Source organism: Paludibacter sp. (assembly GCF_009712605.1).
Taxonomy (GTDB): domain Bacteria; phylum Bacteroidota; class Bacteroidia; order Bacteroidales; family Paludibacteraceae; genus Microbacter.
The window spans coordinates 57,672-288,357 of record NZ_WASO01000001.1 but is presented as its reverse complement, the minus strand read 5'-3'; the positions used below and the strand labels follow the sequence as shown (position 1 = coordinate 288,357).

Genomic DNA, 230,686 nt, shown 5'->3' with positions numbered 1-230,686 from the left:
TTACTGCCAAACTGGTGAATCTTTCGGACAAAAGACAGGCCGGTAATGCCCGCCTCGAACTGACCGATCCCGAAACTAACCAAACACTTCCGGCAGCAGAGGCCAACCGACCCTTTGTTGCCGAACAGAATGGCAGCACCATGCTTGCATGGAAGATTGCCGGTTTTGCAGGCAAACAAATGCTTATCTGCAAAGTGACGGCTTCCACCGACGAATTCAGCGACGGAGAAGAACATTATTTACCTGTTCTGCCCGATAAATTGCGGGTAACCGAAACTTTCCCGTTCCGCGTCAGGACGAAACAAACAAAAGAATTCACGTTTGAACGCCTGAAAACGGAATCATCCAAAGTAGATAGCAAAAGCCTGACGCTCGAAATGACGGCCAATCCGACATGGTATGCCCTGCAGGCGCTTCCGACGTTGTCCCTACCCAACAACGACTGCTTGGTTTCGTGGTTTTCTACCTACTATGCCAACACATTGGCTGCTGCCATTGCAAAATCAGATCCGAAGACTGCCGAAACTTTCCGGCAATGGCAACAATCAGGCAACGCCCTGCAGTCGAATCTCGAAAAAGACGAGGAGCTGAAGAACCTCCTGTTAACAGAAACTCCGTGGGTATTGGAAGCCAAAAGCGAATCGGCTCAAAAGCAACGGATCGCCGAGCTTTTCGATGCAAACCGTCAGGCCGATAACCGCCGTCAGGCAATGGAAACGCTAAGTGCGCTGCAATTGAGCAACGGTGCATTCACGTGGTTCAAAGGAATGAGCGAAGACCGTTTCCTGACGCAATACATTCTCGAAGGCATGGCGCGCCTTACCAGGATGGGCGCCGAAAGCTATTTGGACAAAGAACAGGAAATGATCCGAAAAGCGCTGCGTTATACAGATCAAAGCATGGTGCGCGACTTTGAAGAGATGAAGAAGTACGACAAAGAGTGGAAAAAGCGAAAATGGCTTTCTCCTGATCAAATCTACTACTTCTACATGCGGAGTTCTTACCACGACATTGCCACCGACAAAGAAGCCGAGGAAGCTGTTGACTTCTTCAAAAAACTATTGGCCGCCAACTGGACCGACTGCACCCTGTTTGGCAAAGCACTGATAGCCGTCACCGCGCAACGTTACGGCGACAAAAAACTGGCAGCCGACATCGTGAAATCGCTGGAAGAAAACGCTACCACAACCGACGAAAAAGGAATGTTTTGGCAAAACAACCGGAGCGGACTCTGGTGGCACGAGTCGGACATTGCCACGCAAACAGCTATCATTGAAGCCTTAACCGAAATCAACAGCAACGCACAGCAAACCGACGACATGCGGTTCTGGCTCCTGTCGCAAAAGCAAACCGAACGCTGGCACTCGCCTATTGCCACTGCCGATGCAGTGTATGCCCTGCTAATGAACGGCTCCGACTGGTTGTCTGGCAAAAACGATGTTCAGGTAAAATTGGGGAAACAAGTAGTAACAAGTAATGTAAAAGAAGCCGGAACCGGTTACTTCAAGACAACCTTTACCCGCGACGAGATTAAGCCGGCGATGGCAGAGATATCCGTCAAAAACAACGAAACTCACCCGGCATGGGGAGCCCTTTACTGGCAATACGAAACCACGCTCAACAACGTAACAGCTCAGAAAGGCACTCAGTTGAACGTAGACAAGAAGCTCTACATCGAACAGTCATCACCAACCGGTCCGGTGCTGACGCCCGTCTCCAAGGGTTCAGCACTGAAAGTCGGCGATAAAATGACGGTTCGACTTGTTGTAACCACCGATCGCGACATGGAGTACGTCGCCCTTACCGACCAACGAGCCGCCTGTCTCGAACCGACCGAACAACTTTCGGGTTGCCGCTGGAAAGAGCGGGTATGCTACTATCAAAGTACCAAAGACGCCTCCACGCAATTCTTTTTCTCGTTTCTGCCGAAAGGAACCTACGTATTCGAATATTCCACCTGGATAACACGAAGCGGAACCTACAGCAACGGCATTGCAACCATTCAGTGCCAGTATGCTCCGGATTTTTCGGCGCATTCGGCAAGTCAAACAATAACAATCAAATAACGCAAGATAAAAAATGGAAACACCGGAATTAAATTCGCACAACAAGCAGGAATACCCGCCAATGCACACCACAGAGCACATTTTGAACCAAACCATGGTGCGCATGTTCGGTTGCCCACGCTCTCGCAACGCCCATATCGAACGAAAGAAGTCGAAATGCGACTATCTGCTTTCGGAAGCACCGACTGAAGAACAAATTACCCAAATAACCAGCACCGTCAACGAAGTAATCTCATCGAATCTTCCGGTTACGATCAGCTTTGTCGGCAAAGAAGAAGCCGCTTCTTTTCTCGATTTGGGCAAACTCCCCGACGACGCGAGCGACACCATCCGCGTGATACGGGTCGGCGACTACGATGCCTGTGCCTGCATCGGCACTCACGTTGAAAACACCTCCGAGATCGGAAAATTCGTCATCATCAGCCACGATTTCAGCGAAGGCAGATGGCGGGTTCGTTTCAAACTGGAGGTCTGAATCCTAAAGATTAACTTTGCATCAACTTCCTACGGAAAGCAAAACTCATTTATCAAACACAAATTAATCTTTCATCCGCAATGAAACGTATTGCATTTTTCACACTTACAATCTTTATGATTTCAAGCAGCTTTGGGCAGGCTCACCGGCTGAGCGAGCAGATTGGGAAAGTCACTTCTGTTTCGCCCGTCAAAGGTGGCTTTACCATCAAAACGGCCAACGCATTCGTATCCATCACCGCCTACAACGCAACTACCATCCGGGTAAGAGCAACAAAAGCCAGACCTAATTATGACAGTTCGTGGGCCGTAGACAACCTCACCCCGCAAGGTGCGTTACGTATGGGAACGAACAATAACGAAAGTCTGAACCTTACAACTGATTCCCTGAACATCAAAATTTCAAAAAACCCTTTCCGCATGTCTGTCTATAACAGCAACGGAGAAGAACTGTGCAGCGATGAAGCAACACTGGGTATCAGTTGGTACGGCAACAACGTAAGTTGCTATAAAAAAATCCACACTGACGAGAAATTCATCGGGCTGGGAGAAAAAACAGGCGACATCAATCGCCGCGAACATGCTTTCTACAACTGGAACGCAGACACTCCTGCCTACGGCGTAGATACAGACCCACTCTACTCTACCCTCCCGTTTTTTATCGGTATTCACGACAAGGTGTGCTATGGCATTTTTTTCGACAACACCTACAAATCTTATTTCAACTTCGGAGGCGGTGCCAATCAGGAGTTGTTCTATTTCGGAGCTGACGACGGAGACATGAATTACTATGTCTTTGGAGGATCCACAGTTCCTGACATCATCAAAGATTACACCGCCCTTACCGGTCGCACTCCGATGCCTCCTCTTTGGAGTCTCGGCTTTCAACAATCGCGCTGGGGTTACGATAATCCGGATCAACTGCTGTCTATCGCCAAAACATTCCGCGATAAAAAGATGCCGGCCGATGTAATGGTATGCGACATCAACTACATGGATCATTACAAAGTATTCACCTGGAGCAATAAATTCCCCGATGTAAAAGGAATGATGGACAAAATGAAATCCATGCAATTCGACATGGTTACCATCATTGACCCGGGCATCAAAGTTGAAAAAGGATACAAAGCTTACGAAGAAGGACTTGCAAAAAATTATTTTGCTACTTACCCCGGAGGAAAACCCTACATCGGTCACGTTTGGCCAGGCCCGTGCCATTTCCCCGATTTCACAAAAGAAGCAGCCCGCAAATGGTGGGGTAATAACTTCAAACAATCGCATGTCGACAACGGTATCCGTGGATTCTGGAACGATATGAACGAACCCTCGGCCTGGGGCAAAGAGATTCCTACACTGATCGAATTCGGTGAAGGGAAAGACAAGCAAACATTGAACGGGGTAAAAAACGCCTACGGTCTGCTGATGGCCCGTTCCACCTTCGAAGGAACCAAAAAACTGATGAACGGTCAACGTCCGTTTGTACTGACAAGAGCCTCCTACCCTGGTGTTCAGAAATATTCGGCACAATGGACCGGCGACAACGTCAGCAGCGATGAACACATCCTGCTTGGGGTTCGTCTCATCAACAGCATGGGAGTAACCGGAGTTCCTTACGTTGGCATGGACATCGGTGGATTTATGGGCAACCCAACCCCCGACATGTTTGTTCGCTGGATGAGTGTGAGCGAATTCACTCCTCTTTTCCGCAACCATACCCACATCGATTACAACTCGCGTGAACCCTGGCTCTTTGGCGATGCCAATACTGACAAAATACGTAAGGTACTTGAGGAACGTTACCAGCTGATGCCCTATCTCTACAGCACTTTCTATCAGGCTCACACCGATGGAATGCCGGTTAACCGCATGTTGCCAATCGACTATACATACGACAACAATGCTTACGACAACCGCTTCCAGAACCAGTTCCTTTTCGGGCAAAACATGCTGGTTTGTCCGGTAGTTTCAACCACAAACGTCACCTCTGCATATCTTCCCGGATCCGGCAATTGGTATCGTTTCCGCAGCGAAGACAAAGTGTATAAAGGAGGACAAATCTACAACGTAGATGCTCCGTTAACCGATTTGCCTGTATTCATAAAAGCTGGGGCTATCATTCCGATGCAATGTACGGTTCAAAGCACAAAAGAAAAAGGCGACGGAATTTTATATTTGCATGTCTGGAAAGGAGACAGCAACAGTTCGTTTGTTTATTACGAAGACGATGGCGAAACCTATCAATACGAACAAGGCCAGTTCTACAAACGAAGCATCAACTACGATGCAACAGGTAACAAGTTAAGTTTTTCGGCCAAAGAAGGTAGCTATAGCTGCAAATTCAAGCAAGTTAAAGTTATCCTGCACGGCTTCGGTCAGCAACAGCTGCCCGTTTGCGATCTGAAAGACGACGCCATGCAAATCAACCTGAAATAAGCATTTCCGTTACATTCCCACGAGTGCAGAGATAGTGTTTTCAATGCAAATGAAAAGATGGAAAATTTTGTCTATCAAACAATTTGCCCGTAAATAAAAATTCACTATCTTTGCACCCGCATTTTTAACCACATAATTAAAAATTTAAGTATGAACCATTACGAAACCGTTTTCATTTTAACTCCCGTTTTGTCTGATGTTCAGATGAAGGAAGCGGTTGACAAATTCAAAGGCATCCTCACACAAGAGGGAGCTGAAATTGTCAATGAAGAAGAATGGGGCCTGCGCAAGCTTGCTTATCCCATTCAAAAAAAGTCAACAGGCTTTTATGCCTTGCTGCAATTCAAAGGAGAACCTTCTTTGGTAGAAAAACTGGAACTTCAGTATCGTCGTGACGAACGCGTCATCCGCTTCCTGACATTCCACATGGACAAATTCGCCGCAGAATATGCCGAAAAAAGAAAAAGTTTGAAATCGTCTAAAAAAGAAGGAAAGGAAAAATAATTATGGCAGCAAACAATCCTGAAATCAGATATTTGAACCCACCGACAGTTGACACAAAAAAGAAAAAATACTGTCGTTTCAAAAAGAACGGTATCAAATACATCGACTATAAAGATCCCGAATTCCTGAAAAAGTTCCTGAACGAGCAAGGCAAAATCCTTCCTCGTCGTCTCACCGGTACTTCGTTGAAATATCAACGCAAAGTAGCTCAAGCTGTGAAAAGAGCACGCCATTTGGCTTTGCTTCCTTACGTAACCGACATGATGAAATAAACTAGGAGGAATTTTTATATGGAAATCATTTTATTAGAAGACATTAACAACTTAGGATACAAAGACGATATCGTAAAAGTGAAAGACGGTTACGGTCGTAACTATTTGATTCCTACAAAAAAAGCCGTTATCGCTTCTCCTTCAGCTAAAAAAATGCTTGCTGAGAACCTGAAACAACGTGCTCACAAGCTCGAAAAAATCAAAGTTGAAGCTCAGGAACTGGCGCAAAAGCTGGAAGGTGTATCTCTCACCATCGGCGCAAAAACCAGCTCAACAGGCAAAATCTTTGGTTCGGTTAACAACATTCAGATTGCTGAAGCTCTCGAAAAAGCAGGCTATAATGTTGACCGCAAGGTTATTGTTATCAAAGAAGCTGTTAAAGAAGTTGGCCAATACAAAGCAGTATTGAAACTTCACAAAGAAGTAAGCGTAGAAATTCCTTTCGAAGTAGTTTCGGAATAATTTTTACTTCAAATATAGAAACGCCGCTGTCTTCGGACAACGGCGTTTTTTTGTGGAATTCAGACAGACATCGCTATCTCCGGTTTCTTTTAACAACCGACAGTTGCATCTAATTTTTTGAATTATATTTGCGAAGCAGATATTACAACCAACTTCGCATGGAAACAAACCTGATTCAAAGCAAGATTTATACAATCAGAGGCCAAAAAGTGATGCTGGATTTCGATCTGGCAGCGCTTTACGATACAGAAACCAAGAGATTGAAAGAATCCGTCAAACGAAACGGAAAACGCTTTCCTCCTGATTTCATGTTTGAACTCACAAACACGGAATGGCAAAGTTTGAGGTCGCAATTTGCGACCTCAAACAGAGGTGGTCACCGCTATCTACCATATGCCTTTACGGAACAAGGTGTTGCCATGCTATCCGGGCTATTGAACAGTGACGTTGCTATTGAAATGAATATTGCCATCATGCGGGCATTTGTGGCAACCCGGCATTTATTAATCCACTCTCCCATTGAAAAGATGACCGAACTGCAACAGGAAGTTCGGGAGCTACGGCTGTACATGGAAGAAGTTTTTGCAGACCAGAACGATATTAACGAAGATACCCGTATGCAACTAGAGCTAATAAATCGGTCGCTGGCAGAGCTTCAGACCGACAAACGCCTGTCACGGGAGTCGCGCCGACGGATTGGCTTCCACACAAACGAAGAATAACCGAACGAGATGAAACATAAAAGAACGACAGCATGGATCCTCTCCGCAGCCACCGCACTTATTCTATGGCAAGCTGTGGCTTCCTGGATTAATTATCCACAACTGATTCCTTCGGTTGGAGGGTTGTTTTTCTCCGTGTTTCGTCTGTTTTCGCTTCCCTCGTTCTACATCTCGCTCGGAGCAACACTGCTCAGAGGTTTAGCAGGGGTCATCGTAGCCTTTTTGCTGGCACTCCCGATCGGATTTCTGTGTGGTAAAAAGAGCTTCTGGTTTCACTATTTCAATCCATTGCTCTCAACACTGCGTTCAACGCCGGTAGTCGCATTCATTTTACTCATTATTCTCTGGCTTCCGACCGAAGCCGTTGCACCTGTTATTGCATTGATGACCATGTTTCCGGTTCTGTGCGAAAACATTATCAAAGGAGTGCAATCCATTAACAGCGACTATGAGAAGCTGGCATTTGTTTACCAACTAAGCTTTCGAACCAAAGCAAGATACATATACTGGCCGTCATTAAAGCCATTCTTTGAAAGCGGATGTGTTACTGCATTCGGGTTTGGATGGAAGGCAATTATCATGGGCGAGGTGCTGTCAAAACCTTTTGCCGGCATAGGCGTCGAAATGCGAACCGCTCAAATGTTTATCAATGTACCGGATCTGATCGCTTGGACTTTTATTGCGATTGTGGTTAGTTTTATGCTCACTGAAGCTCTGAGATACTTACTAAAAAAAGAGCGACATACAACCATTTCCAGAGGCCAGAACCACAAAAAGACTGACAACCAGTCTCCTGAAAACCTCAAAATAAGTGGAATAACAAAACGATATGATAGTAAAACACTTTTTGAAAGGATATCGTACGAAATACCCTCCGGTAGTATCTGTTTGGTAACTGGAGTCTCCGGCAAAGGCAAGACAACCCTGCTCAACATTGTAGCCGGGATCACTAGCAGCGAAGAGGGGGTTATAGAGGGTGCTAACGTAAAAAAAGCCTACCTGTTCCAAACTGCGACATTACTACCATGGCTTACGGCCAAAGAAAACATCCTGATAACAGCCCCGAAAGATACCGAAATCTCAACAGTAACAGAGCTACTGAATGCTCTGGAAATTAGTGAACTTTCTGATAGCTATCCGAACCAGCTAAGTGGCGGTCAGTGCCAACGGGTAGCACTTGCAAGAGCCTTAGTGTCAGAACCGCAGTTACTGCTTATCGACGAACCGTTTACCGGATTGGACAAAGAACTGACAGAAAAAATTGCTACCCTGATTCTGAAATGGTCTAAAGCACACTACTGCACCACCATCATTGCAATTCACGAGACATCCGACTTATTGCCTGCTGACATAGAAATCTGGCTGTAATCAAACTACCTACTACAATCACATTGACTTGACCAATTCGATTTGTCATTTTTTAAATTGAATAAAAAGGCAAACGCACCCCAATTAATAGGCTGTATATCTTTCCCTTACCTACAGAACAAACAAACTAGCTTGTATCCAAATTACCACACCGCACCTTTTATTATGTTCACAAACCTCTCACAATATACATATTTGAATTATATTTGCGATAAATTTAAATTATTTAGTTAAATCACATTCACCTAACAAACAAGATTATGACAAAGAAACTTGTGGCAGAATTAATCGGTACATTTTGGTTAGTTTTGGGAGGTTGTGGTAGCGCTGTTTTGGCCGCCGCATTTCCAAATGTTGGCATTGGTCTTTTGGGAGTCGCTCTGGCATTCGGGTTAACCGTTCTGACAATTGCATACTCACTTGGGCACATTTCAGGGGCACATCTTAATCCCGCGGTATCTTTTGGATTATGGATTGGCGGTCGCTTCAGCGGCAAAGAGTTACTTCCTTATATTGCAGCTCAAATTACAGGCGCCATCCTTGCGGCTACAGTTCTATTTGTAATAACTACAGGCAACGGTAGCGAGATTGGCAACTTTGCAGCCAACGGGTATGGAGAGCACTCTCCTGGTGGCTACAGCATGATAGCGGCTCTTGTTTGTGAGTTTGTAATGACATTTATGTTCCTGATTGTCATTCTCGGAACTACAGACCACAGAGCTCCAAAAGGATTTGCCGGAATTGCAATTGGCTTGGCACTCACACTCATCCACCTGATCAGCATCCCCGTTACAAATACATCTGTAAACCCTGCCCGGAGCATTAGTCAGGCACTTTTTGCAGGCGATTGGGCAATCGGACAATTATGGCTATTTATCTTAGCTCCAATAGCCGGAGCTTGTGTTGCAGGATTACTTTATAAATTCTTCTTCAACGAAAAATAATTTCCAATATTTACCAATTACAAAGGCTTTCCCGTTGAAATGTTTCAAACTGGAAAGCCTTTATTATTTTTACGAATCGTCTTTCTAAAAAGAGTGTCGGCAATTAGAACGAGCACACAGGGGTCATTCCTTCGATTTCTGACCCAGATACCCTCCGTGATGACGCTTGTTATAGTCAGCACGTGTAAAGCCGATTTTGCGCATCGTACCCACCACTAGTACGTCTCCAATTACAGTCATTACTGTAGTCGACGTTGTGGGGGAAAGTCCTAAAGCACAAACCTCTTCAGGATTGCCCGTCAAAAGAAGAGTATGCGCAATTTCTGCAAGCGGAGATTCCGGATTACTCGTTATGATAATAAACGGAATCTGGGAATACAAATTTCTGGCAAGAGTTACCAGTTCCAGAATTTCCCGGGTTTTACCTGAATTGGAAATCAGCAACATCACGTCATTTGTCTGCAACACACCCAAATCACCATGCTGTGCTTCGCTTGGATGCAGAAAAACGGATGGTGTTCCCGTTGAACTAAAAGTTGTCGCGATATTCAAGGCTATTTGACCGGCCTTTCCCATACCGCTGGTCACCAGTTTTCCCTTCTTTTCGTGAACGTGTGTGCAAATAAGATTAATTGCATCGTTATAACACTCTCCTACAGGTATATTTAAAACTGCATCCGCTTCCTGACGGAGCACTTGTTTCATTTCTTCAAGATACATTGTTGTGCGAGATTTCTTTCCGGTATTGATAATAAAAAGCCTTATTTAGTTTTATTCTTTTGATATATTCTTATCCAATCCACATCCAGCGTTCCGGTTCCATCCTGATGCTTATCAACCACTGAAGCAAAAAGAGGGAAAAGAGGAATATAAGGAACGCCTTTACGGGTACGGAAGACTTCAATATTGTTAACACTCCAAATCAACTCTTCTGAAGTCCATTCCAACCTGTAAATATAAAAATCCGAAGGAGAGATACCCTTAATGATTTCCGTTTGAATTCCGTCCTTCCATGCGTTTCCTACCGTAATATGCTTGCAATCAAAATGGAAAATATTAATCTGAGGCAATTTATTTTCACTAACGAGGCTACACACGTGAGTTATATCGCCATCACGGATTCTCAATTTCACTTCGACAATCCCTTCCGTGAACTGATACGATTCGCCGGCATTGATCACATCTGAGGTGTAATCAAAATCGTGAAAGATGAAGCCCAACTGATCGTCCCACGCTCTTGCTCTGGTTTTTTCCTTCAACGTTTCAATAACCATCCAACCGTTAGCAACGCTGACATTTTTACCTCCGTTGTTTGCCTGCTTGTATTGCGTCAGAGAATAATCCCGGATCAGGGAAGGATCGCTGAAATAATAACCATAATCCCATATTTTACGATCGAGAGCCACACCATTGAACTCGTCATTAAAAACCATCTTCCAGTTATAATGAAACGCGAATGACGAAGGATCGGTGCGCTGATAAAATACGATATCTATATGTTGGGAAAGTTGTCTGAATTTTTCTTCCTGTTTGTAAGCTTCAGTCTTTTCCCAACGGTGAGGATCTGACCAAAACTCTTTGAAACGAATAAATTCCTCACTGGAAACAACACCCTTCAATCGTTCATATTCCTTCACAACGTAAGAGTCATGAAAGCGTGTATAAAGTTTGTAATCTTTCGATTTTTCATAAGCCCGGAACTTTCTGAGAGTTTCCGACTTCTTCAGTTCAATTTTATTCCCTACAAACTCATACTGAGGAGTTTCCTTAAAATCAAGAAATTCGGCCAGTTCTTTAGAAGAGGCTATTGTGTAATAATGATGAAGTTTCCAGTTTTTCTCCAGTTTATGGAATTTCCGCCAATTCCGATACTCTTCTGTATCTTTGAATTTGCGGTTAATCAGTACCTTCTTATTTTCTTTGAATGCTGCGGACTTCACCTCCTTGCGCAATGCTTTGTATTCCTGCAACAATTCGGAGTTTTCAATAGCAACATAGCGCTCATAAGCACGAAGCAACTCATCCTTCTCTTTTTCAAAGGCTTCTGTACTTTTGAGTTTTCTAAAAATAATTTTACCAAACAGATTCATATAATCGTTGAATTAGTTTTCTGTTGTGTGTGCGCTTCTCTGCCTGTTTCTGCAGCTTCAAATGCGATTTGGCAATTCTTCATCAGCTTTTTATATCCTAGCCGGGTTAACGAGCTCTTGGAGAATTTCCTTTTGAATTCGGGCTTTTCTAGTGATAACCAATCCTGATCCGACATCAGCAACATACTTTTATCGACTTCCCAAATTGGAGCCGTATAAGCCGATGCCTTGCGGTTCCAGGGACAAACCTCCTGACATTTGTCGCATCCGGCAACATATCCACTCAGTTTTTGTTGATATTCCTGCGGTATCTCATCTTTCAGCTCTACCGTAAGGTACGAAATACACTTTTCGGCTTTAAGAAATCCTTGCGGCTGAATGGCCTCCGTTGGACACGCAGTAACGCAACGTCCGCAAAAACCACAATCACCTTCGATCGGATGGTCATATTCCAGCTCAAGATCAATAATCAGTTCGCCGATAAAACAGAAAGAGCCGAATTTGGGATGAATCAAGCAATGGTTAAGCCCAATCCAGCCGAGACCTGCCTCATGCGCCCATCTTCTTTCAAACACCGGAGCCGAATCGCAAAAAACTCTTCCTGCTACCGGAGCAATCTCGTCTGCTATAAAACGTAAGAGTTCTCCCAAAAATTGTTTTACAACAAAATGATAGTCATCTCCATGTGCATAACGAGCTATTTTCAGACTTTCTGACTGCTGAGAAAAAGAAGTCGCATAATTCAGCAGGACAACGACAACAGACTTTGCTCCCGGAACTAATACCGATGGATCGTTTCTCAGGTCGGCATGATTTGCCAGATAACCCATCTTTCCGCTATGCCCGGCAGCCAACCACTTCTGAAGGTAATCCGAATCATCCGGCAAGGGATGAACCCGGGCTATACCACAAGCTGAGAATCCCAGTTGAAGTGCTTTTTCTTTAATCAGAGCAGCTGCAACACGAGGATCATATTGCTTTGCTCCCGTGATCATTATGCTACTTATTCAACTGCCTTTTGAATATCAGCAGCCGTAGGATTACGTTTCACAACAGCACCTTCTTTGTTGATAAGGAAACGGGTAGGCAAGTCGGTTACGTTATACGTAGCAACTGCGGCCGGAGTTCCGTTAGTGCCATGAACACAAATCCAGGGCAGATTCTGTGATGCCTGACGCCAGAAGTCAATATCCGGATCAAGAGAAATCTGATAGATTTCCAATCCTTTTGCATGGTATTTGTTGTAGAGATCTCTCAGAGCCAGAATATACTCAGAACCACGTTCTACCTGATAAATAGTAAAGTCCAGAATAACTGTTTTGCCTTTCAAATCAGACAACTTGGCAACTTGCCCTCTATTGGTTGTCATTTCCACGTCAATCATGTCGGCTTTGGCTGTTTGCATCATTTTGCTCAGCGTTTGTTGATTACGCGCCTGACGATCGGCTACTATTGCCTGCATCACAAAATTGTACAGGCTAAGAGTTCTTTCGGCTTTGGGGTGATAAGTATAAAATGCAGTTGCAACAGCAGCACAATAACGACGATCTTCCTTATCGTAAGGGGTAAAAAGATTATAGCCATTCACTTGTTGGAATATCGCATAATATGCAGCAGACGAAAGCGGATTTTGCAATACAATTTTCTTTGCAAGTTTTTTATGCTGATTAATTGCAGTATCTAATTCAGCAGTTATTTGGGCTTCGTTCTGAGGGTTGCGCTGTTTCAACAACGATGCGACTTTATTCTGGAGAGCAATCAGCGACAATCTCAGCTCTTTTATATTTGATGAAGCAAGAGATCCCTCGATTGAATATTGTGATGCCATCGTTTTAGCAGAAGCTTTTACAGAGATGTGTTCACACGAATCAATGGCAAAAAGAATATCGGAATTTTTGATACGCAAGCGGTAAAATTCGGGCGCATCAGGCCGGCCAGCCTTAAAAGAAAAAGAACCGTCGGCTTTCAACACACATGAATCAACGATTGAAGTTTTCAAAAGACCATCTTTTTCAAGGTACAAAACAGAACCTGAAGCATCACTGATACTTCCATCTACTTTGAAGTGTTTTTTATCGGAACAAGAGGACAGACACAAGACAAGGCTTACTAAAGACAAGAGGAAAAGATTAGTTTTTCTCATAATGAAGATAGAATGATAGTTAGATTTACTGGCTGTAAAGATAAAAAAAAAGTCCGTTAAAAAACGGACTTTAATTTTTTTCGCTATTGCAAAATTATTTTGCAGGAGTAGCGGCTGCAGCAGCAGTGTCAGCTTTAGCTGAATCAACAGCAGCAGGAGCAGGAGCTGTAACGCTATCAGTTTTAGGAGCTTCTTCAGCTTTTTTAGAAGAGCAAGATACACATGCAACAGCAGCAACAACAGCGAATAACAAAACTAACTTTTTCATTTTCTTTTACCTTTTAAAATTAAACATAAATAAGTTTGGTATCAAAACCGATGCAAAGGTACAACTCATTTCAATACAGTGTACAAAAAAAACCATCGATTAACATTATTTTAAATATAAATCAGTTCAAAAAATCACTAAAACTCTCATTTAGTGGAATTTGAATACAAATATCTTTTGATACTTTTTTTAGGTGTTTTCTCAAATTCGTTTGGATAAAGCATGATTTTTGCCACAGAAGAATAAGATGACAGCTCGGAATTCAACATTTTACGGTTTTCTTCCATCACTGTTTCCAAATCCTCCTGACGAATTTGCGTACCATCTACCCCTTCATAGTCAGGATAAACCAGAGCTACTAATCTTCCGTCGTTTTCCACAACCAGGCTCTCCATCACAAAAGGCATATTATTAAGCTTAGCCTCAATCTCTTCCGGATAAATGTTCTGCCCACTCGGTCCTAGAATCATCGTCTTGGAGCGACCCCGAATAGCAATTACGCCATTTGAATCGACTGTTCCCAGATCTCCTGTATGAAACCATCCATCTGTATCGAAAGCCGCTTTTGTGGCCTCATCATTCTTGTAGTAGCCCAGCATAACGTTTTCGCCCCTGACACAAATCTCGCCCACCTCCGTTTGCGGATCTTTATTATCAATTTTCACTTCCATCCCATCCAGAATTTTTCCGCATGTATTGTGGATATATTCTTTGAAATAGGAATAACTGATTAAAGGCGCGCATTCCGTCATGCCGTAACCGACGGTAAGCGGGAATTTAATTTTCAGCAAAAACTCTTCCACCTCTGGATTCAATGGAGCTCCACCCACAATTACCTGCTCGAATTCACCTCCGAACGCAGCCTCCAGCTTTTTATTGATGGTGCTGAGTATCCGGCTGTCAAGGATAGGAATATTCAGTGCCCAACGGATAGCACGTTGGTTGATAATCGGTTGAACCTGCTTTTTATATATCTTTTCAAGAATCAGGGGTACCGTCAGTATGATTGTCGGTTTTACTTCAGACATTGCCTGAAGCAGAACTTTGGGAGAGCGGATCTTTCCGAGCAATGTAATGTGTCCTCCCGACGCAAGAGGAGATAAAAATTCGAAAGCACATCCGTAGGCATGTGCCAACGGCAGAAAAGAGACAATTCGGGTTCTGTCATTCATTATGCCTGTGCGAAGCGCAAACAGAACATTTCCGGCGAGGTTATTGGCCGAAAGCATGACCCCTTTTGTAAATCCTGTAGTACCCGACGTATAGTTCAGTAAGATAAGCTCAGAATTATCCACATTCGCATATTTCACATCGGCCTTACCAAACCCTTTTGGATAGCGTTGCTGAAATTCCGAATCGACAGTGCGAAGCATTTTTTGTACTGTTTCTCCGTCATGCTGACAAATGCAACGATAATCGTCAAGAGAAAATACAGCCCTCAATTCCGGCATTTTATCTTCTTCAAGGTTCTCCCAGATAAAATCACTGACATATAAAACGACGGACTCCGAATGGTTTACAATATGATGAATATCATTTGCGTTAAAATCCTGAAGAATAGGAACTACAACAGCTCCGTAAGTTATAGTTGCCATGTATGCCATCACCCACTTGGTGGAGTTGCGGCCGACAATAGCAATCTTATCCCCTTTACGGATGTGCATCTTTTCATAGATAATATGAATACGTGCAATTTCCTTAGCCACATCCGAATAACACAATGCCTCGGAGCTTCCGTAATCGGTAAGAGCTTTATTGTCCCAATGAGATATAAAGCTTTGTTCGTAAAGCTTTATCAGATTCTGATCAATCATTGTTGGTTAGATTTTGGACGGCAAAATTACACAAAATATAAAGAAATGTGCATGTTTAACAGTAATTAACTCAAAAGGTCTGATTTTAGCAACTACCCAAAGAACTATTTGTCAAACCGTTATCATGCACAACCATTAATCACCATAGCAGTTAAACACAGGAAAGCACTTTTTTAATGATAAAGTCACAGTTTTTCTCTATTTTTACAGATTAAAAACTATCAGACGGGAATTCTTTCTCATCAGGCAAGCACTATCATAAGAGCTTCGTAAATAGTTTGATATACAGAGAATAAATTCACACAACATATGTCAATTAACACTCATTGGAATTTTCTAAAGCTAAGGGATGAACAACAGAAAATAAGCGACAGTTTGGCAGAAGAACTTGGGATCAGCCCAATATTAACTCAGTTATTGGCACAAAGAGGGATAACCAGTTTTGATGAAGCAAAAAAATTCTTCAGACCCGATTTGGCTCATCTGCACGATCCTTTTCTTATGCCCGACATGGCCAAGGCTATTGAGAGGTTAAATTTAGCATTAGGAAGAAAAGAAAAGATACTGGTATATGGCGATTACGATGTTGACGGAACCACGGCTGTCTCTTTGGTTTACAAGTTTTTACTCCAGTTCACTTCCAGTATCGATTACTATCTACCAGACAGGTACACAGAAGGATATGGAATTTCATATACCGGCATAGATTATGCCGCCGCGCATGGATTCAGCTTGGTGATAGCGCTTGACTGTGGGATCAAAGCCGTAGAAAAGATAGAATACGCCAAAGAGCTTGGCGTGGATTTTATCATTTGCGACCACCACATGCCGGACGCAAAGCTTCCCGATGCTGTGGCCGTACTGGATGCAAAACGGATCGATTCCGAATATCCGTATGAGCATCTTTCTGGTTGCGGAGTAGGATTTAAGCTGATGCAGGCATTCGCCATCAACAACGACATTGATCTTGCACTGCTCTACCAGCTTCTCGACTTGGTCGTCGTAAGCATTGCCTCCGACATTGTCCCCATCACGGGCGAAAACCGTGTTTTAGCTTACTATGGACTAAAAAAGCTCAATTCGTCTCCTTCACTGGGACTCAAAAGCATCATCGACATTTGCGGATTAAACGATAAAGATATTTCTATCAGCGATATAGTCTTCAAAATAGGTCCTCGCATCAATGCATCGGGACGTATACAGAAAGCACGTGAAGCCGTTGACCTGTTAGTTGCCCGCGACGAGATTTTTGCCCGCGAAAAAAGCGATTGCATCAATCAATATAACCAGACACGCAAAGACCTCGACAAGACAATCACAGACGAAGCCGCTGCCATTCTGGACAAACTGGAAGAACTCAGTCTTAAAAAATCGATTGTAGTCTACAACAGTGAATGGCACAAAGGAGTAATTGGTATTGTAGCTTCGCGGCTTACCGAATTGTATTACCGCCCGTCAATTGTCCTTACGAAATCGAACGGTTTGGCCACAGGGTCGGCTCGCTCGGTTCCGGGATTCGACATTTACAAAGCCATTGAAACCTGTCGTGATTTACTGGAAAACTTCGGAGGCCACACCTATGCTGCGGGCTTGTCACTCAGAGAAGAAAATGTAGAGCCGTTTACACAACGATTTGAAGCCTATGTAGCCGAGAACATTCTCCCGGAACAGCAACACCCTCTGATTGACATCGACGCCACCATAGAATTTAAAGATATTACTCCGAAATTCTTCCGCGTTTTAAAGCAATTCAGCCCGTTTGGTCCTGAAAACATGAAACCTGTATTCTGTACTAAACGTGTTTTTGACTATGGCACAAGCCGGCTTGTAGGAAAAGAGCAAGAGCATTTAAAAATGGAACTCGTAGACTCAAGTTCTGAAAATGTAATGAATGGCATTGCATTCAGGATGTGGGAATTCAACGACTATCTGAAAGCACTGAACCCGCTCGACATCTGTTACACCCTTGAAGAAAACACTTTTAACGGCAACACTACCGTTCAACTGATGATTAAAGACATCAAAACAGAACCAGAGCTCTGAAATTTCCCTGTTTAAACAGGCTGAAATATCACCACCGGGAATAATACAACGGAACCTGAATCCCGGAACAAAGAACCGAACCAAAAACCAACGCCCGACAATCTTCACAGAGATGCCGGGCTGTTTAACAACACCTGCAATCCTGATGCAAATCAACAATTTAAGAATATACATATTCTCAATTTGCATTTTAATTGCTTTGCAACTTTCGGCTGTCCGTGCAATTCCCGGAATTGTCACGGTTCAACAGCCGGATGGAACGTTATTGTCGGTTCGGCTGCACGGTGATGAACATTTGCACTATATGACCACCAGTGACAATCTGATGATTACGCAAAAAGCAGATGGGGCATATCATTATGTCGCGAATAATGGAACCGGCCTGCAAACATCAACATTCCGGGCCAAAAACCCGGAGCAAAGAAGGCCCGAAGAAGTTCATTTTATTAAAAACATTAATCAGAAAGCTCTATTAAAAACCAAAAGACAGCTCTTTTTCAAAAAAATCATTGCTGCGCCCATATCGTCAGACACTGTACCGCTTGGAAAAAGGCTTATAAATCTGGTCAAAGCCGGTAACATAGTGAATACACGTTCGGCGAACAAAGTCAAAAGCACTTCTGTAATCAAAGAGCTGGTCATTCTGGTGAATTTTTCCGATACTGTATTCACCACGGCTACTCCGCAGACATCATTTTACAACCTTTTCAATCAAACAGGATACAACACTAACGGATCATCGGGAAGTGTTCGCGATTTTTACAAAGACAATTCAATGGGGCTAATGACGTTCGATTTTACAGTGGTCGGCCCCATCACCCTCCCCCATACGATGGCCTATTACGGCGCAAATGATAGCAACGGCGATGACATTCGCCCGTCCAACATGATAACCGATGCCTGTCAAATAATCAGTTCATCCATCGACTTTTCGCAATTTGATAACGACGGCGACGGTTATGTAGACAATGTATTCATCGTTTATGCCGGGCACAACGAAGCCGAAGGCGGACCTGCAAGTTCTGTCTGGCCACACAAGTGGACATTAGCTGAAGCCGGAATAACCTCTCCATCATACAATGGAGTTAAAATTAACGCATATGCATGCACTTCCGAATTAAGAGGCACCGCAACAAGCAAAACAATGGCTCCAATCGGAACGTTTTGCCATGAATTCGGGCATACTCTGGGATTGGTCGACCTTTACGATACCGATTATAACGGAACAGGAACGGAAGCCGGAGGGCTCGCCAACTGGGATTTGATGTCAACCGGCAATTACAACAACTATGGCCGCACCCCCCCTTTTCTAAGTGCCATTGACAGATTCCTGTTAGGATGGTGTGATATCCAATCACCCAGTACCGGTGAAACCAATACATTATCACCTATCGGCACTTCAAATCAGGTGTTTCGCATTGACCTTCCTACTGCAAATGAATTTTACTTACTTGAAAACAGGCAGATTTCTTCGTGGGACAGCTACCTCAACGGACATGGCATGCTTATCACTCACATCGACATGACTGATATGACTGCCTGGAAAAGCGGAAAAGTGAATAATGATCCTGCTCACCAATACGCAGACCTGATAGAAGCTGACGGAAATGAAACATACTCGGCTAATGGCATTGCCGGAGACCCTTACCCCGGAACGACAAAAAAAACAGAATTTTCCGATGCCTCTTATCCGGCCATGGGTTCATGGTATAGTTCTGTAAAGATGAAAAAACCAATCACTGACATTGCAGAAAGCACCAACATCACCTTTAATTTCTGCGGCGGACCCTATGGAACTCTTGAAGCTCCTGTAGCAACGAAAGCCACGCAGATAAACGACACTAGTTTTGTTGCCAACTGGGGAACAATCGACGGAAATAACATTGAATATTATCTGGATGTGTACTATCAAGATTATGTTAGTACTACCGAAAATTTCACTGCATTTCAGACAGAGAAAAATGCGAATGGTTGGAGTGGGCATTATACAGCAAACATGTCAACCTACAACAGCGCGCCCTGCTCAATCACTTTAACGGCAGACAAAGACACTTTAATTACGCCTCTCTTTAGCGGAGCTGTTCGTTCATTTTCGTTTTGGGGAATGAGCGATGGCACTTCTGGCTCTTCGCTAAAAATAGAAGCATACAATGGAAGCTATTGGCAAACACTGACTCCGGCTTTGACACTCACAAACACACCGGGAACATACACGTTCAGCACATCCGGCTCGCCGGCTTTACCCAATGGCACTGCCAAAATACGTTTCACAGCCACCGGATCAGCAGGCAAACTATACATAGATGACGTCACTGTATCTTATTACGGGAATGTTTATTTGAATGGCTATCACAATTCAGACATGGGGATAAGCACATACACATCCGTTCATCCTGTAGTGAGAAACAAAACCTACTACTACGTTGTCAGGGCTCAAAGTCCGGTTTTCGTGTCTCCAAATTCAAATGTAATTGCTGTTATCCCCATCCAGAACAGAAACAGCATTTTGGCAAACGCATATGCCAGCAATGGCAACCTGATTGTCGAGGCTCATGACATCAACAGTAACAGCGTACAGGTTTATACAATAACAGGCCAAAAAATTATCGACAAAGACATTACAAAAGGCATCCACAATTTAGGCATATTACAGCCACACGCCCTTTACATTGTCGTAATCAATGGTCGTAGTTTCAAAGTAATATTCTGACCCCACAACAAACTTCCTGAATCAGTATAACTTATAAATCTTCCTCCAACCTGCCGCTTTTGCATAATGTTAATAATCGAATTTTAGGCCGAAACAGTTGCACAAATAGCCATTTTAGATTATCTTTGTATACGTAAAGCCGCTTCGGATAAGCTGGAAAACTCAACAGAAAAATCGTACTGAGATAAGTTTAGGAATTCAATGGCGGGCTGCATCTTCGGGTTGTCGAGAGACACGGCAGATTACAACGAATTCTGACACTCAAACCCTATTTATTAGGAGTTTTCTCACAACTTCCGAAGTGGCTTTATTCTGTTCAAAGGTGACTTTTATTATCCGAAATTTTCAGATATGACAAAAAGTCAATACCTTTGTACTCTCAAAATGCGGATGTGGCGTAATGGTAGCCGCGCCAGACTTAGGATCTGGTGCCGAGAGGCGTGGGGGTTCGAGTCCCTTCATCCGCACACACACTTTCAATAAGGCTTTTTTCAAAGCCTTATTTTTTTGCCCCTATCTTGTATATTTTACCTTCAATCAACGAAAAATAGACATTGCCCTGCACATCGCAACTAAATTGATTCACTTCGGAATTACCTCCTTTGAACGACCATAAAACCTTGTGTGACACTGCATCGACAGCCACCACCACTCCGTTGCGGGAACCGAGATAAACCACTCCGTTTTGTTCCAGAATCGGGCAAGGGGCATGTTCATAACCCAGACCGGCGTCTACCGTCCAAAGAGGTTTGTATTCCGAACTTTCGGAGGAGACCGCCAGCAACTTGCCGTCCATCAGTTTGGCATACACCGTCTTGCCGTCAGTAGAGATACCCTGCGACTCACGCACCTGATACTGGTTACTTCTCCAAAGCTGTTGACCAGTAGAAAGGTCGAGCGCCGTTATATAACGATCGGGAGCCACAATAATCACTTTACCTTCGTGCACAACAGGCACACAATTGGCCGGCGAGTAAAGATCCTGAGCCTTACCGTTATTCCATTTCCAAATCAAAGCGCCGGTTTGCTGATCGAGACAATAGAGATTGGTGTCCCACGCACCGAAAAGCACCTTGCCGTCGGCAATAACAGGCCGTGCCTGACAATAGTTATCGATATCCGTAAACTTCCAATCGACTTTTCCTGTTGCAACATCGATGCAATAGAACGATTTATAACCACCCTGATAGAGTTTTCCGGCGACAACGCAGCCATCGGCAACAAACGGGTCACCGGCTTTTACCGTCCAAACTTCCTTTCCATTCTTAGCGGACAACGCTCTCAGCTCTCCATCGGCAGCAGGAACGATTACCAGTCCATTTGCACAAACCGGCGAAGAATAGAGCGAATAGCCTGTAGAAACGCTCCACAGGACCTTCCTGCTCTTTTTGTAGAGCGCCTTTATTTCGCCTAACGAATTTCCGAAATAGAGCGCATTTTTATCGACAGCAACGCCGGTAAACACCGAAGCTTTATCCTGATAAACCAGAGAGACATTATCAGGTTGTGTAAATTGCTCTTTAGCAAAAACTTCTTGCGAGTCTGACATCATACTACTTGCATCCATCGAGAAGGCAAAGCGACGATTCATCTCTTCACCCAACTTCTTTTCGTTCACAAAAACAGAATCCGCAGTAAGTTCCACGACCGTATAGCCGGCAGATAACGTATCTGCAAAAAACGTAGAACGAGCCATAATTCCTTTCAAATTTCCAAAAGCCATCTCTTTATAGGCATGACCGTGTCCGCAAAAAGAGGCGATCGCATTGTGTTTCTTCAGGACGGAGACGACTTCCCGCGCATTGCCCATATCGTTTTCTATCAAGGGATAATGTGCAAACGCAAGCAGCCGGATACCTTTTACCGACTCTTTGGTCAGAATGGAGTCAAGCCACAACAGATCCTCGTGCTTCACATGACCGTCTCCCATCTTCATATAGGGTCCGGTGTTATACCCCACAAAAAGCAGGTTACCGCGCTTAAAGAAGAAACGGTCGGAACCGAAAAGACGATAATATTCACGGACTGCGCTCTGCGACCAGGTAGTTTCATGGTTACCCGGAATGAGGTAGTAAGGCTTACGGAAACGGTCAAACAAGCGTTTATCATTGACTAGTTCGGCATTGCCCCCCTGGTTGGTAATATCCCCTGTGATAATCACAAAGGGAATATCGGAAGCGTTTATTTCGTCGACAATACGATTCAGCGCACGTTCATTCGCATTGCCGGGGGATACATGCAAATCGGTAAGCAATGCAAACTTCGTCTGAGCCTGAAGAAAAAGGCTCACCATCAACCCACAAAAGATCATCAATCGCCTCATCGTCATCCCGTTTATTCAATACGCAAATCCTGAAACGTGATAACAGCTTCATCGTTCGGACCATCAATCACGATTTTCACGGCCTTGAGAGGTTGTGACGGACGAAGTACTGCAGTTCCTTTCTCAAACTTATCTCCACGAATCCAGGTATCTCCATCGACTGAATATTCCACATGCCCGTTTTTCAACAGATAAAAAGCGGTGAGAGTTCCGGTGTTGAAAGTTATCTTTGAGCAGGTCTGCGGTTGAGCAAACACATAGGTCACCGATTGTCCGGCAGTTCCCCGGTCTGTAGTGCGCGCAACAGTTTCAAAGTCGTAATCTGTCAGATAACGTGCATATTCCGGGTTCATGTTGGCATTTACAGAAATCCCGACAGCAGGCTCCATATAACGTGAACGTTCGATTTTCAACACGCCTGAAACATTTTCTTTACCCTGCACCGTTGCTTTCAACGAATATTTTTTTGTTTTAGCAAAAGCATAAAGCGGCAAACGATAGCGCTGGGTACGCTCGGTAGTTGTGGGTTTATCATCAGCGGCAACGGCAATACCATTTTCGTAAATCCTCACCTGCGATACCGATGCAGCTCCTTTCGTTTGCTGATCGGGTACAAAAGTAGCATACCAGATACCGGGACGATCGACAATGCCAGCCAGATCCCACACCTGCGGTTTGGGTTTGGCGGCAGAGTCAGATACCCAGCTGCCCACATTTTCACATTCGGGCGATACCGCGACGCTCGAAAGAGTTTTGTATATCGTTTTGAATTTCAGTTTCTCATAGTTGAATTCTTTCACCGGACCAGAATAAAGAGCCGATGAAACATTTGGTTCACTTCCATCAGCGGTATAGCGCACTTCCGCTCCCGGATATGGAGCCGTAGCGCTCACCACTCCGTTTTTGTAAGTAACAACAGGAAACGGCACCCGGAAGGCAATGCCCATGTTGTACATCCGTTCAAAATGAGAAGCGGTCAATCGTTGATAAAAATCGTTCCAGCTGCGCAGCGATTGCTGAGTCCAACCCGTCTCGGCCATTGCGCAAATGCGAGGATAAGATTGGTATTCGAGGAAACGAGCCGGCTCGTTAAGCAGTTCAGCCCAAATGGCAGCCTGCACACCCACTACCTTTTTTGCTTGTTCCGGTGCAAAAACAGCATTATCAGCCGGATCGAGTGCGTATACTTTATCGAGAGGTACCAGTCCGGCCCAGTTGTGGCCACGCTCATACTTCGACTGCGCCATATCGAAATAGTAGTTTTGCCCCACCATTACCACAGTAGGAACACCCTTTTCGGTAGCAACTTCCGCACGCTTCAACGAACGCCAGGCATACACCTGAGTAGAACCTTCCAAATCACCGCCATCCAGTATTTCATCCCATCCGGCCATCCGTTTTCCCAGACCATCGATAATCTTATTTAAGCGATGAACGAAATAGTTCTGCAGCTCTTCGGGGGTTTTCATATTCTCTTTCTTCATAAAAGCCGAACAGATGGGACAACGGGGCCAGATAGCCATATTCACCTCATCGCCGCCAATATGCATGATTTTTGAAGGAAACAGTGCGGCCACTTCTTTCAAAATATTGGACAACATCGTAAAATTAGCTTCATTACCCACACACCAGGCATCACCCATGTCATCGGCAGCACGTTTAGCCTCATCTCTGCTGGTCGGACACAGAATTTCGGGATAGGCCGAAGCGGCAGCGTGGCTATGCCCCGGCAGATCAATTTCGGGAATCACCTCAATATGCCGTTCGGCAGCATAGCGAACGATCTCTTTTATCTGCTTTTGTGTGTAGAAACCACCGTAACGTTTATCGCCCGAACCGAGAGTGGGAGCAATTGCTTCGTTCGGTCCACGCCAGGCTGCCACGGAGGTAAGTTTCGGATATTTCTTGATTTCAATGCGCCATCCCTGATCGTCGGTCAGGTGCCAGTGGAATTTATTGATTTTATGCATCGCCAGCCAGTCGATGTAATTCTTCACGGTTTGCTCGTCAAAAAACTGACGCACCACGTCGAGCATCATTCCCCGGTAATGAAAGCGGGGGTAATCTTTGACCGACACTGCCGGGATAGCCCACTGAACACCGCTCTGAAGTTGCGAAGCATAAACCTGCGGAGGGAACAGTTGCAACAACGTTTGCACACCATAAAATAATCCATCGGCATCTTTACCCTGAATTTTCACCCCTTTATCGGTCACCGACAGCAGGTACCCTTCGGCAGGGATATCCAAGGACGGATTGACAACCAATTCAATCGACCCAGCTGCCGGGGCTACAACCAGTTTAAAAGGCATTCCGGTCGACCGGTTAAGTTTTTGCTGGAGATAAACTGCGACTTGTTTACCTTCTTTTCCGGCTACAATAGGGGTTGCCGAAGTAAGCGGGAAAGTGCCCTGTGCCGGAATGACCTCCACGGGACGGGGTATCAGATTATACGATTGAGCGGACATAATACCACAAAGTAAAGACAAAACAAGGGTTGACAAAAGCTTTTTCATCGTTATCGGTTTAGTTTTAGCTTAAAAGGAATCCTGTTATTTTTCGGGGTAGAGCAAATAGGGCTTGCGTTGTTGTTTGAATTTTTCCACGTCATCCTTCCAACGGGCTTTGATCTCATCGGCACTTTTTCCCTCTTCAATCATTTTGCGGACATAGCTCACTCCGATCAGTTTCTCGAAGAAGCTATTGAAGAAGAAATCGTCCATATTGAGATTTTTATAGGCATCAATCAGGTAACTCAGATCGACACCCTTTTGAAACAACACTTCGTTTGAAGGCACGCTTCTCAAATCGACGCCACGACACAGGCGGTCGAGTTGCGGAGGAAATTTGGCACCGGCAATGCTACGGGGCGTAAAACTGTAGCTATAACCCAACATATTTGGATGTCCGTATTGCTCGAACGGCGCATCGGTACCGCGCCCCAGACTTACCGGCGTGGCTTCGAAATAGCATAACGAAGGGTAGAGATAAATCGAACGCATATCTTTCAGGTTGGGTGATGGCGCAATGGGCAACTGATAGAGCGTTGCGTGTGTATAGTTTTTGCATTTAATCACTTTCACATCGCATTGTGCTCCGTTCGTCAACCATTTTTCACCGTTCACCATGCCGGCCATTTCTCCAAGTGTCATGCCGTGAACCACGGGCACAGGAATCCATCCCACACCCGAGCGATATTTCAAATCGAGTATCGGTCCGTCGACATAATGTCCATTAGGGTTGGGACGGTCGAGGATAACCATCTTTACGTGATTGGCGGCACAGGCATCCATCATGCGCACCATCGTCGTCAGATAGGTGTAAAAACGCAACCCCACATCCTGCAAGTCGTACACCAGCACATCGATCGACTTCATAACCGCGTCGCTGGGCTTGCCGGTATTGCCGTCGTAGAGCGATTTTATAGGAATTCCGGTCTTTTCGTCAACAGAACTGGAGACATGCTCCCCGGCATCGGCCGTTCCCCGAAATCCGTGTTCGGGCGAAAAGATGCACACGAGATTCACTCCTTTTCTGTGCAGAAAATCCACTATATGTTCTTTTCCGATCACGCCGGTCTGATTGGAGAGTACACCCACCCGTTTTCCCTGCAACAACGGAAGATATTCATCCACACTTTCGGCACCCACTTTGACTTGTGCGACCACACACATTTGCAAAGCAAACGCAGCTATTGCTAACAGAACAAATCGTTTCATACAAAAGAATATTATCAAATGATTTTACTTACTTTCAGTTGGTAAGGGGTTTCCACCCCTATGACCCCGACTTACTTTTTGTCTTAAAACAAAAAGTAAGCAAAAAATTCAAGGCTATGCCCGCTTCGCTCAAAAAACTGACGTTCGTCAAGCTAAATTGTCCAAACTTGCTCCTTCCTTTCGTCAGGAGCTTCAATCAATGGACAATTTCACGCTTGTCTCTCTTGTTTTTTGGCTCACCGGACAAGGCCGTTCCTAATCTGACGTAGCAGCATTTGCAAATCCACAAACTTCCGGATCATTTGCTGATCTTCTGTTCAAAAAAGGTCAGGATGCTTTTCATCAATCCGCTTCGCATTTCAGGCTTCACGGCTTCGAAAGGAATACCGAGCACACAACTTGCATAATCGCCTTTGTAGGCCACTCCGGCACTCAGGTTATTCTCCGAATAACGGAAAATAGTGTAGCCGTTTTTGTCGGCAGGTTCAATACCATCGGGACGTTCCACCACGTACGATTCACCGTTCAGTTCATTGTAATAATTGTAATTTCCGGCAAACGACGGGAAAGGTGATGCAACTGCTTTGAAGCGCCCGGTAACGGCTCCGGCATCGTTTCGCCACTTGAATTTCAGAATATTCATTGCCCAGGCACGATCGGCCTTCGAAGCGCGCGGATTGTCCCACAGATCGGTTCCGACATAAGCTCCTGTCACCAACAAATTACCGCCCTGCAAACAATAATCGGTCAGAACCGATTGCAATCCCACAGGGAAGGTTTTGAACATCGCTGGCTTTGCTCCGTGGGCTGTCACCCACTCTTTTTCTTTGCCCAAAATCACATCCGCAACAGCATATCCTTCAATATCCACATGGCAATCGGCAATCGACTGTTTACTTGCAGATACAAAAGAATACCCGTTTTCCGCAAAAGCGGCTCCATGCACAACCGGATAGTCAAAACTGTTTCCTGCAATGACCTGATGCTCGCGATCAGCATTGCTTCCGCCAAAACCGGGAGAATCATCGTCCATCCATCCCACACTGCGGCGGAATTCATACTGGCTGCCGACGTAGTTGAACTGTACTTTGTCGGGTACTCCGTGATCAATAAAATCAGTGAATCCGGTAATCGAATCCTGTGTCGCCCAGCTGGCCGGAGCGCTGATGCGGGTAAACCCGTTAATAATCATTGCTACCCCTTTTTCGTTGCTTTTACGGCAAACGGAAAGAACTTCGGAAGGGAAGCTAACGCCACCGTCGTTCACGGCTGCGACTTTGAAACTGTAAATTTTATCTTTCTCAACATCGAGTTTACACGATGTTCCTTTCACTATTTTGCCATTGTCGAAATCGCCGTTGCCCACACGGGTATAAACCACATACTGAGTTGGTACGGCTGTCGGCTCAAGAGAATCGTTGACGGCTTTCCATTTTAATTCGACACTCTTTTCTCCGACAAAACGACTGCTGAAAGCCTCCACCGGAAGCGGTTGCACCACGTATTTGAAACCGTATTGTCCTGCCAAAAACCGGAGCATTCCTTTGTAAATGGCACGACTTACCGTAAAACGGAAACGGGGATCGAGTCCGTAGCGCATATCGGCAAAATTCTCGTGCGAGAGCAGTTCGAGCAGCATGGTAGGTACATTCGGCACACGCGCCTCGCTATACGACTTATTCCACATTGCCCGGCGTGTCCATTTCGGTTCAAAACCGGCACGAATATCACTCACAATCTGATCCATCACCAACGATGTCAGGTCGCGCGAAGCCCAACGCGATTGCCCGTTTTCAAATTGTTCATTGTTGTGATGTGTCATGAAAATCCCCAACGTTCCGATAATAGAGTCGTTCGGCGTATAACCGGCATCGGTATGAAACGCCAGTGCCAGATCGACAGGAATATGAAGTCCATCTTTCCCCGGCAACACCTTCGAACCGCCGGCCAGATAATTTACCCAGTAACCGCGACTCTGAAAATCGTCGGAATAATCGTTGTTGAAATGGGTACGACTGTAGATCGAATCGGGCATTCCGGCCCACTGCAACCAGTAACGGGCACCCTCAATATAACGTGGTCCCCCGCTGGTTTCGGGTGTAAATTTGATTGGCAACTGCGGCACAATCGACTCTTTCGCACCTCCGTCAAGATGCTTGGAAGTGCCGGCCATAAAGCCTTCCGGATTGGGCATGCGGGCTATATTACCCGTTCCTCCACCAATTTTTACCGCATCGGCGGTCACTACACAACCTTTTTTGCCAGAAACGTTTGATAGTGTGATGCGACAAGCTTCGTTACTGCCTTTATCGAACGCGAAGGTTCCAAGATAAATCCAGGTTCCGCCACCCATCGTCTGATTGACTTTGAATTCGGTTTTTCCACCAAGATGATAGACGGTGTAGCGCGCATCAGTGGCACTGTTTGTCAACGATTTGTACGAAACATAGAGTGCATAATTTCCCCGTTCGGGCATATCGGGCAGCCATTCGACAAGGCTCTCTTTGCCTTTTTTAATCGTATTTATCTGACGGAAGGTTCCTTCGGTAAACGGATTCTGACCGTCGGTATATTCTTTCCGTTTTTCGGCAAAACCGGTTCCTTCACCAACACTCCAGCTTTCGGCACCATTTTGTTCCCTGTATTGAGAACCGTAACGCGAAGCATCGTTATCCACAATCACCTCCACGCTGTGGTAATCGCGCTCGCGGGGCAAAAGCACGTTGGCACCTGCATTTTCGAGCATGGGAACCAGATAAGGCAACACAAAACTCTGCGGGAACAGGTCTTCTACAGACTGGAACATACGGGCCCGTTGCCACTCCCAGCGTGCCAGTTTTTGCTCGTAGTACCAACCGTGACTCTGCCACAGCGCAATGTGTTTGTTTTGCAAGCCGCTCTTTATTTTGTAGGGTTCGGAAATATTTTCCACCAGCGGCACCTTGTTTTCTTTGTTATTGAAAATACGGTTTTTATCCTTATCCGAAGTACGATAAACATTCGGAATCAGTTCGCTCAGTTTCTGACCGTCGGAAAAAATTGTCAGTTCATATTTCTGCAACGAATCGGGCAACAAACGATGCACGCACGCCTGCATTGCAGCGGCATTTTGCTCGTTAATGGTGATATATGCCAACCTCTCGTCCATAGAAACCACCACATTTTTAGCGTGTTTATCGAGTACAATCGCCTTTACCGAAGTTGTTGCTGCAATTTGTTTCTTGCAGTATGCCGTCAACGAGTCAGATATTGCCTTTTTCAGGCCGGCATCCGTGATTTCCTGCGCCGACAAAACAGACGTTGCCAGCATCAACAAGCAGACAGAAGCTGCTTTCCAGAGTATTAATTTCATGCTTTTTTATAGTTTTGACCTCTCCCTTAAGAAGATGCCTCAAAAGTCAATGTTGTTATTTACAAACTCATAAACCGAATACCATCTCAGGTTTCTACCCCTACATCCCCTTAAGGGGACTTTTACGCCAATAAAAACAGCAGATTTATAGCCCCTTCAGGGGTTGGGGTAAAAAACAAACATAGGCCTTATTCGGACTACTGAAGGCGATTCGAAAGCCGAAGGGCAGATAAGGTCACATCCTCAAATCTTTTTGATCCCGATTCCGGGTTCGTTATTCAGTGTAATTTTTCCGTCTACCAGTTTCATGCCGGTAAAACAATCGTTAGCAATCAACAGATTTCCGTCCAGATCGGCAAAATTCATCTTCGGAGCCAGCTGTGCCGCCGCCGAGATGGCACACGAAGTCTCGGTCATGCAACCGATCATCAGCTTCATACCATACGATTCAGCCATGCTGATCATCTTATTGGCCTCGCGCATACCCGTACATTTCATCAACTTGATATTGATGCCGTCGAAAACACCTTTCAAACGGGGAATATCTTCCAGTCGCTGACACGATTCGTCGGCAATAGTAGGCAACGGACTGTGCTCGGTAAGCCAGGCCATATCATCGAGGTTATGTTTGGGCAACGGTTGTTCCACGAATTCCACATTTTTGGCAGCCAGCCACTCGATCATTTTCAGGGCGTAGTGTTTGTCTTTCCAACCCTGATTGGCATCCACACGGAGGGGTTTATCGGTCACCGAGCGAACAGCATTGATAATCATCTTATCAGAAACTTCATCGACACCCAGTTTCACCTTAAGCACTTTGAACTGTTCCGTTTCGCGGGTTTTCTGTTTCACCATCTCTTCGGTATCGATACCGATGGTAAAGGTGGAAACCGGCGCTTTGGATGCCGTGTAGCCCCAAATCTGATGCCAGGGACGACCGATCAGCTTGCCCACCAAATCGTGCAGTGCAATATCCACCGAAGCTTTTGCGGCGGTATTATTAATGGTTATGGAATCGACATACGCAAGGATATCGTCCAGCTCAAACGGATTGCTGAATTGTTTGAGATTAACCTTTTCGAGAAAAGCCGTCACCGACGCGATGGTCTCTCCGAGATAGGGAGGCATGGCGGCCTCGCCGTAACCGGTCACGCCATCGTAAGTAATCTCAGTCAGCACGATAGGCGTGGTGGTGCGGGTATAGCCCGACACGGTGAACGGGTGCACCAGCTTGGCTTCGTAGGGTTTGAACGTCAGTTGCATGGTTTTGCTGCCACCCAAACGGGAGGACTTGTTTGATTGTGAAAATATCGAAGCCGGAGTAATCAGCGAACCGGCCGTTACCAACGCGGATGTTTTCAGAAAGTTGCGTCGTGTAGTCATATTCATTAATTATAAATTATTCAATTCTTAATTTGGCTTTTGCCTGCGGCAAGCCTTACTTTTTGGCGCAAAAAGTAAGCAAAAACATAGACGGAAAGAACTCGTTCGCTCGGCCATGAAACATTTTCTCATCACCAAACTTCTGCAACTGGCCTACTCACTCAAACAGCTTTCCGTCAGTTTGGTATCTTTTTTATCCCTTCGGGTCTGGTTTCTCCAGAGATGATAAAAAACAATCATATTCGAGTATTTAGATCTTGCTCTTGCATATTCATTTTCAAATTCTCAAATTCTCAAATTTTCAAATCATGAATTTATTTGTAGTACGGATGATTTTTCAGAGAAACAATATTCGGATCTTTATCGATTTGAGTAATGATTCGACGGGCACACAACAAACGTTTGGCATTCCAGGCATCGTAATTGGATGCTTCGGGACGCAGGCTACTGATATGCACCATTCCGGCCGAGTGAATAAACTCTCCATTACCGATATACATGCCCACATGGGTTACTTTTTTACCTCCAAAAAAGAGCAGATCACCCGGTTTCAGGTTGTCGTACCCTTTGGAAATATCGACCGGATCACCGGTGGTTGCCTGTTGTGAGGCATCCCGCAGCAAAACAACGCCATTGAGAAAGAAGCTGGTTTTGGTAAATCCGCTGCAGTCGACGCCTTTGGTGGATGCCCCACCCCATACATACGGAAACCCGAGGAACATTTTTGCCGTGGCAATGATATTTTCGGCGGTCGGACGACGGCTTGCCAGCCACTGATCGAAAGGTTCACCCGACTCTTTTTTCAGAAAAGCCATACGACCGTCGGGCAATTGTACTTTGTAATACCCATTTTGTTCACCCATATTTTTCACTAAGTCGCCCCACACCACGTCGGACACCACGCCCGAAGTGGACGATGCCTCTTTGCACAGCAGCGTAAAATATTCCGTCACGATCACTTTCGGAGCCTTGTTCCAGGCCTTCATCTCCTTTTCGTCCACCAATTTTATCTCCGATGTGGTTGTCCACGAAGCATACCCTTCGGGTGTCGTTACCTTCACCCATCCATGCCCTTTTTCCAGCACATGCAACGGGGTTCCCATCAACGCCTGGGTTCCCATCTCACCTGCATAAGAAGGAGCCAAACGCAAATCGATCAACGACTGAATGGCAATTCCATAAGCGGGTTCCGCACCTTTCACAGGTTGTGCCACCGCAAGGCACAACATCAATCCACACACTAAACCAGAAATCAGATTTTTTTTCATCATCGCGTTTTTATATGTTTTTGGGGTAGAGACACATGGCCATGTGTCTCTACATGATCATCATTTCAACAATTCCGTAATCGGCACGAAACGGTAACCCCGTTGTTCGAGGGTGGTCATCAATTCGTCCAGTTTGTTATAAAATTTATCCGTCCGCCGGGGATCGGTGCCAATATGTGTCAGCAACAGAAACCCATTCAATCCTTTAGACGATTCATATTTCAAAATATTGTTCAATATCTCATCCGACGAGCGGTAACTCTTCATGTCGGGTGTCGTATAATCGGCATTTGACGTGCTTCCGGGGGTATAATTCACCAACGTAACACCCAACTGTGTCGTCCATCCGGCAACCTCTTTGTTGTAATACTCATATGCCGGAAGAAATAAGAGCTGCTCCGGCACTTTCAATCCGGCCTGACGCATGGCTGCGTAATTATTTTTCAAATCATTGGCAAACTGCTCACGGTTTACCAGTGTGGAGTCGCGTTTGCTCCAGTCGGCATACAACAAATGCTTATCGGAATGCGGCCCAAGATAATTCCCGTTTTGCTGCAACATGCGAACGATTTTCGGATACTTCCGGTAGAAATCGCCCGTCAGGAAAAAGGCTCCGCTGGCAGCGTGTTTCTTCAATACCTTGGCAATGGTTTCGGCTCCATCGGCAAATTCATGACCGGTAAAAACCAGCGTTATCTCTTTTGTTTCGACGCTTCCCCGTATAATGCCACCTTCATCTACTTTCAGCCGGCTATCGGTGGGTTTTCCTGCCAGCGACGAGAGATAGTAACAAAGGGAAGCAGTACCGTCCATGGTCGGTTCGTTGCTCGAATAGTCGGCATAATCGTCGTGATACACCACCCGGTCGGACTGAAAATCGGCATACCGGTCGTCGCCCGTCAGATGCACCCCTTTCAGGCTGGCAAAAATCGGGGTGTAGATCGGCCCGTCTACCAAACCGCCGGTAATCGTATAGTGATAAACCTGCGCCAATGCAGAATGGGGATGATGCGGATAGTCACCGTAACCCGGCAACCCCACAATCATACATTTGCCCCAAGGATTGCAGCCAAAGAGCCAGTCGCGCAATGCAGTTTCCATATCAAGAAAGGTAGTATCGCCGGTGAGCATCCGGTAAAGCCGGGCTTGCGTAGCAGCTGCCACCACTAAGTTGTTGGAACACCAGATAAACGGAACTCCGTTGATGAACGGATCGTCACCGGCACGGTCGCGCAAGCGTTCGAGTCCGCTTCGCATATTGCGTATAAACTCGGCACTAATGCGTTTATTATTTTGTCCGCCCAGAAAATAGTGTCCTAAGTTAATGAACGGATACCACTGGTAGTGACGAGCTGAATCGGCGCCCAACCAAGGTGTCACCGGTTCCATGCGACCATAATTCACGGCACTTTTGAGGTAATCCTCTTTCCCGGTCATCCGGTAAAGTTGGGTCGCGGCCAATTCCATATCGTCCACCCAGTTGTCTTCCTCGTAAAAATAGGGCGACACGCACGAAGCCGTCTGACAGGCTCCCGGATGCTCCACCCCTTTTTGGTAGGCATCAGCCGCCTTTTGTTTCAACTTTTCAGCGAAATCGGGATAGAATTTAGCCAGCACTTCCGAAGCCAAGGCAAACGAAGAGGCATACTTTCCTACCGTCGAAGCCAAACCGGTGGAACGGTTTTTATATTTTTTCAATCCCTGCGGTTCGCCCATACAGGCGTACACTGGGCGCTCCTTGCCCGATCCCCAACCGTAATCTACCGGATCGGTCGTTGGCAAGCGAAACGAAGCGTGATCGCGGTCGTCGGCAATCTGATTGAAAAAGGTATCCTTATCGGGATTCAGCCGCACCAACCAGTCCAAGCCCCATTTGGCTTCATCCAACACGTCGGGAATGCCATTGCTGCCCGGAAGTCCGTTAGCATCGTACTGATCACCAAAAGCAGCCGGATTTTGCTGGTAAGCGAACAACATCTGGAAGGTTGCGTTGGCCGAAGTCGTTACATATTTCAGATAGTCGGAGGCATCGTGCCAGCCTCCCCAGGCGGTGATTTTTTCGTTTTCACGCCCCGGCAGAAAGATGATCCGCCCGTCGTAACGGTGGCAGGAGTCCTTCAGAAAAGGATTGTATCCGCAACGTTGCTGGCGCATGTAATTCAACGGCACATCGGCAGCTGCGCGGTAGACATCGTCGCCGATACGAAAAACCGGTGAAACCGCACTGCCTGCTTCGACACGATACGAACCGGCTTTGGCAAATGAGGAGAAATCGAGTCGGCAAGCCGCACCAAAAGCGCTGTTGGGCGTTTTATTCTCAATCGTCCGACTCCGAAAAACCACCTCGCCGGTCAGTTCGTTGACCACCTTGAATTCACTAACCGAGGCCTTTTGTTTATTCAACCACACGGCAATTTTCCGGTCGCCGGAAAGGTAACCCAACTGGTTGACCCGTATCCATTGTTGAGCGGAAGCGACAACAAACACAGACAGAAAGAAGGTCAAAAGCAATGATCTTCCCCACCAGTCTCCCAAAGAAGGAGCGAATCGGGATTGTATGTTAAACTGGTTTTTCATCGTCAAATTTTCACATCTTAAAATTCTCAAATTGCTCTTGGTTTCCGTAGCAGCCACATAGCCACAAAGGTAAACAATCCATTAAATATCAACAATGTAAATCCGAAGCCAAAATGGAATATACTTTTTGCTACCCAATCGAGCAACAGACAGAACAGGGGTGATGCAATCGCTACAAAAGGCATCCAACGGTCGCGCACCTGATATTTTGTCAAAATACCGAAAAAGAAGAAGCCCAACAACGGCCCGTAAGTATATGCCGCCAACTGATATACCAGGTCGATCACCGCCTTGTTGTTGATCACGTAGAACAACAAAATCAACAAGAAGAAGATAAAGGTGTAAGCTGCATGAGTAGTGTAGCGAATTTTCAGTTTCTTTTCATCACTCAGATCTGTGCGCCGATTGAAGCCGATAAAATCGACACAGAACGAAGTAGTGAGCGATGTCAGAGCGCCCCCGGCACTCGGATAGGAAGCCGATACCAAACCGATGAGGAAAATCACCCCACACGCCATTCCGAGATAGTTTTCGGCAATGGTCGGGAAAATTTTATCGACGGCCGGAATACCCATCGCGGCCATTCCACCGTGCTTCTGTACATACAACGCCAATACAGCACCCAGCGTCAGGAACAACAGGTTGACAATAACAATGGTAATGCTGGTAGTAAAAATATTTTTCTGCGAATCCTTCAAAGTCTTGCAACTCAAATTCTTCTGCATCATCTCCTGATCGAGCCCCGTCATTACAGTGGTAACGAAAATTCCACTGATAAACTGTTTGAAGAAATGAGTGGTATTATCCCATTTCATATCGAACCACGAAGAGTAATCGCTGGCAGTCACTGCCGAAACCATTTCTCCGAAATTCCAGCCCATCTGTTTTGCAATCACGATGACCGCCACAATAACGGCCAAAATCATAAACGTGGTTTGTAGCATATCGGTCCAGATGATGGTTTTCACCCCTCCCTTCAACGTGTAGAGGAAAATAAGCAGCATAAATACAAATGCCACCACCCAGAACGGCATTGTTCCCTGCGGAAGAAATCCGTGCAATACAAAAACAACCAGATAGATACGAACGGCTGCACCCAACACACGCGACAACACGAAGAACGAAGCCCCGGCCTTGTAGGTATAAAAGCCGAAACGCGATTCGAGATAGGTGTAGATGGAGGTCAGGTTCATTCGGTAATACAAAGGCAGCAAAACCAGTGCAATAATGGCGTATCCCACCACAAAACCCAACACCATAGGCATGTAGTAAAATGCCTGGTTCGTCACATTACCCGGCACGGAAATCATGGTCACCCCCGAAATGGAGGTACCCACCATACCGTAAGCCACCACAAACCAGGGCGATTTTTTATTCCCCTGAAAATAAGAACTGTTGTCTGCCCTACGTGATGTGTACCACGAAATGGCAAACAACAATACGGTGTAAACAACAAAGACGCTAAGAATGAGAGTTAAGGACATAAATAAAATATTTACAATTTAGTCATTTACGATTGACTATTGAAATGTGTGGCTTCACTGAATAGAGACAAAGGTATTGAGATTTTATTATTTTCTTGAGAAATATAACCCCATTATTATTTGTGCATTATCGCTTCGTAAATAGCCGTTTGTACCTTGGCTCGAATTTTGGTGGTCACAATCTTGTCGTTGTTACGGGTCGGGTAGACGCGGTTCGACAAGAAAATATAGACCAGATTGCAGGTCGGATCGACCCACACTACGGTACCCGTATAGCCCGAATGACCGAATGCTTCGGGACTGGCCAGCGATGAGCAATAAGAATGCCCAACCACTTTTCCATCTTTCATATCGGGCTTGTCAAAACAGATTCCGCGACGAACACCTTCGCCCTCAAACGGACAGGAGTTGAACGTGTCGAATGTTTTTTCGCTAAAATAGCGTTTACCTCCATAAGTTCCCTTTTGCAGGTACATCTGATACAATTTTGCCATGTCATTGGCATTGGCAAACAAACCGGCATTAGCCGAGTGGCCGCCCATAATGCCGGAAGCCTCATCGTGTACATAACCATGCAACTGCGTCTGGCGAAAAAAATTGTCCAGTTCCGTCGGTACAATCCGCGACAAAGGAATCGTCCGCCAGGGATTGAACATCATCTCCGACGCTCCCAAAGAACGGTAGAAAGTCGATTGAAGGAACTCTTCAAACGGTTTGTGTTCGATGGCCTCCACTACCGGCGGCGTCATCACAAAAGGCCAGTCAGAATAGACATATTTGTGTTTCGGATAAGAGGGCAACAAAAGCGATTTGGCAATGGCTTTATAGATAGAATCTCCAATATCCTTGCGGGCATACAACGCCGCGCTGATGCGGATCGGAAACTCCGCAGAAGGTACGGAACGAACATAATTGGAATTCAGGGAACCGTCGGTATTCACCGCCCATTTGTAGAACGGCGAATAGGCCTGCAAGCCACCCACGTGGCACAAGAGTTCCTTTACCGTAATATTTTCTTTGTTACTTCCTTTCAAAACAGGAAAGTAGGTACTGAATTTCTCATCCAGATTGATTTTTCCTTCGTCCACCAATTTCAGGTAGGCCGGACAACCCGCAGTCACTTTGGTAACCGAAGCCAGGTCGAACAGATCGTCAACCTCGGTTTTGCGGTTCAACACATCGTTTTTATAGTTCTCGCCTTCGGCTTTCAGATAGGTATGATAGCCGTAAGCCTTGGTAAAAACAACCTTCCGGTCTTTGGCCACCAACACCACACAGCCCGGAAAAGTTTGTTGTGCAATGGCGTCATTCACCAGCGAGTCAATTTTTGTTGCCAGTTTCTTGCCATCAATACCGGCATCTTCGGGCAAGGTATATTTGAAACGAATGGCCTGAGTGGTTAGTCCGGCTCCTTTCTTAAAACTACCGAGTTTAGCCGTGAGCTTTCCCTGAGCGGCAATACCACCGAAAATCAGCTGGGCAGCCATCTGTTGCGAAGCCACTTCGGCATCGGGAGCATATACAAGCGCTGCACTTTTGCCAACCGTGCTCAACCATTGAGAAGGATTGGCAAAAGAACAAACTATTGCTCCACGTGTTTTATTTTGAGCAGCAACAAAAGCCAGCTCTTTTTCCGAAAGACGATTGCCAAAAATAGCCACAATGGCAAGATTATACTGCTGCAAACTGTTCGCAACTGAATCTACATTTGACTGATTAATAGCAAACGTTTTGATCTTCATGTATTTTCCCAGCATCACCGAAAATTCATTTTCAGAGGGAGCTCCCATCGAAACACAGGCAACACGGAGCGTATCGAGCCCCTGCAAAGGAAGCAATTGCGCCTTATCCTGCAAAAGAACGATGTTGCGTTCGGCAAATTGCAACTGAGAAAGGGAGGGTTGTGCTGCTTTCAGAGCGAAGCAAACCAGAAAGAGCAAAAGAGGAACGATTGTTTTTTTCATTTTTACCAAAGAATTATTAATCAAAGGCTCTAAAATATTCGAGCGGAAAAACCATCCTTTGGAGATAATTTATTCCGCCCGAAAAATATGAAATTTGACCCACATTACATACATATGTAATATGGATCAAAGCATTTATTACTAACTATTTTTTGATGTAATTATTATATTCATCGTCTGTAGCACAATCCCACCAGATAGGTAGGCACCAAACATTTGCATCTCCACAATGGATGTTCATGGCCTTCGCATTGGCACTATTATAGTTAAGCTCCAGAGATGATGGCAACATCCAACGGCGCATCCAATATTTTGGATCTGTCTTTGAACCTCCGGTCAGCTGAGATCCTCCAGCAAACAAAGGTCCACGATCGTAACCCGGATAGACAACACCAAAGCTGCCAACATTACCTGCGCTAAAATTGAAACGGCGCATATCATTATAATTTTCAATACTACAGCCCATTGCCAGATATTTTTGCAACATAACATCAGCCATAGTCAAACTACCTGCGCTTTGGCAAACAGCATTGCTCGTCATATAAGATGCGATAGCACTTTGATCCATTGGCCACATATCCGGATTAGTAAATCCTGCGGATTTCCAGGATGTCAATTTAGCCTGCATAAAATCCAAATGAGCTTTTATACCTGCCTGATAAGCATCCAAAGCAGCTTGTGTGCCACCATTATTCTTTCTCATTAACACTTCTGCTCGGATAAAACACATCTCGTGATACGTCAATACCTCGAAATCAGAGTTCGGCCTAAGTTGAAAAGAACCAGTAGAACCCACAGCTCCTGCTGTTGTTGCTGCTGTTGAATAATACCAATTCATATCTAACGTGCTCAATTTAACAGGAGAAGTCAAATATGAGTTATTCTGTAAGGTCACATACATAGTATCTCCAGCATATAAATAATTGGTACTATTCACATAGATTGATCCTGGCTGATACGTTACTTCTACAGTATCAACTCCAGTAGTTCCACCACTAGCAATTCTATAAGCATGCTTTCCAACTTGAGCGGCTGCAAATGCATCCCGGGTTGAAGTACTTTTGAATGTATATGCTAATTTTACTTTTTTTGATGCATATGTAGGAAGAGTGATAGAAGTAGGCCCTCCATTTACAAGACGAGAAGATGTTCCATAAAAATCCACCGGCAAAGAGCGAGTCCAAGCATAAGAAGCCACTTTACCACTTGCGTCCAATGAAATATTAGTCATACATGCAGGAACAATCTTACTCATACGAGGATCAACGATTCCAGAACCACGCATATTAGTCAATAAGTTGTAATAATATTGAGAAATACGTTGCGTATTTCCATATGCGGCATAATCCCAATTGCCACTGGTCATAATAGGGTCTCCCCACAAATAATCACCCACATCAGTAGAATTATTATAACAGGTAATCACTGTATTATCAGCATTTGACTGGGGACCTTTATCAAGACAAGCCAGAATATCATCCGGTTTAAACAAATCTATTTTTTTAGATAGTTTCAGCATATAACGAGCTTTCAATCCATAGCACAACTTAATCCATTTACTAACATCGCCCTTATTCCACATATCACCCGCAGAAAGGCTTGTTGCACCAGCTTCTTGAGTTTTACTAAATAATGAAATAGCTTCATCCAACTTAGCAATGCATCCGTTATAAATCGTTTTACCATCATCATAGGCAGGACTAATTATGCCCTTAGTTAATGCCTGCGTGTAAGGAATTTCACCATACAAATCCAACATTTCCATAAATCCCATAGCATGTATAACTTCTGCAACTGCCATATAATGATAAGCCCCTTCTTTCTGAGCAGCTTCATACATATCGTTTAAATTAGTAGCTGCACCAACGAACCACGTCTGATAAGGAGTCGTAGTATTTCCTGTAGCACATTTCCAAGTCACCGAAAATGTATTTGGGTTCGCACTAGCACTATAAAATACTCCTGCCTGACAAGCCGTACGATAGTTGGTCACCCCTGCAGAATACATGTAGAAATGCTGTATCCAAGGCAATCTATTTGCAATCAGAGCTGTATTATTGTTAGGAGAACTCGGATCTGTATTAACATCCAACCAATCGGTACATGAACTTATGCTAAACATAAGAACACAACTTAATGCTATATATTTTAATGTCTTCATAATCATGTCTTTCTGTTAATTAAAATGTAACGTTTACGCCAAAAGTAAAACTAGATGTTGCAGGCACACTACAATAATCAATACCTGTTGAACCAGAACCTCCTGTTCCTCCAGCTGCACTTACTTCCGGGTCCATACCTTTGTAGTTAGTCCACGTAAATAAGTTTGTACCAGTTGCCGTTACAGACAGACCCTTAATAACCTTCTGTTTTTTTATTAAATCAGAAAGATCATAGTTTAATGTCAACGAACGTAATTTCAGCCAATTTACGGTAGTAATAAAGTTATCAGAATTCTGAGAATAATTAGACCAATATTGTTGAATCATATATTTCCCTGAGTAAGTTGTGTTACCAATCTTATAAGACTGATCTGCAAAATATGTCTGATTAAAGTCTGCTTCAGTAGAACTATTCACGCCACTAACTGTCACAGATTCACGACCATTAAGTATAGTTCTTTTGCTTAAACCATTTGTTACCATATACCATTCCGTTCCATTATAAACATCCCCCCCAATTCTAAAGTCAAGAAGGAACGATAATGTAAGATTCTTGTAGCGGAAAGAGTTATTTAACCCACCTATTAATTTAGGTTCTCTGTTTCCGACAATTGCATTTGAAACAGATGATAGTTTATATAAGCCTGTTGTCGGATCAACCTGATATCGACCTTTTGCTATTTCTTGTCCGTTTGTATCGAGTTCTCGCGCAAACCGAGTACCTGTCAATGCCAAGAAATTGCCTCCATTAGGCACAGATGCTGCTTTAATTGTTCCAAACTGAGCATCAGTTGCATAGAAGAAATCTACTCCCGGGAGGAAGGAACCCAATGTACCACGGTTGTATGAAGTATTTAAAGTAACCGTCCAATCAAAATTCTTTGATACTATTGCTTTGCCGGTAATAGACAATTCCATCCCATTATTAATTACCGAACCAGAATTGATTGAATTCATAATGTAACCACTGGCATTGGATAAACGGGGAGATGCTATCTGATTCTTAGTCTGACTATGATAATAGGTATAATCCAACCCGAGACGTCCATTCAAGAACTTAAATTCACCACCAACTTCCCAAGAAGTCTGGATTTCTGGTTTCAATTCAGGATTACCTGCATTGTAATAATTACCAACGCCTACATATGAGCCATCAATAATAGGCGTAGCCAAATAGGTCAACGTAGCATAGGGGTTTGCATCCTTACCTACTTGAGCAACACTGGCACGCACTTTACCATAAGAAAGAATATTATTCTTCGGCATTAACTCTGTAAATACAAACGAACCACTTACAGAAGGATAGAAATAAGACTGGTTCTTGACTGGAAGTGTAGATGACCAGTCATTACGTCCTGTTACTGTCAAGTATGCTAAATTCTTGTATGCAGCACGGAATTCTCCATATACACCAACCAAACGCTTCTGCACAGTTGCATCAGAAAAGAACTCATTTGTTGAAGTGATATTGGCAAAAGAGATGGAGCTGGTTGTAAGAAAATTATATCCCCAGTGTGTTTGATTGGAACGATCTGTATTCTCAGTAGTAGTACCCAATAACAAATTCAGATCAAAATCACCAACTGCTTTGTGAAAATTACTCATCACATTCGTTGTTGTATAAGCGTAGTCATAATCACTTTTACTTAAACGTCCTTTCTGATAGGTTTCTTTTACTACAGATCCCGGAGCTATATACGTATAAGAATCTGTTGTATACTGGTCATAACCCAAACGTGCTGTTATATCCCACCAATCCGTTACTTTAAACGAAGCGCTTAAGCTACCAGTAAAACGTTTTGTCTTATCTGTAAGTTTATCCTTATTAATAATCCAATAAGGGTTTTCCGTATCACTTGCTAAATCAAGTACACCATCAAACAACCGATATTTGGAACCATCATCATTCAAATATTTTGCCATGTTCTCAGTTTGAGGCCAGCCATAAACAGCAGTCATCGTACCGTTACCACCACCATTATACAACCCAGAACTGGTTAATGTTTTATCTGTATTTGCAATAGAATAGGCTGCATTAGCATCCACAGTCAGTTTACCATATTTCTGTTCTCCATTGAAACGAAAAGTGCTCTTATCATAACCGGTTTTTTTCACGATACCGGTTTGATTGTAATTAGAACCTGATAAGAAGAAAGAACTATTTTTAGATCCTCCGGCTATACTAACGTTGTTGTCATATACGACACCATTTTGAAAAAACTTTCCAATATTGTCGTATAGAGGAGTCGATGCCGCGATCTTATCTCCCCAGGAATTATATGTAGTGGTTGATAAAGCTCCGTTGGATGAATAAGAACCACGTCCAAATTCAGTCTGCGCCTCTGGAAGTTTATTTGCCCATGAGGTACTCAGTTTACTACTAAAATCAACTTTCACTGAACCCTCTGATCCTTTTTTGGTTGTAATAATAATAACGCCGTCGGCAGCACGAGAACCATACAAAGCTGAAGCTGCTGCACCTTTCAGCACTGACATCGATTCAATATCCTCGGGGTTAATATCCATAATACGATTAGAATAAGACGTATTACCACGAGTCATACCATCGGTTGAAGAATTGCCTATCACAGATGTGGAATTATCATATATCACTCCATCAACAACAAACAAAGGTTGATTGTCTCGTCCTTCTGACGTGGAATTACCACCTCGAATTGTAATACTTGCCCCCGAACCAGCTGCGCCACTACTTTGTGTAATATTCACTCCCGGGACTTTCCCTGCCAGAGAATTAATTACATTGGTGTTTTTATTCTTCATGAGCTCCTTCGAACCCAAATCAGAAACAGAATATCCCAACGCCTTCTTCTCCTTTTTAATTCCCATCGCTGTCACTACCACATCACTCATTTGAACCGTCGATTCTTTTAAGACGACATTGATAGCAGACTTTTGTCCTACAGCCTCCTCTGCGCTTGAATATCCTATAAAAGAGAATACCAAAACGTCTTTAGGCAGTGCTTTAATCACAAAATCGCCATTTGCATCCGTAATGGTACCAGTTGAAGTACCCTTAATTTTAACGGAAGCTCCAATTACAGGTTGATCAGAAGCGTCAACCACCTTTCCCTTGATTGTTTTTGTCTGAGCATGGGCACCTACAACGGTAAAAAATGCTATCAACAAACAACAACCCAAATAAAACCATCTTTGTTTATACATCTTAGTCATAATTTTGGGGTTTTGAAGATAAAAAAACTATTTTTAAATTTGGATAAAGCGACACAATCACATCACCAAAAACGATGGGGATCAATCACATATAGAAAAAAGAGGTCAACTTGGATCATCCATTCCCAACTAACAAGGGGAATTAACAATAGGATAGCATATTAACACCAATAGCAATAGAAAACTGCCGAGAAGCATTCTTTTAGCGCAGTTCTGAAATAATTTATTAAAAGACAAAGATAAGAGAAATTTAAATTACCACATAAAAAAAAGCGAAATATGTTTTATTATTCCACAACAAAAACAATAAAAACAAAACATATTACTAAGCTATTTGCAATAAAGAGTAAAAGTCCGGCTAACCGGGCTTTTACTCATAAAACAATAAACAACTATTACCAACCCGTATTTTGAGGGAATGTCACATTTGCATTTTGGTACAAATTCAACTGCCCAGTTGGAATAGGATCTAAATAATGTTTGGGCACTGTAACCACACGTTTTGCTGCCGTAGCTGTCGAATATGGAAGAATATACCCTAAAGCATCTTGTCCGCCTGGAGACCCTGCTGATCCTGCCGGCGCCTTAGCACCCTTAAAAATATCTGGTTTTACCGCTGGGTTAAGGTATGATAATTTAGCCCAACGACGAAGATCCCAGTAGCGAAATCCATCCATCATCAATTCTACACGACGTTCACGACGGACTTCCCACAACAGAGGAGACACATCACTATCACGTTTTGGATCATCAGGAACATTAGTCACATTCAACGATGCAACACCAGCTCTTGCTCTCAACTTATTTACTGTATTATCTGCAACCGTTTGAGTAAATACTCCCAGCTCAGCGCATGCCTCTGCTTCATTCAAAAGCACTTCAGGCAACCAGAAAATCGGTGCATCTGTCGGGTTATTCGGTGCCAGAACTTGAGTTTTAGTGAGCGTTGCGTTATCAAAACGAGAAATTCTGTATCCTGTAGTTGAAGTAAATCCTAAGATATTCGGTTTTTTTGTATAGCACAAGATACTATCTACTGAAGAAGCTAATCGTTTATCTCTGTTTTTCAGAGTTGATTGACCGATAGAAAGTGTAGTTGCATTGCAATCATCACCTCTGTACAAGGATGACAAACCTATTGGTAAACCATCAGTACACAAAAAAGCATCCACTGCATCTTTAGTTAAACCTGAAATAATGGTACTACTATTACAATAACCAACAACGGAATGAGTGACTACCCCATCGAGATAAATTCGATACAGCATAGCTTCTTTATTATTACTCAAATCAAGAGAACTATAGACAGATCTGTAATCTGAATTCAGAGCATAAGCTGAGCTGGACATCACTGCTTCTGACGCTGTTTTACACTGATTCAAATAATTGGTTGCACGAGCATTATCATTCAATTGATACTTACTATATGTACCTTCATACAAACAAATTCTTGATTTCAGGGCATTGGCAATATCCTGATTAACCGTATTGACCCCTGTGTATGTATCCGCCATGGATTTTGTATACAACATGGTTACAGCACGATTCAAATCACTCAACACGCTATCCATCACCGCATTTCTGGCTGTTTTTGCACCCCAAATCTGACTAGCATCATTGTCTTGATCCAGATATTTATTCTCATAAGGCACATCTCCATAACGTCTTACTAAGTCATAATATTCCATGGCTCGGAAGAAGTAAGCTACCCCTCTATAGTGATTTTTCACGGCAGCACCTACAGGAACCTGATCGATTCGTGCCAACAGTAGATTAGACAATCTGATATAAGTATATGGAGTATTCCATGTAGTTGCAGTTGCAGGAGCTGCAGTTGCAAAAATATCTATAACATTATTTGCCTGATCATCAGAGAAAGATGTAAAGTAAAAATCAGATTCAGCTCCACTACCTGCATTTGCACTAATACTTGACGATGCTCCTGTACCAAAGCCATCAAAAAGAGAATAAAAACCCAAGCAGAATGCTTTTACATTTCCCTCACTTGTCCAGTAACTATTATCGGTAAATTGCGTCAGTGGTTGCTTATCCAGCCACGAATTGTCACATGCTACAATTAACGGCAAGGTTGCAAGCGCAATACACAATGTTTTTATTGTTTTTTTCATAACTATATTTCTTTAAGAGTTAAAATGATAACTGAACACCAAATGAATACGTTTTCGTAAATGGTGTTGTCACTCCATACCAGTTACCGGTCGTTGATTGGTCGGTAATTTCAGGATCCACAGGAATTTTTTCCTGCGCAAAAGTCAACAAATTCATTCCTTCAACATACACTCGGAATTTATCTACTCCTAATTTTTTCGTTATCGATGCTGGAATAGTATAACCTACCGTGATTGTTTTCAGTCTCAAATAAGCCAAATTAAGTAAATATTTTGTTTGTGGGTAGAAGTTATTCCCCGATGCGCCATAATTGGTGTTCTTGGCTTGTCCTGCCCAATACTGCTGTCCAGACAAGTTTGACGAACTATTTCCCTGATAAGGATTTGGATAAGTAGCGTCTGTATTAGACGTTGTCCAGTAATCCATTTGATGTTGCAGGAAAATACTGCTTCCGCTGTAACCCGGCAATGCCACGCTACCGGTTGCCCAGTAATCACGTTTACCTACCCCCTGAAAGAATACGTCAGCATCAAAACCTTTCCAGTTACCTCCTAGCCTGAAACTATACTGATATCTTGGTGTGCTGTTACCTATTTTCTTCAAGTCACCGTGATCAGACAATGTCAATGCGCCACCATCAATTTTTCCATCAGCATTCAAATCAGCATATTTTATATCACCAGGTCCAAAAACAAAACTACCGGATTGCAATTTGGTTTGACTTGGAGAGTTGGTAACATCTGCTGCATCCTTAAAATAACCAACTGTCTGAAAACCCCAGATTTCACCAAATGTTTCTCCATTGTAATAGCCGGTTGCTAATGAATTTGAAGAGTTTCCTCCCCATTTAGTGATCTTGGTGACATAGTCGTGCATAGATGCATTGGCATATAACTGCATGCCGTTATTCAAATGCCAGTGATAATCAACACCAACTTCCCATCCATTTGTTCTCATATTTCCCACATTAGTTTTGGCAACTGATGCACCAAATGTCGCGGGTAGCGTGGTTGACGATGAAATCATACCAACATTGTCTCTTTGAAACCAATCAAATGAAACACCTAAGTTATTATCCAAAAATTTCATGTCTGCTCCAAAGTCAAGCGTATTAATTTTTTCCCAAGTCAGAGAAAAAGGAACTACCTGTGGCATACCTGTATAAGTAGCTTTGGCACTCCCAACCACCCAACTATTTTGAGAAGTTGTCATTGTGGGCAAGAACAAGTTTTGACCGACTGTAGTGTTAACGTCCTGGTTTCCAATTGTTCCATAAGATGCTCTAACTTTCAAGTCCGTAATTATTTTTTTAACTTCTTTCATAAAAGGTTCTTCGGTAACTCTCCAACCAAGAGATGCAGATGGGAAGAACGCCCACCTTCCACTAACAGGAAAGTTTGAGGAACCATCATATCGTCCATCCAACTCAACAAGGTATTTATTATCAAAATCATAGTTTGCTCTTGCAAAATAACCGGCAACCGACCACCATGTATGGTTTGGTCCGTAATTAGGACTTGTAGTAGGATTAACATAAATAACCGGAGAAGACGTATTCGTTACCAATGCGATTTCGCCCATTGAATTATTCATCAAACCAAATCCTTTGCTATACTGTTGTATAAATTCTCCTTTTTCAGCATTCATACCGACCATGCCTTTAATACCATGTTTACCCAAGCGCTTCTCATAGGTAAAATAACTATTAGAGGTTATTTGTTTGTTTACAGAACTGGTATAGTCAGTCTCGTTATATGTAGCACTTGGCAACGTTGAATTCAGAACCAAACCGCCTGACCAATAGTCCCACAAAGATATTTGTCCTCCAGTTTCATGACGCATTCCATTAATCGTCATATAACTAAATTCAGTTCTGAATTTCAGATCCTGAGTAAGTCTAATGGATGCGGCAATATTGACATTCTGAGTGTTTTGGCGAAAAGTACAGTTATTTGCGTTTGCTATATAGCCATTCACATTTCTGAAATAATAATTTTGGCCACTATTTGAATCAGCATACGTTCCATATGGGAAATAAGCTCCCCAACGCCACATATAATACATATAATCCTGATATGCATACGGATAATCGTAATTATACTGACGGGTTGTCAATTTAGTATCTAAGTTTAACCATTTGTTGATATCTGCATTAACTCCTGCTGTGAGATTATATTTGCTCAGCTTATCGGGATGAATCTTAAGTATGCCTTCCTGATAGCTATAAGTTCCTGACAAGAAATAAGAGAGCTTGTCTGAACCTCCTGAAAACTGAATGTTATGATTTTGCGAAGGCATTGTTTGGTACATTTCCTTTTTAGGATCCCAGATACGGTAAAAATAAGCAGTACCATTAACCATATCAAAATCTTCTCCTTTCACCATCTGGTTGCTTGTCCTGTTATTAGCATACTTTGCCTGCCAGTTTTGTATCCCAGCTATTAATTGAGGAGCTTGCATTCCAAACATATCAAAACCACTTCCCTGACGAGCAAATGCAGCAACTTCTGTATTTATTTCTGCTACAGGATCATTTGGGAAACTAGGTAATTTAGTAGGAGTTCCCCATGCAAAGTTATTTGAATAACTGATTTTAAATTTTGAGTTTTTAGCCCCTGACTTTGTTTTAATCATAATCACACCAGCAGCAGCTCTTGCTCCAAAAATTGATGTTGATGCTGCATCTTTCAAAACACTAACGCTTTCTATATCTTCTGGGCTTACTAATGTAATGTCTGAAACGACAATTCCATCAACAAGAATAAGCGGAGTACTATTCCCATTAATAGAAACCAATCCCCGAACATTCAGTGTGGGGGCTGATGTAATTCCTCCACTGCCATAGGTTACGGTAAGTCCGGGAACAGCGCCCTGCAAACCTTTCCCCACATCAGTAAAAGGCTTAGAAGACAACGATTTGCCCACATCAACTGTAGACACAGCGCCTGTCAGATTCGCTTTCTTTTGCGTTCCATAGCCCACTACAACCACATCCTGAATCTGGACTGTTGATTCTGCAAGTGTTATGTTGACAACAGATCGGTTACCTACTACTTGTTCAGCTGGCGTATAACCTATAAATGTAAATACCAGAACATCTTTCGGAGAAGCATTCACGGCATAATTTCCATTAACATCGGTTATGGTACCTATAGAAGTACCCTTAATTTGAACCGAAGCACCAATTACCGGCTGATTAGAAACATCAACCACCTTTCCCTTGATTGTTTTTGTCTGAGCATAGGCACCTACAACGGTGAAAAATGCCATCAACAAACAACAACCCAAATAAAACCATCTTTGCTTAAACATCTTAGTCATAATTTTGGGGGTTTTGAAGATTAGTAACTATTTTTAATTTTATCTCGAAGACATGTGATACGCTGTTTCATTTTTGTCTCTTATTTAGAAAGAGTAATAAAAAAATTATAAGGAAATACAGCCCTGACAATAAGGCTTGCGCTGAATGTTCTATTATTTATTGGTTTGGTTCCTAAAATTGAGATTTAATTCAATATTTTTCAACTTCTCCACCAACAAACAAAATAACAGAAAGAAATACAAAATAGAGTTTTTGCGAATTAATGAAATATAAATATGCTTTTTAGTGTATATTTGACACAAAAACAAGCACAATAAAAACCATAAGATATACAACTACAAATTTACTCTATTTTTACAAAGATACAACACAAAAGTCTATATTTTATGCTTTTCATACATTTTTTTGTGTTCATTTCTTAGCCATAAATATTTTTAAGCTCCTGCGAGAAACAATGTACAAAATCTATATCTTGATATATACCTGCTTTTTATACAGGATATGTCCGAAAATCCAGTTGAGCATGACAAAAAAGACCGCAAACGCAAGAGACGCCCACAGGTCGGGCAGCCAGGACAAAAGCAAATCGTTATATATAAATCCCTTGATAGTTAAGACTTCAGGACTCATCACCAAAGGTATTGTACCGAACAATACTGACAAGAAGGCTCCTAAAACATACATAAACAAAGGATTGATACCGAATGACTCGAAGAATCTTGACCAACGGGCATATCCTTTTATATCGATAATCCATATCAACAAAGCAAGCAACAAAGAACCTAAACCGCATGTTACCATCACGAAAGTAGTGCTCCATACCTTCTTGTTGATCGGACATCCGTAGCTCAACAGGAAACCGGCAAACAGCAGTACTGTTCCAAAAATAAAGATCTGCTGGATACGCTGGCTGTTATCTTTCACTTCGTTAATGATCTTACCCACGTAGAAGCCCAGCAACACATGAGCAAAACAAGGAAGTGTACTCAACAGTCCTTCTGGATCAAAAGCAAACAAAGAACCATCGGGCAATGTATCCTTATACATGTGATTGACACCAAACAGAGCCCTGTCGACAATATTAATCACGTTGTTTTCCGACAGGTCGAAGCCGTTACCAAGCAGCAAAATTGCCAGATACGCAACTAAAATCCCCCCTGCAACATACAATACCTTTTTATGGTTAATAAGCAGGATAATAATGGAAGCTCCGAAATAACTCAAGGCCAGTCGTTGCATTACACCGAGGGCTCGTATTCTGTCGAATGGAAGCAGACCATGCATCAGGCGTTCGGAAAATGTCATTTCTGTATTGCCAAAGTCCAGAGTGGTTCTGCAAAACAAGCCAAACCAACCCAAAGCCAAACCAATACCAAAAATAACCAGTGTACGTTTACCAATCTTCCATGCCGCCTCCGACGAAAACTTAAAGTCATATTTCTTTAGCGAGAAATAAGTAGAAACTCCCATAATAAACATAAAGAACGGGAATACCAGATCAGTGGGAGTCAGTCCATTCCATGATGCATGTTCCAACGGGGTAAAAATATGCCCCCACGAACCCGGGTTATTCACCAGGATCATTCCGGAAATTGTGATTCCCCTCATCACATCAAGCGCCAAAAGTCTGTTAGTCGTCGGCATAGGAATTTTATTTATAGAGATAATATTTCTTTGACAATTTTCTGAAAGCATCTTCATCTTTTCTCCAGTAAGGAAGGATGTCGTCCACATTCATATTTTGAGCAAAACGCAAACGTATCTGGTCGCTGCCACACACTTTATCGAACATATCGTACCGCGACTTAGTAGAAGGACCGAAGCACTTCTTTTCGGGATAGAGTTTAGCCATCTCCTGCATCACACAAAACTGAATCTCTGTCAATCGAGCCACTTTATAATCGGTTATAAAATATTGTACGCCGGAATAATTCAAACCCCTGCCTACCGAATAAAACGGCTTCAGGTTGATCGGGCGAAACAACACTCCCGGCAATTTCAGAGCATTCATCTTTTCGGCAAGGACGTTAGCATCAATCGAATCTTTGGCAAAAAGCTGGAATGGCAATGTGTAGCCCACCCCAATCGACATAAAATCAAACTCGCCAAGAATTCCGGATGCAGCGTAATAAGCCGCGGACTCTGCATAAGGCACATGCGGAGAAGTGAGCACCCAGGGCAAACCGGTTTGCGCATAAGTCATCTTACGCTTCCAGCCTTTCATTGGGACCACCGTCAACTTACATTTCTTGCCTAACATATTTTCGTTGTTTAGCAATTTGGCCAGCTCTCCGCAGGTAAGCCCATAGAGGTACGGAATCTTGAACTGGCTGACAAACGAGATAAACTTGTCTTCCGCCAGATTGCCTTCAATTTTCACTCCTCCAAGCGGATTTGGCCGGTCAAGTACCACAAATTCTTTGTCATTTTCGGCAGCTGCCTGCATGGCCAGTCCCATGGTACTGATAAAAGTATAGGAACGACACCCAATATCCTGAATATCATACACAATCACATCAACATCTCTCAGCATATCGGGTGTCGGTTTCTTTGATTTTCCGTAAAGCGAATAAACAGGTACTCCTGTCTTATCGACAATACTATCCACATGATCGCCGGCATAAACATCACCCCGTACTCCATGTTCGGGACCATATAAAGCAACCAGTTTTACTCCCGCGGCTTCATTCAGTATATCTACTGTCGACTTCAATTGCGAGTCAACGCCTGTAGGATTGGTAATAAGTCCTACACGTTTTCCCTGAAGCATTTTGAATCCACTTTCGCGGAGTACTTCAATACCCGTTTTTACCCTTTGCGCACCCATCCCGCTCTGAGACAGGCACAGCAAAGCGGCCATCATCCATATCACATTTAATCTTTTCATCATCACAAAGCCATTGGTAAAAACGGTTAGTTTTTCTTTTTCTTCCCGAATTCGGGATCAATCTTCAACATCGAAACGGCCAGGTAACAAGGTATAATCGCCAGCATTACCGACAGAAAATAATGCTGATAGCCTATTTGTTCTTGTAACCAACCGGCAAACAATCCCGGCAACATCATGCTTAAAGCCATAAAAGCAGTACATATCGCATAATGAGCTGTTTTATGTTCTCCATCAGCAAAAGAGATCATATACAACATATAAGCGGTAAATCCGAACCCATAGCCGAATTGCTCAACTGCAACCGCAAGATTGACAAAAAAGAAGTTTTCCGGCATAAACATTGATAGAAATATATAGGAACATTGAGGTAACGTGATCGCCATTGCCATAGGCCATATCCAGAATTTCAACCCTTTACGTGAAGCTGCAATTCCACCCACGATACCACCAAGAGTTAATGCCACCACACCTACCGTTCCATACACCAGTCCTACCTGCCCTGTCGTCAGACCAAGACCTCCAGCTTCTCTGGCATCAAGCAGGAACGGAGATACTATTTTTATTAACAATGCCTCACCTAACCGATAGGTAAGCATAAAGAAGATGGCCAGTAGCACGCCCGGTTTTTGAAAAAAGGAGGCAAAAGTGCGCCCAAATTCCTTAAAGATATCCCTCACACTACTGGCTGCTGTGGAATGGTCAGAGTCCGGTTTCGGCAGCACAAAGCGATGGTAAACAAATAGCATGATAAAGAAGCCGGCCAAAATAAAAAAGGTAATGCTCCATGCCAACTTAATATTTCCAGAAACGCCCTTGAATTCACTTTTTACAGTGTTGTTCAATTTATTATCGAGTTGCACCACCACGTAAGCTGGTTTATCCCAGTTTTCAGAGGAAAAGACAACTCTCTCTCCCCCGATTATAGAAATACTCTTATCCCCTTTAGTGAAAGCGGTATTGAGTACCACTGTTTTGCCTGGATCAGGTTTTTTTGTCAGCCGAATAGCCACAATCCCTGCATTGCCTACTTTTTCATTCGAGGCCGACACAACCGTTTTTTTGCCAAAATGATCTTTCAAAAATCTTCCTAATGGAGCCGAGACTTTCTCTGTCCACCACGAAGCATGCGCTTTTTTATTTTGCTCGGAGAGATTCTGCTCTACTTCTACAAAACCATTTTTTACATTTTCCTGTGTTGCCAGTTTCTTCACTTTCGCCAACGAATCTTTGGCTATTTTATTTGTATTAATTATCAAATGAGAAGGGAACGCAACAAAGGTCATCTCGTCAGTTTTGGGCACACGATAATCTTGCGGTAATTGCCACACCTTTGATTGAACCGAACTTGAGGACTCAACTGAGAATTGTACCGGCTGAGAACCGGTAAACGTTTCGAGACTACCCGCAATGATAACCAATAATCCCTGACCGGTAATCATGGCTAAACGATAAAACGTACTTCGGATCCCAACGAAGAACGATTGTTGAGCATTGTCGAGAGCCAGCATGTAAAAACCATCGGCTGCAATATCATGCGTTGCAGAACTGAATCCCACAAGCCAAAACACAGCCAGTGTCGCTTGAAAGAAGAACGGAGCATGCAACAAGAATGCCACTCCCGCCAACCCGGCTCCGATCAACAACTGCATAGAGATAATCCACCAACGTTTGGTTTTGAAAATGTCCACGAAAGGACTCCAGAAAGGTTTAATAACCCAGGGCAAATACAACCAACTGGTATAAAAAGTTATTTCGGCATTTGACAATCCCAGTCGTTTGTACATAATAACCGAGAATGTTGTCGCAACAACCACATAAGGAATTCCTTCCGCAAAATAAAGCGTCGGAATCCAGAACCAGGGAGTTTTTTTGAATTTTGACATTTCTATTTATCGATACTTATTTTATTTCGAACATTTGCAGCTTCTCGAATGCCACTTATAGTTCTTCGAATGTTATTTACACCTTTCCAAACGTCACTTACAGCGTTTGGAATGTTACTTACAGCTTTCCGAATGCTACTTACTGATTTTCGATTAGTATTTACAGCTCTTCAATCAGCACTTGCACCGTTAGGAGGATTTTATGATTCAAGACAAAACCATACTTCTATCGAATATCTTTCAACCGACTGCAAAGCAAATCGAATTCGTCCGCATCCATTGAGATTTGCCGGAGAATATCTTCTATATCGATTGATGTGATTTTTTCGAAGTCTTTTTGAAGCGGAGTGATAAATACGCCACCCAAATCGACGGATGCAGGGCTTATCAGCAGATTGTCGTCGCCTTCGGCAAAATATTGCCGGGGACGGTGCAACTTCCGCGGGAAAACCCAGAGCGTCCACAATCCATCGTCGAACCGGCAAAGCAAGTTGAGCATGGGTTCGGGACTATCCTGTGGAACAGTCAGTAAAGTGTAGATTTTTTCAAACAGTTGCAGCACAGCCTCTTTGTCCGCCGACTCGAGCACCAATGCAGCATGTGGATAAAAAGAAAGACGTGAAACTTTAATTTCCGGACAGTCGACAATTACCGCGGCTTGTTCACGATAGACAGAATTCCAGTTTTTTTCAAGAGGCAGGAAACCTCTGTTACCGGCCTGAAAGTGCATGTGATCAGGAGCGGACGCTCCGCACTTCGGTCCGTTGTAAAATATAACACAATCATTTAATGCTTCGGCAACATCCAGCATATCGCCCAACCGTGAGCGAATGAGCTGATCGGTATGCTCCAAAGCCGGAATCGTAAAGTGCTTCGGAAAAATCGGGAACGGATTGACCAGGATCAAATATCCGTCTCCAAAAGGAATTCCCTCTTGTTCCTGAGGCAAATGCGCTTTACACAAAAAGCACTTGCGTTCCTTAATCGAAGCAGCATCCACTTTTGCGGCAGAAGAGACAATACGCGAAGGATTGAACTGTACCATCATCTCCATGCTACCCACTGTCAAAGTCTTGGTTTCGACCTTATCCAGCGAGGTATAATTGCGTTTCGGAAGCTCCCAGACAGCGATTTGCCGTTCAAGAAGATTGTACACCCGATCCATCAACGAGTCACCCTGACAACAAGAGTTTAGTTCTTCGTCTTTAGGATATTGATTCATGGTAATTAGATTAAAAAAACGACAACTAACAAATTTGAAGATTTGAAAATGTGGAAATTTGAAAACTAAAACAACAAATACCTTCCACTATTTTCCTCCCAACTAACAATTAAAGCTAACGCTTTCCATTTAGTTTTTTACGAGCTTTCAGCTCCCAGGTACGAATGCGATCCTTATAGGTATTGTGACCATTCATTTTCACAATATCCAACGAGGCATCCGAGTTATCTTCCCAGCGACGGCACAGGTACAGCACGTCATAAACACGTCCGATACGGTGTTCGCGAGAGAAATAGAGTCCCAGCGCATAGTCTTCACCATAGCTGGTATTCGGCACTTTAATTTTGCGCAACATCGGGGTATAAAAGGCACGCGGTGCTCCCAGTCCATTGATACGCAAAGCATTATTCCGACCATTATCCGGTGTCCACTCCTTGTGATCAATCACTCCGGGAGGAATGGTTTCCATGTTGAAGTTGGTCATTCGGTAGGTTCCCACCACCATGGCGCATTGTTGTTCGTAGAAAGCATCCACGATGGTTTGCAGAGTAGTTTCTCCGCTGTAAACATCATCGCTATCCAACTGAACGGCAAATTTTCCGCAACGTTTATCCTGTACACCCACGTTCCAGCAACCTCCGATGCCCAGATCGAAACGTTCCGGAATCAAATGAATAACCCGCGGATCCGATTCGTATTTTTTGATTAACTCCGTGGTTCCGTCAGTTGAATGATTATCGATAATAATAAGGTTGAAATCGAATTTACATTGTTGTTTCAACACCGATTGAATGGCATCTTCGATGGTACGAACGCGGTTGAATACCGGAATGATAACCGATGCTTCCACCGGGAAACTTCCTTCCTCGAAAGCCACATCTTTGAACTGAGGAGCCAGATAAGCACCCACTTCTTTGAGATGTTCGGTGCAGGCAGCTTCCATTTCAATCTGTACACTTCGGTTTTTCGGATCAACGTAGTCGAAGATTTTTTCGCCCGACTTACGGCTATCCGTTTCTATTTCTGAGTAGAGATATTCGTTGATATGAACGAGATCGTGTTTTTGCGAAAGCTTCAGGCGCAGATCGTACAGTCCTGCAAAAGCATAATTGGCCTTCATGGCCGCTACGGCTTCTTTGAATGCTTTGGAGCAAAAAAGCAACACCGATCCGAAATCGAAATCGTCGCGCAAGCTTCCTTCCTGGTAAGCAATCACCGGATGAATTTTCTTCACGCCATCGATCACCTGATAAAAATCAGCGTAAACCATACCGGCAGCCGAGTCATCGGCCAGGTTCACCATACGATCGAGCGCAAAATAGCCCAATTGCAGGGGTGAATATTTTTGATAAACGAAAATATAGTCAGAAGTAGCTTTGGAAGCAATCATGTGCATGGTTGCACTACTTTTCAGGCTGTCGATGTGCAGCACTTCGTAACCTCCGAAACCTTGGGTCTCTTCGGTTGCCAACAGATAAATTTTGCCGACCAGCGATGACGCAGTCAGTTGTTCCAGAGTCGGAGTAATCTGCTCTTTAGAAGCAAACGGTAAAAAACAATCAATTCGTATCATTTGATATTTTCTTCTTTATTGACATTAAAAAATGCGTCGGTAGCCTTTTTTACCGAGCCATGCAGTAACAGCAGGTTCTTTGCTGCTTCGTATTCAAGATTGGTTTCTTCCATAATCATTCGGGTGCCACGGTCAACCAACTTTTTGTTAGTCAGCTGCATATTCACCATCCGATTCCCTTTTACACGTCCCAATTTAATCATGGTGGTCGTCGTGATCATGTTCAGCACCAGCTTCTGTGCTGTTCCGGCTTTCATACGGGTACTTCCGGTCACAAATTCCGGTCCTACTATTACCTCGATGGGTATATCTGCATATTGAGCTACCGGAGCGTCAGGATTACAAGAAATAGAAGCCGTAAGAATTCCATTTAGCTGAGCATGCTTCAAAGCACCTATCACATAAGGTGTTGTGCCTGATGCCGCGATACCAATCACTGTATCATTCACATTCACATTATAACTCACCAGTTCCTGCCAGCCTTTTTCTTCGCTGTCTTCGGCGGCTTCCACCGGATTACGAAGCGCTCTGTCGCCTCCGGCTATCAGACCGATAACCAAAGTATTGGGCATACCATAAGTCGGGGGAATCTCCGAAGCATCGAGGACTCCCAACCGACCACTGGTACCAGCTCCCATGTAGAAAATTCGTCCACCCCGCTTCATCCTCAACACTATCGATTCAACCAGCTTTTCTAACTGAGGAATCGCCTTTTCTACAGCAAGAGGCACTTTTTTATCTTCTTCGTTGATACCTGTCAACAATTCGAGCACAGAACTTTTGTCAAGATTATCGTGCAACGACGACATCTCGGTGATTTTTTTAAACGCCATACGCGTAATCAGAGTTTATTAGACCGTTGAATGTGATATTTTATCAGTTCTTCAGAAGGAGCCTGAATTATTTTCCCCAGTTGCAGGGAAAGATCATCCGCCACCTTGCGAAGCACATCCTGATAATGATATCCGATAGAGCCTACTACATTTACTTTTTTGCCTTTATAATCGTATTGAAAAACATTTCTTTTGAAGAAATCGGTAAAACCGTCATACACTATCTGATATAGCGCCGGTTCTTCTATATTTTCTATCAGGAACAACGACAATGAGGCCAGAAATCTGCTCGGGAAAGGCTTGCTGTAAATATTTTCTACAATTTGAGCCTGTGTCAGCTTGAAGCGTTCCAAAAACCGTTCTTTGAGTCCTTCCGGAAGTTGGTTCTTCAGACAATCGGCAACCAACCGCTTCCCTAATGAAGCACCACTACCTTCGTCTCCGATAATGAATCCCAGCGGAGAAACCTGTTGTGCAATCGTATTTCCATCGTAATAACAAGAGTTTGATCCTGTTCCTAAAATACATGCTATACCGGGCTCATCACCACACAGCGCTTTTGCTGCACCTAGCAAGTCGCTTGCCACCTCTATTTTTTCATAAACAAATACTTTGGAAAAAGCAGACCTGACCAAATTGATTTGCTTTTCTGTGGCACACCCGGCACCGTAGAAATAAATTTCAGAAATTTCATTGATTCCAAGTTGTGGCAGCAATGTCATCCGCAAAAATCCCTCTATTTCATATTCAGTCTGAAAAAAAGGATTTATCCCCTGTGTGTAATAATGACTACAACTACCATCAGCCTTAATAAGCGACCAATAAGTCTTTGTAGATCCACTATCCGCAATAAGTATCATATTTATTTGATGAAAATGATTTATCAAAACTAATTGATCTGAAGTCCGGACACCGTCAAAAGAAGATGGCAGTGTGAAATTGTATTCAAGCCGGCTTATCAATTATATCGCAACAAAGGTAATTGAAAGTTTATGATTTGAAACCCGAAAACAACATATAAATCATTATTTTTATTTTATTTATTGTTTTCATACACTTTTTTGTATTTTAATCAGCTCAAAAGCAAAGAAAAGAGGCAACAGAAATAACGCAGCAAACAACTAACTAACAAATGATTAAATAAATATATGATCTGCATATCCGATAATACCAGCAAAACAGTTTACTCTACAGCTACAGTTCATTTGTAAATATTTATCAAACAAACACACATTCAATTGCACAAAAAAATCAGTAAATCGTAAGATTCACTGATTTTCATCTATATAATGATTATAGAGTTAATCTAACCGGCAATGGGCAGTATGATAGCGAACCAACCCCGGCATCGGCGATTTTTCTATCTGGCCGACGACAACATCAAATTCGGAAGCTACCTCTTTCAGGATATCTGCATAGAAGTAAGCCACATGCCCCATAAAATGAATAGGATAAGCTTTATAATCGTAATGCACGATATTGCGGGTAAAAAAGTTACGGAAATTCTGACTCACAAGTTCATAGACATACTCGTGATCGAGATGCTTTTCCAAGAAGAATGAAAAGCTCGCAAGAAAACGATTGGCAAAAGGCTTACTATAAACGTTTTCCATAATATCCGCCGGCGTAATCTTGTATACATCGTAAAACATATCACACAAATCTTTCGGTGCAATTTGCTTCATACAATCACTCAGAAACATTTTCCCCAAGACGGCACCACTGCCCTCATCGCCCAAAATGTAACCCAAAGGAGCTACGTTCTTAACTATCTTTTCTCCATCGTAAAAACAAGAGTTTGAACCGGTTCCAAGAATACAACCAATTCCGGGCTGATTGCCGAACAAAGCTCTTACAGCTCCGAGCAAGTCGCTCTCCACTTCTGCAGGAGCCCTGAATTGAGTCACCAGAGATGCCTTAATGACATCCTTTTTTTCTTTAGAAGAACATCCTGCTCCATAAAAATATATCTGATCAACCTTCTTTTTGAAGAAAATCTCAGGCAATTGCAGCCTGATAGACCGACTAATCTCTCTTCGCATCTGAAAGAAAGGATTCAGTCCCTCTGTAAAAGCTCTCTCTATAACATAGATACCTTCTACAAGACACCATTCGGTTTTAGAAGAACCACTGTCGGCAATTAATTTCATCGGAAATATTTTTAAAATATATTTTGCGTCAACTCCACAATTACTAATACCCGGTAGCTTGAAACGTCAGAACGACGTCTATATCTTGGAAAATCAAGAAGTCAGATGACGATCGGTTACACCGCCATCTAAAAATCAGAACACAAAATTAACGATTATCCCGTTAATCAACAAGCCCATAAACAACATTACACTAACGAAATTCTAATAAATTAAAATAATCAACCAAATTTTAACGCATTCCAACGACTCAGAATTATCGCACAATTAGGATTTTTATTCTGCTTTTAATTTATTATAATTTATTTTTACACTATTAAAGCGCAAATATAACACATTATGATTTACTTTGCAACATTAAAACATCCATTTTTATAGCACCCGACAATTGTGTTATAATTCAAACCACACCTCATAACTTCTTCTCTTTACTTTGCTTATGAACACTTCAAATAACATCAGAGCTTTTCAGCAAGCAATGCCCACAACGATAACAAAACAGCGTTTGTTTACTGATATCACACGTCGCCTAGCCTGGGGTACCGACGCCGGATTTTACCGTAAGATTCCTCAGCTCGTTATACATCCGACCAGCGAAGAAGAAATCAGAACTCTTTTAAAAAATGCGAACGACACCGCCACTCCGGTTACGTTTCGGGCTGCCGGGACCAGTCTCTCCGGTCAGGCAATAAGCGACTCGGTTCTGATTGTGGTCGGGAAACTCTGGGAAAAATACAGAATTCACGACAATGGAGAAACAATCTCACTGCAACCCGGCATTGTCGGAAGCCGCGTAAACGAAATATTAAAACCTTTCGACAGAATATTTTCTCCTGATCCTGCTTCTCTTAACTCGGCCATGGTGGGAGGAATCATTATAAACAATGCTTCAGGTAAAAGTTGCGGCATTCACGCTAATAGCGACAGAATCCTCCTTTCGGCACGTATCATTTTTGCAGATGGCACACTGCTGGACACTGCCGACGAGCAAAGCAAAGCTGCATTTCAGGCTACTCATCCGGAATTCATACAGACGCTTTTAGAATTAAGAGATGAAATACGTCAAAACAAAGCTCTTTCCGACAGAATACGCTATAAGTACAACATCAAAAACGTTACCGGACTCAACATTCTTCCTTTCATAACCTTCGACGATCCGTTTGATATTATCACGCATTTACTGGTTGGTTCGGAAGGCACCTTGGCTTTTCTGGCAGAGGCTACGGTAAGTACCGAGCCTGAAATGCATTTCAAGGCGAGCGCCATGCTCTACCTGAAAGACATTAAATATGCCTGCGAGGTTGTTCAAAAGCTAAAGCATACGCCTGTCACCGGAGTGGAGCTGCTCGACAGGAAAGCATTACAATCGGTCGAAGGCAAAGAAGGAATGCCCGATTATTTACCGCAACTTGCCCCCGGAGTAACTGCATTGTTGATTGAAACAAAAGCGAATACGGAAGATGAATTGTTGCATCAGATCGAAGCAATAGAGCTGTGCATCGGGGAATTTGAGACAGTGCTACCCGCCTCATTTACACAGGATGAAAACGTATACAACGTGTGGTGGGCAATTCGTTCAGGCATTTTCCCTTCGGTGGGAGGTATGCGCGAACCCGGCACTACTACCCTGATCGAAGATGTGGCATTTCACATGGAAGACCTTGCAGAAGCGACATCCGAACTTCAGCAACTTCTTGAAAAATACAACTATACAGATAGTGTTATTTATGGACATGCGCTTGAAGGCAATTTCCACTTCATTATCAATCAACGATTTGACTCGAACGCAGAAGTTGCACGCTACGAATCGTTGATGAAAGATGTGGTAGAGCTTGTGACCGAAAAATACGACGGATCCTTAAAAGCAGAGCACGGAACAGGCCGCAACATGGCTCCTTTTGTGGAAAAAGAATGGGGAAGCGAAGCATTTTTCATAATGCAAAAGGTCAAGAAACTTTTCGATCCGAATAACATTCTCAATCCGGGTGTAATTTTCAATGACAATCCGGATTGTTTCATCTCAGACTTCAAACCGTTGCCTCTTACCAACCCACATGTCGACAAATGTATTGAATGCGGCTTTTGCGAAGTGAACTGCCTCACGTCAGGATTCACATTATCTTCCAGACAACGAATTGTGATCCAGCGTGAAATAACGCGACTCAAACAAAGCAACGAGAATCCCGAAGTTCTGCATGAACTTGAAAAAGGATACAAATATCTTGGCAATGCAACTTGTGCCGGCGATGGCTTGTGCGCCACCTCGTGTCCAATGGGCATAAACACTGGCCACCTGACACACGATGTTCGCCACGCTTCTTTGCCAACCGGCAGTTTTGGATGGAATATAGGCAATTTTGCCGCCAATCATTTTGCAGGCATCAAAACCGGATTACGCTCCGTACTGACACTTGCCAACTTTGCGCATACAGTGATGGGTAGCAAAAACATGACCTATCTCTGCAACGAAGCCAACAAAATGGGTCTACCACTTTGGACAACGGCTATGCCTAAGGCGCATAAAATTCATTTGAACAAGCTTCAAATAAAAGCTTCCGAATTGAAAGTGGTGTACTTTCCAAGCTGTATAAACCAGTCGATGGGAGTTCACAAAGACAGTCCCGAGCAAACACCTCTGTCGGATAAAATGACCGGGCTTTTTCAGAAAGCCGGCTACGAAGTGATTTTTCCCGAAGAGATGGAAAAGATGTGCTGCGGAACCATCTGGGAAAGTAAAGGTATGTATGATATTGCGGATCGAAAGACGGAAGAACTGGAAGCTGCTCTCTGGAAAGCAAGCGAGCAGGGCAAATATCCTGTGGTATGCGATCAAAGTCCGTGCCTTTACCGGATGAAGGAAAAAATTACCAAAATGAAGCTCTACGAACCGGTTGAATTTATCGAAACCTATCTTGTCGACCAACTGGAGTTTCATCCTATCAACGAACCGATTGCAATACACACCACCTGTTCCATGACAAAAATGGGGTTAAAGAACACGTTAGTCCGTCTGGCAAATCGTTGTTCGTCAAACGTTTTGCTTCCATCGGAGATTGGATGTTGCGGCTTCGCTGGCGACAAAGGCTTTACCACTCCGGAGGTGAACAAATATGCACTTCGCAAGCTGCATCCTCAAATTGAGGCAAACGGAATTAAAAAAGGCTATTCCAACAGTCGCACCTGCGAAATCGGACTGACGACTAACAGTGGAATTCCATATATGTCAATTGTTTACCTTGTAGATCAATGTACAACAGCTAAAAAAAATCATTAATTTCGTCCATCTACACTAACCAAATCTGTTCAATGCGAATATCCTCTTTTGAATTTCAAAAAGAGGATATTTTTTTACTCCCTGCAATTATTCAATGATTCGTTATAAAATATGTTCCTCTCGCAAAGCCGCCAAGTCACAAAGAAAAGCTGAAAGTTTTTCTTTGTAGCGTCTTAAATCACAACACATGCAGATCAACCACGGATGAACACTTTGCGCCTCTGCGACTTTGCGTGAAAAAATAGGCCGCAAAAAAAAAACGATTTATCGTTTTTATCTATCAATTTGATTTACTACTACATAAACACATTTATAACGAAGGGGTGATTCTTATAAACAAATAATCAGAGTTCAGCCGATTCATCGAAAAATATACAAATCCGTCAAACCGGTTTACTGAATGATTCTTAACATTCAAAAAATTGAGACACAATGAGCTTATGGTTTCTCAACTATTCTCTATTTTTGTGGCGTTAAACTTTATAATCTAATGCAAAAGAAGAATATATATCCATGGGTTGTAGTCGGCTTATTGTGGTTTGTGGCACTACTCAACTACATCGACCGGCAAATGCTTTCCACCATGAAGCAATCGATGATGATCGACATTGCCGAATTGGAAACAGCCGCAAATTTCGGTCGTCTGATGGCAGTTTTCCTCTGGATTTATGCCATCATGAGTCCGCTTTCCGGCCTTATAGCAGATCGACTAAATCGCAAATGGCTGATCGTGGGAAGCCTCTTCATCTGGTCGGGTGTAACAACGCTGATGGGTTTTGCACATACATTCAATCAAATCTACATCTTGCGTGCCATAATGGGTGTAAGCGAAGCTTTTTATATTCCCGCAGGCTTGGCGCTCATTGCAGACTACCATCAGGGAAAAACCCGATCGATTGCCGTCGGCATCCACATGACAGGTATTTATCTCGGACAAGCTTTCGGCGGATTCGGAGCCACCATTGCCAGCAATTTTTCATGGCAAACCACTTTCCATATTTTCGGACTAATAGGTGTTTGTTATAGCATCATCCTGATTCTGTTTTTGAAAGAACACAAAGCATACACAATTACCCCTGAATCACGTTCACTCGGAAAAGAATTCCGCAACATGTTCAAAGGAGCAGGAACTCTTTTGGGAAGCCTCTCTTTCTGGGTAATCCTCTTTTATTTTTCAGCACCAAGTCTTCCGGGTTGGGCAACAAAGAACTGGCTCCCCACCCTTTTTTCCAACAATCTGCACATGAACATGGAAATGGCAGGACCGATGGCAACTATCACCATTGCTCTTTCGGCTTTGGTTGGTGTACTGGTTGGAGGTGTTGTGTCAGACCGCTGGGTACAACGTAACCTGCGGGGAAGAATTTACACGGGAGCCATCGGACTGGCACTTACCATTCCGGCCGTGTTACTACTCGGATTCGGAGATTCGTTCATCACTATATGGGGCGGAGCTCTCTGCTTCGGATTTGGATTCGGAATGTTCGACGTGAATAACATGCCCATTCTCTGCCAATTTGCATCACCACGTCATCGAGCAACCGGTTACGGACTGATGAACATGGCCGGAATCTCTGCAGGAGCGCTTATCACCACATTTTTGGGGCAATCGGCAGACTCCGGGCATCTCAGTCGCGACATTGCCTTTCTTGCAATCTTCGTTGCCGCTGCCTTAGTTCTCCAATTATTGCTTCTACGCCCAAAAACGATTAACAAAACGGAAGATTAATCTGTATTTAGAATGGTTTTGTCTACACACGTGATGGAAACTCCGTCACATGCCGGCAAATCATATCTTGAAATACAAATCAAACAGAAGACATATATTTATCAATCAGCATCTTATTGATTTTTTATTATATAGATCATCTCCTGTTTAAATTCTATGAAAATAAGCTAACTTTGCAGCTGTTTTTAATCGACTATTTATGGGTGAAAAGCCAATTTTTTACACGGAATCTCAGTCCCGATGGAAGAGTTTTCGTTGGGGTATAAGAATCGTTCTTATTTTCTTAGTCATTGGTATTGTTGCGGTTACTATATCATTATTGCGTAAACAGGCATTACAGCTTCCCCCGCTAAAAGAGCAAACAGGGATGTTCCGCAAAGTAACGGATAATGTTATTGCCAAAAACGACCAGAAAGAATACAAACGGCTTGAACGAATTATCAATGAAGCCCGTAAAACACGCAAACACGAGTTTTATTTAGAGAAAAAAGCGATACCCGGCATTATAAAGAACTATTATCCTGTCAAAGCCGGTTTTTATGTAAACTGGGACCCCCAGTCGGAGTTTTCTCTCAAGCATAATATCAACAAACTGAACATGATTCTGCCCGAATGGCTGTTTATCACAGACTCTTCGGACGAAATTTATGACGATGTGGATTCAACGGCCATGAACTTCATGCGCAAAAACCATGTTGCCATTGTCCCTATTCTATCAAACTTTTTCAATAAAAAATGGAACGGAGCCAACGTTCATAAAATTCTGGCTTCTCCGACTCGCCGGGCGGCCGTTATCAATAACATCTACAGGATTCTCAAAAAATATCAGTTTGCCGGCATAAATATCGACTTCGAAGATTTGGTCGAAAAGACAGATGCAAACCTGATTGCTTTTCAGCGCGAACTGTATAAGAAACTTCATGCAGAAGGTTTTCTTGTTTCGCAGGATATTTCTCCTTTCAACGAAGATTACAATGTAAAAGAACTGGGAGAAGCAAACGACCTCCTCTTTTTAATGGCCTACGACCAGCATTCGCCTTCAAAAGCTGCCGGTCCGATTGCCGCACAGTATTGGATTGAAGCCGCTATGGACGACATGTTCAAGAAGGTGAGTCCTCAAAAGGTGGTATTGTGTATTGCCGGCTACGGATATAACTGGGCCGAAGGCCATGAAGCCCGCAACAGCACGTATCAGGAGTCGATGGCTGATGCATTGGGCAATAATGCTCCGGTTCACTTCGACAACCAGACTTACAATCTTGACTTCTCATATTATGACGGAGAAGGGAAGCTTCATCGGGTATATTTTACCGATGCGGTTTCCAATTATAACGCCATACGAACAGCCTACGATAACGGAATGGCAGGTTATGCCCTCTGGCGACTTGGCTCCGAAGATGCCAGACTCTGGGGCTTTTTCTCCAGAGACTTATCATTGCAAGGCCTGAAAAAGAAACCATTCGACTACCATTCTCTTGAATATATAAAATCCTCTTTCAGTGTCGACTACATTGGATCCGGAGAAATTCTGAACATCGTATCCTCTCCGCGTCCCGGAAAAATCAAGCTGGAAATTAACAAAGCTGAACAGGCCATTTCGGAAGAAAACTACCTGGAGATGCCGTCCAGCTATGTAATCAACCAGACCGGCAAAAAAGAAAAAATGATCGCATTTACCTTCGATGACGGTCCTGATGAAGATTACACACCTCAGATTCTTGATATTCTTAGCAAATATCATGTCCCGGCCGCATTCTTTGTTACCGGTATCAATGCCGAGCAGAATCTCCCCATCATGCAACGCATCTATCGTGAAGGCCACGAGATTGGGAACCATACATTCCTGCACCCGAACATTGCCATTATTTCACCGTCGCGATTCCGTGCAGAACTGAGAGCTACCGGATACATCATTGAGGGAATTACAGGCCACGCTACCATGCTGTTCCGTCCTCCTTACGATACGGATATTACGCCGACCAATCAATCGGCCATAGAACCGTTAGCTCTGGCCCGTTCCGAAGGCTATCTCACTATCGGATCCAATATCGACCCGCTCGACTGGGAAATAGGAGCGCGCCCGGATTCTATTTTGGCACGTGTAATGCGCCAAAACGAGAGAAGTATTCAGGAAGATACTCCTCACAACATTATTTTGTTGCACGATGCCGGAGGAGACCGTTCCGCTACCGTAGCTGCACTGCCTCATATCATTGAATATTACAAATCACAGGGCTATAAGTTTGTAAGCATTGCTGATTTACTTGACCGGAAACGTGATGATCTGATGCCTCATCAAACCGGCGATTTCAATCAATATCTACAAACGGCTGATGCTACCGTAGTAACAGCCAGCTACATCGCAAACCGCATCTTGTCAGTTATTTTCTTTGTAGCATTACTGTTGTCGGTAGGCAAGATTTTAACCGTAGCAATTCTGGCCTGTGTCCACAGAAAAAGAACAAAAAATCAACCTACTACAGAGTCGACAGAATTGCCTCGTATGAGCGTGATTGTTCCCGCATATAACGAAGAGGTTACGGCTACCAAAACAGTAGAAAATCTTTTAAAGAGCACCTATCCGAACCTTGAAATAATATTTGTTGACGATGGTTCGAAGGACGACACCTACAAGAATGTGATGGCAGCATATGGCAATCATCCGAAAGTAAGTGTCAATACCAAACCGAACGGAGGAAAAGCGTCTGCCCTGAACTATGGTATCCAGATCGCTACCGGAGAAATTCTGGTTTGTATAGATGCCGATACGTTGCTTAAATCAGATGCTATCAGCAAGATGGCGCCTTATTTCTCTGATCCGAAAGTTGCTGCCGTTGCAGGAAATGTAAAAGTGGGTAACCGTGTGAACCTGCTTACTAACTGGCAAAGTATCGAGTACATTACCAGCCAGAACTTTGATCGCCGCGCGTTCGACATTCTGAATGCCATTATGGTAATTCCGGGTGCTATCGGAGCTTTCCGCCGCGATGCGATTATTGAAGTGGGTGGTTTTGACACCGACACCTTGGCGGAAGACTGCGATCTGACGATGCGTCTGCTTCGCAAGGGCTATGTGATCCATAGCTGCAACGAGGCACTGGCATTTACCGAAGCACCGGAAACAATGAATATGCTGCTGCGCCAACGTTTACGCTGGTCATTCGGCATTATGCAGTCATTCTGGAAACATCGCAAAATGATGTTTAAGAAAGAACACAAGAACATGAGCTGGATACTCTTGCCTCACCAGATGATCTTCCAGCTGTTCCTGCCGTTAATGTCGCCTGTGGTAGATATTATCTTCCTTGTATCCATCTTTATGCCCAAGGCATCTTTGCTGATAATATTCTATTTCGCTTATTTCGTTCTTGATCTTATCATTTCCCTGATGGCATTTAAGTTCGACGGAGAAAAGTTCAGGTTCAAGTATATATTCTACCTGTTCATCCAGAGAATTCTTTACCGCCAGTTACTCTGGTACGTTTTAATGAAATCGTACCTACGGGCAATAAAAGGCGAATTGGCCGCCTGGGGAATTTTAAAAAGAACCGGTAATACCAACGAACCGAAAGAATAAGAAAAACGGGTAAGTTTCAATTGAAACTTACCCGTTTTTTTATCGTTCCTGCACTAAAATCACAGAGGCCTTTGCAACCTGTCCTCCCAATGGCGGATTAAGCTTTGAGAGCTTGATCTCTACCGAAGAGAGCTGACGACCGAATTCATCAAACAAAGCATCAATAATGCGTTTCGCAACGTGCTCCAATAGTTTTGAAGGAACAGCCATCTCTTTTTTTACTATTTCATAAGCGATTCCATAATTGAGCGTATCAATCAAATTATCGCTTTCCGCTGCACTGGCCAGCGAAACTTTCATCTTCAGATCGACCGTAAAATAATTACCGGTCTGACGCTCTTCCTCAAAAACGCCATGATGAGCAAAAAAGCGCATCTCTTCCAGCAAAATATAGCTTGTTTTCATATTGCGTTGATTAGAGTTTATGTCAAATTGATTAAACCTATTTTGTCTGAACCTCTCCTCCTAGCCTCCTCTCCCAAGGCGAGGAGGAACACGACTGTGAAAACATGAGATAAAACTCATTAATACAGATGCAAAGCCCCTCTCTTCGGGAGAGGGGTTGGGGGTGAGGTCAAATGCTCACATTCAAATATAAATTAAACAGCACAATGCCTATTTATTATCCCGAAATATATTTCCCGTAAGGCAACTTTCGCAGCACAAAGATAATCAATAACGAAACCATCAGTGTAATAAGCGTAAGTACTGGCAGTGTCCATGCAGGATGCCCCATTGTCCAGAAAATATCATATTGAAAAAATATTCCGATTACCATGATGTGCGACAGATAAACGCCATAACTGTAATCGCTGATTAAGCGTTGAATCCAAAGTAAAACAGAGTTTTTGATCGTTGTGTCTTTAACAAGCAGAAACAGAGTAATAACCTGCAACATAGTATTGAACGTAACGTTTCCATACATGTCAAGATCGAGATGATGCGATTGCCTGCTGAAATACCAGGTAGAAACGGAAGCTATTACAACCGAAACGACAAACAATGCAGCGGCAACTACACGCTGGCTCTTGTTAGTAATGCTGAATTTCGTGAGATAATAACCCAGTACCAAATAGCCCGAATACTGCAAATACCCAAGCAGCCTTGCCGGATAATGGTCTATCCAGCTATAAAAATTAACAGGCAGTTTACGAGACGAGAAACTAAGCAGCGCCCAGCCAACAATCAACCACAAAACCTCTTTATCTTTCAAGCTTCTAACTCCCCTACTGATAAACGGAAACAGCAAATAGAAGAAAAGAATCATGTAAACATACCAGAAGTGTTTGGAAATCCCTTCATTGCCCAGTAATTTAACTGCCCACGACACTACCGATGAAAAGGTATCGGGTTGCTTGGAAGACGGTAGTACCATCCACCTGTAAATCCAGTAAGCCACCATCCAGAAGAGAAAAGGAAGCAAAACCCGCACAAACCGTTTCTTATAAAACGTCTTCAGGTCGTATTCTTTGCCCAGCATGGTAGCCCCGCTAAGCATCAAAAACAGGGGAACTGCAAACCGTACGGCGCTATCAAAGATATTTCCGACCCACCAGTTACCCATATTGCCGGCATAACTCATCTTCACCACCGGAGTGGATTCATGAATTATTATGACTCCTATTGTAGCTAAAACTCGTAACGAATCGAGCCATTGAATATTTTGTGGTTTTGATTGCATCTGACAGGTGGTGTGTACGTGATTTTTTCGTGCTGCAAAGATACAACATATAACGACATGCTTCAATTGATCCAACTGTATCATCACCCTGCAAGCTGCCATTTTTTCCGATTTATTAACAAAACCATGCCTTTTTGGCCGAATTTCAAACTGGCAATACTTTTGCTGAATGTAAGACAGAGACTCTAATTATAGCAACCTCTCCCGATACGAAACTTATAAAACTACATAAATATATGAATTTCAACAATTTTACAATCAAAGCCCAGGAAGCTGTACAGGATGCTATTCAACTGGCTCAAAGCAAAAACCAGCAAGCCATTGAGACTCCACACCTGTTGAAATCTATTCTGAAGATCGGAACGGATGTTACCAATTTTATTTTTGGCAAAACAGGAGTGAACGGATCAGCTATCGCATCCGCAGCCGATCAGATGGTAGAATCGTTACCGAAAGTAACCGGAGGAGAACCTTATCTGAGCCGGGAAACCAATTCCGTACTTCAAAAAGCAATCGATTTTTCAAACAAAGAAGGCGATCAGTATGCTTCGCTCGAATTTATACTTTTAGCCCTTTTGACCGAAAAAAGTCAGGTGTCTGCGCTATTGCATGATGCAGGGCTGAATGAAGCTGCGATGCGTGCTGCTATAGCCGAGTTGCGCAAAGGCAAAAAAGTCACGGAGCAGACAGCTGAAGACACTTACAATGCTTTGAACAAGTACGCCATTAATTTGAATGAACGCGCTCGTTCCGGCAAACTCGATCCGGTAATCGGTCGTGACGAGGAGATTCGTCGTGTTTTGCAAATCCTGAGTCGACGTACCAAAAACAATCCAATCCTTATCGGAGAACCGGGAACCGGCAAAACGGCTATTGCCGAAGGCTTGGCTCATCGTATTGTGCGTGGAGACGTGCCCGAAAATCTGAAATCGAAACAACTTTTTTCGCTCGATATGGGTGCACTGATTGCCGGCGCCAAATACAAAGGGGAATTTGAAGAACGCCTGAAGTCTGTTATCAACGAGGTAATCGGTTCAGAAGGAGAAATTATCCTTTTTATCGATGAAATTCACACCCTGGTGGGAGCCGGGAAAAGCGAAGGAGCAATGGATGCCGCCAACATTCTGAAGCCTGCCCTGGCTCGTGGTGAGTTGCGGGCTATTGGTGCCACAACGCTCGACGAGTATCAGAAATATTTCGAAAAAGACAAAGCGCTCGAACGCCGGTTCCAGATTGTGATGGTGAACGAACCCGGTCAGGCCGATGCTATTTCAATCTTACGCGGCCTGAAGGAACGCTACGAAAACCATCACAAGGTTCGTATCAAAGACGACGCAATTATTGCCGCGGTGGAACTTTCGAGTCGTTATATCACCGATCGGTTCCTGCCCGACAAAGCCATCGACCTGATGGACGAAGCGGCTGCCCGTCTACGATTGCAGGTAGATTCGGTACCGGAAGAACTCGATGAAATCTCGCGAAAAATAAAACAGTTGGAGATTGAACGCGAAGCAATCAAACGCGAAAACGACACTCAAAAACTAGCTCAACTTGAGAAAGAGATTGCCGATCTGAAACAACAGGAGAGCGTGGGCAAAGCCAAATGGCTCTCCGAAAAAGAGGTAATGAACCACATTCAACAGGCAAAAATCGAGATCGAGAACCTGAAATTCGAAGCCGACAAAGCCGAACGCGAAGGCGACTACGGGAAAGTGGCTGAAATACGTTACGGAAAACTAAAGAGTCTCGAGACCCGGATTGAAGATGAAAAGGCAAAACTTCACCAGTTGCAGGCCGACTCTCCGATGATAAAAGAAGAGGTGGACGAAGAGGATATTGCCGACGTGGTTTCGCGCTGGACCGGAATTCCCGTCAATAAAATGCTGCAGGCCGAAAAGGAAAAACTGCTGCATCTGGAAGAAGAACTACATAAAAGAGTGATCGGACAGGATGAAGCGATCAACGTAATTGCAGATGCAGTGCGTCGTAGTCGTGCCGGTCTGAACGACCCGAAACGCCCGATCGGTTCATTCATTTTCATGGGAACTACCGGCGTCGGAAAAACAGAACTAGCTAAAGCGTTAGCCGAATTTCTTTTCGACGACGAAAACATGATGACCCGTATAGATATGTCGGAATATCAGGAAAAATTCTCCGTTACCCGACTCATCGGTTCTCCTCCGGGATACGTGGGATACGACGAAGGTGGACAGTTAACAGAAGCAATTCGCCGGAAACCATATTCTGTAGTCTTGTTCGATGAAATCGAAAAAGCACATCCGGATGTGTTCAATATTTTGCTACAGGTGCTCGATGATGGCCGACTGACCGACAACAAGGGTCGCACGGTTAATTTCAAGAACACGATCATCATCATGACCTCAAATCTGGGGTCGAACCTGATTCGCGACAATTTTTCAAGAATCAACAATACAAACCGGGAAGATGTGATCGAACGTACCAAAAACGAAGTATTCGAACTCTTAAAACAGACCATTCGACCGGAATTTCTGAACCGTATCGACGAACTGATTATGTTTGCCCCGCTCAACGAAAACGAAACCAGACAAATCGTGGGCTTACAGGTAGAACACATCAAACGTCAGTTGAAAGAGAACGGGGTGGAATTGCAAGTGACCGATGCCGCACTGACTCAGATTGCCAGAGAAGGATTCGATCCTCAGTTTGGAGCACGTCCTGTCAAGAGGGTTATTCAGCGAGAAGTCCTCAATGAGCTTAGCAAGCGATTGATTGCGCAAACAATAGACCGCAACAAACCAATTGTAGTAGACGCTGTTGCCGGTGCACTCATTTTCGGCAATTAATAAAGCATCGTTTAGCGCAGGCTAATAATTCTCACTATATTTTCAAGAGGCTGTCGGTAATTTTTGTCTGGCAGCCTCTTTTATTTGCACTTCACAAAAACAAAAAAAGGCACCTACTTTCTGTAAATGCCTTATTGTTGTCGGGGTAGCGGGATTCGAACCCACGACCCCCTGCTCCCAAAGCAGGTGCGCTAACCGGACTGCGCTACACCCCGAATAATGTCTGTTTGAAAAATCAAAAGAAATAAGTTCCTTAGTTTTTCGGACTGCAAAGGTAAATCATTTTTCTTACTTCTGCAAATGATTTTTATCTTTGTATGCAAAACTATTTCAACATTCTTCTGTGGCAGGACTTTATATTCACATACCCTTTTGTAAATCACGCTGTTCTTACTGCGATTTTCACTCCGGCGTTCAGTTAGCGCTGTTGGATCGATTTGTAGATGCACTGCGCGCCGAGCTTACATCCAGAGTTTCATATCTAAAGAATGAGACTTTGGAAACCATCTATTTTGGTGGTGGGACTCCTTCATTACTCAGCACAGAACATTTATCCGCAATTTTTGAGTCCATTCAAAGTCATTGGGATATAAGCAACTGCAAAGAAATTACACTTGAGGCCAATCCGGACGACTTGTCGGAGGAAAAACTTGAGAAATTATCAGAGTTACCAATCAACCGGTTAAGCATTGGAATTCAATCGTTCAATAACAACGAACTCAAAATATTGCGTCGCAGACATACCGCACAACAAGCAGTGGATGTTGTAAAAAGAGCTCAAAAATATTTTTCAAATATCAGCATCGACCTCATGTACGGGCTACCGGAGCAAACTATCTCTTCATGGCAAAATACTATTTCGGAAGCTCTTGCGTTGAATATTCAGCATGTCTCGGCATATCATCTGACCTATGAAGAAGGCACTCTCCTTGAACGAAAAAGACGGGAAGGTCATGTTTCTCCGGTTTTAGAAGAAGAGAGTATAGCAATGTATCATTTATTGCAAAACGCGTTGCACGAGAAGGGAATTGAGCAATATGAAATATCCAACTTTGCTATTCCGGGATTTTATTCCCGGCACAACTCTTCGTATTGGAAAGGTATCAACTATTTGGGAATAGGCCCATCGGCACATTCATTCGACGGGGAATCGCGCCAATGGAATATTGCTAATACATTACAGCACATTACAGGAATAGAACAAGGAACTCCGCGTTTTGAAAAAGAGGTCTTGTCTGAAACCGACAAGTACAACGAACTGATAATGATTTCACTGCGAACTACAGATGGCATTTCGCTGGAGCGTGTTGAACAAGAATTCGGAACAAACGCAAAAAAAGAGTTGCTCAAACAGTCTGTACGCTTTATAAAATCAGGCATTATGTTGCTTGAGGAAAATCACCTGCGCCTCTCTTCCGAGGGTCTTTTTCTTTCGGACGGCATAATCACTGATTTGATGCAGGAACAATAAACCTTTTGTAATACCTGAAAAATAACTAACTTTGTCTTTACTAATCACCAATGAAACAGATGGCAAAATTCTATTTTACTGCTTGCTGGGTATTGATAATCTGCGTTTTGATTCAATCCTGCGGACCAATGGCCCGGTTAAAAAAGGCAGATAAAAAATATGACATTGGCGAATACTACACTGCCGGCAATCTGTATCGTAAAGCCTACAGTACCCTTCCCCTAAGCAAAAGACAAATACGAGCATACGCAGCCTTCCGCCAGGGTGAATGTTTTCGAATAATAAACAAACCAGCCAAAGCAGTAAATGCTTATTTAGCCTCGATTAAGAGCAAATATAAAGATAGCATTGTTTACCTTCAATATGCCCGTGTTTTGCATGAAAATGGCAATTATGGCGAAGCTCTGAAAATGTATCAAACCTACCTTAAGGCACATCCGGACAACCAACTTGCATTAAATGGGATAACCGCGTGCAACAAACTTTCCGAATGGCAAAAACTCAAAACCGACTATGTAATTCAACGGGCAGGAGAGTTTAATTCCAAAAACGCATCCGACTTTTGCCCTGTTTTTGCCGATGCCGATGGCTCGTCTCTTATTTTCTCATCAGCCCGCGTTAACAGTACAATCCGCAAACCAAGTGACATAACGGGTTTTCCTCAAAATGACCTTTATCTGGCACAAAAGAATGTTGCCGGCAAATGGGAAAAACCAGTTCCCATGGAGGGTGGTTTCAACACCGATTTTGACGAAGGTTCAGCTTCGGTAACCGAAGATGGCAAAACAATTTACTTTACCCGTTGCCCTTACGACGAAACGCAGAGTCTTGGAGCACAAATCTTCATGGCTGGTCGTTCTGGCGGGCAATGGACAGAACCCAAACAGGTTGTTTTATTCAAAGACAGCAGTATTACGGTAGCACATCCTGCAATTAACGCATCCGGTGACACGCTTTATTTTGTTTCCGATAAAAAAGGCGGATACGGAGGCAAAGACATCTGGATGACAGTCAAAGAAAAAGGAATGTGGAGCACACCTCAAAACCTCGGACCGTCAATCAATACTCCCGGAGACGAGATGTTCCCTTATGCTCATCCTGACGGCTCTCTCTATTTTTCATCCAATGGGCATCCCGGTTTCGGAGGCCTCGACATCTTTCATGCCACCAGAATTGACGACAAGAACTGGAACGTGGTGAATATGATGACTCCGTTCAACTCAAACGGAGACGATTTCGGGATCACTTTTGAGCGAAAAAAACAAAAAGGATATTTCAGTTCCAACCGTGGAGAAAGCAAAGGATATGACAAGATATGGAGTTTTAACCTGCCCGAAAAGGAATTTATTCTTACCGGAGTTGTAACTGACAACAAGAAGCAAATGTTAGGTGACGCCATTGTACGCATTATCGGCACCAACGGAGCAAATGTAAAGATGCGAACCAAGAAAGACGGTACGTTCTTCTACAAGGTAGAACCAAATGTGGATTATGTACTATTGGCTACCTGCCGTGGATTTCTCAATCAGAAGAATCAGCTCTCCACACAGGGTTTGAAAGAGAGCAAAACATATAAAGTTGCGTTTCAGTTAACCCCTATAGGCAAGCCTATTCCTTTGAACAATATTTTCTTTGAGTTTGGCAAATGGACTCTCACCAAAGAGTCTGAAACTGCCATGAACAGTCTGGTAAAAACACTCAAAGACAATCCTAACATTACCATAGAGCTGGCAGCACACACGGACATGATTGGGACCTCTGAAGCCAATATGACCCTCTCGGAGAGGAGAGCACAGACTGTTGTTGACTTCCTCATCCAGGCTGGAATTTCTAAAGAACGCCTTTCGGCAAAAGGATATGGAGAAAGCATGCCTGTTACGGTAGATGCAAACATTGCAGCGGCCTACCCATTCCTCAAAGAAGGAACGGTTCTTGATGAAGCATTCGTAAAAGCTTTAAAACCTGATCAACAGGAAATTGCAAACAAAATAAACCGACGCACAGAATTCCGCGTGGTTAAAACCACATTTGGACTTAAATAGAGGAAAGAATATCTTTCGGTGATGATGAACGGTGGGATGAGAAGAAGATATTTGACTCAAATATCAAAATAACAGCAAATAAAACAATCCGTGAATTATCGTAAACTAACAGAAACAGAGATTGCGCGCCTTCAACTGCAACTCTGTCGTGCTGACAACTGGTCAGATATTGAAGTAGTAGAAGACTTTACCCCGGAATTCTTCCGGAACGTAAAATTTACCGGAAAGAATCAGCTTGGAAAATTTGGCGAAGAGGTTACACTTGCCGGCGGCGTTACTGCCCATACCGGGATTTACGATGCCTGGATTCACAACTGCTCCATAGGCAACAATGTATTGATACATACCATCCGCGATTATGTTGCCAACTACACCATTGAAGATAACGCTATCATTTTCGACGTCAAACTGCTTGCTGTCGATGGAGAATCATCTTTCGGGAACGGCATTAGCGTAGAGACCATTAGCGAAGCCGGCAATCGTAGCGTAATGATTTACGACAAGCTTTCGGCTCAGTTGGCATATATTCTCGCACTCTACCGCCATCGCCCCCAGCTTATCGACAACATCGAGAAGATGATTACTGCTTATAGTAACCATGTAAAAAGCTCACGTGGCACAATCTGCTCTGGTGCCCGAATCTACCGTTGCGACACTATCCTTAATGTAAAAATCGGCAAAAAAGCGCATATCGAAGGAGCCCGCCTGATAAAGAACGGAACCGTCAACAGCGAAGCCGCGGATCCGGTCTATATCGGCGATGGATGCCATATGCAGAACTTTATCATTTGCTCCGGCTCCAAGGTCAATAATGCAACGCTGGTAAGCAACTGCTTTATAGGCCAGGGTTGTATTCTCGACAAACATTACTCTGCCGACAACTCGTTGTTCTTTGCCAACTGCCAGGGATTACATGGCGAAGCCTGTTCGATCTTTGCAGGTCCTTTTACCGTGACGCACCACAAATCGACCTTGCTAATCGCGGGTATGTTCTCTTTCCTGAATGCAGGCAGTGGTTCAAACCAAAGCAACCACATGTACAAATTAGGACCTATTCATCAGGGTTTTGTGGAACGAGGCAGCAAAACGGCCAGCGACTCCTACGTACTTTGGCCGGCAAAAATAGGAGCTTTCACCCTAATTTCAGGACGACACTACTCTCACTGCGACACATCAGAGCTCCCATTCTCTTATCTTATTGAACATAAAGACGTCTCCTATCTATCTCCTGCGGTCAATCTGCGCAGCATAGGTACCATCCGTGACTCTCAGAAATGGCCTAAACGTGACGTACGTAAAAGCGAAAACCTGTTGGATTGCATCAACTACAATCTACTCAGTCCTTTTACCGTAGAACGCATGATACAGGGGCGGAATCTTCTGCTCACCATGCGCGAGAAAGATGAAACCTGTGCCATTTACCAATACCAGGGAGTAGAAATTGAAGCCCGCATTTTGTCGCGGGGAATACGTTTGTATGAGAATGCAATCTGGAAATTTCTGGGCAATTCTCTTATCACACAGCTAGAGAAAAGTACGAAATCACTCGACAAGAAAGAAATTCAGTCTATTCTAAAAGTCACATCGCCGGAAGGATCCGGTAAATGGGTAGATATTTCGGGAATGATTTGTCCTTCTTCTGTTCTGAACGACCTACTCAATGAGATAGAAAGCGGGAAAGAATCCTCGCTGGAAAATATCAGCGCTGAATTCAAACGAATGCACCACAATTACTACAACTACGAGTGGACATGGGCATATGACACGCTTTCGCAATGGTATGGAAAAAAACCGGACACCTTTGCCCCTGAAGATGTCATAGCTGTTGTAAAGAAATGGTTGACGGCAGTACTTAACATTGACCGCTGGCTTTACGAAGATGCTCAAAAAGAATTTGCACTAACCCAACGGATCGGCTTCGGAATTGACGGGGACGAAGAGGCTCAACGCAAGGACTTCGAGAATGTAAGAGGTTCTATGGAAACCGACGATTCCGTTCTAACCATAAAAAAACATATGGAAGCCAAAAATGCCCTCGGCAAACGCATCATCAACATGGTCAAAGAAGCTAACGGGCTTTCGTAAACACACTATTCAGTTACTTCACACATAAAACTAAAAGAGGCTGTCCAATGGACAGCCTCTTTTCTTATAGCACTTTACACCTTTAGTTTCCTGCAAGTGCGGGATTTTGGTTATTAGTCCCCCACTGGTTATTATATTTATCCCAGAATAATGGAGTATATAAATTATCGCCACCTATATCTGAAGCTGCTTTATTCAAGTTAACGGAATTAGTTCCCGCTTCCGATGCAGGGTAAGTAAATCTCTTTGGAACAGTTTTAATACCATTATTCACTGCTGCACTATAGATCTTAGAAGGGATAGTTAAAGTTGGATAATCTAAACGTCTCCATTGTGTCCAAGCTTCAAAGCCCTGATTATACAAAGCAATCCACAACTGAAAAGCAATAGCTTTCATTTGGTCATTATATGTTGCTGGAAACGCATACGTAGTATTTATCAGTCCACTTGTTGATGACAAAGATACTCCGGACAACCCAGCCCAATAGTCGATTGATGCTTGAATCCCATTATTATAATGGGTTGTGGCGCTGGATGATGTTACCCCCCCGATGCCTCTTGTAGCGGCCTCAGCCTGCAACAGCTCGGTTTCTGCATATGTTAATAGTACACCTGGCAGAGTAGGCTTTTGAATAAGATCTCCTGGATAAGATGATTTAGCAGTAGACGTGCTTGACCCTGGAGTTCCCCCAACATAAGCTCCACTCGAAAGGGCATTAAAAAACACTGTATATCTTAAGTCATTATTGGAGATTAATGGATTAATGAATGTTTTACATGCAACATAATCCTGTCTGCCGGATTGAACCAAGTCCACATACAATGGGTTTGTATTAGGATTGGAACTTAGATACTGGAATAAAGCATTGTCGGAATTTGAAGTAAATACACCTCCAGCCAATGCATCCTGTACCAATTTTGTTGCTGTATAAGTACCAACCGAACCAGAAGGCACATCAGACAGCATCATACCCATGCGAAGCAACAAACTATTTGCAAATTTCTGCCAAGCAGAAGTCTTTCCTGAATAAATCAAATCGCTTGTCCCAAAATTTGATGCACTTGAATTGGTGTTAAGTGTTTGAATGTCTTTATAGAGACGAGCAATAAGATCAGCATATATGGTAGCCTGATTATCATATTTGGGCAGCAATGTTGTTCCGATTTTAGTAGCTTCCGAATAAGGCACATCACCAAACAACTCTACCAATGTGCTGTAGGTGTATACTTCCATAATATCAATAATGGCCAAACGATTAGCCTGTGTAGCCTGATCTCCTGTCGGATTTGTAGAAGACTCGATACTTTTTGCCGATTCGTAGTTTTCTAAAACTCGAGCATATAAAATATCAAACCATCTATCAGGGATTGTTCTGCTTACCACATTGTAATTAGCTTCATCTGTATACGTTGTTTCTGTCCAATGCTGAACCCACAACCGAAACGGATTAAAATTTTGATTAGTCGACGTATGCAAATCCAGCAAATTCTTTGTAGCACTAGCAAATAATGCATCAGGTGAAGAGCTATAGTTTACCTTTGTATTATCATTTACAGAGGCAAGATCAGTACATGAATTTATTGTCAATGCTCCAGTCAGAAGCGTTGCAATAATCAGTGCAATGGGTATATATTTCTGAATAAGTTTCATAATAACAGTAATTTTTTATGTTACTTAAAAAGTAAGATTTAGTTTCGCTCCGAATTGCATCAAAGAAGGTAATGCTCCTACCTGGAAGCCTTGAATATTTCCTGAAGAAATAATCGTTTCAGGATCAGAGTAGGGAAGATTCTTATAGATAATCCAAAGGTTCTTACCTGTCAACGCCACGCTACAGTCCTTAATGATTTTGGTTTTTTCCACAAATCTTTTAGGAACATTATAAGAAATAGAAAGCTCTCTCAGTTTTACATATGAAGCATCATACACAGCGGTTTTATTCGGGCTTCTATAATATCCTTCAACGTATAAACCATCTGAATAAGCTCCAGCATCTATTCTGGTGGTATTAGCCACATAAGATCCATCAGCTTGTTTTACAACGCCTGGAAGTATTAATCCACCGCCAGTTGATAATGAATTTCGTACCGGATTACCTAAGTCATTATTCCCTGCTGTTTCAGGATACAAACCTGTGGCTATCCCGTAAGCCATATCCAACGAATATACGCTTCCTCCGATTTGACAATCAATCAGGAAACTAAGGGATAGATTCTTATATGTTAACGTATTGCTCCATCCTCCTTTATATTTTGGTTGAATGTTGCCAATAATGTTATTACTACTCTTGTTAATAACATAGTAGCCACTGGAATTTACAACCTTTTGTCCATCAGGGGCATATGTATAATCAGTCCCATACAAATCACCGTAAGGACGACCTACTGTTGCATTTAAAGATACACCTTGCTGAAACGTTGCGACCTGATAATTGGTAACTGGTTTTCCTGAAGCGTCAGTATAAAGAGCAACAACTTTATTCCAGTTCTTATACCAGTTCAAACTTGTATTCCAACTAAAGTTATTTGTTTTAACCGGAGTTGCTTTTATGCCTAGTTCAATCCCTTGGTTGCGGATTTGACCGCTATTAATGTAGTTATAAAAATAACCAGTAGAAGAAGAAACTGACAATGGCAATATTTGGTTATAAGTATTTGACAAATAATATGCCACATCAAGTCCTATACGATTTTGAAACAATTGCATCTCCAAGCCTGCTTCAACACTTTGTGTATTTTCTTGTTTTAAATGTGAATTCATGTTACTCGTAAATGTTGATTGCATACCTACATTTCCGAATAACGGATTGTTATCTGTTGGTTGACCTGAACTTGAAATATTCGGAGTATAATAGTTTTGCAGAATTGAGAATGGAGCGTCATTACCCACTTCAGCAAAATTCAATCTTAATTTTCCAAAGCTCAACCATGGCGCCTTATCCGTTAAGAATTTTGAAAAAACAAAGCTTCCGGATACAGATGGATAGAAATAAAAATTATTATCAACAGGCAATGTTGATGATTTATCAGCTCTGCCGCCCAAATCGAGATACAAGAAAGAGTCCCAACCTAAAGACGCCGTTAAATAATATCCATAAACCATACGTTTAGACATTTTTTCGACCGGAGGTAACAGTGTATTAGCTGAATTCGTTAATGAATAAAATCCAGGATATAATAACCCACCGTTTGTCACTGCATATATAGAATTTTGATTATTTACACGCACATTTGTTCCCAATACTGCATTTATATCAAACTTACCCCATCGCTTTGTTGCAGTAAGATATGCATCATAATTTATTTCACTGAAATTATTGTTAAATCTCGAGAAATATGGTTGTCCTCCACCTGTATTAGAGCCTATAGATCGGTGAGTTTCCATTAGCTGAGAATAAATATCATATCCAACTCTAGCCATACCAGTAAGCCAATCCGTAAACTTATATGTCAAAGCAAAATTACCAAAGAATCTGTCTTCTCCCATTTTAGGAGCATTTTCATATGCTAAATAATAGGGATTATCCCAAAATATTGGAACCTGATTATAGGTAGTTGCTGATGGATCATATGAACTAAGGTTCCATCCATAGTTTTTGCGTGTAGCAAAATAAATATCTTTCAATTCTCTTATATCAACGTTTGTTTGGTTCCATTCTCTAAAATTAGTCATCACGTTATTGTTATATCCCGAAAGAGTATTTCCATAGCTAGATGTGCTAACATAATTGAAAAGAGCGCTGGCTGTTAGTCCCGGTTTGATTTCATAACTCCCCGAAGCATTAACAGTATTCTTTTTTAAATTGTTATTAGGCATATACCCTGTTTGATACATATTGGTATATGACAAACGGAAACTTCCATACTGATTGCCTCCCTCAAATCCAACATTGTTATTAATAGTATTGCTAAGTTGAAAATATGATTCAACACTGTGCTTTGGGAATACCCAAGGAGTCATTTTCCCGTAATTAGGAGAGCCTGGCACCCATGCGTCCCAGTTATAAACCATCAAATTGCTATTAAAAGGCGCACCAAAAGAAGCATCATCTTCGTATGGTACATAAGGGCCAAGTTTTCCATTTGCCAAAGGACCTGTTCCGTAATTAAAGAATCCAGCTCCATTGTCTACAGCCTCAGCAGAGTTCATATCTCTACCATTTATCGATGCAGGAAGCGTGTATCCGGAAGGAGGCGTACTACCATCCCAAATACCATAACCGGCACCATATTCTTTCTGATACTTTGGCAATGTTTGTGGATTTACCAAGCCTCCATTATAACTCACGTTATAGAAAACTGAGCCTTTTGAAGTACAATCTTTATTCTTTTGCGATCCTTTTTTTGTTGTAATCATTACAACACCATTAGCAGCACGAGATCCATATAATGCTGATGCAGCAGCGCCCTTCAAAATAGAGATACTTTCGATATCGTCAGGATTTATATCGCTAGCAGCATTACCAAAGTCGTATCCACCACGCCCTGTAGCCTGAGCTGTGCTTCCTGCGCTACCAGAAGTTGCAGCGCCACTATTATTTGAGTTATCGATAGGCACTCCATCAACAACAAATAAAGCTTGGTTATTACCTGTAATTGACTTAAACCCTCTTAGAATAACATTAGAAGATCCTCCAATTGCATTTGAAGCTTGTATGCTTACACCGGCAACTTTACCAGACAAGGAATTAATGAAGTTTGCATCTTTCACCTCGTTTACACTGTTTCCTCCAATTTGAGTAGCAGCATAACCCAGCGATCGTTGATCACGTTTAATACCCAACGCAGTCACAACGACTTCCTTTATTTGTTTCGTGTCAGTTTGAAGAACAACTTTAACATTATTCTTAGCATCTATTTCTGTAGAAGACATACCTACATAAGATACTACCAACTTTTTCCCATTACTTGGCAGATTAATAGAAAACTGCCCATTAGGGTCAGTAATAGTTCCGGTACTTGTACCCTTAACTAATACCGTAGCACCAATAACAGGTTGACCATCGTCTGCAGAGACAACAGTACCTGTGATTTTTGTTTGAGCCGAAGCCCAACTCATGCCTATTAAAAGGCAAAGCAAAGTAATCGCTTTTCTCATAGGTTTCACTTTTTGTTAAAATTCACTCTTTTTCGTTCTTTTTATTCTGAAAAACGCAACAAAGGTATAATAATGCATTTTTATTTCCAAATTTAATATTTTCATATTGTCATACTTACCCTATATATATTTCCAAAATGTAATATTTATTGCATTGTTATACGTAATTAGAACACAAAAAGACGATTTTAGTTACCACAAGTACAAATATGAAAGCCCAAATTGTCAAATACACACATAATGTGCTATTTTACAGATATTTGAATCATGTTTATAAAGAAATGAACTCATTACATAGCAATAAAACATTAATCCACAGACAAGTATGATAACACCTGATATTCAGCAGCATAAATAATTATACAATCAACATACAGTAATACAATTTTAACATAGATAGAAACGCCAAAAAATATCAAACGTATATAATTGTAAATCAAAACTTAAAGCACTTTATTTATCAAAACAGGGATTAATTGAATTTTAAATTACCGTAGCTATATGCTAATTATTTATAATATGTCCTATTTCTGTCATATTATTATTCAATCACCCGAATGTGATTAAAAGCAAACGCTAAAAGGAAGATATTTAAACCGGCAAATTCCTTCAATATCAGCGTAGTTCTTACGCACAAAGTTGACAATAATAAAATTTGGCTAAATCCCATGCAAATGGTATTTTGATACCACAAGTATGGCACCTTACAAAACGACATAAAAAAAGCAGTTAGTAGCTCTACTAACTGCTTTAACAAATTAATATTTTATCCTAATTAACGGCTTCCACCTGCCCACCAAACTTTTTCGGAATAGACATATTGTCCATTACCATATAATGTTTCAACATTCGGGTTAGCTGTTACATCAGAAGTTCCATATCCATAGCGCAAAGGAAATTTGCTGCTATTCTTAGGATTGCTGAGAGGAATAAATGACTGTTGTCCAAAAGCCTGAAGTCTACGATAGTCATTATAACATTCGAGAGCTTCTCCTTCACCGCCATAAAATCCAAGATATTTTTGAACCATAATTTCCTGAAGAGGATTGGCATCAAACAAAGGTTTTACTTTAGAAGTAAGATATGTTTGGATCTGAGTATCAGAGATAGCTGTTGCACCAAGATCCTGCTCTGTATTTACATCATCAACTAAAGTTGTAATCTTTGTAGAAATACAACTTGAGATAGCTTCCTGCAATGCTGCCCATGCATTTGTATTGTCATTAAGTCTTGCATAAGCTTCTGCCTTTAAGAATTGTAATTCATGGTAACTCAACAAATTAGTTGGCATCTTAAATGCAACACTATATACAGAAAGGTCGTATGAGTCCATCGCTTCATCAGCAGTTCCATTTGGAGCAGCATAAATTTTTGCCGGGTTTGTTCGCAAATTCCAGCTAGCATCCATAAACAAAACATTAGCACGAGGGTCATTTCTCGCAGTTAACTTATCCAAGAAGCTTTGACTTACAGAAAAGTAATCACGGTCATAGTAAAATTGTGCGAACGGGCTTGCGGCAGCTGTACCTTGTCCCTGATAAACTGCATATTTCGCATCTTCATCAGCTGATGTAAATGACTTATCAGCCCAAGTGATGATGTTATTCAGATCGGTTGTTTTGTCTGTGCTTCTATAAAGCAGGTGCATCGTATAACGAGCTTTCAGACCATACGCAAATTTAGTCCATGCTTTAGCGCTTCCACCAAAAATCAAATCCTGACCTCCCAAAGAACCTGAGAAAGCAGCATCTTTACCTGCCAAATCTGTGATCGCAGCATTAAGATATGCAAAAACAGCAGTATAAACATCTTTTTGCTTATCAACAGTAGGCTGAAGAATAGCTAGGTCACAAGCCTGACTCCATGGCACATCACCAAATAAGTCTGTCAAAACAGCAAGATTGTAAGCGGCCAATACTTCTGCTACACCTTTTGTAATCTGGTTTCCTACCTCAACTCCACCCGTAGAACATTTCGCAATTACAGTCTTAGCATTTTTCAGGTTTTGATAAATAGCCTTCCATGAATTATCATAGGTAGATGCTGAGGTTGGCTGTGTATTACGGGTTTCTGCATCCCACATCTGATTATAGGTTCCAACTTCATGTTCCATATACACAGAGGCATAAAATGAAAGATCGGATCCTACAATATTAAATGCAGTAGATGTTTCAATATCAGTAATAATAAATTTCGACGTTACATCTTTCGCATTATCCTTATTCTCATTAACCTTATCCATCACATCTTCTGAACAAGACGACAAGAATAATATTCCCAGGGCCAGAAATGCCCATTTTGATATATTTATTTTAGTTTTCATATTGTGTCAATTTTACAATTAGAATTTAAAATTCAGACCCAATCCGAAGCTTGACGTTTGAGGCAACGAGAAACGTTCAAACGCGCCAGCCATATTTGTATTCCCCTGAGATGATTCAGGATCTAAGTTCGGATATTCTGTCCAGATGAGAATGTTACGGGCAAAAAGAGTCAGATCCAAATTGGTTGATCCCGATTTTAGTAATGGATAATTCAGAGAGATTTCACGCAACTTCACAAAGGAAGTATTGTAAATTGATGATTCGTCAATACCATTAATGGCCGAATAATACTTTTGCAAAGCAACCTGTGTTGTGTTAGGAGTTCCATCTTCATAAACACCCGGAACAACTATTTTTGCGTCACGGTTAAGCGTTTCTTTGCTTACTCCATAATAGTTCAACAGTCCGTTTGTGCCACCATACATTTGTCCACCTTGTTTCCAGCTTAAAACTGCACTGATAGTACACTTCCACAATCTTAAAGATGTGTTCATGTCAAGTTGAAAATCAGGAGCCACACGACCAATAACCTGCATAGGACCTGCAATTGGCAAACCATCGCTACCTACCACTAAATTTCCTTTAGCATCACGCTGATAGCTTGAACCGTAAATTACGGGGAATTTTTCACCAATCTGAGCTCTTACCTGAGGAGTTTCAAAACCTCCAAGGAAGATACTACCTACGCCGGGAGCCAAAGCATCAACATAGTTGTCCATTTTAGTCCAGTTGAAAGCAATAGTCCAGTCCGTATTTTTCTTTTGTATCGGATGTACTGACAGGTTCACCTCATGTGTATTTGTATGAATTTTACCACCGTTTGTCACATATTCGCTTGAACCGGTTGATCCGGACAATGGCACATTAAAGATTTGGTCTTTAACATTTTGTCTTGAATATGTATAGCTTAAACCAATCAGATTATGGAAGAATTTGAAATCCACACCACCTTCATACGAGATTGTATTCTGCGGTTTCAATTTTGGGTCATACACCACTGTATAGGGAGTGAATGCATTTATACTATTAACAGGATATACAATAGGTGTTCCACCCCAATAACCTCCGCTATAAACAGGTACTGAATAGTAATTTTGAGTATAGGTGCCCGCCTGACCGACTTCCGCATATGAAGCTCTCAGTTTAGCATAACTCAACACCGAATTATTTCTGAATGCATCGAGTTCTGACAGGATAAAGCCGGCAGAAACCGAAGGATAAAAGAATGAACGATTACCTCTTGGCATTGATGAAACATAGTCTTTACGACCGGTAGCATTCAAATAAAGCATATTCTTCCATGTTGCAGAAAGATTAGCAAAGAAACCAACCGTACGATTTCCCAACTGAGACATAAAATTGTTCTTGGTAACAGTGTTGTTCAGATTGTTCCAGCCCGGAAAATTGAATGTTTGTCCGGTAGCGTCCAGATATTTTGTTTTTACATCATTGATTTCATTACCAAGCAATGCAGCAAAGTCCCATGCTTCGTTAAGTTTATAGGTATAATTTGCTGTCAACAATGAGTTGATGGTCGTCTTTTTATATGTCTGATCTTCCGCAGAACCCATTCCGCCCTGGTGGCCATAACCCCAGATTGTTTCATAAAGAGTACTGTATGAATCGGCTCCGATTTGATATTTCACATCCAATGTTTGGTTTTTAGTACCGAACGCGGTGTTGTAATCAATAAAACCATTCCCAAAGAAGCGGTTTGTCCCTTCTGTGAAACTGTTATTGCTTCTGTCGGTAGACCAGTAAGCGGCATCAAAACCGGCAGTTGAACGGTATGTATTTTCTTTGTACGGATTGCCTGCATAAAAATAAGGAATACCTTTCAAGTCATAAGAGGCTGGTGCAGGATACACAGTAGCCACGATACCATCATTAGCTGATGTGGATTTATCGATATGGTTTTGGGTGTAGTTGGCCGTAAAGCCTGTTTTCCAGTGTTCATCCAGTTTGGTTTCTGCAGTAGCTTTTGAAGCAAAACGGGTCATACCTGTGCTTGGTACAATACCTGATTGTTTTGTTCCTGACAGAGAGAATGAATATGTAGTTTTATCCAATGCCTGACTTATGTTCACCGAGTTGCTTGTTGTATAACCTTCACGGAAGAAATCTTTCACATTATTGTATACCTGAGGTTTTACCCATGGATCCAACCCTGCATTAGCACGTTGAGGAACATAATACATTCCGGGGTGAGCATCAACACCATTGCTTGTATATTTGTTGGCAGTTTCTCCGCCATAATTCGGATCCTTAGGCAAATCAGCAATTTTCGGGCCCCATGAAGTAGAAGCGGTTGGTGAATACAAGCCGTTAGAGCCCTGAGCATAAACAGTCTGAAGCTGTGGATAACGGGCAATCACATCCACACTATTGTTTGTAGAGAAAGTAATAACAGGTTTACCTTTAGCAAGATTCTTACCACTTTTAGTTGTAATCACAATCACACCATTAGATGCGCGTATACCGTAAAGTGCGGAAGCGGCCTGTCCTTTCAATACAGTCAGACTTTCGATATCGCTTGGATCAATATCCATCCCGCGATTCGAGTAGTCAGCTCCTGTCACACTATTTCCTGTCGATATATCCGATGACGAAGAGACAGGCATACCATCAATGACATAAAGAGGAGTATTATCACCTGAGAATGAACGTGCACCACGAATCGTTATCTGTGACGAAGCTCCCGGCATCCCACTTGAAGGAGTTACAGTAACCCCGGAAACCTTGCCATCAAGCGCACTTGATAATCCGGTGCTACCTGCTCTTTCCAAATCGGAACCTTTAACATCCTGAGCTGCATATCCCAGGGCTTTTTGTTCTTTTTTAATACCGAATGCTGTTACAACTACTTCATTAATCTGTTTTGCATCAGATTTCATTGTCACTTGCATTCCTTGTTTTGCTTCTTTTTCGACACTCACCATCCCTACGTATGAAAAAATTAATGTTTTTCCATGAGTAGGAAGGGAAATTGAAAACTTACCATCCGTATCAGTAATTGTGCCGTTGCTGGTTCCTTTTACTAATACTGTAGCCCCAATAACCGGTTGGCCATCATCAGCAGAGACCACCGTTCCCGAGATTTTTGTTTGAGCCGAAGCCCAACTAATACCTATCAACAGGCATAGCAGCGTAATTGTTTTTCTCATAGGATTCACTTTCTGTTAAAAAACGCGATTAGTTTATACTTGTAACTATTAAAAAACGTGCAAAGATAAACCCATCTTTTTTCTCATACAAACAAAACAGTTGCAATTTGTTATTTTTTATTGACAAAAACAATCACTATGTAATATTTACTGCATCTTTATACTTAATTATGGCATTATGAATGTGTATTTTATTTCACACATTCCAATATGTAAGCATATACAATTAAAATATAAAGCATTTATTTGAAGTACAAATCCTTACATACACAAAAATAGTATAGTATTATTGTATTTATATACTTAATTAATAGCAATATTAAGAAAAAGAAGCGATTATTAAATTAACAGCACAACTCAAAATACATTTAATCATATATAACAAATGTGTGATTCATTATAAATTGACACAATACGCCTACATACGTATCAAATAGCATGCAATAACACCCTATTTTAGATACAATTTCATAGTTTTACTCCATATTACCCGAAATGGAATTTAAAATTTAAGACAAGAGACAATTCTATCAGAAGTAAAGAGTCATTTTTGCATTACGAAGTAAATTGTCTCATAACCTTATTGTTACATGGTACAAAAAAAAGGCCTCACAAGGAGGCCTTTTAGCAAGGTGATTCAAATTAACTTATTACTTAAATGTAATAAACGTTTCATCTTCATTCCAACGGGTTCTTCTGTAACCATCTATAAGGTATGTAACACCCGGAGATTTTGACTTTTTAAGCTTAAAGGATATACGATCGCTCATAACACCAGAAGGCATAGTAACAGAATTAAGAGTGACTTTCCCTTCGGTAATGGTAATCGTATCAACAACAGCATTTGTTGTTACATTCAAGTTCTGAACAATCCCGGTTGTTGAAAAAGACAAACCAGAAACATCACAAGAAATTTTTGATTTCAATGTCTTTACAACTGATGAAGAAGGACTAAATGTTGGTATGCTTGATGTAGCCCTCAACCACATTTGAGTAGTCGAATTATCGGAGGTATTATAAGTACCCAATGTATACATGGCAGTTTTGCTTACCAAAGTATCTGCATTTGTATTTCTAATCCGTACTCTCCATTCTCCCGACAAAGGATAAATTGGCGAATAATCCACTTTGGGATCCGAATATGTTTCGCAGCTCACAAACGTAGCAGCGAAAACACAAAGTAAAATTAATGATCTTATTATTGATTTCATACGCATATTTTTTGACAAATTATTATTTCATATCTTACTTGTGCCACCACATCTTTTGATAAAGCGGAAGTACAGTCGGAGTGTTTGGATTATAATCAGAAGATGTCTTGGGATACAGGAATCTATGCGGGTATTGCCCTGATAACAGCACAGAACCAATAGAAGGAGCCAAAGTTCCTGTCACATAGCTTGAATTAATCACAGCTATTCTTGACTGGTCAGTTACAGATTGGGTTCCTAAAGCAGGAATACCGGTACGGCAAATATCAAAGAAAGCATTCCAAGAGTCGGTACGAGCAGATGAAACCCACTTTTGCATCATAATACATTTCAACATTGTATCCGAGGATGTTGCATCAAATGCATAAGCACCACCTGCAGCCAGAAATGTTGTTGCATCATAACCCCAGCGAGAGAAAGCTGCTTTTACAGCAGTCTCATAAGCCGTTTTAGCTTTACCGGAATCTCCAATTCGTGCCCAGGCTTCAGCTTGAAGGAAATAACTTTCTGCTGCTGACATAAAATAAACCGGGTCTGTCGCGGCCAACACTGCTCTCGAATGAACAGATGTGGGAAAGACATTTGAGCTAAATGTTGTAATCCCATAAGTTCCCTGGTCCAAACCTCTGTAATAAGGTTTCTGATCTGCCGGAACATCTATGATTTTATCCGCTGCTGCAGTTGCACCAACCTGAAACATTTGCGTGGTAGGCTCCGCAAATGCTGCAATACGCGGGTCATTATTTGCTTTTAAGAACTGAACCAAGGTAGCACTAGCACGGATATTGGTGGTAGTATTCAACTTACGACGGTCATTTTCAAACAGAGGGTTCGATTTATTTTCCTGATCAGTGAAATTTGTCATTTTTGCATCCGATGCTAATAAGTCCCCTTCTGTAAGCAAAGCCTGAATTGCTGCCTGATTAGTAGTAAAATCACGCATCAAAATTTTCAGCTTCAAAGTTTTTGCAAACTGAACCCATTTTGTAATATTGCCGGCAAAAACCATATCTTTTGAGCCCATACTCACTTGTGCTGCAGCATCAGTTTTCTTTGCGATAGCAGCATCTAACAGCGCAATAATACCAGCATCAACAGCTTTACTTTCATCATAAGCCGGAGTCAAATTGTCACTTCCCTTCAGTGCATCGGTAAAAGGAATTTTCTCAAAAAGACTAACCAACATATTAAAATCAAACGCAGTCATTACTTTCGCAGCCACCCAATAATTCCATGTGCCGGCAGCTTCTGATTGTGATATCACAAGTTTAAGATCCGGTAATGCTCCCGTATAGATAGAAGCCCAGTAGCGTGTAAAATATGTACTACTATTAGACAAATTATACTGATCAATAGTATTGTACTGTTGAGAAGTATTGTTTTGAGAATAGTGTTGTGCCCAATAGGCTCCCACCAATTGAATATCGCAACCCAAAATGGAAGCAGACCAGGTTGTGCCGGATGAGAACAAAAGAGGTGTGCTTGCTGAAGCCGGGTAATTTGGATCACTATTAATATCCAGATAATTTGTGCAAGCCGAAAGCACGAAGGCGAGCAAAAATAACCCCAGGCAATAGTTTATAATTTTTTTCATATTGATCTGTTTTTATGTTACAGAAAGGAGTCTTTATAAACAATCCCTTCTTATACTGTTAGAAATTAAGTTTTAATGACGCGCCAAGATTACGGACTGTTGGAGCTGACGAGAACTCACCGAAGTTAGACGAAACATCGTTTCCATAATTTGACTGGTCGGGATCAACAAAATTATTTTTAGCCGGAGTCCACATTAAAAGATTTCTTCCAATCAGACTAATCTGAGCATCTTTAATGGGAGTTTTTGCAAACCATTTTTTAGGCATTGCATATGTCAGAGTTACTTCTCTCACTTTCACATAAGTTTTAGGAAGCACACAGTTGCTTTCCATACCTTTGTTGTTGGTAGAATAATTCCAATAATTATTAACACTTGTAGTCATAATTGGAATATCGTTCTCTGCATATCCACCGGAAGAAAGTTGTTTTACCGAATTAGGAACCAAGAAAGGTTGACGAGCATTAAACATAGTGTTGGTACCGTTACCGTTCCAGTCTAACATACGTGCAGTGTTGCTATAAAAATAACCACCCTGACGGTAATCCAACACAACACTTAAAGTCAGCGTCTTATACTTCCATGTAGAAGTAAAGCCCATTGTAAAGTCCGGAGTTGAAGAACCAATAGTAGTAAATTCGGTTGATGAGACCTGAGGAAGCCCGTTTGCGTTTACAATCACTTTCCCATAATAAGGAGATGTTTTATCAGAAACGGTAAGTGTTTTAGGCACCTGGAACTGTCCGAATGCCTGGCCTTTCAACATTACATAATAAACATCGTATGCAGAAGTCCAAAGATATCGGTCCACGTTGTCCCAAAGCTCTTTAACTGTACTCCAGTTTTTTGCAAAAGTAACACCGACTTCCCACTCAAAATCTTTACTCTTTAAAGGAGTTCCATAAAGTCTTGCTTCAATCCCTTGGTTATTAATCAAACCAACATTTCTAACTTTTGTAGTAAATCCTGATTCAGGAGAAATAGAAGCCGGAATAATTTGGTTCTTAGTGTTTTTGTTATACCAGGCCAAATCCAAGCCTACACGGTTTTGAAGCATCCGAAGATCCATACCGAATTCAACTTCTGTTGAAATTTCAGGTTTCAGGTTCTGATTGTAAATCGTATTGGAAAGAGTAAGACCCGAAACTCCGTTCAACGGGGTATAAAGATTACCAAATCCCAAGGCAATCTGGGTTGGCACAAATTTGCTATTTGTCAGATAAACATCAGCATCGTTACCGGTTTGCCCGACACCGGCACGAAGTTTCAAATAACTGATCGGAGTATTTTGCAATGATTTAATAGCATCTGTCAAAATTACAGAACCATTTACACCACCATAGAAGAAACTGTTTTTACCTTTAGGAAGGGTAGATGACCAGTCATTTCTGGCAGAAATACCTAAGAATGCCCAATCTTTATATGAAATATCTCCCTGTGCAAACAAGCCTACCAATCTGCGGTTAGATCTTGAAGAAGTAGTCGTAGGCAAAGCTGTACCATTGGAGAGATTGTACCAGTTTGGAACGTCGATTGATCCCTGATAAGCATCAATGTAATAAGTTCCCCGTTGATTCAGGTTCCAACCTGCAGTACCTGTCACCCTGAAATTTTTCCAAAGACTGTAATCTGCGTTAAGCATAAATGTTGCATCCAGCTGATTCAGATTCACATTGTATTCTTCGTAGTTTCCCGGCACTGAAGACTTACCATTCAACAGCACCCAGGAGGTAGATGCAGGTATCATCTGTGCAGCCCATGCTCTTTGTCTGGAGTTGGTAAAATCGCCACCCAGACGACCTACAGCCTTAAGTCCTGAAGCCACATCATAGCTTAACTCAACATTTCCATAAACGCGGTCGTCCTGATACACGCTCTGGTTATTTGCAATAATCCAGTAAGGATTCTGAGCATAAGCAGTATAGAAATTGTCGGTATTGTTATACGGATCATTATAATTTTTCATTGACAAATAAGGCACATCCACCGGAGTCTGAATAAGATCCTGGAAGGTTGTAGCACCGGTAGCCCCACCCTGTCCACCTCTCACATTTCTGATATCCTTGCGAACATAGCTAATGTCTGTTTTTGCATGAAATTTCTTAAAGTTTGCATCTCCGCGAACAGAGAATGTATTTCTATTGTATTTGTCAACGTTTGTAGGAAGAATGCCATCTGAAGTAACATTATTGTAAGTCATCACAAAAGAGGTATTCTGATTACCAGCAGATATACTAATATTATTGTTTAGCTCAAGTCCATCTTCGTAGAAATCACGCAGATTGTTCTTTACGTAAGCAAAGGGTTTAACACGCTGCACACCACCTGATGTCACCGGAGTATAAATCCCCTGAGAATTCAAAGGAGCGCCCCAAGTACGCATCATACCATCCAAGACAGGACCCCATGATCCATTTTCCTGAAGGCCGGGTTCATATGTACCTGCCTGGTTGAGGAGAGGCCAACCTTGCCCGAACATAGTTTGGTACTGAGGAACACGCAGTACGTTAGAAACTGTAGCAGTTCCGGTGTATGAAACTTGTAATTTTGAGTCGGTAGCACCACGTTTTGTTGTTATTAAAATAACACCATTTGCTGCACGTGAACCATAAAGGGCTGTAGCAGAAGCTCCTTTTAAGACCGTGACAGAAGCAACGTCGTCGGGATTGATGTCACCTGCCTGATTACCAAAGTCGACTGCCTGATTTGTAGTTGCACTACCCATAAAACTATTCTGAATGGGTACTCCATCTACAATATACAAAGGCTGGTTGTTGTTGAAAGATGTGAAACCACGAATGATTACTTTTTCTGAAGTACCAGTACCACCTGAATTTGAAATATTCAAACCGGCAACTTTTCCAGTCAAACCATTTGTTACAGATACCGGAGTTGCCCGGTTAAGTTCATCTGCCTTTACTGTAGATGCTGCATAGCCCAAACTTTTTGAAGAGCGAGATATCCCCATTGCAGTAACTACAATTTCGCTAATCTGACGGGAATCAGACTGCATTTGTACCTGCATAGAGGGTTTTGCTGCTAATTCAACGGTTTTCATACCCACGTATGAAAACACCAAAACTTTAGCATTTGCAGGTAATGTCAGAGCAAACTTACCATCTGCATCTGTAATCGTACCGGACGAGGTACCTTTTACAACGACAGAGGCTCCGATAATCGGCTGACCATCGTCAGTCGAGACCACTGTCCCTGTTACTCTGGTCTGAGCCGCAGCCCAACCAATGCTTATTACTAAGCATAACATCATCATTAATTTTCTCATACCTTTCACTTTTAAGTTAATTTTCACCTTAAATTAGTCTGTTTTTCAAAAATGTCAACCACAAAAATAGAATCTTTTTCCTTTCGTTGCAACTATTTGACTATAAAAATGTGTTTTTTATACCAATTTGTTCTTTTGTCTACGTATATCATGTTCAAACATCCACATGCATGCAGCCGAATATTATAACCAATAAACAGTTAAACACCTATATTATTGCTATTTAATAAGTTTAGAATCAAAAAACACTACGCTATTTTAACATTAGGTTAATTATAAATAACATACACTTATAATATATAAAAAATATTGCCTCGAACTGCAATTTTATTATAACATTAATATTTAAGTGCAGTTTTTTAAAAACAAAACCGCCTGTTTATTGGATAAAAAGAATGATCTGATATTTCATATATGTTAATTTTTATATTTATTGCCATTGGTCATATAAATAAAAAAGAGGCAATACGGGATGTATTGCCTCTTTCATGAAAGCGTCTTATAATTTATCAATTACCGAGAATTGAATGAACTTTTTGCGCTAAAGACCGGAATGCGATTGACATTGGAGAATCATCATTGAGAGAAATCGGAGAACCGGCATCTCCACTTTCGCAAATACTCTGAACAAGAGGGATTTGACCAAGCAATGGGACATTCATCTCTTCTGCCAGACGCTTACACCCCTCTTTTCCAAAGATATAATATTTGTTTTGTGGCAGTTCTGCAGGCGTAAACCACGCCATATTTTCAACAACACCCAAAACCCGCACATCAATTTTATCATTTGTGAACATGTTGATGCCCTTTCTAACATCCGCTAAAGCCACTTCCTGCGGTGTACCCACGACAATTACACCCGACAAAGCAACCGTCTGTACCAGCGTAAGGTGAATATCTCCGGTTCCCGGAGGCATGTCGATAAACAAATAATCGAGCTCACCCCAGGTGGTATCATTGATTAATTGCTTCAGAGCATTGCCTGCCATCGGGCCTCGCCATACCAATGCATTCGACTGATCAACAAAGAATCCGATCGACAACACTTTGATACCATATTGCACCACCGGCTGGATAAATTCTTTCCCTTCGACTACTTCAACCGTGGGACGATCGTCTTCCACACCGAACATTTTAGGAATAGACGGTCCGTAAATATCTGCATCGAGAAGGCCTACGCTGAATCCGAGGTTAGACATTGCCACCGCAAGATTGGCTGCAATGGTAGATTTCCCCACCCCACCTTTACCGGAATAGACAGCAACAATATGTTTCACTCCTTTCAGGGGCTTTTCATCAACCGGTTTTGGAGCTTCAGCAAACTTCACTGTAATATTGCCCGCAATTTCCACCTCGGTTCCGATATACGTATGGATTGCCTGTTCGCATGCCTTAACCAGCGATTTGGCAAATGGATCATTTTGTTTCGCGAAGACAAGAGAAAACGATACTTTGTTTCCTTCGATCCGAATATTGTCTTCGACCATATTGCTGCTCACCACGTCCACTCCGGTACCCGGATAACGAACATGAGCAAGTGCTTCAAGAATTAATTTTGGATATAATGTCATATTTATTTACGATTTACAATTATCTCATCTGAAATATTTTTCGTCAGTCTGTCAAATTCAACTCACTGCGTTTGTTTCGTCCATAGCTACGATAAAGATCCAGCTCAATTTCGACTTCAGGCTCTTTCCACTCTTGGTTGGATTCAAGCTCAAAACAGATATATTTTATAGTAATACCACGAGCCAGCCATTGCTGTTCATAATACGTTTTAATCGATAAAATTTCGTCATCCGGGCGCTGCGCATAAATATCGTCACACAAATCTACTACCTTCAGCTGATTTTCAGCAACAACTGCTTTGGTGTAGGTAAACATAAAATTACTGTCCGACTTGAGATGAAGAAGGCCTCCCGGCTTCATAATGCCGGTATAACGATTTAGAAATCCTGTACTGGTAAGCCTTTTCGTCTTCTTTTTCATCTGAGGATCCGGAAATGTCAGCCAAATCTCACTGATCTCATCTTGATCGAAGAAGAACGGAAGCATTTCAATATTTGTACGGACAAAAGCCACATTTTTCATTCCACAATTGAAAGACTCTTTTGCTCCAGTCCAGAGACGAGCTCCCTTTATATCAACCCCAATATAATTTTTGTCGGGGAAACGTTTGCCCAGTGCTACTGTATATTCGCCTTTGCCACACCCGAGTTCAAGTACTATCGGATTATCATTGCCGAAAAATTCGCGCCAGCGACCCCTCATTTCACATTGTTGTCCGGCGCGCAGTTGCTCCGACGGCACCTGAAACACATGTTCAAGTTGTTCTAACTCTCTAAATTTCTGTAATTTGTTTTTCCCCATATTAAAATTGCAAAGAGGCACAAAGATACTCAATTTTTCAGCCAAATGTAAATGAGGATCATTGAGTGTTCGGATAAAAAACAAACACCGCTGTTTTGCGTTTGGCATGCGTTAAGAAAATTTTAAAAGATGCCAGAACAATTAATGGTTTCTTCAATAGTATGAGGCAGATATGTCCTGAAATGGAATAAAAAAAATGATTACCTTTGCCGTCTGAATTTTTTAGACATTATAATATGCAGCATCCTAATAATAAGGATAACACTAACCATACAGATCCGCTTTCTCACGACAAAAAGCTCTTTATTGAAACATACGGCTGCCAGATGAACGTAGCCGACAGTGAGGTCGTTGTTTCCATTCTGGAAATGGACGGATACTCACTTACAGAAAAAATCACCGAAGCTGATGCCATCATGGTAAATACCTGCTCGGTACGCGACAATGCCGAACAGAAGATACTCTCCCGTCTCGACTATTTCAAATCATTACGCAAGAAAAAACCGAATCTGATTGTTGGCATTATCGGTTGTATGGCCGAACGTGTAAAAGAAGACCTCATCAACAATCATAATGTTGACGTAGTTGTCGGGCCGGATGCCTATCTCGACATACCGAACCTGATGGGGGCGGTTGAAAAAGGAGAGAAAGCCATCAATGTAGAATTATCTACAACAGAGACTTATAAAGATGTATTGCCTGCTCGCATTGGGAATCCTATTTCGGGTTTTATCTCCATTATGCGTGGCTGCAATAATTTTTGCTCCTATTGCATTGTGCCTTACACACGCGGACGTGAACGCAGCCGTGATCCGGAAAGCATTCTCAACGAACTGCGTGACTTGCAAAACCGGGGTTACAAGGAAGTCACCCTGCTGGGGCAAAACGTAAATTCATTCCGGTTCGAAAAAGAGGGGACGGTGGTTGATTTTCCGGCATTGCTCGAATTGGTTGCTCAGGAAGCGCCTCAAATGCGGATACGTTTCACCACTTCGCACCCGAAGGACATGAGCGATAAAACTCTTGAAGTAATTGCCGCTCACAATAACCTGTGCAAGTACATTCACCTGCCTGTACAATCGGGCAGCAACGATGTACTGAAACGCATGAACCGGAAGTATACACGCGAATGGTATCTCGACAGAATCGCCGCCATCAAACGCATTCTGCCGGAAGCCAGTATTAGCACTGACGTTTTTTGCGGATTCCCGTCAGAAACAGAAGAAGATCATGCACAAACACTTTCGCTGATGAAAGAGGTTGGTTTTGATTCTGCATTTATGTTCAAATATTCTGAACGTCCCGGAACCTATGCTGCTAAAAACCTTCCGGACGACATTTCAGAGGAGGTAAAAGTAGAACGTTTACAGCAAATTATCGACTTACAAAATACACTTTCGGCCGAAGCGAATAAAAAATCCATTGGAAAAACATACGAAGTACTGATTGAAGGTTATTCCAAACGATCACGAGATCACTTTTTCGGAAGAACTTCGCAAAATAAAGTGGCTGTCTTCCCCAAAGGCGGACATCACATCGGTGAATTTGTAAATGTAAAAATCGTCGATACGTCATCGGCTACACTTATAGGAGAGTTAATCTAAAAATATACAGAAACAGATAACCTAACGTTAAGGTATTATGAACAAACAACTTTGGAGCAAAGCTTGGCCGCACATGGCTGCTATCCTGTTTTTTATTATCATTTCTTACGTCTATTTCAGTCCTGTTATTGACGGAAAAGTAGTTGTCGGACACGATAACCAGACCTGGGCAGGAATGTCGAAAGAAACCACCGATTTCAACGGATCGCATGATTCGCCGACTTTATGGACCAACAGTATGTTTGGCGGAATGCCCACTTATCAGATTGCCATGGACAGTCCTGCCACGGCAGTTAGCTTTATCTATTCTTTCTTCACCAATTTTCCACGCCCTGTTTTCTATCTTATCCTTTATTTGATAGGATTTTACATTTTACTTCTCTCGCTCAGGGTAAATCCATGGCTTAGTGCGCTTGGCGCTATCGGCTTTGCTTTTGCATCCTACAATTTCATTATAATTGTGGCAGGCCACAGCAGTAAGGCAATTACGCTGGCGTATATGGCTCCGGTTATAGGCAGTGTGGTGATGTCGTACCGAAGCAACCGTTGGCTGGGAGCAATATTGACGGCTATATTTTTAGCATTAGGGATCAAATCCGGGCATATCCAAATCGTTTACTACGTGATGATGTTACTCGGTGTTTTCATTGTGTCTGAACTTATTTATGCCATCCTCGAAAAGCAAATCAAATCGTTCCTGATCACTTCTGCATGCTTACTTGGAGCGGCTATTATTGCCATGGGGATCAATGCCACAACACTTATAACCACGTATGAATATGGCAAATATTCAATGCGCGGACAAAGTTCTGACACAGCTCACAGCTCACAAAAATCGAACGGTGGTCTTGAAAAAGATTACATCACACAATGGAGTTACGGTGTCGGCGAAACCATGACTTTGCTTATGCCTGATTTTTACGGAGGTTCCAGCATCGGAACTCTCGATGAAAATTCAAATACCGGCAAAAAGCTTTCTTCTCTCGGAGCAGATGCCACCCAGATCATGAGCACTCAAAAATGGCCTCTTTATTGGGGAAGCCAGCCGAGCACGTCGGGTCCGGTTTACATTGGTGCTATTATTTGTTTCCTCTTTGTATTGGGATTGTTTTTGGTAGATGGAAAATACAAATGGTGGTTGCTAGCAGGAACTCTCCTTTCAATCATGCTTGCCTGGGGTAAAAACTTCGGTATACTTACCAACTTCTTCATTGACTATGTACCCTATTACAACAAGTTCAGAACGGTAGCGATGATCTTGATAATTGCCGGATATACGATGCCGATAATGGCGATTCTGGCACTTCAGGCATTGATCAAAAACAATATAGACAAAGCCAAACTGACGAAGAGTTTATACTGGGCTGCAGGAATTACAGGCGGTCTTTGCCTCCTTTTCTGGTTAATTCCATCGTTGGCAGGGAATTTCGTTTCTCCCGAAGATGCGCAATTCTCCGGCGATTATGTCTTTCTGAAAACGACCTTACCGCTCGACCGTCAGGCAATAATGAAAGCAGATGCACTCCGTTCGCTGATCTTTATCGTGTTGGCAGCCGGTGCCATCTGGGTTTATACAAAGAACAAGCTCAAAGCAGCTCATTTATATCTCATTTTTGCCGTCTTGTTTATTGCCGATATGTATCCGGTAGCAAAACGTTACCTGAACGACGATAACTTTGTATCTAAACAGACTGCAGAAGCTACAAAACCAACTCAGGCCGACAAATTCATTCTTCAGGATAAATCAGATTATCGCGTACTTAACCTCGCGGTAAGTCCGTTTAACGATGCATCAACATCATATTTTCACAAAAGCATCGGTGGATATCATGGTGCAAAACTGCGTTCTTATCAGGATTTAATTGACGTTCAGCTTATACCGGAGATGCAGGCTATAAGCACCGTGTTCCAACATGCAAAAACATTAGCCGATGTTCAGGCTCCTCTTTCCAAGCTCAGCGTGTTAAACATGCTGAATATGAAGTATCTGATTTACAATCCGGAAACAATGCCTATAACCAACCCTTACGCCAACGGCACACAATGGTTTGTCAAAAAAATCATTCCTGTAGAAAACAACAGCGAAGCCCTGCGCAAAGTAGGTCAGATTGACACAAAACATGAAGCTTTGGTAGAAAAAACCGTTGCCTCCTCATTGCCGGCTACATTTGCAAAGGATACGACAGCCACCATCACCCTAAAAAAATATGAACCTAATGATTTGGTTTATAGCTATAAATCAAGCAGTGATCAGGTTGCTATATTCTCCGAAATCTATTATGACAAAGGGTGGACAGCTTATGTAAACGGAGCTAAAGTGCCGTATTTCAAAGCAAATTATTTACTTAGAGGTATTGCCCTTAAACCTGGCCAGTACGATGTGGAATTCAAGTTTGATCCTCCATCCTACTCAACCGGGAATACAGTTTCTTATGCATCTTCCATATTATTGGTTCTGATTGTTTTGGGTGGCGGATTTTTTGCATGGAGAAACAATGTAAAAGGCAAAGGAGAAACCGGCAAAGAATAGTCTGAAACCGGTTAGTAAATAAGTATTGGCAATGTTTATCTTTTTTTGTTGCTCTCGTAATAACAGAAAGAGCTATCTTTGCAGTAAATTTTGGATAATGGAATCGAACGTCCAGTTTAAACTGTAGGAATCAGATGTCGAATTCAGCAAAAACAGCAAAGAAGAAATTCTTTAATCTTCACTTTACGGTCACCGTTAGCATAGCACTTGTCCTTTTTCTGATTGGATTCATTGCGCTTTTGTTGATGGTAGGGAAAGATGTTTCCAATTATGTAAAGGAAAACGTCAATATGTCGGTGGTATTGGAAGATTCGATCTCGTCGGCTAACAAGTTTGCTTTGGAGAAAGCCGTAAAAGCAATGCCGGCGACCAAATCATACGATTATATCAGTAAAGATCAGGCCCTGAAGGATCATATTCGTGATTTAGGAGAAAACCCACAGGATTTCCTTGGTTACAATCCGTTGTTGGCATCCTACGAAATTAAATTGAAATCGGACTATGCCAATCCTGATTCGGCATCGAAGATGGAGACTCAGCTTAAACAGTTTCTCGGCGTAAAACAGGTAATGTATCAAAAAGATATTGTCCACCTGGTCAACAACAATATTCAAAAGACCGGATTCATTCTTTCGGGAGTAGCACTCATTCTGCTTTTTGTATCTATTGTATTGCTTAACAACACCATACGCATAAGTATCTATTCAAAGAGATTCCTTATAAACACGATGAAGCTGGTCGGAGCCAAAGCTTGGTTCATTCGCCGTCCGTTTATTCTGAAAAGCCTCTTAAACGGACTTACCGCAGCCTTGCTTGCGTTAGTGATGTTGGCCGGAGCTGTTTATTATTTGCAGTATGAGATAGGTGCAACATTTAACCTGTACCGTTTGGATGTTCTGATAATTGTCGGCGGACTTGTTATCCTGTTTGCTCTGATTATTACCTTTTTTGCTTCACTGTTTGCGGTGAATCGTTATATCAGGATGCGCACTGATTCCTATTATTTTGTATAATTGAACTCATAATACTGAAACCGATGAAAAAGAAAACAACATCTGAAGTAAAAGAAACTTCAAAAGAAGATAAGGCTTTTGCTTTTGGCAAAACCAATTGGTTGTTAATGGTGGTATCATTAGCTTGTATCCTGATTGGATTCCTGCTCATGACCGGAAGTGCATCCGGAGAGCAGTTCAACCCTGATATATTCAGTACCCGTCGAATTACTGTTGGCCCGATGATCGCTCTTTTCGGCTTTTTGTTTATGATTGTAGCCATTATGTGGCCAAACAAAAAGGGAGAATAAGGGATGAATTTGTTACACGCTATTGTACTTGCTATTGTTGAAGGGCTAACTGAATTTCTTCCTGTATCGTCTACCGGCCACATGGCATTGGTATCGGCCTTTTTCGGCATCGAAAAAAGCGATTTCACCAAACTTTTCATTGAAAATATCCAGTTCGGCACCATCATTTCGGTGATCGTTCTTTACTGGCGTAAATTCTTCGATTTCAAAAAATTACAGTTCTATGTAAAGCTTTTTGTAGCTTTCCTTCCAGCTGCTGTTTTTGGCGTTATTTTCAAGAAACATATCGATGAGCTGATTGGCTCTCCACTGTTTATTGCCATTGTGATGTTTTTGGGAGGTATCGTATTGTTGTTTGTCGACAATTGGTTCAAAAATCCGCAGATATATTCGGAAGAAAAGATCACTTACAAAAAATCATTTTTCATTGGTTTGTTTCAGGTATTGGCGGTACTGTTCCCTGGATTAAGCCGCAGTGCTGCAACCATTATAGGAGGGATGCAACAGAAACTTACACGCACCGCTGCCGCCGAATTCTCTTTTTTCCTTGCCGTTCCTACTTTGGCAGGAGCATTTGCAAAAAGTCTCTGGGATGCCTACAAGGAAACGCCTGAAATTTTGACATCTCACAATATCAGCATATTAGCATTAGGCAATCTGATTGGTTTCATCGTTGCTATTATTGCTATTAAAGCGTTCATTTCATTCCTGACTAAACATGGATTCCGGCTATTCGGTTATTACCGGATTGTTGTCGGTTTTATTATTATAGCATGCCTGTTGTGGGGCAAATTCCAATTTTAAGCCACTGATTTTTCCGCCCAGTGATGGGAGAAACAATCTTGCTACAACAGTGCTAAAAAGAATGATCCGGGACGTTGGTTCATCCTGACCCGACGGTGGATTTATTCATAAAAACTAATATGGATTTTATACAAGGCGAAGTTCTTTTTTTCAACAAACCTCTACACTGGACCTCTTTCAGTCTGGTAAACAAAGTCAGATGGCTGATCAGCAGACATCTGAAAGTAAAGAAGATTAAGGTGGGTCATGCAGGTACCCTCGATCCTCTTGCTTCGGGTGTCCTGATTATTTGTACCGGTAAGGCTACCAAACAAATAGACACGTTTCAGTACCAGACTAAAGAGTATATTGCCACCCTTGAACTGGGCGCCACCACTCCGTCGTTCGATCTCGAAAAGGAAGTTGACGCCCGATATCCCTTTGAACATATTACCCGTGAAATGGTTGATGAACGGTTAAAACGTTTTGTCGGCACCATTCAGCAGGTTCCTCCTGTCTTCTCCGCAGTTAAAGTGGAAGGAAAGAGAGCTTACGACTATGCCCGCGAAGGACAAGACGTTGAGCTCAAAGCCAAAACGCTTGTGATTGATGAACTGGAGGTGCTCGAATTTGCTTTGCCCATTCTAAAAATCAGAGTGGTTTGCAGCAAAGGCACTTACATAAGAGCCTTAGCCCGCGATATCGGAATCGCGCTTGATAGTGGCGCGCACCTAACAGGATTGATACGGACGCGCATCGGGGAATGTACCTTGGACAAATGTATTTCCGTTGAGCAATTTCAGGAAATGCTGCAAACTATGCAACCTGAAAATTAACACCAACAAAACGTTTGTCAAAAACCATCTTCGCGAATGTTTAAATCTTATGTATAATGGCTTTGATTACGTATAATTAACCATTCTACTCTTGACATCGCCTGTTCGCATGTTGTATTTTTGCAAACCATTTACTAAATAACCATTTTCCTTTGTCAAAAAAGGTGGAATAGTGATGTATATTTTTTGTTGATGATCGTGAGATTTTTTCCATCTAACTAACTCTTTATATGAAACTTTCGCAATTTAAGTACAAACTTCCAGACGAATTAATTGCCCTTTATCCCACAAAACACCGAGATGAATCCCGTTTGTTAGTACTACACAGGAAAACCGGGGAAATTGAACACCGAACTTTTAATGATATTCTTGAATATTATAATGATCAGGATGTGTTTGTTTTCAACGACACACGAGTGTTCCCTGCCCGTCTCTATGGCACTAAAGATAACTCCGAAGCCAAAATCGAAGTGTTTTTGTTGCGTGAATTAAACCACGATCTGCGCATGTGGGATGTTTTGGTAGATCCGGCACGTAAAATTCGTGTGGGCAATAAACTCTACTTCGGGGAGAACAATCTGCTTGTAGCCGAGGTTATTGACAACACCACGTCGCGAGGGCGTACTGTCAGATTCCTCTATGACGGAAGTTATGAAGAATTCCGCAGAACACTTTACGAGTTAGGAGAAACTCCACTGCCACGCTTTATCAAACGTGATGTAGAGCCGGAAGATGAAACCCGCTATCAAACAATTTTTGCAAAAAACGAAGGTGCTGTGGTTGCTCCTACAGCAGGGCTACACTTTAGTCGCGAATTATTAAAACGTCTTGAGATTCTTGGTATCGACTTTGCATACGTGACCTTGCATGCTGGATTGTGCAACTACCGCGAAATTGATGTGGAAGACCTGACCAAACATAAGGTTGACTCAGAACAAATGCTTGTTAACCAGGATGCTGTCGGAATTATTAATCACGCAAAAGATAACAATCGTAAAGTGTGCGCTGTGGGAACCACTGTTATGCGGGCTCTCGAAACGTGCGCGTGCACAAACGGAACTATCAAACCATACGACGGATGGACCAGTAAATTCATCTTTCCTCCTTATGACTTTGGAGTTGCCGACAGCATGATTGCAAACTTTCACCTCCCCTACTCTCCACTTTTGATGCTGACCTGCGCTTTCGGAGGTTACGATCAGGTGATGGGCGCCTACCAAAAGGCCGTTCAGGAAGGATATCGTTTCGGTATCTACGGTGATGCAATGCTGATTATCTAACCTGCCTGAGATAAAGGAATAAAGAGCAAAGCACAAAGACCTCTATCTGATTTAGTCTTTGTTCTTTGCTCTTTTATTTTTTACTAAAAACAAACCCGTTTTATGATCGATTATACTGCCTGGTTACCAACAACTAAGAAAGAAGTGGAGATGCGTGGCTGGAATGAGCTGGATGTTATCATCTTCTCCGGCGATGCATATGTAGATCACCCTGCTTTCGGAGCCGCTGTAATCGGACGTGTACTGGAAGCCGAAGGCCTGAAAGTCGCCATTGTGCCGCAACCCAACTGGCGTGACGACCTGCGCGACTTTAAGAAACTCGGTAAACCCCGCCTTTTCTTCGGCATTTCAGCCGGCTGCATGGATTCAATGGTTAATCACTATACAGCCAACAAGCGTCTTCGCTCCAATGATGCCTACACCCCCGGAGGCATTTCCGGCTTTCGTCCGGATTATGCCACCGTCGTATATTCCAATATCCTTAAACAGCTTTTTCCGGATACTCCGGTGGTAATTGGCGGAATAGAAGCCTCGATGCGCCGGTTTTCGCACTACGACTATTGGTCGGACAGCTATAAAAGAAGTATTTTGCTGGATAGCAAAGCTGATTTGTTGGTTTACGGGATGGGCGAAAAATCGATCCGTGAAATTGCATCTCAAATTGCTGCGGGAAATTCCGTCCAAAGCATTACAACTGTTCCGCAAACGGCATATTGTATTTCGAACAAAGCACAGCTGGAAGAGTATCCGGACGTTGAAACAATCGAACTTTTATCGCACGAAGCCTGCCTGAAGGATAAACGCAATTCCGCCAGGAATTTTAAGATAATTGAAGAAGAATCGAATAAGATTATAGCCAACCGGCTTACTCAGACCGAAGGCAACAGAAAAGTCGTGGTCAATCCGCCATATACCAACTGGAGTCAGGCAGAAATAGACGCCGCGTACGACCTTCCTTATACCCGTCTGCCACATCCGAAATACAAAGACAAACCGATACCTGCGTTTGAAATGATACGGTTTTCAGTGAACACTCACAGAGGATGTTTTGGTGGCTGCGCTTTCTGTACCATCTCCATGCATCAAGGCAAGCAGGTCATTTCACGTTCGGAGGAATCCATTCTGAACGAGGTAAAACACATTGGGGAAATGCCCGATTTCAAGGGATACTTGTCTGATCTTGGAGGCCCATCGGCCAACATGTACGGATTGCAGGGCATCGATAAGGGGCAATGCCAAAAATGCAAGCGACCTTCATGCATCTATCCGGCGGTATGTAAAAATTTGAATGTAGACCATTCGGGCATGATAAAGCTTTATAAAGCGGTGGATGCTTTCCCTTTTATCAAGAAAAGCTTTATAGGAAGCGGTGTCCGCTATGATCTGTTGCTGCACAAAACCGGCAATGGAGCCATTGACAAATCTCTCTCGGCATATACCCGTGAGTTAATTGCCCATCACGTTTCGGGGCGATTGAAAGTAGCGCCGGAACACACTTCGGATGCCGTTCTGAAATTCATGCGTAAACCTTCCTTCCAACTTTTCAAAGAATTTTGCCGAGAGTTTGACAAAATAAACCGTGAAGAAGGCTTGAACCAGCAGTTGATTCCTTATTTTATCTCAAGTCATCCGGGATGCTCTACCGATAATATGGCAGAACTGGCTATTGAAACAAAATCACTGAATTTCAAACTGGAACAGGTACAGGATTTCACTCCTACCCCAATGACGCTTGCTACCGAAATTTATTACACCGGCATCAACCCCTATACCGGAGACAAAGTTTTCACCTCAAAGACAGCGAATGAGAAAAAAGCCCAGCAGCAGTTCTTCTTTTGGTACAAACCGGAGCTCCGGCAATCGATCATTCAGGAATTAAGGAAGATGAACCGTCCTGATCTGATTGATAAATTACTGGGATATAAAAATATAGAACAAAGGAACCATCAGGAAAGGTCTTCAGGAAGACCATCGGGAAAAAGAAAACGATAATTGAGTGATCGCTTCGTAAAGTTTTTCGCCCTTCATTGATACGGTTTGCTTAAAAAAGCGTATCTTTGCACGAAATTTTACTTTCAATTTACAACAAAGCGCATTTTCAATTCTTCATATTGTAAGAAAAAGCGAAAAAGCAGATATGACAGTAATTGGCAAATATCCTTTTCAACTGAGCCCTCAGGATTGTGATTTCAGAGAACAGGTATCACTGCCCGCATTAGGAGATTTAATTCTTCAGGCAGCCGGAAAATCTGCCGACGAAAATGGCTTTGGGATGCAGAAACTCAATACAGTAAACCGCACCTGGGTCGTTTCCCGGATGGCAATTGAAATGCAACGGTTTCCGAAATGGAGAGAGTGGATCAACATTGAGACCTGGGTAGAAGAAGTTGGCAGGGCATCGACGACACGTCATTTCAGAGTTACTGATGAATATGGCAAGGAGATCGGGGGCGCTTCTACTCTTTGGGCAATGATAGATGTGGAAAGCCGCAGAGCTATCGACCTGAAAACAATTGACGGACTAAGCGAAGCTGCTTCTGGAATTCCGGCAGTTATTGACAAACCGGGACGCGTTCCATCAGTGGATGGAGGCACAAAGAAAACGCATAGCGTTCGATATAGTGATATTGATTTTAACCAACATGCCAACAGCATGAAATATGTGGAATGGTTGCTCGACTGCTTTTCTCTTGACTGGCACCAAAACCATTACATCAAACGGTTCGAAATTAATTTCCTTCATGAAGTGCTTTATGGAGACCAGGTGGAGATATTTCACAAACAGGACGAGATGCTTTCGTTGTTTGAAATAAAAAAGCCGGATGGCAACAGAGTGTGTAAAATGAAATTAGAATGGCAATAACCAACTTAAGATAAGAACCATAATTTCAATTAAATATAAACAAAATGGCAGTAATGAATTTTGGCGGGGTTGACGAAAACGTTATGACCCGCGATGAATTTCCTTTGAAAAAGGCGAAAGAGGTATTAAAAGACGAAGTAATCGCTATCATTGGTTATGGAGTGCAAGGCCCGGGACAAGGATTGAACCTCCGCGACAATGGTTTCAATGTAATCGTTGGCCAACGTAAAGATTCAAAAACATGGGACAAAGCCATCGCTGACGGCTGGGTGCCGGGCGAAACACTGTTCGAAATCGAAGAAGCTTGCCAACGTGCAACTATTATCCAATACTTATTGTCAGACGCTGCTCAGATTGCTGTTTGGCCACGCATCAAACCTTACCTGACAGCAGGTAAAGCTCTTTATTTTTCACATGGCTTCGGCATCACCTACAAAGAACGCACAGGCATTGTTCCTCCTGCTGATGTTGATGTTATCCTTGTTGCTCCTAAAGGTTCGGGAACATCTCTCCGTCGTATGTTCCTTCAGGGTCGCGGTTTGAACTCTTCTTATGCTATCTTCCAGGATGCTACCGGAAAAGCCAAAGATCGTGTTATCGCATTGGGTATCGGTGTAGGTTCAGGTTATCTGTTTGAAACAAACTTCAAAAAAGAAGTTTACTCTGACTTAACCGGTGAACGTGGTACCTTAATGGGTGCTATCCAGGGTTTGTTGCTGGCTCAGTACGAAGTTCTCCGCGAAAACGGCCACTCCCCTTCTGAAGCTTTCAACGAAACTGTTGAAGAATTGACACAGTCTTTGATGCCTTTGTTTGCTGAAAACGGTATGGACTGGATGTATGCCAACTGTTCAACCACTGCTCAACGTGGTGCTTTGGACTGGATGGGACCATTCCACGACGCAACAAAACCTGTTTTTGCAAAATTATACTCTGAAGTTGCTTGCGGTAACGAAGCACAACGTTCTATCGACACCAACTCCAAACCTGATTACCGCGAAAAACTCGAAGAAGAGTTGAAAGCACTCCGCGAAAGCGAAATGTGGCGCACCGGTGCAGTTGTGCGCAAACTACGTCCTGAAAACAATTAATCAGGTCAAACCTTATAAGTCAAACCGATTCTGTTAGTTATGATAGAATCGGTTTGTTTTTTATACCGCATTACGAGATTTTATATTTTTTGTATCTTTGCCCCGTTTTCTAATCAAGATCAAATATGTCAATCATAATAAAAGAGGTAACCAGCAAGAGAGAGCTCAAGAAGTTTGTGATGTTTGGAATTAAAATGTATTCTAACCATCCATATGCAGCACCTCCTTTACTGATGGATGACATGACCGTACTGTCACGGGAAAAGAATCCTTCGTTCGAGGTGTGCGACGCCGCTTACTTCATGGCCTTTCGTGACGGAGAGATGGTAGGAAGGGTTGCTGCCATCATCAATCATAACGCCAACGAACACTGGAATAACAAACATGCCCGCTTCGGATGGCTTGACATGATAAACGACATTGAAGTGACCCGTGCTTTGCTTGCGACTGCCGAAAAATGGGCATTGGAAAGAGGAATGGATTCCATTCAGGGGCCTGCCGGTTTTACCGATTTTGACCGCGAAGGGATGTTAGTCTGGGGTTTCGATAAGCCGGGAACCATGGCTACCAATTACAATTTCCCTTATTACCCGGAGCATATGGAAGAGCTTGGCTACACCAAAGATATTGACTGGAAAGAATACAATGTGCAAATTCCAGCCGTATTTCCCGAAAAGCATTTCAGAATAGCAGACATCGTAAAAGCCAAACACAAGCTAACCCCAAAAAAATTTCACTCATCAAAAGAAATCGTCAAGCAATACGGAAACAAAATATTCGACTTATTAAACATCTGTTATAAAGATCTTTATGGATTTTCAGTGCTTTCTCCGGCGCAAATGGATTTCTATATTAAAACCTATCTCACTTTTGTTCGGTTAGATTTGATTTGTGTTATTGTAAATGAGAACGACGAAGTGGTAGCTGTAGGAATTTCAATGCCTAGCATGACAAAAGCATTGCAAAAGATAAAAGGAAAGTTGTTTCCTACCGGTTGGATTTATATGTTGAAAGCTCTTAAAGGAAAGAGTGACGTTATTGATCTCTATTTGATGGCTGTCAGACCTGATTATCAGCCCAAGGGAGCCAGTGCGCTTTTGTTTTCCGAATTAATACCTCAGTATGCAAAATCAGGTTTCAAATATGCAGAAACAAACCCCGAACTGGAGACCAACCACAAAGTATCCACCCTTTGGGATAGTTTTGAAACCACTCACGTAAAAACCCGCAGAGCTTACTCTAAGAAGTTGAAATAAAATCATTTCCAACATACGGACTGCCCCTTAAAAAAACGGAAATAGCATTGGTAACAATTGCAACTTCCGATAAAAAATCGTAAGTTTGCGGTATCTATTTGTTTTAAAAGATAAGTTCAAACCCATCTTTTGTAATTATCTTCTTTAGTTTCGTTAATCCTTAAACAACAAATATATACCGGCAATGATTTGGAATGAACATGCAGAGTGCATGGACCGCGAGCAACTGCTCAAGCTGCAAAACGAGCGCTTACGCAATATGGTAAGCCGTCTTTATTACAACGTCCCCTTTTATCGCAAAAAATTTCAGGAGGCTGGCATCGATCCCGGAGATATAACGGGAATTCATCAGCTGAAAGACCTGCCTACCACCACTAAGCAAGATCTTCGCGACAATTATCCATTTGGACTGTTTGCTGTTCCTCAGAGTGAAATTGTGCGCCTGCATGCCTCCAGCGGCACAACCGGCAAACCGACAGTGGGCGGATATACTCGTGCCGATTTACGCATCTGGTCGGAAGTGGTAGCTCGAAGCTTGTATGCTGCCGGTGTCGATAAAAACGACGTAGTGCATGTATCATACGGTTACGGATTGTTTACCGGAGGACTTGGAATCCATCAGGGAGCCCAGAAAATCGGGGCTACCGTTATTCCGGCTTCGGGTGGTAACACGAAGAAGCAGCTCCAGATCATGCACGACTTTGGTTCAACGGTGTTAGCCTGTACTCCTTCCTATGCCCTTTATTTGGCTGACACAATGAAAGAACTGGGCATGGATCCGTCGGAACTGAAACTCCGTCGCGGTATCTTCGGAGCAGAACCCTGGACTGAGGAGATGCGCCGTGAGATTGAAGCAAAACTTCACCTGAAAGCACTTGATATTTACGGGTTGACAGAAGTAATCGGACCGGGCGTGGCAATGGAATGCGAACACCAGAAAGGTCTCCACATTTTTGAAGATCATTTCATTCCCGAAATTGTCGATCCGAATACCCTGCAACCGGTTCCTCACGGCCAGGTAGGCGAATTGTTATTCACTACCGTTACCAAAGAAGGGATGCCATTGCTCCGCTACCGCACCCGCGACCTCACCACAATGACTGTCGAAAAATGTGCATGTGGCCGCACCTTAGCCCGTCTGAATAAATTTCTGGGTCGTTCCGACGATATGTTGATTATTCGCGGCGTGAACGTATTCCCGTCTCAAATAGAATCGGTATTGCTCGAGATGAGCGAAACGGAACCTCACTACCAGCTCATCGTTGACCGGGTAAACAATCTGGACATTCTGGAAATCAGGGTAGAAGTCAACGAAGCGTTCTTCTCCGACGAAATCCGCCAGATGGAAAATCTTGCAAAGAAAATAAAAGCCAACATCGAAAGTGTGCTGGGTATCAGTGCCAAAATCAAGCTGGTAGAACCCAAAACCATCGAACGTTCCGAAGGAAAAGCAAAACGTGTAATCGATCTTCGGAAACTCGTGGATTGATTTGTATATTTGCCTTACAAAACCAAAGAAATACACTATTAGTATGTTACTGAAACAACTTTCCGTTTTTCTCGAAAACAAACCGGGACGTATCACCCAGGTAACCAAAGTGCTGGATGAAATCGGAGTCAACATTACCGCATTCAACATAGCCGACACTTCAGAGTTTGGCATTTTACGAATGATTGTCGACAACATCGATGTGGCTCTTCAGGCTCTTAAAGCGCAAGGCTTTTCTGTACGAACCACACAAGTGGTAGGTCTTGTTGTACCACACCAACCGGGAGGAATGCATCAGGCACTGGAACACGTTGACAAAGCCGGAATCGAAATCGAATACATGTATGCTTTTGCCTACAATTCGAAAGCTGCCGTGATCATCAAAGCCGACGACACCCAGAAGCTGGTAGAAGTTCTCTCGGGTTCGGGCTACCACGTGCTTCAGGAAGGCGAATTGATTCAGGATTAGACAAATATCTATCAATCAAAACACTCAGCACCTCTTTCATTTTCAGGATGGAAGAGGTGCGTTTGTTTGGCAGATCAAAAAAAGAATTGTATCTTTGCAGCGCTTTGAGAAAAGTATAAGTGTGATGGGAAATTTAGCAATTAAAAGCTTGTATCTCAACTGCTTTAATTTTGAGTAACACAAAACATTTAACAATGAAAACATTTGAATTAAGCGGAACTGTCCGCGCAGACTTAGGCAAAAAAGCCACCAATGCAGTAAGAAACTCTGGCAACATTCCTTGTGTATTGTACGGTGGAGAACAAAACATCAACTTTCAGGTTACAACCGGTGATGTTCGCAAATTGATCTACACTCCGGAAATCTTTGTTGTAAACCTTACTGTTGATGGAAAAACAACCAAAGCTATCCTCAAAGATCTTCAACTGCACCCGGTAAGCGAGAAAGTTTTACACATCGACTTCCTTGAAGTATTTGACAACAAACCAGTTCAAATTAAAGTTCCTGTTCGTCTCGAAGGTTTGGCAGAAGGTGTTAAAGCCGGTGGTAAATTGCAACAAAACAGCCGTACACTCAAAGTTAAAGCTTTGATCAACGATGTACCTGAACAATTGAAAGTAAACGTTGAAAAACTGGGTATGGGTAAAACTATCCAGGTAGGCGAACTTTCATTTCCTAACCTCGAACTGCTTACTTCGAAATCAGCTATTGTTGCAACAGTTAAAGCAACACGTGCTTCGAAAGGTAAATAATCGGTCGGTTCGCACAAACACTCTTTTTGAATATGAAGTACCTCATTGCAGGACTTGGAAATATTGGGGCGGAGTATCAGAATACACGTCACAACATCGGATTCAACGTATTGGACGCCTTAGCAGAGGCGTCCAATGTTGTTTTTGAAGATGTGCGTTACGGAGCCGTTGGCGAATTATCGCTTAAAGGGAGAAAGCTGATACTACTCAAACCATCAACTTATATGAATCTTAGCGGAAATGCCGTCCGCTATTGGATGACCAAGGAAAATATTCCGCTTGAAAATTTATTGGTTATTGTGGATGACCTTGCGTTGCCGTTCGGAACTCTTCGTCTGAAGCAAAAAGGCAGCGATGCGGGTCATAACGGATTAAAAAACATTCAGGAAACCTTAGGCACCAACTCTTATTCGCGCTTACGTTTCGGCATTGGCAATGATTTTCCGAAAGGACGTCAGATTGATTTTGTTTTGGGCCAATGGTCGGCTGAAGAACTCTCAGACCTGAAACCACGCATAGAAACAGCTTGCGACATTATCAAAAGCTTTTGTCTGGCAGGCATTCAGAATACGATGAACCAGTATAACAACAAATAGATATGAACCTGGAGCAAATAGAAGCCTGCTACATGCGCCGCTGTTTTCAGCTTGCAGCTAACGGATTGGGCGCTGTGGCTCCAAATCCGATGGTAGGAGCGGTCATCGTTTGTGACGGCAAAATTATCGGAGAAGGCTATCACCGCAAATACGGTGAAGCTCATGCCGAAGTCAATGCCATCGCCAGCGTCGAAAACAAAGAGTTGCTCCATCGTTCCACCATGTATGTCAATCTGGAGCCTTGTTCTCACTTTGGCAAAACCCCACCCTGCTCCGACCTTATCATCGAAATGGGCATCCCCCGGGTTGTCATTGCCAACATAGACCCCAACCCGAAAGTAGCAGGTCGCGGTGTACAGAAAATGCGCAAAGCAGGCGTTGATGTCACAACAGGATTTCTTGAAGAAGAAGGTACCTGGTTTAACCGCAGGTTCTTTACATTTCAGACAAAACACCGCCCTTATGTGCAGCTGAAATGGGCACAAAGTGCCGATGGATTTTTGGATCGTCCGAGAGAAAACAACTGCGACGTTCCTCCCGTACAGATTTCGAGCGAGTTTACAAAGATGCTGGTTCACAAAGCCCGCACAGAAGAATCGGCCATTATGGTCGGTACCAACACAGCGATAAAAGACAATCCTAAGCTCACCGCTCGGCGTTGGGAAGGCAACAATCCCGTGCGGGTAGTTGTCGACCGTCAATTGCGCATTCCGGCCCACTACAACCTTTTTGACCAGACAATACCCACGTTGGTATATACCGAACAAAAATCATCACACAAGCCCAATCTGAATTTTATTCATATTAACTTTGCCGAAAATCCGATTCAGCAAATCATGGATGATCTCTATAAACGAAATATCCTATCCATCATAGTTGAAGGAGGCCAGCTATTGCTGAATGCTTTCATCACAGCCGGCATTTGGGATGAAGCAAGGATCGAAACTGCACCCCTTTGGCTGGGAGACGGAGTAAAAGCTCCACAACTCGACGGCAGCGTGGTTAACACTGAAACATACGACAACATTCAGATACTGACTATCAACCCCAATAGTAATCTATAACGCTATGCCAGAAATATCCTCTTTCCATTTTCCTTCTGCCGACGGCGATTCTGCCATCGAGCTACTGGCTGCAATGATCGAAATTCCGTCATTGAGCCGTGAAGAAAATGCCGTAGCCGATTATCTGGAACATTGGATAGAAAGCTGCGGTTATTCTGTAAACAGAACCGGCAATAATGTTTGGTTAATGGCACCGGGATATGATGCCGAAAAGCCTACCATATTACTCAATTCGCATATTGATACCGTAAAGCCGAATGCCGGTTGGCAACGCAACCCGTTCAAAGCCACTTTTGAAGGAGATAAGCTTTACGGTTTGGGGAGCAATGATGCTGGTGCCAGCGTTGTAAGCCTCCTGCATGCTTATTTTGAACTTGTCGCAAAAGAGCAGCCGTACAATTTGATCTTCGCAGCAACAGCTGAAGAGGAAGTATCAGGAACAAACGGTATTACATCTTTGCTGCCGCTTTTACCGCCCATCGATTTTGCTGTGGTAGGCGAACCCACTGAAATGAATGTGGCCGTCGCGGAAAAAGGCCTCATGGTACTTGACTGCGTTGTTTACGGGCAAGCAGGTCACGCGGCACACGAAACAGGAGTAAATGCCATCTACGAAGCCTTACCGGATATTGAATGGTTCCGCACCCATCAGTTTGAGAAAGTATCGGAATGGCTGGGAAAAGTAAGAATGTCGGTCACAATGATTAACGCCGGAACACAGCACAATGTGATTCCCGACCGTTGTTCTTTCGTGGTAGATATCCGCAGCAACGATTGTTATTCGAACCTCGAGTTGCTTGACGAAATCAAAGAAGCAGTTTCGTGCGAAGTAACCCCACGATCAACCCGTCTTGGCTCATCACACATTCTATTGACCCATCCGGCAGTAAGCAAAGCCATTCAAATGGGTCGTAAATGTTACGGCTCTCCAACGCTGTCTGATATGGCTGTAATGCCTTTCCCTGCAATAAAAATGGGGCCGGGCCACACTACCCGCTCTCATAAAGCCGACGAATTTATTTACAAACACGAAATTGCAGACGGAATTGCCCAATACGTCGAACTACTTGCCGGCCTGAACCTAAAGCAGGGCATATAAGCACCCAATTAAGCTAAATTAGTTAAGCACCCCTTCGAAAATAACAGTTATTTAGAAAATTTAGACTGGCACCCATCATATATTTGCAACGAAATAAACCAACCCTTAAACACACTCGTATGAAAAAAATTGCTAGTATAATGATGGCCATGGCCTTCATGTTTTCTGTTTCTGCAATGGCTCAAACTGCCTCAGCTCCTGCAAAGAAAGAAGTAAAAAAAGAATGCACCAAAGAATGTAAAAAAGGCGACAAAGCTTGTTGCAAAAAAGGAGATGCTGCTAAAAGCTGCTGCCAAAAAGGAGAAAAAGCTCCTGCAAAAAAATAAGAAAATCAACTTATCGTAAAAAGAGCACCTGTATGGTGCTCTTTTTTTTTGTGCTTTATCCAACAGCAGTAACCTGCTATTCGGAGCAATTCCGGCAAATCAAAATATCGCTACGGTTCGTATTTACCATCCGCCTGAAGTTATTTGCCTTTTCTCCATTCCATATCTCGAAAAAGCTTTTTTCTGCGAGATTTCCGAACACATGCTCTCCGTTCTTATCAAAACAACAGGGCAGTACATCGCCATTAACAGCAACCACCGCGCTAACCCACTGGCGCCAACAACGATTTTTAGGTTTCTTCTTTAACCTCCAGCCACCATTTTCCGTCTTTACATAACGTGAGAATTTAGTTTGAGATGGTGCCAGCATTTCAATTCTCTCAAAATCAATTTGAGCAGTCTTAAACGCCACCCGGTCGGCTCCCCACAACAAAACCGTACTTTTGACGCTATCCATCTGAAACTCGTTATGCTTCATAACAATAAACTGAGCTTCGATGACGGGAGTAGCACTTCTTAGCTCTTTCTTCCAATATGCAAGGTACTGAATGGCCTCAACCACTTTTTGCAGAGAACCACCCTGACGATATTTTTCGTATACCTCCTGCGTTAAACCATCGACTGAAATCACAATTCTATCAAGGCCCGATTCCACAGTTTTTTTTGCCACCTCACTGGTAATCAGTTGTGCATTTGACGATGTATAGGTAAATAATCCTTTCATGTGACAATAAGATACCATGGCATGAAATTCAGGATGCAGGTATGGCTCGCCCTGAAAATAAAGCGTCACCCAAAACAATGATTTCGAGAGTTCATCAATAGTTCTCGTAAAGAGACTCCACGGCATCACCTCCTTTTGTCTCGTAAGAGACTGATTTCCTGTCGGACACTCCGGACAACGCAAATTACAACAATTGACAGGCTCTATCGACACAGATACCGGATACAACCTAAAGAATTGGCTATTTGTCATTTTATAAGTAAAAAACGACAAAATCAATTTGCATAAACACAATAATTTGTGAAAATAAAACACCCACTTATATGTAAAGTTCATATAAAAGCAGACTTAACGCGTTAAATAGTTGAAATTAACAATTACCCCTCCTTGTTATACAATCAAAACTCTCCACACAATTAACTGATACAATGAAACTTGCACCATCAACAAGGAATACCCAAAATAAAAAGCGAACTTACAATAAAATTACGATAGCCATATGTCTTTTTTTACAAAACGATTGTGCTTATATTTGTTTTCATTAAAATAAAATTGTTTTTACTCATTAAATCAATCTATTAGCTTTATGAAAAAAGGACTTTATCTTCTTTCCGCGGCAATTTTAGCATTCGTTTTTGCGTCTTGCTCAAAGCCGATGGGAGCCTTGGATCCCAGTTATTTTAACACTACCCCCAATCCTCTGGAAGCCGTTGGAGGCAAGGTAAATGCAACCGTTACCGGCAAATTCCCAGAAAAATATTTCGACAAAAAGACAGTAGTGGAAGTTACTCCTGTATTGAAAACTGCCAGCGGCCAGGAATTCAAAAGCACACCGGCCCTCTTCCAGGGAGAAAAAATTCAGGGCAACAACCAATCGGTTGCTTACAAAGCCGGAGGAACTTTCAGCATTAATGCTGCATTTGACTACGTGCCTGAAATGGCAAAAAGTGAGTTATTCCTCGAATTCAAAGCCACACGTAGCAACAAAACTTACACCATTCCTTCTGTAAAGGTTGCGGACGGCGTTATTGCCACTTCAACACTTGCTGCAGTAGACGGCGACAATCTTGATGCTCCCATTGTGAATGACAAATTCCAACGAATCATCAAAGAAAAGCACGATGCCAACATCATGTTCCTCATTCAACAAGCCAACATTCGCAAAGGTGAGCTCAAAAAAGAAGAACTCGTTTCTCTGGTTCAGAAAATACAAGCTGCCAAAGAAAATGAAAGCATGAAAGTTGCTGGTTTGGACCTGAATTCATACGCTTCTCCTGATGGTGGCGTGAAACTGAACACCAAATTGTCGGAACAACGTGAAAAGAACACCAACACTTACATCAAAAAAGAACTCAAGAAACTGAAAACGTCGTTGGATGTTAACGCTAATTTCACCGCTCAGGACTGGGAAGGCTTCCAACAGTTGCTTTCTTCTTCAAACATTCAGGACAAAGAAGTTATTCTTCGCGTTTTGTCTATGTATTCTGATCCGGAACAACGTGAACACGAAATCCGTAACCTGTCAGCAGCTTTCAAAAACATTGCTCAGGACATTTTGCCACAATTGCGTCGTTCAAAATTGCAGTTGACATTGGATCTTATCGGAAAATCTGATGAACAAATAGCCAAACTGGCTCAGGAAAATGCTAAAAGTCTGAATGTTGAAGAATTGCTTTATGCTGCAACTCTGACAAACGATGCTTCTACCAAAGCTGGTATCTATGAAAAAGTGGTTGATTTGTTCCCCGGCGATATCCGCGGCTACAACAACCTTGGTACAATTAAATTCAACCAAGGCAACTACGCAGAAGCTTCTCGCTTGTTTGCAAAAGCGCTTGCTATCGATTCTAAATCACCGGAAGCTAACTACAATGCAGGCATTGCAGCACTTGCACAAGGTGACGTAGCCAAATCACAACAATATTTTGGCAACGCCGGAAATATCGGAGGCAACACTCTCAACCAGGCTTTAGGTATTATTTACCTGCAACAGGGTGATTTCGCTAAAGCTAAATCAGCATTCGGCAACGCAGCCACCAACAATGCAGCTTTGTCTCAAATTCTGACAAAAGACTACAGCGCTGCACGTTCAACACTGAGCAGCGTAAAAAATCCGAATGGAGAGACAGCTTACCTGCAAGCTATCGTTGGTGCACGCACAAACGACCGCCAGTTGGTTTATGACGGAATGCGCAAAGCTGTTGCTTCCAACAAAAAATGGGCAACAAAAGCTACAACAGATGCTGAATTTGCAAAATACCTGACAGATTCTGACTTCCAGAATATCATCAAGTAATTAAGAAAAACCAAATACTAAAAAGATCGGCAATCACTTGCCGATCTTTTTTTGTGTATGTAGCAGAAAGAAAAAGGCGAAACTCTGTAAAAGAATTTCGCCTCTTCATTGAGGTTCCTGGCGGATTCGAACCGCCGTAAACGGTTTTGCAGACCGGCGCCTAGCCACTCGGCCAAGGAACCTTATTTTGGGACTGCAAAGGTAACGTCTTTCTCCTTTTCGACCAAATTTCAGTTCCGATTATTTTATTTTTTAACTAAAAGAAGAGACATAAAAGCGACAAACCGCAATTTCGGCGTAAAAAGCGGTTACATTCGTCGGGAATTTGGGTGTGTTTATCGATTTTGGCTTGTCTAAATGACCGAAGCGGCTTTACCTTTGCAAAGAAATCAAAAATAAATCATTTATGGAAAACGAAAACAAATTGTATCGGCATCACCGTCATCATCACGGCATATCACTTGCATTTGTCCTTATTGCCGCCGGCCTCATTTTTCTCGGGTTTAATACCGGCATAATTCCCGTTGCCTATAAAAGCATATTTATTTCATGGCAAATGTTGCTTATCGTGTTAGGCGTTGCCTCTATCTTCAAACGCCATTACTGGGGAGGTATGGCATTACTTCTGGTTGGCGGATTCTTTATAGTACCGGAAATCAACAGGGTTAATCCGAATTGGTTGGGTCCTGTTCCTGCAGATTTTGTCCATTTATACTGGCCGGTATTGTTAATTGCTGCCGGTGCCGTAGTATTATTGCAATGGATGTTTCCTTCGGCACACTATTGCAAAAAGAAAGAACGAGAATTTCGCCACTGGCACCACTCGCAGGAATATACCAGCGGTGGCTACATAAGCAGCAATAATGTTTTTGGGAGCGGAGAGCACATCGTACTCGACCCGGAATTCAAAGGTGGTGAAATTAATTCTGTTTTCGGAGGAACCAAACTCGATTTGCGCAGAACGAACCTCCCGGAAGGCACAACCCGTCTTGAGGTGAATATTGTTTTTGGAGGTGTTACTATTTACGTCCCTGAAAACTGGAATGTAGTGGTGCAGGTGGATTTTGTGCTGGGTGGATTTGAAGACAAACGCTACAAAATCGGAGAACCGGTTGACGCAACGCGTACTCTTGTGATTTGTGGCTCGTGTGTCTTTGGCGGAGGAGAACTAAAGAACTAACGTTGACATGGAACATCCCGCGTTTCAAAATAAAGTATTTCTTTCAATTTATCTCCTGATATGGACAGCTATTTCGCTTGCCATCTCTTTCGTCATAATCCCGCTGGTTTCATTTTCTTTTGAATTTTGCCTGTTGTTCGGTGCGGTGTCAGGATACTTTTTCGGAGGAATAGCTCTGTTATTGTGGAATGTGGTAAAATATGCAGACTATTCATCTCAAAACGGATTTCAACGCGTTGTAAGCTACCTTGCACTTGCCGTTGTTAGCGTAGGAGTCTGGTTTGGAATCACCTACTTTATTCTATACCTGTCGTTCCCTGAAAACAACCTTGCTCCGTTCGTACCTCTTATACCGCTGGAGCTATTGCTTGGGTGCTGCCTCTTCTCCATTGTCGTGCTGGCATACAACAGAATGCTGGAGAAAAACAAAGTTACTGAAGAGGAAGAAGAGTTACAGGAAATTGAACAGGCTGTTACGCAAGAGAATCCCGATTCTGCAATTGAAATAGTGGAGCGGATTGCGGTAAAAATAGGCCAGAAAATAGAAGTAATCCCGGTGCCTGACATCTTTGTTGTACAGGCTGAAGGAGATTATGCGATGATACATACTGCAAAAGGACACCACATGAAGGAGCAAACCATGAAATATTTCGAGGAACATCTCCCGTCCAATCAGTTTGTTCGCGTTCATCGTTCGTACATCGTCAATGTTCAGGTTATTTCAAAAATTGAACTTTTTGAAAAACAAAACCAGCTGCTGACACTACAGAACGGAATTCAAATAAAGGCAAGCGCAACAGGCTACAGATTGCTGAAGAAGACGCTAAACCTGTAAAATGAAACTCAACTAAGATAAACATGGAAACTGGAAATGTTTTTTAGTTTCCATTTAACACCTGAATACATGCACGTTATATTCGTTTTATATTTTTTTATCATGCTCATGTGGTTAATATTTCGTTAAATTACAATTTTATATCCTACCTTTGACGCTCCAAATTACTGATAATGGCGGATATAAAAGAACAAATTCTTGAAACCTCCACCCGATTATTTATGAAATACGGGTTGAGAAGTGTAACGATAGACGATATCTGCAATGAGCTCCGCATTTCCAAAAAAACCTTCTATAACTATTTCAGACAAAAGGAAGAGTTGATTGAAAGCATCATAGAGTCATATTGCGAACAGCATAAAAACGAACATAAGAAAAACCACTCATTTTCGGATGATCCTTCGCTAAATGCAATAGATATAGTTGTAAAAGCATCTCAATTCTGGATAGACAAAGAAAACAAGGAGTCGATGACTTTCTTTTACGATTTAATGAAGTACTATCCAGAAATTAACACCAAGATGTATGCAAAAATGGACGAGGAAGCCTTACTGTCGATTAAAAAATGGCTACAAAACGGCATAGATGAAGGCATTATCCGCACAGACACAGACATTGACCTGTTATCCACTTATTTGAACAATCATTTTCGAAAAGGATTGCCCGATCTTCTCAACAAACCCGGCACTGACATCGTAAAGACATTTCAGTTCTTGCTGGATTGCTGCATACGCATCATTGTGAATGAAAATGGATACCGGTATTATCAGGAGAAATACAAGAATAATTATCCTCCGTTAAAAACAACGCGAAAAAGAAGAACACAGAAATAAAAACATTGTACTAACGCATTCAATAAACAAAAAATAATCTATGAGGACAAGAATCAGTTTATTATTACTCTTTGTCTGCACTTTCGGCCACTATGGAAAGGCTCAGGAAAAGCTTTCGTTATCGTTGGAAGATGCAAGGCTTCATGCTCAGCAATACAACCGAACCCTGAAAAATGCAGGATTGTCGGTGCAGGAAGCACAAAGCGCTTTGTGGGAAAGCATCTCGAAAGGGCTTCCACAGATTGAAGTGACCGGAGCTTATCAGAATTATCTTGGCGCATCTGCTAATTTTCAGGGCATGAAGATCCAGTTCGGACATTCAGGCTCCATCCAGACACAGGTGAGTCAATTGTTATTCAACGGCAGCTACTGGATTGGACTACAACTGTCAAAATTGAGTCGGGAGATTGCCGAAACATCGAAAAGAAAAACTGAGCAAGATGTGATACAACAAGTTACAACTTCTTACAATTCGATTTTAGTTTCCGAAAGAACAACCCAACTGCTCAAACAGAACAAAGAAAACCTGCTGGACATTCAAAAAAGAACGCAAGCAACCGTAAATGCGGGAGCTGCCACACAGACAGATGCCGATCAGATAGCAGTACAGGTTTCGTCTGTCGACAACATGATTAAATCGAATGAGCGTCAAACCGAGCTGGCATACAACATGCTGCGCATTCAACTGGGGGTAAATGCCAACACAACAATTGAGCTAAAAGACAGTCTCAGCTCCCTGATGAATGAAGATAAAACGTTCAAATTGCTGGGTGAACAATTCGACATGAGTAAAAACCCTACCATGCAACTAACCGAAAAACAGCTAGAATTGTCGAAAAAACAGGTTAATTTACAGAAAGCAAGCTGGTTGCCAACCCTTTCAGGTTACTACAGCTACACCTACAAATACATAAAACCCACACTCGACTTATCGCCAAGCAGCGTTGTCGGTTTACAGGCAAGCTGGCCGCTTTTCACCAGCGGAGGAACCTATTCCAAGGTTAAACAGGCAAAATTCCAGGTACAGGCCAACGAGAACAACCTCGCAGCTCTGAAAGATCAACTCATGGTTCAGGAAAAACAAGCACGTTTTAACCTGAGCAATGCGCTCGACAAACTAAACACCCAGACCAAGAGCCTTGAAGTATCCAACAAAGTTTTTGCCGACATTTCGCGCAAGCACGATCACGGAATGGCCACGAGCCTTGATGTCACCAGTGCATCCAACAACCTACTTCAGGTGCAAACCAATTACGTCACTGCTCTTTATGAAGTATTAACAGCCAAAACAGACCTGGAGCAATTACTCAATAAATTCTGAGAAAATAAGACAAATAATTAACTCTCAAATACAGACCAAATGATGACAAATTCATTTTGCACATTCCGTAAACGGAATATTTTCACCGCAGCAATGGCTCTATCGCTTTTGATCGCCATGGTTGGCTGCTCGAAAGGAAAGACAGATGCTGTAGCAAAAAAACCGGAACTGGTACGCGTAGAGACACTTCAAAAACAAGTAATAAACAGAGATATGGAATTTTCTGCGTCACTTGTAGCCAACGAAGAAGTCAACATCGCCCCTGCATCTCCCGGGAAAATTGACAAGATATTTGTAAACGTGGGATCACGCGTTAAACAGGGCCAGTTAGTAGCCCAAATGGACCCAACGCAACTCAATACAACCCGCATTCAGTTTGCCAATCTCAAAAGCGATATGCAACGCCTTGAGGCTTTGCGTCAGGCTGGTACCGTTTCGCAACAGACTTACGATCAGACAAAAGTTCAATATGACCTGACCAAAGAGAACCTGGCATTCCTCGAAAAGAACGTCAACCTGCGTGCTACGATCAGCGGAATTATCTCCGCAAAGAACTTCGAAAACGGAGAACTCTATTCCGGTTCACCGAGCGCCGCTACAGGAAAAGCAGCCATTGTTACTTTAGTCCAGATCAACCCTTTGAAAGCTAACCTGTTTGTACCGGAAAGCTTTCTTCCTCAGCTAAAACAAGGCTCAAAAGTAAGCGTAAAGTGCGATACCTATCCCGATCAGGACTTCAGCGCTCAGATTGCACGTATTTATCCGACAGTAGACGCTGCCACCCGTTCGGTTCAGGTAGAACTGAAGGTGAACAATGCCGGCGAAAAACTGAAACCCGGAATGTTCTGTCGCTCTACTATCGACTTCGGAAAAGCTGAAGCACTTGTGGTTCCGTCTCAGGCTGTATTGCGTATGCAAGGCTCTAACGAACGATATGTTTTCGTGGAAAACAATGGCAAAGCCAAACGCATTGTTGTTGCTCTCGGAAAACGCTTCGATGACCAGACAGAAATTATTTCCAATCAATTGAATGAAGGAGACAAGTTGATTGTCACCGGCCAAAACCGACTAATTGACGGTGTTGCCGTAACAGTGGTGAAATAACGCCGAAAATTACGAAACAGATTAAAAAACAACCATGAGTATATATAAATCAGCAGTAAACAACCCGATCAAGACAACACTGGTGTTTGTCGCCGTTATGATCTTCGGGTTGTATTCGCTCTCAAGGCTGCCCATCGACTTCTATCCGAAGATGGACCTGCCTATGATATCGGTGGTGACGACCTACTCGGGAGCCAATGCCGCCGATGTGGAGACCAACGTAACCAAACCCCTTGAAGATGCATTGAACAGTATACAGGGGCTTAAAGAATTAACATCCACCTCTCAGGACAACAGTTCGATTATTACCCTGCAATTTGAGTGGGGCGTCAATCTTGACGAATCGATGAACGACATCCGTGGAGCTATCGATATGGCACTGGGTCGACTGCCTGATGGAGTAGAGCGTCCGTCGGTAGTGAAATTCAGCACAAGCAGTATGCCGATCCTGATGTACACCATCACGGCGAACGAAAGTTACCCGGGTCTGTCGAAGCTTATCACGGAAAAGATCATCAACCCACTGAACCGTGTGGATGGGATCGGCTCTGCGGCAATGACGGGAGATCCTAAACGAAAAATCTATATTGATATAGACCCGAACCGTCTGGATGCTTACCACATTTCACTGGAGCAGATTGGCAATGCCATTGCTGCAGAAAACCTCAATATGCCTTCGGGAAATATCAAGATGGGCGCAACCGACTATCAGTTGCGTGTCGAAGGGGAGTTCAAGGAAAGTGATCAGGTAAAAAACATCGTTGTGGGAACCTCGGCAGGTACGCCTGTTTTTCTCCGTGATGTGGCTCAGGTACGCGATACCCTGAAAGACGTTACTCTGGAACAAAAAACGAACGGGAAAAACAGTATTCAGCTGTATGTGATGAAACGTTCGGGCGCTAACACCGTAGCGGTAGGCCGCGATGTAAAGAAGATGCTGGAAGAGATAAAACCGACACTTCCTCCCGACATACAGATTCACGAAATATTCGATTCGTCAACCTTTATCAAGGGATCGGTATCCAACCTGTCAGACACGTTATTGTTTGCGTTGATGTTTGTGGCAATGGTGGTATTCTTCTTCCTCGGTCGCTGGCGTGCAACCATCATTATTTTGCTGACTATTCCTATTTCGCTGGTATCGGCGTTGATCTATCTGGCAGTGACCAACAATTCACTAAACATCATTTCGCTGGCATCTATGTCAATGGCTATAGGGATGGTGGTGGATGATGCCATTGTGGTACTTGAAAACATCACAAAACACATCGAACGGGGAAGCAGTCCACGCGAAGCTGCCATTTACGCGACCAACGAAGTATGGCTGGCCGTTATCATGGCAACGTTGGTAGTTGTCGCCGTGTTTATGCCGCTGACCTTTGTTTCAGGAATTACCGGAGTGATCTTCAACCAGCTTGGATGGATCGTTTCGATCACCGTTGCCGTATCGACGGTAGCAGCGGTAACGATTACCCCGATGCTTGCCGCCCGTTTTATGAAGGAACGGGAGAAAAAGGAGAATCCGAAGAGATACAGTTACGATGCAACCATCGGAAAGTGGCTCGACAATCTTGACCATTGGTATGAAAAAGTATTACACTGGGCGCTGCAACACAAACTGAAAGTAATTCTCGGTTCAGCAGCCATCTTTATCGGTTCTCTATTTCTGGCACCATTGGTTGCCACCGACTTTATGTCGCAAAATGACGAAAGCCGGTTGACCATTAAGGCCGAGCTGGCTCCTGGAACCCGCATGGAGATAAGCGCACAAACAGCCCGAAAAATTGAAAAGGTGCTTCAACAGAAGGTTCCCGAAGTAGAACTTATCAGCACCTCGTGCGGCGCCGATGATCAGGGCGGGATGTCCTCCATATTTTTAGGCTCCGCTTCGAGCAACAGCATCAACATGACGCTGAAGTTGAAGCCAATAGAACAGCGAAAACGCTCCGATGTTCAAATCTCGGAATCCATTCGTCCCGAACTGGCGAAATTCCCTGAAATCGTCAATTACCAGATCACCCGAAGCGACCTTGCAACCGGTAGTTCAACGTTCGATATCGAAGTCTACGGTTACGATTTTGCCTCAACCAACATGCTGGCACAGCAGATCAAGAACAGCGTGACCGGTTTAAAAGGAGTGCGTGACGTACAGATAAGCCGTAAAGAAGACCGACCGGAACTAGAGGTAGTTCTTAACCGCGAAAAGCTGGCACTAAACGGCCTCAACAGCGCAACCGTATCGAATGCTATCCGCAATCGTATGAGTGGTATGACGGCAAGTAAATTCCGCGAAGATGGTGACGAGTTCGATATTATTGTGCGTCTACAGGAACAGTACCGTAATTCCGTAAACCTGCTTGAAGAAGTATCGGTTCCCACTCCGTCCGGAAAGTTTGTAAAACTGAAAGAGATCGGAACGGTGAAGGAATACTGGTCACCTCCTAATATTGAGCATAAGCGCAAACAACGTATTGTAACTGTTTCCATTACTCCGGTAGATGTGTCGCTGACTGACCTTGCTTCGGACGTAAAGGATAAACTTGCAAAACTGAATGTTCCATCCGACATTCAAATCGTGTTGGGAGGTATTTATAAAGATCAGCAGGAATCGTATCAGAACCTTGGGTTACTTGCTTTGTTAGTGCTCTTGCTGGTATTTATCGTGATGGCGTCGCAATTCGAGTCATTCTCCAAACCGTTTGCCATCATGTTCTCTATTCCGTTTGCATTCACCGGCGTTATCATTGCGCTGTTACTCACCGGAACAACACTGAGCGTTGTTGCTCTACTGGGAGCTGTATTGCTTATCGGTATTGTGGTGAAAAACGGTATCGTGTTGATCGACTTCGTGAACCTGTTGCGCGACCGTGGCTTGCCGTTGAACGAAGCTATCGCTGCCGGTGGACGTTCGAGGTTACGCCCGGTATTAATGACAGCTTCGGCAACATTCCTGGGCATGGTACCTATGGCGCTGAGTGTGGGCGATGGTGCTGAAACATGGACTCCAATGGGTATTACCGTTATCGGTGGATTGGTATTTTCCACCGTGGTTACGATGATTATCGTACCTGTAATGTATGCGCTCTTCTCCCGCCGTGGCGAACGTGACAAAGAAGGTCTCATACGAAAACAGTTCCACTTTATGGACGAAAATAACAAATGAAAAATGATTTGAGGGTTTGAGGGTGTGGAGATTAGACTTCACATTCTAAAATCCTCCAGTCTTTAATAAAGATATACAATGAAAGCAGTATTTATAGTATTCAATCAGGCCAATACGGAACGTATCACCTACATGCTCGACAAGCTCGAGATAAAAGGTTTCACCTGGTGGGAAAACGTTCAGGGACGTGGCACAGTAGACGGAGAGCCGAGGCACGGCACGCATACCTGGCCGGAAATGAACTCATCGGTGCTCACCGTAGTGGATGACGACAAGGTGGAACCGCTTCTTAAAACAATAAAAAAAATTGACGAAATCAATAAAGAGATAGGCATCCGGGCGTTTGTCTGGAACGTGGAAACTACTTATTAAGCCTATTTATTAACCTGTTAACCTTACATCTTATGCTTAATTACCGAAGAGGACTAACATTCGTGTTAGCATTAACAATCGCGACCATCGCTTTGTCTGCTCAGGTCTTTCAAAACGCACAACTAACGATTTCAAAGCTGAAAGAGCATGTTTGGGTTGGTGAGACTTCTGACAACTGTACCATGTACATCATCGAAGGGACAAAAAAAGCCTTACTGATTGACACCGGAACTAGATGTGATTCACTTGACAAGATTGTCCGGAAAATCACCAACAAACCTTTGGAAGTGGTGGTAACTCACGGACATTTCGACCATACGGGAAACATCGGATATTTCGGTTCTGTTTTCATGCACAAGGGCGACTTAGCCATGGTACAAGGACAAGGCTACAAGGGAAAAATCAATTTTGTGGACGAAGGGTATATATTCGATCTGGGAGACCGAAAAATTGAAGTCTGCTATACGCCGGCTCACACTCCGGGTTCCATCATCCTACTCGACCGTGCCAATGGCGACTGCTATTCCGGCGATGCTTTCGGGTCGAACCAGGTATGGTTGCAACTACAGCCTTTATCGCCAATCACCGATTATATCAAGGCCTGCAAACGAATGCTAACCCTCATCGATAATGGTATTCCACGCATCTATTGCGGACACTACGTTTATCTTAAAAAGCCGATCGGGAAAGAGTACATGACCAAGATGCTGACACTGGCCGAAGAACTGAAAAACGGAACGGCAAAAGACATTAAACCATTCCGGTCAGATGCACCTCTTGCAGGATACCACGGCCCGCTGATTGCCAGCAAAGAGGATATTGCCATTGTGTATGATCCTTCAATTTTGAAATAATGATCGTTTGGCGATCACCCCAACAACAAAGGCACCGGAATTACAATCGGTGCCTTTGTTGTTTTTGTGAACTAACCAAGGTTAAGGCAACATTTTCTTTTCAAATTTCCATTCCGGGAATTTAGAAAGGCCTGCCGGATTGCCTTTAAACATCTTAGCGGCTTCTTCATCGCCTTTTAATTGCCACAAATACCAGGCTGTTGCAACCTTTGCAAATCCGACGATACGAGTACGACTGTATGTATATATCCGGCTGGACGGAAAATTTACTTGGAAATTGATCTTGCGTTCATTACGCGTACACGGGTAGAATCATTTTCTATGCTGGTTACATCGCCCTTGCAGTTGGTGAAATAGACATAATGACCTTTATCCATAAAGCGGTAAACTTTGCACCCATCGTGCTCAAACAAATACTCTACTTCGTACGATTTGTTATTATCGGCTTTGGTAGATGCCAGTGGATTTTGCACGGAGCAAGAATAGCCACCCAATATGAGAATGGCTAACAGGGACAATATAATTGTTCGTTTCATCTTTTAGAGATATGTTCTTGATTATTAAACATTATACCGATTAATTCATCTCCTAATTTTCGTATTGGACCTCTCCCCTAGCCCCTCTCCCAAGGAGAGGGGTGAATCTGCAAAATGAATTGAATTCTATACATTTCACTGTCTAGCTCCTCCTCCCCTTGGGGGAGGAGGTTGGGAGGAGAGGTCTGTAATTGAGATTTATATACACTCAATCGACATGATGTTTATTTGCTTTGTAATGCTTCCAGCTGATTTACAAGTGGATTGGCATACATTTCGAGCAGTTTGAATCGCAGAAATTCCTCATCTTTCTCAGTAAGGTCTATTTTGGCAATCCGTTCGTCGATGTATTTCAGGAATGCAGCTTCGGCTTCCGGGGAATAACCGCCTGCCTTTTTATCAGGATTGAGCTGGTCGTAGGCAATCCGGTTGTTGTCGTAAATCTCGTAATTGCTGTGAATAAGGCTGTCTATGAGTCTGGCAACGGCAGCAAACTGTTCGCTACGGGGCAATTCGGGCATTGCTTTTACCCGGTCGGCTATGTTTCCGGCAAGACGGTACACTACTTTTCCCTTATAGCCCATGATTCCGGTCTGCATGTTGAGCAGGTCATCAGCAGGGCTTTTTTTGTATTCGGGATTATCTCTTTTTTGCTGAAACTCTTTTGCTTTCAGAAAGTCGCACGGATCGTATTCGTACGAAATAGTGAGCGGACAAATATTAAGGCTGCTCAAATTGTCGGTGATGGAGCCTTCGCCCGACATGTTGAGCATTTTCAACAGGCTTTCCTGCGTGCGGTCGTTCCCGTCTTTGGCGCGACCTTCGCGTTGTGCCAGCCAGATGGACTGATGTTTTTCGCTCAGGGCATAACGCATGTATTGCGACAGATGCTGAGATGCCTGCAATTGTCCCCGTCCGCTCACACCACGACGAACGATAAAGCTCTTGTTCAAGCGAACCAAGGTTTCGATCCACGGATAAATCAGAAGGTTGTCGCCGATGGCAATTTCAACGGTTTGAAGTCCGACATCCAGTAACTCCACGCACAGATAGGCCGAATCGAGCACAATATCCCGGTGGTTGGAAATGTAAAGGTAATTAATCGAATTATCAAGCTTATCAGCGCCGTAAAAGTCAATGCCTGCGGTGGTTTTGGCTTCGAGTTGTTTCAGGAACGGATAATCAATCTTCTTTTGAAAATCGTCTACACTTTGTATGCTACGAAACAAAGCCATAACCGCTTCTATCGGTGTCTGAGGAAACAGATATTGCAGGACACCTACAAATTTAGGTTCCTCCAATAAACTTTTAACCGCTTCGGGTACCTGGTTGCTGTGCAAAGGACAAATATCGTCAAATTGTTCCGGATGATTTTCCATAGTCTGGCTTACTGTTTTGATAATGCACAAAGATACAAATTATATGACGATTCGTAAAAGCAAGCGTGAATATGGTTGTTACAAACAAGCTATTCATCCAAAAAATCGTAACTTTGCACTGCTTTTCGTGTCGGGGCTCGTTGATGGGCTTTTTGCGATGCAGATAGTTTGATTCTTAGCAGCAATTAATATGGATATCACAATTTTAGGTATAGAGTCTTCCTGCGACGATACATCGGCCGCAGTTATTCAAAATGGCGTTATGCTGTCGAACGTGACGGCCAATCAGGATGTGCACAAAGCTTACGGTGGCGTAGTGCCCGAACTGGCATCGCGTGCGCACCAGCAAAACATTATTCCTGTGGTAGATGCCGCATTGAACCGTGCCGGTATCAAACGCGAAGACCTGAGCGCAGTGGCCTTTACCCGTGGTCCGGGTTTGATGGGTTCGCTGTTGGTTGGCACTTCGTTTGCCAAAGGATTCTCTCAGTCGCTGGACATTCCGTTGGTGGATGTAAACCACTTGCAGGGACACGTGCTGGCTCACTTTATTCAGGAGAAAGATACGCCCTTTAATCCTCCGAAATTTCCTTTCCTTTGTCTGTTGGTATCGGGCGGTAATTCGCAAATTGTATTGGTCAAATCTCATTTTGAGATGGAAGTGATCGGGCAAACCATCGACGACGCGGCCGGTGAAGCTTTCGACAAGTGCGCCAAGGTGATGGGGCTTCCTTACCCCGGCGGACCGGTGATCGACCGCCTGGCAAAAGAGGGCGATCCGAAAGCATTTACGCTCAACAAACCCTCTATTGAAGGCTACAACTACAGTTTCAGCGGATTGAAAACATCATTTTTGTACATGATTCGCGACGAGCTGAAGAAAAATCCGAACTTTCTCGAAGAACGTAAAAACGATCTTTGTGCCGTGGTGCAAAGTACCGTGGTGGATATTTTGATGCAAAAGCTACGCAAAGCTGCCAAGGAATTACGCATCAACGAGGTGGCTGTGGCTGGTGGAGTATCTGCCAATTCGGCGCTGCGCAACGCATTTGTGGAACATGGTGAGAAATATGGCTGGAACGTTTATATTCCGAAGTTCTCCTTCACTACCGACAACGCCGCAATGATTGCCATTACCGGTTATTACAAGTTTCAGAAAGGTGAATATTGCGACATCTCTCTTCCTCCGTTTGCAAAAGCCGTGATCGGATAAATTCACCGAACCACCGCAGCGAACGTCCTTTTTGTTCTTATATTTGCATTAAACGGTAAATACTAAGGATATGGAACATACTATTATTCACAACGAACAAAAGAGCCGGTTCGAACTTTCACTCGAAGGTCATTTGGCACACATTGACTATGTACGCGGAGATGGCACGTTGGATCTGCATCATACACTGGTTCCGAAACCACTGGAAGGAAGAGGTATCGGCTCCCTGCTGGCTCGTTTCGCACTCGATTATGCAAATGCAAACGATTTGAAGGTGATTCCGACCTGTCCGTTTGTAAAAGTCTTTATAGACCGGCATCCTGCTTATCAACCGCTAACCGACTTATCGAACGAAGACTAATTGATTTCGGATGGTGTTATCAGACGTTACCGCCCCGCTTATCTCGAGCATCACCCTCGATAACATATTGTTAATCGGGTCTATCCTGCTTTTTGTCAGCCTGCTGGCAAGCAAGACAACCCGATTTGGCATTCCTACGCTTTTGCTTTTTCTCCTTGTAGGAATGCTCGCAGGGCAGGACGGCCCCGGAGGAATCGTCTTTAACGATCCGAAAATCACCAAATTCGTAGGTGCGATCGCACTTAGCTTTATCCTTTTCTCAGGCGGCCTCGAAACCCGCAAAGCAGACATCAAACCCATTGTTTGGCAGGGACTCACGCTGTCCACGCTGGGAGTGATCCTCACCGCAGTTGTCGTGGGATTGTTTGTTTCATGGGTAACCGGTTGGTCTTTGGTGGAAGGATTGCTCATCGGTGCCATCGTCTCGTCGACCGATGCGGCGGCTGTTTTCTCCATCCTTCGTTCGCGCAGCATCGGCCTGAAAGGCAACCTGAAGCCTTTGTTGGAACTGGAAAGCGGCAGTAACGATCCGATGGCCTATATTCTGACTCTCTCTTTCACCTATCTTCTGACGGTAAAAGATGCCAACTGGATAGTTTTGATTGCTGTCTTCTTCAAACAGATGATTTTGGGAGGTGTGGTCGGTTACGCGGCAGGTTTGGCAATGCATCGCATTTTCAACTGGATACGGCTTGAAGCCGAAGGTCTCTATCCGGTACTGCTCATTACCATGGTATTGCTGGTGTTTTCTTTTTCCGATTTCATCGGGGGCAACGCCTTTCTGGCTGTTTATCTGTCGGCGTATGTGCTGGGTAATACCGATTTTATCCATAAAAAAAGCCTGACCAAACATTTCGATGGGCAGGCATGGTTGATGCAGATTATCATGTTTATCACGCTGGGATTGCTGGTAACTCCGAGCGCTATTATGCCACTAATCGGCTTGGGTTTACTTATTTCCGCATTTCTGATTCTTATTGCCCGTCCTTTGAGCGTTTTTATCACCCTTCATTTTTTCAAAATAAACACCCGGGAAAAGTTGTTCGTGTCGTGGGTGGGCTTACGAGGTGCGGTGCCAATTGTTTTAGCCACCTATCCGATGATTGCGTCTGTAGACAAATCGAATGGCATCTTTCACTTGGTTTTCTTTATTTCCGTCACTTCCGTTCTTATTCAGGGCTCCAGCCTGCCATTGGTGGCAAAGTGGCTAAAACTGACCGTACCGGTGAGCAGCAAAAAGAAATCTGTGCTTGATCTGGAGCAGGCCTGGGAGACCAAGTCGGTTTATAAGGCAATTCCTATTGAACCTCACTTCAATTGCATTGGACACTCTATCGTTGATTTGAAACTTCCACCCAGTATCATTGTCGCATTGATTGAACGTAGAAATAAATTCTTTATCTCCGACGGTGCGACCCGACTTCATGCCGGTGACGTGATCTACATAATGGCCGACGATGCAGAGTCCATCGACCAGTTAACAGACTGTTTCAATACTCCCAAAGAGAAGAAAAAGATCTAAGTTGTTTTTCAATATTTGACCTCTCCCTATATCCCTCTCCCGAGGAGAGGGACGTAATCTGCAAAACGAATTGAATTCTAAATATCTCACTGTCTTGCTCCTCCTCCCCTCGGGGGAGGAGGCTGGGTGGAGAGGTCTGAAGCTGAGATTTATATACACTTAATCTGTATAATATCTATTTTCTTTCTGATTAGCAGGTTAAGTCTCCCTCTTCAAACTCTTTTCAACAGCAATAGCTTTTGGGTGTAACAAATTATTTTCCAGATGGATGTGTTGCTGTATGTTTTCAAACATTGCTTTCAATAATTTATAAAGCAATTCGAATGAGGCGCATGCATCTTCCGGTGGCGTAAAGTTGTTTGACAAATCGCGAATAAAGAACAACATCTTTCCGGTAGCCACATGGTCGGATTCCATCGCCGAAATAGGATTTGCCACCGTTCCGAAGCAAGAATCATTGCTTATTACTCCGCTATCGAGCGTTTTGATGTAAGGAAACAGAATCATCTCTTCCTTGTGCTGATGAATAGGTAATTCTCCCAAAATAGATTCGGTCAGGTATTTTATCTGTTCCAATTCCGGGTGGTTTTTTCCGTGCCGATCGTGAACCTTATCCAACACCGACAAAATATATTCGCTCGATTTGTAGATATACTCATGGTGATAACCCAGAATATGGTCGATCAATTGCGACAGACTCATCGCGTCATAATTGAAATTTACCGCTTCTACTTCAGGTTGAGTTTTCAGTTGTTTCTTTACCAGTTCAATATCCACATTTGCCTTGCGGGCGGCTTCTTCCAGTAAGTCGTGACCGTTACAGCAAAAATCAATGCCCAAACGGGTAAATATTTCTGCTAATTTTGGATTTTGGCGAACCATTTCGCCTACTGTTGTTGCCATAGTTAGTTTATTTGAATAAATGGGGCGCGGCTTTCACCGCACCCCAAGAAAAGGATTTTGGTTAGTTGTTGATCCAGTTCTGCATATCGTTTTCGACGGTAGAAATACCTCTGATGCCGAAATTGTTGACCAAAACGTTTGCTACATTAGGAGAAAGGAATGCGGGCAAAGTTGGGCCGAGGCCGATGTTTTTCACTCCGAGATAAAGGAGAGCCAGCAACACGATCACCGCTTTTTGTTCATACCATGCAATGTTGTAGACGATCGGCAGTTCGTTGATATCTTCCAGACCGAATACTTCTTTCAGTTTCAGAGCAATAACTGCCAGTGAGTAGCTGTCGTTACACTGACCGGCATCGAGTACACGAGGAATCCCACCAATATCGCCCAGTTCCAGTTTGTTGTAACGGTATTTTGCACAACCGGCCGTCATGATTACCGTGTCGTTCGGAAGTTCCTTTGCAAAGTCGCTGTAATATCCGCGAGCCGACATACGACCGTCACAACCGGCCATCACCACAAATTTCTTAATAGCGCCTGTCTTTACGGCATCCACCACTTTGTCGGCCAGAGCCATCACCTGATTGTGTGCAAATCCACCCACGATTTCGCCTTTTTCGATCTCCTGAGGAGGAGCGCATTTCTTGGCATGTTCGATGATAACCGAGAAATCTTTTTGCCCACCTTCTTCGCGGTTGGCAATATGAGTTGCTCCCGGCAGGCCGGCCGAACCGGTGGTGTAGATGCGGTCGCTGTAAGTTGCTTTCGATGAAGGAGGAACGATACAGTTGGTGGTAAAGAGTACCGGACCATTGAAGGTTTCGAACTCGTCTTTCTGTTTCCACCATGCGTTACCGTAGTTCCCCACAAAGTGTTTGTATTTCTTGAAAGCAGGGTAATAGTGAGCCGGAAGCATTTCGCTGTGTGTGTACACGTCCACGCCTGTGCCGTCGGTTTGAGCCAGCAGCTCTTCGATATCTTTCAAATCGTGACCGCTGATAAGGATTCCCGGATTGGTTCCCACTCCGATGTTTACCTTGGTAATTTCGGGGTTACCATAGTGTGAAGTATTGGCTGCGTCGAGCAATGCCATTCCTTTCACGCCATATTCGCCGGTTTGCAGGGTGAGCGCAACCAGAGCATCAACGCTATTGTCGTTTCTTGAAACCTGAGCTAAAGCGTCCGACATGAAAGTATAGATCGATTCGTCTTCGCTACCGAGGTTCAGTGCGTGGTGAGCATAGGCAGCAAGTCCTTTCAGCCCATACATCACCAGCTCTTTCAACGAACGAACATCTTCATTTTCCTCTTTAAGAATGCCCACCGAAGGAGCAAATGATTCGTATTGATCAGGAGTAAGTTGAACGCTTACCTGGGGATATTCATCAAAATCGACCGGACAGCTTTCGGTTTCTTTCAACAGTTCGTCTCTCAATTGCAGTCCTTTGGTGATACGATCTTTGATAGCTTCTTTGTCGAAGTTGGCATTGGTAATGGTCGAGAATAAAGCGTCAAGAATGAAATGATCGGCTTTGCTTGTATCGGCCGAACAGTTTTTCATTTCGCTGTTGATAACTGCGATTCCTTTTGTGACATAAATCAGCACGTCCATCAAACCGGCGAGTTGATCATCTTTTCCACACACACCTTTTAGTGTACATCCCTTGCCGCCTGCGGCTTCCTGACATTGATAACAAAACATTGACATAGTTAGATAATTTACAGTTTAAATATTTACAATTTACTTTTTGATTCTGTTTTTTACTGCGACAAAGGTATGGCAGGGCAAAACGCAAAATTTGTAACCTATGTTACAACTCCGAATTTTCATATAGTAAAACTGCATTTAAGAATTTGATAAGGGGCATCTGCCCCTGTAACCCTGACCTCCTTTTTGCCCCCGTCGCTTTGGCCGGGATGTTCCACTTGAAGCAAAAAGGAGACAAAAAATTCAAGGCTATGCCCGCTTCACTTGTTTTTTAGCTTACGCTGACCGTTGGTTGGCTCACCGGACAAGGCAGTTCCAATCTGCATGAGCAAGACATGCAAGAATAGAACCTCATTGTTTTTTAATTATTGGAAAAACCAGACCCAAAGGGACAAACAAAAATACCATACTGACGGAAAGCTGTTTGAGTGAGTAGGCCAGCTACAAAAGTTTGTTAGTGAGGAAATGTTTTATGGCCGAGCGAACGAGTTCTTTCCGTCTATGTTTTTGCTTACTTTTTGCACCAAAAAGTAAGGCCTGCCGCAGGCAAAGAGCAAATTAATCCAGCTAAATTGAAAGATGAGGCCAAAAAAGTGTAATTTTGTCACTCATCCAAAGTTGAAACAATGAAGGATATTGCACTTATTATAAAGGAAAGTCCTCTTTTTAAGGGATTAACAACCGAAGAACTAAAAGAGATTCTGGAAGGCAACTACAAAGAACTGCATTTTGAAAAAGGCGATTTAGTAGCTTTGCAGGGTGATCCGTGTCGTTCGTTAATGATGATTCTGGATGGTACTGTCCGTAGTGACATGACCGATCCGGCCGGCAAACTGGTAACGATTGCCACCCTCACGGCGCCCGATATTTTGGCTCCGGCCTTTATCTATGCCGCGCGCAACGAGTTTCCTGTGGATATTACAGCCATGACTGATCTGACGCTGATGGTCATTGGACGGGAGAGTTTCAGTAAATTGCTGCAGCAGCACATCACGGTGTTGAACAATTTTTTGCGCATGATTTCCGACCAGACTCAATTCCTGACCCAAAAAATACGCTTCCTGCAATTCGGTACAATGAAAAAGAAGCTGGCGTCTTATTTCGTTGAGAAACTGGCATCCGTTCCAGGCATCGAATTTCAGATGGAAGAGAGCCAGCAAGCGCTTGCCGACCGTTTCGGGGTGACACGTCCGGCACTGGCCCGTGCCATTGGCGAAATGGTAAGCGACAGCATTATCCATGTCGAAAAGAAAAAAGTAACGGTTGTCAACGCCGTTGCCCTAAAACACATGGCAGCCCGGGAAGGATGATGTGTGTGATTTACGATTGAAAAATTTACAATTTACGATTATCTGAAAAGCGCCCACTAAACACCGGAGGTGTTGTCCCAATAATAACGTCGGGATTCATCCCGGCATGGAGGATAATTGCATTTTTACATAACGCTGTAGGCGTTTTCCTGCAAACGGGATACCGCTACGCGGTCCCGAGAGGTAGAAAATAATCGAATAGTGATTTTTGGAGCTCCAGAGAAGCGAAATTATGTTGTTAAGAAAAAAACAAAACGAGTTTAGAATCAACTATATTAGACAAAGCACAAAATGAGACTTGTTATTCAGAGAGTTAAACGTGCATCGGTTACAGTAGAAGGAACGATTACAGGAAAAATAGACGACGGTTTATTGGCGTTGGTTGGCATAGAAGATAAGGATACTCCGGACGACAGTCAATGGCTGGCAGGAAAACTGGTCAATCTCCGCATTTTCGACGATGAAAATGGTGTGATGAACCGATCTGTAACGGACATCAACGGAGGTATTCTGATTGTCAGTCAGTTTACCCTGATGGCATCTACAAAGAAAGGCAATCGGCCTTCTTACATCAGGGCTTCAAAACACGAGGTTGCCATCCCGATGTACGAGCAATTCTGCGACAATGTAACCTCTCTGTTGGGTAAGCCTGTGCAAACGGGAATATTTGCCGCCGACATGCAGGTTGAACTGCTAAATAACGGGCCGGTAACAATTTTTATTGATTCACACTTACGCGAATAAGCAAAAACATCTGATTTTGAGAAATGTTAAGAGAGCGCTTTCCGAAAATTGCTTGTAACTTCCTCTTTCTTTTGTACTTTTGCAACTCATTCTGATTCACTTTATTGAATTGGCTCAAACGAAATAATTATCTTGGCATGGAACAACCAATTAAACAATGGATTAAATTCGGCGTTGCAGCTCTCATCTGCATTTTGTTTACAGTATGGATCGGCTGGTGGCCGATTTTGCTGCTGCTCCCTTTCATTTTCGACGTTTATATCACAAAAAAAATACCCTGGACATGGTGGAGAGAAAGCAAAAATCCGGCCGTAAGAACGGTTATGAGCTGGGTGGACGCAATCGTATTTGCTTTGGTTGCAGTCTATATCATCAACCTGTTCTTCTTCCAGAACTATCAGATACCGAGTTCTTCGCTTGAAAAATCGTTGCTGGTAGGCGATTTCCTGTTTGTATCCAAAGTAGCTTACGGCCCCCGCGTACCCAACACGCCTCTGTCTTTCCCGTTGGTACAAAACACATTGCCCGTATTCAACTGCAAATCATATTTTGAGACTCCGCAATTGCCTTACAAACGTCTGTTGGGAACCGGCCATGTGAAACGTGGCGATATTGTCGTGTTCAACTTTCCTGCCGGCGATACAATTACCATTTTGCAGCAAAACCCTGATTATTACACTAATTGTTATTCAGAAGGGCTTTCATTTCTGAAACAACAGGCACCTGACATGAAGCCGACACCTGAAATGTGCTATCGTTTCGGTCGCGACATTGTAAAAGCAAAAGAATCGTACTACGGCAAAATGATGTTCCGTCCTGTCGACAAGCGCGAAAATTACGTAAAACGCTGTATCGGTCTACCGGGCGAAACGCTTAAAATCGTTAACAATCAGGTGTATATCGACGGAAAAATAGTATACGACCATCCGGGTGTTCAGTACAACTACTGGATTCAAACCGATGGCAGCTTGCTGACCGACGAACAGTTTGAAGAACTGGGAGTAAGCAACGACGACCGCACATTACTGACTCAGACATATGGAGATGATATTATGCGCCAGTTAGGATATAAACTTAGCCCGAATGGAAAAGTAAATCCGGTTTATTGTCTTCCTTTGACGCATGAAAAATATCTGCTTCTCAAGAAATACCGCAATATCCGCTCCATTATTACCGAACCTTCCATCATGGGAGGCGATGTGTTCCCGTTGGGCAATACCAAAGGCTGGACACGCGACAACTACGGTCCTCTTTGGATTCCGAAGAAAGGCGCCACTGTTGCTTTGACACCTGACAACCTGCTGGCTTACCAGCGCATTATTGAAGCCTACGAACATAACAAACTTGAAATGAAAAACGGTGTCCCCTATATCAACGGACAACCGGCCAAAACGTATACCTTCAAAATGGATTATTACTGGATGATGGGCGACAACCGTCACAAATCGGCCGATTCGCGCTACTGGGGTTTTGTGCCCGAGGATCATATCGTGGGACAACCGTTGTTTGTATGGCTGTCACTCGATAAGGATAAGACATTCCTTGGCAAAATCCGCTGGAACCGTTTCTTCAAACTGGCAACCCACTGAGTATGATAAGAGAAGCTTCAGAACAAGACATTCCTCACCTGAAACAACTATTCAAAGTGTGTTTCGGGGACACCGATGCCTTTCTGAATCTTTTCTTTACCGAATATTTTCCAAACACTACCTGCATGGTGGCAATCCGCGACGAACGGATTGTCTCCATGCTTTTTTTATGCCCGGCCAAAATGGTGGCAGACGAATACCGTCGACTCATCTATTACGTCTATGCCTGTGGCACCTTGCCCGAATATCGCCGGAAAGGTATCATGGAGCAATTGCTTCAGGTGGGTCATGCCTTCGCAAAACAGCAGGATGCCTGGGGACTGATATTAGTCCCGGCCGGCGAAGATCTTGCTTCGTACTATCTCCGCTTGGGTTTCAGCCCTTTTTCTCACACTGTTAAAGAAAAAATGACTCCAATAGCCTTCGACGAGGAGATTGAGATACTGAAACCCTGCGAGCTCTCGTTAAAACAAATCACTTATATCCGCAACCGCCAATTTAAAGGCGAGTATCAGGTGGCCTGGAGCCAGAAACATATTGCTTTTACCATCGCCATGCTGGAGCAACAGGGTGGTGGATGCCTTGGATTGCAATGGAAAAACGGGCGGAAAGACTATGTGATTTACGATAAGAAAAAGAGCGAACTGATCGTCAGGGAAACCAGCGTGGAAGAAAACATCCTGCCCTGGTTGACACCTCTTTTGTGTAAACATTTCGACGTTGGTTCCGTAAAATACATTGTTCCGGCAAAAGAAGGAGATATTTTTTCAATGATAAAACCGGTTGATCCTTTCGAAATACCTGACGATATTCTCCCTTACTTTAACCTGGAGATGGCATAGAACAGAGAGGGAGAACTTTTAACGACGAACCCCGAAATCAGCTTTCCTCCCTATCTTTCCAAAGAGATTTTGTGGTGAATAAGAGCACCACAAACGTTTGCATTAAACAATATGTCATTAACATCGGGACAAAAACACTTCCCCTTATTGTTTTCCTTACTTTTGCATTTCAATCTCTAAATCAGGATATCATGTCTCAAACAAAAATCTTCGCCCTGCTAGCAGGAATTCTATTTGCCACTATGGTCTCTTACAGCCAGAGCCTGAAATCTCCCAACGGGAATCTGACTCTCTCTTTCGACATCCAGGACGGGGGCATCCCCACCTATCAGCTTTTCTTTAAAGGCAAACCTGTCGTCAACCCAAGTCATTTAGGCCTTGAACTGAAAGGTGAAAAGCAGGTCGAGTTCGGCACCAGCATTCAGGTAGATAAAACACCTGCCGATCCCACAACCTCATTGTACAATGGATTTAAGCTAAAGAATGCCACCACCTCCACCTTCGACGAAACATGGAACCCGGTTTGGGGCGAGGAAAAAGCCATCCGTAACCATTACAACGAGCTGAAAGTAGAACTGATCCAGCCCAACACACAGCGTCAGATGAATATCTGCTTCCGTCTGTTTGATGACGGCTTGGGTTTCCGTTACGAATTCCCCGAGCAAAAAAATCTTACTTATTTTGTCGTTCGTGAGGAACATACACAGTTTGCCATGACCGGCGACCACACGGCTTTTTGGATACCGGGCGATTACGACACTCAGGAATATGACTATACCACCTCCAAACTATCCGAAATACGGGGCTTGATGAAGAATGCCATCACCGGTAATGCATCACAAACCACTTTTTCTCCCACAGGTGTACAAACGGCTCTGATGATGAAAACGGCCGACGGGTTGTACATCAACCTGCACGAAGCGGCACTGGTTAACTACTCGTGCATGTCGCTCAATCTGGACGATAAAAACCTGGTGTTCGAATCGTGGCTTACGCCCGATGCTCAGGGAAATAAAGGCTACCTGCAGGCGCCCTGTACCTCACCGTGGCGTACCATCATCGTTAGCAACGATGCCCGCGATATTCTGGCCTCGCGCATTACTCTCAACCTGAACGAACCGTGTAAGATAAAAGATGTATCGTGGATTAAACCTACCAAATATGTCGGCGTGTGGTGGGAAATGATTACCGGCAAAAGTAGTTGGTCTTATACCAACGATTTTCCAAGCATACAACTGGGCGTAACCGATTACACAAAGGCAAAGCCCAATGGTACCCATGGCGCCAATACCGCTCACGTGAAAGAATATATCGATTTTGCTGCTGCCAACGGTTTTGATGCCGTTTTGGTAGAAGGATGGAACGTAGGTTGGGAAGACTGGTTCGGCCACTCCAAGGATTATGTGTTCGATTTTGTGACTCCTTACCCCGACTTCGACGTACAGGAAATTCATCGTTATGCCGCTTCCAAAGGAATCAAGATGATTATGCATCACGAAACCTCGTCCTCAGTACGCAACTATGAGCGCCACATGGACCAAGCATACCAGTTTATGAAAGATAATGGCTACGATGCCGTAAAAAGCGGTTATGTGGGCGATATTATCCCTCGTGGTGAACACCATTACGGACAATGGATCAACAATCACTATCTCTATGCCGTTCAGAAAGCGGTCGATTATAAAATCATGGTTAACGGTCACGAGGCTGTTCGTCCAACCGGCCTTTGCCGCACTTATCCTAACATGATAGGCAACGAATCGGCACGCGGCACCGAATATCAGGCTTTCGGAGGCAGCAAGCCCAATCACACCACCATTCTGCCGTTCACACGACTGATCGGCGGCCCGATGGATTACACGCCGGGTATTTTCGAAAACGATATCAGCAAATACAATCCCACCAATCACTCCTGGTGCAACTCCACGCTGTGCAACCAACTTTCGTTGTACGTAACCATGGCCGGCCCGCTGCAAATGGCCGCTGACCTGCCGGAAACTTACAACAAGTTTAAGGATGCCTTCCAGTTTATCAAAGACGTGGCTGTGGATTGGGACGAATCTAAATATCTGGAAGCAGAACCGGGTCAGTACCTCACGGTAGCCCGCAAGGCCAAGAACAGTAACAAATGGTTTGTAGGCTGCACCAATGGTGAAAATATCCATCAGGCAATAGTCGACTTCAGTTTCCTCGATCCTGCTAAGAAATACATTGCCACGCTCTATGCCGATGCACCTAATGCCCATTATAAGAAAAATCCGCAAGCATATGTCATCAGCCGCTATGTAGTGACCGGCAAATCGAAACTGATGCAACAGGCAGCTCCAGGCGGCGGTTTTGCCATCAGCATCGTGGAAGCAACCGACAATGCTCAGCTGAAAGGAATCAAAAAGCTGAAATAACTTTCGCTATATCTCACAGAAACGCCCTGCCGGAATGATAATCATTAGGCAGGGCGTTTGTTATTACGAAGCGTCTTATATTTCCAGATGGCTTTCACATCCACATGGATCATGAGATCTGCGAGAGCGAAAATGGTCACGTCATCAAGAGAATTCTAATGGCGCAATGTATCTGCATATAAAATTACTAATCGGATAGCATTCAGACATTCATCTATCTTAAAACTTCTTATTTCTACTATAGGTTTTTCCCAATTAGACTGTAATATTAAATAGGTCATAAATGCATTTTGGCTTTGATACCAACCTGAATCAATGATAAAATCATCACGTTTTATTTGAAATAAATCTTCTGTTAATAGGGAATCATCCAAATTATTTTCTAACTCAAGCAATTCAGATTTTAATATTAACCAATCTTGCGGTATATCTAACATTTGCATAAATTAAAAATGATTTTTCATTGTTTACCTGATGTTTAGCGCAAGATTGAGCGAAGCGGTATCTTGTGCTGAACGAACGGTCAGCGAAGCTAAAACCAAAGTGGTTGGCAACCACAACCAAGTATAACTTGGTTATCTTTCCAGTTCAGGTTACAGCTATCGCCGAAAACTTGAACTAGTCAATCTGCAAGCTTGCACTATCAGGGGACCCGCGAGAGTGAAATCGGCTATTCTACTCTATTGGGGATATTTCTGTTTGATATAAGGCCGTGTTAATTTGAATATTTTTAGGCCTGGATTGGGATATACGGTAATGGTATAACCTTTTTTTTCTTTAGGGCGCACATATTCCATTATAACAAATCCGTATTTAAGAGATACGGCAACATCAAATTCACTCAAATGAGGGCCATCAAATTCTCTATAGGGATCTTCAGTTACATGGAATACTCTTGTTTTTTCGTGAATTGCCGGATCATACCAATCAAGTAATTTACTTACATCTAATAAATGTGTTGTATCACTTCCATAATTACAATCATAAAAGACAGTCCAGATTGAATCAGAATTAACCTTGTTGAAATTGAATAAAATTTGATTACGTTTTGGATTACAATCTTTTGTCGTATTAATATATACAATGCTGTCTTTAGCCCATAAATATCCTCTGATATTTAAATATCCGTTCCGGGAAGTGGATAGATACCAGCAGCTCTTTCCTTTTACTTTTCTCTTCTCTAATAAGATATTATCAAAACCTTTGAGGAGTGAGCGGTCGATTGATGGATCGAACCGGGGATATTTTACCATTGACTGGAAGAAGTCGGGTTTTTGACAGTCACTTTTGCAACTATAGCACAGCAAAGAAAGTATACAAAACAACAGCATCGTCTTTTTCATATCGTCTATTTTTTATATTGAACCCCTCGTTCGGCATAGTCTCCGCCCCGCCATTGCTAAAAGGAAAGCTCCTGCTTTCGAAGCCCTGTCAAATGTAGCAATTTTTCTTCCAAACAAAAAAGCGACAGTGTGTTACACCGTCGCTTTTCTATCCTTTTGCAAGGTTTCGACGTAAGAGCCATACTCCGAACACCAAACAGCTTTACAGATCACTACAAACGGAGTTGAGTCCACCATACAGATTATCTCCAGACCCGGTTATTCAGCTCTCACAGCCATATTCTGAATTACAGTAGAATCCAGATCAATATTACAGGGGAAACGGAAATCGATGGTTATTAATTCACTCACTTTAATAAGTCCCATCATGATTTGAGGAGGTTGTAAGCCAAAGTCACGAATATTGAGCTGTTTCCGGCCACTGATAATTGTCCTGCCGTCCACCATATCCGAAGTAACCGGCAAACTATATTGGCACGTAACTCCTGTGATGGTGATATTAATCAGGGCATTTCCTCCCGACCTGCCCTTTTTATCTGTAGACACCATCCTATCAATATAGCAAAGTTCCACCTTGATAAGCGGATATTTATCCGATTGAATCAATTTCAAAAAATCGTGCAACGCCATCGGATTATTCGACCGAAATGATTTTACTTGTATGAACAACTGATTCTCGGAAAGATAGATTTTATCCTCCACTGTAGTTGCAACAAACCGGATAGTCGGCCTGGAAAATAATTGATCGCTCGATTGGTAAATATGAAACGGAATAATATTGGTTGACCCGTCTATTGAAAGTTTCCCACCCTGATACAAGTCGACCCTGATTGGTGTTTGCGCTCCTACGGAAACACCCGACAAGAGCTGCAAAAGCAGTAAGACTGACGAACGTTTCATAGATAATCTGTTTTTCCTGAGGTTCGAACTGTCAATCAGCACCCAAACAAAAGGGCTCCTTTAGAAAGAAATAATAGCTTCGGCTGTCAGTCCCTGGAATTGGGCTCCATTGAAAATATAATTAACATTCGGCACGTCAGTATATTTTTGCTTCACCCATTCCACTTTGGCCATTATGTTTTTGGTCATAAACCAACCGCCACTTATGGCTATACGGTTGATCTTAATAGTATAAGCAGGCCATGCATCCTGAGTGACATAGGTATAGGCGCCAGACACCGTGGTTACTTTTGCGCTGGCAGCCACATCTGCAGAAAGGGTGTTGTAACGTGCTCCTGCAAAAAAGTTCTCATTGTGTCCAAAACGCAAAACCACATCGGTAGCAAACTGATTTGCTGTACGTTCATTTTTTTCAGCCGCAGTACGTCCTTTTGCCGATTCAATAGTCGTAAACGATTCCACAACCAGCATATCCATCGGCTTGTAACGCAAAAACAAGTTGCCCATAAAAGTGGTCAGTTTATCCGAAAGTCCGGGATTGTACCGACCATTGAAGGCAGTGGAAGTCCCAGGGGCTGCGTTATACATCACTGCCGAATAATTAGATCCGGTACGGTCGCCACCAAACAAGGTGTTAGACAAAGATCCTGCAGTGGTGTAAACCGATCCGGTCAAACGGGCTCTGAATTTATCCGTAAATTGTTTATCATAGCCAAGTTTCAAAATCCAGGATGGATTATGCAGGCCATTTGAATATTTATAAGTCGCCTGTGTCGTATCAATATAGGCAAGACTTGGGTTTAGATTTCCATTCGTTATCGCAGCAACTCCCACAATCCCATTATAGTTGACATCTGCTTCGGCTCCGATTTCGGTTGCAAATTCGTCCATGATGTAATTTTCCATGAACGGGTTGTAAATTGCATTTCCACCATCGGAACGACGAAAATGAGCATCACCATAATTCACCTCCATCTGGCCCAATTTTACAGTTGTATACTGCATAATTTTGTCGAGCAGGTCCAGTTTCAGGAATGGAACTTTATCAAACTGCACATAACCACCTTTTACCCATGTTTCGTTATGATGTTTTGACGCAAGATAGAGCGTTAGATTTAATGTCACGCCATCCGCCAGATAACTGTTTATATAAAGATTGGCTTGTGAAAGGGCAAAATTTGAGGAATTTTTAAACAAAGTCTGAGGATTCGCAATCGTCTTTGTAGCATCTGTTGTACTGGCCACATTTGCTACAACATTGTTGCTTTGTTTCAGGGCAATATACGGCATAGCAATAGAAGCTCCAAATGACACATGCGGGGCCGTAAATTCAACATGTGTTTTGGGTGTTTCAAACACGTTGATTCCGGTTTTATCTGTCGGTCTTAATTGAGCCGATAGTGTGCCACTCAACCAAAGAGCAGCCGCTAAATAAATTAGTTTTTTCATGATAGGGAATGTATTAGAAAGTGTAACTAATTTCTGCTAATTAACAGGTTGTTCTTCAAAAGTCACTGTATACTTAACTGTCACGGGATCTCTCACCTTCATTAAACCCAGCATTGCTGTAGGTAGTTGCATTTTAAAATCGGTCATTTTCATGTCCAGACTACCACTAAACTGATACACTCCTGGTTTTACTATCTTACCGCTCGCTTTAAGAATAACAGGCTTTGTTACACCATTCATTGTCAGATTGCCGGCGATCACAACATTGATTTCATTCCCGGCAACCTGTAGCTCACTGACATTCGTAAGTTGAAATATAATAACAGGATATTTGTCTGCATTAAAAGCTTTATAGGTTTTGGTGTCCATTAGTTTTTCATTGCTTTTAATGCCTTTCACCGGGATTTCGACCAGCATGGATTGCGGCTTGGCATCCTTTATTACCAGTTCACCACTGGCCTGGGTTACTTTGCTTTGAAAGTTGTGTATGTTAGTTGTACCAAAAATGGTCATACTAAAGGCATTTGCATTCAACTTCAGTGTTTGTGCCTGAAGCAATCCGCCAACAATTGCCAGAAAGGCCACAAAACATGTTATAACGGTTCTGCTTAAAACTGACTCTCTCATAATTGTGTTGTTATAAATAGATCATTATTTCAACAAGATATCGGTTCCTATCTCACAATATAAAGCCATTTTTGCCCAATGTTACATTGATTATTCTTCATCTCTGATCGTTAGGCGTAGACTACTACGCCTACTTGTAAGGTTGAAAAACATCAGATATAGACCATAAATATAATCCTTATTTTATCATTTGCATACTTTTCTGCACAATTTCAGGCGCAAACCCTTTCTTTCAAAAATTTCATTTCGCATGTAAAAATGATCCATCACATCCCGAACTTATGTTGGTATTTTGTAACGATTGTCTACTTTCTCATTTTATGATATACGGGGAAAATCAGAAATGATAAAGTGGGAGTGGGGGCTTCGACAGTCCCCGCTCCCACTTTACAGTAAAATTAGTTTAGTTTCAGGATAAAACGGCAAACTGGATTATCCTGCGATAAGGTTATAAACTCAGCGATAAACCATAAGCAATGCTTTTAAAATGGTCGCCGGTATTGATTTTCTGTGCTCCAAATAAGTTTTCAAACAGATTGCGAACAGACACCACCGATGCGCTTCCTCCGGTTAAGAAAACAGTATCGATATCAGAGGGTTTCAGATTTACTTTCTCCAGCATATTCAGCACACACTCTTCTATACTCCGGATTTCTTCCCTGATAAACGTAGAGAACTCAGTTCTGTTAATTAAGGCTTTGATGTCAATTGACTGCATTCGAAAATTCAGGTTGGTCTCCGTTTGTTCCGAAAGATCTATTTTTGACTTCTCTATCTGTTTGTAAAGAGCATACACCAAATTGTTATCGATCAGCGTCATCAAATCGTTCAGTTTCCTGTTTTTGCCCGAGAAAACATAGTATCCGTTCAAATCACGACGCATCTTGGTATCTTTCAGTAAGAACGAACGCTCCCAGCGGTTCAGTTCGCGAAATATTGAAATAGGGATTTCCAATTCATTGTCATACGTCTTGTAGGTTACTCCACGCCCGAGTAAGGGTGTCAGTTTATGCCACATCAATTGTGCATCGAATGAGTCTCCTCCCACATACACACCACTGTTTGCTATAATGTCATCTTTACGGTCGTTGGCTTTTATTCGATCCGGCCCCAGGTTCATAATGGTAAAATCGGATGTTCCACCTCCCATGTCGGCCACAAGCACTCTTTCCGAACGAGTGAGTGTCGCTTCGTAGGTAAACGCGGCAGCAATGGGCTCGAATAATAATTTCACATCTTTGAAGCCTGCATTGGTTGCTGCAGTCAACAACCGCCTGACAGCAGTCCGTTCTTTTTCTTCGTCCTCTGAAAAAATAACCGGCCGGCCTAAAACCACTTCATCAATCTGATAACCAATAGCTTTCTCCGCCTGTTCTTTGAAATGACTGATAATCAGCGTCACCAGTTCATCCGGAGTAAACTTCTTGCCAAAAATATAGGTGTGGGTAAATTTCTTTTGTTTCAGCAAGGTTTTGACTGATTTAAGCAGGCGTCCTTTCATTTGCGAGGCAATATATTTGTCGACAGCCTCCTTTCCAACCGCGTATGACAGGTCGTTTGTATCATCAAAAAAGAGAACAGAACTATCGTGTTCCAGCAACACATTCTTTTGTGTCGACCTTTCTGTCAAAGCAATAGCCGTATTGGATGTTCCAAAGTCTAATCCACATTTCAATTTATTCAGAGCCATTTATTCTTGTATTCGTTATATATTATGCTGCTTATTTGTTTCTTGATTTCAGCATTTGACCTCTCCCCAACCCCCTCTCCCGAAGAGAGGGGCTTTACATCTGTATTAATTAGTTTTATTTCAAATTGTCACTGTCGTGTTCCTCCTCGCCTTGGGAGAGGAGGCTAGGAGGAGAGGTCTGACATTGAGGTTTATATTAATCTTTGTCCGGCAATTCAGATATTGCACTGCGCATTTTTGTGCTTTTAATGGTACAGATATGTGGCTGGCGCGTCTGACTAAAAGAGGGTTTCGCTTAAAGCGAAACCCTCTTTTAGTCAGGATCACGTCCGACAAAAAAAACAGGGCTGAAAGGAGTTTCAACCCTGTTTTCTATATTAATTAATCGGGAATTAGAAACCGAAACGGCTCTTCAAACCTTTCAATTCTTCAGCCAGTTCAGCAGGTAAGTGTTTGCCGAATTTAGCATAGTGTTCGTCGATCAATGCGATTTCATCTTTCCATTCTTCAGCGTTTACTGCCAAAGCTTTAGCCATCTGAGCTGCATCGATACCCAAACCTTCTACGTTGATAGCTGTAGGAGCAGGAACTTTACCGATAGGAGATTCAACAGCTTCGCCCTGACCGTTGCAACGATCGAAGATGTAAGCCAATACACGGCTGTTGTCACCGTAACCCGGCCACAACCATTTGCCATCGTCTTTACGGAACCAGTTCACGAAAAAGATTTTCGGCAATTTAGCACCGGCTTTTTTACCCATTTCGATCCAGTGTCCGAAGTAGTCACCCATGTTGTAACCGCAGAAAGGCAACATAGCGAACGGATCGCGACGCACACCTGCTTTCAAACCGATAGCAGCAGCAGTTACTTCAGAACCTACGATAGAACCCATGAATACACCGTGGTTCCAGCTGTTTGCTTCGTGAACGAGAGGCACAGTAGAAGGACGACGGCCACCGAACAGGATAGCTGCGATAGGTACACCAGCAGGATCTTCCCAAGCTGCGTCGATAGCAGGACATTGGTAAGCAGGAGCGGTGAAACGAGCGTTAGCGTGAGCGCATGGTTCGCCTGATGCAGGATCGAATACACGGTTTTTCCAGTCGATAGTACCGGCAGGGCAATCGTATCCGATACCTTCCCACCACACATCACCGTCAGGTGTCAAACCTACGTTGGTAAAGATAGTGTTGGCACGAGCCGACAACATAGCGTTTTTGTTTGTTTCCAGAGAGGTGAAAGGAGCTACACCGAAGAAACCTGCTTCAGGGTTGATAGCGTAAAGCTGTCCGTCAGCACCATATTTCATCCATGCGATATCGTCACCTACAGTTTCTACTTTCCAGCCCGGAATAGTAGGAATCAACATTGCCAGGTTGGTTTTACCGCAAGCCGATGGGAATGCAGCAGCAATGTATTTCTTTTCGCCTTTCGGGTTGGTGATACCAAGGATAAGCATGTGTTCTGCCAACCAGCCCTGATCTTTTGCCATTTTAGAGGCAATACGCAAAGCGAAGCATTTTTTACCCAAAAGAGCGTTTCCGCCGTAACCTGAACCGAATGACCAGATTTCATAGGTGTCAGGGAAGTGTGTGATATATTTGTCTTCGATAGGAGCACATGGCCATTTTACGTCTTTCTGACCAGGTTCCAGAGGAGCACCTACAGAGTGGATACAAGGAATAAATGTTCCGTTTTCGCCCAAAACATCCAATACTTTTGCACCCATGCGGGTCATGATGCGCATGTTCACAACAACATAAGCAGAGTCGGTAATTTCAACACCGATGTGAGCAATATCAGAACCAAGAGGACCCATTGAGAAAGGAATAACGTACATGGTACGACCTTTCATACAGCCCTTATACATGGTTTTCATTTTAGCACGCATTTCTTCAGGATCAGCCCAGTTATTTGTAGGACCAGCTTCTTCCTGAGTTTTTGTGCAGATAAATGTACGGTTTTCAACACGAGCCACATCGCTGGGGTCGGATTGGAAATAGTAGCTGCCCGGACGTTTTTCTTCGTTCAGTTTCACAGCCATTCCGCTGGCAACCATACCGTCCAACAGGCGTTGATTTTCCTCTTCGGAACCATCACACCAATAAACATTTGTCGGCTCGCACCATGCGGCCCACTCATTTACCCAATCAATCAGTTTTTGATTTTTTGTTGACATCTTACTTTGTTTTAGGGATTTATAAATCGGGTTTACTAACACATCCTATGGGATAATAACAGGCACAAAATTACTCTTTTTTTCGTGAATAAACGAGGCATTAAAGAAATTTTTCTTTAATCAAAAGGGAATTTTGATACCGTCTTTCGTTTCCAATTGGAAGGCAAAGAATTACCTATTCTTCTTCATTAATATTTAACAAACCTTCAGGCAATTGAACTTTCATAACCTTCCTCGTGTCATCTATCTCAACAATCCACTCATCCACGGCCGGAATAAGGATGATATTACCCTTATGTTTCACTTCGAAAAGCACATTTTCGGTGGTATCGTCCACTCCATTGATTTCTCCAATCTCGCCCAAGACCGCATCTTCAATACGGTAGCCTGTATAAAATTGAATATCAATGACATCATCGTCGGAAGCCGGCATTAATTCCTTAGGAACATAAATTGTTTTTCCCACAAAATCTTTACCGGCGATTTCGTCTTCTACCCGTTCGAGTTTTATCAAAGCAGTTTCGGCCGTTTTGAAACGCCGTTCCCGAATAAAGAAGGGCACAAGGATGCCATCCATTTCAAATACGAAGTATTCAAAATCGAGCGAATCAAAATCGGAAGTAAGGAAAATGGACAGTTCGCCTTTGATGCCATGTGTTTTTTGTACGTGGCCGATAGGATAAAGGTCAGATTGTAAAATCATAGCTGAAACGAAATTATATAAAAAACGCCCTGAACGATAGATTCAAGGCGTTTTCTGTCGCAAAAAGCAACAGATTATTTTTTCTTGGTGTAACGTGTATTCAATTGTTGAAGTACCTCTTTGGTAATGTCATAACCGTCGGCAGCATACAACACGTTATCATTCATAGCGTTAGTTGATAAAACGACTTGATAATGGTGAGCCGGAGCGTAACCTTTCAGAAATTTGTTCACCGTGTCACGAAGCTGTTCGTTAAATTTCTGTTGTTTCGTCAATAAAGCATTAGACAGTTGTTGATTCAATTCCTGAAGCTCTTTTTGTTGTGCTACCAGGCGATTGTTTTCCTGTTCTGCCCTTTCACGGCTCAGAAAAGCATTGTTTTTCATTTTGCTTTCAAAAGTTGCCATATCTTCCTGCAACTGCTTTGCACGTGAATTTATTTTGAGACGAGAATCTTCCTGTCCTTTTACAAGTTCTTCATTTGCGTCTTTTGCAAACTGATAATTAGCTAACAAGGTATCTACATTTACATAAGCTATCGGGAGCTTTCCTTTTGTAAGTGAAGAATCAAACTGAGCTCCGTCCTGATTGTTTTTCTTATTAGCGCATTGTGTTAGCATTAAGGCTACGGCAGCCAACGCCACTGTAGTCTTGGCAAAAGATAAAGTTCTTGTCATTGTGTGAATTTTGAGTTGTTGATTCGATTGGTTTTCCCCTTTATCTGCAAACACTTTAACAGCCCTGATCTTTCAGACTGTAAAGGCACAAATGTACTGCAGATCGAATTGAGGAAGGCAAAGATATTATTTTTGTCACTCTTTTCGTAACTGTTTTTTGTTTTTTATGAAACCTGCTCCATTTTCATAAGAATTAAAAAACTATTTTCCAGTATTCTACAAAAAAGCACAGTGTTAAATGTTAATATAATTCACAGAAGGAAGTCCTGAATACTCAAAACTATGTTATAAAGAGACCATTTGGCAAATTATCTCTGCAAAGCCTGAACTGCCCGTTTTACTGTGACATCATTCTGGTTAAGAGAGGAATAAAAACCTTCATCTCCAAACATATTACGTATAATGTAAGCTTTCACCTGCTGCGCAATAAGCTGATGAGAGATCATGAAATAGTAATAGTGTTTAGGAACATCTTTGCCTTCTGCATAAGCGGCCAGCATGTTTGCCAACGGTTGACGGCTCAAATATTCATCCATTGCCTTCCAGTTATTGAATGTCTTCAGTTTTTCTCTGTGCTGATCCGAATAATGAACGGCAAACTGGAACAAAGCCCCGCTATCGAACAAGCGGCGGTAATATGGTGTAACGCCGGTAGTATCAAGAGGAACAAAAATGTCAGGAACAATGCCGCCTCCGCCATAAACGATACGCCCTCCGCGGGTTTTGAATTTTTCCTTGTTTTGGATCTTAATACTATCTTTCGAGAAAAACTCTCCGTGCAGATAACGATTAACAAAGTCGCGCTCGTAATTCTGATCTTTGCCTTTTTGATACGGTTTCTGGATGCAGCGCCCCGAAGGAGAATAATAGCGGGCAATCGTTAAACGAACAGCCGAATGATCCGAAAATTCAAATGGTTGCTGAACCAACCCTTTTCCAAACGAGCGAAGCCCTATAATCAGCCCCCGGTCGTTATCCTGAATGGCACCTGCAAAGATTTCGGAAGCTGAAGCTGACCATTCGTCCATCAAAACGGCAATTTTCATATTGGGGAACGATCCACGACCATCAGAGTAAAAATCGGTACGGGGATAAGCCCGTCCTGCCGCGTAAACGATCAGTTGGTCTTTAGGCAGAAATTCGTTCACCATCTTAACGGCAGCTTCCATAAAGCCTCCGGTATTTCCACGCAGGTCAATAATCAAACGGTTAGCACCCTGGTTTCTGATTTTTGCCAAAGCCGTCAGGAATTCCGAATAGGTAGTATCGCCAAATTTACTTACTTTGATGTATCCTGTTTTAGGTGCTATGATGTATGATGTCTCGACACTGGTAACGGGCACATCGCCTCTTGTGATGGCATAATCAAGTATTTTGCGGCGTCTGGCTCTTTTTATTCCGAGTTTGACAACCGTACCTCTGGCTCCTCTCAGTTTATGCATCACACGGTCGTTGTTGATGCTTTTGCCGACAAAAGCAGAGTCGTTGACATTCACGATGCGGTCTCCGGCCAACACACCGGCTTTCTCGGCAGGCCCCCCGGAAATAACCGATACGACAAGGATTGTATCCCGCTGTATGTTGAACTCAATCCCGACACCACTGAAGCTGCCTTCCAGCTGTTCGTTGGTAGATTGCAAATCTTTGGCAGGAATATAAACAGAATGAGGATCAAGAGTAGCCAACAGGTCACTCATTGCATTATCGGTAAGCGTATTGACATCTACTGAATCGACATAACGGGTCGCAATCAGATTGATGGCTTGTGAAACCTTGTTTTTATCGAGTCCCAGGGACCGGAACAAACCCAAAGTGGCTCCGATATTGCTTCGCATGGCAAAAAAATTGCCAATGATAATTCCCACAGCCATTGTCAAGGCAAGTGCAAAAGGGAATACTATTTTTTTCCAGGTTTTCATTCGGAAATGATGTTTATAAATATCGTACGAAACTTGTCATGAATCAACGCGACCCGTTTCATTGTTCGGTTGTATGAGCATCGATAAAATCGACTTGTATTCCGGCTTGCTGTAAGAGATTAATGCCGTCGGGCAGACGATATTCTTCTCCGTAAACAACCCGTTTGATTCCTGACTGAATAATGAGTTTTGCGCACTCTATGCAGGGGGAAGCGGTGACATAGAGGGTAGCGCCGTCACTGCTGTTGTTAGATCGGGCGACCTTAGTGATGGCATTTGCTTCGGCATGAAGCACGTAAGGGAACGACTTATTAGTTTCGTCCTCGCACTGATTCGGGAAGCCGGAAGGAGTTCCGTTATACCCGTCAGAAATAATCATATTTTCGCGCACAATCAAAGCTCCTACTTTTCGGCGCTCACAATATGAATTCTGAGCCCAGATTTGCGCCATTTGCATGTATCGCCTGTCAAATTGCAATTGTTTATCGTTGGCCATACTCACACAATATTTAATGCAGGACAACCTCGTCCTGCAGGGGTTAAGCTCCCAAAAGCTCTTTCTCAAAAGCTATAATATCAAGTCCGGAAAAGTTACCCGATGACATCATCAGCAATGCTTTCCCTTCAAAATTGATTTCTCTTAGACGGGCTACCAGCTGGTTTGCATCAGTAAATACAACCAGATCTTCTCTTCCGAATGCTTCTTTTACCTGATCTGCCGTGATCGGCTGCAAACGTTTATGCTCAATTACTTCAGGATTGAAATAGACATAAGCCACATCTGCTTTATCCATGCAGCCTTTATATTGAGGAAGAAAATTTTCCTGCAGACTGCTAAATGTATGCAACTCCATACAAGCCACCACCTCACGGTCGGCATATTGTTCCTTCACTGCACTGACGGTTGCTCTGAGTTTTGACGGAGAATGAGCAAAATCTTTGAATGCTACAGAAACGGCGGTCTCCGCTACTTTCTGCAAACGATTGGATGCTCCTCCGAAATCGGCAATTGCCAGAAGGAATTCGGTTTCTTTTATGCCAAGCTGCTTACATACCATCCGCGCACCCTGAATGTTCTGAAGGTTATGCTCTCCAAACACACACAACGGGTATTTCTCGCCTTTATAGATGATACTTGTAACACCTTTCTCAATCACATATTCCGGCGTATTGTACGGAATCGTTACTATGTCCGGACGTACTTTTTCTGCTATTTCGCGCAGTTGTTCGTCGCCTTCAAAATAGATAAGACGACCGTCACGCTCAATCTGATCGGTAAATATCTTAAACTGTTCTACGTAATTTTCAAACGTAGGGAACACGTTGATATGATCCCATGCTATGCCGGTGAGCAAAGCAATATGCGGACGGTAAAGATGAAACTTTGGGCGCGGGTCAATGGGAGAGGTCAGATATTCGTCACCTTCGAAAACAGCCAGTTGCGAATCATACGAAAACTTCACCATTGTATCGAAGCCTTCAATCTGCGCTCCCACCATATAGTCGGCAGCACGATTCAGCTTTTTAAGTACGTGCAGAATAATAGCCGTCGTCGTGGTTTTGCCATGACTACCGCCAACTACAACGCGTATTTTTTTTCTGGTCTGGTGATAAAGATATTCAGGGAAAGAGTAAACGTCGATGCCCAGTTCTTTTGCCCTGAGTAATTCGGGATTGTCTGCACGGGCATGCATTCCGACAATGACAGCGGTCAACTCTTTGGTGATTTTTTCAGGGAACCAACCGATCTGAGGAGGTAAAAGTCCTGCAGCTTCAAGCCTGCTTCTGGAAGGTTCGAAGATTTCGTCGTCGGAGCCGGTAACCACATGATCCGGTTTTTTGCTGACAGCAATAGCTAAATTGTGCATTGCCGCTCCGCCAATTGCAATAAAGTGAAGACGCTTCATATAATTTTGCCTATACCTTTTCGTTGTTTTCTACACAATCAGAAGATGATTAAAATTATTTTCTGATTAGTTGTTAGGGGATCTCACCGCATAAATAGCGCTTATTTTAGCCTGATAAGTTATAACATCTGAATATTTATTATTGATTATCAGCTATATTTTGCGGTTCTAACTATTCTTTCTAATTTCGCCGCAAAATTACAACGATTTTATGAAGATTGCTAAAATAGAAGCAGGTTTTTTTCAATGCGATGGCGGAGCAATTTTTGGAGTGGTCCCAAAACGCGTCTGGCAAAAACGTTACCCCTGCGACGACGAAAATTTTTGCAAGCTTGCAATGCGCTTGTTATTGATTGATACGGGCAAAAAACGTATTCTTATTGACAGCGGAACAGGAGATAAACAGCTACAATATTTGAAATATTACGGATTTCAGGGTGTAATCGACTTTGATACCGAACTTGAAAAACTGGGTTACCGTTGTGCGGACATCACGGATGTGGTGATGACACACCTGCATTTCGACCATTGCGGTGGTAATACCCGTTTCAACAACGATAAAACCGGCTACGAACTAACATTCCCCAATGCCGATGTCTGGGTGGGAAAAGAGCAATGGGAAAATTTTCTGAACCCCAACGTGCGTGAAGGCGATTCTTATTTCAAAGAAAACATGATGCCTGTAGCCGATGCCGGAAAATTGAAACTTGTTGAATCAGACACCCGTATTTGCGATGAAGTGTTAGTAAAGGTAATGAACGGACATACAGCCGGCCAGCTGGTTCCATATATTTTCACTGCCAACGAAACCTTCGTCTATGTTGGGGATGTTATTCCGATGGCGGCAAGCCTACCCCTTGCATGGGTATCGGCGTTCGACACGTTCCCCATCACTTCTATGCAAGACAAAGAACAATTGTTGGCAGAAGCAGCAACAAAAAATCAAATCTTGTTTTTTGAGCATGATGCGTACACAGAGTGCTGCCGTATTGAATTAGTTAACAATAAATATCGTATCAAAGAGAGTTTCAGTCTCTCATCAGTCACTATATAAGAACTACTGTTCATCATGAAGCTCCCCTCTGTCGCAAATATCATATCCGCACTTCAACAACTCTACGCCAGCCTGCCCAAATCGGGGAAGGAGATTAAGCAAGAGCTGTTGGAACTTCGTAATATCAAGAAAATCGATAGATATATCATTGGTAAATTTATCGGCACCTACTTTTTCTCCATTGTTCTGATTATAAGCATTGTTATCGTTATTGATACCAGTGAGAAAATGGACAATTTTTATGAGCACCATGCGCCATTAAAAGCCATTATTTTCAGTTATTACATCAACTTTATCCCTTATTTCATCAATCTATTCAGTCCGCTATTTACATTTATTGCGGTCATCTTCTTCACTTCAAAACTGGCAGAAAACACTGAAATCATCGCTATTTTATCGAGTGGAGTCAGTTTCAAAAGGATGATGTACCCTTATTTCCTTTCGGCATTGATCATTGCTTTGCTTACATTTATTCTGAGCGGATACATCATTCCACCCGCCAACAAAGTGCGGCTAAAATTTGAAGCAACGTATGTAAAACTGGTAATGAATGACAACGCGCATAACATCCAGATGCAGGTAGATAAAGGTGTTGTGGCTTATATCGAGCGATATGAGGAGCCGACCAATGCAGGATGTCGTTTTTCGCTCGACAAATTTGAAGGAAAAACACTTGTATCGCGTATGACTGCTGATAGCATTTGTTGGAAATCGGGATACAATTGGACTGCCAAAAACTATCTTATCAGAGACTTCAATGGCTTGAAAGAGGATATTCGGCGTGGTGCAAAAATGGATACTGTGATCAAGATGCAACCGGCAGACTTTTTCCTCACTTCGCGCGAAGCTCCGCAAATGACAAATGGAGCTCTTGCCGGATATATCAGCCGACAGAAAAACAGAGGGGTAGGAAATACGGGCGCTTTTCAGGTGGAATACTACAGACGCTTCGCCAATCCTTTGGCGGCATTTATCCTGACGCTTATTGGCGTGTCGCTTTCATCGAGAAAAGTACGGGGTGGAATAGGTCTGCAAATTGGTATCGGTATTGCTCTCAGTGCCCTTTATATCCTTTTCAACACCGTTTCGGCAACCTTTGCTGCCAACGGCAGTTTGCCTCCAATGTTAGCCGTGTGGCTTCCCAATATTGTCTTTATGATAATTGGCGTTTCTTTATATGCCAAAGCAAGACAATAATTGATTGGAAAGTTTGGGAATGGGCTTCTCTATTCTTGCTTTAACTTTGAAGCGTTGAAATTAATTTGCCTGCGGCAGACCTTCCTTTTTGGCGCAAAAAGGAAGCAAAAACATTGACGGAAAGAACTCGTTCGCTCGGCCATGAAATATTTCCTCATTAACAAACTTCTGAAGTTGGCCTACTCACTCAAACAGCTTTCCGTCGGTTTGGTATTTTTTGTCTATCCCTTCGGGTCTGGTTTTGCCAAAAATTAAAAAAACAATCCAGGTTTATTTTCATGTATCTTGCTCTTGCAGATTAGTGTAGCCTTGTTCGAAATCGTCCTTATTTGAAATTCTCGACAACCTTCTAATTGGTTCAAAAAGGCTTATTGACAATAAACCTTCCGGTTTCGGCATTGAAGGAAAACTGATTACTTCTGAATACGTTTTCAAAGCTTCCGTCAGCTATTAGTTGATCGGTTGTTCCTACCTGCACGCCACGATCGCTCATCAGCCAAAGTTTGTCGGCCACCTGCATCGCCAGTTCAAGTTCGTGTGTGGATAGAAGAATCGATTTGCCGGTTGTTTTGGCAAGTTGCCCCAATAGCATCATTATCGACACCCGGTTAGGAAGGTCGAGATGGGCGGTGGGTTCATCAAAAAAGAGCAATGGAGTTGACTGGGCAAGCACTTTGGCAATCATCGCCCTCTGACGTTCTCCATCCGACAACTCACTGATATAACGTAGAGCCTTTTCTTCCAGATGAACATGAGCAAGCGCTTCGGCAACAATCGTTCTGTCTTCTTCCGTAAGTTTTCCGAAACGATTAGTGTATGGATACCTGCCCATGGCAACAATTTCATAAACAGACATTTTGTCCACTTCTACCCTGTCGGTCAGCGTCAGTGCCAATGACTCGGCACGATCCTGTGCGGAAAGCGTTTCCATATTTTTACCATCTACCAATATTGAGCCGGTAATCGGTCGTTGGAGTCCGGCCAGCGTTCTCAATAAAGTGGATTTTCCACATCCATTTGGTCCGATCATACACACCATCTCACCGGATAAAAGTTCCAGATCGAGATGCTGCTGAACCACGTTAAGACGGCTTCCACGGCTATATCCGATGGCAAGGTTGCTGGTGCGGAGAGGAGAATATGTCGTTTCTGTAAATTTCATTATCGTTGCTTTAAAACAATCCAGATAATCATCGGAGCACCAAAGAGGGCACTAACAGCATTCAGCGGCAATAGATATGTGGTTTGTTGCGAAATAACATCACAAAGCAATAACAGTGCGGCACCACACAATATCGTTGCCGGTATGGCAATCCGGTGATTCGATGTTCCGAATATTCCCCTTGCAAGGTGAGGAACTGCCACGCCGATAAAGGCTATCGGCCCGGTAAATGCAGTGATTGTTCCGGCCAGAATTCCTGTTATCAGAATAATCATCACCCGGATAGCAGCAACCGGAATACCCAATCCGCGGGCATAATGATCTCCAAGCAACATTGCATTCAGGCTTTTTTGCAGGAAGAATGCAAGTGCCAGACCCAATAAAATAATTGGCAATAAGATTTCCATTTGAGGCCAGGTAACGGCGCTCAAACTTCCGAAAGTCCATACCACAAAGAGTTTTACCGCATCAGGATTGCTGAAATTCTGCAAAATACTGACCACCGCTCCCGCCACGCTCGCAAACATTAAGCCGACAATCAGCAAGGTGACCGACTGCCGGATACGCGTCGCTACTCCCAACGTTAGCATTAACACCAGCAAAGCTCCGATCACAGCGGCACCTACCATGCCCCAACTGCTCTGCAGTAACGATACCGACCACCACGAGGCCGCCATCACGTAAAGTGCAACACCCATACTGGCACCCGAACTAATTCCGAGTACATCAGGGCCTGCCAGCGGATTACGAAACAAGGTTTGCATCAATAAACCAGCAACCGAGAGGGATGCCCCGCAAAGGATAGCGGTCAACGCTTTCGGCAAACGAAAATCAAACACGATATTGGTGTACAGTGAATCCGCCTGAGGATGCACGAATGCCTGCCACAAGTTGCCGGGAGAAACTGCAACACTGCCGAATGCAATATCGGCCAATGTCAGAATCAGACAAAGGAATATCAGGATAATAAACAATATCAGGTTGCGGGACATAAAATCAATGTGCTAATTTATTAATGTGCCAATATGCGAATAAACCCAATTGGCATATTGAACGATTGGCAAACCGGCGTTTATTTTTTCATCAGCAGGGTCATTCCGTCACGAATCGGGAGAATTACTTTTTCCACTCTCGTGTCGGCTGCTATATAGTCGTTGAATCGGCGTATTCCGGCTGTTTGTTTATCGCCCGAAGCGGGTTCGTGAAGCACTTTGCCGCTCCAAAGGGTATTATCGGCAAAAATGAACCCTCCCGAAGGTACTAAAGGCAAAACAGCTTCGTAGTCTTCCACATATTGCCGTTTATCGGCGTCCATAAATACCAAATCAAAAGTTCCCGTTAATGTTGGAATTACCTGAAGTGCATCTCCAATATGAAGTTTTATTTTCTCTCCATGCGGAGACTGTTTGAAATATTTCATGATAAACGGCTCCATTTCATCGTCCATTTCCACGGTGTGCAGTTCGCCGTCGTCAGGCAGCGCTTCGGCCATACACAAAGCCGAATAGCCGGTAAAAGTGCCCAGTTCCAGAATCCGTTTCGGCTTAAGCATACGACACAACATCGTCAGCAATCGTCCCTGCATATGCCCCGATGCCATCCGGGGGTTGATTTGCGTAAGATGAGTTTCGCGAAACAGCCGTGACAATAACTCATCTTCGGGATCCATATGTTGAAGGATATATTCTTCGATAACGTCCATATTGAAAAGAACAAAGATTAAAGAACAAAGAGCATAGACATTGTTACAAGAAATTTATAATTTATCGACGCACTTATCGAGACGCATACCATGTGATCCTTTTACAAGAACAGTATAACCGACCATAGCGTTTTGCTCCAGATATTCCATCAGCGAAGCCGTTTCAGCAAACTTTATGAAATCCGATGGGATGGCTCCAAAGCGTTCGCCCACAAGAATAACCTTGTCGAAACCGCACTCTTTCAATAAAGCGACTATCTTTTCGTGCTCTTCTTCCGATTGGTCGCCAAGTTCGAACATATCGCCAAGGATAACGGCTTTCTTATCTGCTTTTATGTGTTTGAAATTGGTCACCGAAGCATTCATGCTGGTCGGATTGGCATTGTAAGCATCGATTATTAGTTCGTTCTTCTCTGTCTTCTTAAACTGAGAACGATTGTTTGTCGGCTGGTAAGTTTCCAGAGCCTCATTGATCTCTTCTGGAGTAACCCCGAAATGCGAACCGATGCAAATAGCCGCCAGAACATTTTCAGCATTGTATTCGCCAATAAGATTCGTATTCACCGTATATTCGATCGCTTCTTCGCTATGTTTCCATGCCAGTTTCAGGAAGGGCCCGTCGGAGATAATGCGACCCTTTATAGCTGCCTCTTCGGACGAAAGCGCATAACCCTCGCGTGTAATTGTTGCGGAAAGGTCGTTCAAAATGAGATTGTCGAGGTTGACAAACAGAGAGCCTCTGTTTTCCCGGATATAATCGTACAGTTCGCCCTTGGTACGGATCACCCCTTCGAACGACCCAAAACCTTCAAGATGCGCCTTGCCCACGTTGGTGATGATGCCGAAATCGGGACAGGCAATATTGGCCAAAGTCTTGATTTCACCGGGGTGATTGGCCCCCATCTCCACCACTGCCATCTCGTGTTCGGGCTTCAGACCCAGCAGTGTCAATGGCACTCCGATATGATTGTTGAGATTACCTTGCGTAAATAGCGTGTTGTATTTTTTAGAAAGAACCGTTGCGATCAGTTCTTTCGTGGTGGTCTTGCCATTAGTGCCGGTAATGCCCACAATGGGTGTGCCCAGGCGTAGACGATGTTCTTTTGCCAGTTGTTGCAAAGCTTCCAGGCAATTTTCTACTAAGAGAAAGCGTTCGTCGATAGCATATTGCGGATCATCTACCACAGCATAACGGCATCCCTTTTCGAGCGATGAAAGGGCAAATTTATTACCGTCGAAACTCTCTCCTTTCAATGCAAAAAACAACGATCCTTCAGGGCAATTCCGGCTATCGGTGGTTACCGATGTGCACACGGCAAAATGTTGGTATAATTGTTCAATATCCATGTCCGATTTTTTTAACAATGCAAAGGTACGGATTTTTGTTTAGGCAGCAATCTGAATAACTTGTGTAAGCCCGAGAAGAGCTGGGAGCTTACCTGCATTTTCAGGGTTAAGATAGGGGGATGTGAAAAAATCGGGAAAATATATTTACTCCCTTGGATAGCGCGGAAATGTTGTTGTCGCGCTTTTGCAAAGCATGTCAATGCAATACGATGGAGCTGTCGAACAAACTAATAATTCTGTTTACGGCTTGGCTTGGGCACAGGTTACGCTATCGCTAAACCTGCGCCAGCCTCGGGGTAGTGCATTATTATTTTATCTTTTTATTCAATTTCAAGTCGACACCAATCGTGTTAGCCGTTTTCGTTATAAGTTTTCTTGCAATTATATTTATTTCTTTCAAATCAGCATTTGCATCTGTAGTTATCAATTCTTTGTGTATTTCTTGTAATTTATCTATTGGAAACAAAGCGCAAGTTTGACAGAAAAAACTTTTCGTACGTCCGTTGTCATAATTTGTCAATAAGTTACACAAAATGTCAATTCGTATTTTCTGTTTTTCGACAAATTGCTCTATTCCGATTGTTTTGATTTCATTAAGGTTTGAATTCATTTTCTTGTGAGTTGTAAAAGAGTCACAGCCTGCATTTCCCGTTTTAAATCGAGAACATGGGAATTCCTTACATTCGGCGCAAGTTTCAAATCCATTTTTTATTACACAACAAGTCAAAACTCCACAATTAGGATGCTTTTCTTTGAAGTTCAATCCGCCACAACCAGGGCAAGCAGAATTACCTTTCGTATAAAATCTCGGGCAAAGTCCACAGTCAATTCCGCAAGCGGCAATAGTTTCATGTTTCTTTAATTTGTCATCCATTTTTTATTAGTTAAGGTGTCTGCATGCATTACACACAACGACCGAGGCTATGGGCATTTGGCGGTTTGCGGGCGTATTCGCTGTCGTGGAACGACAAAGTGAATTGAAAATAAGCGAAGCTAATGCGGGAGCACAACTGCCGGAATGCACGTCAGCCAGCCAATGACCATAGGCGGGTGTTAGCGGTTCGGGCTTTGTTTTTTATTGTCTGTCTATAAATTCGGTTTTGTGCTTTCTTATGTAGTCAACCTGAATCTGTAGCAGGTTCTCTGTCTTATAAAGTTCATAAAATTTAGTGTCAAAGTCGTTTAATGGATTATCTTCATATGATTCACTAAAACCTTCAATTGTTCCGTCTTGGTGCTTTGTTATTTTCTCGTTTTCTTTCTCAAATGTTATGTTTGCTTTTTCAGTCAAGTCTGCAAACTTTTTTGCACCGACCAGTCTCAATGCTTCAGGCAAAAATTTATAAAACTGTCCACTTGAATTATAATAAAACTGATTATAACCTCCATTATTAACTTCAGATTCTAATAACCAAATCATATAAATTGCTTGTCTTGATTTGTTCCACGAGTTAACAGTTTCATGTTCTTTTTTATAATCCTTTGGTAGTCTTTCTGATAAGTTATCAAAAACAACTTGTAGTAAATTGTCGTCAGAGGTTGTGTCAATTATTTTTTCGGTCAATTTTTTATGAATTGGTCTGTTCTTAAATTCTTCAACTGATTTAGCAAGCTGTTCCTTCATTTCAGTTGAAAGTCCATTTTCTGTTTTCTTAGTCACTTTGGAGCACCCGAACAGGCTTAAAATTGTCGCTATTAATCCCATAGTTATTATTGTTCTTGTCATTGTTTTCATTTTTTTAGCCTGACCGCTAACATCAACATATGCGAACACTCAAGTTGTGTATACGAACAACCCGTTCGCATATATCGGCTATAGTTGTTGTTATGTTATTGTTTAAATTACTGAAATAAAACCTTTAATCCAACAAGGTAATAAAAAGGGTTTGTTCGCATACACAACTTATAAAATTATCGGGTGGCTTCAGATCGTTTTTCATTTTCAGTAGCGATTAAATATCTAATTTATCCAACGTATTTTTTATCTGGTCAAATCCCTTTGTCGTAATATGGGCGTATATTTCTGTTCATTTGATGTATGAACGCCTCGGTTTAGACAATCACTATTTTTATGGCATTTTCGATGCTGATTATCGAAATACAGGTTGACTATTTTCGTTTCAAATCTACAAATTTGTTTTCAAAGAGACTGCTTTTTAGTTAATATTATTTTTGTCTGACACGGACTCCTGTTTTTTCATCGCGAGTAAAAACAAAGCCGGTCGTCACTCAATAGTGACGACCGGCTTTTATTATCGTTCCTTTTCAGGAATCAAAGGATCTTATTCGGCAGAAGCCATGCGTTTGTAGCCTTTGTAACGCCATTTAGCGTTGTCTTCGGCTGCCTGGAACAATTCGGCTGCTTCGGCAGGGTACTGCTTCATCAGCGAAGCGTAACGTACTTCACCCTTGAGGAAGTCCTGGAATTTCTCCCATTGCGGCTCTTTAGAGTCGAGAAGGAACGGATTCTTTCCTTCTTCTTCCAACTGAGGATTGTAACGCCACAAGTGCCAGTAACCACACTCTACAGCTCTTTCCGATTCAGCCTGGCTCTTACCCATACCGGCTTTCAAACCGTGGTTGATACAGGGAGAATAAGCGATGATGAGTGATGGTCCGGGATAAGCTTCTGCTTCGCGGATAGCTTTCATTGTCTGAGCCTGATCAGCACCCATTGCAATCTGAGCTACATAAACGTAACCGTAAGTAGTTGCCATCAAACCGAGGTCTTTTTTGCGTACACGTTTACCCGATGCAGCAAATTTAGCGATAGCACCCACAGGAGTAGCTTTAGAAGACTGACCACCTGTATTTGAGTAAACTTCGGTATCCAAAACGAGGATGTTTACATCTTTACCGGTAGAGATTACATGGTCGAGACCGCCGTAACCGATATCGTAAGAAGCACCGTCACCACCAATGATCCACTGGCTGCGTTTTACGAGGAAGTTTCTCAATTCAAAGATTTGTTCGCAGGTATCGCATTTGTCTTTAGCGGCTTCAACAACCGGAATGATCTTTTCGGCCAATACTTTGGTCTTTTCAGCATCCAGTTTGTTGTCGATCCATTCCTGGAACAATGCTTTTGTTTCAGCAGGAGTATCTTCCGAAGCAATTGCTGCGCTGAACAAGTCAGTAAGACGTTCACGCATTTTCAGGTTAGCCAGTTCCATACCCAAACCGAATTCGCAGAAATCTTCGAACAGGGAGTTAGCCCATGCAGGACCCTGACCTTTGTCGTTGGTTGTGTAAGGGGTTGAAGGAACAGAACCAGAGTAGATAGAAGAACATCCTGTAGCATTAGCAACCATTTCGCGATCGCCATACAACTGAGTAAGCAGTTTTACATACGGAGTTTCACCACAACCTGAACAAGCGCCGGAGAACTCAAACAACGGAGTTGCGAACTGAGAGTTCTTCACGTTAGCCTTCACGTCAACGAGGTCTTGTTTGCTCTTCACGTTGTTAACCAGGTAATCCCAGTTAGCAACTTCGCCCATCTGGCTTTCGAGGTGTTTCATTGTAAGAGCTTTACCACCCTTCTTAGGATTGCCCGGACAAACGTCAACACAGTTACCGCAATCCATACAGTCGAGAACGTCAACCTGGATACGGAAAGTCATGCCTTCGAAAGATTTACCTACAGCTTTCAAAGAAGCGAAGTTAGCGCCTTTTTGTTCTTCGGCATCCAATACGAACGGACGGATAGAAGCGTGAGGACAAACGTAAGCACATTTGTTACACTGGATACAGTTTTCAGGATTCCATTCAGGAACGAAAGCTGCAACACCACGTTTTTCGTATTTAGATGTTCCCTGATGCCATGTACCGTCTTCGATGCCTTTGAAAGCAGAAACAGGCAACAAGTCACCATCCTGAGCGTTGATAGGACGAACCACTTCGTTGATGAAAGCAGGATCGTTGTTTGTTGCAGCAGCGTCATCAGCAAGATTAGCCCATGCAGGATCAACAGTCAGTTGTTTGTATTCACCACCACGGTCAACCGCAGCGTAGTTTTTGTTTACAACGTCTTCACCTTTTTTACCGTAAGACTTAACGATAAATTTCTTCATCTGTTCTACTGCCAGTTCAGCAGGAATTACGCCTGTGATACGGAAGAATGCAGACTGAAGGATGGTGTTGGTACGGTTACCCAAACCGATTTGCTGAGCAATTTCGGTAGCGTTGATGTAGTAAACCGAGATATTGTTTTTAGCGAAGTATTTCTTCACTTTTGCAGGCAGATTCTTAGCCAGTTCTTCTCCGTTCCAGATAGTGTTCAACAGGAAAGTACCGTTTTTACGTAAACCACGTGTTACGTCGTACAAATTCAGGTAAGCCTGAACGTGGCAAGCAACAAAGTTAGGCGTATTTACGAGGTAAGTAGAACGGATAGGCTCATCACCGAAACGAAGGTGAGAACAGGTAAAACCACCCGATTTCTTAGAGTCGTAAGCAAAATACGCCTGGCAATATTTGTTGGTGTTGTCACCGATAATTTTGATTGAGTTTTTGTTTGCACCTACAGTACCGTCAGCACCCAAACCGTAGAATTTAGCTTCGTACAAGCTTGCGCCACCCACTGCAATTTCTTCTTCCTGAGGAAGAGAAGTGAAGGTAACATCATCAACGATACCGATAGTGAAGTGGTTCTTAGGTTCCGGCAAAGCGAGGTTGTCATAAACAGCCAAAATTTGAGCAGGAGTTGTATCTTTTGAACCTAAACCGTAGCGACCGCCTACAACAACAGGAGCGTTTGCATCGCCGTAGAAACAATCTTTTACGTCGAGGTACAAAGGTTCGCCGTTTGCACCCGGTTCTTTTGTGCGATCGAGAACAGCAACACGTTTAGCTGTTTTAGGAACTGCAGCAAGGAAATGTTTAGCAGAGAACGGACGGTAGAGGTGAACTGCTACCATACCTACTTTTTCGCCTTTAGCTGTCAGGTGGTCGATGGTTTCGCGGATAGCTTCTGTAGCAGAACCCATAGCGATGATAACGCGATCTGCATCGGGAGCTCCGTAGTAATCGAACAAACCGTATTTGCGGCCTGTGATTTTGTAGATTTCGTTCATGTATTCTTCTACGATAGCAGGAACTGTTTCATAGAAGCTGTTAGATGCTTCGCGGTGTTGGAAGAAGTGGTCAGGGTTTTCGGCCATACCACGGGCAACGGGTGAGCTGGGGTTCAACGCACGGGTGCGGAAGTCAGCCAAAGCTTTCTGGTCGATCAGCGGAGCGAGATCTTCGTTAGCCAAAGCTTCGATTTTCTGAATTTCGTGAGAAGTACGGAAACCGTCGAAGAAATTCATAAAAGGAACGCGTGATTTCAAAGTTGCAAGGTGAGCAACACCGGCCAAATCCATCACTTCCTGTACCGAACCTTCACACAACATGGCAAATCCTGTCTGACGACAAGCCATCACATCCTGGTGGTCGCCAAAAATGCTCAAAGCGTGAGAAGCCAAAGCACGTGCAGAAACGTGGAATACCGAAGGCAACAACTCTCCGGCAATTTTGTACATATTTGGAATCATCAACAGAAGACCCTGTGATGCAGTAAAGGTGGTTGTAAGCGCACCGGCTTGCAACGAACCGTGAACAGCACCGGCAGCTCCTGCTTCCGATTGCATTTCTTCTACTAATACGGTTTCACCGAAAATGTTTTTTCTGCCGGCGGCAGACCATTCGTCAACATATTCGGCCATTGTTGACGATGGCGTAATCGGGTAAATGGCAGCCACTTCGCTAAACATATACGCGATGTGGGCAGCGGCCTGATTACCGTCACAAGTCAAAAATTTCTTGTCTTTTGCCATAATTGTGAATTAATTAGATATGAATGTGATTGAGTTAAAATAAAAATATGGTCAGGTATCGTTCTAAGGTCAACAACTTCGCTTTTGTTACAAAACGAACAAATCACTCCATCCGCAAAAGGATAAAGTGATCAGTACAAAAATCCGAACAGCCACAAAGGCACCACCTTCTTAGAACCTACCTCAATCTTATCGATCGCATAGTAGTAATCAGGCTTGAATTTCATTCTGCTATCGCTGTCGGCAATAACAAACTGAAGGGAGTGATCGACCAGAAACTGGGCGTCGCGATTGCCTTTGTTCAACTTATGATCTTTGTACAACACATTATAAAAGAACGTTTCGCGCTGTGCCTGCAAGTCTACATTTCCCGGTGTAATGGCGTGCATCAGATTCGTATTCTGCATATAAACCATTGCCGGTTTCTTCGGAAATTCATCCCCCTCGGCATACAACAGGTTAAACAAACGGGCATCGCTCAGGTATTTGATATAATTCATTACCGTAGCACGCGATATATTTATTTCAGTACTGAGCTGGCTCACATTGGGCACACTGGGAGCCGTACTGGCTATCAGATAAAGCAACTTACGAATTTTGGGCAGATATTTGAGTTCTATCTGTTTGATAAACAAAACATCTACCTCCAGCATCATGTTCATCGTCTTCAGCAGGTTTTCCGAAAAATTTCTTTTTTCAAGGAAAAACGGAGCAAAACCGTGATGCAGATAATTTTGAAAATAGGCCAATGGCTTTACTTTCGAAACGATTTCAGATGCTATTTCGACATGATTCTTCAGAATTTCGTCAAGTGTGTACGACTTAAAGTGCGTATCTGCCATCAGGTTAAGATACTCGCGAAACGAGAATCCTCTCAGGTTGTACGATTTCACGCAATCGCGCAACAAAGGATTTTCTTCTTTCAGTCGCATTACCGACGAACCCGAGAAGACAATATTCAGATCCGGTATCTTGTCGTAACACTCACGCAAATCTTCTGACCAGTTGGGCAATTTGAATACCTGATCGATCAAAAGCGTACGTCCTCCGACCTTGCAAAATTCATCGGCAAAATCGTATAAGGAGCAGGTGGTGAAATAGAAATTGTTGAGATTGATATACAAGCAGGAACGATCGTCAGCACCAAAACGCTGCTTGGCATATTCAAGCAAAAAAGTGGTTTTGCCCACTCCCCGACTGCCCTTAATGCCTATCAAACGATGATTCCAGTCAATCTCGTCCATCAACTGACGTTGCACGGGCGATTCAACATGTTCAACCAGATACTTATGTGTTCTGAATAGCGCTTCCACATCAAAAATTTTGAACGACAAAGATAGTACCTTTTTTCCGAATTTGTCATCTCCACATTACAAAATAATCTCATTTTTGCTAAATTGGGCTATACAATCAGGGTTTGGTTTTAGATATGCAATTTGTATGCAGAAAAAGAAAAGCAATTTAGTGATAGCCAGAAAACAAAGGGCATCTCACTTTCATGAGATGCCCTTGAAAGACTTCCCTCCGACGCTCTGCCGGCGGAAAGTTTTAGAAAGCAGTTATTATCAATCGAAATATGTATATCCGGTTTCGGCATGTTGTGTTTCATCCAAACCTACAGCCTCTTCTTTTTCGGTTGCACGAACACCAATTGTTACCTGTACAATCTTGAACAGAATAAATGTTCCGATAGCTGTGTAAGCGATAGTTGAACCAACAGCAACCAACTGAATAATGAACTGGTGAGCATTACCATAGAATGCTCCACTGTAAGCAGACTGAATGAAAGGAGTTGCAAACAAACCTGTCATCAAAGCACCCAGAATACCACCGATACCGTGAACACCGAATGCATCCAAAGCATCATCGTAACCCAGTTTCGGTTTTACGTAAGCCACCATGAAGTAGCAAACCAACGCAACGGCAATACCAATTGCAAAAGCGCCTGTTACATCAACAAAACCGGCAGCCGGCGTAATGGCAACCAAACCTCCAACAGCTCCTGTGCAGATACCAACCACTGTCGGTTTTTTTCCAACAAACCAATCCAAAATCGCCCACACAAAAGCAGCAGTTGCAGTTGCAAGGTTAGTTACCAGAAATGCGCTACCGGCCAAACCGTCGGCAGCCAAACCGCTACCTGCATTGAACCCAAACCATCCGAACCAAAGCAGAGCGGCTCCAATTGCTACAAAAGGAATATTGTGAGGAGGCAGAGCATGACCCTGATAATCACGACGTTTGCCAAGCATCAAAGCGGTAACTAAAGCCGCAATACCGGCATTGATATGCACTACAGTACCACCGGCAAAGTCTAATGCTCCCAGTTTGAACAACCAACCGTCAGCAGACCATACCCAGTGAGCTACAGGGTTGTACACAAACAATGCCCACAGAACTGTAAAAACAAGGAATCCTTTGAATTTGATACGTTCAGCAAAAGCACCAATGATAAGAGCCGGAGTAATAACGGCAAACATACACTGGAACATGATGAACACAAGGTGAGGAATTGTTCCTGTCATTTCAGGAGCTCCGTTTACAATATGGCCTGTAGGCTGAGAGTGTGAAATAAAGTACGGGCTCAGATCGCTCGGTTTAATTCCATGAAGGAATGACCAGTCGAAACCTCCGATAAAAGGAGCCAGAGCACCTTTTGAACTACCGAAGGCCCAACTGTATCCAACCATCACCCATTCTATACTGATTACAGCGGTAATAATGAAACACTGCATCAAAACGCTCAAAATATTTTTACGACGAACCAAACCTCCATAGAAAAGAGCCAAACCCGGAATGGTCATAAGTAATACCAATGCGGTTGCAACAATCATCCATGCTGTATCTCCCGAATCTACTTTCGGGGCAGGAACTGCAGCAGCTCCTTGTGCCAGTACCGGCAAGCTAAACAACGTCAAAAAAGCTGTCAGAGATATAAGTATCTTTTTCATGTGAATATAATTTAATTTTTATAATTATGAACCTAAAGCAGAATTGTTTACATTCCTACGGTTCCATTTAATTTAATGGTCGTTTTCTTTGTTATATAATGCTTCAGGACCATTTTCTCCGGTACGGATACGATAGGTGGCTTCAATATCTGAAACAAAGATTTTACCATCTCCCATTTCTCCGGTACGACCCGAATTCACAATTGCATTTACAGTCTTTTCGAGGTTCTGGTCGCGTACAACGATCGACAACATTCTGCGTTGAATGTAGCTTGACTGAAAAACCTGTCCTCTCACGATTTGTTCTTCTGTAGATTTACCCAAACCTACAATATCCCAATAGGAGAACCACTCAATTCCGGCATCATACAATGCTTTTTTGACATCTTCAAATTTTGATTTCCGGATAACTGCTTCAATTTTTTTCATACAATAAAAAATTAAAATTTGGTTTTGTATCCGGAGGCTGACTGGCATCATCCTCCGGTATATTTCTTTCTTACAATGTAATACCTGCTACAAAGAAGGCTTTTTCGGCCTGAGGATTTGCTCCGATAATTCCATAAACCGGGAGGCTGAACGAATCGGAGAATTTGATTTCTTTAGACACCTTAAGTCCGAGATTAATTACCGAAAAGCCACTGTTATAATAGTTGGGGCTGTCAAACAAAGATGCTCCCATAAAGGCTTTCACGTTAGAGGTAATAGGCAAACCGAGTTCTACATAAGTGGAAAATGCCTGCTTTCCGTCGATTTTCTTGTCAGCGCCGTAAAACATGGTGTTCCATGCAATTGACAAGGGAAATGATTTTGTTCCGCCATAAGCCAGAGTACCTTCAAACACATGACCGGTTTTGCCACTTTTATAATTAAAGTATCCTACGCTGGCATCGTTTCCGTTATTCCAGTTATAGTCTGTAAGGGTGATTGATAATGCACTGGGCAAAGACAATGTTGCATAAAGGTCAACTTCCTTTACATTGCCCGAAAATGCGTATGAACCCCAGGCTCCGATGCTGAATGCACCATTTGTATAAGAAACGGTAGGCTGGATATTGGGAGAACCGCCACGTGAGCCTTCCTGGGCTACACCACGCCAAACATACGAACTAACTACATCAGCACTAACACTGAAACTTCCACCTTTAGAATCCTGAGCAGAGGCAGATACTGCTACTGTTGCCAACACCACGCCCAAAAGGCATTTTGCGATCGTCTTGTAAGATACTTTCATAATCAATTTTGTTTTGGAAAATTAATACTACGAGTTCACGTCTCACTTGCCTGATGATTCAAAATACTCTTTGAACTACGAACGGTGTCGGATCCTTAACATCTGTCGCTTCAAATTTCTTTTGCCTTTTCAACAACCCTCACTTTCATCTGCACATTCTATCAAGCTTTCTAAGCCTGTTAAACTACTACACAATCTTTTTTGCTCTTAAAAACTTCAATCTTTTTACCTGAAAAAAGGATCACCATATTTTGTTGGTTTCCTTTTCGTGTTATCTACGTTGCAAATGTAAACATGATTTTCATATTTGCAAAGCATAATGATATTTTATTTGCATTTTTATTGTCTTTTTGTAAGCTCAAATAAATTTATTATGTCTTTTTGCTTTATTTACAAGGGTTTTTCTACCATCATAATTTCTAATTTTTTTTGATCGTCACTCAAAAAATTGTCTTTTCAACACCTTAAATGGCTTTAAATCTGCCATTTTGAACGTTTTTTCAGGGTATAAATCGTCATATTTTTCGCGAATTACCCAATTTAATGTTCATTTTGTCATTTTTTACCATTCACTTTGAGGAATAAAAATGTATAACTTTGCCCGCATAATTCTAACTTATTTCTACCTATGAAAGAGCCAATAGTGAATGTCGGCATCATGTTTGAAGAAGTCATTAACTTCGAGTTTCATGGAGAATACTGTTGTGAATCGACCGGGGCAACGCTAACCGGTTTGCACACAGCTTCTTTTAAAGAAGGAAAAATTCTGTATGACAATCAGTTATTTGACGTTTTGGTTTTCGAACCTACAAACTACAATACCGACTGTGTGGAGTTGAAAGATGTGGTGATTGGCATCAATTTCCACTGGGAACGAAAAGAAAATCAACAGTTTAAGGGCGGATTGAGGCTCATCGTGGAAAACGGTAAGCTGACCGCCATCAATCAAATTGGGGTCGAGTCGTACCTTACGAGTGTAATTTCGTCGGAAATGAGCGCTACCAGTTCGCCCGAACTGCTCAGAGCTCATGCCGTAATTTCTCGTAGCTGGTTGCTGGCACAGATTGAAAAGAACAAGTCATTGGAAGAAACTTCTCTTTATCAATCGACCTTCAGAACCGATGACGAACTGATTAAATGGTATGACCGTGAAGATCATACGTTGTTTGACGTGTGTGCCGACGATCATTGCCAACGTTATCAGGGGATTATCCGCCAAAATGATGCAGTAGCACTGGCTATTGAAGCCACGCGTGGACTGATTCTGGAATACGACGGAAAAATTTGTGACGCCCGCTTCTCAAAATCGTGTGGTGGAGTCACCGAAAAATTCGAAAATTGCTGGGAGCCGGTTGCTCACGACTATCTGACCGTGCTGCGTGACACTCCGGAGGAAAACGATTTTGAAGACCTGACAGACGAAGCAACTGCCGAAAAATGGATTCGTACCGATCCTCCGGCATTTTGCAACACTCATGACAAAGAGGTTTTATCGCAGGTACTGAACGACTACGATCAGGAAACGACCGATTTTTACCGTTGGAAAGTAACGTACGCACAGCAGGAACTTTCTGCACTGATTACCAAACGATCCGGAATCGACTTTGGCGAAATTGTCGATCTGATTCCTGTCGAAAGAGGCACTTCGGGACGTTTAATCAAATTGAAGATTGTTGGCACCAAACGCACAATGACCATCGGCAAAGAGCTTGAAATACGGAAGTACCTCTCGACGTCGCACCTTTACAGTTCCGCTTTTGTTGTAGACAAATCAGGCAACGACACTGTTCCTGAAAGTTTTACGCTGACCGGAGCCGGATGGGGTCATGGAGTTGGGCTTTGCCAGATAGGAGCGGCAGTGATGAGTTCGAAAGGTTATCCTTACGACAAAATCCTGCTCCACTATTTCAAAGGAGCCGATTTGGTAAAACGATATTAGAAATGTACAGAGTGATAGATTTTTGCTAATTTTGTAAACATCTTAGTATTCTTCCGTAATTTCCAAAATTGTACTCTCCGCAAAAGAGTAACCGCTTTATTGTGATACAAATGAAACGTCTCCGATTATATAAAATAGTATTAGCTCTGCTGATTGTCGGCTGTAGCAGCACCAAGTACGTACCGGACGGACAATACCTGCTCAATAAGGTTAAGATTGTATCTGACAATAAAAGCATCAACAAAGAATCGCTGAAACCTTATCTCAGGCAAACACCCAACCAAAGAGTTTTCAGTGCTTTCAGGTTACAACTCGGAGTTTATAGTCTTTCGGGACGAGACACAACCAGATGGTGGAACAACTGGCTGAAACGTGCCGGAGAAAAACCGGTGATTTACGATGAATCGGCAGCAGAACTATCACGAAACGAATTGAATAAAGAGATGGTCAACCGTGGCTACGCAAAAGCCACGGTTCAGACCATTGCCGAAAAGCACAAGAAGAAAGTCAATCTCACTTATAAAATTACATCGGGCGAACCTTACAAAATTGAGAATTTCAAGATAGAGATTCCCAACGATTCGCTACTTAAAGCTATCAATTCACAAAAAGATCCTTATGTCCCTACAATAAAAAAGGGAATGATTTTTGATATAAATGCCCTTGAAAAGGAAAGAACCGACCTTACCGCTTTTCTTAAGCAACGGGGATTTTATACTGTTACAAAAGATCACTTCCATTTTCTGGCTGATACAACTTCGGGCAACCTGAAAGCCAACGTGTCGTTAAAACTTCGGGCCGGACTGGCAAGCAATGACTCTATTGCCCGAAAATTACTTTCCAGAAAAATTATTAGAAACGTCACATTTTTACTAACAACCACAGAACGGACACAGGCATATACAGCAGGCACCAACCGCGACACAAGAGAAAAAATGGATTCGTTATGGTATGACGGCTATCGCTTCTTATTCAGCAAGCGCCCGTTGATTTCTTGTAATTCTCTTATATCGAACACATTTATTTTCCCCAACTCTTACTACAACGATAAGATGGTGGAGGAAACGTATTCTGCCCTGAATGCTCTTCCTCCGGTAAAGTATGTCAATGTGGTTTTTCGCGAACGGACAAACGACACGATGGACTGCATCATCGTGATTAATCCCGATAAAAATCAATCATTCACGGTGGATGTGGAAGGCACCAACTCTGGCGGAAATTTCGGCGTTGCAGGCGATTTTTCTTACCAGCACCGCAATATTTTCAAAGGAGCTCAACTATTCAAATTCCACGCCCGTTATTCGTACGAAGCCCTGGGTAGTCTTTCCAACCTCTTTTCGTACAATGCAACCGAGCTTTCGACTGATGTATCTGTTAAATATCCCACCTTTGTATTTCCTTTCCTCGGACAAGAATTCAAAAGAGGAATCAATGCCTCAACGGCATTCACCATCGGGTATAACTATCAGATACGTCCTGAGTTTACGCGAACGCTTGCAAATGTTGGAATCAAATATGCCTGGAGCCGGAAAAACCTGTTTTATACTTTTGATCTTCTCAATTTCAACTACATCTATCTTCCAAAGGATCGTATCTCGCCTGACTTTGAAAAAAACTATCTGAGCAACTCTTCCCCTTTGGTTTACAGCTACCAAAGTCAGATGATTTTGCGCACGGGCATCAGCATCAACTATAACAGCCAGCGAGGAAAAAAAACAGGAGGAAATATCACCAACTGGCGATTAGGCATTGCAGAAGCAGGCAACCTGTTAAATGCTCTGTGTGGCGTGTTTAACTCCCGCCGCGACTCAGCGAATCATTATCGCATTTTCAACCTTTCTTTTGCGCAATATGTAAAAGGAGATTTCGATTTCTCCTACAATCAGGAAATTACCAAAGACAACCATCTGGTCTATCACCTTGCATTAGGAGTCGCCTGTCCTTACGGAAATGCTCAGATTATTCCTTTTGAAGAACGGTATTATGCGGGTGGCGCCAACGGCATCAGAGGATGGTCATCATATACACTCGGCCCGGGCTCGTATTACAACAAAGACACGGACGGAAAAATTGATTTCGTGAACAAAATCGGAGACATCAACCTGCTTGCCAACCTTGAATATAGGTTTAAGATTGGATGGATATTTGAAGGAGCTGCCTTTACGGACGCCGGAAATATCTGGACAATAAAAAATTACAGCGATCAGCCGGGTGGTTTTTTCAAACTATCTGAGTTCTACAAACAAATTGCCTGGAGCTACGGTCTTGGATTGCGCATGAACTTCAACTATTTTGTACTAAGGTTCGACTTCGGGTATAAATTGTTTAATCCTGCCAGTGGTGGTGCCGACAACAAATGGATACGTCCCCTGACAAACGTCAAAAGAAACATGAACATGTTTTTTGCTATCGGTTATCCATTCTAAATTCCCGGACAAACTTCTTTCAAACGTGAAACCTCTTTTGCAACAAATAGCCTCCGTTTACCTGCACGAACACGAACAGGAGTTGGGCAACATGCTCTTTGTGTTTCCTAACCGGCGGGCAGGGCTTTTTTTCCTCAACTACCTGTCGAAAATGATCGACCGACCGTTGTTTGCTCCTGAGACGATGACGGTGAACGAACTGTTTGCTCGCCTCTCGAACCTGCAAACTGCCGACCGGATCAGCCTGCTGTTTCGCCTCTACGCAATTTACCAATCGCTAAGCAAGAAAGAAGAGAGTTTCGACAAGTTTGCCTACTGGGGCGAAATGTTGCTCAACGACTTCGACGATGTGGACAAATATCTGGCCGATGCCCGCCAGCTCTTTACCAACGTCACGGAACTGAAACAGATCGATTCGCTGTTCGACTACCTTTCTGAGAACCAGATAGAGGCCATCCGCCGCTTCTGGTCGAGCTTTGTGCCTACCTCCGAAAGCGCCAAACAGAAAGATTTTCGTGCCACCTGGGAAATTCTATATCCGGTTTACGAAAAGCTGCACGCCGAATTGCTTGCCTCGGGCGAAGGGTACGAAGGAATGATTTTCCGCGAAGTAGCCGAACGGATGCAACGCCGTGAAGAGCTTCCGGTGGAGTGGAGCCGCATCGTATTTGTAGGGTTCAACGCTCTCACGCCAGCCGAAGAGAAGCTATTTACCTATTTTCGAAACAACGGATTGGCCGATTTTTACTGGGACTACGACATTGAAGAGTTGGAAGACTCCACCAACCGCGGCAGCGACTTCCGGCAAGCCAACCTCGAACAATTCAAACCTCGCTACGAGCTGACCGACGAAGGAACCCGCGAACGCACCATAGAACTGACCGGTATCCCATCGGCCGTGGGACAAGCCAAATATGTACATCAACTGCTGCGCGAACTTTACCCCGGCAGCAAGGAAGAGTATACCTCGGAAGAGCTGATGAAAACGGTGGTAATTCTCTCCGACGAAAACCTGCTGCTGCCGATGCTCCACTCTGTTCCGCAGGAACTGGACAAGGTGAACGTAACGATGGGTTATCCACTCTCCATCACACCAGCCGCCACGCTTATCGACAACCTCTTTGCCCTGCAACGCACCATCCGGCAAAAGGGAGGGCAAACACTGTTTTACTACCGCAACGTGCAGATGATCCTGCAACATCCCTACCTGTTGCAACTGGCCGGGAAAGAAGCCAAAGCGATCTCCGACAGCATCACACAGTACAACAAAATATACATTCCGTCCGAAGAGTTTGCCGATAATGAGCTTTTAGCAGCGCTGTTCGTGAGTAACGAATCACCCCGCCAAATGGCAGCCTACCTCACAAAGTTATTGCGCCTGCTGCTGCAACGCCTCCAGACGACGGAAGAGAACACTCCCACGGTTCATCTGGAACAAGAGTTTTTGTACCATTGCTACACGGCCGTCAACCGTATCGAAGGGTTGTTGCATAACACGGAAATTGAGCTTACCAACGAGACGTTCGCCCGGTTGATGAAACAATTGATCGCGGCGGTCTCCATCCCCTTCGAAGGAGAACCTCTGGCCGGATTGCAAATCATGGGTCTGCTCGAAACGCGCGGTCTCGATTTCGAAAATGTGATTATCACTTCGCTTAACGAGGGTGTTTTCCCGCAAAAACAGTCGGCTCCGTCGTTTATTCCCTATCACCTGCGAAAGGGTTTCGGGCTGCCGACCGGCGAACACCAGGATGCCATCTTCGCCTACCATTTCTACCGCCTCATCCACCGGGCAAAAAAGGTGATCTGCACCTACGACACCCGTTCGGAAGGGTTGCAATCGGGCGAAGTGAGCCGCTACATTCACCAGTTGAAGTACCACTACCGCCAGCCGATCACCGAAAAGATCGCATCGTTCGACATCAGTTTCAGCAAGCCCGAAACGGTGGAGATTGCCAAAACCGAGGCCATTCAACAAAAACTGGTACCCTTCTTGACTGAAGGCAGCCGCAGGGCACTCTCGGCAAGCGCCATCAACACCTATCTCGACTGTCCATTGAAGTTTTACCTCAGCACGGTGGAAGGTTTGCAGGAGAGCGACGACGTGGAGGAGACCATCGCCGCCAGCACCTTCGGCTCTATTTTTCACGGGGCAATGGAAGAGCTGTACAACACCATGAAGGGGCGCATGGTGACCGCCGAAGCCATCGACAGCGTACTGAAGAGCCCGACTGCCATCAACGATGCCGTGGCACTGGCCTTTACCCGCAGTTTTTTGAAGAAGGAAGAGGGAATTGTCTATCCCGAAGGGCAGCACCTGCTCACCACCGGCATTATTCAGAAATACATCGAACAGCTGCTGCGCAACGACAAAAAACTGACCCCGTTCGAATACGTCGCCTCCGAGTACCGTTTTGACGAACGGTTTGCTCTCCCTTCAGGAAAAAGCGTCAACCTCAAGGGCTTTATCGACCGCATCGATCGCAAGGAAGGTGTTACGCGCATCCTAGACTACAAAACCGGCAGTCACGATCTGACAGTTTTTTCCGGCATCGGACAACTGTTTGACAAGGAGGAGAAGAAACGCCCCAAAGCGGTGATGCAAACGTTTATGTATGCCCTGCTCTACCAGCAACAACAGGGAGCTTGTTCCATCGAACCGGGCATTGTGATTATCCGTTCATTGTTTAAGAGTGACGATACCAAACTCTACTGCAAACCCGAGCGGCAAGCCACGCCCGTCGACGACTTCAACGACTACAAGGAAGAGTTTTCTGCCGCCTTTGCACAGTGCCTCGATGAAATTTTCGACTCTGCCCTACCCTTTACACAAACTCAGGACAGTGACAAGTGCAAATACTGTCCGTTCACGGTGATTTGTAAAAGATAGACTAATGGGTCAAGCGACTTCCAAGTCGCTTCAGTTCATCACAAATGGGTAAAAAAACAATCATCAATCCAGAGTCTTACTACTATAATTTTCCAAGATTATTTTACTATAGCTCTTCCGTGGAGTTCTTTTCTGATGACTCATTTACAAACTGACGAGGATGTAACGTTCTGGTTTCCTTTCCATATTCTACGGATGCTGTGTAATATCTAATTAAAACTCTCAGCGCATCTTTGTTGCCTCTCTTTGCTCCCATTTTCAGATAATGAAGCACCATTTCTCTCGATTTGGGGTCGAAGCGGGTCATATCCCAAAGCATGGCGTGTTTTCCTCCATTAAATGCCTGCCAAAGACACACATAAACATCATAATAGGCAGGTAAATAATGGTATCGGTTTGCCATAACAAATGAATAAAAAAACACTTCTCTTTCGATATTATAATCGCGATACAGTTTCTTCACTTTTTGATAGGCAATAGTATCCCCATGCAGGCAAATTGCCATTTGAACTTCTTCCGATTCGAATATGTACGGAAAATTACCGGTATTCTCTTTTAATAAAGATTTGTCTGAATTATCCTGTCCGTTTGAACAACCTAACATCGCCAACAAGCAGATAAAAGCAATAATATAAAACTGTTTCATTTTTAAGGTATTAGCTGAAATGGTAATCTAGAGGTGTTTTTATCTGATCATTATTTTTATCCATTTCCGATCATAAACTGGAGATTTATATGCTTTTGAAATCGAATCATGGCGTTGCTTCAGAACTTTACTTAATTCAGCATCCTTTTTGACTCCGTTACCTGTCGCGTAATATTCACTTAAATAACTTGCGGCAAAAGGATATGCATCATCCTGTTTATAAGCTTCCCAAAGGTTGTCTAAAATAAATTTACGAGTATCTGCATCCAGAACATTAAGATCTAAATTTCTAGATGACCCAGGATAAAAAGGAGTAAAATACTCTCCGAAATGCGCTTGTGCATTTGGATTATTATATTTATTTGCAGCTATCAATTGATATAGAAACAATTGAGTGAATGTTCTCCTATATTTTACATCCTTGAAGTTATTTGCACCCCAATCGTCCCAAATCCCTTTGTCGATGAATAATTGCCTTCTCTCTGCATCACTCATTTTATCATAATACTTTCTATTAATACATAACGCATCTCCCTTCATGCAATAAATTTCATCGTTTGAATGAGTCTGGTTGCAACCGAATGCAATCAAACAAAGGATTATAAATAGTAGTTTGGTCTTCATAGCGTATAAATATCTTGTGATCAAAGTCTAATCATATTTTCAAGAAACATATTTTTGCCAAATATAACTCTTTTAGCCAATAAACAGACATTTGGCTGCTGGACTCTTTAACTGTTTATCCCCACATCGTATATTTCGTATCTTTGCACATCAATCTCCAAAAGCATGTGTCCATCGCTTCACGATCCCGAACTGGGACAAATTTCATTTACGGTCAATCCGCGCTCGCGGCGCATTTTCCTGCGCCTGGTGGCCGACGGCGTGCGCGTGACGCTGCCTTCGGAGAAATTTTATGAGGAAGGAGTACGATTTCTGGAGCAGACAAGAGAGACCTTATTGAAGAAAAAAGAGAAGCACCAGCAATGGATCGATGCCGACCATCCGCTGAAAACACTGACGTTCACCACGCAAGTGATCGCCGCCAACCGCAATCAGCTCTTCTTCCGGCTGGCAAACGGCATACTCATCATCGAATATCCGGCACAAAAAGATGTACATTCGCCAACCATTCAAACGGCTATTCGCAAAGGGGTGGTCTATTTTCTGCGACAGGCGGCCAAGAAGGAGTTGCCGCCCATGATTATTCGCTTAGCCGCAGAGCACGGCTTCAAATTCAACGGGGTTAAAATACAGTCGAGCCAAACCCGCTGGGGTAGTTGTTCGCGGGTCAACAGCATCAATCTTTCGCTCTATATGCTACTGCTCCCCAAGCATCTGATCGAGTACGTGATTCTGCACGAACTGTGCCACACGGTAGAACACAACCATAGCGAACGCTTTTGGACTTTATTACGACAGGTAGCGCCCGACTCCGACCGGCTCCGCAAAGAGCTGTCGGGTCATCACATCCGCCACCTGTTCTGATTAGTGAATTCCGCGTTTGTTCATCATAGCGGCATAGCGGTCGGCATTCCGTTTATGTTCTGCCCAGGTAGCCGCAAAATAATGCTCTCCGTTCAAAGTTTCCTTCGCGCACATGTAGAGATAGTTATTCGGCTTAAAGTCGAGCACGGCATCGATGCTTTCGATACTCGGAATACGGATCGGTCCCGGAGGCAAGCCCGGGTTTTTGTAAGTATTGTAAGGCGACTGCACCCGCAAATGAATGCCGGTTATGCGTTTCAACGAAAAGTCATTCAGTGCAAACTTGATGGTTGGGCACGACTGCAAAGGCATCCCTATCCGCAAGCGATTCAGATACAATCCTGCAACTATCGGTTTATCGGCTTTGTGATTAGTTTCTTCTTCAATGATAGAGGCAAGAGTCGTCACCTGAACCGGAGTAAGGTTCGCTTTCTTGGCCTTTTGCTTCCGCTCATCCGTCCAGAATTCTTCGTATTCGTGATGCATCCTCTTAATAAACTGAGCCGGCGTTATATCCCAAAGCATATCATAGGTATTAGGGATAAACATCGCCACTACCGTTTCGGGAGTAAATCCCATTTTTTCGTCTGCTAAGGAATCATTCAACACTGAAAGCAGCGTCAGCGAATCGGCCATCAGCTGTTTCGACAAGCGTCCGGCCAATTGGGCTTTTGTCCGAATGTTGTTGAATTTAAGCTTCACTGGTTCCTGAATGTGTTTTTTCAGGTTGGAAAGTAATTTGTGATTAGTCATCCCATTCGTGATGGCATAACGCCCAGTCCGTATTTTAGTGGGATAGCCTTCTGTTTTTGCCAAACGGATGAAAGAATTAATATCCCGTGGCTTGGTTTTTTTCTCTATTTGTTTCACCACATCATCAAGCGTGGCATGTTCATGAATGTAGATATAAACAGTTTCGCCCGAAGGTGTAAAGAAGTTTCCGCGGAAATAAATATATGCCTGATACCCTATAAAAAGGACGGCTATAGCACCCAAAACTAATGCTATCCTTTTGATTAATTTGGAATTACGGTATATTTTCTTTTTCATAACTACCTAATTTTTAAGCCTTATCAATTGAGCTTGCAAATTTAATCATTCCTATTGAGAATATTTTGAAAGAGAGTTTGAAAAAATGAAAATTATTTCCTACTTTTGCATCGCTTTTAAGGCAACCGTTTAGGCAATGACTCGGACACTGGTGAGGTGGGTGAGTGGCTTAAACCAACAGTTTGCTAAACTGTCGTACGGGTAACCGTACCGGGGGTTCGAATCCCCCCCTCACCGCTTTTTAATTGCATTTTTATGGCACTTGTCGCAAGATAGGTGCCATATTTTTTTTGTATCTCCGAAATAAATCCTATTTTTGCCATGGGTAGATGAAACCGATATCCTTTCTCCATCCACATTCTGAATGCCGGAAGACATCAGTAAATTTATCAGCTCACCTTAAACTTTTCGCTTATGAAACGAACATGTTGTTTTACAAAACCTATTGTCACGAAACAACGTTCAGCGCGAGCTAACCGGAATCAATGCGATTAGGCACATGCAACAACATGGAGTTAGCTTCGCTGATTTGCCAATTCCATTTGTCCTTTAAAATCTAAACTACACACAAATGAAAACTATCTGTTTCTACTTCCAGGTGCATTTACCGATGCAGTTAAAGCGTTATCGTTTCTTTGAAATAGGATCCGATCATTATTACTACGATGACTTTGCAAACGAAGCAAATGTTCAGCGCATAGCAAATAGCAGCTTCTTACCGGCAAACCGTCTCATTCTCGACATGATACGCAGTTCGCACGGCAAATTCAAGGTTTCTTTTTCCATCTCGGGAATTGCGCTTGAACTCTTCGAACAATATGCTCCCGAAGTGATTGATAGCTTTAAGGAACTTGCCGAAACAGGAAGTGTGGAGTTTGTTGCGGAAACATATTCTCATTCGCTCGCCGCCGTATTTGATCCTGAAGAGTTTGTTCAGCAGGTCAAAATGCACAGCGATACTATTTATGAGCTTTTTGGCGTTCGACCTACCACTTTCCGGAATACTGAAATGATTTATTCCGACGAGATCGCCCAAATGGTTTACGAAATGGGATATTCCACTATGCTTACCGAAGGCTCCAAGCATGTATTAGGATGGAAAAGCCCGAATTTTGTATACGGCCACAGTTACATTCCGCAGGTCAAAGTACTGACCCGCAACATGAAACTGAGTGATGACATTGCATATCGTTTCTCTGACTGGAGCTGGAGCGAATTTCCTCTGACAGCCGAAAAACTGATGAGCTGGATTAAAAGCGCAGAAGAAAGCGAAAAAGTTTTCAGCATCTTCATGGGCTATCAGTCTATCGGAGAACGCCAACGTCCCGAAAGCGGTATTTTTGAATTCATCAAAGCATTACCACTTCAGGCTTTAGCAAATAAAATAACCTTTTCCACTCCGGCCGAAATTGCAAAAAAATTCAATCCTATTTCTCCGATCAGCGTCCCCTACCCTCAAACATGGTCGGGAGAAGAAAAAGACCTGAGCAGCTGGACCGGTAATGATCTCCAGACCGAAGCGCTTCAGAAACTATATCAGGTAGGAGAACGGGTTCGTTTGTGCTCCGATCGCGCATTGAAACGCGACTGGCTCTGCCTGCAATCGTCCGACCATTTTCATTACATGACAACCAAACCATGGACCGGGTTTACCGTTTATCCGAACTACGAGTCGCCATACGATGCGTTTACAAACTACATGAATGTACTTGCCGACTTTATGGATCGGGTCAAAGGGCAATTCCCTTCCAGCATCGAAAATGAAGAATTAAATGCACTGTTGACCACCATCAACAATCAGGAATCAAAAATAAACGAGTTGGAAAAGAAACTTCTGTCCACTTCTCCGGCTGATTGATTACAAATACTTATACGGCAAAAACATTAAGTTTTTGCCGTTTTACTAAATGACCCTGTCTGACATCACCATACAATTGCCTTTAGAGAACTCCACCCTTATCTTCGGTGTGGTACTGCTTGTTATTCTCTTTTCTCCGTTGCTTTTACACCGGCTGAGAATACCGTATGTGGTAGGGCTGATTTTCGCAGGGATTCTTCTGGGGCCAAAAGCGTTCAACATTCTTGCCAACGATGAGAGTTTCCACCTATTCGGCAATGTGGGGATTCTCTACATCCTTTTCCTGGCCGGAATCGACATGGACATGAACGACTTTCGCCGCAATCGTGTCAAAGGAATGATTTTTGGCCTCTTCACGTTTTCCATACCGATACTCATCGGAACATTTACAAGCCTCTACATTCTGCACTTCTCATTGATGACTTCGCTTCTGCTGGCAGCAATGTATTCATCGCAAACACTGGTAGCCTATCCGATAACAGGCCGATATGGAGTTTCGCAAAACCGTGCGGTCAACATCACAGTCGGAGGAACCATTCTAACAGACACTCTGATGCTTATGCTATTGGCAATTATTGCCGGCATGTGCAAAGGAACCCTTACCAACTGGTTTATGGTGTTATGGGCAATCAAAATTGTCTGTTTTGGGTTAATTGTTCTGTTTGTTTTTCCGATTATTGCCAGGGCTTTCATGAAACGTTTCGAAGACAACATTCTTCAGTTCATCTTCGTGTTAGCTATGGTATTCCTTGGGGCATTTCTGGCTCAGCTTGCAGGACTGGAAGGCGTTCTCGGCTCATTCATGGTTGGTATTTCGCTGAACCGTCTGGTTCCTAAAGTATCGCCACTCAAGCATCGTCTCGAATTTGTGGGAAATGCGCTTTTCATTCCTTTCTTTCTGATCGGAGTGGGAATGATGATCGACTACCGGGTATTGTTCAGCGGATACGAGGCCTTACTCGTAGCCGGTGTTATGGCTGTTGTCGCCATCACCAGCAAATGGCTGGCTGCCACGTTTACCCGCATCACCTGTCGACTGACCAAAGACGAAGGATTGATGGTGTTCGGTTTGAGTAATGCCCACGCGGTAGCAACACTTGCAGCCGTAATGGTAGGTTACAATATCATTTTGGGACAAAATCCGGATGGCACTCCGGTACGATTGCTCAATGACCACGTACTGAACGGGACCATTATCATGATTCTGTTATCGTGCATTATCAGTTCATTTGTCACAGAAAAAGCAGCCCGCAGACTGGCACTGGCAGGACAAACGGGAGACAAATCCGAGAAAGAAACACGCGAACGAATACTTATACCAGTATCAAATCCTGAAACAATAGACAGGCTGATGGAACTGGCCGTAATGATGAAAACAGCTCCGTTGAAACAGCCGTTGTACGTTTTGGCTGTAGTAGACGACATAGTGAACGAAAGCCGGGGAACAGGAGAAAAATTACTGGAAAGAGCCGCCAAAGTTGCCGCATCTACCGACAACACGATCGAACAACTTGTACGCTACGACGTAAACGCAGCCAGTGGAATTATTCATACCGTGAAAGAGCACAACATTTCAGATGTAATCATCGGACTGCACCGAAAGACAAAGCTCACGGAATCGGTATTAGGACAAATGGCAGATTCTTTGCAAAAAAGCATGAGCCGGTCTATCTATGTTTACAAGCCTGTCCAACCACTGGGAACAACCTCGCAGATCGTAACGTTTATTCCGGAGAAAGCCGAACTCGAACTTGGATTCCAGCGTAGCTACGAGCACATATACCACATTGCGAAACAAGCAGATGCATCTCTTATTTTCTATGCCAATAGCGACACGGAAGAGAAGCTTAAGTTATTTGCCGGGCTACACAAACACAAGGTTCCCACGTTTTATCGAAAAATGGAGGGATGGCATGAAATAGAGTCCTGCATCAAACAGGTACGCAGCAACGATTTGGTGATTTTTATCGCAGGACGTAAATCAACAATCTCTTACAATGCTTTGTTCGAAGAGTTGTTTGCTTCGGTATCCAATGCGGTCATAAACAACAGTCAGCTTGTTATCTACCCCGAACAGTTCGGGTTCCAATCGGAAACTGACGAACGGTTTAGTGTTTTGCATAACCCGTCACCTGTTTTTGAGGAATTGAAGAAACCACGCAAGTGGCTGGATATTCTTACGAAAAAATAAAAGTTCTTCTTCCTCTGAACTTTTTCAAAGGTAAAAGTTCAGGCTCATCTTTCAAAATTTATATTTTAAAGATCAGCCCATTATATCGGATTTGGTCAAAAAAATATAACCACAAAGAAAATTTTATCCAAAATATTTTGTGGAAAAGCATTAAACGCTTACCTTTGCACTCGCTTTTTAAGCAAAACATAATGGAGTGTCTCATGGTGTAATGGTAGCACTGCAGTTTTTGGTACTGCCTGTCTAGGTTCGAATCCTGGTGAGACAACCAAACAAGGCCAACGGTTTGTTTTACAAACTTTTGGCCTTTGTTTTTTATATAAAAAATGATGTCCTATGGCAAATTTCAAAGAACTTCTCAACAATGTCAAAGCTTTTGTTTTTGATGTTGACGGCGTGTTATCAAACAACAGCATACCGTTGCACCCCAATGGTGAACCTATGCGGATGGTAAATATCAAAGACGGGTATGCAATCCAGTACGCTATAAAAAAAGGATACCATGTTGCTATTATCACCGGTGGAAACACAAATGCTGTTCGGCTTCGCTTCGAACGCTTGGGGGTGAAAGATATCTACATGGCCTCAAGCACCAAGACAAACGACCTCGATGAGTTCCTTCTCAAATACTCGCTGAATGCAAACGAAGTACTTTACATGGGCGACGACATTCCTGATTATCAGGTTATGTCACGTGTTGGTGTACCCACCTGCCCTCAGGATGCCGCTCCCGAAATAAAAGCAATTTCAGTCTATGTATCCCCCTTAAAAGGAGGAGAAGGATGTGCCCGCGACGTCATGGAACAAGTCCTGAAAGTACAGGGAAAATGGATGGACGATAATGCCGCTTTTGGGTGGTAATTTTTTTTAAATTTCCGTATCATTTTCAATAAAAGCGATTATCTTTGTTTATATCAAAAACAGGCAAAAACCTTATAAATGCAAGACTCTCGGCTCATTTTACGGGTTGTTCCTGCAAATGCCTTTACAATACTAATTAACTATATTTACCCATGAAAGGTATTATTTTGGCCGGGGGATCGGGAACCCGTTTATACCCCATCACCAAAAGCATTTCGAAGCAAATTATTCCCGTTTACAACAAACCGATGATTTACTATCCGTTGTCGGTGTTAATGTTGTCGGGAATTCAGGAAATATTGATAATCTCAACGCCTCAGGATATAGATCTTTACAAGCGGCTTTTTGAAGACGGATCGGCTTATGGGCTGAAAATAGAATACGCCATCCAGCCATCTCCGGATGGACTGGCTCAGGCATTTATCATCGGAGAAAAATTCATTGGCAACGATTCCGTTTGCATGGTACTGGGCGATAACATTTTCTACGGATACAACTTATCTTCTCAATTGCAGGAAGCCGCACAAATGAAAGACGGAGCTACGGTCTTTGGTTATTACGTGAATGATCCGGAGCGCTACGGTGTTGCTGAATTCGACCCGTCGGGAAAGGTACTTAGCCTTGAGGAAAAGCCGACCGTTCCTAAATCGAATTATGCTGTGACAGGCCTCTATTTCTACGGCAACGATGTTGTAGCAAAAGCAAAAGCACTAAAACCGTCGCCCCGTGGTGAACTTGAAATCACCGATCTCAACCGGATTTATCTCGACGAAGGCCGACTGAACGTAAAACTTTTGGGACGCGGAATGGCCTGGTTGGATACCGGCACGCACGATAGTCTGCTTGAAGCTGCCAATTTCATTTCGACCATTGAGAATCGTCAGGGTCTGATGGTAGCCTGCATTGAAGAAATAGCTTTTCGCATGAAATTTATTGATCGGGATCAACTGCTGCAACTGGCCGACCCACTAAAGAAAAATAATTATGGGCAATACCTTATTAAGATTGCCAATGAACCAATAGAGAATGGAAATAATTAGTACTCCAATACGCGATTTATTTATAATCAAGAACCGGGTTTTTGCTGATAGCCGGGGATTTTTTTTAGAGAGTTACAACAAGAAAAGATTAGCCGAAAGTGGTATTAACATTGACTTTTGCCAGGATAATTTATCAAAATCGAGCTACGGAGTGGTGAGAGGGCTGCATTACCAGCTTAACCCGCACAGCCAAAGCAAACTGGTTTCCGTTATCGTTGGTAAAGTATATGACGTAGCGGTTGACATACGACAAGGATCGCCAACATTCGGACAGTGGTTCGGTGTTGAACTTTCGGAAGAAAATAAATTACAGTTCCTTATTCCTCAGGGATTTGCTCACGGATTTTCAGTATTGAGTGACACCGCAGTATTTAGCTATAAATGCGATGATTTTTACGATCCCTCTTTGGAGAGAGGAATTATATATAACGATCCGACATTGAATATAGACTGGCAGGTTCCATTGGAAGAAGCCATCATATCCGAAAAGGATCAAAAACATCCGACCCTGGAACAGGCTGAGATGAATTTTGTCTATTAACCCCGTAAAGATAGAAAGTATGAAAAAGGTTTTAGTCACAGGTTCGTATGGGCAGTTAGGCAGTGAACTGCAACAAATTGCCCCACAAATGAAGGATGTCGAATTTGTCTTTACAGATGCCGACACGTTAGACATTTGCGACAAAGACGCTATCGAGCAGTTTGTGGCCAACAAATCGTTCGATTTTATCGTCAACTGCGCTGCTTATACGGCAGTGGATAAGGCAGAAGAAGATGAAGAGAAGTGTTTTGCAATTAATTGCGAGGCAATCAGAAACATCGGGGAAGTTGCTGCTTCACACGAAATTAAAGTTATCCATATCTCCACCGATTATGTTTTTGACGGAACGGCACACGTACCTTACACCGAGGACGTAAAAATCAATCCAAAAACGGTTTACGGAAAAAGCAAAGCATGTGGTGAAGCCGATCTGAAAAGAGTTTGCCTTGATGCCGTTATTATCCGTACGTCGTGGTTGTATTCGGTTTATGGCAACAATTTCGTAAAAACGATGTTGAAACTCGGAAAAGAGCGCGACGAACTCAAAGTTGTTTTTGACCAGATAGGAACACCAACCAATGCTGCCGATTTGGCTGCTGCCATCTTGCAGATTATCGGGAAAACCATTGAAAATGAAAACGCTTTCAAAACAGGCGTTTATCACTTTTCAAATGAGGGTGTTTGCAGCTGGTACGATTTCACCATTGCCATCCATCGCCTTGCAGGAATTGACTGCAAAGTGTTGCCAATCGAATCGAAAGACTTTCCGGCAAAAACTCCACGGCCGTTCTACAGCGTCTTGAATAAATCAAAGATCAAAAAGACTTTCGGAATCTCAATTCCACATTGGGAAGCAAGTTTAGGTTCCTGTGTTGAAAAGCTGAACAAACAATAGCGTTTTATAAAACTTCAATAACTCATATTTTGTATGGACGATAAAATCAGACAGATAGCTGCACGTCTGCACGGATTAAGGGATGCACTGAATATATCGGTCAAAGAGATGGCCGATGCTGCGATGGTAAGTGAGGAAGAATACCTTCTCTGTGAAAATGGAGAAAAAGATATTCCGGTAAGCCTTCTGCATAACATTGCCGGTCATTTTAACGTTGAAATGACAGCCTTGCTATTCGGGGAAGAACCGAGAATGCGAACTTACTATCTCACCCGTAAAGGTCAGGGAGTGGCTATCGAAAGGACAAAAGCTTACAAATACCAATCGCTGGCAGCAGGTTTTGCAGGCAGAAATGCCGACCCGTTTATTGTCACGGTAGAGCCTTGCGACAATCCTGTTTGTCTGAATACTCATGCAGGACAAGAGTTCAATTATGTTATTGAAGGGAGAATGCTTCTGGAAATAAACGGAAAAGAACTGATTCTGGAAGAAGGAGATTCGCTTTATTTCAATGCCGAATTAAAGCATGGAATGAAAGCACTCGACAATAAAACAGTCCGTTTCTTAGCCGTAATCATATAACTATCAATTTTGTTTGAAAAATAAGACTTCCCGACAATTTTTTGTACGGGAAGTCATTTTTATGTTTGGTCTATCCTCTGATGAAAAATAAACGCCTTTTTCTCCAAATAGCTGCTGTGGCAGTAGCCATTGCTGCTGTTTCTTTCATATCTCATTACCTGTTTTTCCGTCTCGATTTAACATCCGACAAGCGATATACCATCTCATCAGCTACAAAAGGACTGATGAAGTCGCTGGATGAGCCGGTACAAATCAATGTGTATCTCGACGGTGATTTAAACGCCGGTTTTCTACGGTTAAAGCACTCCTGCACGGACTATCTGGACGAGTTTAAGGTATATGCCGGCAAAAATATTCAATATCAGCTCATCGATCCTGCAAAAGCAGCCGAAGGTAAAGATCAGGACGCCTATTATGCTTCGCTCGAGAAACGGGGCATGCATGCTACAATGGTCTATGAAAAAGATGCTGATGGGAAAGCCGTACGGAAGATAATTTTTCCCTGGGCGGAAATCATCAGTCATAAAGACACTCTTTTAGTGAACCTGCTTACCAATGTACAGGGACATTCCGGGGAAGAGAACCTGAATGCTTCGGTGGAAAATCTTGAATATCAGTTGACTGATGCTATTCGAATATTGAATGTGAAGGAAAATCGTAAAATTGCGTTTCTGGAAGGCAACGGAGAACTTCCCGAACCGGAAGTGTATGACGCAACCACAGCCCTCAGCCGCTATTTTCAGGTAGACAGAGGCGTTCTCGGCAACGATCCGAAAGCACTTGACCCGTACAAAGTTGTTATCATTGCCAAACCGGCAACCGCTTTCTCCGAGAATGAGAAATTCATTATCGACCAGTATATTATGAATGGAGGACGTGTGCTGTGGCTCATTGACGGATCAAAAATCGACAATGATTTCCTTTCGAGAACCGGGCAGGCAACCATTGCTCCGCTTGATGTCAATCTTTCGGATATGCTTTTTGGATATGGTATTCGCATCAATCCTGACATTGTGCAGGATGTTCAATGCGCCTCTATGCCAATCAATGTGTCACGCCCGGGAGAAGAGCCTCAATTTAAGCCAATGCCGTGGGTTTTTCAGCCTTTACTTTTAACTTCTCCATACAACGCCACCACGCGTAATCTGGCCTCTGTAAAGGCAAATTTCGCTTCATCGATAGATTTTGTAGGAGTGGACACTCTGGTAAAGAAACAAGCGCTTCTCTCCACCTCTAATGCATCACATGTTTTAGCACCTCCGGCAATGGTTGACCTGAAACAAATGCCGGATCCGCGTGATCACGACTATTTCCGCTTCCAGAATATTCCGGTAGGTGGTCTTTTGGAAGGGACCTTCACTTCTGCCTTTGCCAATAGAATGGTTCCCGAAGGGATTAACAAACCCGCATCAATAGCCCGTAAGAGCAAGTATACAAGAATGATTATTGTTGCAAACGGAGATATTATCCGCAACGAAGTTCACGGTACCGGCGACAACATGCAACTGTTACCTTTAGGATTCGACAGCTATACCAATCGCCAATACGGTAATCGTGATTTCATCGTAAATGCTGTTTTGTATCTTAGCGGAGACGATAGCTGGCTCGAATTAAGATCGCGCGTAGTTCCACTTCGTTTGCTTAACAATGTTGCTACGACAGAAGGCAGAACAACATGGCAAATCATCAATCTGGTTACCCCTTTGATTCTGCTGGGTTTATTTGCCGCGGTTTTCTTTTTCTTAAGACGACGAAAATATTCCTGATATAACGAAAATGGCCTTGATGATTGTTTCATCAAGGCCATTTTTTTCAAATACGGCTGTATTTATTTTTTCGGTTCTTTGTTTTCTTTGAATCGTTTATCCGGCGTACCGTCTTTTTTCAAATGTTTCGGAGCAGCAGCTTCTTTGTTTTCTTTAAAACGCTTGTCGGGAGTACCATCTTTTTTCAGGTGTTGACCCGGAGCAGCCTTTGCAGGAGGTGGAGGAGGAGGCGGAGGTGTTACGTTCTTAGCATTTTTCTCAACTTTCTTCATTTCTTTGTCGGCCTTTTTCATATCCTTATCGGCCTTCTTCATGTCCTTGTCTGCTTTTTTCATCTCTTTCTTAACTTCCTTCTTTGCTGGAGGAGCAGCAGGAGTCTGAGCACTTAGCGATGACGCAGCAACAAATAAGGCTGCCATCAGCAATGTGAATACTTTTTTCATATAGACCATTGATTTTTTATACACCCGCATGTGAGTAGTATTGGTTTGTAATAAGGACGAACATGCTCGTTTTCAAGAAAATCAGCTTACAAAATGAAAGGCAAATATAAGCATGAAATGCATGTATCCAACCGCTTTATAATTTTTTATCAAAGCTCTATCGCTTGGCTGTTGCCCTCTTCAAAAGAACCTCTTACCACAAAAAAAGGGTGCCCAAAAACCGGACACCCTTTGTGAGTTGTATATTCGCTTGTAATTATAATTTTGCAATACCTTTTTTGGTAGTTGAAATAATAACTGCAGCAATTTTGTATGGATCACCGTTAGAAGCAGGACGACGGTCTTCCAAACGACCTTTCCAGCCATCTTCTACTGTTCCAATAGGAATACGGATAGAAGAACCACGGTCAGAAACACCATAAGAGAATTCGTTGATAGAAGCTGTTTCGTGTTTACCTGTCAAACGTTGGTCGTTGTAAGCTCCGTAAACAGAAACGTGTTCTTGGATGTGTTTTCCGAATTCTTCGCAGATTGCGTCAAATACTTTTTTATCACCGCAAGTTCTCATCAAACCGTTAGAGAAGTTAGCGTGCATACCCGAACCATTCCAGTCAAGATCTTTTCCAAGTGGTTTTGGATGCAATTCAACATAAACGCCATATTTTTCAGCAACTTTTTCCAAGAAATAACGAGCAACCCAAATTTGATCACCTGCATCTTTTGCACCTTTAGCGAAGATTTGGTATTCCCATTGTCCGGCAGCAACTTCAGCATTGATACCTTCAACATTCAAACCGGCTTCCAAACAAACATCGAAGTGTTCTTCAACGATTTCACGTCCGTAAGCAGCTTTAGCACCTACGCCGCAATAGTAAGGACCTTGAGGAGCAGGATAGCCACCAGCAGGGAAACCTAAAGGAAGGTTTGTTGCAGGATCCATCAAGAAATATTCCTGTTCGAAACCAAACCAGAAATCATCATCGTCCGATTCGATAGTTGCACGACCATTTGATTCGTGTGGAGTTCCATCAGGATTCAACACTTCAGTCATCACAACATAAGCGTTTTTGCGAGTTGGATCCGGGTAGATAGCAACCGGTTTTAACAAGAGGTCGGAAGAACCACCAGAAGCTTGTTCGGTTGAAGAACCGTCGAATGACCATACTTTGCAGTCTTCCAGTTTTCCACTAAAGTTGTCTTTAGACATCATCGTCTTTGCTCTCAACGATTGGGTTGGTTTGTGACCATCCAACCAAACATACTCTAATTTTGCTTTCATGTTTTTGCCTATTTTTAATTGCATTTTATTATATAAACTGATGCAAAGGTAACAAAAAGATTAGAAAAACAAGTATCTAATAGCAATTATCTTACATTTTATCCGTTTTTAATATTTTTTATTGTCATTTTGTCATACATGATAATTGCTTAAACGAATCTCATTTGCTGTATTGATAAGTAGTTGAGAGCCTTTGATTACAAACAGTTACATCATCGCAAAAAAATAGCCGGAACAGAGTTGAAAACTGTTTCCGGCTATCTGATAATTTTGAATTACACTATGCAGTGAATACTTCTTAAGACATCAACAGCCTTTCCAATTGAGCAACTCCGGTGGTCGCCGGTTGCTGAATAAATGTAATGCGCTCATAATAGGCAGTGTTTACTTCTTTTGGATCGATAAGGTAGATTGGCACGCCCTTCGGAACATAATGCAACAATCCGGCAGCCGGATACACATTGAGTGAAGTACCAATCACGGCATAAATATCTGCCTGAGCACTCAGGTCGGCAGCCTCATCAATCGCAGGAACGGCTTCTCCGAACCATACGATAAAAGGACGAAGCTGTCCACCTTTGGGACATTTGTCTCCCAGCTTTATATAAGGAGCCTCCGAAGGAAGATCAACAACATAGCCCGGATCATACGTGGAACACACTTTAGTGAGTTCTCCGTGCAGGTGGAGCACATTATTGCTTCCGGCACGCTCGTGCAGGTCATCTATGTTCTGCGTTATAATGCGAACATCAAATTGCTGCTGCAAACGAGCAAGTCCCACGTGTCCGTCGTTGGGTTTTGCTTTTAATAACTGACGGCGGCGTTCGGCATAAAAGCCAAGCACAAGTTCAGGGTTACGAGCCCAACCTTCCGGGGTCGCCACATCTTCCACGGGATATTGATCCCACAATCCACCGGCATCCCTAAACGTACTAATGCCACTTTCGGCACTCATTCCTGCTCCGGTAAGGATAACTAATTTCTTCATTCGAGTATGTTTTATCGAACGCTGTCAGTTAGTTGTTAGCTGATTGATAGCTTTATTCTTCTACTGTAACTTTTATAATCTTCACATCTTCCACGGGACGGTCGGCACGGCCGGTTTTAACCTTGGAGATTTCTTCAACTACCTCAAGACCCGAAACCACTTCTCCGAAAACGGTGTAACTGCCATCAAGATGCGGGGTGCCTCCCAACGTTTTGTAAGCCTGACGAACTTCATCCGATAACTTGTACATTGGATTGGCATCAACCTTCTGAACCGTTTCGGCATAAATTGAGTCGCGGAGATTATTAAGACCAGCGGTGTCATTTGCTAACTGAAGAGCCTTAATTTTTTCGATGTGAGTTGCCGCTATCTGTTGAAAAATACCTCTTTCCTGATTGACACGGGCAGATTGTTCCACATGGTTCAATTCATTTTCAGAACAGGTACGTCCCTGAACGATATAAAATTGAGAACCCGACGAGGCTCTGTCCGGATTAACTTCATCACCCTGACGTGCTGCCGCCAAAGCTCCTCTCTTGTGGAAAAATGCCGGATAATGAATTTCTGCCGGTACGGTATATCCGGGTCCGCCGGTGCCCAGCATCTGGTCGGGTTTTGCATCTTTCGACTGCGGATCGCCGGTTTGAATCATAAATTCACCGATGACGCGGTGAAACAAAACGCCGTCATAAAATCCCTGTTTGGCTAACTTCAGAAAATTATCGCGGTGCAGAGGCGTTTCGTCATAGAGCTTTACGAGGATATCGCCATGATTGGTTTGAATTTTTACCATAGTTGGTGATAGATTTTTGGCTGCAAAAAGGTTGCAAGCCGTCATAAAAATAGTAATTATTAATAAGATTCTGTTTGTTCTCATTTGATTTTCAAGTAAATTTGCCGAAGCATAAGTAACTTACAGGAATTGTATCCGAATGTGATGCTTCGGTTTATTCTATAGTTTTACTTATTATTCTTATTAATAGAAAGATATGAATGCCCGCCCAAAGGGCACATTTCCCCTTTACAAGATTCAAATAGGATGCTCAAAATTAAACAAAAATCTCTAAGAGTGCTCTTAATGGCTACAGCAATTACGGTAGCTATCATTGGCATTATATTTATTTTGTTGAATTTGAGCTTTGTGCAGAACTCTATCCGCAAAAAAATTGTAGCGGACCTGTCACAAAAACTACACACCCGTGTTGAAATAGGAACCCTTTCATTTTTCCCGTTTTCTGAACTAAAAATGGGAGACGTCTATCTTGAAGATCAGACTCGCGATACCCTGTTCACGGCACACCAAATGAAGGTTCACCTCGATTTCTGGCGATTGTTTCGCAAAGAAGTGGCGATAAACTCAGCCGATCTGACGCGTTTGAATTTCAACCTGAAAGTGGACTCGACCGGCAAAACCAACTTTGACTTTGTACTCAAAGCATTTGCGTCAAAAGACACCGCCAAATCGCAAATGAACCTCATTTTCAGTGTCGATCGTTTTCGCTTGTCCGACAGTCGTTTCCGTCTCAACAATATTGACAAAAAAGAACATCTCAGAACCTTTGATGCGTCTCATCTTGACGTTCACGATATTAATCTTGATTTGTCGCTGCATCGTTTTTCGTCCGATTCTCTGTCTGCCGACATTCATTCTCTCTCCTTGCGGGAACGATCGGGGCTGCAACTTTCAAAGCTTCAGACCCACATAAGAGCCAACAAGAAACAATTGATTTTGCCGTTCTTCAATCTGAAGATGCCCGCAAGTGAATTGAAGATGCAGAATATCACATTTACTACCAAGACATCCGGGAAAAAGAGCAATCTTCTGCAAAACGTAAAAGTTAACTGTTCCATTTTACCTTCGGAAATTGTACCGAGCGATCTGGCCTGTTTCCTTCCGCCACTGGCATCGTACCACGATAAGTTCAAACTAGCAACCGATCTTAGCGGAACTTTCTCCAATTTCAGGTGTAAGAAACTAAGCCTGACGGGTCAAAACAACTTTAGTCTTTCCGGCAACTTTGACATAAACGGTCTGCCCGATATAAATGAGACGTTCGTCTATGCCAATCTCAAGCAGTTGAATGTAAATGCGGCAAGAATGCAGGATATGATTGCCCATTTTACAGGGAAACCGGTTACGCTTCCCAACGAAGTTTTGCGTTTGGGAGACCTGCGTTTTAACGGTTCTCTTACCGGTTTCTTCAGCGAAATGGTGGCTTACGGGAACTTGTCGACACGTCTGGGAAATTTGTCGACCGACATGAAACTCAATTTCAGCGACAAACTGAACAAGTTGCAATTCTCAGGAGCCATCAATGCTATGAATTTCCGTTTAGGGGAAATGTTAAGTTCTCCCGATATGGGAAACATTTCGCTACAGGCAAAACTGGAAGGAAAAAGCGAGAAAGGGAAACCACTCGCAACCAAGGCAAAAGCCGTGATCTCTTCTTTTTCATTCAACAAATACACATACAATAACCTGACTATTGACGGCAATTTTGACGGATCGAAATTTGACGGATCAGCAAGTCTGGAAGACCCGAATATCCGCTTCAATCTGGCCGGACTTATCGATTTGGCAAAGAAAAGACCCGTTTATAAGTTCACGGCCGACATCCAGAACCTCACGCCCAACAAACTCAATTTGACGAAAGACTTTCCGAACCTGACAGCCGGGCTTCACATGGAAGCAAACCTTCAGGGCGATTTGATGAAAGATGCAGACGGTTCGGTTATTTTTACGAATATTAATCTGTTGAACGGAGGACAAGAGTACAACCTGAGTCATCTAACCCTCAATGCCCTACCAACATTTGAAAACAACAACAGACTGGACATTAACTCTGATCTTATCAGCGGATATTTTCAGGGCAAATTCAATTTTATAAAGCTCCCTAAAGACATCACCTACATTGCGGCGAAATATCTGCCATCGCTGCTACATACGTCCGACCGTTATGCTGCATTCAATAATTTTGCATTCAATCTGAAGGTAGATCCGGATCAGGCAGATAATCTCTTTTCGGTTTTGGCATTGCCAGTTCAGATTGAAAATGGTGCAAGTCTGGAAGGAAATATCAATTCCGATTCGCGACAGTTAAATTTTACGCTTGACATACCAACATTGACCTCAAAGTCATCGCATTTTTCGAAATTACGCTTTACATGTGACAACCCACGTGAAATGATGCAGATTACAGCGAAAGGCATGATACTTCAAAGCAATAATACAGTCATGAATCTTTTCGCATCGGCAGCTGCAGCAAGAGATTCTGTCAGTACACGGCTTATGTGGGATAACAGCGGGAAAGAGACGTATGCCGGTGAAATGGTTGCCAGAACAAGACTTTGGAAAGAAAACAATCAGTTATGGGCTGACACAAAAATATTACCCACGCAGATTATCCTGAATGATTCGGCATGGAACGTGCGTCCAAGCACGGTGAAAACCGATATGAAGAGTGTTTGGATCAATCGCTTTATGGTAGAACGCCAGGAGCAGCATCTCAGTATTGACGGAACAATTTCGTCACTGGCAACCGACAGTCTTTGTGTCGACATAAAAGGAATTCAACTGGATTATGTGTCTAAAATGGCTCACATGCAAAACCCATCGTTGAATGGTAATGTCACCGGCAAAGTAACCATACTTAGTGTTTTGAACCATCCGATAGCGAAAGTCAATGTTTTTGCCCGTGATTTTGGGTTGAATCACTGCATTTGGGGCGATACCTATGCCGAAAGCGGATGGGATGAAGCAAACCGCAAGTTGAACCTTATGGGGCGCGTGATGAGTAAGACAGACACTGTTGCACTCTTAAAAGGAGGTTTCTACACCGCAAAAGACTCAATGGCTCTTTACGGATTTGCCCGGCATCTTCCAATTACATTCCTTAACCCATACCTGACCTCATTCTTATCCAACCCGCAAGGAACCGCGACAGGGAAAATGGGAATGTTCCTCGTGAAAGGAAATATATGGTTTAATGGCGATGTAAAAATCGAAAACGGGCAAGCCGGACTTAGTTCATTAGGCACAACATATACTTTCAGCGACTCAATACACCTCCGTAAGGAAGCAATCATACTGAAAAATTTCGTTTTGCATGATGCCGAAAACAACACAGGAGTTCTATCCTGCACGGTTCCTAACAATTATTTGAAGGATTGGAAATACGACGTACAGGTTACCGCGCACAATTTACTGTCAATGAACACCAAAGAAACTGATAGTGAAAACTTTTGGGGAAAGGTATACGCAGACGGAGACGTACGGGTTACCGGTGACAGTCAGGGAACGAAGATTAATATCAACGCCACTTCAAGACCCAAAACAAATGTTTACATATCAATTGGTTCGGCAGTAAGTGCGGCCGACAATTCTTTCATCGAGTATGTTGTCAAGAAGAAGCGTAACGCTACCGTTTCCGGTGAGCAACAAAATAATAAATCAGGGAACAGCGCGCCAACAGTGATAAATGCGATGCTGAATGTCACTCCGGATGCTCAGATACACCTGATCATTGATCCGAAAGCCGGAGACAAGATAGACGCCGTAGGATCCGGAATATTAAATGTTGGATACACTTTGCACAATCCTGATCTGCAAATGCAGGGAAGTTACACCATTAACGAGGGGAAATATCTCTTTACTTTCCAGAATGCACTCAGCAGAGAATTCAAGATTGACAAAGGAAGCGCTATCCGGTGGAACGGGAATGCATATAACGCGCTCATTGACATTAATGCCCGCTATCAGATGAATGCATCCTTAGCAGATCTGGATGTCGATATTCTGAAGAACTCAGGTCGGTCGAGTGCAGTTGTGGAATGCCTTCTAAACCTCACGGGTAGCCTGATGAAACCGGACATCAAATTTGATATCAACCTGCCTAACTCAAGAGATGAAGTAAAACGCGCTGTAAAGAATGTCGTAAACACAAACGACATGATGAACCGGCAAATGATCTGGTTATTAGCGTTCAACCGCTTTTATACCCCTGATTACATGCGATCTTCTGTCAACCCGATCGGTCAGGGAGAATTGATTTCAGTTGCGAGTTCAACGTTGTCTAACCAGCTCAACAGCTGGCTATCTCAGGCTGTATCAGGCGTAAATGTTGGGTTTAACCTGCGTTCATCCGGAGTCGGAGAATATACCGGAACGGACTACGAAGCTGAAATTATGTACCAAAACAATCGTTGGATTATAAATGGCAGTGTGGGTTACCGAAACGATAACTTTTCAACCAGTAAATTCATCGGCGATGTCGATATTCAGTATGTGTTATCGAACAACGGTAAATGGCGTGTGCGCGGATATAACCGCACTAACGACTACAAGCAACTCAACCCGGCGCCTTACACACAAGGTCTTGGTTTGACATATACTGAAAATTTCAACAGTTTCAAAGATATTCTGACTGATTATAAAGATCTATTAGTCAGTACATGGGGAAAAATCAAAGGCATATTTCGCAAGAAAAAAACCGAAAAGAAATAAACCAGTCTTCGCCGGCTGCAAAAACGTAAATATATGCACAAACAGATAATTTTATTGATATTCAGCGTAGTATCGTTGTTTTCGGTATCGGGTCAAACCTCTGTTGAGAAATTGTTTCAAACGATGCCAACCGACCTTTTGTGGCTCGATCAATCGCAACGAACAGAGCTGTTTGCTTATTTCAAAGACAAAAAGGTTGATTCCATTCAAAACAGTCTGAGTGGCTACTGTAAGCTGATTGACTATAATGAAGCAACGAAGCACCTGCTGCTGAAAACCTCTCAAAAAGGCAGTATGGAAATGCAGATTTTGGGATCGGAATCATCGCCGTTCATCGCGGTAATTTTCACGGCATGCGCTCCGGCCTGTCAGTCGCACATCAATTTTTATTCCCCCGAATGGAAGCAGTTCACGATGGACTTTCCCACTTTATCAGCTTCCGATTTTTTGGCAAACGGATTATCAGAGTATGACCGTTCTATTGCAACCCAATTGCTGACTCCGCTTTTCATAAGCTATGCTTTTACAGAGCAAGGAAGCAACATTACTGCACTCTGCAATGTCAGGCAATTTCTCTCTGATGATGACTGGAAAACACTGAAACCCCTTTTGAAGTCAGAGCAACTGTCGATTAAGTTTGAAGATGGAGCCTGGAAAATCAAGTAATAAACAGCATAAAATAAATTCTCTAACCAAAGTTCAACATTCATGAAGAAGATTCTAAACACACTAACCGTACTTTTCCTGGTATCTCTTTGCCTTACAGCCCAGAAGCGCCAACCGGATTATGAGGCTTACATCAAAAAATACCAGTCAATAGCAATTACCGAACAAAAAAAATATGGAATTCCCGCAAGTATAACGCTGGCACAAGGATTGTTGGAGTCAAGAGCCGGAAAAAGTCCTTTGGCAACTGAAGCAAACAATCACTTCGGCATAAAATGTTCCGATTGGAAAGGAGACACTTTCTTTCAGGATGATGATCAGAAGAATGAATGTTTCCGCAAATATTCAAATCCCAAAGAGTCATACGAAGACCATTCTTCATTTCTTGCAAAAAGAAGCCGATATGCGTCTCTTTTTTCATTAAAATCAGATGACTACAAAGGCTGGGCGAATGGCCTCCAGTCAACCGGATATGCAACAAGCAAAACATATGCTTCAAACCTGATAAATCTTATCGAGCTTTACCAGTTGAACATGCTTGATTCGGAAAGCAGCAAGTTGCTGGCATCAAATAAAAGAAAAAAGAAAGCGGTTATTGAAGAAAAAACGATTGCTGAAGCGCTGGCTGATTCATCCACTGTGGTTAGCAGCGACTTTGGAGTGATTGAAGAGCCTTTTGACCATAAAGTATACAAAAACAACGGTGTGAAGTATGTGCTTGCAAAACCCGGAGACACCTATAAATCAATCGCCAGAGAAGTCAACTTACCCGAAAAAGTGCTCCGTTACAAGAACGAAGTAACCGACGACTATGTGTTGAGTGTCAATGAGGTGGTTTATCTGGGAGCAAAAAAGAGCAAAGCTGCTAAAAACGTTCCTGCAACACACCGTATAGAAGCCGGAGAATCAATGCACTCCATCTCACAAACTTACGGGGTCAAGGTTAAAAAGCTTTACCAGCTGAATGACATTACTTATGGTGCGCCCGCTGTATTCGGCAAAGTGTTGAACCTGAAATAATAACCAAAAACGATCAAAGGTTGGATGTTCAGAGTGTATTTATTTCAGCTTTGAACATCTAACCTTTCAACATTATAACTAACTTAATGTCTGCACCTTTAGCCGAACGACTGCGCCCCAAAAATCTGGACGAATACATCGGACAGAAGCATCTTGTGGGAGAGCGCGCTATCCTTCGCAAAATGATCGAGTCGGGAAATCTCTCATCATTCATTTTGTGGGGCCCTCCCGGTGTAGGCAAAACCACCCTTGCCCGAATCATTGCAAATCGTTTAGAGAGACCGTTTTACACACTAAGCGCTATCAACTCGGGCGTAAAAGATGTGCGGGAAGTGATCGAAAAAGCAAAAAGCAACCGCTTTTTCAATCAACCTAACCCCATTTTGTTCATAGACGAGATACACCGTTTCAGTAAATCGCAACAAGATTCTCTACTAGGTGCTGTCGAGAATGGCACTGTTACGCTGATTGGAGCAACAACGGAAAATCCTTCCTTTGAAGTTATTACTCCGCTTCTGTCGCGCTGTCAGGTTTATGTCCTAAAATCACTTGACAAAAAAGATTTGCAGGATCTCGTAAAAAGGGCTCTGACCACCGACTTTGAGCTAAAGCAACGCCAAATTAGCATTAAAGAAGACGATGCATTGCTACGTTTTTCAGGAGGCGATGCCCGAAAACTGCTCAACATTCTGGAATTAGTTGTCAACTCGTCTCCCGAAGAAGAAATGGTAATCACCAACACATTGGTTACCGACCGCTTGCAGGAGAATCTGGCGACGTATGATAAAGGCGGAGAAATGCATTACGACATTATTTCTGCTTTCATCAAATCAATCAGGGGCAGTGATCCTGACGCGGCAGTTTATTGGCTTGCGCGAATGGTTGCCGGTGGTGAAGATCCTAAGTTTATAGCACGACGTCTGGTTATTTCCGCAGCCGAAGACATTGGACTGGCAAACCCGAATGCACTCTTGTTGGCCAATGCCTGTTTCGATGCCTTACAAAAAATAGGATGCCCCGAAGGTCGCATAATTCTATCCGAAACAGCTATCTATTTGGCAAACAGCCCTAAAAGCAATTCGGCTTACCTTGCCATCGACGAAGCGCTTGCTCTGGTAAAAGAGACTGGAGATCTTCCGGTACCTCTACACCTGCGCAATGCACCCACCAAGCTCATGAAGCAGCTCAATTACGGGAAAGAATACCGCTACTCGCACGACGGAGAAAATCATTTCATTGAGCAACAGTTTTTGCCTGACGAACTGAAGAAGCAATCAATTTGGCATGCTGCCGATAATCAGGCGGAACAAAAGCAGGCAGAATGGTTGCGCAAGCTGTGGAAAGGACGGTTCTGATATCGGATAGACGATTGGTCACTCGTATCTGAGATTCGCAGCGAATCGGAGGTCGCTGAATTCGGGTAATTAAACCCAAAGACCAACAAAATCCGATTATTTTTGACCACCATCGTACTATCTGATAAAAAATTACTTTCTTTGTTCATTAAAATATTGTGGGTTGATACTTCTCTAACTCCAAGTATGTCAATCATCTGGAAATAGAGAAGAATGTGCTGGTGATAGTGTTTAATCATTTATTCATCACAAAATGTGTGGAATTGTTGGATATATCGGCACAAAAGCGGCTACAGATGTTCTTGTAGACGGTTTACGCAAACTGGAATACAGGGGCTATGATTCAGCCGGAATTTCTATTTTTGAAGACTCTAAAATTCAGGTTGTTAAGGCAAAAGGTCGGCTTGATAACCTCGAAAACAAAATAACTTCGCTGGGGAAACCTCTGGGAACGGTCGGTATCGGACATACCCGCTGGGCTACCCATGGAGAACCTTCTGATGTAAACTCCCACCCTCATGGTAACGAACGGGTTACTATCGTTCACAACGGAATCATCGAAAACTACCTTCAACTTAAAGAAAAACTGGTTGAAAAAGGATATAAATTCCTTTCGGAAACCGACACTGAAGTTGTTGCCGTATTGCTCGATTACTATTACAACGGAAACCCTGTAGAAACCATTTCTACGGTTATTAAGAACCTGAAAGGATCCTACGCTTTAGGAATCATGTTTCAGGACTGTCAGGACAAGATATTCGCAGTCCGCAAAGACAGTCCGCTTATTGTGGGCATCGGCGAGGGAGAAAACTTTATCGCATCTGACATTCCTGCAATCCTGAAATACACCAGAAGTTATTATCTGCTGGAGGAAAACGAGATCGCTGTAATAGAAAAAGATAAAATCGATATCGTCGATACAGACGGCGATCCTATCCAAAAAGAAGTTTTTACTGCCACATGGGACATTGAAGCTGCCGAAAAAGGTGGATATCCCCATTTTATGCTCAAAGAAATCTACGAGCAACCGACGGCTATCACCAATACCGTTTCACCACGTATAATCAACGGAGCTCCGGATTTTGGTATCAAAGCCCTGACTGACGAAATCCTGAAAAGCTTCAAACATATTTGGATTGTTGCTTGTGGTACGGCAATGCACGCCGGAATGGTAGGTAAATCAGTGATAGAGCAATTGGCAAGGATTCCGGTTGAAGTGGATATTGCTTCCGAATTCCGTTACCGCAAACCCATTCTCAATCCTGATGACGATTTGGTCATCATCATTTCGCAATCAGGAGAAACTGCTGATACTTTGGCGGCACTGCGACTTGCAAAAGAACAAGGCGTTCATACTTTGGCTGTAGTGAATGTGGTAGGTTCTTCTATCGCCCGTGAAGCAAACAGCGTTATCTACACCTGGGCTGGCCCTGAAATTGCCGTTGCCAGTACAAAAGCTTATACAGTTCAGCTTTCGGTTATGTATTTGTTTGCCATCAAAATGGCAAGTATCAAGGGCTTAATCGACGCAAAAGAGACCGCAAAACTGTGTGATGATTTACTCGCATTACCGGCAAAAATTGAAGAGGTTCTTCAGAATGCGGATAACTGTAAATTCGTTGCCAGCAAGTTCCAGAATGCTCGCGACATTTTCTTCATTGGTCGTGGACTGGACTACTCATTGTCGCTTGAAGGGTCTCTGAAATTAAAAGAAATTTCTTACATCCACAGTGATGCTTATGCCGCCGGAGAATTAAAACACGGAACGATTTCTCTTATCACTACCGACATGCCTGTGGTGGCAATCGCAACGCAATCCCACCTGTTTGAGAAGATGATAAGCAACATTAAGGAAGTTAGAACCCGTGGAGCCAAAGTACTTCTTATTTGCAAGAAAGGAACAGAGCGACAGGCTGATCTGTCGGAATATGTAATTGAGATACCGGACTACAACGAATACTTCTCCCCTATCCTGACAGCTGTACCGTTACAGATGTTTGCATATTACACTTCGGTATTGAGAGGTTGTGATGTAGATAAACCACGCAATTTAGCAAAATCGGTTACCGTGGAATAATTTTCAACCAACTATCTGGTTTAGAATAGAAATACAAAAATCTCGGCATAACGCCATTACAAACAACTCGTCCTATCGGCGGGTTGTTTTTTTTGTCTAAAGAGTACCCCTACCCGCTTTATAAATTTCCAGAAACAATACTCAAGTAATTCATTTTCAGCCTCCGGAAATATTTTTCGAAATAAATCATCAAAACATTTGGTTTATTTTATAAACTACTTTATCTTTGCAATGTATTTATAAGATAGTTCTAACATCAAAAAATTTATTATCGTATGAAAACGCTAAAGAGATTAGGAGTTGCAATGACAATCTGCATGTTTGCCGGTTGCATGTGTTATGCACAAAAAGGAACGTTGATAGTTTCGGTGAAAGGCATAAAAGAAGCCAAGGGAAATCTGATGGTAGCATTCGGCGATCAGTCGAATCCCAAACAGATGGCGTACACCATGGTACCGGTTACCTCGACCAACATTGTGACTTGCACGTTGAAAGATGTTCCGACAGGATCTGGAGGTTTATATGTTTATCAGGATGTAAACGACAATCATCAACTGGACAAAGACGAAACCAAAATTCCGGTTGAGCCTTGTTACCAAAAAGAAAGAGTAACAATCAAAGAGGGCGAAAATAAAATAGAGATCAAGCTGATCGATGTAAAAGAAATGATGGGCACTAAATAACTTTGAAAATGAGACTTTTGATCAAAATCGGCCTGATACTGCTACTGCTTACCCTCTGCCACATACTTTCATCGCAAAACCGGATTGGATATGTAAAAAGTAATAAGGGTGAACCGATTGAGTTTGCTACCATTGCGTTCTTTAACGGAGATAAACAGGTAGCGACTGCAATCAGCGATTCTGTGGGCCGGTTTACTTTAGCTATGGCTGACGGCAGATATCATATGAAAATAAGAAACATCGCGTACAAACCTATGGATGAAGACATAACGGCTTCCGATCAAAATCTGGGAGTTTTCAAGTTAACAGAATCCACAGTAGGATTAAGCGAGGTGGTGGTAAAAGCGTCAGCCATAACACGCGAAGCCGACAGGTTTGTGATGCGCATCGACAAGACACCGGCCTCCCTCAACAAAGATGCATCGGAAATTCTTCGGCTGGCTCCGGGTGTTTGGGTCGATGAGAATGGAGTCTCTATCAACGGTGCCTCCGGAAGCAAAGTTTTTATCAACGAACGTGAGATAAAGCTTTCAGGCAAAGATCTGTACAATTATCTCCGCAACATTCAATCGTCGAACATTGCCCGTGTAGAAGTAATTCCGCAGGCAGGTGCCGAATACAGTGCCGATACCAACAGCGGAGTGGTTAAGATCATTCTCCGGAAACAAATAGAGAAAGGCATTAACGGCAATTTGGTTTTCAACACTTTACAAGGAAAATATATTGGCGAGTACGATCCTGCCGCAACATTGAATGTCAGCCTGAACAAATGGACATTCGATGCCAGTGCCTCAGGCAATATCACAACGACAGGAAAAAACGAGATGGAGGCTACCCGGGCATATCACAACGATGACAATACAGATTTCAAATCGCAATCGTTGATGAACCAGAAAACCCGCGCAGGCATTGGGAAAATAAGTGCTATTTACGATGCCGACAAGCGCAACAGCTTTGGTGCAGAAATAGAGTACTCGAAACAAAATACACCCAATCCGACATCGGCAAACACACTCATTATACAAAATGGATTAACAGCTCAAGGGTCAAGCCATTACAACCAAAACGAAAATGCAGAAAATTTCAATGCGTTATTGAATTATATATCAAAGCTTGACACACTAGGTTCCACATTGAAAGTAATCACTAACTACACCAAAAAGAAAGTGACCGGTAAAAACGATTACAACTCTTATTTCACAACGGGTAGTTTTGTTAGTGACAGCATCTACAGGAGCAATTCGATATCGAACTATAAAATATTTACAGCCGATGGAATGATTAACAAAGTATTACACGGAGGCGCAAAATATTCTGCCGGGATAAAATATACCCGAAATAGTATTGCCGATACCGTCCGGTACGAAAGCTATTCGGCATCAAAATGGCAAACGCTACCCGACTACAGTTTCTTGCTCAACTATACCGAAAACATCGGCGCAATGTATGGCACCTTTGCCACCAATATCCGCCAGTGGAGCCTGTCGGGAGGTTTAAGAGGAGAATACACGAGTGTTGACGGACAAAACGGGTATATCAGCCGACACTATTTCGATCTGTTTCCAAGCGTTAATGTCACTTATTCGTTCGATGCCATGCGCACTTTCATGCTCATCGGCCAGTACTCCAGAAACATCGAACGACCCAATTTCTGGTATCTGAATCCGAATCGTGTTCAATATTCCGATTATTCATACATGGTAGGAAACCCGGAACTACGTCCGACATATATCAACAATCTCGGGATCACGGCAGTTTATCATTACCGTTACATTCTGTCGATCGGCGGACATTTACATCACGACCTGATACGCGAAGTGTGCAAAATTGATCCGACCAATCCCAAAATAACCTATATCACGCCTGAAAATCACTACAGCGAGAATCACTACTATGTTGCCCTGATTTTTCCGTTGAAGCCGGTCGAATGGTGCAATGTGAACGCTAATCTGGTGGGTGTGAAACAAGATATACGAGCCACAGCCAACGATCCTGTCATGGCGCATTATCTCTATTTTGCAAACATAACCACAGGATTCAAGTTGCCGAAAAAATACTATTTAGAATTGACATACAGCGGCACAAGTCGTTTGTATTCTGCCAATTCCGGTATCAATCAACGTCAGTTGTTCCATGCAACAGTAAAAAAACAATTATTCGGCGACAGAGTATCGGCAGCTGTAGGCATCAATAATATTTTTGACAGCAAGATCTCTTATTTCTCCAATACGCCCTACTTCACCATCAACAGCAAAGGAACCGAAGCGCAAAGTTCACGCTACGTCAAGCTCAGCATTCAATACAACTTCAAAAGCGGCAAGTCGTTCAAAAAACGCTCGATAGAAAACTCATCCGGAGAAGAAAAGAACCGGCTCGAGAAATCGACGGGAATAAAATAAGCAATAATCTTGCGGCAAAAATAATTTACAATTACCTTTACACTTAAATTTTACAAAGATGGAAGACTCTCAGATGCAGGACAAAACTCTAAATGAAAAAGAGAGTTTGGCGCTGATTGCGCAAATGATTCAGAACTCACAAAAAAGGCTTGAGCGAGGTGCTGGTGGCCAAATGCTTGTGTGGGGATATGCAACCATATTTGCCACCATTTCCGTATGGCTGGCACTTCGCCTGACCGGAAATCCTAATTGGAACTTTTTGTGGTTTCTCATTCCGGTAATAGGTTATCCGTATATCGTATTCAAGAGCAGACAGCCAAAGTTAGTCAAAACCTACATCGACAAGGTGATTAGGTATATCTGGATGGTTGTTGGAATAACCGGCTTCTTCCTGTCTGCCGCAACCATTTTCAGTTTTATGTGGGCATTTCCCATTTTGTTTGTAGTTATACTGATGATGGGCATGGGATCTATGCTTACGGGACTGGTAACCGAATTTAAGCCTTCTGTTATCGGATCGTTAATAGGGATGCTGATCGGCTTTGTCAACTATCTGGTTCCCGACTATGATGTTAAAATGCTGACATTCGCTTTAGCATTTATCTGCATCGACATCATCCCCGGTCACATTTTGAACTACAGAGCCCAGAAGAGATGTTCAAAGAATTAAACCCACTATTACATAGCGAGTTGAGGCTTGGTATAATGTCGATACTAATCAGTGTCGATAGCGCCGACTTTACTTACATACGCAAACAAACCGGGACTACGGCCGGAAATTTAAGCGTACAAATAGAAAAGCTGAAGGAGGCCGGCTACATTGACGTAACCAAGTCTTTCAAAGGAAAAATGCCCTGTACGACATGCAAAATCACACAGCAGGGCGTTGAAGCATTCCAACAGTATGTGGAAGCTTTGCAAAGCTATCTCAATCCTCAACAACATAAAAAAGAGGGATAGACAATGTCTATCCCTCTTTTGGAAAATGAATTATGTTAGTAATTATTTCTTTTCCTGATCGTGTGGACGCGGAACCAGCACTTTGTGTGAAAGTTTGAATTTACCGCTCTTCGGATCTACATCGAGCAATTTTACATCGATTGTATCACCTTCTTTCAAACCGGCAGCTTCTACTGTTTCCAGACGAGTCCATGAAATTTCGGAGATGTGAAGCAAACCTTCTTTACCCGGAAGGAACTCTACAAAACAACCGTAAGGCATGATCGATTTTACTTTGGAGGTGTATACTTCACCAACCTCAGGAATGGCTGTGATGCCTTTCACACGGGCAATAGCAGCATCCAGAGAGGCTTTATTGGTAGCGGCAATTTCCACACGGCCGATATTGCCAACTTCTTCGATAGCAACATTAGCGCCTGTTTCTGCCTGAATACCTTGAATAATTTTACCGCCCGGGCCTATTACAGCACCAATCAAATCTTTCGGAATAGTGATTACCACAATGCGAGGTGCATTCGGTTTCAGGTCTTCGCGAGGATCTTCGATAGTTTCAGCGATTTTGCCCAGAATGTGCATACGGCCTTCGTGTGCCTGCATCAATGCTTTTTCAAGAATTTCGAACGAAAGTCCGTCAACCTTGATGTCCATTTGTGTTGCAGTAATACCATCTTTGGTTCCGGTTACCTTGAAGTCCATATCTCCCAGGTGATCTTCGTCTCCCAAAATATCAGAAAGAACAGCAAAGTTTTTACCTTTATTTTCTGAGATCAAACCCATTGCAATACCTGAAACCGGTTTTTTGATAGCCACACCAGCGTCCATCAAAGCGAGAGTTCCGGCACAAACGGTAGCCATAGATGACGAACCATTCGATTCCAAAATATCTGAAACCACGCGAACAACGTATGGATAATCTTCAGGGATCATGCGTTTCAAAGCACGCAATGCAAGGTTTCCGTGACCAATTTCACGACGGCCTGTACCACGTGATGCACGGGCTTCGCCGGTTGAGAAAGGAGGGAAATTATAGTGTAATAAGAACCGGTCTTTGCCTTGTACCAAAGCTTCGTCGATCAACTTTTCGTCCATTTTGGTACCCAATGTAACGGTAGTCAACGATTGAGTTTCGCCACGGGTAAATACGGCAGAACCGTGTGCTCCCGGCAGGTAATCAACTTCTGACCAGATAGGACGGATTTCAGTAGTCTTACGACCATCCAAACGAATTCCTTCGTCCAAAATAGCACGACGCATAGCTTCTTTTTCCACATCGTGGTAGTAGCGTGAAATCAAAGCACCTTTTTCAGCAGCAACTTCAGGTTCGAGAGCTGCAATGTATTCTTCTTTTACAGCTTTGAACGCAGCAACACGTGCGTGTTTGTCGGTATTACCCGATTTTGCAAGTTCAAATGCTTTTGCAAATGTTTTATCGTGAATATCTTTGCGCAAATCTTCGTCGTTGACTTCGTGGCAGTAAGCACGTTTTTCTGTCTTTCCTACAGCTTCCATCAATTCGATTTGTGCCTGACAGTGTACTTTAATAGCTTCGTGAGCTACTTTCATAGCTTCCAGCAAATCCAATTCTGACACTTCGTCCATTTCACCTTCCACCATCATGATGTTGTCCATAGTAGCAGCAACCATCACGTCGATATCGGCGTTTTCGAGTTGATCGAAAGTAGGATTTACGAGGAATTTTCCGTCAACGCGTGCTACGCGAACTTCAGAAATAGGTCCGTTGAAAGGAACATCTGAAACTGCCAAGGCAGCAGAAGCAGCTAAACCAGCTAAAGCATCAGGCATATCAACGCCATCAGCAGAAATCAACATTACGTTGACAAAAGTTTCAGCGTGGAAATCGTCAGGGAAAAGAGGACGCAACGCGCGGTCAACCAAACGCGAAACGAGGATTTCAGAGTCGGAAGGACGACCTTCGCGACGGGTAAAGCCACCCGGAAAACGACCGGCAGCGGCATATTTTTCTTTGTAATCAACCGATAACGGCATAAAATCGGTGCCCGGGACAGCATCAGCGGCAGCGCATACCGTTGCCAACAACATCGTGTCGCCCATTCTAACTACTACAGAACCGTCGGCTTGTTTTGCCAACTTCCCTGTTTCGATAGTAATAGTGCGTCCATCGCCCAGTTCGATGGTTTTTGTTACTACATTCATCTGTGAATAATTTATGTTTTTAAAACTTATTGAAGTCGGCACAAAGTTACAATATTTATCCCAAAAAACACACAGCACATATCTCGTTCATTTTCAACACAATAAAAACAAAAACACCCTCTTTTCACAGAGAATACGTCTGTAAAAAGAAGGTGTTATATTTTGCTGAAATGCTTGCTGTCAGCCCTTTGCTTCTTCCTCGCGCTCGGAAAGGAATTTGCTGAGCAATTCGGAGGTCGATTTGGTGATGGCGATTCGCCCCGAACGAACGTACTGTTTCACGCCAAACTTGTCGAGAGCATAATACAGCTCCTTGATCTCGTCGGTGTGACCGGTCATTTCGATTACCGAGAAGGTACGGGTAATCTCCAGAAAACGGGCATTGTATTTACGTACCAGTTGTTCTATCTCGTCGCTTTCAAGAATCGACTCGGTATCAACTTTATACAAAGCAACTTCCTGATAAATAACCTCATCATCAGTGTAGTAATATGCCTTGAGCACATCGATGCGCTTTTCGATTTGCTTCACCACTTTATCAATCTCTTCCTCGTCGGTATAGACCGTGATAGTAAATTTGTGAACACCTTCGATGGACGATGCCGATACGGTAAGACTTTCAATATTGAGTTGCCGGCGCGAAAAGATAATGGATACCTGATTCAGCAATCCGGGGCGGTTTTCAGAGAAAACGATAACGGTATATAATGTTTTTTCCATAAGTCAGTAGCCCCTCCCAACCTCCCCTGACCTCATCCGCCCTTCGGGCACCTTCTCCCAAGGAGAAGGAAAAAGGAATGAAATCTATGAAAGGAAGAAAATCCGGGCGAATTTATTATTATGACATATTTTTAAAAATACAATTCTGTTGCAGATTCCGTTTCCCCTCCTCGGGAGGGGTTAGGGGAGGTCGTTATTTCAATCGTACATCGGTTATATCAGCACCGGCAGGCACCATCGGCAATACCATCCCTTTGGGTTCGATCCGAACTTCGAGCAGGTAGGGATCGTCGTTGCTAACCATTTCAGCAATAGCATGATCGAGTTCTTCGTGCGTGGAGACGCATTTACCATTAATACCATACGCCTTGGCAACTGCTACAAAATCAGGATTTTTCATATTGGTAAACGAGTAACGTTCATCGAAAAACATCTCCTGCCATTGGCGAACCATGCCGAGGAAGTGATTATTGAGGACGATAATCTTTACCCCTATATTTTCCTGAAGGATAGTTCCCAGTTCCTGAATGGTCATCTGAATACCACCGTCACCACAGAAGAGGCAAACAGTACGATGCGGAGCTCCGATTTTAGCACCAATGGCCGCCGGCAAACCGAATCCCATGGTTCCCAAACCTCCCGAAGTAACCATACTGCGGGTTTGAGAGAACTTAAAATAGCGAGCTCCCATCATTTGATTCTGCCCCACATCAGTAACACAAATGGCTTTGTGCCCGGTAGCTTCGGAAACTTTACTGATCACTTCGCCCATTTTAATATCGGGAGTGGAAGGATCTACCTCTTCTTTGATCACCTCATCGTATTCGATTTTGGCATACGAATCGAAGCTGGAAATCCATTCGTCGTGACGAGCAGGCTGCAATTGTTTGGTAACTGCGGCAATAGTCTCTTTTGAATTTCCCAAGACTGCCACATCCGCTTTTACGTTTTTATTTATCTCGGCAATATCGATGTCGAAATGAATAATTTTTGCCTGTTTGGCATAAGTAGCCAGTTTGCTGGTCACCCGGTCGTCGAAACGCATCCCGATGGCGATCAGCACATCGCATTCGTTGGTTTTTATATTACAGCCATAATTTCCGTGCATTCCCAACATCCCTTTATTGAGCGGATGATCGGTAGGCATCGCCGAAAGTCCGAGCAGAGTCCAGGCAGCAGGAATTTGCGCTTTTTCGAGCATCGCCAGCAATTCGTCTTCGGCATTACCCAAAATAACTCCCTGTCCTACCAATGCAAACGGCTTTTTCGCCTGATTAATCAAAGCGGCCGCATCCGAAACAGTCTGTTCGTCGATCGGCGGAGTCGGGATAAAGCTGCGAATAAAAGTACAAGGTTCGTAATGGAAATTCATCAACTCGATCTGCGCATTTTTTGTGAGGTCGAGCACCACAGGACCCGGACGGCCTTCGCGGGCAATATAAAAAGCACGAGCCACCGCCCATGGAATTTCGGCAGCAGAACGTATCTGATAGCTCCATTTGGTAATAGGTTGAGTAATACCCACCACGTCGGTTTCCTGAAACGCATCGGTAGCCAAAAGCGAGGCAACCACTTGTCCGCAAACAACTACCATCGGGGTACTATCGATCATGGCATCGGCCACACCGGTAATCACGTTAGTGGCAGCAGGACCTGAAGTTACAATGACGACACCAGTTTTTCCGGTTACGCGTGAATAACCCTGCGCTGCATGTACGGCTCCTTGTTCGTGACGCACCAAAATGTGGCGCATCTTGTCGTGAAAATCGTACAATGCATCGTAAACCGGCATAATGGCTCCGCCGGGATAGCCGAAAATGGTTTCAACTCCTTCGGCAACAAACGCTCGCATGAGCGCCTGGCTTCCTGAAATTTGTGATTGACTCATATTTAGTAGATTAAAGAGCAAAGATCCAAGAGTAAAGACTTACAAATAGACTTTCTCTGGCAATCCAGCACATTTTTACTTCAATTTATTCTGATTTTACATTTCTCTCGCTATATGCGAATTTTTCAACAGCATCCTGCTTCAAACTCGCATTGTTCGTTTTCCGTTTCGAACTCGATGGTAGCATGGTAAATGCCAAACTCCTTGCAAAGATTTCGAATAGATGCTTTCAGTCCCGACAATTCATTAACACTAATCGCACAACATGTTACGACATGCAACGTGATGATATGCCGTTCTCCGTCAAGCGTCCAGAGATGAACATCGTGCAAATCCTTCACCTTATCCAGTTGCTTAATTTTCTCGAGCAATTTGGGTTCGTTTACCTCTGCCGGCACCTTCTGCATCAAAATTTTGAACGAAGCTTTCAGGTTTTTGTAGACGTTGGTCAATACCCAAACACTGATACCCAGAGAAAGAATCGGGTCGAGCACCGGAACATCGACAAACATCATCACCACACTGACAATCAGCACGGCAATCCAACCCAGCACGTCTTCCATAAAGTGCAGCATCACCGCTTTTTCGTTCAACGAATCACCCTTTTTCAACCGGAAGATGGCCGCGCCGTTGACTGCAATTCCCAGAATTGCAAGAAAGAACATTCCCCGGGCATTTGACACTTCGGGATGGATCACGCGACCGATAGCAGCCTGTATTACAAAAATGGAGCCGACCAGCAACACCACGGAGATAAAAATCGCCCCCAAAAGAGAGAAACGTTTGTATCCATAGGTGTAGTTCAAGTCACCTTTTTTGTTGGAGAGCCGCTGCAGGTACCACGCCACGCCCAGTGAAATACTGTCGCCGAAATCGTGCAAAGCATCCGAAAGAATCGCCACACTATTGGTCAGCAAGCCGCCTACCAGTTCGATGATGGCAAAACCCAAATTCAGGAAAAACGCCGCAACGATATTTCCGCTTGCATGATCATGATGATGTGAATGGTCGTGAGACATTGTTCAATGTTTAATTGTTGAACCGTTTAATCGTTGATCTGAAGATACAGATTTCATTTTAGCTTCGTTGATTTTCAATTCAAATCTTCAAATTAGCTTCGCTGAACGTTGTTTCCCAAATTTTCAAATTATTCTTACCGCTCCTTTGTCGGCTGAACTTACCATGCTGGCATAGGCGCGAAGCGCTTTCGACACTTTGCGGTCGCGGTCGGCTGGCGTGAAGGCGGCATCGCCACGGGCCTCTTCGGCTTTTCGGCGGTTCTGCAACTCTTCGTCGCTCACTTTTACGTTGATCGAACGGTTAGGTATATCAATTTCAATGATGTCACCGTCTTTTACCAACCCGATATTTCCACCCGAAGCAGCTTCCGGCGAGATATGACCGATCGACAAACCGGAGGTACCTCCCGAGAAACGACCGTCGGTAATCAGCGCGCACTCTTTACCCAGGTGCTTCGATTTGATATACGAGGTCGGATAGAGCATTTCCTGCATACCGGGACCACCCTTCGGACCTTCGTAGATAATCACCACCACATCGCCTGACTGCACTTTATCTTTCAGAATACCTTCGCAAGCACTGTCCTGCGATGTAAATACTTTTGCAGGGCCGCTGAATTTCCAGATACTTTCGTCCACACCGGCAGTTTTGATAACACACCCATTGAGGGCAATATTACCTTTCAAGATGCCCAGTCCGCCGTCTTTGGTATAGGCGTGTTCCACGTCGCGGATACATCCGTTTTCGCGATCGGCATCCAATTCGGCAAACTGTTCGTTTTGTGATCCCAACACCAGATTGAAGCGGTTGGCAGGAGCGCTTTTGTATTTATTGATAGCCTTTTCTGTAACGCTTGGGCTTGTAATATCATATTGAGCAATAGCTTCGGCCAATGTCAGTCCATCGGCACGATTTACGGTTGTATCGAGCAATCCACCACGGTTCAGTTCTGCGAGAATCCCCAGAATACCACCGGCACGGTTTACATCCTGAATGTGATATTTTTGTGTATTCGGTGCCACTTTGCACAAACAGGGTGTTTTACGCGAAAGAGCGTCAATATCGTCCATGGTAAAGTCCACTCCGGCTTCGTGAGCCACGGCCAACAGGTGAAGCACCGTGTTGGTAGAACCTCCCATCGCAATGTCCAGAGTCATGGCATTGAGCACCGACTTGCGGGTCACAATCGACAGAGGCAACACGCTTTCGTCGTCGTCCTGATAATATTTATAGCAATTCTTTACTATCAATTCTGCCGCATCCATGAACAGTTGTTTGCGATTGGCATGGGTAGCCACAATGGTACCGTTGCCCGGAAGTGCCAGACCGATTGCTTCGTTAAGGCAATTCATGGAATTGGCGGTAAACATCCCGGAGCAGGAGCCACAAGTAGGACAAGCGGCACGTTCTACTTTTTCGAGAACACTTTCGGGTACATTGCTGTCACCACCCTGCACCATAGCGTCGATCAGGTCGAGCTTTTTATCTTCCAACCGACCGGCTTCCATCGGACCACCGGAAACAAAAACCGTCGGAATATTCAGTCGCATGGCAGCCATCAACATACCCGGAGTGATTTTGTCGCAATTACTGATGCAGATCATGCCATCAGCTTTGTGCGCGTTGACCATGTATTCCACGCTGTCGGCAATGATATCGCGTGAAGGTAATGAATAAAGCATCCCATCGTGCCCCATGGCGATACCGTCGTCGATGGCAATGGTATTGAATTCGGCAGCAAAGCAACCCAATTTTTCGATTTCGGCCTTGATTTCCTGGCCGATTTCGTGCAAATGAACGTGACCCGGCACAAATTGAGTAAATGAATTAACAATAGCGATAACCGGTTTGCCCATTTGTTCGTCTTTCATTCCGTTGGCACGCCACAAAGAACGGGCTCCTGCCATCAAACGACCTTGCGTTGTTGCATTGCTTCTGAGTTTCATTTTGTATGTATATTTTGTTTTGACTAAAATTATAAATTAAAAAGCCCTTCTCATGGATGAGAAAGGCTTCGTTAATTCGTTCATATATCGTTCAATCTACTACATGCCTCACTCACCCTTTAGGATTTGACTAAAAGGACGACGACGTTCACTAGTAGAATAGAATTGTTCATTATTGACTTATTTTTGAGAATGCAAAGATAGGCCTTTTTTGTCTTCCTGCAACAATCTTTCAAAAAAAAGTTCCTTAAAACTTCGATTTTGTTTTTTCAGGGCGCCGTTTAATAATAGATTGGAAGATAAAATACGGCTTATTTCACCTTCATCGCTTCAAAACCCTGTCCGTACACCCCGATAACAGAGCCCTGGGAAACGAACGCTGCCGGATCAATCGATTTGACTAAACGGAATATGGCAACCGATTGGTTTTTACGGGCAATGACCATAATCACCTTCACCGGCTCTTTCGAATACCAGCCTTCACCATTCAGAATCGTTACTCCGCGATGCACTTCATTGTTAATGCGATCGGCTATCTTTTCATGCTCTCGCGAAATAATAAAAAATTGCACCGACTGCCTTACCCCGTTCACCACCATATCGAGCGAAACAGACATCACGGCCAGTGTCACCAACCCAAAAACCACCTTTTCAAGGCTTCCAAGAATAAGATACGACGAACTGATAATGATCACATCGCAATAGAGCATCGCCCGGCCAAGAGTTATATTACGACTCTGATTCAGAATTTTTGCAATAATATCGGTACCTCCGGAACTTCCGTTAGAGATAAAGACGATTCCAACCCCCACCCCGGCCATGATACTCCCGAGAATACATGCCATAAAAGAGTCATTCGGTCCGACAAAAGTACCACGGGGAATAATAGGAATAACAGAAAAAAGAAAGGTCAACACACCCACTCCGAAAATCGTTTTCAGACTGAATGACAGTCCGATACTACGTATAGCAATCACCAACAAAACAGCGTTGATGGCAAAATAAGGAATAGAAACCGGGATACCGGTCGCAAAAAAGATCAACGCTCCGATACCCGTTACACCACCGCCCGGAATTTGGTGTGGAAGCAAGAATCCTTTCCATGCAAAAGCATACAGCAGCAAGCCGAACACAATTTGAGCATGATCGCGGATATCGCTGGGGCGCAACCGTAACTTACGAACATCGTCGGGAATACGGATTCCTTTTATCTTAAGCGAGGGAGTCATATAATGTATTTGCTTTTAAAAGATCAATGTGCAAAATAATAGTTATTTTTGTCTTTCTTTTTGCGTTAAGTCATTGTTTGAATATACTATCGCGACAATGAATTGAGCAGACACAAAGATACAACAATTTGAGAAGGAAAAAATGTCATTATCCATTCAGCATTTAACCAAATATTACGGTCAGCAGGCAGCTCTGAACGATGTCTCTTTTGAACTCCACGAAGGCGAAATAGCAGGATTTCTTGGTCCGAACGGAGCCGGAAAATCAACCCTGATGAAAATTGCCACAGGTTATATTTCTGCAAGCTCAGGAACGGTAACTGTTTGCGGAGAAAAAGTGAGCGAGACGGAACTTGAAACACGCCGGATGATCGGGTATTTGCCGGAACACAACCCGCTGTATCCTGATCTTTATGTCAAAGAGTATCTTCAGTTTGTGGCAGGAACGTACCATTTGGGCAAACAAAGCAAGAGCCGGGTGGATGAAATGATAGAACGCACAGGCTTGACCGGTGAATACAAAAAGCGCATAGGCCAGTTATCGAAAGGCTACCGTCAACGTGTCGGACTGGCACAGGCGCTGATTCACGATCCAAAGGTGTTGATTCTGGATGAACCGACTACCGGACTCGATCCCAATCAGCTGGCCGAGATTAGAAACCTGATTATTGAAGTCGGAAAAGAGAAAACCGTTCTTTTCTCCACTCACATCATGCAGGAAGTGAAGGCAATTTGCAAACGTGTAATCATTATCAACAACGGTAAACTGGTAGCCGACAGTACGGAAGACAATCTGTTACATGAAGTCGATAAAGACCGGTTTGGAGCACTTGTTGAATTTGCCGGAGTTATTGTTCCCGACAGACTTCGTTCCATTCCGGGAGTTCTGCGTGTTGAACCGATTGGTAAAAACACCTTTGAGGTAACAAGCACGGCCGATGTTCGTTCTGACATATTTCGTCTGGCGGTAGAGACCAATATACCCCTTTTGACTTTACAACAGCAAGCGCAAAGTATGGAAGATGTATTCAAAAAATTGACCAACTAATATATGAAATCTTAACCTGGTTGTTATGTTAACGAAAGCCGACATAAAGCAATATGCGACAAGATTAGCTCCTTTCAGAGGAGTATTTATCTTCATCGTGGTGATGATGGCAGCTAACTGGTTTTGGAAAATTTTTGTTCAGGATGGAAACTATGACACGGATGTGAGGTTTCTCGGCATTAACATAACAGGTCCTTTCATTTTTGAACAAAAGGAGATCATACGGGTTGTCAGTCTGGTTTTCGAATTATTCAACGTTCCCTTTGCCATTACCCATGGAACCATGTTTGAATTTGCAAACAGACAGAGTTCTGAAATAGCCTGGGGATGTACGGGTATCAAACAAGCTTTTATATTTGCATGCATCATAGCCTTTAGCCGTGGCCCATGGAAGCACAAGTGGTGGTACATTTTAGCCGGTCTGCTTGTCGTTCACATGGTAAATGTGTTAAGAATAACTGTGGTGGGGGTAGTTCTAAGCCACGATCCTGAAGCATTTGAAATAGTACACAGCTATTTCTTCAAGTATATTTTTTACCTCATTATCTTCCTGATGTGGGTTATGTGGGAAGAATATTTTTTCAAGAAAAGCCTCAAAAAAGCAGAAAAAACCGGAGCTACTGCCAATCAGTAAAACTCCGGTTCCTGAATTATTCCTTATTTTCGAGCAACTTTTTTATGTCCGGTAGCAGCCGGTCAATATCGCCAGCCCCAAACGTTGCCAAAACATCAAAATCCTTCTTTTTTTGAAGAATTCCAAGCAATTCCTGTTTCGTGCAGAGGGTCTTCTTTTTGGTGGTAATCCGGTCGAAAATAATTTGAGATGTAACACCCGGTATCGGTTGTTCGCGGGCAGGATAAATATCGAGCAAAATAACCTCATCGAGCAAGGACAATGCCTCAGCAAAACCCTCGGCAAAGTCACGGGTACGAGTGTAGAGGTGCGGCTGAAAAATACCACACACTTTGCGTTCGCCATATACCTTCTTAATTGAGCTGATGCTTGTTTTCAGCTCGGTCGGGTGATGCGCATAATCATCAATAAAAACAACCTTGTCGCTCTTATATTGCATATCAAAACGACGGTGAATCCCTTTGAACGAAGCCATTCCGGCTTTCAGTTCTTCGGCAGTTGCACCAGCCAGCCAGGCCAGAGCCATTGCTGCGGTTCCGTTTTCTACATTCACCGGGACAGGAACTCCGAGCCGTATATTATGAATTTCTTCAGTCGGCGTATGAAAATCGAATGTGATTTCTCCATTGGAAATCCGCACATTGGTAGCTTTGAAATCTGCATCCTGATCGACTGCATAGGTGTAGCATTTCACCGTCGGATGAACACGGGGAGTTAATTCAGCTCCCTTTTTGACGATCAAATAGCCCCCTTCACGAACTAACGAGGTGAAGTGCTCAAAGCTCTCGCGGAAAGCTTCGGGCGTTCCGTAAATATCGAGGTGATCGGGATCGGCTGCCGTAATAACTGCCATGTAAGGTGTGAGTTGATGGAACGAGCGATCATATTCATCCGCCTCAATCACCACATAGTCACTCTTTTGAGATAACAAAAGATTGGTTGTGTAGTTTTTGGAGATTCCTCCCAAAAAAGCATTACAATCCACATGCGACTCTTTGAGCAGGTGCGCCGTCATAGTCGATGTGGTAGTTTTGCCATGCGTTCCGGCAATACAAATGCCCCGTTGCTGACGGGTAATCTCGCCCAGCACCTGCGCTCTTTTGAGGAGTTTGAATCCGTGACGTTCAAAAAAAAGCCGTTCCGAGTGGTCGGCAGGAACGGCAGGTGTGTAAACTACAAGGGTGTTGTCGGGTTGCTTAAATAAAGTGGGGATTAAAGATACCTCATCTTCATAATGGATGGCAATCCCTTCTTTTTCCAATTGTTGAGTCAGATCGGAACGCGTACGGTCATAGCCGGCAACGTCAAATCCTTTAGCCCTGAAAAAACGAGCCAAAGCACTCATCCCGATGCCGCCAATTCCGAGAAAATAAAAATTTTGATAAGACATTTCTTTCTAAATAGTATATCAGTTAACAAGTTGTATCGTGGTATTATTTATCCGGCAATTCAATCGTACCCGAAAAGTCGATTGGCTGCCGGTTGTTGCTGGTGACACTAACTGTCGTTGTCCCATTCAGCCAAATAGTAACAAAGAACCGGTATGTATCTTCTTTTGCCCGTACTTTGAAACTAACAGTAAAGCTCTTATTCTTTGCATTGAATGTCGTTTTCTTCTCCAAAACCGGTTCCGAAAACTTTATTCCGCCCTCACTGCCGATCGGAGCTGAATAGGCTCTTCCAAAATAGGGAAGATAAGAGGTGGCAGAATCCTGCGCAATAGTGAGCGTATATTCCGACGTAAGAGGAATCATATTACCCCGCATGGGTCGGGCCTGATCCAGTATCAGTCGATAGCGCTCGGTTTCAACTGTTTTTTTTACTTTGGCTTCCTTCGCGGCAGCCTTGCTTTGCCGGCTTTCATTCTGGCTCCAAACGATTCCCGCGAAAACCAGCAATCCCATCAAAAGAAAGAATTTTGTCTTCATAAGAAAATCTCATTTAAGTAAAACAAAACTAAGCTCTAAAATATCTGCACTACAAAAACTATTCGTACATCAAAGAAACAGGTAATCCGGTGATACTTCCGGAACAACTATCCTCGGGCGCCCCGGTAACCGATGCAAGGGTATTTACTTTTTTATTTGCCCGTAAGAATCCAAGAAAGGCAAAAATCAGAGCCTCCTTGTAGTTGACAAGCAACTTATCCGGCACATGAAGTTCGTGATGTGACAGTTGTTGCATCCTCTCAACCAGAAATTTATTCAATGCACCGCCGCCGGTTATCAACATCTTTCCTTTGGGCAATTGTTCTACATCGCGGGTAATCTGATACGCAATGTGCTCCACCATAGTCCGCATTTTGTCTTTCAACGGAATTGATGACTGAATAAGCATCGGCTGAAAAACATCCACAAACCACTCTTTTCCCAACGATTTGGGTCCCTTTTCAGTAAAATAGCTCTGGTTGTTCATCGCATCAAGCAATGATTGATCTACCTTTCCAGAACGGGCATATTCTCCGTCTCTGTCATATTCCGCTCCCATCTGACGTGCCAGATAGTTGAGCGGCATATTGCACAAAGATATATCATAGGCCAACCTGCGACCGTTAAGATTATATGAAATATTGGAAATACCTCCCAGATTAAGGCAAAAGTCATAATCAGAGAAGAGTAACTGATCGCCTATTGGAACCAATGGAGCCCCCTGACCACCCAAAGCCACATCCAATGACCTGAAATCGTATACAACCGGAATCCCGGTTTGGGCAAGTATCGCGTTCCCATCGCCAATCTGCGACGAAAAGCCAAGTTGCGGCTGATGGAAAATGGTGTGTCCATGCGACGCAATCAGACAAGGCTGAAGATTATTTTCATCAATAAAAGAACGTACCTGAATGCCGATATATTTTCCCAAATCAGCACTGGTCTTTACAAAATCGTAAGCCGAACCTGTTTCAAGCGTACTCAATCGGTGTTTCCATTCCTCTGAATACGGAACAGTTTCTGCTACGGTAATTCTGTAATCGTACTTGCCGTATTCATTGCTGTTAAACTCACAGTGAGCAATATCCAGTCCATCGAGCGATGTACCTGACATCAGGCCTATTACACTACTAACTTCCAAAGAGCGCATAACACACGATATTTATAAAAGTCAGAGGTTATTTTCACAATTTTGTTTTTACAAAGGTACATAAATTAGCCCGTATTTGCTCCCCAAATATCACAATCCGATCTTACAACAACGGACTAAACAAGCGAGCCACGGACTCCTTGATACGGGTTGAAATCGGACGGTTACTCCACTCTTCGAGGGTAATTTCAGTGCATAACTGCTGATCGGCCAAAAAGATATTTTTGAGTTCGACGGCTGTCTTTTCGTCATAAATAAACGCATTGAGCTCAAAGTTCTGTTCGTAGCTTCTGAAATCCATATTGGCAGACCCGACTGTTGAAATCTCATCGTCGATTACAATGGCCTTACTATGCATAAAAGCATTGCGATAGAGGTAAATCTTCACGCCGGCCTCAAGCGACTGGGTGATATAGGAATAACTACACGATTGAGTCATAGGAGTATCGGTCTTTTCGGGCATCATCACCCGCACATCGACACCACCGAGAGCAGCAGTTTGAAGAGCTGACATCACAATGTCGGTAGGCATAAAATAGGGTGTCTGTACGTAGACATACCGGGTTGCCGAAGTGACAGCAACAAAAATACCCTGTTGGATATTCTCCCAATCAGAATCCGGACCGCTGGTTACAACCTGCACAACGTTGTCACGGTCGGGAATGGGCGGAATATAAGGGAAGAAATGATCGCCGGAAAGCAGCTGACGGCTCACAAAAAACCAATCGGTAAGAAACGCGTATTGCAATCCATGGATAGCCGGACCTTCGATCCGCATAAATGTATCGCGCCACATGCCGAGTTTATTTCCCGTCAAATATCTGTCGGCAATATTGACACCACCGGTAAAGCCAACTCTGCCGTCAATAATCACTATTTTACGGTGATTCCGGTAGTTTATCCTGTTTTTGCGAATGGTAATTTTGAAGTGAGCAGGCAAAAACGAGTAGAGCTCTATCCCGGCAGCCCTGAGTTCATTTTGCTGAGGCCTCTTAAAATGAAAGCTCCCCACAAAGTCAAAAATCAATCGTATGCGTACACCCTGAGATGCTTTGCGGATAAGCAATTCACGGAATTTCTTTCCTACTTCATCGTCCTCAATGATATAAAATTCGATATGAATTTCTCTGGTCGCTTTCTCAATTTCGCCGAACAGGGCATCAAACGTATCAACGCCATTCGTGTAGATGCAAATATCGTTCCCCTGAAAAGCAAGTGCTTCACTGTTATTCTTCAGTAGATGAATAAGGTGTTTTTTGCTTTCGGACAAAGAGCTGTTATCCACATCCAGTTCTTCAAGATTCTCTTTGGGACGGTTGTGCAGTCTTCGTATGCTCTTTTTTGCGACAATTTTCTGCTTGCGGTAGTCTTGCCCTAAATAAAGATATAAGATAAAACCCAGCAAAGGAAGGAAAATGAGCACAAGGATCCATGCCAGTGATTTCACAGGATTACGATTTTCCAGTAGAATCACCACAATGGTAGGTGCCATCGTAAAAAGATAAATACACAGCAACAACCATTCCGGAATTGAAGAAAGGTGAAACATCTGTTCTCTCTTTTTTGTAGGTATAACGCTTGAGAACAACAAATGTAAAGAGTTTTAACAACAAAAGCAAGGAAAATGATTAAAGCTCTCCTTTTCTGCTATCTGTAACCCTTCGGTATATCCAGGCTATAGTAAACGTAGGGATGATATCCGTTGCAGGAAATGCCTCTTCCAGAAAATCGACAATGCCGAGCAGGTACAATGTAAGACATACACCCAATGGCATCCAATTAGTGGTTCAGATTGCTCCATTCCCGCTTTTTGATTTCGTCGAATATCAACCAAAGCGCTACTGACGAAATGACTATCCACAGGAGTATCGCCCACAGAAATCCTGACAAAAGCCAATGAACTATTCCTATTGTGACAGGAATAAGCAAAAACAACATGGTGCGGACAAAGGTATTTCCCCGTGTGGATGCCTCCTGTGCAGTGGAGAACGGGAGCTTCTTGACCGAAAGATATGCCAATAAGGAACAAATGACCAATAAGTTTATGCATCCCAGCAACATGTTAGGTAATACGGTATATCCTTGTAAGGCAACTCCCACCAACGTAAGTATCATGGCAAAAGGTATGAGGAAAAATACCACCATACATTTTACCGATCCGCTGATGACTGCTCCCGGACATTCCAAAGGCGTAACGAAAAAGATCCACGATGCTTTGAATTTGTCGGAGTAAGAAACTTGCATTAATGCGGCACTCATGGGAAGACTGCACATATACATCAGCAGGAGAAGGAGTCTGAATATTTTCGGGCTTCCAAGACTGACATCTGTCAACGTATGATTTTGCAGGAAAGGCATTATGCAAATAATGAGGATTGAGCCGAACGAGGGGTATACTTTCATCTTGAAATCGCGGCTTCGGGTAATCATATGAGAGGCAAAAAGGAATCCTGCCCGTTCAGCGCCAGGCTTTGTGAACCAATGCGCTATTGGTTGCCAAAAAGATTGCTTTATAACCTGCTTCTCCGCTCCGGATTTTTCCGTTGCAACATTTTGTTCGGCGGTACCTCCCGTAATCATTCCCAGTTTTTGATTGAAAGATGGAGCAAAAAACCGGATCACCACCCAGATAGACAAAACAGGAACAACAACAGAAAGCACCAAGCTGATCATCGCCTCCACAGTGAAACCGGCACCTGAAAGCAGCATGCAGGCATCTGCGAACCAGAACGACGGAACAAAATGGACAAAAGGAATCTCAGAGATACTGATGTGCTGCATAATGCTAGAATTTATCATTCTCGGCAATACCTGATAGGCCAGCATCACAATCATTACAAAAACAATCTGTATAGATCCGATAATGTTCTGAAACTTAGCCGGAGTAGTAATTTTCAGAATAAGCAGGTACACCGCGTTGATAAAAAAGATGCTGAGCAGTGTCATCATTACAATCATCAGAATAAACGGCAGGATAATAGCCGGACCCTGAATAATAGCCGCAGTAACACATGCCGGCACCGACAATGGGAATACAACAATGGAAGTGCGGATAGCAATATGCAGCAAACGGCCTGTCATAAAAGTGACGTCCGAAACCGGTTTGGGCAGCAGAATCAGGTTGTCGCGAATATCTATCAGTACTGAGGTAAAGTCGGTAATCAGCGTAAGGCAAACCATAAAGATAAACATGGTCATAAAGAGAGCCAATTTGGTTACCATACCGCTACCAACGGCAAATGAAAAGAGCATAAACAATCCCATGATGAGGCCACTCAAAATCATTTTCAGGGTAGCTCCGTTTATCTCCTTTTTGTCGGCTCTCCTTTTTTGCATACCAAAAGAGGCAGGCCTGCGGTTGTCCATGGTCAACTTAGCCGTAAGTATCGCACGCAATTGTAGTGTATCCACGCCCAGCTTGTTATACAGAAACGTGGGAAACATTACCACACGAAGTAAAAACCTGTCGATAAAATTCATGGTGATCAGTCAAAGGCGTTCAACAATTTTTCACTGGCCTCGTGCATCGATTCGGTGGCCGTCAGCCCCGCAAATATATCCTCAAGGCTATCTTTGTTTTGCAGCTGGCGCAATTCATCAATAGTTCCGTCGGCCACCACCCTGCCCTGATCAATCAGGATAATACGGTCGCTCACTTTTTCCACCACATCCATCATGTGACTGCAATAAAAGATGGTTTTCCCGTTCTTAGCCAGTTTGTCGATGATCTCTTTGACAATAATAACGCTGTTGGCATCCAATCCGCTGAGAGGTTCGTCCAGAATGATAATTTCGGGGTTATGCAACAATCCGGAAGTAATCAGCACCTTCTGCTTCATCCCTTTTGAGAAGGTATCCATGCGTTGGTTCATGTTGCCAGCCAACCCAAAAGCATCGAGCATTCGGTTCGCACGTTCCGCCACCACCTCTTCGTGCAGGTTATACAACGACCCAATCAGCGAAAGAAATTCGTTAGGAGTAAGTACATCATAAAGCTCTGCCAGTTCGGGCACAAAACCGATGAGCGATTTAACAGCTACCGGATCTTTGCGAATATCGATGCCTTTCACAAAAACATCGCCAGAAAAATCGGACAACAAGCCGGCCAGAATTTTCACCGTGGTACTTTTCCCGGCACCATTCGGCCCGATGTAGCCAATCACCTGTCCCGGTTCAATGTCGATAGAAATGTCCTTCAATACATGTTTCGAACCGTAAAACTTGTTCAGGTTCTGAATGTGGATAATGGGTTCCATGATTATTTCTTTAGATTATTAGGCTATGAGCACCCTGAAATCGGCACTGCATAAACAATGTGCTTTTATCGGATATTCATCGGATAATCTAATGTTATCCGATGAATAGTTATTTGAATTGTCTGATTACATCAATTTCCGGTACCGAATTCGTTTCGGGGCTTCGTCGCCGAGACGCATCTTCTTGTTCTCTTCGTATTCCGAGTAAGACCCTTCGAAGAAAAAGACTTCAGAGTTGCCTTCGAAAGCAAGAATATGGGTACAAATGCGGTCGAGGAACCAGCGGTCGTGCGAAATAACTACAGCGCAACCGGCAAAGTCGTCCAGACCTTCTTCCAGAGCTCGTAGCGTATTCACGTCAATGTCGTTGGTAGGTTCGTCAAGTAAAAGTACGTTAGCGCCCGATTTCAGTGTAATGGCAAGGTGCAAACGGTTACGTTCTCCACCCGAAAGTACACCGCAGAGTTTCTCCTGATCGCCACCGGTAAAATTGAAGCGCGACAGATATGCACGCGCATTCACCTCCTTGTTACCGACACGAATCAAATCCTGACCTCCCGAAATTACCTGATAGACGGTTTTGGTCGGATCAATATCCTTGTGCGTCTGGTCGGCATAGCCCAACTGCACGGTTTCGCCCACATCAAAAGTTCCCTTGTCGGCATGTTCCAGTCCCATAATAAGGCGGAAGAGAGTCGTTTTACCTGCACCGTTCGGTCCGATAATCCCCACAATGCCATTCGGTGGTAACGAGAAATTTAGATTGTCGAACAGCAGGCGATCGCCGTATGCTTTAGCCACGCCTTGTGCTTCGATTACCTTGTTACCCAATCGCGGACCATTAGGAATAAAGATTTCGAGTTTTTCTTCCCGATCTCTTTCGTCCTCGTTCAATAGTTTATCGTAGGCACCCAAACGGGCTTTGCTTTTGGCATGACGGGCTTTTGGTGCCATTCGCACCCATTCCAACTCGCGTTCGAGGGTCTTGCGGCGTTTGCTGGCTTGTTTTTCTTCCTGCGCCATACGGGTAGTCTTCTGGTCGAGCCACGAAGAGTAATTACCCTTCCATGGAATTCCTTCGCCACGGTCAAGTTCGAGAATCCAACCGGCCACATTGTCGAGGAAGTAGCGGTCGTGGGTGATAGCAATAACGGTACCGGCATATTGTTGCAGGTGCTGCTCCAACCAGTCGATCGACTCTGCGTCTAAGTGGTTGGTCGGCTCATCGAGCAACAAAATATCGGGTTGTTGCAGCAGCAAACGGCACAGTGCCACACGACGA

General features: G+C 43.2%; 164 protein-coding genes and 5 tRNA genes (2 of these 169 only partly in view). 82 read left to right on the top strand and 87 right to left on the bottom strand.

Annotated elements, in window-relative coordinates:
• The 9 genes from F8N35_RS01050 to aqpZ all read left to right on the top strand — a co-directional run.
• Positions 1 to 2,066, top strand: the end of a protein-coding gene (locus F8N35_RS01050; protein WP_293049501.1) for an alpha-2-macroglobulin family protein. Its footprint begins 3,751 nt before the window's first position; 2,066 of the gene's 5,817 nt are visible here — the last part of the coding sequence; the start codon falls outside the window, past its left edge; its stop codon occupies positions 2,064 to 2,066.
• 13 nt (positions 2,067 to 2,079) lie between these two features.
• Positions 2,080 to 2,541 (top strand): hypothetical protein, encoded by a 462-nt coding sequence (locus F8N35_RS01045; RefSeq protein ID WP_293049500.1) that lies wholly within the window; start codon positions 2,080 to 2,082, stop codon positions 2,539 to 2,541.
• Between the two features lie 80 nt (positions 2,542 to 2,621).
• Positions 2,622 to 4,973: a glycoside hydrolase family 31 protein gene (locus F8N35_RS01040; protein WP_293049499.1), complete on the top strand. Its 2,352-nt coding sequence runs from the start codon at positions 2,622 to 2,624 to the stop codon at positions 4,971 to 4,973.
• 150 nt (positions 4,974 to 5,123) lie between these two features.
• Positions 5,124 to 5,477: a 30S ribosomal protein S6 gene (rpsF, locus tag F8N35_RS01035; protein ID WP_068701461.1), complete on the top strand. Its 354-nt coding sequence runs from the start codon at positions 5,124 to 5,126 to the stop codon at positions 5,475 to 5,477.
• A 2-nt stretch (positions 5,478 to 5,479) separates the two neighbouring features.
• On the top strand, positions 5,480 to 5,749 hold the full coding sequence (rpsR, locus tag F8N35_RS01030; RefSeq protein ID WP_068701463.1) for a 30S ribosomal protein S18: 270 nt from the start codon (positions 5,480 to 5,482) through the stop codon (positions 5,747 to 5,749).
• Between the two features lie 18 nt (positions 5,750 to 5,767).
• On the top strand, positions 5,768 to 6,211 hold the full coding sequence (gene rplI / locus F8N35_RS01025) for a 50S ribosomal protein L9 (RefSeq protein ID WP_293049498.1): 444 nt from the start codon (positions 5,768 to 5,770) through the stop codon (positions 6,209 to 6,211).
• A gap of 158 nt (positions 6,212 to 6,369) precedes the next feature.
• A complete protein-coding gene (locus F8N35_RS01020) occupies positions 6,370 to 6,933 on the top strand; it encodes an ORF6N domain-containing protein (RefSeq protein ID WP_293049497.1) in 564 nt (187 codons plus the stop codon).
• A gap of 9 nt (positions 6,934 to 6,942) precedes the next feature.
• The gene (locus tag F8N35_RS01015; RefSeq protein ID WP_293049496.1) at positions 6,943 to 8,301 is read left to right on the top strand and encodes an ATP-binding cassette domain-containing protein; all 1,359 of its coding nucleotides are present in this window, start codon (positions 6,943 to 6,945) and stop codon (positions 8,299 to 8,301) included.
• Between the two features lie 260 nt (positions 8,302 to 8,561).
• Entirely contained in the window at positions 8,562 to 9,245 is a 684-nt protein-coding gene (aqpZ, locus tag F8N35_RS01010; RefSeq protein WP_293049495.1) for an aquaporin Z, read from the top strand.
• A 123-nt stretch (positions 9,246 to 9,368) separates the two neighbouring features.
• Here the strand turns inward: aqpZ and F8N35_RS01005 are convergent, their stop codons facing one another.
• Genes F8N35_RS01005 through F8N35_RS00990 form a run of 4 tightly spaced genes read right to left on the bottom strand, consistent with a single transcriptional unit; the run spans position 9,369 to position 13,478 of the window.
• Complete coding sequence (locus tag F8N35_RS01005) at positions 9,369 to 9,965, bottom strand: SIS domain-containing protein (RefSeq protein WP_293049494.1); 597 nt, start codon at positions 9,963 to 9,965, stop codon at positions 9,369 to 9,371.
• A gap of 41 nt (positions 9,966 to 10,006) precedes the next feature.
• Positions 10,007 to 11,335 (bottom strand): hypothetical protein, encoded by a 1,329-nt coding sequence (locus F8N35_RS01000; RefSeq protein WP_293049493.1) that lies wholly within the window; start codon positions 11,333 to 11,335, stop codon positions 10,007 to 10,009.
• Complete coding sequence (gene queG, locus F8N35_RS00995; RefSeq protein ID WP_293049492.1) at positions 11,332 to 12,330, bottom strand: tRNA epoxyqueuosine(34) reductase QueG; 999 nt, start codon at positions 12,328 to 12,330, stop codon at positions 11,332 to 11,334. The genes F8N35_RS01000 and queG overlap by 4 nt, the downstream gene beginning before the upstream one ends.
• A gap of 8 nt (positions 12,331 to 12,338) precedes the next feature.
• The gene (locus tag F8N35_RS00990) at positions 12,339 to 13,478 is read right to left on the bottom strand and encodes a DUF4369 domain-containing protein (protein ID WP_293049491.1); all 1,140 of its coding nucleotides are present in this window, start codon (positions 13,476 to 13,478) and stop codon (positions 12,339 to 12,341) included.
• A gap of 86 nt (positions 13,479 to 13,564) precedes the next feature.
• Here F8N35_RS00990 and F8N35_RS00985 point away from each other — a divergent pair, with 86 nt between their 5' ends.
• Entirely contained in the window at positions 13,565 to 13,849 is a 285-nt protein-coding gene (locus F8N35_RS00985) for a hypothetical protein (RefSeq protein ID WP_293049868.1), read from the top strand.
• Between the two features lie 43 nt (positions 13,850 to 13,892).
• Here F8N35_RS00985 and F8N35_RS00980 read toward each other — a convergent pair whose 3' ends face one another.
• Positions 13,893 to 15,560: an AMP-binding protein gene (locus tag F8N35_RS00980; RefSeq protein WP_293049490.1), complete on the bottom strand. Its 1,668-nt coding sequence runs from the start codon at positions 15,558 to 15,560 to the stop codon at positions 13,893 to 13,895.
• A gap of 309 nt (positions 15,561 to 15,869) precedes the next feature.
• Between F8N35_RS00980 and recJ the strand changes: the two genes are divergently transcribed.
• The 3 genes from recJ (at position 15,870) to F8N35_RS00965 (ending at position 20,780) form a co-directional block, all read left to right on the top strand.
• Positions 15,870 to 17,603, top strand: a complete 1,734-nt coding sequence (recJ, locus tag F8N35_RS00975; protein ID WP_293049489.1) for a single-stranded-DNA-specific exonuclease RecJ — start codon at positions 15,870 to 15,872, stop codon at positions 17,601 to 17,603.
• Positions 17,604 to 17,715: 112 nt separating this feature from the next.
• Positions 17,716 to 20,313, top strand: a complete 2,598-nt coding sequence (locus F8N35_RS00970) for a M6 family metalloprotease domain-containing protein (protein ID WP_293049488.1) — start codon at positions 17,716 to 17,718, stop codon at positions 20,311 to 20,313.
• A gap of 386 nt (positions 20,314 to 20,699) precedes the next feature.
• Positions 20,700 to 20,780 (top strand) — tRNA-Leu (locus F8N35_RS00965).
• 32 nt (positions 20,781 to 20,812) lie between these two features.
• Here F8N35_RS00965 and F8N35_RS00960 read toward each other — a convergent pair.
• The 21 genes from F8N35_RS00960 to F8N35_RS00860 all read right to left on the bottom strand — a co-directional run bounded on the left by F8N35_RS00960 (position 20,813) and on the right by F8N35_RS00860 (position 59,740).
• Complete coding sequence (locus F8N35_RS00960) at positions 20,813 to 22,636, bottom strand: PQQ-binding-like beta-propeller repeat protein (RefSeq protein ID WP_293049487.1); 1,824 nt, start codon at positions 22,634 to 22,636, stop codon at positions 20,813 to 20,815.
• A gap of 11 nt (positions 22,637 to 22,647) precedes the next feature.
• Positions 22,648 to 25,152 carry a family 20 glycosylhydrolase gene (locus F8N35_RS00955; RefSeq protein ID WP_293049486.1) on the bottom strand — a complete coding sequence of 835 codons (2,505 nt, stop codon included), beginning with the start codon at positions 25,150 to 25,152 and terminating at the stop codon, positions 22,648 to 22,650.
• A 36-nt stretch (positions 25,153 to 25,188) separates the two neighbouring features.
• Positions 25,189 to 26,355: a DUF1343 domain-containing protein gene (locus F8N35_RS00950; RefSeq protein WP_293049485.1), complete on the bottom strand. Its 1,167-nt coding sequence runs from the start codon at positions 26,353 to 26,355 to the stop codon at positions 25,189 to 25,191.
• Positions 26,356 to 26,653: 298 nt separating this feature from the next.
• Positions 26,654 to 29,707, bottom strand: coding sequence for a xanthan lyase (locus F8N35_RS00945; RefSeq protein ID WP_293049484.1), 3,054 nt, complete (start codon positions 29,705 to 29,707; stop codon positions 26,654 to 26,656).
• A 243-nt stretch (positions 29,708 to 29,950) separates the two neighbouring features.
• A complete protein-coding gene (locus F8N35_RS00940) occupies positions 29,951 to 31,090 on the bottom strand; it encodes a dipeptide epimerase (RefSeq protein ID WP_293049483.1) in 1,140 nt (379 codons plus the stop codon).
• 314 nt (positions 31,091 to 31,404) lie between these two features.
• Entirely contained in the window at positions 31,405 to 32,361 is a 957-nt protein-coding gene (locus tag F8N35_RS00935; RefSeq protein ID WP_293049482.1) for a C40 family peptidase, read from the bottom strand.
• 57 nt (positions 32,362 to 32,418) lie between these two features.
• The gene (locus tag F8N35_RS00930) at positions 32,419 to 34,935 is read right to left on the bottom strand and encodes a glycoside hydrolase family 9 protein (protein WP_293049481.1); all 2,517 of its coding nucleotides are present in this window, start codon (positions 34,933 to 34,935) and stop codon (positions 32,419 to 32,421) included.
• A gap of 26 nt (positions 34,936 to 34,961) precedes the next feature.
• Positions 34,962 to 36,419, bottom strand: coding sequence for a sodium:solute symporter (locus F8N35_RS00925; protein WP_293049480.1), 1,458 nt, complete (start codon positions 36,417 to 36,419; stop codon positions 34,962 to 34,964).
• A gap of 116 nt (positions 36,420 to 36,535) precedes the next feature.
• Positions 36,536 to 38,383 (bottom strand): serine hydrolase, encoded by a 1,848-nt coding sequence (locus F8N35_RS00920; RefSeq protein WP_293049479.1) that lies wholly within the window; start codon positions 38,381 to 38,383, stop codon positions 36,536 to 36,538.
• Positions 38,384 to 38,528: 145 nt separating this feature from the next.
• Positions 38,529 to 40,544: a SusD/RagB family nutrient-binding outer membrane lipoprotein gene (locus F8N35_RS00915; RefSeq protein ID WP_293049478.1), complete on the bottom strand. Its 2,016-nt coding sequence runs from the start codon at positions 40,542 to 40,544 to the stop codon at positions 38,529 to 38,531.
• Between the two features lie 19 nt (positions 40,545 to 40,563).
• Entirely contained in the window at positions 40,564 to 43,737 is a 3,174-nt protein-coding gene (locus tag F8N35_RS00910) for a SusC/RagA family TonB-linked outer membrane protein (protein ID WP_293049477.1), read from the bottom strand.
• A 395-nt stretch (positions 43,738 to 44,132) separates the two neighbouring features.
• Positions 44,133 to 45,866 carry a RagB/SusD family nutrient uptake outer membrane protein gene (locus F8N35_RS00905; RefSeq protein ID WP_293049476.1) on the bottom strand — a complete coding sequence of 578 codons (1,734 nt, stop codon included), beginning with the start codon at positions 45,864 to 45,866 and terminating at the stop codon, positions 44,133 to 44,135.
• Between the two features lie 19 nt (positions 45,867 to 45,885).
• Positions 45,886 to 49,188 (bottom strand): TonB-dependent receptor, encoded by a 3,303-nt coding sequence (locus F8N35_RS00900; protein ID WP_293049475.1) that lies wholly within the window; start codon positions 49,186 to 49,188, stop codon positions 45,886 to 45,888.
• A 466-nt stretch (positions 49,189 to 49,654) separates the two neighbouring features.
• A complete protein-coding gene (locus F8N35_RS00895) occupies positions 49,655 to 50,833 on the bottom strand; it encodes a DUF5009 domain-containing protein (protein WP_293049474.1) in 1,179 nt (392 codons plus the stop codon).
• A gap of 7 nt (positions 50,834 to 50,840) precedes the next feature.
• Complete coding sequence (locus tag F8N35_RS00890; RefSeq protein ID WP_293049864.1) at positions 50,841 to 52,052, bottom strand: DUF1343 domain-containing protein; 1,212 nt, start codon at positions 52,050 to 52,052, stop codon at positions 50,841 to 50,843.
• A gap of 50 nt (positions 52,053 to 52,102) precedes the next feature.
• The gene (locus tag F8N35_RS00885; RefSeq protein ID WP_293049473.1) at positions 52,103 to 53,962 is read right to left on the bottom strand and encodes an MFS transporter; all 1,860 of its coding nucleotides are present in this window, start codon (positions 53,960 to 53,962) and stop codon (positions 52,103 to 52,105) included.
• A 226-nt stretch (positions 53,963 to 54,188) separates the two neighbouring features.
• A complete protein-coding gene (locus F8N35_RS00880) occupies positions 54,189 to 55,130 on the bottom strand; it encodes a DUF4922 domain-containing protein (protein ID WP_293049863.1) in 942 nt (313 codons plus the stop codon).
• Positions 55,131 to 55,299: 169 nt separating this feature from the next.
• Entirely contained in the window at positions 55,300 to 56,757 is a 1,458-nt protein-coding gene (locus F8N35_RS00875) for a glycosyltransferase (protein WP_293049472.1), read from the bottom strand.
• Positions 56,754 to 57,590, bottom strand: coding sequence for an N-acetylmuramic acid 6-phosphate etherase (gene murQ / locus F8N35_RS00870; RefSeq protein ID WP_293049471.1), 837 nt, complete (start codon positions 57,588 to 57,590; stop codon positions 56,754 to 56,756). Before murQ ends, F8N35_RS00875 begins: the two co-directional genes overlap by 4 nt.
• A gap of 8 nt (positions 57,591 to 57,598) precedes the next feature.
• Positions 57,599 to 58,450: an ATPase gene (locus tag F8N35_RS00865; protein ID WP_293049470.1), complete on the bottom strand. Its 852-nt coding sequence runs from the start codon at positions 58,448 to 58,450 to the stop codon at positions 57,599 to 57,601.
• A 441-nt stretch (positions 58,451 to 58,891) separates the two neighbouring features.
• A complete protein-coding gene (locus F8N35_RS00860) occupies positions 58,892 to 59,740 on the bottom strand; it encodes a hypothetical protein (RefSeq protein ID WP_293049469.1) in 849 nt (282 codons plus the stop codon).
• Between the two features lie 439 nt (positions 59,741 to 60,179).
• On the opposite strand from F8N35_RS00860, the gene F8N35_RS00855 reads away from it, so the two are divergent.
• The 3 genes from F8N35_RS00855 to F8N35_RS00845 all read left to right on the top strand — a co-directional run bounded on the left by F8N35_RS00855 (position 60,180) and on the right by F8N35_RS00845 (position 68,320).
• Positions 60,180 to 63,014, top strand: a complete 2,835-nt coding sequence (locus tag F8N35_RS00855; RefSeq protein ID WP_293049468.1) for an FAD-binding and (Fe-S)-binding domain-containing protein — start codon at positions 60,180 to 60,182, stop codon at positions 63,012 to 63,014.
• Between the two features lie 490 nt (positions 63,015 to 63,504).
• Positions 63,505 to 64,743, top strand: a complete 1,239-nt coding sequence (locus F8N35_RS00850; RefSeq protein WP_293049467.1) for an MFS transporter — start codon at positions 63,505 to 63,507, stop codon at positions 64,741 to 64,743.
• A 199-nt stretch (positions 64,744 to 64,942) separates the two neighbouring features.
• Positions 64,943 to 68,320, top strand: a complete 3,378-nt coding sequence (locus F8N35_RS00845; protein WP_293049466.1) for a glycosyltransferase — start codon at positions 64,943 to 64,945, stop codon at positions 68,318 to 68,320.
• Positions 68,321 to 68,359: 39 nt separating this feature from the next.
• On the opposite strand, the gene folB is transcribed toward F8N35_RS00845, so the two are convergent.
• Together folB and F8N35_RS00835 are read right to left on the bottom strand one after the other, a co-directional pair.
• On the bottom strand, positions 68,360 to 68,725 hold the full coding sequence (gene folB / locus F8N35_RS00840) for a dihydroneopterin aldolase (RefSeq protein WP_293049465.1): 366 nt from the start codon (positions 68,723 to 68,725) through the stop codon (positions 68,360 to 68,362).
• Between the two features lie 217 nt (positions 68,726 to 68,942).
• On the bottom strand, positions 68,943 to 70,001 hold the full coding sequence (locus F8N35_RS00835; protein WP_293049464.1) for an acyltransferase family protein: 1,059 nt from the start codon (positions 69,999 to 70,001) through the stop codon (positions 68,943 to 68,945).
• Positions 70,002 to 70,237: 236 nt separating this feature from the next.
• Here F8N35_RS00835 and clpB point away from each other — a divergent pair, with 236 nt between their 5' ends.
• Positions 70,238 to 72,826, top strand: coding sequence for an ATP-dependent chaperone ClpB (gene clpB, locus F8N35_RS00830; protein WP_293049463.1), 2,589 nt, complete (start codon positions 70,238 to 70,240; stop codon positions 72,824 to 72,826).
• A gap of 140 nt (positions 72,827 to 72,966) precedes the next feature.
• On the opposite strand, the gene F8N35_RS00825 is transcribed toward clpB, so the two are convergent.
• Positions 72,967 to 73,041: transfer RNA gene (locus tag F8N35_RS00825), tRNA-Pro, on the bottom strand.
• Between the two features lie 128 nt (positions 73,042 to 73,169).
• Here F8N35_RS00825 and hemW point away from each other — a divergent pair.
• The 3 genes from hemW (at position 73,170) to F8N35_RS00810 (ending at position 78,424) form a co-directional block, all read left to right on the top strand.
• Complete coding sequence (hemW, locus tag F8N35_RS00820; RefSeq protein WP_293049462.1) at positions 73,170 to 74,297, top strand: radical SAM family heme chaperone HemW; 1,128 nt, start codon at positions 73,170 to 73,172, stop codon at positions 74,295 to 74,297.
• Positions 74,298 to 74,425: 128 nt separating this feature from the next.
• Complete coding sequence (locus tag F8N35_RS00815) at positions 74,426 to 76,339, top strand: OmpA family protein (RefSeq protein WP_293049461.1); 1,914 nt, start codon at positions 74,426 to 74,428, stop codon at positions 76,337 to 76,339.
• Positions 76,340 to 76,429: 90 nt separating this feature from the next.
• The gene (locus F8N35_RS00810) at positions 76,430 to 78,424 is read left to right on the top strand and encodes a DUF4954 family protein (RefSeq protein ID WP_293049460.1); all 1,995 of its coding nucleotides are present in this window, start codon (positions 76,430 to 76,432) and stop codon (positions 78,422 to 78,424) included.
• 82 nt (positions 78,425 to 78,506) lie between these two features.
• On the opposite strand, the gene F8N35_RS00805 is transcribed toward F8N35_RS00810, so the two are convergent.
• The 9 genes from F8N35_RS00805 to trmB form a co-directional block, all read right to left on the bottom strand.
• Positions 78,507 to 80,075 carry a SusD/RagB family nutrient-binding outer membrane lipoprotein gene (locus F8N35_RS00805; RefSeq protein WP_293049459.1) on the bottom strand — a complete coding sequence of 523 codons (1,569 nt, stop codon included), beginning with the start codon at positions 80,073 to 80,075 and terminating at the stop codon, positions 78,507 to 78,509.
• A gap of 24 nt (positions 80,076 to 80,099) precedes the next feature.
• The gene (locus tag F8N35_RS00800; RefSeq protein ID WP_293049458.1) at positions 80,100 to 83,522 is read right to left on the bottom strand and encodes a SusC/RagA family TonB-linked outer membrane protein; all 3,423 of its coding nucleotides are present in this window, start codon (positions 83,520 to 83,522) and stop codon (positions 80,100 to 80,102) included.
• A 775-nt stretch (positions 83,523 to 84,297) separates the two neighbouring features.
• On the bottom strand, positions 84,298 to 85,845 hold the full coding sequence (locus tag F8N35_RS00795) for a SusD/RagB family nutrient-binding outer membrane lipoprotein (protein WP_293049457.1): 1,548 nt from the start codon (positions 85,843 to 85,845) through the stop codon (positions 84,298 to 84,300).
• An 18-nt stretch (positions 85,846 to 85,863) separates the two neighbouring features.
• A complete protein-coding gene (locus F8N35_RS00790; RefSeq protein ID WP_293049456.1) occupies positions 85,864 to 89,010 on the bottom strand; it encodes a SusC/RagA family TonB-linked outer membrane protein in 3,147 nt (1,048 codons plus the stop codon).
• A gap of 650 nt (positions 89,011 to 89,660) precedes the next feature.
• Entirely contained in the window at positions 89,661 to 90,221 is a 561-nt protein-coding gene (locus tag F8N35_RS00785) for a lipid-binding protein (protein WP_293049455.1), read from the bottom strand.
• A 34-nt stretch (positions 90,222 to 90,255) separates the two neighbouring features.
• Positions 90,256 to 91,815, bottom strand: coding sequence for a SusD/RagB family nutrient-binding outer membrane lipoprotein (locus F8N35_RS00780; RefSeq protein ID WP_293049454.1), 1,560 nt, complete (start codon positions 91,813 to 91,815; stop codon positions 90,256 to 90,258).
• 58 nt (positions 91,816 to 91,873) lie between these two features.
• Positions 91,874 to 95,098 (bottom strand): SusC/RagA family TonB-linked outer membrane protein, encoded by a 3,225-nt coding sequence (locus tag F8N35_RS00775; RefSeq protein ID WP_293049453.1) that lies wholly within the window; start codon positions 95,096 to 95,098, stop codon positions 91,874 to 91,876.
• A 509-nt stretch (positions 95,099 to 95,607) separates the two neighbouring features.
• On the bottom strand, positions 95,608 to 96,669 hold the full coding sequence (locus tag F8N35_RS00770; protein WP_293049452.1) for an Mrp/NBP35 family ATP-binding protein: 1,062 nt from the start codon (positions 96,667 to 96,669) through the stop codon (positions 95,608 to 95,610).
• A 43-nt stretch (positions 96,670 to 96,712) separates the two neighbouring features.
• On the bottom strand, positions 96,713 to 97,471 hold the full coding sequence (gene trmB, locus F8N35_RS00765) for a tRNA (guanosine(46)-N7)-methyltransferase TrmB (RefSeq protein WP_293049862.1): 759 nt from the start codon (positions 97,469 to 97,471) through the stop codon (positions 96,713 to 96,715).
• A gap of 236 nt (positions 97,472 to 97,707) precedes the next feature.
• Here trmB and miaB point away from each other — a divergent pair, with 236 nt between their 5' ends.
• The 18 genes from miaB to F8N35_RS00675 all read left to right on the top strand — a co-directional run bounded on the left by miaB (position 97,708) and on the right by F8N35_RS00675 (position 116,812).
• A complete protein-coding gene (gene miaB, locus F8N35_RS00760) occupies positions 97,708 to 99,075 on the top strand; it encodes a tRNA (N6-isopentenyl adenosine(37)-C2)-methylthiotransferase MiaB (protein WP_293049451.1) in 1,368 nt (455 codons plus the stop codon).
• Between the two features lie 37 nt (positions 99,076 to 99,112).
• A complete protein-coding gene (locus tag F8N35_RS00755; protein ID WP_293049450.1) occupies positions 99,113 to 101,605 on the top strand; it encodes a YfhO family protein in 2,493 nt (830 codons plus the stop codon).
• 134 nt (positions 101,606 to 101,739) lie between these two features.
• On the top strand, positions 101,740 to 102,618 hold the full coding sequence (locus F8N35_RS00750) for a permease-like cell division protein FtsX (protein ID WP_293049449.1): 879 nt from the start codon (positions 101,740 to 101,742) through the stop codon (positions 102,616 to 102,618).
• A 23-nt stretch (positions 102,619 to 102,641) separates the two neighbouring features.
• On the top strand, positions 102,642 to 102,908 hold the full coding sequence (locus F8N35_RS00745; RefSeq protein WP_293049448.1) for a DUF3098 domain-containing protein: 267 nt from the start codon (positions 102,642 to 102,644) through the stop codon (positions 102,906 to 102,908).
• A gap of 3 nt (positions 102,909 to 102,911) precedes the next feature.
• The gene (locus F8N35_RS00740; protein WP_293049447.1) at positions 102,912 to 103,712 is read left to right on the top strand and encodes an undecaprenyl-diphosphate phosphatase; all 801 of its coding nucleotides are present in this window, start codon (positions 102,912 to 102,914) and stop codon (positions 103,710 to 103,712) included.
• 119 nt (positions 103,713 to 103,831) lie between these two features.
• The gene (gene truB / locus F8N35_RS00735; RefSeq protein WP_293049446.1) at positions 103,832 to 104,527 is read left to right on the top strand and encodes a tRNA pseudouridine(55) synthase TruB; all 696 of its coding nucleotides are present in this window, start codon (positions 103,832 to 103,834) and stop codon (positions 104,525 to 104,527) included.
• Between the two features lie 230 nt (positions 104,528 to 104,757).
• On the top strand, positions 104,758 to 105,807 hold the full coding sequence (gene queA / locus F8N35_RS00730; protein ID WP_293049445.1) for a tRNA preQ1(34) S-adenosylmethionine ribosyltransferase-isomerase QueA: 1,050 nt from the start codon (positions 104,758 to 104,760) through the stop codon (positions 105,805 to 105,807).
• A gap of 102 nt (positions 105,808 to 105,909) precedes the next feature.
• Positions 105,910 to 107,799 carry a YgiQ family radical SAM protein gene (locus F8N35_RS00725; protein ID WP_293049444.1) on the top strand — a complete coding sequence of 630 codons (1,890 nt, stop codon included), beginning with the start codon at positions 105,910 to 105,912 and terminating at the stop codon, positions 107,797 to 107,799.
• Positions 107,800 to 107,944: 145 nt separating this feature from the next.
• Entirely contained in the window at positions 107,945 to 108,670 is a 726-nt protein-coding gene (locus F8N35_RS00720; protein ID WP_293049443.1) for an acyl-ACP thioesterase domain-containing protein, read from the top strand.
• Between the two features lie 44 nt (positions 108,671 to 108,714).
• Positions 108,715 to 109,761 (top strand): ketol-acid reductoisomerase, encoded by a 1,047-nt coding sequence (gene ilvC, locus F8N35_RS00715; protein WP_293049442.1) that lies wholly within the window; start codon positions 108,715 to 108,717, stop codon positions 109,759 to 109,761.
• A 125-nt stretch (positions 109,762 to 109,886) separates the two neighbouring features.
• Entirely contained in the window at positions 109,887 to 111,017 is a 1,131-nt protein-coding gene (locus F8N35_RS00710) for a hypothetical protein (RefSeq protein WP_293049441.1), read from the top strand.
• 184 nt (positions 111,018 to 111,201) lie between these two features.
• Positions 111,202 to 112,506 (top strand): phenylacetate--CoA ligase, encoded by a 1,305-nt coding sequence (locus tag F8N35_RS00705; protein WP_293049440.1) that lies wholly within the window; start codon positions 111,202 to 111,204, stop codon positions 112,504 to 112,506.
• 43 nt (positions 112,507 to 112,549) lie between these two features.
• On the top strand, positions 112,550 to 112,975 hold the full coding sequence (locus tag F8N35_RS00700) for an ACT domain-containing protein (protein WP_293049439.1): 426 nt from the start codon (positions 112,550 to 112,552) through the stop codon (positions 112,973 to 112,975).
• Between the two features lie 194 nt (positions 112,976 to 113,169).
• A complete protein-coding gene (locus tag F8N35_RS00695) occupies positions 113,170 to 113,727 on the top strand; it encodes a 50S ribosomal protein L25/general stress protein Ctc (protein WP_293049438.1) in 558 nt (185 codons plus the stop codon).
• 32 nt (positions 113,728 to 113,759) lie between these two features.
• Positions 113,760 to 114,323 carry an aminoacyl-tRNA hydrolase gene (gene pth / locus F8N35_RS00690; protein WP_293049437.1) on the top strand — a complete coding sequence of 188 codons (564 nt, stop codon included), beginning with the start codon at positions 113,760 to 113,762 and terminating at the stop codon, positions 114,321 to 114,323.
• Positions 114,324 to 114,325: 2 nt separating this feature from the next.
• A complete protein-coding gene (ribD, locus tag F8N35_RS00685) occupies positions 114,326 to 115,387 on the top strand; it encodes a bifunctional diaminohydroxyphosphoribosylaminopyrimidine deaminase/5-amino-6-(5-phosphoribosylamino)uracil reductase RibD (RefSeq protein ID WP_293049436.1) in 1,062 nt (353 codons plus the stop codon).
• A gap of 4 nt (positions 115,388 to 115,391) precedes the next feature.
• Positions 115,392 to 116,486 (top strand): M20 family metallo-hydrolase, encoded by a 1,095-nt coding sequence (locus F8N35_RS00680; RefSeq protein WP_293049435.1) that lies wholly within the window; start codon positions 115,392 to 115,394, stop codon positions 116,484 to 116,486.
• Between the two features lie 119 nt (positions 116,487 to 116,605).
• Positions 116,606 to 116,812, top strand: a complete 207-nt coding sequence (locus F8N35_RS00675) for a hypothetical protein (protein WP_293049434.1) — start codon at positions 116,606 to 116,608, stop codon at positions 116,810 to 116,812.
• Positions 116,813 to 116,888: 76 nt separating this feature from the next.
• On the opposite strand, the gene F8N35_RS00670 is transcribed toward F8N35_RS00675, so the two are convergent.
• On the bottom strand, positions 116,889 to 117,788 hold the full coding sequence (locus F8N35_RS00670; RefSeq protein ID WP_293049433.1) for a radical SAM/SPASM domain-containing protein: 900 nt from the start codon (positions 117,786 to 117,788) through the stop codon (positions 116,889 to 116,891).
• Positions 117,789 to 118,122: 334 nt separating this feature from the next.
• On the opposite strand from F8N35_RS00670, the gene F8N35_RS00665 reads away from it, so the two are divergent.
• On the top strand, positions 118,123 to 119,832 hold the full coding sequence (locus tag F8N35_RS00665) for a tetratricopeptide repeat protein (RefSeq protein WP_293049432.1): 1,710 nt from the start codon (positions 118,123 to 118,125) through the stop codon (positions 119,830 to 119,832).
• A 111-nt stretch (positions 119,833 to 119,943) separates the two neighbouring features.
• Here F8N35_RS00665 and F8N35_RS00660 read toward each other — a convergent pair.
• A tRNA-Cys gene (locus tag F8N35_RS00660) sits at positions 119,944 to 120,014 on the bottom strand.
• A 224-nt stretch (positions 120,015 to 120,238) separates the two neighbouring features.
• Between F8N35_RS00660 and F8N35_RS00655 the strand changes: the two genes are divergently transcribed.
• The 8 genes from F8N35_RS00655 to F8N35_RS00620 all read left to right on the top strand — a co-directional run bounded on the left by F8N35_RS00655 (position 120,239) and on the right by F8N35_RS00620 (position 129,494).
• Complete coding sequence (locus F8N35_RS00655; RefSeq protein ID WP_293049431.1) at positions 120,239 to 121,012, top strand: DUF5668 domain-containing protein; 774 nt, start codon at positions 120,239 to 120,241, stop codon at positions 121,010 to 121,012.
• 7 nt (positions 121,013 to 121,019) lie between these two features.
• Positions 121,020 to 121,847, top strand: a complete 828-nt coding sequence (locus F8N35_RS00650) for a LytTR family DNA-binding domain-containing protein (RefSeq protein ID WP_293049430.1) — start codon at positions 121,020 to 121,022, stop codon at positions 121,845 to 121,847.
• Positions 121,848 to 122,020: 173 nt separating this feature from the next.
• A complete protein-coding gene (locus F8N35_RS00645; RefSeq protein ID WP_293049429.1) occupies positions 122,021 to 122,680 on the top strand; it encodes a TetR/AcrR family transcriptional regulator in 660 nt (219 codons plus the stop codon).
• A gap of 40 nt (positions 122,681 to 122,720) precedes the next feature.
• Positions 122,721 to 124,001, top strand: coding sequence for a TolC family protein (locus F8N35_RS00640; RefSeq protein WP_293049428.1), 1,281 nt, complete (start codon positions 122,721 to 122,723; stop codon positions 123,999 to 124,001).
• A gap of 39 nt (positions 124,002 to 124,040) precedes the next feature.
• Positions 124,041 to 125,105: an efflux RND transporter periplasmic adaptor subunit gene (locus F8N35_RS00635; protein ID WP_293049427.1), complete on the top strand. Its 1,065-nt coding sequence runs from the start codon at positions 124,041 to 124,043 to the stop codon at positions 125,103 to 125,105.
• A gap of 34 nt (positions 125,106 to 125,139) precedes the next feature.
• On the top strand, positions 125,140 to 128,268 hold the full coding sequence (locus F8N35_RS00630; RefSeq protein WP_293049426.1) for an efflux RND transporter permease subunit: 3,129 nt from the start codon (positions 125,140 to 125,142) through the stop codon (positions 128,266 to 128,268).
• A gap of 78 nt (positions 128,269 to 128,346) precedes the next feature.
• Positions 128,347 to 128,640, top strand: a complete 294-nt coding sequence (locus F8N35_RS00625; protein ID WP_293049425.1) for a PG0541 family transporter-associated protein — start codon at positions 128,347 to 128,349, stop codon at positions 128,638 to 128,640.
• Positions 128,641 to 128,672: 32 nt separating this feature from the next.
• On the top strand, positions 128,673 to 129,494 hold the full coding sequence (locus F8N35_RS00620; RefSeq protein WP_293049424.1) for an MBL fold metallo-hydrolase: 822 nt from the start codon (positions 128,673 to 128,675) through the stop codon (positions 129,492 to 129,494).
• 266 nt (positions 129,495 to 129,760) lie between these two features.
• Here F8N35_RS00620 and F8N35_RS00615 read toward each other — a convergent pair whose 3' ends face one another.
• Together F8N35_RS00615 and F8N35_RS00610 are read right to left on the bottom strand one after the other, a co-directional pair.
• Complete coding sequence (locus F8N35_RS00615) at positions 129,761 to 130,030, bottom strand: DUF4884 domain-containing protein (RefSeq protein ID WP_293049423.1); 270 nt, start codon at positions 130,028 to 130,030, stop codon at positions 129,761 to 129,763.
• A gap of 224 nt (positions 130,031 to 130,254) precedes the next feature.
• Positions 130,255 to 131,409: a 1-acyl-sn-glycerol-3-phosphate acyltransferase gene (locus tag F8N35_RS00610; protein WP_293049422.1), complete on the bottom strand. Its 1,155-nt coding sequence runs from the start codon at positions 131,407 to 131,409 to the stop codon at positions 130,255 to 130,257.
• Positions 131,410 to 131,599: 190 nt separating this feature from the next.
• Between F8N35_RS00610 and tsaD the strand changes: the two genes are divergently transcribed.
• The 3 genes from tsaD to F8N35_RS00595 all read left to right on the top strand — a co-directional run bounded on the left by tsaD (position 131,600) and on the right by F8N35_RS00595 (position 134,505).
• Complete coding sequence (gene tsaD, locus F8N35_RS00605) at positions 131,600 to 132,622, top strand: tRNA (adenosine(37)-N6)-threonylcarbamoyltransferase complex transferase subunit TsaD (protein ID WP_293049421.1); 1,023 nt, start codon at positions 131,600 to 131,602, stop codon at positions 132,620 to 132,622.
• A gap of 70 nt (positions 132,623 to 132,692) precedes the next feature.
• Positions 132,693 to 132,983 (top strand): GNAT family N-acetyltransferase, encoded by a 291-nt coding sequence (locus tag F8N35_RS00600; RefSeq protein WP_293049420.1) that lies wholly within the window; start codon positions 132,693 to 132,695, stop codon positions 132,981 to 132,983.
• Positions 132,984 to 132,993: 10 nt separating this feature from the next.
• Positions 132,994 to 134,505, top strand: coding sequence for a potassium/proton antiporter (locus F8N35_RS00595; protein ID WP_293049419.1), 1,512 nt, complete (start codon positions 132,994 to 132,996; stop codon positions 134,503 to 134,505).
• Positions 134,506 to 134,703: 198 nt separating this feature from the next.
• Here the strand turns inward: F8N35_RS00595 and F8N35_RS00590 are convergent, their stop codons facing one another.
• Together F8N35_RS00590 and hcp are read right to left on the bottom strand one after the other, a co-directional pair.
• Positions 134,704 to 135,408, bottom strand: a complete 705-nt coding sequence (locus tag F8N35_RS00590) for a DUF542 domain-containing protein (RefSeq protein ID WP_293049418.1) — start codon at positions 135,406 to 135,408, stop codon at positions 134,704 to 134,706.
• Positions 135,409 to 135,469: 61 nt separating this feature from the next.
• Entirely contained in the window at positions 135,470 to 137,110 is a 1,641-nt protein-coding gene (hcp, locus tag F8N35_RS00585; RefSeq protein ID WP_293049861.1) for a hydroxylamine reductase, read from the bottom strand.
• A 632-nt stretch (positions 137,111 to 137,742) separates the two neighbouring features.
• On the opposite strand from hcp, the gene F8N35_RS00580 reads away from it, so the two are divergent.
• The 5 genes from F8N35_RS00580 (at position 137,743) to F8N35_RS00560 (ending at position 144,003) form a co-directional block, all read left to right on the top strand.
• Complete coding sequence (locus F8N35_RS00580; RefSeq protein ID WP_293049417.1) at positions 137,743 to 138,426, top strand: Crp/Fnr family transcriptional regulator; 684 nt, start codon at positions 137,743 to 137,745, stop codon at positions 138,424 to 138,426.
• Positions 138,427 to 138,717: 291 nt separating this feature from the next.
• Complete coding sequence (dtd, locus tag F8N35_RS00575; RefSeq protein WP_293049416.1) at positions 138,718 to 139,170, top strand: D-aminoacyl-tRNA deacylase; 453 nt, start codon at positions 138,718 to 138,720, stop codon at positions 139,168 to 139,170.
• A 137-nt stretch (positions 139,171 to 139,307) separates the two neighbouring features.
• A complete protein-coding gene (locus F8N35_RS00570) occupies positions 139,308 to 140,759 on the top strand; it encodes a S26 family signal peptidase (protein WP_293049415.1) in 1,452 nt (483 codons plus the stop codon).
• Between the two features lie 2 nt (positions 140,760 to 140,761).
• Positions 140,762 to 141,601, top strand: a complete 840-nt coding sequence (locus F8N35_RS00565; RefSeq protein WP_293049414.1) for a GNAT family N-acetyltransferase — start codon at positions 140,762 to 140,764, stop codon at positions 141,599 to 141,601.
• Positions 141,602 to 141,792: 191 nt separating this feature from the next.
• Positions 141,793 to 144,003 carry a glycoside hydrolase family 97 protein gene (locus F8N35_RS00560; RefSeq protein WP_293049413.1) on the top strand — a complete coding sequence of 737 codons (2,211 nt, stop codon included), beginning with the start codon at positions 141,793 to 141,795 and terminating at the stop codon, positions 144,001 to 144,003.
• A 155-nt stretch (positions 144,004 to 144,158) separates the two neighbouring features.
• Here the strand turns inward: F8N35_RS00560 and F8N35_RS00555 are convergent, their stop codons facing one another.
• The 12 genes from F8N35_RS00555 to F8N35_RS00500 all read right to left on the bottom strand — a co-directional run bounded on the left by F8N35_RS00555 (position 144,159) and on the right by F8N35_RS00500 (position 157,398).
• Positions 144,159 to 144,446 (bottom strand): hypothetical protein, encoded by a 288-nt coding sequence (locus F8N35_RS00555; protein WP_293049412.1) that lies wholly within the window; start codon positions 144,444 to 144,446, stop codon positions 144,159 to 144,161.
• A gap of 237 nt (positions 144,447 to 144,683) precedes the next feature.
• Complete coding sequence (locus F8N35_RS00550; protein WP_293049411.1) at positions 144,684 to 145,346, bottom strand: hypothetical protein; 663 nt, start codon at positions 145,344 to 145,346, stop codon at positions 144,684 to 144,686.
• Positions 145,347 to 145,604: 258 nt separating this feature from the next.
• Complete coding sequence (locus F8N35_RS00545; protein WP_293049410.1) at positions 145,605 to 146,246, bottom strand: YceI family protein; 642 nt, start codon at positions 146,244 to 146,246, stop codon at positions 145,605 to 145,607.
• A gap of 60 nt (positions 146,247 to 146,306) precedes the next feature.
• Positions 146,307 to 147,695 (bottom strand): hypothetical protein, encoded by a 1,389-nt coding sequence (locus F8N35_RS00540; protein WP_293049409.1) that lies wholly within the window; start codon positions 147,693 to 147,695, stop codon positions 146,307 to 146,309.
• 36 nt (positions 147,696 to 147,731) lie between these two features.
• The gene (locus F8N35_RS00535) at positions 147,732 to 148,322 is read right to left on the bottom strand and encodes a YceI family protein (protein WP_293049408.1); all 591 of its coding nucleotides are present in this window, start codon (positions 148,320 to 148,322) and stop codon (positions 147,732 to 147,734) included.
• A gap of 448 nt (positions 148,323 to 148,770) precedes the next feature.
• Positions 148,771 to 150,012 (bottom strand): Hsp70 family protein, encoded by a 1,242-nt coding sequence (locus F8N35_RS00530; protein ID WP_293049407.1) that lies wholly within the window; start codon positions 150,010 to 150,012, stop codon positions 148,771 to 148,773.
• A 392-nt stretch (positions 150,013 to 150,404) separates the two neighbouring features.
• Positions 150,405 to 152,192 carry a phosphoenolpyruvate carboxykinase (GTP) gene (locus F8N35_RS00525; protein ID WP_293049406.1) on the bottom strand — a complete coding sequence of 596 codons (1,788 nt, stop codon included), beginning with the start codon at positions 152,190 to 152,192 and terminating at the stop codon, positions 150,405 to 150,407.
• Positions 152,193 to 152,367: 175 nt separating this feature from the next.
• A complete protein-coding gene (gene rimM, locus F8N35_RS00520; RefSeq protein ID WP_293049405.1) occupies positions 152,368 to 152,895 on the bottom strand; it encodes a ribosome maturation factor RimM in 528 nt (175 codons plus the stop codon).
• A 74-nt stretch (positions 152,896 to 152,969) separates the two neighbouring features.
• On the bottom strand, positions 152,970 to 153,572 hold the full coding sequence (locus F8N35_RS00515) for an OmpH family outer membrane protein (RefSeq protein WP_293049404.1): 603 nt from the start codon (positions 153,570 to 153,572) through the stop codon (positions 152,970 to 152,972).
• 308 nt (positions 153,573 to 153,880) lie between these two features.
• A complete protein-coding gene (locus tag F8N35_RS00510) occupies positions 153,881 to 155,491 on the bottom strand; it encodes a S41 family peptidase (protein WP_293049403.1) in 1,611 nt (536 codons plus the stop codon).
• 58 nt (positions 155,492 to 155,549) lie between these two features.
• Positions 155,550 to 155,987, bottom strand: coding sequence for a dCMP deaminase family protein (locus F8N35_RS00505; protein WP_293049402.1), 438 nt, complete (start codon positions 155,985 to 155,987; stop codon positions 155,550 to 155,552).
• 43 nt (positions 155,988 to 156,030) lie between these two features.
• On the bottom strand, positions 156,031 to 157,398 hold the full coding sequence (locus F8N35_RS00500) for a Mur ligase family protein (RefSeq protein ID WP_293049401.1): 1,368 nt from the start codon (positions 157,396 to 157,398) through the stop codon (positions 156,031 to 156,033).
• Positions 157,399 to 157,609: 211 nt separating this feature from the next.
• On the opposite strand from F8N35_RS00500, the gene F8N35_RS00495 reads away from it, so the two are divergent.
• Both F8N35_RS00495 and F8N35_RS00490 read left to right on the top strand, forming a co-directional pair.
• Positions 157,610 to 158,452 (top strand): MBL fold metallo-hydrolase, encoded by an 843-nt coding sequence (locus F8N35_RS00495; RefSeq protein WP_293049400.1) that lies wholly within the window; start codon positions 157,610 to 157,612, stop codon positions 158,450 to 158,452.
• A 108-nt stretch (positions 158,453 to 158,560) separates the two neighbouring features.
• Positions 158,561 to 159,649 carry an LptF/LptG family permease gene (locus F8N35_RS00490; RefSeq protein ID WP_293049860.1) on the top strand — a complete coding sequence of 363 codons (1,089 nt, stop codon included), beginning with the start codon at positions 158,561 to 158,563 and terminating at the stop codon, positions 159,647 to 159,649.
• 358 nt (positions 159,650 to 160,007) lie between these two features.
• Here F8N35_RS00490 and F8N35_RS00485 read toward each other — a convergent pair whose 3' ends face one another.
• The 11 genes from F8N35_RS00485 to F8N35_RS00435 all read right to left on the bottom strand — a co-directional run bounded on the left by F8N35_RS00485 (position 160,008) and on the right by F8N35_RS00435 (position 173,864).
• Positions 160,008 to 160,811 (bottom strand): ABC transporter ATP-binding protein, encoded by an 804-nt coding sequence (locus F8N35_RS00485; RefSeq protein ID WP_293049399.1) that lies wholly within the window; start codon positions 160,809 to 160,811, stop codon positions 160,008 to 160,010.
• Entirely contained in the window at positions 160,811 to 161,803 is a 993-nt protein-coding gene (locus F8N35_RS00480; protein WP_293049398.1) for an iron ABC transporter permease, read from the bottom strand. Before F8N35_RS00480 ends, F8N35_RS00485 begins: the two co-directional genes overlap by 1 nt.
• An 80-nt stretch (positions 161,804 to 161,883) precedes the next feature.
• Entirely contained in the window at positions 161,884 to 162,480 is a 597-nt protein-coding gene (locus F8N35_RS00475; protein ID WP_293049397.1) for an O-methyltransferase, read from the bottom strand.
• 87 nt (positions 162,481 to 162,567) lie between these two features.
• Positions 162,568 to 163,860 (bottom strand): UDP-N-acetylmuramoyl-tripeptide--D-alanyl-D-alanine ligase, encoded by a 1,293-nt coding sequence (murF, locus tag F8N35_RS00470; RefSeq protein WP_293049396.1) that lies wholly within the window; start codon positions 163,858 to 163,860, stop codon positions 162,568 to 162,570.
• A 307-nt stretch (positions 163,861 to 164,167) separates the two neighbouring features.
• On the bottom strand, positions 164,168 to 164,734 hold the full coding sequence (locus tag F8N35_RS00465) for a DUF3795 domain-containing protein (protein ID WP_293049395.1): 567 nt from the start codon (positions 164,732 to 164,734) through the stop codon (positions 164,168 to 164,170).
• A 201-nt stretch (positions 164,735 to 164,935) separates the two neighbouring features.
• Complete coding sequence (locus tag F8N35_RS00460) at positions 164,936 to 165,595, bottom strand: DMP19 family protein (protein ID WP_293049394.1); 660 nt, start codon at positions 165,593 to 165,595, stop codon at positions 164,936 to 164,938.
• Between the two features lie 547 nt (positions 165,596 to 166,142).
• Positions 166,143 to 169,679 carry a pyruvate:ferredoxin (flavodoxin) oxidoreductase gene (nifJ, locus tag F8N35_RS00455; RefSeq protein ID WP_293049393.1) on the bottom strand — a complete coding sequence of 1,179 codons (3,537 nt, stop codon included), beginning with the start codon at positions 169,677 to 169,679 and terminating at the stop codon, positions 166,143 to 166,145.
• 131 nt (positions 169,680 to 169,810) lie between these two features.
• The gene (locus F8N35_RS00450; protein WP_293049859.1) at positions 169,811 to 170,992 is read right to left on the bottom strand and encodes an AAA family ATPase; all 1,182 of its coding nucleotides are present in this window, start codon (positions 170,990 to 170,992) and stop codon (positions 169,811 to 169,813) included.
• A 252-nt stretch (positions 170,993 to 171,244) separates the two neighbouring features.
• Positions 171,245 to 172,630, bottom strand: coding sequence for an ammonium transporter (locus F8N35_RS00445; RefSeq protein WP_293049392.1), 1,386 nt, complete (start codon positions 172,628 to 172,630; stop codon positions 171,245 to 171,247).
• Positions 172,631 to 172,702: 72 nt separating this feature from the next.
• Positions 172,703 to 173,059, bottom strand: coding sequence for a P-II family nitrogen regulator (locus F8N35_RS00440; RefSeq protein WP_068701687.1), 357 nt, complete (start codon positions 173,057 to 173,059; stop codon positions 172,703 to 172,705).
• A gap of 70 nt (positions 173,060 to 173,129) precedes the next feature.
• Positions 173,130 to 173,864, bottom strand: coding sequence for a hypothetical protein (locus F8N35_RS00435; protein WP_293049391.1), 735 nt, complete (start codon positions 173,862 to 173,864; stop codon positions 173,130 to 173,132).
• A gap of 628 nt (positions 173,865 to 174,492) precedes the next feature.
• Here F8N35_RS00435 and F8N35_RS00430 point away from each other — a divergent pair.
• From F8N35_RS00430 to F8N35_RS00420, 3 genes are all read left to right on the top strand, one after another.
• Positions 174,493 to 175,803, top strand: a complete 1,311-nt coding sequence (locus tag F8N35_RS00430) for a SpoIID/LytB domain-containing protein (RefSeq protein WP_293049390.1) — start codon at positions 174,493 to 174,495, stop codon at positions 175,801 to 175,803.
• A gap of 110 nt (positions 175,804 to 175,913) precedes the next feature.
• Positions 175,914 to 178,229: a BamA/TamA family outer membrane protein gene (locus F8N35_RS00425; RefSeq protein WP_293049389.1), complete on the top strand. Its 2,316-nt coding sequence runs from the start codon at positions 175,914 to 175,916 to the stop codon at positions 178,227 to 178,229.
• 25 nt (positions 178,230 to 178,254) lie between these two features.
• The gene (locus F8N35_RS00420) at positions 178,255 to 181,119 is read left to right on the top strand and encodes a PD-(D/E)XK nuclease family protein (protein WP_293049388.1); all 2,865 of its coding nucleotides are present in this window, start codon (positions 178,255 to 178,257) and stop codon (positions 181,117 to 181,119) included.
• A gap of 106 nt (positions 181,120 to 181,225) precedes the next feature.
• Here the strand turns inward: F8N35_RS00420 and F8N35_RS00415 are convergent, their stop codons facing one another.
• Positions 181,226 to 181,765, bottom strand: a complete 540-nt coding sequence (locus F8N35_RS00415; RefSeq protein ID WP_293049387.1) for a hypothetical protein — start codon at positions 181,763 to 181,765, stop codon at positions 181,226 to 181,228.
• A 39-nt stretch (positions 181,766 to 181,804) separates the two neighbouring features.
• Positions 181,805 to 182,305 carry a hypothetical protein gene (locus F8N35_RS00410; protein WP_293049386.1) on the bottom strand — a complete coding sequence of 167 codons (501 nt, stop codon included), beginning with the start codon at positions 182,303 to 182,305 and terminating at the stop codon, positions 181,805 to 181,807.
• Positions 182,306 to 182,554: 249 nt separating this feature from the next.
• On the opposite strand from F8N35_RS00410, the gene F8N35_RS00405 reads away from it, so the two are divergent.
• Positions 182,555 to 183,253: a M48 family metallopeptidase gene (locus tag F8N35_RS00405; RefSeq protein WP_293049385.1), complete on the top strand. Its 699-nt coding sequence runs from the start codon at positions 182,555 to 182,557 to the stop codon at positions 183,251 to 183,253.
• Here F8N35_RS00405 and mltG read toward each other — a convergent pair whose 3' ends face one another.
• The gene (gene mltG, locus F8N35_RS00400) at positions 183,254 to 184,303 is read right to left on the bottom strand and encodes an endolytic transglycosylase MltG (RefSeq protein ID WP_293049384.1); all 1,050 of its coding nucleotides are present in this window, start codon (positions 184,301 to 184,303) and stop codon (positions 183,254 to 183,256) included.
• A gap of 150 nt (positions 184,304 to 184,453) precedes the next feature.
• Here mltG and F8N35_RS00395 point away from each other — a divergent pair.
• The 10 genes from F8N35_RS00395 (at position 184,454) to gldG (ending at position 194,037) form a co-directional block, all read left to right on the top strand.
• Positions 184,454 to 184,540 (top strand) — tRNA-Ser (locus F8N35_RS00395).
• Positions 184,541 to 184,874: 334 nt separating this feature from the next.
• Positions 184,875 to 186,161, top strand: a complete 1,287-nt coding sequence (locus F8N35_RS00390) for a glycoside hydrolase family 57 protein (protein WP_293049383.1) — start codon at positions 184,875 to 184,877, stop codon at positions 186,159 to 186,161.
• A 49-nt stretch (positions 186,162 to 186,210) separates the two neighbouring features.
• Complete coding sequence (locus F8N35_RS00385) at positions 186,211 to 188,352, top strand: cation:proton antiporter (RefSeq protein ID WP_293049382.1); 2,142 nt, start codon at positions 186,211 to 186,213, stop codon at positions 188,350 to 188,352.
• Positions 188,353 to 188,549: 197 nt separating this feature from the next.
• A tRNA-Gln gene (locus tag F8N35_RS00380) sits at positions 188,550 to 188,623 on the top strand.
• A gap of 65 nt (positions 188,624 to 188,688) precedes the next feature.
• A complete protein-coding gene (locus F8N35_RS00375; protein ID WP_293049381.1) occupies positions 188,689 to 189,213 on the top strand; it encodes an HAD hydrolase family protein in 525 nt (174 codons plus the stop codon).
• 152 nt (positions 189,214 to 189,365) lie between these two features.
• Positions 189,366 to 190,253: a glucose-1-phosphate thymidylyltransferase RfbA gene (gene rfbA, locus F8N35_RS00370; RefSeq protein ID WP_293049380.1), complete on the top strand. Its 888-nt coding sequence runs from the start codon at positions 189,366 to 189,368 to the stop codon at positions 190,251 to 190,253.
• Positions 190,240 to 190,794, top strand: a complete 555-nt coding sequence (gene rfbC / locus F8N35_RS00365; protein WP_293049379.1) for a dTDP-4-dehydrorhamnose 3,5-epimerase — start codon at positions 190,240 to 190,242, stop codon at positions 190,792 to 190,794. Before rfbA ends, rfbC begins: the two co-directional genes overlap by 14 nt.
• Positions 190,795 to 190,813: 19 nt before the next feature.
• Positions 190,814 to 191,689 (top strand): dTDP-4-dehydrorhamnose reductase, encoded by an 876-nt coding sequence (gene rfbD, locus F8N35_RS00360; RefSeq protein ID WP_293049378.1) that lies wholly within the window; start codon positions 190,814 to 190,816, stop codon positions 191,687 to 191,689.
• Positions 191,690 to 191,722: 33 nt separating this feature from the next.
• Positions 191,723 to 192,271 carry an XRE family transcriptional regulator gene (locus F8N35_RS00355; RefSeq protein WP_293049377.1) on the top strand — a complete coding sequence of 183 codons (549 nt, stop codon included), beginning with the start codon at positions 191,723 to 191,725 and terminating at the stop codon, positions 192,269 to 192,271.
• Positions 192,272 to 192,351: 80 nt separating this feature from the next.
• The gene (gene gldG / locus F8N35_RS00350; RefSeq protein WP_293049376.1) at positions 192,352 to 194,037 is read left to right on the top strand and encodes a gliding motility-associated ABC transporter substrate-binding protein GldG; all 1,686 of its coding nucleotides are present in this window, start codon (positions 192,352 to 192,354) and stop codon (positions 194,035 to 194,037) included.
• Between the two features lie 62 nt (positions 194,038 to 194,099).
• Here the strand turns inward: gldG and F8N35_RS00345 are convergent, their stop codons facing one another.
• From F8N35_RS00345 to F8N35_RS00330, 4 genes are all read right to left on the bottom strand, one after another.
• Positions 194,100 to 194,480, bottom strand: coding sequence for a hypothetical protein (locus tag F8N35_RS00345; protein WP_293049375.1), 381 nt, complete (start codon positions 194,478 to 194,480; stop codon positions 194,100 to 194,102).
• 256 nt (positions 194,481 to 194,736) lie between these two features.
• A complete protein-coding gene (locus tag F8N35_RS00340) occupies positions 194,737 to 195,759 on the bottom strand; it encodes a glutamine synthetase beta-grasp domain-containing protein (RefSeq protein WP_293049374.1) in 1,023 nt (340 codons plus the stop codon).
• A 298-nt stretch (positions 195,760 to 196,057) separates the two neighbouring features.
• Positions 196,058 to 196,747, bottom strand: coding sequence for an NAD-dependent deacylase (locus F8N35_RS00335; RefSeq protein WP_293049373.1), 690 nt, complete (start codon positions 196,745 to 196,747; stop codon positions 196,058 to 196,060).
• A 52-nt stretch (positions 196,748 to 196,799) separates the two neighbouring features.
• Positions 196,800 to 197,624, bottom strand: coding sequence for a peptidylprolyl isomerase (locus F8N35_RS00330; RefSeq protein WP_293049372.1), 825 nt, complete (start codon positions 197,622 to 197,624; stop codon positions 196,800 to 196,802).
• Positions 197,625 to 197,786: 162 nt separating this feature from the next.
• Here F8N35_RS00330 and F8N35_RS00325 point away from each other — a divergent pair, with 162 nt between their 5' ends.
• The 9 genes from F8N35_RS00325 to F8N35_RS00285 all read left to right on the top strand — a co-directional run bounded on the left by F8N35_RS00325 (position 197,787) and on the right by F8N35_RS00285 (position 211,410).
• Entirely contained in the window at positions 197,787 to 202,250 is a 4,464-nt protein-coding gene (locus tag F8N35_RS00325) for a translocation/assembly module TamB domain-containing protein (protein ID WP_363928354.1), read from the top strand.
• A gap of 33 nt (positions 202,251 to 202,283) precedes the next feature.
• Positions 202,284 to 202,916 (top strand): DUF3256 family protein, encoded by a 633-nt coding sequence (locus F8N35_RS00320; protein WP_293049370.1) that lies wholly within the window; start codon positions 202,284 to 202,286, stop codon positions 202,914 to 202,916.
• A gap of 42 nt (positions 202,917 to 202,958) precedes the next feature.
• Positions 202,959 to 203,936, top strand: a complete 978-nt coding sequence (locus tag F8N35_RS00315) for a glucosaminidase domain-containing protein (RefSeq protein WP_293049369.1) — start codon at positions 202,959 to 202,961, stop codon at positions 203,934 to 203,936.
• A gap of 86 nt (positions 203,937 to 204,022) precedes the next feature.
• Positions 204,023 to 205,291 carry a replication-associated recombination protein A gene (locus F8N35_RS00310; protein ID WP_293049368.1) on the top strand — a complete coding sequence of 423 codons (1,269 nt, stop codon included), beginning with the start codon at positions 204,023 to 204,025 and terminating at the stop codon, positions 205,289 to 205,291.
• A 253-nt stretch (positions 205,292 to 205,544) separates the two neighbouring features.
• On the top strand, positions 205,545 to 207,368 hold the full coding sequence (gene glmS / locus F8N35_RS00305; protein WP_293049367.1) for a glutamine--fructose-6-phosphate transaminase (isomerizing): 1,824 nt from the start codon (positions 205,545 to 205,547) through the stop codon (positions 207,366 to 207,368).
• 275 nt (positions 207,369 to 207,643) lie between these two features.
• Positions 207,644 to 208,051, top strand: coding sequence for a DUF2141 domain-containing protein (locus tag F8N35_RS00300; protein ID WP_293049366.1), 408 nt, complete (start codon positions 207,644 to 207,646; stop codon positions 208,049 to 208,051).
• Between the two features lie 8 nt (positions 208,052 to 208,059).
• The gene (locus tag F8N35_RS00295) at positions 208,060 to 210,450 is read left to right on the top strand and encodes an outer membrane beta-barrel protein (protein ID WP_293049365.1); all 2,391 of its coding nucleotides are present in this window, start codon (positions 208,060 to 208,062) and stop codon (positions 210,448 to 210,450) included.
• A gap of 58 nt (positions 210,451 to 210,508) precedes the next feature.
• Positions 210,509 to 211,120, top strand: a complete 612-nt coding sequence (locus F8N35_RS00290) for a hypothetical protein (protein ID WP_293049364.1) — start codon at positions 210,509 to 210,511, stop codon at positions 211,118 to 211,120.
• A complete protein-coding gene (locus F8N35_RS00285) occupies positions 211,105 to 211,410 on the top strand; it encodes a transcriptional regulator (protein WP_293049363.1) in 306 nt (101 codons plus the stop codon). The genes F8N35_RS00290 and F8N35_RS00285 overlap by 16 nt, the downstream gene beginning before the upstream one ends.
• A gap of 42 nt (positions 211,411 to 211,452) precedes the next feature.
• On the opposite strand, the gene pnp is transcribed toward F8N35_RS00285, so the two are convergent.
• The 6 genes from pnp to F8N35_RS00255 all read right to left on the bottom strand — a co-directional run bounded on the left by pnp (position 211,453) and on the right by F8N35_RS00255 (position 220,388).
• Positions 211,453 to 213,585, bottom strand: coding sequence for a polyribonucleotide nucleotidyltransferase (gene pnp / locus F8N35_RS00280; protein ID WP_293049362.1), 2,133 nt, complete (start codon positions 213,583 to 213,585; stop codon positions 211,453 to 211,455).
• Between the two features lie 180 nt (positions 213,586 to 213,765).
• Positions 213,766 to 214,305: an acetolactate synthase small subunit gene (gene ilvN / locus F8N35_RS00275; RefSeq protein WP_293049361.1), complete on the bottom strand. Its 540-nt coding sequence runs from the start codon at positions 214,303 to 214,305 to the stop codon at positions 213,766 to 213,768.
• A 193-nt stretch (positions 214,306 to 214,498) separates the two neighbouring features.
• Entirely contained in the window at positions 214,499 to 216,193 is a 1,695-nt protein-coding gene (gene ilvB, locus F8N35_RS00270; protein WP_293049360.1) for a biosynthetic-type acetolactate synthase large subunit, read from the bottom strand.
• 125 nt (positions 216,194 to 216,318) lie between these two features.
• Entirely contained in the window at positions 216,319 to 217,212 is an 894-nt protein-coding gene (locus F8N35_RS00265) for a cation diffusion facilitator family transporter (protein ID WP_293049359.1), read from the bottom strand.
• 123 nt (positions 217,213 to 217,335) lie between these two features.
• Positions 217,336 to 219,159, bottom strand: a complete 1,824-nt coding sequence (ilvD, locus tag F8N35_RS00260) for a dihydroxy-acid dehydratase (RefSeq protein ID WP_293049358.1) — start codon at positions 219,157 to 219,159, stop codon at positions 217,336 to 217,338.
• Between the two features lie 311 nt (positions 219,160 to 219,470).
• A complete protein-coding gene (locus tag F8N35_RS00255) occupies positions 219,471 to 220,388 on the bottom strand; it encodes a YitT family protein (RefSeq protein ID WP_293049357.1) in 918 nt (305 codons plus the stop codon).
• A gap of 142 nt (positions 220,389 to 220,530) precedes the next feature.
• Between F8N35_RS00255 and gldA the strand changes: the two genes are divergently transcribed.
• Positions 220,531 to 221,436 (top strand): gliding motility-associated ABC transporter ATP-binding subunit GldA, encoded by a 906-nt coding sequence (gldA, locus tag F8N35_RS00250; RefSeq protein WP_293049356.1) that lies wholly within the window; start codon positions 220,531 to 220,533, stop codon positions 221,434 to 221,436.
• A 25-nt stretch (positions 221,437 to 221,461) separates the two neighbouring features.
• Positions 221,462 to 222,070 carry an exosortase/archaeosortase family protein gene (locus F8N35_RS00245; protein ID WP_293049355.1) on the top strand — a complete coding sequence of 203 codons (609 nt, stop codon included), beginning with the start codon at positions 221,462 to 221,464 and terminating at the stop codon, positions 222,068 to 222,070.
• A gap of 16 nt (positions 222,071 to 222,086) precedes the next feature.
• Here F8N35_RS00245 and murC read toward each other — a convergent pair whose 3' ends face one another.
• The 7 genes from murC to ettA all read right to left on the bottom strand — a co-directional run.
• A complete protein-coding gene (murC, locus tag F8N35_RS00240; protein ID WP_293049354.1) occupies positions 222,087 to 223,460 on the bottom strand; it encodes a UDP-N-acetylmuramate--L-alanine ligase in 1,374 nt (457 codons plus the stop codon).
• A 43-nt stretch (positions 223,461 to 223,503) separates the two neighbouring features.
• Entirely contained in the window at positions 223,504 to 223,998 is a 495-nt protein-coding gene (locus tag F8N35_RS00235; RefSeq protein WP_293049353.1) for a DUF4251 domain-containing protein, read from the bottom strand.
• A gap of 58 nt (positions 223,999 to 224,056) precedes the next feature.
• Positions 224,057 to 225,148 carry an anhydro-N-acetylmuramic acid kinase gene (locus F8N35_RS00230; protein ID WP_293049352.1) on the bottom strand — a complete coding sequence of 364 codons (1,092 nt, stop codon included), beginning with the start codon at positions 225,146 to 225,148 and terminating at the stop codon, positions 224,057 to 224,059.
• Positions 225,149 to 225,251: 103 nt separating this feature from the next.
• Entirely contained in the window at positions 225,252 to 226,697 is a 1,446-nt protein-coding gene (cls, locus tag F8N35_RS00225) for a cardiolipin synthase (protein WP_293049351.1), read from the bottom strand.
• A 230-nt stretch (positions 226,698 to 226,927) separates the two neighbouring features.
• Positions 226,928 to 228,628, bottom strand: a complete 1,701-nt coding sequence (locus tag F8N35_RS00220) for a hypothetical protein (protein WP_293049350.1) — start codon at positions 228,626 to 228,628, stop codon at positions 226,928 to 226,930.
• A 5-nt stretch (positions 228,629 to 228,633) separates the two neighbouring features.
• Complete coding sequence (locus F8N35_RS00215) at positions 228,634 to 229,404, bottom strand: ABC transporter ATP-binding protein (protein WP_293049349.1); 771 nt, start codon at positions 229,402 to 229,404, stop codon at positions 228,634 to 228,636.
• Between the two features lie 126 nt (positions 229,405 to 229,530).
• Positions 229,531 to 230,686, bottom strand: partial view of an energy-dependent translational throttle protein EttA gene (gene ettA, locus F8N35_RS00210; RefSeq protein ID WP_293049348.1) — the 3' portion only. 512 nt of this gene lie beyond the right edge of the window; only the last 1,156 of its 1,668 coding nucleotides appear in the window; its start codon lies off the right edge, out of view; it ends in the stop codon at positions 229,531 to 229,533.

Excerpts from the sequence above, each read along its gene's own strand:
- F8N35_RS00850 (WP_293049467.1), top strand. The coding sequence starts at position 63,505 with ATGCAAAAGAAGAATATATATCCATGGGTTGTAGTCGGCTTATTGTGG.
- F8N35_RS01015 (WP_293049496.1), top strand. The coding sequence starts at position 6,943 with ATGAAACATAAAAGAACGACAGCATGGATCCTCTCCGCAGCCACCGCA.
- F8N35_RS00900 (WP_293049475.1), bottom strand. The coding sequence starts at position 49,188 with ATGACTAAGATGTTTAAGCAAAGATGGTTTTATTTGGGTTGTTGTTTG.
- F8N35_RS00770 (WP_293049452.1), bottom strand. The coding sequence starts at position 96,669 with ATGACATTATATCCAAAATTAATTCTTGAAGCACTTGCTCATGTTCGT.
- F8N35_RS00970 (WP_293049488.1), top strand. The coding sequence starts at position 17,716 with ATGCCGGGCTGTTTAACAACACCTGCAATCCTGATGCAAATCAACAAT.
- F8N35_RS00325 (WP_363928354.1), top strand. The coding sequence starts at position 197,787 with ATGCTCAAAATTAAACAAAAATCTCTAAGAGTGCTCTTAATGGCTACA.
- F8N35_RS00385 (WP_293049382.1), top strand. The coding sequence starts at position 186,211 with ATGACCCTGTCTGACATCACCATACAATTGCCTTTAGAGAACTCCACC.
- F8N35_RS00780 (WP_293049454.1), bottom strand. The coding sequence starts at position 91,815 with ATGAAAAAAATTATAAACTATTGCCTGGGGTTATTTTTGCTCGCCTTC.
- rfbD (WP_293049378.1), top strand. The coding sequence starts at position 190,814 with ATGAAAAAGGTTTTAGTCACAGGTTCGTATGGGCAGTTAGGCAGTGAA.
- F8N35_RS00550 (WP_293049411.1), bottom strand. The coding sequence starts at position 145,346 with ATGAAAAAGACGATGCTGTTGTTTTGTATACTTTCTTTGCTGTGCTAT.
- ilvN (WP_293049361.1), bottom strand. The coding sequence starts at position 214,305 with ATGGAAAAAACATTATATACCGTTATCGTTTTCTCTGAAAACCGCCCC.
- F8N35_RS00680 (WP_293049435.1), top strand. The coding sequence starts at position 115,392 with ATGCCAGAAATATCCTCTTTCCATTTTCCTTCTGCCGACGGCGATTCT.
- F8N35_RS00955 (WP_293049486.1), bottom strand. The coding sequence starts at position 25,152 with ATGAAAAAGCTTTTGTCAACCCTTGTTTTGTCTTTACTTTGTGGTATT.
- F8N35_RS00775 (WP_293049453.1), bottom strand. The coding sequence starts at position 95,098 with ATGAGAAAATTAATGATGATGTTATGCTTAGTAATAAGCATTGGTTGG.
- clpB (WP_293049463.1), top strand. The coding sequence starts at position 70,238 with ATGAATTTCAACAATTTTACAATCAAAGCCCAGGAAGCTGTACAGGAT.
- F8N35_RS00300 (WP_293049366.1), top strand. The coding sequence starts at position 207,644 with ATGAAAACGCTAAAGAGATTAGGAGTTGCAATGACAATCTGCATGTTT.
- F8N35_RS00700 (WP_293049439.1), top strand. The coding sequence starts at position 112,550 with ATGTTACTGAAACAACTTTCCGTTTTTCTCGAAAACAAACCGGGACGT.
- F8N35_RS00590 (WP_293049418.1), bottom strand. The coding sequence starts at position 135,408 with ATGGCAACAACAGTAGGCGAAATGGTTCGCCAAAATCCAAAATTAGCA.
- murF (WP_293049396.1), bottom strand. The coding sequence starts at position 163,860 with ATGGATATTGAACAATTATACCAACATTTTGCCGTGTGCACATCGGTA.
- rfbC (WP_293049379.1), top strand. The coding sequence starts at position 190,240 with ATGGAAATAATTAGTACTCCAATACGCGATTTATTTATAATCAAGAAC.
- hcp (WP_293049861.1), bottom strand. The coding sequence starts at position 137,110 with ATGTTTTGTTATCAATGTCAGGAAGCCGCAGGCGGCAAGGGATGTACA.
- F8N35_RS00245 (WP_293049355.1), top strand. The coding sequence starts at position 221,462 with ATGTTAACGAAAGCCGACATAAAGCAATATGCGACAAGATTAGCTCCT.
- F8N35_RS00785 (WP_293049455.1), bottom strand. The coding sequence starts at position 90,221 with ATGAAATCAATAATAAGATCATTAATTTTACTTTGTGTTTTCGCTGCT.
- F8N35_RS00835 (WP_293049464.1), bottom strand. The coding sequence starts at position 70,001 with ATGCAATCAAAACCACAAAATATTCAATGGCTCGATTCGTTACGAGTT.
- F8N35_RS00375 (WP_293049381.1), top strand. The coding sequence starts at position 188,689 with ATGGCAAATTTCAAAGAACTTCTCAACAATGTCAAAGCTTTTGTTTTT.
- F8N35_RS00560 (WP_293049413.1), top strand. The coding sequence starts at position 141,793 with ATGTCTCAAACAAAAATCTTCGCCCTGCTAGCAGGAATTCTATTTGCC.
- ribD (WP_293049436.1), top strand. The coding sequence starts at position 114,326 with ATGAACCTGGAGCAAATAGAAGCCTGCTACATGCGCCGCTGTTTTCAG.
- F8N35_RS00515 (WP_293049404.1), bottom strand. The coding sequence starts at position 153,572 with ATGACAAGAACTTTATCTTTTGCCAAGACTACAGTGGCGTTGGCTGCC.
- gldG (WP_293049376.1), top strand. The coding sequence starts at position 192,352 with ATGAAAAATAAACGCCTTTTTCTCCAAATAGCTGCTGTGGCAGTAGCC.
- rplI (WP_293049498.1), top strand. The coding sequence starts at position 5,768 with ATGGAAATCATTTTATTAGAAGACATTAACAACTTAGGATACAAAGAC.
- F8N35_RS00725 (WP_293049444.1), top strand. The coding sequence starts at position 105,910 with ATGATCGATTATACTGCCTGGTTACCAACAACTAAGAAAGAAGTGGAG.
- F8N35_RS00285 (WP_293049363.1), top strand. The coding sequence starts at position 211,105 with ATGTTCAAAGAATTAAACCCACTATTACATAGCGAGTTGAGGCTTGGT.
- rpsR (WP_068701463.1), top strand. The coding sequence starts at position 5,480 with ATGGCAGCAAACAATCCTGAAATCAGATATTTGAACCCACCGACAGTT.
- F8N35_RS00795 (WP_293049457.1), bottom strand. The coding sequence starts at position 85,845 with ATGAAAACTAAAATAAATATATCAAAATGGGCATTTCTGGCCCTGGGA.
- F8N35_RS00345 (WP_293049375.1), bottom strand. The coding sequence starts at position 194,480 with ATGAAAAAAGTATTCACATTGCTGATGGCAGCCTTATTTGTTGCTGCG.
- ilvB (WP_293049360.1), bottom strand. The coding sequence starts at position 216,193 with ATGAGTCAATCACAAATTTCAGGAAGCCAGGCGCTCATGCGAGCGTTT.
- F8N35_RS00510 (WP_293049403.1), bottom strand. The coding sequence starts at position 155,491 with ATGAAAACCTGGAAAAAAATAGTATTCCCTTTTGCACTTGCCTTGACA.
- recJ (WP_293049489.1), top strand. The coding sequence starts at position 15,870 with ATGTCAATTAACACTCATTGGAATTTTCTAAAGCTAAGGGATGAACAA.
- F8N35_RS00710 (WP_293049441.1), top strand. The coding sequence starts at position 109,887 with ATGTCAATCATAATAAAAGAGGTAACCAGCAAGAGAGAGCTCAAGAAG.
- F8N35_RS00640 (WP_293049428.1), top strand. The coding sequence starts at position 122,721 with ATGAGGACAAGAATCAGTTTATTATTACTCTTTGTCTGCACTTTCGGC.
- queA (WP_293049445.1), top strand. The coding sequence starts at position 104,758 with ATGAAACTTTCGCAATTTAAGTACAAACTTCCAGACGAATTAATTGCC.
- F8N35_RS00990 (WP_293049491.1), bottom strand. The coding sequence starts at position 13,478 with ATGAGAAAAACTAATCTTTTCCTCTTGTCTTTAGTAAGCCTTGTCTTG.
- queG (WP_293049492.1), bottom strand. The coding sequence starts at position 12,330 with ATGATCACGGGAGCAAAGCAATATGATCCTCGTGTTGCAGCTGCTCTG.
- glmS (WP_293049367.1), top strand. The coding sequence starts at position 205,545 with ATGTGTGGAATTGTTGGATATATCGGCACAAAAGCGGCTACAGATGTT.
- F8N35_RS00445 (WP_293049392.1), bottom strand. The coding sequence starts at position 172,630 with ATGAAAAAGATACTTATATCTCTGACAGCTTTTTTGACGTTGTTTAGC.
- F8N35_RS00750 (WP_293049449.1), top strand. The coding sequence starts at position 101,740 with ATGTCGAATTCAGCAAAAACAGCAAAGAAGAAATTCTTTAATCTTCAC.
- F8N35_RS00930 (WP_293049481.1), bottom strand. The coding sequence starts at position 34,935 with ATGAAAAACCAGTTTAACATACAATCCCGATTCGCTCCTTCTTTGGGA.
- F8N35_RS00905 (WP_293049476.1), bottom strand. The coding sequence starts at position 45,866 with ATGAAAAAAACAATAAAAACATTGTGTATTGCGCTTGCAACCTTGCCG.
- miaB (WP_293049451.1), top strand. The coding sequence starts at position 97,708 with ATGCAGCATCCTAATAATAAGGATAACACTAACCATACAGATCCGCTT.
- folB (WP_293049465.1), bottom strand. The coding sequence starts at position 68,725 with ATGAAAACAAGCTATATTTTGCTGGAAGAGATGCGCTTTTTTGCTCAT.
- F8N35_RS00235 (WP_293049353.1), bottom strand. The coding sequence starts at position 223,998 with ATGAAGACAAAATTCTTTCTTTTGATGGGATTGCTGGTTTTCGCGGGA.
- F8N35_RS00475 (WP_293049397.1), bottom strand. The coding sequence starts at position 162,480 with ATGGATCCCGAAGATGAGTTATTGTCACGGCTGTTTCGCGAAACTCAT.
- F8N35_RS00545 (WP_293049410.1), bottom strand. The coding sequence starts at position 146,246 with ATGAAACGTTCGTCAGTCTTACTGCTTTTGCAGCTCTTGTCGGGTGTT.
- F8N35_RS00920 (WP_293049479.1), bottom strand. The coding sequence starts at position 38,383 with ATGAAAAAAACAATCGTTCCTCTTTTGCTCTTTCTGGTTTGCTTCGCT.
- F8N35_RS00875 (WP_293049472.1), bottom strand. The coding sequence starts at position 56,757 with ATGATACGAATTGATTGTTTTTTACCGTTTGCTTCTAAAGAGCAGATT.
- F8N35_RS00465 (WP_293049395.1), bottom strand. The coding sequence starts at position 164,734 with ATGGATGACAAATTAAAGAAACATGAAACTATTGCCGCTTGCGGAATT.
- F8N35_RS00335 (WP_293049373.1), bottom strand. The coding sequence starts at position 196,747 with ATGAAGAAATTAGTTATCCTTACCGGAGCAGGAATGAGTGCCGAAAGT.
- F8N35_RS00295 (WP_293049365.1), top strand. The coding sequence starts at position 208,060 with ATGAGACTTTTGATCAAAATCGGCCTGATACTGCTACTGCTTACCCTC.
- F8N35_RS00925 (WP_293049480.1), bottom strand. The coding sequence starts at position 36,419 with ATGTCCTTAACTCTCATTCTTAGCGTCTTTGTTGTTTACACCGTATTG.
- F8N35_RS00255 (WP_293049357.1), bottom strand. The coding sequence starts at position 220,388 with ATGACTCCCTCGCTTAAGATAAAAGGAATCCGTATTCCCGACGATGTT.
- nifJ (WP_293049393.1), bottom strand. The coding sequence starts at position 169,679 with ATGGCAAAAGACAAGAAATTTTTGACTTGTGACGGTAATCAGGCCGCT.
- tsaD (WP_293049421.1), top strand. The coding sequence starts at position 131,600 with ATGGATATCACAATTTTAGGTATAGAGTCTTCCTGCGACGATACATCG.
- F8N35_RS00430 (WP_293049390.1), top strand. The coding sequence starts at position 174,493 with ATGAAAGAGCCAATAGTGAATGTCGGCATCATGTTTGAAGAAGTCATT.
- F8N35_RS00415 (WP_293049387.1), bottom strand. The coding sequence starts at position 181,765 with ATGAAACAGTTTTATATTATTGCTTTTATCTGCTTGTTGGCGATGTTA.
- ilvC (WP_293049442.1), top strand. The coding sequence starts at position 108,715 with ATGGCAGTAATGAATTTTGGCGGGGTTGACGAAAACGTTATGACCCGC.
- F8N35_RS00740 (WP_293049447.1), top strand. The coding sequence starts at position 102,912 with ATGAATTTGTTACACGCTATTGTACTTGCTATTGTTGAAGGGCTAACT.
- F8N35_RS00675 (WP_293049434.1), top strand. The coding sequence starts at position 116,606 with ATGAAAAAAATTGCTAGTATAATGATGGCCATGGCCTTCATGTTTTCT.
- F8N35_RS00855 (WP_293049468.1), top strand. The coding sequence starts at position 60,180 with ATGAACACTTCAAATAACATCAGAGCTTTTCAGCAAGCAATGCCCACA.
- rpsF (WP_068701461.1), top strand. The coding sequence starts at position 5,124 with ATGAACCATTACGAAACCGTTTTCATTTTAACTCCCGTTTTGTCTGAT.
- F8N35_RS00265 (WP_293049359.1), bottom strand. The coding sequence starts at position 217,212 with ATGTCTCACGACCATTCACATCATCATGATCATGCAAGCGGAAATATC.
- F8N35_RS00530 (WP_293049407.1), bottom strand. The coding sequence starts at position 150,012 with ATGGCTCTGAATAAATTGAAATGTGGATTAGACTTTGGAACATCCAAT.
- F8N35_RS00950 (WP_293049485.1), bottom strand. The coding sequence starts at position 26,355 with ATGAAACGATTTGTTCTGTTAGCAATAGCTGCGTTTGCTTTGCAAATG.
- F8N35_RS01040 (WP_293049499.1), top strand. The coding sequence starts at position 2,622 with ATGAAACGTATTGCATTTTTCACACTTACAATCTTTATGATTTCAAGC.
- F8N35_RS00915 (WP_293049478.1), bottom strand. The coding sequence starts at position 40,544 with ATGAAGACATTAAAATATATAGCATTAAGTTGTGTTCTTATGTTTAGC.
- truB (WP_293049446.1), top strand. The coding sequence starts at position 103,832 with ATGGATTTTATACAAGGCGAAGTTCTTTTTTTCAACAAACCTCTACAC.
- F8N35_RS01005 (WP_293049494.1), bottom strand. The coding sequence starts at position 9,965 with ATGTATCTTGAAGAAATGAAACAAGTGCTCCGTCAGGAAGCGGATGCA.
- F8N35_RS01000 (WP_293049493.1), bottom strand. The coding sequence starts at position 11,335 with ATGAATCTGTTTGGTAAAATTATTTTTAGAAAACTCAAAAGTACAGAA.
- F8N35_RS00615 (WP_293049423.1), bottom strand. The coding sequence starts at position 130,030 with ATGAAACGAACAATTATATTGTCCCTGTTAGCCATTCTCATATTGGGT.
- F8N35_RS00610 (WP_293049422.1), bottom strand. The coding sequence starts at position 131,409 with ATGGAAAATCATCCGGAACAATTTGACGATATTTGTCCTTTGCACAGC.
- F8N35_RS00500 (WP_293049401.1), bottom strand. The coding sequence starts at position 157,398 with ATGAAGCGTCTTCACTTTATTGCAATTGGCGGAGCGGCAATGCACAAT.
- F8N35_RS00555 (WP_293049412.1), bottom strand. The coding sequence starts at position 144,446 with ATGCAAATGTTAGATATACCGCAAGATTGGTTAATATTAAAATCTGAA.
- F8N35_RS00485 (WP_293049399.1), bottom strand. The coding sequence starts at position 160,811 with ATGAAATTTACAGAAACGACATATTCTCCTCTCCGCACCAGCAACCTT.
- F8N35_RS00845 (WP_293049466.1), top strand. The coding sequence starts at position 64,943 with ATGGGTGAAAAGCCAATTTTTTACACGGAATCTCAGTCCCGATGGAAG.
- F8N35_RS00800 (WP_293049458.1), bottom strand. The coding sequence starts at position 83,522 with ATGAGAAAAGCGATTACTTTGCTTTGCCTTTTAATAGGCATGAGTTGG.
- aqpZ (WP_293049495.1), top strand. The coding sequence starts at position 8,562 with ATGACAAAGAAACTTGTGGCAGAATTAATCGGTACATTTTGGTTAGTT.
- F8N35_RS00935 (WP_293049482.1), bottom strand. The coding sequence starts at position 32,361 with ATGATGAAAAAAAATCTGATTTCTGGTTTAGTGTGTGGATTGATGTTG.
- F8N35_RS00945 (WP_293049484.1), bottom strand. The coding sequence starts at position 29,707 with ATGAAATTAATACTCTGGAAAGCAGCTTCTGTCTGCTTGTTGATGCTG.
- F8N35_RS00890 (WP_293049864.1), bottom strand. The coding sequence starts at position 52,052 with ATGATGGCCGCTTTGCTGTGCCTGTCTCAGAGCGGGATGGGTGCGCAA.
- F8N35_RS00600 (WP_293049420.1), top strand. The coding sequence starts at position 132,693 with ATGGAACATACTATTATTCACAACGAACAAAAGAGCCGGTTCGAACTT.
- F8N35_RS00405 (WP_293049385.1), top strand. The coding sequence starts at position 182,555 with ATGTGTCCATCGCTTCACGATCCCGAACTGGGACAAATTTCATTTACG.
- F8N35_RS00630 (WP_293049426.1), top strand. The coding sequence starts at position 125,140 with ATGAGTATATATAAATCAGCAGTAAACAACCCGATCAAGACAACACTG.
- cls (WP_293049351.1), bottom strand. The coding sequence starts at position 226,697 with ATGTTTCACCTTTCTTCAATTCCGGAATGGTTGTTGCTGTGTATTTAT.
- F8N35_RS00410 (WP_293049386.1), bottom strand. The coding sequence starts at position 182,305 with ATGAAGGGAGATGCGTTATGTATTAATAGAAAGTATTATGATAAAATG.
- F8N35_RS00565 (WP_293049414.1), top strand. The coding sequence starts at position 140,762 with ATGATAAGAGAAGCTTCAGAACAAGACATTCCTCACCTGAAACAACTA.
- ilvD (WP_293049358.1), bottom strand. The coding sequence starts at position 219,159 with ATGAAACTCAGAAGCAATGCAACAACGCAAGGTCGTTTGATGGCAGGA.
- mltG (WP_293049384.1), bottom strand. The coding sequence starts at position 184,303 with ATGAAAAAGAAAATATACCGTAATTCCAAATTAATCAAAAGGATAGCA.
- F8N35_RS00980 (WP_293049490.1), bottom strand. The coding sequence starts at position 15,560 with ATGATTGATCAGAATCTGATAAAGCTTTACGAACAAAGCTTTATATCT.
- F8N35_RS00580 (WP_293049417.1), top strand. The coding sequence starts at position 137,743 with ATGAAGGATATTGCACTTATTATAAAGGAAAGTCCTCTTTTTAAGGGA.
- F8N35_RS00885 (WP_293049473.1), bottom strand. The coding sequence starts at position 53,962 with ATGTCAAAATTCAAAAAAACTCCCTGGTTCTGGATTCCGACGCTTTAT.
- F8N35_RS00720 (WP_293049443.1), top strand. The coding sequence starts at position 107,945 with ATGACAGTAATTGGCAAATATCCTTTTCAACTGAGCCCTCAGGATTGT.
- dtd (WP_293049416.1), top strand. The coding sequence starts at position 138,718 with ATGAGACTTGTTATTCAGAGAGTTAAACGTGCATCGGTTACAGTAGAA.
- F8N35_RS00745 (WP_293049448.1), top strand. The coding sequence starts at position 102,642 with ATGAAAAAGAAAACAACATCTGAAGTAAAAGAAACTTCAAAAGAAGAT.
- pth (WP_293049437.1), top strand. The coding sequence starts at position 113,760 with ATGAAGTACCTCATTGCAGGACTTGGAAATATTGGGGCGGAGTATCAG.
- F8N35_RS00620 (WP_293049424.1), top strand. The coding sequence starts at position 128,673 with ATGCTTAATTACCGAAGAGGACTAACATTCGTGTTAGCATTAACAATC.
- F8N35_RS00860 (WP_293049469.1), bottom strand. The coding sequence starts at position 59,740 with ATGAAATTAATTGCCGACAGTGGTTCTTCTAAAACCGAATGGTGTCTT.
- F8N35_RS00815 (WP_293049461.1), top strand. The coding sequence starts at position 74,426 with ATGGCCCGGTTAAAAAAGGCAGATAAAAAATATGACATTGGCGAATAC.
- F8N35_RS00310 (WP_293049368.1), top strand. The coding sequence starts at position 204,023 with ATGTCTGCACCTTTAGCCGAACGACTGCGCCCCAAAAATCTGGACGAA.
- F8N35_RS00695 (WP_293049438.1), top strand. The coding sequence starts at position 113,170 with ATGAAAACATTTGAATTAAGCGGAACTGTCCGCGCAGACTTAGGCAAA.
- F8N35_RS00460 (WP_293049394.1), bottom strand. The coding sequence starts at position 165,595 with ATGAAAACAATGACAAGAACAATAATAACTATGGGATTAATAGCGACA.
- trmB (WP_293049862.1), bottom strand. The coding sequence starts at position 97,471 with ATGGGGAAAAACAAATTACAGAAATTTAGAGAGTTAGAACAACTTGAA.
- rimM (WP_293049405.1), bottom strand. The coding sequence starts at position 152,895 with ATGATTTTACAATCTGACCTTTATCCTATCGGCCACGTACAAAAAACA.
- F8N35_RS00230 (WP_293049352.1), bottom strand. The coding sequence starts at position 225,148 with ATGCGCTCTTTGGAAGTTAGTAGTGTAATAGGCCTGATGTCAGGTACA.
- F8N35_RS00655 (WP_293049431.1), top strand. The coding sequence starts at position 120,239 with ATGGAAAACGAAAACAAATTGTATCGGCATCACCGTCATCATCACGGC.
- F8N35_RS00390 (WP_293049383.1), top strand. The coding sequence starts at position 184,875 with ATGAAAACTATCTGTTTCTACTTCCAGGTGCATTTACCGATGCAGTTA.
- pnp (WP_293049362.1), bottom strand. The coding sequence starts at position 213,585 with ATGAATGTAGTAACAAAAACCATCGAACTGGGCGATGGACGCACTATT.
- F8N35_RS00755 (WP_293049450.1), top strand. The coding sequence starts at position 99,113 with ATGAACAAACAACTTTGGAGCAAAGCTTGGCCGCACATGGCTGCTATC.
- F8N35_RS00625 (WP_293049425.1), top strand. The coding sequence starts at position 128,347 with ATGAAAGCAGTATTTATAGTATTCAATCAGGCCAATACGGAACGTATC.
- F8N35_RS00790 (WP_293049456.1), bottom strand. The coding sequence starts at position 89,010 with ATGAGAAAAACAATTACGCTGCTATGCCTGTTGATAGGTATTAGTTGG.
- F8N35_RS00435 (WP_293049391.1), bottom strand. The coding sequence starts at position 173,864 with ATGAAAGTATCTTACAAGACGATCGCAAAATGCCTTTTGGGCGTGGTG.
- F8N35_RS00440 (WP_068701687.1), bottom strand. The coding sequence starts at position 173,059 with ATGAAAAAAATTGAAGCAGTTATCCGGAAATCAAAATTTGAAGATGTC.
- F8N35_RS00705 (WP_293049440.1), top strand. The coding sequence starts at position 111,202 with ATGATTTGGAATGAACATGCAGAGTGCATGGACCGCGAGCAACTGCTC.
- F8N35_RS00895 (WP_293049474.1), bottom strand. The coding sequence starts at position 50,833 with ATGCCGACGACTAACAGACTTTTGGCGCTTGATGTGATGAGGGGAATC.
- F8N35_RS00865 (WP_293049470.1), bottom strand. The coding sequence starts at position 58,450 with ATGATACTTATTGCGGATAGTGGATCTACAAAGACTTATTGGTCGCTT.
- F8N35_RS00540 (WP_293049409.1), bottom strand. The coding sequence starts at position 147,695 with ATGAAAAAACTAATTTATTTAGCGGCTGCTCTTTGGTTGAGTGGCACA.
- F8N35_RS00910 (WP_293049477.1), bottom strand. The coding sequence starts at position 43,737 with ATGACTAAGATGTATAAACAAAGATGGTTTTATTTGGGTTGTTGTTTG.
- F8N35_RS00495 (WP_293049400.1), top strand. The coding sequence starts at position 157,610 with ATGAAGATTGCTAAAATAGAAGCAGGTTTTTTTCAATGCGATGGCGGA.
- F8N35_RS00480 (WP_293049398.1), bottom strand. The coding sequence starts at position 161,803 with ATGTCCCGCAACCTGATATTGTTTATTATCCTGATATTCCTTTGTCTG.
- F8N35_RS00215 (WP_293049349.1), bottom strand. The coding sequence starts at position 229,404 with ATGGAACCCATTATCCACATTCAGAACCTGAACAAGTTTTACGGTTCG.
- F8N35_RS00805 (WP_293049459.1), bottom strand. The coding sequence starts at position 80,075 with ATGAAACTTATTCAGAAATATATACCCATTGCACTGATTATTGCAACG.
- F8N35_RS00315 (WP_293049369.1), top strand. The coding sequence starts at position 202,959 with ATGAAGAAGATTCTAAACACACTAACCGTACTTTTCCTGGTATCTCTT.
- murQ (WP_293049471.1), bottom strand. The coding sequence starts at position 57,590 with ATGGCGTTTAAAAAAATCACCGAGATGTCGTCGTTGCACGATAATCTT.
- F8N35_RS00290 (WP_293049364.1), top strand. The coding sequence starts at position 210,509 with ATGGAAGACTCTCAGATGCAGGACAAAACTCTAAATGAAAAAGAGAGT.
- F8N35_RS00940 (WP_293049483.1), bottom strand. The coding sequence starts at position 31,090 with ATGACTACACGACGCAACTTTCTGAAAACATCCGCGTTGGTAACGGCC.
- F8N35_RS00570 (WP_293049415.1), top strand. The coding sequence starts at position 139,308 with ATGGAACAACCAATTAAACAATGGATTAAATTCGGCGTTGCAGCTCTC.
- F8N35_RS00525 (WP_293049406.1), bottom strand. The coding sequence starts at position 152,192 with ATGTCAACAAAAAATCAAAAACTGATTGATTGGGTAAATGAGTGGGCC.
- F8N35_RS01045 (WP_293049500.1), top strand. The coding sequence starts at position 2,080 with ATGGAAACACCGGAATTAAATTCGCACAACAAGCAGGAATACCCGCCA.
- F8N35_RS00635 (WP_293049427.1), top strand. The coding sequence starts at position 124,041 with ATGATGACAAATTCATTTTGCACATTCCGTAAACGGAATATTTTCACC.
- F8N35_RS00220 (WP_293049350.1), bottom strand. The coding sequence starts at position 228,628 with ATGAATTTTATCGACAGGTTTTTACTTCGTGTGGTAATGTTTCCCACG.
- F8N35_RS00330 (WP_293049372.1), bottom strand. The coding sequence starts at position 197,624 with ATGAGAACAAACAGAATCTTATTAATAATTACTATTTTTATGACGGCT.
- F8N35_RS00535 (WP_293049408.1), bottom strand. The coding sequence starts at position 148,322 with ATGAGAGAGTCAGTTTTAAGCAGAACCGTTATAACATGTTTTGTGGCC.
- F8N35_RS00505 (WP_293049402.1), bottom strand. The coding sequence starts at position 155,987 with ATGGCCAACGATAAACAATTGCAATTTGACAGGCGATACATGCAAATG.
- F8N35_RS00320 (WP_293049370.1), top strand. The coding sequence starts at position 202,284 with ATGCACAAACAGATAATTTTATTGATATTCAGCGTAGTATCGTTGTTT.
- F8N35_RS01020 (WP_293049497.1), top strand. The coding sequence starts at position 6,370 with ATGGAAACAAACCTGATTCAAAGCAAGATTTATACAATCAGAGGCCAA.
- F8N35_RS00425 (WP_293049389.1), top strand. The coding sequence starts at position 175,914 with ATGAAACGTCTCCGATTATATAAAATAGTATTAGCTCTGCTGATTGTC.
- F8N35_RS00595 (WP_293049419.1), top strand. The coding sequence starts at position 132,994 with ATGGTGTTATCAGACGTTACCGCCCCGCTTATCTCGAGCATCACCCTC.
- murC (WP_293049354.1), bottom strand. The coding sequence starts at position 223,460 with ATGTCTTATCAAAATTTTTATTTTCTCGGAATTGGCGGCATCGGGATG.
- F8N35_RS00355 (WP_293049377.1), top strand. The coding sequence starts at position 191,723 with ATGGACGATAAAATCAGACAGATAGCTGCACGTCTGCACGGATTAAGG.
- F8N35_RS00960 (WP_293049487.1), bottom strand. The coding sequence starts at position 22,636 with ATGAGGCGATTGATGATCTTTTGTGGGTTGATGGTGAGCCTTTTTCTT.
- gldA (WP_293049356.1), top strand. The coding sequence starts at position 220,531 with ATGTCATTATCCATTCAGCATTTAACCAAATATTACGGTCAGCAGGCA.
- F8N35_RS00340 (WP_293049374.1), bottom strand. The coding sequence starts at position 195,759 with ATGAAAGCAAAATTAGAGTATGTTTGGTTGGATGGTCACAAACCAACC.
- F8N35_RS00650 (WP_293049430.1), top strand. The coding sequence starts at position 121,020 with ATGGAACATCCCGCGTTTCAAAATAAAGTATTTCTTTCAATTTATCTC.
- F8N35_RS00665 (WP_293049432.1), top strand. The coding sequence starts at position 118,123 with ATGAAAAAAGGACTTTATCTTCTTTCCGCGGCAATTTTAGCATTCGTT.
- F8N35_RS00645 (WP_293049429.1), top strand. The coding sequence starts at position 122,021 with ATGGCGGATATAAAAGAACAAATTCTTGAAACCTCCACCCGATTATTT.
- rfbA (WP_293049380.1), top strand. The coding sequence starts at position 189,366 with ATGAAAGGTATTATTTTGGCCGGGGGATCGGGAACCCGTTTATACCCC.
- F8N35_RS00670 (WP_293049433.1), bottom strand. The coding sequence starts at position 117,788 with ATGACAAATAGCCAATTCTTTAGGTTGTATCCGGTATCTGTGTCGATA.